This window comes from Klebsiella sp. G-Nf4, from assembly GCF_002810615.1.
Lineage (GTDB): Bacteria > Pseudomonadota > Gammaproteobacteria > Enterobacterales > Enterobacteriaceae > Klebsiella > Klebsiella variicola.
Window position 1 is genome coordinate 226,744 of the sequence record NZ_PION01000002.1, and the last position, 195,525, is coordinate 422,268.

Sequence of the window (195,525 nt, forward strand, 5' to 3'; positions counted from 1 at the left end):
CGCGGCGGGTGGTGTATGTTTCCTGCAACCCGGCGACGCTGGCGCGAGACAGCGAAACCCTGTTGCAGGCTGGATATCAGATTCAACGCCTGGCGATGCTGGATATGTTCCCGCATACCGGTCATCTGGAATCAATGGTGTTGTTTGAGCGCAGGCTTACATAAGGTCATTCACAACGTCGCAGAAGAGCCACCCTGGCCGTCAATGCTGACGCGACCTGCAGGATGACATGTAGAAAGTTGAGGCTTGCCGACTTCGGCAGGCCGGTCCCTTAAGGAGAGGACAATGGTTGCGGTAAGAAGTGCACATCTTAATAAAGCTGGTGAATTTGACCCGAAGAAATGGATCGCGAGTCTGGGGATTTCCAGCCAGCAGTCGTGTGAGCGCTTAGCCGAAACCTGGGATTATTGTCGCGAAAAAACGCAAGGACACCCGCAGGCAGACCTGCTGCTGTGGCGTGGCGTCGAAATGGTGGAGATTCTGTCCACCCTGAGTATGGATCTCGATACGCTGCGCGCGGCGCTGTTGTTCCCACTGGCGGACGGTGAAGTCGTCAGTGAAGAGGTCATGCAGGAGAGTGTGGGTAAATCGGTCGTGACCCTGATTCACGGGGTGCGGGACATGGCCGCTATCCGCCAGCTAAAAGCCACCCATACCGACTCGGTATCTTCCGAGCAGGTGGATAACATTCGCCGCATGCTGCTGGCGATGGTTGACGATTTCCGCTGCGTGGTCATCAAGCTTGCTGAGCGTATCGCGCATCTGCGCGAAGTCAAAGACGCGCCGGAAGATGAACGCGTGCTGGCGGCGAAAGAGTGCACCAATATCTATGCGCCGCTGGCGAACCGCTTAGGTATCGGCCAGCTGAAGTGGGAGCTGGAAGATTACTGCTTCCGTTATCTGCATCCGGCAGAATACAAGCGTATAGCTAAACTGCTCCACGAACGTCGTATCGACCGTGAGCATTACATCGACGAGTTCGTCGGCCACCTGCGCTCGGAGATGAAAGCCGAAGGCGTCAAGGCGGAAGTCTATGGCCGGCCGAAACACATCTACAGCATCTGGCGCAAAATGCAGAAAAAACACCTCGCGTTTGACGAGCTGTTTGACGTTCGCGCGGTGCGCATCGTGGCCGAGCGTTTGCAGGATTGTTACGCCGCACTAGGGATCGTCCATACCCACTATCGTCACCTGCCGGATGAATTCGATGACTACGTGGCCAACCCGAAACCCAACGGCTATCAGTCTATTCATACCGTGGTGCTGGGCCCGAGCGGCAAGACGGTGGAGATTCAAATTCGCACCCGGCAGATGCATGAAGATGCTGAGCTTGGCGTGGCCGCGCACTGGAAGTACAAAGAGGGCGCGGGAGCGGGCACCGGCGGTGGCCGTGGCTATGAGGATCGCATCGCCTGGCTGCGTAAGCTGATTGCCTGGCAGGAAGAGATGGCCGATTCTGGCGAAATGCTCGACGAAGTGCGCAGTCAGGTCTTCGACGATCGGGTCTATGTCTTTACGCCGAAAGGCGACGTGGTGGACCTGCCGGCGGGGTCGACGCCGCTCGACTTTGCCTACCATATCCACAGCGACGTCGGCCATCGTTGCATCGGCGCCAAAATTGGCGGCCGCATCGTGCCGTTCACCTATCAGCTGCAGATGGGCGATCAGATTGAAATTATTACTCAGAAGCAGCCGAACCCGAGCCGTGACTGGCTGAATCCTAACCTCGGTTACGTGACCACCAGCCGCGGACGCTCCAAGATCCACGCCTGGTTCCGTAAGCAGGACCGCGACAAGAACATTCTCGCCGGGCGGCAGATCCTCGACGACGAACTGGAGCATCTGGGCATCGGCCTTAAGGATGCGGAAAAACACCTGCTGCCGCGCTACAACTTCAATGAGCTCGATGAACTGCTGGCCGCCATTGGCGGCGGCGATATCCGTCTCAACCAGATGGTCAATTTCCTGCAGGCGCAGTTCAATAAACCGAGCGCCGCTGAGCAGGATGCGGCCGCGCTGAAGCAGCTGCAGCAGAAAACCTACGCCCCACAGAACCGCACCAAGGACAATGGCCGAGTGGTGGTGGAAGGGGTTGGCAACCTGATGCACCATATTGCCCGCTGCTGCCAGCCGATTCCGGGCGATGAGATCGTCGGCTTTATCACCCAGGGGCGCGGGATTTCCGTGCATCGCGCCGACTGCGATCAGCTGGCTGAACTGCAGTCGCATGCCCCGGAGCGCATCGTCGATGCGGTATGGGGTGAAAGCTACTCGGCGGGCTACTCGCTGGTGGTCAGGGTGGAGGCGAACGATCGCAGCGGGTTACTGCGCGATATCACCACCATCCTCGCCAATGAGAAGGTGAACGTGCTGGGGGTCGCCAGCCGGAGCGATACCCGTCAGCAGCTGGCAACCATCGATATGACCATTGAGATTTACAACCTGCAGGTGCTGGGCCGGGTGCTCGGTAAGCTGAACCAGGTGCCCGATGTCATTGACGCGCGCCGTCTGCACGGCGGTTAAGTCGTCTCCAGGCCGGATAAGGCGAAACCGCCATCCGGCAATTTCGCAACGCCGGATAAGGTCTAAACGCCTTATCCGGTCGACTATTTTTTACATTTCCAGGATTGTCACATGACTCAAATTGACCGCTTGCTCGGCATCATGCGCCGCCTGCGCGACCCGGAAAACGGCTGCCCGTGGGATAAAGAGCAGACCTTTGCCACTATCGCCCCTTACACCCTTGAGGAGACCTACGAGGTCCTCGATGCTATCCAGCGGGAAGATTTTGACGACCTGCGCGGTGAGCTGGGCGATCTGCTGTTCCAGGTGGTGTTCTATGCACAAATGGCGCAGGAAGAGGGACGCTTTAACTTTGACGATATCTGCGCCGCCATCAGCGACAAGCTGGAGCGCCGCCATCCCCATATTTTCGCTGATGCTACTGCAGGAAACAGCAGCGAAGTCCTGGCCCGCTGGGAGCAGATCAAAAGCGCGGAGCGGGCGGAAAAAGCCCAGCATTCGGCGCTGGACGACATTCCCCATAGCCTGCCGGCGCTGATGCGCGCGCATAAAATCCAGCGCCGCTGCTCGGCAGTGGGTTTCGACTGGACCTCGCTGGGCCCGGTGCTCGACAAGGTGCATGAAGAAATTGATGAAGTGATGCATGAAGCGCAGCAGGCGGTAGTGGATGAAGCGAAACTGGAAGAGGAAGTCGGTGACCTGCTGTTCGCCACGGTGAATTTATCCCGTCATTTGGGCGTCAAAGCCGAGGTGGCTCTGCAGAAAGCGAACCTCAAATTTGAGCGTCGCTTCCGTGAAGTCGAGCGCATTGTCGCCGCCCGCGGCCTCGAAATGACCGGTGTCGACCTCGATACCATGGAAGAAGTGTGGCAGGAAGTAAAGCGCCAGGAAACTGATCTCTAACGAGTTTTCGTGATCAAGCGCGATTTGTGTGATTTTATAAATAACAAGCGCTTGATTTACGTCAAAAACATTTCGCCAAAAGCGTCTATTTTCTCTTTCCGTTATGTCGTTGAAACACCATGTAGCCTGCCTCTTCGAGTTGTTCGAGTCGCAACACAGGTGCAACTTGAAGAACGAAGGGGAGGGGAGAATGAAAGTTTGTGGCGTCACGCATGTTCGGGTATACTACTTTCCCGTCCTGGTTATTCCATCGTTTTACCCTAACTTCTCAGGTTCAGCATGACAACGAACTATATTTTTGTGACCGGCGGGGTCGTATCCTCTCTGGGTAAAGGCATTGCCGCAGCCTCCCTGGCAGCCATTCTTGAAGCCCGTGGTCTCAACGTGACCATCATGAAACTGGATCCGTACATCAACGTCGATCCGGGTACCATGAGCCCAATCCAGCATGGGGAAGTGTTCGTTACTGAAGACGGCGCAGAAACCGATCTGGACCTGGGCCACTATGAGCGTTTCATCCGCACCAAGATGACGCGTCGCAACAACTTCACCACCGGCCGTATCTACTCCGACGTACTGCGTAAAGAGCGCCGTGGTGACTATCTGGGCGCGACCGTTCAGGTTATCCCGCACATCACCAACGCTATCAAAGAGCGCGTACTGGCGGGTGGCGAAGGCCATGACGTGGTGCTGGTGGAAATCGGCGGTACTGTAGGCGATATCGAATCCCTGCCGTTCCTCGAAGCCATTCGTCAGATGGCGGTAGAAATCGGCCGCGAGCATACCCTGTTTATGCACCTGACCCTGGTGCCGTACATGGCCGCCGCGGGCGAAGTCAAAACCAAGCCGACCCAGCACTCCGTGAAAGAGCTGCTCTCCATCGGTATTCAGCCAGATATCCTGATCTGCCGCTCAGACCGCGCAGTTCCGGCCAACGAACGTGCGAAAATTGCTTTGTTCTGTAACGTTCCGGAAAAGGCTGTGATTTCTCTGAAAGACGTCGATTCCATTTATAAAATTCCGGGCCTGTTGAAATCTCAGGGGCTGGACGATTATATTTGTAAACGATTCAGCTTAACTTGTCCGGAAGCAAACCTGGCCGAATGGGAACAGGTAATCTATGAAGAAGCCAATCCGGCAGGCGAAGTCACCATCGGTATGGTCGGTAAGTACATTGAACTGCCGGATGCCTACAAGTCGGTGATTGAAGCGCTGAAACACGGTGGTCTGAAAAACCGCGTGACCGTCAACATCAAGCTGATCGATTCGCAGGATGTGGAAACGCGCGGCGTCGAAATCCTTAAGAATTTGGACGCGATCCTTATCCCGGGCGGCTTCGGCTACCGCGGTGTAGAAGGTAAGATCGCCACCGCGCGCTATGCGCGTGAGAATAATATTCCTTATCTGGGCATCTGCCTGGGTATGCAGGTTGCGCTGATTGAATTCGCGCGCAACGTAGCGGGCATGGAAAACGCCAACTCTACGGAATTTGTGCCAGACTGTAAGTACCCGGTGGTGGCGCTGATTACCGAATGGCGTGACGAAGAAGGCAACGTTGAGGTTCGTTCTGAGAAGAGCGATCTTGGCGGCACCATGCGCCTGGGTGCGCAGCAGTGCCAGCTGGATGATGATTCTCTGGTTCGTCAGCTGTATGGCGAGCCGACTATCACCGAGCGCCATCGTCACCGCTACGAAGTCAACAACATGTTGTTGAAACCGATTGAAGCTGCTGGTCTGCGCGTTGCGGGCCGTTCCGGGGATGATCAGTTGGTCGAGATCATCGAAGTGCCGAACCATCCGTGGTTTGTTGCCTGCCAGTTCCACCCGGAGTTTACTTCGACGCCGCGTGACGGCCACCCGCTGTTTGCCGGCTTTGTGAAAGCCGCGAGCGAGTACCAGAAGCGTCAGGCGAAGTAAAAGAGTTAGAACGGCAATGCACCCAACTGGGTGCATTGTTTGTCTGGAGTTTTAGTTTAACTTGTACTGAGGAAAACCTAATGTCCAAAATCGTTAAAGTCATCGGTCGTGAAATCATCGACTCCCGTGGTAACCCGACTGTTGAAGCCGAAGTACACCTGGAAGGTGGTTTCGTCGGTATGGCAGCTGCTCCGTCAGGTGCTTCTACTGGTTCCCGCGAAGCGCTGGAACTGCGCGATGGCGACAAATCCCGTTTCCTGGGTAAAGGCGTAACCAAAGCTGTTGCTGCGGTAAACGGCCCGATCGCTCAGGCAATCCTGGGCAAAGATGCTAAAGATCAGGCTGGCATCGACAAGATCATGATCGACCTGGACGGTACTGAAAACAAATCTAACTTCGGTGCGAACGCTATCCTGGCTGTTTCTCTGGCAAACGCCAAAGCAGCTGCAGCGTCCAAAGGCCTGCCGCTGTACGCGCACATCGCGGAACTGAACGGCACTCCGGGCAAATACTCCATGCCGGTTCCGATGATGAACATCATCAACGGTGGTGAGCACGCTGACAACAACGTCGACATCCAGGAATTCATGATTCAGCCGGTTGGCGCGCCGACCCTGAAAGAAGCCGTACGCATGGGTTCTGAAGTGTTCCATCACCTGGCGAAAGTGCTGAAGTCCAAAGGCATGAACACTGCCGTTGGTGACGAAGGCGGCTACGCGCCGAACCTGGGTTCTAACGCCGAAGCACTGGCTGTTATCGCTGAAGCGGTTAAAGCAGCTGGCTACGAGCTGGGCAAAGATATCACCCTGGCGATGGACTGCGCAGCATCTGAATTCTACAAAGATGGTAAATACGTTCTGGCTGGCGAAGGCAACAAAGCGTTCACCTCTGAAGAGTTCACTCACTTCCTGGAAGATCTGACCAAACAGTACCCGATCGTCTCCATCGAAGATGGCCTGGACGAATCTGACTGGGACGGTTTCGCATACCAGACCAAAGTACTGGGCGACAAAATCCAGCTGGTTGGTGACGACCTGTTCGTAACCAACACCAAGATCCTGAAAGAAGGTATCGATAAAGGCATCGCTAACTCCATCCTGATCAAATTCAACCAGATCGGTTCTCTGACCGAAACTCTGGCTGCAATCAAGATGGCGAAAGACGCTGGCTACACCGCTGTCATCTCTCACCGTTCTGGTGAAACTGAAGACGCGACCATCGCTGACCTGGCTGTCGGTACCGCTGCAGGCCAGATCAAAACCGGTTCTATGAGCCGTTCTGACCGCGTTGCTAAATACAACCAGCTGATTCGTATCGAAGAAGCGCTGGGTGAGCAAGCGCCGTTCAACGGTCGTAAAGAGATCAAAGGCCAGGCTTAATCCTGTCTTTGTGAAATAAAAATGCCAGCCTCAGGGCTGGCATTTTTTTTACGCCGTCAGCCATCATTTAAAATCGACGGCCATTTGCTGGGGGATCGACAGCCCGCGGGTGGTCTCCACGCAGCGGTCGATGTAATCCGTAAAGCGCGGTGGTTTTGGCATTCCCATGCTCAACAGCTTGTCGTTGCTAAAGCGCACGTTCAGCGTGGCGAAGGCGCCATATAAACGCATGGCTTTCAGCATCAGACGTTCATTGCATGGCCCAAAGATCCCTTTCAGTTCACGACGCATTTTGACCAGCGTTTCATAGCTGACCTGGGCGTACTTATCCCCTACCGGGGCCTGCTCCAGGGCCTGGGCCATCGCCCGGTCGATTTCAGCAAACTTCACGCTATTCTCCTCCCCGGCAGAGATGTGCACCACCTCGCCGTGGGCCAGCGGCTGGTTAAGTAGCATCAGCAAGGCATCAGCACAGTAGTCCACCGGGATGACATCGATTCGGTCTTCCATGGAACATAAAAATTTCTGCAGCATCAGCCCCATGCTGAACACCCAGAAAATACTGCTGGAAGGCCGGCAGCCGTGATGAGTATGACCCACCACGATAGAGGGGCGGGCAATGACCAGCGGCAGCGTAGGGCAATGCTGCTGCATCAACTGCTCGATGGTCGATTTCGAATGGGTGTATTCCACCAGGTGCTCAGCGCGTTCCCGAAACTCCGCGCTTTCGGCGACCAGTGAATCCGGCTCAGGTGAGCAGGACATGGCTGTGCCGACGTGCAGAAAGCGCTGTAGACCCTCAACCTGCGCCATCCGTTGCGCCAGGCGCAGCGTACCCTCAACGTTAACCTTCCAGATGAGCGGGTTGCTGCCAAACGAGGCGACAGCGGCGCAGTTGAGGACATGCGTCACCTGATCGAGGCGCGGATCGTTAAGAAAATGCTCCGGAGAGGCGAGATCGCCCAGCAGGATATGCTGCGGGTGAAGCATCGCCAGCTTCTCCTCGGCAATATTGAACTTACGCATGTTCTCTTTGACCCGTTCGAGGCCTGCCTCGGGACTATCAGCACGCACCAGCAGCAGCAGGTCTAACCGGGTTTCCTGATGGAGTATTTTCTCTAACGCGGCACCGCCCAGAAAACCCGTAACGCCGGTAATTAATAATGTGGTCATAAACGCTATCTCATTATGGTTGGTCTGCGGGATTCTAGGCGGGCAAAAGTAAACGACGATTAAATAAAAAAGGGGCCCGTTCAGGGCTTTATTAAGACCAGTTTAAGGTTATTATCACCGGCGAATTGAATTAGACTCTCAGATCAGATAGATAATTCACTCTTTCATGTATCTGTTTGTACATTGCTGTATTTTAAGGGTTTTTGTTTTGATCTCTGAACCTTTTATTTTATCCGGAATGACAGGGATAACATTTTCTGTTACATATTTTCCGCCCACGCGTCAGAATGCTATTTATTTTAATTCTTATCATGCTAATAAACTAAGCCAAAAGAAAAGATTGCTTTTTTAATCAATAATATTATTCCCGACACGGATATTGACGGAGGGGTAAAAAAAGGGATCGCAGCGCAGGACAAGACCTGTGCGCTGAAATCTGCGATAATGGACGTTTATGACCCTAAACAGAGATGACTATGCAGTACCCGATTAACGAGATGTTCCAGACCCTGCAAGGCGAGGGTTACTTCACCGGCGTGCCTGCCATTTTTATTCGTCTGCAGGGATGCCCGGTAGGATGTGCGTGGTGTGACACCAAGCATACCTGGGACAAGCTGGCCGATCGGGAAGTGTCGTTGTTCAGCATTCTGGCGAAAACTAAAGAGAGTGATAAATGGGGTCCTGCAAGCAGCGAGGATCTGCTGGCGATTATTGGGCGTCAGGGGTGGACTGCCCGCCACGTGGTCATTACCGGCGGTGAACCCTGCATTCATGATTTAACGCCGTTAACCTCGCTTCTGGAACAAAACGGCTTTAGCTGTCAGATTGAAACCAGCGGCACCCATGAAGTGCGCTGCAGCCACAACACCTGGGTGACGGTATCCCCTAAAGTCAATATGCGTGGTGGGTATGATGTGTTGTCTCAGGCTCTGCAGCGGGCGGATGAAATCAAGCATCCGGTAGGGCGTGTCCGCGACATCGAAGCGCTGGACGAACTGCTGGAAACGCTGAGCGATGACAAACCGCGGATCATCGCCCTGCAGCCGATCAGTCAGAAAGAAGACGCGACGCGCCTGTGTATCGACACTTGCATCGCCCGCAACTGGCGCCTGTCCATGCAGACGCACAAGTATTTGAATATTGCCTGATAAAAAAGCCCGGCAGCGTACTGACCGGGCTTTTTTTTCGCTTACTCGCCGCGATAGACACAGCCAGCGGTGCAGGTCTCTTTGACCATCACGGCGCTCAGCAGCGGTACCCGCGGTTTCATCTCATCCCAGATCCATTTGGCCAGCACTTCGCTGGTGGGGTTTTCCAGACCGGGGATATCGTTCAGATAATAGTGGTCCAGGCGATCGTATGTCGGCTTGAAGGCGGCCTTCAGCTCGGCAAAATCCATGATCCACCCGGTATGGGGATCGACTTCACCGGTGATCTCCAGACGCACCATAAAGGAGTGGCCATGCAGGCGACCGCATTTGTGTCCTTCCGGGACGTGCGGCAGGTGGTGGGCGGCTTCGAAGGTGAAATCTTTAAACAGCGTGGTGGACATCATTGACTCTCAACAGGACGAAAAAAACCGCCGTAGGGTACCGGAAAGCACATTTTTTCGCATTAACTAAAACGGCCCTGAACAGAAAATGGACACATTTATCTGGGTTATTTGAATTAAATGGTTATATTTCATGTGGTTATTTAATCGATTTTGTTGTTAATAACTACAACTAAAACAGGTTAGTTCATTTGGTTATTTATTATTTCCATCCCTTCTTTAATTGTTACTATCAGCACCGTTACCCTTCTATTCTCTTCTGTTTTTGTCGCGCTGACAGGGTGCGAATAACAGCTTTGCTTACTGGAACAAACGACGCATGACGACACAGGCCACACCTTCCAACTTGCTGCCGCTCAACCCGGAGCAACTGGCGCGCCTTCAGGCGGCCACCACTGACTTCACGCCTACCCAGCTTGCCTGGGTGTCTGGCTATTTCTGGGGCGTGCTGAATCAGCAGTCCGGCGCGGCTGTGGCCGTTCCTGCCCAGGCCGCTGAGGTGCCCTCGATCACGCTGATTTCCGCCTCGCAAACCGGCAACGCCCGCCGCGTCGCCGAAGCGCTGCGCGACGATCTGCTGGCAGCGAAGCTGAACGTGAAGCTGGTGAATGCAGGCGATTATAAATTCAAACAAATTGCTGCGGAAAAACTGCTGGTGGTCGTGACGTCCACCCAGGGGGAAGGTGAGCCGCCGGAAGAAGCGGTCGCATTGCATAAGTTCCTGTTCTCGAAAAAAGCGCCGAAGCTGGACGGGACCGCGTTTGCTGTCTTTGGCCTCGGCGATACTTCTTATGAATTCTTCTGCCAGTCCGGCAAAGATTTCGACAGCAAGCTGGCCGAGCTCGGTGCGGAACGCCTGCTCGATCGCGTCGATGCCGACGTCGAATATCAGACCGCAGCTGCGGAATGGCGCGCACGCGTTGTTGAGGTGCTGAAGGCCCGTGCGCCAGTTGCCGCGCCCGCTCAGCTGGCCACCAGCGGCGGGGTGAACGACATCCATACCAGTCCGTACACCAAAGAGGCTCCGCTGTCGGCGACCCTGTCGGTCAACCAGAAAATCACTGGCCGCGATTCCGAAAAAGATGTGCGCCATATTGAAATTGACCTCGGTGATTCCGGTCTGCGCTATCAGCCGGGCGACGCGCTGGGCGTCTGGTATCAAAACGATCCTCAGCTGGTCAAAGAGCTGGTGGAGCTGCTGTGGCTGAAAGGTGACGAGCCGGTAACCGTTGATGGCAAAACTCTGCCGCTGGCGGAAGCGCTGGAGTGGCATTTTGAACTGACGGTTAACACCGCGACTATCGTCGAAAACTACGCCACCCTGACCCGCAGCGAATCGCTGCTGCCGCTGGTGGGAGATAAAGCTCAGCTGCAGCAGTATGCTGCTGCGACGCCGATCGTCGATATGGTCCGTTTCTCCCCGGCACAGCTGGACGCCGAGGCGTTAATCGGTCTGCTGCGTCCGCTGACGCCGCGCCTGTACTCGATTGCCTCCTCGCAGGCGGAAGCTGAAAGCGAAGTGCATGTCACCGTAGGCGTAGTGCGCTATGAAATTGAAGGTCGCGCCCGCGCTGGCGGTGCCTCCAGCTTCCTCGCCGACCGCGTGGAAGAAGATGGCGAAGTCCGCGTCTTTATTGAACACAACGACAACTTCCGTCTGCCGGCTAACCCGGAGACGCCGGTGATCATGATTGGCCCGGGCACCGGTATTGCGCCGTTCCGCGCCTTTATGCAGCAGCGCGCAGCGGACGGGGCACAAGGCAAGAACTGGTTATTCTTCGGCAACCCGCACTTCACTGAAGATTTCCTCTATCAGGTGGAGTGGCAGAGCTATGTGAAGGAAGGTCTGCTGACCCGTATCGATCTGGCCTGGTCCCGCGATCAACAACAAAAAATCTACGTGCAGGACAAACTGCGCGAGCAGGGAGCCGAGCTGTGGCGCTGGATCAATGATGGCGCCCACATTTATGTCTGCGGCGACGCCAATCGTATGGCGAAAGACGTGGAACATACTTTACTGGAAGTGATTGCCGAATACGGCGCGATGGACGCCGAAGCGGCGGACGAATTTTTAAGTGAGCTGCGCGTTGAGCGCCGTTATCAGCGAGATGTCTACTAATGAGCGAAAAACATCCGGGGCCTTTAGTGGTCGAAGGTAAACTGACCGATGCCGAGCGCATGAAGCTTGAGAGCAACTACCTGCGCGGCACCATTGCGGAAGATTTAAACGACGGTCTGACCGGCGGTTTTAAAGGTGATAACTTCCTGCTGATCCGTTTCCACGGCATGTACCAGCAGGACGATCGCGATATCCGCGCGGAACGCGCCGCCCAGAAGCTGGAGCCGCGTCATGCGATGCTGCTGCGCTGCCGTCTGCCGGGCGGGGTGATCACCACTACCCAGTGGAAGGCGATCGATAAGTTTGCCGCTGACAACACCATTTACGGCAGTATTCGCCTGACCAACCGGCAGACGTTCCAGTTCCACGGTATTCTGAAAAAGAACGTGAAGCCGGTGCATCAGATGCTGCACTCGGTGGGGCTGGACGCGCTGGCCACCGCCAACGATATGAACCGTAACGTGCTGTGCACCTCCAACCCGCATGAGTCGCAGCTGCACGCTGAGGCCTACGAGTGGGCGAAAAAGATCTCCGAGCATCTTCTGCCGCGCACTCGCGCTTATGCCGAGATCTGGCTGGATCAGAAAAAGGTCGCGACTACCGACGAAGAGCCGATCCTCGGTCAAACCTATCTGCCGCGTAAGTTTAAAACGACGGTGGTGATCCCGCCGCAGAACGATATCGATCTGCACGCTAATGACATGAACTTCGTGGCGATCGCCGAAAACGGCAAGCTGGTGGGCTTTAACCTGCTGGTGGGCGGCGGTCTCTCTATCGAACACGGCAACAAGAAAACCTACGCCCGCACGGCGAGCGAATTCGGCTATCTGCCTCTGGAGCATACTCTGGCGGTGGCGGAAGCGGTCGTGACTACCCAGCGCGACTGGGGCAACCGTACCGACCGTAAGAATGCGAAAACCAAGTACACCCTTGAGCGCGTTGGCGTCGAAACCTTCAAGGCGGAAGTGGAGCGCCGGGCCGGCATTAAGTTTGAGCCGATCCGTCCGTACGAATTCACCGGCCGCGGCGACCGCATCGGCTGGGTGAAAGGGATTGATGACAAATGGCACCTGACGCTGTTTATTGAAAACGGCCGCATTCTCGATTATCCGGGGCGCCCGCTGAAGACTGGCCTGCTGGAGATTGCTAAGATCCATAAAGGCGAATTCCGCATCACTGCCAACCAGAACCTGATCATCGCCAGCGTACCGGAAGATCAGAAGGCGCGGATCGAGAAGCTGGCGCGGGATCATGGTCTGATGAATGCCGTTACTCCGCAGCGCGAAAACTCGATGGCCTGCGTCTCCTTCCCGACCTGCCCGCTGGCGATGGCGGAAGCTGAGCGTTTCCTGCCGTCGTTTATCGACAAGGTGGAAGGGGTGATGAACAAGCACGGCGTGAGCGATGAGCATATCGTCACCCGCGTCACCGGCTGCCCGAACGGCTGTGGTCGCGCGATGCTGGCGGAAGTGGGGCTGGTGGGCAAAGCGCCAGGCCGCTACAACCTGCACCTTGGCGGTAACCGCAGCGGCACCCGCATCCCGCGGATGTACCGTGAGAATATCACCGAGTCGGAAATTCTCGACTCGCTAGACGAACTGGTAGGGCGCTGGGCGAAAGAGCGTGAAGCGGGTGAAGGCTTCGGCGACTTTACGGTGCGTGCGGGCATCATTCGCCCGGTGCTCGACCCAGCCCGCGATTTCTGGGAATAACATCCTGGTGCCCGGTGGCGCTTAGCGACCCGGGCCTGTAAAACCCGTAGGCCGGGCAAACGCAGTGCCGCCCGGCATAACAGGCAAACGAGGTTTATATGTCCGTACTCGATCTAAACGCGCTTAATGCATTGCCGAAAGTGGAACGTATCCTGGCGCTGGCGGAGACCAATGCGAAGCTGGAGAAGCTCAGCGCCGAAGAACGCGTAGCGTGGGCGCTGGAAAATCTGCCTGGCGAGTATGCTTTGTCTTCCAGCTTTGGCATTCAGGCGGCGGTGAGTCTGCACCTGGTCAACCAGCTGCGCCCGGATATTCCGGTGATCCTCACCGATACCGGCTATCTGTTTCCGGAAACCTATCAGTTTATCGATGAGTTAACCGACAAGCTCAAGCTGAACCTGAAGGTCTATCGGGCGCAGGAGAGCGCCGCCTGGCAGGAGGCGCGCTACGGTAAGCTGTGGGAGCAGGGTGTTGAGGGCATTGAGAAATACAATGAGATCAACAAAGTGGAGCCAATGAACCGGGCGCTGAAAGAGCTTAACACCCAGACCTGGTTCGCTGGTCTGCGCCGCGAGCAGTCCGGTAGCCGGGCGACCTTACCGGTGCTGGCTATCCAGCGCGGGGTGTTCAAGGTGCTGCCGATTATCGACTGGGATAACCGGACGGTATATCAGTACCTGCAAAAGCACGGGCTGAAATACCACCCGCTGTGGGATCAGGGCTATCTGTCGGTAGGCGATACCCACACCACCCGCAAATGGGAGCCAGGCATGGCAGAAGAAGAGACCCGGTTCTTCGGGCTTAAACGCGAGTGCGGATTGCACGAGGGTTAAGCTGTTAGCGCTTTCTTCGGGTGATAATTCAAGAAGAACACGCGGGTGATACCGCGCGTTCTTTTGTGCGTATCAGCTTTTCTTCTCCACCTTCGCCAGCTCTTTCACCAGCGGCAGCATCACTTTCACTACCTCGCGGCTGCGGCGTTCTATGCGTCCCGGCAGCGCGTGGTCGAGATACTGCTGATTATCAATCTGCACGCTATGCCAGCTGGTGCCGTCCGGGAAGTCACGGGATTTCTGGCGCTGCTGATAGCCATCCTTTTTGCCGAGTGACCAGTTGGTTGCCTCTACCGACAGCACCGGGATCCCCGCGCTGTCGAAGACGCTGGCATCGTTACAGCAGGCAGTGCCTTTCGGGAATTCTGGGTTCAGTCCTGGATTGGTCGCTGCGACAATCCCTTTACTGCGGGCGATAGCCAGCGCGCGGTCGCGGGTAAGCTTGCGCACCGAGGCCGGCGTGCGGCGGCCACTGTTGAAGTAAAGCTTATCGCCCACCACCAGATTATCGAGGTTGATCACCAGCAGGGTATTTTTCTTTTCCGCCTCACTCATGCGCTGCAGCAGATTTTGCGCCCCGAGACGACCTTCCTCTTCACCGCTGGTGGCGATAAAGCGAATGCCATAGCGGGTGGGGATATTCTTTAAATGATCCGCCAGCTCCAGCATCACGCCGAGCCCCATCGCGTTGTCGTCGATTCCCTGCAGCGTCAGGCCGCCAAGGTTGTTCTCCACGTCTTTATCGCTCTGCGGCGCGTAGGTATCGAGGTGCGCCATAATAATGATTTGCTGGCGGGACTGGCCTTCATGGGCGGCGATCACCGTACTGCCGGTGGCGTTATGCCAGTTCTTACGCTGATTGTTATCGGTATAGATGTAGCGGGTATTGAAGCTGCGCACGTCGCTCTGATAACCCATCTGGGCGAACTGCTGGCGGAGGTGCTCGGCTGACAACATCTCGGCTGGCGTTCCGGTCATTCGTCCCGGGAAGACGGTGGCGATATGACGGGCCTGGCTACTGGCGGTGTCGCCCAGCGCGCTGAATGCGGGGGCGGCGGCGAAAACAAAACCGGTGCCGAGCGCCAGAGGAAGCAGACGGCGGCACAACGCGGAAAACATAAGGGGTCCTTACACGAACAAGACAATTTGACGCGTATAGTATGAAACTGTGACCGCGGTTAAACAATTTCAATTGCTCTTAAATAGCGGAAAAATAGCGCGTTAAGCACTTTTTGATATTTGTATTTCCACAGCGTTATTCCTTTGCGTCACAACTCATTCCATTTCGTAATTTCATTTGCTCTTAGGCGCACCCTATAGTCGCAGTATCGCTGATTGTAAGAGAGTTGTTGCGCCGTGGATTACTTGCCCCTTTTTGCCGAACTGAAACAAAGGCCCGTGCTGGTGATCGGCGGCGGTGAGATTGCTGAACGCAAGATTAAATTCCTGCTGCGCGCCCAGGCGCAGGTGCAGGTGGTCGCCGGGACGCTCTCTCCGGCGCTGGCCGATCTGGCGGCGCGCCAGGCGCTTAGCTGGCGGGCGACGGAATTTAGCGAGTCGCTGGTGGATGATGTCTTTCTGGTGATTGCGGCCACGGAGGACGAGGCGCTTAACCAGCGGGTGTTTGCGGCGGCTAACGCGCGCTACCGGTTGGTCAACGTGGTGGATAACCAGGCGCTGTGCTCGTTTGTCTTCCCTTCTATCGTCGACCGTTCGCCGCTGCTGGTGGCGATCTCCTCCAGCGGCAAAGCGCCAGTGCTGTCGCGCATTCTGCGCGAGAAAATTGAAGCGCTGCTGCCGACGAACCTCGGGCGGCTGGCGGAATCGGCGAGCTACTGGCGTAACCATCTGAAAACCCGTCTGACGACCACCGAAGCGCGTCGCCGCTTCTGGGAACGCGTCTTTACCGGCCGCTTTGCCAGCCTGATGGTGGCGGGCAATCATGCGGAGGCGGAAAAGGCGCTGCAGGATGAGCTGGATAAGCCCGAACGCGAGACGGGAGAAATTATTCTGGTGGGCGCCGGGCCGGGCGATGCCGGGCTGCTGACCCTTCGTGGTCTGCAGGCGATCCAGCAGGCGGACGTGGTTTTCCACGACCATCTGGTGACCCAGCCGGTTCTCGAGCTGGTGCGCCGCGATGCCGAGTTAATCTGTGTCGGCAAACGCGCCGGTGAGCACTCGGTGCCGCAGCATGAAACCAATCAGCTGCTGGTGGAGGCGGCGAAGGCGGGGAAAACCGTCGTGCGTCTGAAGGGCGGGGATCCGTTTATTTTTGGCCGCGGCGCAGAAGAGCTGCAGGCTGCCGCCGAAGCGGGGATCCCGTTCCAGGTGGTGCCTGGCGTCACTGCCGCCGCCGGGGCGACGGCCTACGCCGGTATTCCGCTGACCCATCGCGATTATGCGCAAAGCGCCGTCTTTGTCACCGGCCACTATAAGCCGGACAGCGCCCCCTTCGACTGGTCGCTGTTGGCGAAGAGCCAACAAACGCTGGCGATCTACATGGGCACCATGAAGGCGGCAGAAATCAGCGCTCAGCTGATCGCCCACGGTCGCGACAGCACTACGCCGGTCGCGGTGATTTCCCGCGGTACCCGCGACGATCAGCAGACGATAACCGGCACATTGCAACAACTCGAACACCTGGCGAAAGACGCCCCGATGCCCGCCCTGCTGGTGGTGGGCGAAGTGGTGCAGCTGCATCAGCAGCTCGCCTGGTTTCAACATACATCATCCGCCGAGGGGTTTAACTCTTCGGTGGTCAATCTGGCTTAAGGAACGGTTATGGACCAAAAACGACTCACTCACCTGCGGCAACTGGAGGCGGAAAGCATCCATATTATTCGTGAGGTGGCCGCCGAATTTTCTAACCCGGTGATGATGTACTCCATCGGGAAAGATTCCAGCGTAATGCTGCATCTGGCGCGCAAAGCGTTTTATCCGGGAACCTTGCCGTTCCCGCTGCTGCACGTCGATACCGGCTGGAAATTCCGTGAGATGTATGAGTTCCGTGACCATACCGCCAAAGCCTACGGCTGTGAGCTGCTGGTGCATAAAAACCCGGAAGGGGTGGCGATGGGCATCAACCCGTTCGTCCACGGCAGCGCTAAGCATACCGATATCATGAAAACGGAAGGTCTGAAGCAGGCGCTGAACAAATACGGCTTTGACGCCGCGTTCGGCGGCGCGCGTCGCGATGAAGAGAAATCCCGCGCGAAAGAGCGCATCTACTCCTTCCGCGACCGCTTCCACCGCTGGGACCCGAAAAATCAGCGTCCGGAGCTGTGGCACAACTACAACGGCCAGATTAACAAAGGCGAAAGCATCCGCGTCTTCCCGCTCTCCAACTGGACCGAGCTGGATATCTGGCAGTACATCTATCTGGAAAATATTGAAATCGTGCCGCTGTATCTGGCCGCTGAGCGCCCGGTGCTGGAGCGCGACGGTATGCTGATGATGATCGATGATGACCGTATCGATCTGCAGCCGGGCGAAGTGATTGAAAAACGGATGGTGCGTTTCCGTACCCTTGGCTGCTGGCCGCTGACCGGCGCAGTGGAGTCTGAAGCGCAGACGCTGCCGGAAATTATTGAAGAGATGCTGGTATCAACCACCAGTGAACGTCAGGGCCGCGTGATTGACCGCGACCAGGCCGGCTCGATGGAGCTGAAGAAACGTCAGGGGTATTTCTAAGGAGCCGCCATGAACACGACAATTGCCCAACAAATTGCTAATGAAGGCGGCGTAGAAGCTTACCTGCACGCGCAACAGCACAAGAGCCTGCTGCGTTTTCTGACCTGCGGCAGCGTAGATGACGGCAAAAGCACCTTAATTGGCCGTTTGCTGCACGATACGCGCCAGATCTATGAAGACCAGCTGTCGTCTCTGCACAACGACAGTAAGCGTCACGGTACCCAGGGCGAAAAGCTGGACCTGGCGCTGCTGGTGGACGGCCTGCAGGCTGAGCGCGAGCAGGGCATCACCATCGATGTCGCCTATCGCTACTTCTCGACCGAAAAACGCAAATTTATCATCGCCGACACCCCGGGGCACGAGCAGTACACGCGCAATATGGCCACCGGCGCGTCAACCTGCGACCTGGCGATCCTGCTGATCGATGCGCGTAAAGGCGTGCTCGACCAGACCCGCCGTCACAGCTTTATCTCTACGCTGCTGGGCATTAAACACCTGGTGGTGGCGGTCAACAAAATGGATCTCGTCGAGTTTAGCGAAGCGCGCTTCAACGAGATCCGTGAAGATTATCTGACCTTTGCCGAGCAGCTGCCGGGCAACCTCGATATCCGCTTTGTACCGCTGTCGGCGCTGGAAGGCGATAACGTCGCCAGCCAGAGCGCGAACATCCCGTGGTACAGCGGTCCGACCCTGCTGGAAGTCCTCGAAACCGTGGAGATCCAGCGGGTGGTCGAGAGCCAGCCGCTGCGCTTCCCGGTGCAGTATGTTAACCGTCCGAACCTCGATTTCCGCGGCTTCTCCGGCACGGTCGCCTCCGGTACGGTTACCGTTGGCCAGCGTCTGAAGGTGCTGCCGTCGGGCGTCGAATCGAGCGTGGCGCGTATCGTCACCTTCGACGGCGACCTGCAGGAAGCTGCCGCCGGCGAAGCCGTTACCATTGTGCTGAAAGATGAAATCGACATCAGCCGCGGCGACCTGCTGGTTGACGCGCAAGCCTCGCTGCCGGCGGTGCAAAGCGCCAGCATCGACGTGGTGTGGATGGCCGAGCAGCCGCTGACCCCGGGGCAGAGCTACGACATTAAAATCGCCGGGAAGAAGACCCGCGCTCGCGTCGACGCTATCCGCTACCAGGTCGATATTAACAACCTGACCCAACGTGAAGTCGAGTCTCTACCGCTGAACGGCATTGGGCTGGTGGAGCTGACCTTTGACGAACCTTTAGTGCTGGATCCGTATCAGCAAAACCCGGTGACCGGCGGGCTTATCTTTATCGATCGCCTGACCAACGTCACCGTGGGCGCCGGGATGGTCAACGAGCCGCACCTGCAGGCGTCGACCTCGGCATCGCAGTACAGCGCCTTTGAGCTGGAGCTGAACCAGCTGATCCGTAAACACTTCCCGCACTGGGACGCCCGCGACCTGCTGGGAGGCAAATAATGGCCCAGCATGACGAAAACGTCGTCTGGCATGCCCATCCTGTGACCCAGCAGCAGCGGGAACAGCATCACGGCCATCGCGGCGTGGTGCTGTGGTTTACCGGCCTTTCGGGGTCGGGTAAATCCACTGTCGCCGGGGCGCTGGAGGAGGCGCTGCATGAGCGCGGCGTCAGCACCTATCTGTTGGACGGCGACAATGTGCGCCATGGCCTGTGCAGCGATCTGGGATTCAGTGATGAGGATCGCAAAGAGAACATTCGCCGCGTCGGCGAAGTGGCCAGGCTGATGGTCGATGCCGGTCTGGTGGTATTGACGGCATTTATATCACCACACCGCGCGGAACGGCAGATGGTGCGCGAGCGCCTGGGGGAGGGACGCTTCATCGAAGTGTTCGTCGATACCCCGCTGGCCATCTGCGAGGCGCGGGATCCGAAAGGATTGTACAAGAAGGCGCGGGCAGGGGAATTACGCAATTTCACCGGCATAGACTCGGTCTATGAGGCACCGGAAAAGGCGGAAATTCATCTGGATGGTGAACAATTGGTAACAAATTTGGTGCACCAACTATTAGACCTGCTGCAACAGAGCGATATTATCAGATCCTGAAACGGCAGCGGCATCGAGGGGTGCCGGTTGCCCGGTCTACAGGATTCGATATGCGCAATACCCAGAACCTCAGTATTATTCGTTCAGAACCGCCTCCGGCGATCGGCGACGAGACCACCTGGTCTCTGTCGGGCGCTGCCGTGGGCTTTATTTCATGGCTGCTGGCGCTGGGTATTCCCTTCCTTCTCTATGGCAGTAATACGCTCTTCTTCCTCCTTTACACCTGGCCGTTCTTCCTGGCGTTGATGCCGGTGGCGGTAGTGGTCGGTATTGCGCTGCACTCTCTGCTCAATGGCAAGCTGCTCTATAGCGCCAGCGCGACCATCCTGACCGTCGGGCTGATGTTTGCGCTACTCTTCCTCTGGCTGTTGGGATAACCCGTTTCTGGTATGAATCAAGCATGGGTATCGGCAGCAAAAATATGGTACAGTCCCCGCGTTACGCGGCATCGTCCGCGCGCCCTGGTAGCGTACCCGGGCGAGTTTTGGGATGATGATGCCGTTTGTCAGGGGGCAGGATGGGTAAACTAACGCTGCTATTATTAGCTTTGCTGGTCTGGCTACAGTATTCGCTGTGGTTCGGTAAAAACGGCCTGCACGACTACACGCGGGTTAACGACGACGTCACCGCCCAGCAGGCGACTAACGCCAAATTAAAAGCACGCAACGATCAGCTATTTGCCGAAATTGACGACCTCAACGGCGGGCAGGAAGCGATCGAGGAGCGCGCGCGCAATGAACTCAGTATGACCCGTCCGGGCGAAACCTTCTATCGTCTGGTACCGGATGCGTCTAAACGCAACCAGGCATCGGGGCAACAGCAGAACAATCGATAACCAGGCCCAGGATAACAACATGGCAGCCACTTTTCCGGGCGTTTGCGCCGTGGTGCCGGCAGCCGGTTTTGGCCGCCGCATGCAAACGGAATGCCCGAAACAATATCTCTCAATCGGTAACAAAACGATTCTCGAACATGCGGTCGCTGCGCTGCTGGCGGATGCGCGCGTCCAGCGCGTGGTGATTGCCGTCAGCCCCGGCGATCGGCGCTTCAGCCAGCTACCGCTGGCGCAGCACCCGCAAATTACCGTCGTGGATGGCGGCGCCGAGCGCGCCGATTCCGTGCTCGCGGGCCTGAAGGCGTTGCCGGAGGCGCAGTGGGTGCTGGTGCATGACGCCGCGCGCCCCTGCCTGCATCAGGACGACCTCAGCCGCCTGCTGGCGCTCAGCGAAACCAGCCGTGTCGGGGGGATCCTCGCGGCGCCGGTGCGCGACACCATGAAGCGCGCCGAGCCGGGCAAAACCGCTATCGCCCATACCGTCGATCGCAATGACCTGTGGCATGCGCTGACCCCGCAATTTTTCCCTCGCGAGCTGCTGGTGGATTGCCTCACCCGGGCGCTGAACGAGGGGGCGACCATCACGGATGAAGCCTCGGCGCTGGAGTACTGCGGCTTCCATCCGCAGCTGGTCGCCGGTCGCGCGGATAATATTAAAGTGACGCGCCCGGAAGACCTGGCGCTGGCTGAATTTTACCTCACCCGTTCCCGACACCAGGAGAAAGCTTAATGCGAATTGGACATGGTTTTGACGTACACGCTTTTGGCGGTGAAGGCCCAATCATTATTGGCGGGGTACGCATTCCTTATGAAAAAGGGCTGCTGGCCCACTCCGACGGCGACGTCGCGCTGCATGCGCTGACCGACGCGCTGCTGGGCGCCGCGGCGCTCGGCGATATCGGCAAACTGTTCCCCGATACCGATCCGGCGTTTAAAGGCGCCGATAGCCGCGAACTGCTGCGCGAAGCGTGGCGTCGTATTCAGGCCAAAGGCTATACGCTCGGCAACGTCGACGTCACCATTATCGCCCAGGCGCCGAAGATGCTGCCGCATATTCCGCAGATGCGCGTCTTTATCGCTGAAGATCTCGGCTGCCATATGGACGACGTCAACGTGAAAGCGACCACCACCGAGAAGCTGGGCTTCACCGGCCGTGGGGAAGGGATCGCCTGCGAAGCGGTCGCGCTGCTGCGTAAGGCCGAAAAATGATCGCCTTTGACCAACTGACCTGGCTGCACGGCAAGCCGCAGAGCAGCGGACTGCTGAAAGCCAATCCGGAAGACTTTCTGGTGGTGGAAGACCTGGGCTTTGCGCCGGACGGCGAAGGCGAACATGTGCTGGTGCGGATCCTGAAAAACGGCTGCAATACGCGCTTTGTCGCCGACGCGCTGGCGAAATTCCTCAAGATCCACGCCCGTGAAGTGAGCTTCGCCGGGCAAAAGGATAAGCACGCCGTCACCGAGCAGTGGCTGTGCGCGCGGGTGCCCGGCAAAGAGATGCCGGACCTGAGCAAATTTCAGCTCGAGGGCTGCCAGGTACTGGAATATGCCCGCCATAAGCGTAAGCTGCGTTTAGGCGCGCTGAAAGGCAACCAGTTTACCGTGATCCTGCGTGAGATTAGCGATCGCCAGGACGTGGAGACGCGTCTGCAGGCCATCGCTGAACGGGGCGTACCGAACTATTTCGGCGCGCAGCGCTTTGGCATTGGCGGCAGTAATCTGCAGGGCGCGTTGCGCTGGGCGGAAAGCGACGCGCCGGTGCGCGATCGCAATAAGCGCAGTTTTTGGTTGTCGGCGGCCCGCAGTGCGTTGTTTAATCAGCAAGTCAGTATTAGATTAAAAAAAACGGAATTTAATCAGGTTGTTGATGGCGATGCGCTACAATTAGCGGGGCGTGGGAGCTGGTTTGTCGTCACACCGGAAGAACTCGAGGTTTCGCAGGCGCGGGTGCACAACCGCGAACTGATGATCACGGCTGCGCTGCCGGGCAGCGGCGACTGGGGAAGCCAGCGCGACGCTCTGGCCGCCGAGCAGGCCGCCATCGCCGAAGAAACTTCGCTGCAGGCGCTGTTGGTGCGGGAGAAAGTCGAGGCGGCGCGCCGGGCGATGCTTCTCTATCCGCAGCAGCTTAGCTGGAACTGGTGGGATGACGTAACCGTTGAACTGCGTTTCTGGCTGCCGGCGGGCAGCTTCGCCACCAGCGTGGTCAGGGAGCTTATCAATACAACGGGTGACTATGCGAATATTGCTGAGTAACGATGACGGGATCCATGCGCCGGGGATACAGACCCTGGCGAAGGCCTTAAGGGAGTTTGCCGAGGTCCAGGTTGTTGCACCCGATCGTAACCGCAGCGGAGCCTCGAATTCGCTGACGCTGGAATCATCCCTGCGTACGTTTACCTTTGAAAATGGCGACATCGCCGTCCAGATGGGCACCCCGACCGACTGTGTCTATCTCGGCGTGAACGCGCTGATGCGCCCACGTCCGGACATCGTTGTTTCCGGCATTAACGCGGGTCCCAACCTGGGCGATGACGTCATCTATTCCGGCACCGTGGCCGCAGCGATGGAAGGCCGTCATCTGGGGTTCCCCGCGCTGGCTGTGTCGCTGAACGGCTATCAACATTACGATACCGCCGCGGCGGTAACCTGCACCATTCTGCGCGCCTTAAGCCGCGAGCCGCTGCGTACCGGGCGGATCCTTAACATCAACGTGCCGGATCTCCCGCTTGATCAAATCAAGGGCATTCGCGTGACCCGCTGCGGCAACCGCCATCCTGCCGACCAGGTGATCCCGCAAAAAGATCCGCGCGGCAACACCCTGTACTGGATTGGCCCGCCGGGCGATAAGCGCGATGCCGGGCCGGGCACCGATTTTGCGGCAGTGGATGAAGGCTATGTTTCCGTGACGCCATTGCACGTCGATTTAACCGCCCATCAGGCGCATGAGGTAGTCAGCGATTGGCTGGAACGTGTCGGGGTTGACGGGCAATGGTAAGTAAACGTGTTGAAAGTTTGTTGAATCAACTGCGCACGCAGGGCATCGTCGATGAGCGTGTCCTCGAGGCGATCGCGCTGGTCCCGCGCGAAAAATTTGTTGATGAAGCCTTTGAACATAAAGCGTGGGAAAACACCGCGCTGCCGATTGGCCAGGGGCAGACCATCTCCCAGCCTTACATGGTGGCGCGGATGACCGAGCTGCTGACGCTGACGCCGGAGTCGCGCGTGCTGGAGATCGGCACTGGTTCCGGCTACCAGACGGCCATCCTGGCGCACCTGGTGCATCACGTTTGCTCGGTGGAGCGGATTAAGAGTTTACAGTGGCAGGCGCGTCGTCGCCTGAAACAACTTGATTTACATAATGTTTCAACCCGTCATGGCGATGGGTGGCAAGGTTGGCAGGCACGGGCGCCGTTTGATGCCATTATTGTGACGGCGGCGCCGCCGGAGATTCCAACCGCGCTGCTGGCGCAGCTGGATGACGATGGCGTGCTGGTGCTGCCGGTTGGCGAAGAGCATCAGTTTCTCAAACGGATCCGTCGCCGGGGCAACGAATTTATCATTGATACCGTCGAGGCCGTTCGCTTTGTTCCCCTGGTGAAGGGGGAGCTGGCCTGAGACCCGGATTATTCCAGGTTTTTTTTGCCTGACTTTAGGCGTAGGGTGGACACATTTTTCAGTGTCCTGGCCGGGCGCCGCCCGGTAAGCAAGATATTGGCAGTTAACATATTCCTGGGGGATAAATGAGCGCGGGAAGCACCAAATTTACCGTCAGCCGTATTGCGGCTCTTTCACTGGTTTCACTCTGGCTGGCCGGGTGTACCAACACCAATAATCCGCCAGCGCCGGTTAGCTCTGCCGGCGGTGCCGCCTCTTCCAGCACCAACTCCGGCATGCTGATTACGCCGCCATCCTCCGGCGTCAAGTCTGCTCCTCAGGCGCAGCCGATTCAGCCGGTACAGACCCAAACCATTCAGCCGACGCCGATGGCGCAGGAGCCGGTGCAGACGGTGAACGGTAAGATCGTTTACAACCGCAAATATGGCGATATTCCGAAAGGTAGCTATACCGGTGGCAGTACCTATACGGTAAGACGGGGAGACACGCTGTTCTATATCGCGTGGGTCACCGGCAACGATTTCCGCGACCTGGCGCAACGCAACAATGTCCCGGCCCCGTACGCGCTGAACGTGGGTCAGGTGCTGCAGGTCGGCAACGCCTCAGGCCAGCCGATCACCGGTGAAAACGCCGTTTCTCAGGCCAGCGCAAGGGCGAGCGGCGGTGCGACAGCCACCACAACTTCTGCACAAAAATCGACCGCGGTGGTTGCTTCACAACCGACTATTACGTATTCTGAATCTTCAGGTGAACAGAGTGCTACCAAGATGTTGCCTAATAATAAACCCGCGACCACGACCACAACGGTTGTCGCGCCGGTGACGGCACCAACAACGGTGAGCACAACCCAGCCGACTGCAAGCAGTACGTCAACCAGTTCGCCGATCTCATCATGGCGCTGGCCGACTGATGGCAAGGTTATCGAGAACTTTAGCGGCGCGGAAGGCGGCAATAAAGGTATCGACATTGCAGGCAGTAAGGGACAGGCTATTGTCGCGACCGCCGATGGGCGCGTCGTCTATGCCGGTAACGCACTGCGCGGCTACGGTAATCTTATTATCATCAAACACAACGATGATTACCTGAGTGCCTACGCTCATAACGATACCATGCTGGTTCGGGAGCAACAGGAAGTCAAAGCGGGGCAGAAAATCGCTACCATGGGTAGCACCGGAACCAGCTCAACAAGATTACATTTTGAAATTCGTTACAAGGGGAAATCCGTCAACCCGCTGCAGTACTTACCGCAGCGATAATTTGGCAAAGTACGGATAAGCGAAGCATCAGCTAACAGGCGCCAGGGCGGTGTCTACGCTACTCTCGCAGAGAGGGCAGGGGAAATCGTCCAGGCGTCGTTTGTTGATGTGCCGTGGAAGGTGCTTTGCTCAGGGATCACGGGTAGGAGCCACCTTTATGAGTCAGAATACGCTGAAAGTTCATGATTTAAATGAAGACGCGGAATTTGATGAGAACGGAATTGAGGTTTTCGACGAGAAGGCCTTAGTAGAAGAGGAACCCAGTGATAGCGATCTGGCTGAGGAAGAGCTACTGTCGCAAGGCGCAACACAACGCGTACTTGACGCCACTCAGCTTTATCTTGGAGAGATTGGTTATTCCCCACTGCTGACCGCGGAAGAGGAAGTCTATTTCGCGCGTCGCGCACTGCGTGGTGATGTCGCTTCACGCCGTCGCATGATTGAAAGCAACCTGCGTCTGGTGGTGAAGATTGCCCGTCGTTACAGCAATCGTGGTCTGGCGCTGCTGGATCTGATTGAAGAAGGTAACCTCGGCCTGATCCGCGCCGTTGAGAAGTTTGACCCGGAACGTGGGTTCCGTTTTTCGACTTATGCGACCTGGTGGATCCGCCAGACCATTGAACGGGCGATCATGAACCAAACCCGTACGATCCGTTTGCCGATCCACATTGTTAAAGAGCTGAACGTCTATCTGCGTACCGCGCGCGAGTTGTCCCATAAGCTGGACCACGAGCCGAGTGCGGAAGAGATTGCCGAACAGCTGGACAAACCGGTCGATGACGTCAGCCGTATGCTGCGTCTGAACGAGCGCATCACCTCCGTGGATACTCCGCTGGGTGGCGATTCAGAAAAAGCGCTGCTGGATATTCTGGCCGATGAGAAAGAGAACGGCCCGGAAGACACCACGCAGGACGATGATATGAAGCAAAGCATCGTCAAATGGCTGTTCGAACTGAACGCCAAGCAGCGTGAAGTTCTGGCGCGTCGTTTCGGTCTGCTGGGTTATGAAGCAGCCACGCTGGAAGATGTGGGCCGTGAAATTGGCCTCACCCGCGAGCGTGTGCGGCAGATCCAGGTGGAAGGTCTGCGTCGCCTGCGGGAAATTCTGCAGGGGCAGGGGCTGAATATCGAAGCGCTCTTCCGCGAATAAGATCTTTTCTCTCAAAAAGGCCCCCTCGACAGTCGGGGCCTTTTTCTTTGCGCTAGCCGAGGCGGGTTTCCTGCAGATGACGCCAGATAATTTTCCCTTCCGCTTGCTGAAAAATCGCCGTCGACCAGCGTACGTTCTCACTGCCATCCGCCAGCGTTTGGCTTTCACGGTATAGCACTGCGGCGCCGTCGTGCCACTCGCTAATGATTTTCGCCTGATCCACCACGATGTGTAATCCCGGACGGGTTGCGCCCGCATGGTGGAAAAAACGGCTCACCGCCGGGTAGTCCATCTTCTCGCCGCCCGGAGGGATCATGGTGAATTCGGCGGCAAAACGTGTCATCAGTGCCTCAGCGCTTCCTTCCCCCTGGCTTAACCAGCGTTCGATAAGGACATGGGCGTCGAGGACTTCCTGCAGATAAGGGTTCATGACTTCTCCAGAGTGGTGTGCAGGCGATGGATAATCGCCTGATTATTCAGCCGCAGGCAAAACAGCAGCGGCAACAGGGTGATGGCGGCGGCGCTAATAAACACGATTTGCCAGGCGTAGGCCGGCGGAAATCCCCTCAGCAGCAGGGCGAGCAGCGCGCTGCCGGCAAAGAAGCTGAGCTGGCGGTTCAGATTCCACAGCGCGCTGGCGTCAGGCATCTCTTCGGCAGGCGTATGCAGGAAGGCGCTGCTTTGCGCGGTGCTGCTGCATAAGCTGCCTCCTCCGCCCATCAGCGTAAAGGCCAGAATCAACAGCGCCAGCGGGCTGTGCGCATCGATCTTCAGCAGCAGCAGGATCCCCGCCGCCTGTAGCAAGCAGCCAACCATCACCAGCGGTCGTGGCCCGAAGCGGTTGAAATACCTGCCGGTAAACGTGATGGCGGCGAACGAGGCCAGCGACCAGGGCACCATCAGGGCACCGATGGCCCCCGGCGCCATCCCGGTGACGCGTTGCAGGTAGAACATCCCGACCACGTTGACGCCAATAAACATCCCCGGTACGCAGAGGTAGATCAGCATCGCGAAGCGCAGCAGAGGATCGGCCAGCAACGACAGCGGAAGAAAGCGAGTTGGGCGAACCGGGCCGGGGCTGTCGTTCAGCCATCGCACCGCCAGCACAAAGGTTAGCAGAGCCACAGGCAGGCTGGCGAAAAAGACCCAGCGCCAGCTGAAGGCCTGGACTAACAGGCCGCCGATTGCCGGCGAGCAGGCTGGTGCCAGCAGGCCGACCAGCATCACCGCCGCCGACAGTTTCGCCCGCTCATGCGGCTGAAACAGCGGCCACGTCAATGCCTGGCCAAGGGGGATTAACAGCCCGCCGCCCATCCCCTGCAGCGTCCGCCAGAAAATCAGCTCGCCGAGACTGCTGGCAAGCCCTGCCGCCAGCGCGCCGAGGCTGAACAGCCCCAGCGAGAGTAAAAACAGTCGTTTCGCCCCCCAGCGCTGACTAAGCCAGGCACTGAACGGTACGACGACCGTCAGACCGAGAATATAAGCATTGCTGACCCACGCCAGCTGAGAGACGGAAACCGTCAGCGCGCGGCTGATGGCCGGGAAGGCGATGCTGGCGATAAACATATTGATTAAATCGAGAAAAAAGCCGAACAGAAAAACGGTGGCAACGCGGTGGCGATAGGTCATGGTTCACTCCCTCAGACAGGCGGCTACTGTAAACCCGGTTCTGCGGGGGATAAATGGGGTGAATCGGGATATACTGTCTGAATATTTTTGACAATCATCCGGACGACAATGCTTAATCTTCAGCGTGTGACCATGTTTATCGCCGTGGTGGATGCCGGCAGCTTCACCCTGGCCGCTGCGGCGCTGGGGCAGACCAAGGCGGTGGTCAGTTTTAACGTACGGCAGCTGGAAAATGAACTGGGGGTGACCCTGCTGCTGCGCTCAACGCGTCGTCTGCGCCTCACCGACGCCGGGGCGCTGTTCTATCAGCGCGGGGTGGCGCTGCTGAAAGCGGCGGAAAATCTGCAGGATGAGGTGCGGGCCAGCCATACCGGCTTAAGTGGAGAGCTGCGGATCACCACCACGCCGGAGTATGGCGCGCAGGTCATCATTCCGGCGCTGGCCGCGTTTGCCCGTCGTCACCCGGCGCTGCGGGTGCGCCACGTTTCGTCCTCCCATCATGCGGACCTCATTTCAGAACGATTTGATGTGGCGATACGCCTCGGTACGCTGGCCGATTCCCGCTATCGGGCGACGAGGATAGCCAGTTTCGCGATCCTGCCCGTCGCCTCTCCGGCCTGGCTGGCAAGCCATCCGGTGCAGACGCTGTCCGATCTGGCGCAAGCCGACTGGATTATTCATGAGCGTCTGTCGGCGCCGCTGCGCTGGCAGCTGCGAACGGATCAACAGACAGAGGTGGATTTCGCCATTGCCAGCGCGCCGCGCTTTTCAGCCGACAGCGCTACGGCGCTGATGAGCTTTGCTCTGGCCGGGTGCGGCATCGCCTTGCTGCCGGCATGGCTGGTAGCCAAAAAAGTGGCGCAGCGGGGGCTGGTGCCGCTCCTGCCGGAATACCATTTCCCACAGCAAGGCGTGTATGCCCTTTATCCCGATGCGCAGCATATGCCGACCCGGGTGCGGGCGTTTATCGATTTCCTGCGTGAGAAGGTCGTTTAATTGACCGCTCAGGGCGCCATCATTTTGCGCACCAGCCGGGAGAACTGTTCGCGTTCGTCATCGCTCAGGCGGCCGAGAAACTCGTCATCGATCTCATTGCCCTGCGGAATCGAACGGTTAAGCAACGCCTCGCCTTGTTCGGTCAGATAGACAAAACGGCGGCGTTTATCGGCGGGATCGTGCTCACGGCGCACCAGGCCGCGTGCCTCCATCCGGCTGAGCATCTCCGCCAGCGTGGCCTTGGTACTGACCGCCGCTTCAATCAGCACGACCTGCTCGATACCCGGCTGCTCCGCTACCGAGCGCATCACCGCGTACTGAGGTTTAGTCAGATCCGGTAACGCTTGCTGCCAGCGGGCGGTATGTTGTTGAAAAAGCTGGCGCAGCAGGTGAAATGCTTCGTTTCGTAACTCCATGAATACTCCGTAACAAAACTGTCACCTCTATGATAGCCGTTCGTACGCCATTTTATACCCTTTCTGCGTTTTTGATTAAAAATGCGCACGTATACGAACGATCTTGTCATCGCCGTCCGGAGAGGGTAATTTAAATATAAAGTTCGTGTACGAACAAAATGAATGAGGTCTGGAATGAAACTGATTATTGGGATGACGGGGGCCACCGGGGCTCCGCTTGGGGTGGCATTGCTGCAGGCGCTACGTGATATGCCGGAGGTGGAAACCCACCTGGTGATGTCGAAGTGGGCCAAAACCACCATCGAGCTGGAAACGCCCTGGACAGCGCGCGAAGTGGCCGCGCTGGCGGACTTTTCCCACAGCCCGGCTGACCAGGCCGCCACCATTTCATCCGGTTCATTTCGTACCGACGGCATGATCGTTATTCCCTGCAGTATGAAAACGCTGGCAGGCATTCGCGCGGGCTATGCCGAAGGGCTGGTGGGCCGCGCGGCGGACGTGGTGCTCAAAGAGGGGCGCAAGCTGGTGCTGGTCCCGCGGGAAATGCCGCTCAGCACGATCCATCTGGAGAACATGCTGGCGCTGTCGCGCATGGGCGTGGCGATGGTGCCGCCGATGCCAGCTTACTACAACCACCCGGAGACGGTTGACGATATCACCAATCATATTGTGACTCGGGTGCTGGATCAGTTTGGCCTCGACTATCACAAAGCGCGCCGCTGGAGCGGCTTACGCACGGCAGAACAATTTGCACAGGAGATCGAATAATGGCTTTTGATGATTTGCGCAGCTTTTTGCAGGCGCTGGATGACCAGGGACAACTGCTAAAAATCAGTGAAGAGGTAAACGCCGAGCCCGATCTGGCGGCGGCCGCCAATGCTACCGGACGCATCGGCGACGGCGCCCCGGCACTGTGGTTCGATAATATTCGTGGCTTTACTGACGCCCGCGTGACGATGAACACCATCGGTTCGTGGCAGAACCATGCCATCTCGCTGGGCCTGCCGCCTAACACGCCGGTGAAAAAGCAGATTGATGAATTCATTCGCCGCTGGGATAAATTCCCGGTGACGCCAGAGCGCCGCGCCAACCCGGCGTGGGCGGAAAACACCGTTGATGGCGACGATATCAACCTGTTCGATATTCTGCCGCTGTTCCGCCTCAACGATGGTGACGGCGGTTTCTACCTCGACAAAGCCTGTGTCGTATCACGCGACCCGCTTGATCCTGACAACTTCGGTAAGCAAAACGTCGGTATCTACCGCATGGAAGTGAAAGGCAAGCGCAAGCTCGGCCTGCAGCCGGTGCCGATGCATGATATCGCGCTGCATCTGCATAAAGCGGAAGAGCGTGGGGAAGATCTGCCGATTGCCATCACCCTCGGTAACGACCCGATTATTACCCTGATGGGCGCCACGCCGCTGAAATACGATCAGTCGGAATATGAAATGGCTGGCGCGCTGCGCGAGAGCCCGTATCCCATCGCCACCGCGCCGCTGACCGGCTTTGATGTACCCTGGGGGTCGGAAGTGATCCTCGAAGGGGTCATTGAAGGGCGTAAGCGTGAGATCGAGGGGCCGTTCGGTGAGTTTACCGGTCACTACTCCGGTGGTCGTAACATGACGGTAGTGCGTATCGACAAAGTCTCGTATCGCAGCAAACCGATTTTTGAATCGCTCTATCTCGGTATGCCGTGGACCGAAATTGACTATCTGATGGGGCCGGCGACCTGTGTGCCGCTGTATCAGCAGCTGAAGGCCGAGTTTCCGGAAGTGCAGGCGGTCAACGCCATGTACACCCATGGTCTGCTGGCGATCATCTCCACCAAAAAACGCTATGGCGGTTTTGCCCGCGCGGTGGGCCTGCGGGCGATGACTACTCCGCACGGCCTCGGCTATGTGAAGATGGTGATCATGGTTGATGAAGATGTTGACCCGTTCAACCTGCCGCAGGTGATGTGGGCGCTCTCCTCGAAGGTTAACCCGGCGGGTGACCTGGTGCAGTTGCCGAACATGTCGGTCCTTGAACTTGACCCAGGCTCCAGCCCGGCGGGCATCACCGACAAACTGATTATCGACGCCACCACCCCGGTTGCGCCGGACCTTCGCGGCCACTACAGCCAGCCGGTGCAGGATCTGCCGGAAACCAAAGCCTGGGCTGAAAAACTGACCGCTATGCTGGCCAACCGTAAATAAGGAGAAAAAGATGATTTGTCCACGTTGCGCCGATGAAAAGATTGAAGTGATGGCGACGTCGCCGGTGAAAGGGGTCTGGACCGTGTATCAGTGCCAGCACTGTCTTTATACCTGGCGAAATACTGAGCCGCTGCGCCGCACCAGCCGCGAGCACTATCCGGAAGCGTTCCGCATGACGCAGAAAGATATTGATGAGGCACCACAGGTTCCACACGTACCGCCGCTATTGCCGGAAGATAAGCGTTAATAAAACGGGCCCGCTAAGTCGGGCCTTTTTTATATTTAGTACAATTATGGAAGCTATTTTTTCATTAAATTAAAAAATTACGTGAAGGGTTAATATGCTGGGATGACTTTGCGAGCCTGCTTCCAGATTATTATAAAATCCGTCTGATTAATGCCTTGCAGATAAATTTCACGCCCTGACGAGTATAGAATAGCGGCGGGTGCTTGAGGCTGTCTGGCCTTGAGCATGACCAGGACCCCAGACAGACGAAAGCCCCAGGAGATATTTCTATCAACTGAGGCTAGCGAATGAACACAGACAATTCAGATGTTAGTCTCTTCTTTGCAGGGAGGCAAGATATGCTGACAAAATATGCCCTTGTGGCAATCATCGTACTCTGTATTACGGTACTGGGATTTACGCTGTTGGTGCACAGCTCACTATGCGAGCTGAGTATTAAAGAGCGTAATATTGAGTTTAAAGCTGTTCTCGCTTACGAATCGAAGAAGTAGCATCCGCGCGGGGGCAACCCCGCGTATGGGTTGTCAGGACGCATCCTCTTGCACCCATTTTTTGTTTGCTAAAACGGCAGCGCTGAGCGGCGCTGCCGTTTTTCACCTTAATGGGTTGCTAGACCAGACTCTTCAGACGGTAGATCCACTCCAGCGCCTGACGCGGGGTCAGGGAGTCCGGATCAAGATTCTCCAGCGCCTCAACCGCAGGCGAGGTCTCTTCCGGGGCGGCGAGCAGCGACATCTGCGTGCCGTCGACCTGGGTCGCCGCCGCGTTGGGCGAGATGCTCTCCAGCTCGCGCAGTTTCTGCCGCGCGCGCTTGATCACCTCTTTCGGCACCCCGGCCAGCGCGGCGACCGCCAGGCCATAGCTCTTGCTGGCCGCGCCGTCCTGCACGCTGTGCATAAAGGCGATGGTGTCGCCGTGCTCCAGCGCGTCGAGGTGGACGTTGGCGACGCCTTCCATTTTCTCCGGCAGCTGAGTGAGCTCGAAGTAGTGGGTGGCGAACAGCGTCAGCGCCTTGATTTTGTTGGCCAGATTTTCCGCACAGGCCCACGCCAGCGATAGCCCGTCGTAGGTGGACGTGCCGCGGCCAATCTCATCCATCAGCACCAGGCTGTGTTCGGTGGCGTTGTGCAGAATATTGGCGGTTTCCGTCATCTCCACCATAAAGGTCGAGCGGCCGCTGGCCAGGTCATCCGCCGCGCCGACGCGGGTAAAGATGCGATCGATGGGTCCGATCTCCACCTTCTGCGCCGGGACGTAGCTGCCGATATAGGCCAGCAGCGCAATCAGCGCGGTCTGGCGCATATAGGTACTTTTACCGCCCATGTTCGGCCCGGTGATGATCAGCATCCGCCGCTGCGGCGCTAGCTGCAGCGGGTTGGCGATAAACGGCTCTTTCAGCACCTGCTCGACCACCGGATGGCGGCCTTCGCTGATGCGAATACCTGGCTTATCGCTAAAGGTCGGGCAGCAGTAGTTCAGGGTTTCCGCGCGCTCCGCCAGGTTGACCAGCACGTCCAGCTCGGCCAGCGCGCTGGCGCTGGTTTGCAGGTCGGCGAGATGCGGCAGCAGCAGGTCGAACAGTTCGTCATAAAGCTGTTTTTCCAGTGCCAGCGCTTTGCCCTTGGAGGTCAGCACCTTATCTTCGTATTCCTTCAGCTCAGGAATAATGTAGCGTTCGGCGTTCTTCAGCGTCTGGCGGCGCACGTAGTGGATCGGCGCGAGGTGGCTCTGGCCGCGGCTGATCTGGATGTAGTAGCCGTGGACGGCGTTGTAGCCGACTTTCAGGGTATCGAGGCCCAGCCGCTCGCGCTCGCGGATCTCCAGTTTATCGAGATAATCGGTGGCGCCATCGGCCAGCGCACGCCACTCGTCCAGCTCTTCGCTATAGCCCGGGGCGATGACTCCGCCGTCACGGACCAGCACCGGCGGCGCGTCAATCACCGCGCGCTCCAGCAGTTCGCGCAGTTCGGTGAACTCGCCCATTTTCTCGCGCAATTTTTGCACCGGCTGACGGTCAACGTCGGCCAGCAGCTCACGCAGCAGCGGCAACTGCTGCAGGGCATGACGCATGCGGGCTAAATCGCGTGGACGGGCGGTACGCAGCGCCAGACGCGCCAGAATACGTTCCAGATCGCCGACCTGGCGCAGCACCGGCTGCAGCTCGGTATAGCGCTCCTGTAGCGCGCCGATGGTCTGCTGGCGCTCCACCAGCACGGCGGTATCGCGGACCGGCATATGCAGCCAGCGCTTGAGCATCCGGCTGCCCATCGGCGTCACCGTACAGTCGAGTACCGAGGCCAGGGTGTTGTCGGTGCCGCCGGCCAGATTCTGGGTGATCTCGAGGTTACGGCGGGTGGCGGCATCCATAATGATGCTGTCCTGCTGGCGTTCCATGGTGATGGAACGGATGTGCGGCAGCGAGGTGCGCTGAGTGTCTTTGACATACTGCAGCAGGCAGCCGGCGGCGCACAGGCCGCGTGGGGCGTTTTCCACGCCGAAGCCGACCAGATCGCGGGTGCCGAACTGCAGGTTAAGCTGCTGGCGCGCGGTGTCGATTTCAAATTCCCACAGCGGGCGACGGCGCAGACCGCGGCGGCCCTCGATCAGCGACAATTCGGCAAAATCTTCCGCATACAGCAGTTCCGCCGGATTAGTACGCTGCAGCTCTGCCGCCATGGTTTCGCGGTCGGCCGGTTCACTCAGGCGAAAGCGCCCGGAGCTGATATCCAGCGTCGCGTAGCCAAAGCCCTTGCTGTCCTGCCAGATGGCGGCCAGCAGGTTGTCCTGGCGTTCCTGCAGCAGCGCTTCATCGCTGATGGTGCCCGGCGTAACGATACGCACCACTTTACGCTCGACCGGTCCCTTGGTGGTGGCCGGGTCGCCAATCTGCTCGCAAATGGCCACCGACTCGCCCTGGTTGACCAGTTTGGCGAGGTAGTTCTCCACCGCGTGGTGGGGGATGCCGGCCATCGGGATGGGTTCGCCCGCGGAGGCGCCGCGCTTGGTCAGCGAGATATCGAGCAGCTGCGACGCGCGTTTCGCATCGTCATAAAATAGCTCGTAAAAATCCCCCATCCGGTAAAACAGTAGAATGTCAGGATGTTGCGCCTTCAGCTTGAGATACTGCTGCATCATCGGCGTGTGGGCGTCGAGATTGTCAATTGTGCTCATGGGGTGTTATCCAGATCCCTGATTTGAAATGGCTGCGATTTTGTAGTTGTCGTCGTTATCACATGGATGAGACATAATAACGGAGATGGGCAGGTGAGGGAAACCGACGAAAGCGCGCGGCGCGATCCGGATTCCAGTTGCAGAGGGGGCGGGGTACCGTCACAGTAATTGAACCGCCGCCACGCGATCGTCTTCATACATTACGTTCGCCGTCGATGTTGTTCTGCCTTCTGGCCGCAGACCTCGTTACGACCAACGGCTTGTGGTTGCTAGTCGTAAAGCCATTTACCTGCTTTTGCTGATTCGGCAAACATTTTGATAGTTAAAGGTTTACGCGTTTTTTCTACATCTTCTCGTTTTACTTTAAACCACCGAGTTAGCATTGGAGTATTCTCCCAAGGGAAATAACACGACCATTTAACACTGGAAAGATCAACATTAAATTTTTGTTCAAATTTATTTAAAGCGTCATGCAGATCGTCGCCGGGAGCATCAAATAAGTCATAATCAAGTTCCAATGGGATTTCTTTCCAATTTTTATCTAAACGGGTTGAGATCTCATCTTTAAACAAGTCTAAAACCTGATCTTGAATGCTTTTCATTAAAAGGATGTCCATTGTATACGGTCTTTGGGGCGAGCTATTAGGTTGTATTTTTCCTGAGTTTTTCTTGAAACTTGATAAATTGAGTTTACAAGTCCTATCCAACCTAACCACGGAACATAACGGGCGATAACAGCAGCAAGACTATTCGTTTTTCTCATTCTTACACCAACGGGTGTAGGAACCCTAATACCAAATGGAGTTTTTGCATTTCTCAGAAGCATCCTTCCATATTTAGAAACAACACTTGTTCCTTTTATTGCCTCTCCTGGCTTTGTTCTGGTTTTTAGCCAAGGTTGCCCGGCGAGGATAGCGGCACCAGATTCAATACCAATGCCAAGTTCGTCACAAAATTGTTCAAGAAAAATGACATCAAAAAGTTCACCAGCCGAAAGATTGGATTGTCCGTGATAGAAATAGGTTCCATTTAGTTCTTCTGTCGTATCCATTTGCTCATCTATTATGCTGTTTGTCTTTCATTCCAGGCATCGGTGAAAATTATATTTCCGTCACAATGTTTCCAGGTGATCTTCTCATATCTAAGTTCGACAGATTCAAGATGGTTGTTGTTCTTGTCTTCTGGGGAAGCCATTGTAGGAGATATTGATACGATTCGGACGCCTTCAAGTAGCATATTGAAGTATTCCACTTCTTGACCTGCATCGCTGATTTTATACCATTTGATTTCAGCAGATTTCAGGTTCTGACCAGTAGCTACTGCTTTGTAGAGGTATGGACTGGAATAGTCGAATTCTTTAACGATGATCATTGGTGAGTGCTGACGAGTGCCGGTAGGCTTGCCAGTGGCATTATCAGTGGGAATGGAGAGATTGTGATGAAACCCTTTAAATTCGATGCTGAACTCCCTGTCTGCAACATCACAACCACCTTTGATTAGTGCCCCACCGTCGTCGTATATCCACATATTACCTGGAATAGCCATGCTTCTTCTTCCCTCTATTATCATTAGTAAGAAAACAGTGTATCGAGTTGATTAAGCGCAGTAAATAATCAATGTGTCGTTTTTGGATTAATACGGGAAATATCTTCTCTGTAATGATGGTTTATATTTAAAAATAGCTGTCGTAAATATTTCATTGGGTTATTACGCCATTGGTATAGATTTTAAATATAAATGACCCTCAATAATATAATGCAGGCAATTATTGCCAGAAAGCGTAAGCGCGGCGCGATCCGGATTCCAGTTGCGCCGCGCGGGGATTACGGCGCCAGATAAACCTGGGGGGCCGCGTTGTCCGGATGATGGCCGAGGCGGACATCCGCCCCGTACCAGCGATGGATAACCGGCTGCTGGATCACCTCCTGCGGCGTGCCTTGGGCGACGAGATTTCCCTGGTGGAGCAGCAGAATGCGGTCGGCCCACAGGGCGGCGAGGTTAAGGTCATGCAGCACCACGCAGACGTGCAGTTGCCCGCCGGCGGTGAGCCGTTTGAGCAAACGCAGCAGGTGCTGCTGATAGTAAAGATCCAGCGCCGAGGTAGGCTCATCGAGAAACAGCCAGCCCTGCGGCGCGCCGTCGCGCCACAGCTGCGCCAGACAGCGGGCCAGCTGCACCCGCTGCTGCTCGCCACCGGAGAGGCCGGGATAGCGGCGACCGGCAAGGCCATCGCAGCCGGTGACGGCCATCACCGCCGCCAGCACCGCCGGATCCGCCGTCGCGCCCCACGGTGAGCGTCCCATGGCAATGACCGTTTCCACCGTCCAGTCGGCCTGCAGGGCCGTTCGCTGCAGCATGACCGCCCGCCGGCGCGACAGCGCCTCGGGGGACCAGGCCTCCAGCGGCTTGCCTGCAAGGCGGCGGGTGCCGCTGTCCGGGGTCAGATAGCCGGTCAACAGCCGCAGCAGAGTGGATTTCCCGGCGCCGTTCGGCCCGATAAGCGCCATCATCTCGCCGCCGCGCAGTGTGACGGAGACGTTGTCGATGATCTGCCGCTGGCCGAGGCGAAGCGCCAGCCCCTGCGCGCAGTATTTGTTATTCATGCCTGGTTCTCCCGACAAAAGACCAGCCACAGAAACCAGGGGGCGCCCAGCAGGCTGGTGAGCAGACCGACCGGTATCTCCGCCGGCGCCGCCACGGTGCGGGCCAGGGTGTCGGCCAGCAGAAGCAGGATCGCGCCGGCCAGCAGCGAGCCGGGGATCAGTCCGCGATGGTCCGGTCCCAGCCACAGGCGCATCAGGTGCGGCACCACCAGGCCGATAAAGCCGATGACTCCGCTGATGGCCACCGCGGCGGCCACCAGCACCGCGCTGCACAGCAGCAGCCAGCGCTGTAGCGCCTGCACGTTGACCCCGAGATAGTGCGCCTCTTCATCGCCAAGCTGCAGCAGATTGAGGCGGGACGCTATCCACCATACCGCCAGCGCCGCCGGGATAATCAAGGTCGCGGCCACCAGCAGCGTCGGCCATTCGGCCTGGCCCAGACTGCCCATTCCCCACAGCGACAGCTGGCGCAGCTGGGCGTCATTGCTCAGCCAGGACAGGACGCCGACCAGCGCGCCGCACAGCGCGTTGATGGCGATCCCCACCAGCAGCAGGCGCGACAGCGAACCCTCCTCCGCCCGGCTGAGGATGAAAATCACCACCATCACCGCCAGGCTGCCAATAAACGCCGCCAGCATTGGCATATACAGAGCGATCAGCCCCGTAGCGGAGAACGGAAGCACCAGCCAGCTGGCCACCGCCAGCGCGGCGCCGCTGCTGATGCCCAGCAGGCCCGGGTCGGCAAGCGGGTTGCGAAACAGCCCCTGCATCACGCAACCGGAGAGGGCCAGCGCCGCGCCCACCAGCAGGGCCAGCAGCACCCGCGGCAGACGGATGGTCAGCCAGATGTGGCGCAGCATCTCATCCCCGGAAGGCAGCAGGTTGACCAGCGGCAAGCGCATGGCGCCGAGGGTGGTGGCAAACAGCGTCAGGGAGACCAGCAGCAGCGTCATCAACAGCAAACGGCGGGTGAGGGCAGGGCGCATCAGGGCAACTGCTCCGCTTTGTTTCGCAGCGTGATTATCGCCCGCGGTGTGCGCGGCCCGAAGCCGAGCAGGGCCATGTCGTCGATCGTCAGCAGCTGTTTATGACGCCCCGCCGGGGTCTGTGCCAGGCCGGGCAGTTTCCACAGCCCGGCTTCACCGCCCATCCCTTTGAGACCATCGGCGGAGATCACCACCAGATCCGCCTGGCTGGCGGCGACTCCTTCCTGCGACATGGCGCGATAGTGGTCGAAGCCCTGCATCGCGTTCTGCAGCCCGGCGGCGCGAATGGCGCCATCGGCCGCGGTGTGCTGTCCGGCCACCAGGGTATTCATTCCGCCGTGGCTGAGAATAAACAGCACCCGCTTAGCAACCGGCTGCGTGGGAATGGCGGCGATCTGCTGCTGAAGCTGCTGGCGCAGCGCGTCGCCAGCCGTTGTTTTGCCTAGCGCTTCGGCAATGACGGCCACTTTGTTATCGATCGCGGACAGACTTTCGCCGCCCGGCACGTTAACCACCTTCACCCCGCTCGCCTGTACTTTGTGTAAGACCAGCGAGGGCTGCGCCTGGGCGCTCGCTAACACCAGCTGCGGGCGTAACGCGAGGATCCCCTCGGCGTTCAGCTGCCGCAGGTAGCCGACGTCTGGCAGCTTTTGCGCCGCCGGAGGCCAGCTGCTGGTGCTGTCCCGCGCCACCAGGCTCTGTTCCGCGTCAAGGGCATAGACGATCTCAGTGACATCTCCGCCGAGGGTGACGAGCCGCTCAACGGCAGCGTGGCTCAGCAGCGGGAAAGCGATGAAGAGCAGTAACCAGCGCATCATGCGGGCAGTCCTTCACGGGTCAGACGATCTACCTGCTGGCGCCATTGCGCCTGCTCGGGGTGGCCCTCGCTGCGCTGGCCATAGAGCTGGGCAATCTGGGTGCCGTCTTTGGCGAACAGTTCGACGCTGGTGACGTGTCCGTCCGAGGTCGGCTTGCGGGTCACCCACACTTCATCGAGGCTCTCTTCGCGCAGATGCAGGGTAAAAGTGGTATTGAAGATATTTAGCCAGCCGCGCATGGGGGCCAGCTTTTCCAGGGCGCCGGTGAAGATCTGCACGCAGCCGCGATTGCCGACGAAGATCATGATTTCATTGCCCTCCTGGCGCAACGTCTCCAGCAGCGACGGTAGCGCATGGCGATCCACGCGGCAGGCGAGGTCGTCGCTCACCAGACGGAAGGCCTGCTGGCGGGAAAGCTGATATTTACGCAGCAGACCAAAGAACTGGTGAACGTCGGTCATCGCGCGCCAGTCGTTCTCCAGCGCGGCACCGTCGGCGGTGTCGGCATATTTCACCGGCTCCAGCGGGCGCAGGGCCAGCGGTGCCGGCGCCGCCACCCGATGTTCCGCGATCAGGGTGTCCCAGGCCGCCATGTCGGTCTGCGTGGTCGCATAGACTTTCAGCAGGGCGTCGCCATGGTGGTCGAAAAACTGGATGCTCTGACGACCATTATCGTTCAGATGGAAGGCGCTGGCCCACTGGCTGAGGAACAGGCGCAGATCGAGCGCGCGCGGGTTCAGCACCAGCCCGGCGTGGCCGCTGAGGTGCTGGTGCGTGAACTGGCCCACCTGCTCATGCACGGCATACTCGTTGCGGCAGATGCATTTGGTTTCGCCGACGCGCTCCAGGGCGGCAATCAGCGCCCGGGCGTCATCGCTCAGGCGCACGGCATCGTGGCCGAGGCGGGCGGCGGTCAGCTCGGCTTCGCTGATCCCCATTTCCGCGGCGATATCGCGGGCATATTTAGCGGTACTGCCCGCTTTGGTGGCCTGGTAGCGCTGCCACAGGTCGGGGTGTGCATTTGGCATAATCATATCCTTCTCGACGATGAATATCCCCGGCCGGTGGGCCGGGGGCAGGTGCGTTATTATTCGGGCAATCAGAAGTCGACGTTGACGCCCAGCTGCCAGGTGCGGCCCGGCATCACCGCCAGCGCTTTATCGTTGGCGTCCTGGTTGGTGCCGGTCTCGATATTGCGGCTGCTCAGGTAATCCCAGTATTTACGATCGGTGAGGTTGTAGACCCCGCCATTGAGGCGCACGTTTTTTGCCACCTGCCAGTACGCGGTCCAGTCCAGCATGCCGTAGCCCGGCACGCGCATATAGTCGCTGCTGGCATCGGTGATGGCGGACCCGCTGTTGCTGTAGCTTTCGCGGTTGGTGGTGGTCGCCTGTTTCCCTTTGACAAAGGTCGCCGTCAGGGCGGTGCCGTAGCGTTTCGCCGGATCGTCCCATGCCACGCCGACGATGGCTTTCATCGGCGCCACGCTGTCGAGGTCGACGTATTTATCACCGCTGTAGCTGGATTTCGATTTCCCTTCGCTATAGCCGAGGGCGAGGGTGGTGCTCAGGCCGTTCACCTGCTCAAACCAGGTGCCAAAGTTAAATTTGGTGCTGATCTCACCGCCGTAGATATAGGCTTTATCGCGGTTTTCCGCCTGATAAATGGTGTAGATGTTCGACGGCACATTCGTGAACTGGCCCGGATTATTGGCGCGGGTATAGCGGGTATAGGCGATAAAGTTCTTATAGCTGTTGTAGAACAGCGCCGTGCGCACGGTGATGCCTTCGGTGACTTCGCCCTTCAGCCCCCACTCGAGATTATCGCTGGTTTCCGTCTTCAGATCGGTATTGCCGATCAGGGCATACTGTTGGCTACCGGCGTAGCTGGAGCCGAGGTTCCAGGAGCCATACAGCTGGCTGGCGTTGGGGAACTGCGCGCCGCGCTGGTACTGCAGGTAGGTCATCAGGCGTGGGGTGAGGTCGTACTGGAAGGTCAATGATGGCAGGACCTGGGTATCGCTGTTTTTGCCGTACAGATTCGCCACCGACGATTCGCTCAGCACGCTGCTGTTGGCGGCAAGGTCGGACAGATTTTCCGGCTTAGTCGATTGATGCACCACGCGCACGCCGGGAATAATGGCGAAGTTGTGGCTATCAAGGTCGAAGTTGATCTTATCCTGGACAAAGCCGCCGAGAGTGTAGCTGCGGCTGTCTGCCTCCGGCTGCATGATCTCGCTGTAAACGCTGGGGATCGGCGACTGGCTAAACGGCCGCTGAGTTTTGGTCGTGCTGGCGTTGAAGCCGGCGCTCAGATCGTGGCGGCCCAGGGTTTTCGCCAGCGCGGTCTGCAGGCCCCAGGTGTCGGTGTCATAGTTGGAGTTCACCGTCTGCATTCTGCGGGTGACGCTGTCCGGCATATAAGTCCAGTCATGGGCTTCGGTATGCTGGTAGTAGATTTTCGTGGAGACGCTGTCGAGGTAGTCGTTCATCGGCGTCCAGTCATCCTTCAGGCTCAGGCCCCAGCGCCGGGTCTGGCTGGTCTGGTTGGCGGTGCCGATGGTGCTGTTGCCGCTGGAGTCCCAGGTATCGTAGTGGGTGTGGTTGGTTTTATGGTAATAGTCGAAGGTGCTGGTCAGTTTGTGTTCATCGTTAGGCTGCCAGATCCCGGAGGCCAGAAAAGCATCGGAGTGCCAGTTCGCCGGGTAGGCGTCGACGGTGCCGCTGTTGTTTTCGGTTTCCTGACCGTCACGGCGGCTGTAGACCAAAATGCCGCGCAGGAACTCATCGCCGCCGGCGACGGTCACCCCGTTGTGCCAGCTGCGATCCGCAGAGTCGTAACCGCTGCGGTAGCCGAAGGCGCTGGTCTTGCCCGGGCGCAGGTAATCATCCGCCGATTTCGGGCGGAAGGAGACATTCCCCCCGATAGCGCTGTTGGCCGTTTCCGTCGAGGTGGCGCCGGACTGGATATCCACGCTGCCGTACATATACGGGTCGATATAATCGCGGCCGATGCCGAAGGTGTTGAGCCCGGCGCGGCCGACGTAGCCGCGGCCGGTGGCGTTGGGTTGGGCGATACCGTCCACGTCGATGCCGACGCGGTTGCTCTCCATGCCGCGGATGTTGTAGCCGGTGTAGCCTCCGCGGTCGAAGCCGCTTTTGCCGTTGCCGGAGCCGCCGCTGGCCCCGGTGGCGCTGATGAGCGGCTCATAGCGCATGATCGAGCCGAAATCGTTAGCGCCTTTATCCTCCAGCTCCTGGGCGCTGATGCTGTGTTCGCTACCGGCTTTCTGCACCGGTGCGGGGGCGGTGACGGTCATTTGTTCCGAGGTGTCATCCACCGCCTCGCCGCTAACGGCGGAAGTGTCTGCTGCGATGGCAGAAGTCTGATAAATTGCTGCAAGCAAAGAGGTCACCAGCAGGCGTTTTTTACACCATGCTGCTGACGGAGTCGATTTGTACATAGTCGCCACGCCTTGATCGTTATTAGTATCGGCTCACGCGTTACTTCCAGAGATGCAGGTTGCTCCGTCTTTTCCGTTGCGGATGGGGTCTTACTCCATTTGTTGATTGCGAATGGTAATGATAGGTATTATCGTTTGCAACAAAATAATCATGTGTTCTTCATTTAAACTGCACTTTGTTTACAATTTGCCCTTTCAGACTTAGCGAGACGACGATGAACTCAAAAGCGGCCATCACCATCACCTACTGTTCCCAGTGCAACTGGATGCTGCGCGCCAGCTGGATGGCGCAGGAGCTGTTACATACCTTCAGCACCGACATCGCCTCGGTGACGCTGGTGCCGGGGACCGGCGGGATCTTCACTATCGATATCGACGGCCAGCAGATCTGGGAGCGCAAGCAGGATGGCGGTTTTCCGGATGCGGCCGAGCTGAAACGCCGGGTGCGCGATGTCTGCTTCCCGGATAAAGCGTTGGGGCATGTGGATAAACCAGCTAACCCGACATAATCGCCAGGGGAAATGAGCTGCGAGGTCTTATTTAAAGGTGTATTATTTATGCATCTTTTTTTGTGGGAAGGAATTTGATAGTGGGTAAACGCATCGAACGGGAAAAACTGACGATTCAGCGGATGATTGCCCTCTACCAGCGGCGCTGTCCCGAGGCGCTGGCCAATAATGATCACTATCAGGCGCTGAACGTCTACGCCGACAAGCGCCTTGATAAGTGTGTGTTTGGCGAGAATAAACCGGCCTGCAAGCAGTGTCCGGTGCACTGCTACCAGCCGGCGAAGCGCGAAGAGATGAAGCAGATTATGCGCTGGGCCGGGCCGCGGATGCTCTGGCGCCACCCGATCCTCACTATTCGCCATCTGCTGGACGACAGGCGGCCGGTGCCGGCGCTACCGGAAAAATATCGACCGAAAAAATAGCGGCCTTTCCCTGGTCAGCGCGGCGCGCAGCCGGGCGACAAGTCGTGCTTTTGTAGCCCCGGTAAGGCGGTTAGCCGCCACCGGGGATGGTTGCGGAAGCCCTCTGTTTCTGACTATCCCGGATCGTGCTTGCCACAAAGGCGACCACGAACAGCGCGGAAAACAGCACCACGATAGTCGGCGCCGGCGCGCTATCGAGATAAAACGCCAGCCACACCCCTCCCGCCGAGCAGCCGATGGCCACCGCTACCGCCAGCAGCAGGGCGTGGATAAAGCGCCGCACCAGCAGGAGCGCGATCGCCCCGGGAGCAATCAGCAGCGAAATCGACAGAATAATCCCCACCGACTGCAGCGTCGCGACGATGGTCAGGGCGATCATACACAGCAGGCCGTAGTGCAACAGTCCGCCGCGCAGGCCGCTGGCTTTGGCCTGCGTCGGGTCAAAGGCGTGCAGCAAAAAATCGCGCCATTTAAGGCCGATAATCAGCGCAATCACCAGCGCGATAGCCGCCGTCTGACCAATATCGCGGAGGGATATTCCCAGCATATCGCCGAACAGGATATGGTCGAGATGAACATCGGACTGGATCGCCACGTACAGCACCAGTCCGGCGCCAAACATGCCGGAGAAGACAATCCCCATGATGGTATCGCGCTTGAGTCGGCTGTTATCGTCGAGAAAACCGGTCGTCACGGCGCACAGCAGCCCGGCGATAAACGCGCCGATGGCGAAAGGAATGCCAAGGATGTAAGCCAGCACCACGCCCGGAAAGACCGCGTGGCTCATGGCGTCGCCCATCAGCGCCCAGCCTTTGAGCACCAGAAAAACCGACAGCAGCGCGCAGGGCACGGCCACGATGATCGATACTGCTATCGCATTGACCATAAAAGGAAACTGGAACGGGGCCAGGAACAGGTTCAGCATGCGGCCTCCCTGGCGCGGCGGCGGTTAGCCAGCAGGCCGTGCTTCGGCGCGAAGATAAAGGTGATAAGGAACAACAGCGTTTGCGCGACCACGATAATGCCGCCGGTGGCGCCGTCGAGATAGTAGCTGAGCCAGGCGCCGAAGAAACTGGTCAGGCTGCCGATAGCCACGGCGATGGCCAGCAGGCGCGGAAAGCGGTCGGTTAACAGCCACGCAGTGGCCCCGGGAGTCACCACCAGGCAGATGACCAGAAAGGCGCCGACGGTCTGCAGCGCCGCCACGGTGCAGGCGGCCAGCAGGGTAAAGAACAGCAGCTTCAGGCCGCGGGTGTTCAGGCCAATCGAGCGGGCGTGGTTTTCATCGAAGAAGGTCACCATCAGATCTTTCCATTTCAGCAGCAGGATCGCCATTGAGATAAAGCCGATCGCCGCCAGCTGGATAATATCCTCCGGGGCGATGGCCAGAATATTGCCGAGGATAATGGTCTGGATATTCACCGACGTCGGATTCAACGACACCATAAACAGCCCGATCCCGAAGAAGGAGGAGAAGATCAACCCGATAATGGCATCCTCTTTCAGCCGCGAGCGCTGCTGCAAAAACAGCATGCTGCCCGCCGCCAGGCCGCCGGAGAGAAACGCGCCGAGCGCGAAAGGCAGGCCGAGCATATAGGCCCCGGCGACGCCGGGCACAATCGAGTGGGAGAGGGCGTCGCCAATCAACGACCAGCCCTTCAGCATCAGGTAGCAGGAGAGAAACGCGCAGACGCCGCCCACCAGCGCCGACACCCACATCGCATTGAGCATATAGTGATAGCCAAACGGCTCCAGCAGCCAGCTCATCGTGGGCCTCCCGCCGCGCGCCGGCTGATAAACGGCCGCTCGTCATCGGTGATAATCTGCGCTTCCCCGCCGGTCAGCGCGACGTGGCGCAGCACGCCGCTGAAAGCCCGCTCCAGATTCTCGGCGGTGAAGGTGGTTTCTGTCGGGCCGCTGGCCAGCACGGTGCCTTTCACCATCACCGTGTAATCACAAAATTCGCTCACTGACCCGAGGTTGTGGGTGGAGACCAGCATGGTACAGCCCTCATCGCGGAGCTCGCGCAGCAGGCTGATGATCCGCGCTTCGGTCTGCACATCGACGCCGGTAAAAGGCTCATCCAGCAGGATCACCTGACCCTGCTGAGCGATAGCGCGGGCAAGGAAAACGCGCTTTTTCTGCCCGCCGGAGAGCTCGCCAATTTGCCGATGGCGGTACTCGCTCATGCCCACGCGGGCCAGTGCGGCATCGACAATGTCGCGATCGCGCGGCTTTGCCCGCCGCAGCCAGCCCATATGGCCGTAACGGCCCATCATCACCACATCCTCTACCAGCACCGGGAAGGACCAGTCCACCTCTTCCGACTGCGGGACATAAGCGACCAGGTTCTGGCGCAGCGCGCGGTTGACCGGCTGGCCGAGTATGGCGATCTCGCCGTGGCCGACGCGCACAAAGCCCATCAGCGCTTTAAACAGTGTGGATTTACCCGAGCCGTTAACGCCCACCAGTGCGGCAATGGAGCCGCGTGGTACGCTGAACGAGGCGTCGCGCAGGGCGGTGTGGCCGTTGCGCCAGGTGACGGTGAGTTGGTCGACATACAGTCCCGCTTGCGCTGCATTCATGGCTGCTTCCTCATCCCGTCCTGGATACCGTTGACGATGGTTTCGGTGGTGACGCGCAGCAGGTCGAGCCAGGTCGGCACCGGGCCGTCGGCGGCGCTCAGCGAATCGACATAGAGTACGCCGCCGTAGTGGGCCCCGGCTTCGCGCGCCACCTGACGCGCCGGTTTATCGGAGATGGTGCTTTCGCTGAAGATAGTCGGGATGCGTTCTTTCTTCATGGTGTCGATAACTTTGCGCACTTGTTGCGGAGTGCCCTGCTGGTCAGCATTGATCGGCCACAGATACAGTTCGCGAAGTCCATAGTCGCGGGCCAGATAGGAGAAGGCCCCCTCGCTGGTGACCAGCCAGCGCTTATCCGCCGGTAGTTGCGCCAGTCTGGCCTGCAGCGGCGCCATCGTCTGGCGGATCTTCTCCTTATAGGCCTCGGCGTTACGGCGATAGGTGTCGGCGTGAGGCGGATCATACTTCACCAGCGCATCGCGAATGTTATCGACATAGATCAGGGCGTTATCTGCCGACATCCAGGCATGGGGATTGGGCTTCCCACTATAGGGGCCCGCGCTGATGCCCATCGGCTGGATCCCTTCGCTGACCACTACCTCCGGAACGCCCTGTAAGTGCTGATAAAAACGGGCAAACCACCGTTCGAGATTAAGCCCATTGCTGAGGATCAGCTGTGCTCCCTGCGCGCGTTTGATATCGCCCGGCGTGGGCTGGTAATCGTGGATCTCCGCGCCCGGTTTGGTGATGGAGCTGACAACGGCGGCGTCGCCGGCCACGTTCTGCGCCATATCGGCGATAATCGTGAAAGTAGTGATAACCCTGAATTTCTCCTGCGCGGTGGCCGGCGTCGCGGCCAGCAGAGCCAGCGCGCTGGCCAGCAGCAATGATTTCAGCGGTGTCAGGTGTTGCATAGGATCCCTCGCAATGGTGTGGTTAATTTCCCAGCGTTTATAGCCATTGCTATGTTATATAGCACAAGCTATTTACAAATGAAAATAATTCTTATTTGCATGCGTGGGTAATAATGAGCCGGGAAACGAAAGCGACAAGAAAGGGGGAGGCAAGGCTGGCCCGGCGCGAACCGGGCGAAGATCAAGAGATATCGGCGACCGACTGGCGCGGGATCAGGCGGCCAGCCAGCGAGCGGCCCTCGGCGGTGAAGGTTGGCCGGTCGTCAATCAGGCTGCGAATACGCTGAATACAGTTATCCAGCAGCGCCTCCAGTGGCCAGGAGATGCAGGTCAGCGGCGGGTAGAGCAGCGAGGCGAGCGGGGAGTCCTCAAGGCTCAGCAGGGAGACCTCCTGCGGGACGGCGATGGTGAATTCGCGTAACAGACGCATCGCCTCAGCCGCGTAGCGGTCGCGTTTAACGATAATGACTGAGTATTTACTGAAGCTGTTAATTAAGGTCAGCAGCGCCTGCTCGACGTCATCGTTGGCCGTCAGCACCAGCTGGCGGTTAAAAGGAATGGAGTAGTTTTGCAGGACGTTGCGGTAGCCTTCCAGCATCTGACGGCTGGCATCGTCGCTATCGCTGTCCACCAGCAGGGCGATGTTGCGGTGTCCCTTGCCAATCACATAGCGACAGGCGCTTTCGGTAGCGAAGGCGAAGTCATAGCCCTGGCTGTTGCTCCCGGCGACGCCGAAGCGGTCAAAGGCGATAACGTTGCGCGGCGCGTCGGCGGCAACGGCGCCCAGCACCACCACCGCCACGCACTGGCGCTGCAGATCGTCGATCACCGCCGCCTGCTCTACCGGATCGCTGACATACTGGACCAGCAGGCTTTTATTCAGCCCTTTCAGCGCCTGAGAGAGCAGCGGCAGCAGACGCGCGCCGTGGCTTTCGTCCTGCGCGGAAATCACCAGACCAACGTGGCTGGATGTCTGACTGGCGAGGTTTTGCGCGGCAAAGCTCGGGCGATAGTTGAGTTCTTCAACGGCTCGCAGCACAGCTTCCCGGCTCTCTTCGCGCACGCCCCGGGTGCCGGTCAGCACGCGGGAAACCGTCGCTCTTGAGACATTCGCTAATCTTGAAACATCATCAATCGTTGGCATGGCTTTTTCTGTCTGAACATTTTCGCCTAGCTTAACATACCTGCTGAAAAAAGTGTCTACCGCTGCCCGTCCGCGGCGCCGGGCAGACGGGGCAGCCAGGCCGCGCCGCGCACGCCGCTGGCGTCGCCGAAGCGGGCCGGTTTGATCTGCGTGCGGCAGGTGTCGGAGAAGATCCACGGCACGATGGCGGCAGGCAGATCGCGATAGATCTGGCTGACGTTGGACAGACCGCCGCCCAGCACAATCACCTGCGGGTCGAGAATATTGATCACCGACGCCAGGCTACGGGCAAAGGCATCGATAAAGTGTCGCCAGTGGGCCAGCGCGCGCGGATCGCCGTTTTGCGCCGCGGCGACAATGGCTTCCGCACGGGCTTGTTCCCCATAGCGGCGGGCGAAGCCGGTGCCGGAGAGAAAGCTTTCGATGCAGTTCGTTTTGCCGCAGTAGCAGGGCTGCGGCGGACCATCGCGCTCAGGAGTATAGCCCGGCAGCGGATTATGCCCCCACTCCCCGGCGATAGCGTTGGGGCCGCTGAGCAGCTGTTGATGAACGGCGATCCCGCCGCCGCAGCCGGTACCGATAATCACCCCGAAGACGGTGGAGGCCCCGGCGCCGGCGCCATCCACCGCCTCCGAAAGGGTGAAGCAGTCGGCATCGTTTGCCATCCACACCGGCTGGCCAAGCTGCTGCATGATATCCCGGCGCAGATCGTGGCCGTTGAGCACCAGGCAGTTGCAGTTTTTAATGCGCCCGCTTTGCGGATCGATAGCCCCGGGCAGGCCGATCCCCAGGGTGAATGGCTGCGGGCTGACCGCGCGAATGTCGGCAATCAGGGTCAGCAGCTGACGCATAAAGGCGTCATAGCTCTCTTTGTGGGTCGGCCGACGCAGGCGCTGGACGCATTCGCCCGCCGGATCCAGCAGAACGGCTTCCATTTTGGTGCCGCCAATATCTATTCCAAGATGTAACATAGTGACCTCGGGGAATCAGGCCCGGCCAGCGCGCCTGGCCGGGGAACGCGCTAGGCGTGAAGCGGTTGCGCGCGGTAAATCGCTATCAGTTCGGCAATCAGCTCTTTCGCCAGAATGGAGGTCATCAGGTGATCCTGAGCATGGACCATTACCAGCGTCATTTTGGTTTTTCCCTCGCCTTCGTCAGCTTCGATAAGCTGGGTCTGCACAAGGTGCGCCTCGCGGGAATAGTGAGCCGCTTCCTGCATTTTGGCGTCGGCGGTGGCGAAATCACCCGCTTTGGCGGCCTGCAGCGCTTCGTAGCACAGGCTGCGTGACTGACCGGCGTTGATGATGATCCCCATCACCTGTTCTTCTAATTCCATGATTATCCTCTGAATCGTTAGCGTTAAGCGGTTTGCGCCGCGTTGTCAGCCTGGCCGACGGCGTTTTCACGCTCCTGGGCCAGCAGCTGTTTTTCGTAAGCTTTGAGAAATGGCAGGTACATCACCATGGCGGTGGCCATACAGATGAGGCACAGGATCACCGGGCTAAAGCTCCAGTTCGCCGCCCATGAGGCGCCGATGGGGGCCGGCGTTGTCCACGGCGTCATCGACACTACGCGGCTGACGAGATCCAGCTTCAGCGCAAAGTACGCCAGGGTCGCGTTGACCATCGGCACCAGCACGAACGGCAGGAAAAACAGTGGGTTCATGATGATCGGCGCGCCGAAGAGGATCGGTTCGTTAATATTGAATACCCCCGGCACGACCCCCATCCGGCCAATCGTCCGCAGATGCACGGCCTTGCTGCGCAACAGCATCAGCGCCAGCGGCAGGGTGGAGCCGACGCCGCCGATCAGCAGATAGTGATCCCAGAAGCCCTGGACATAGATGTGCGGGATAGCGGTACCTGCCGCCATGGCCGCCTGATTGACCGACAGGTTGGCCATCCAGAACGGGTTCATGATCCCGGTGACGATCAGCGCGCCGTGGATCCCGGCGAACCACAGCACCTGACAGACCAGCACTGACAGCAGGATCGCCGGCAGCGTATCGGAGGCGGCGACCAGCGGTTTGACCAGCGACATGATCGCTTCCGGAATGATCATCCCCAGCTGAGCCTCGATAAATAGGTTCAGCGGATGCAGGGTCAGAATGATCGCCAGCACCGGGATCAGGATTTCAAACGAACGCGCCACACCGGCAGGCACTTCCGGCGGCAGGCGAATGGTGATGTTATGCCGCTTGAGGAAGGCGTACAGCTCGGTGGAATAGATGGCCACCAGAATGGCGGTGAAGATCCCCTGACCGGAGAAGTAGGCCGTAGAGATCTGGCCATCTTTCAGCGGCGCGGCGACCAGCAGAAACGACATCAGCGACAGCATCCCGGCGGTCAGCGAGTCCAGGTGATGGTGTTTGGCGAGGCTGGCGGCGATCCCGACGGCAATGAACAGGGTCATCACCCCCATGCTGAAGTTGAACGGCAGCATCAGCGCATCGCGATGATCGAGCGAAAATTGCAGCCAGGCGCGGGCAAAGCCCCACGTCGTATCCGGAGAAAACGGCGGAAAGATAAATACCAGCAAAAACGAGCCTACGATCATAAAGGGCAGGGCGGTGATAAAGCCGTCGCGGATCGAGGTCACGTATTTTTGCTGGCCGATCGCGCCGGCCAGCGGCGTGATCTGCCGTTCGATCACATCGATCAATTTAGCGTACAGAGAGCTCATGATCTTTCCTTAGTTCTTGTTTTCGATGAGGGAAAGGGCGAAATCAAGGACCGCGGCGCCTTTTTGCATGCCGTAGTCCATCATATTGATGGGTTCGACGCGGATACCGTATTTATCCGCCTGTTTTTGCAGATCCTGCTGCATGTATTTCACCTGCGGCCCCAGCAGCACCACCTGATAATGGCCAACCTGTTCGGCGAACTCCGCTACGCCATAGGCATTGATCTCTACCGGCAGGCCCCGCTGTTCGGCTTCGGCAATCATTTTTTTCATCAGCAGGCTGGTGGACATGCCTGCCGAACAACACAACATTATTTTTTTCATAAGTACCGCTCCTGATGAGGTTGGATGAGCGGACTATAGTCAAAATGGATGCATTACGGAAAGCGCTTTCCGTTTGTGGATTTATTAATTGTGACCATGATCACCTATGGCAGGCTTTCACTTTCCGGTGTTGTGGGCGATCATCCCGGCGAGACAACCATTCGCAAAGGTAGGAGTATGAACATTCAGTTAATGAATGTGGCCGTGGACATCATCGAGCAGCGGCTGGCGCCGCTGGCGAATGTTCTGACGCGCAACAACCACATTACGGCGATGCGCGATAGCTTTGCGTTGGCGATGCCCTTTGTGATTGTTGGCAGCCTGTTGGTGCCCATTTTGTTTCCGCCCGTTTCCATCGATGGCGCCTCGCGTTTCGGCCAGGTCTATTTGCTGCTGCGGCCTATCCTGCTGCCGACCTTTCAGCTAACCATTGGCCTGGTGGCGCTGATTGTGGCCTTCGGCGCCAGCGCCAGTCTCGCCAAGCAGTACCGTCTGCCGGAACGGCTCTGCGGTTTAACCGGGTGTCTGGCTTTTCTGCTGTTTATCGGCTTTCGCGAGACTGCGGTGAGCAATGTTTATCTCGGCGGCATGGGGATATTTACCGCCCTGATATCCAGCACCTATTCCATTGAGATAATTCGCTTTTTCTACAAAAAAGGCTGGTGTATTCGCTTGCCTGATGAAGTGCCGCTGATGACCCGCAATGGCTTTCAACTGCTGATCCCGCTGCTGGTGGTGATGCTGTCGATAAGCGTGATGAATGCCATACTGCTACAGACCACCGGACGCATCGTACCGGAGTTAATCAGCGAAGCAGTGCGGCCGCTGGTGCTGGCGTCCGACACGCTGATGGCGGTACTTATCTCTTTATTTATCTGTAACTTACTCTGGTTTATTGGTATCCACGGCGCGCTGATTATTACCGGGATCATGAACCCGTTCTGGATGACCTATCTGTTTGAAAATCAGCAGGCGCTGGCGGCGGGTTCGCCAACGCTGCCGCATATTTATCTGCAGGGGTTCTGGGATTTTTACCTGCTGATCGGCGGTATTGGCTCCACTTTGCCGCTGGTGCTGATGGCGATGCGCAGCCGCTCGCGGCAGCTGAAAAGCGTGGCAAAAATTGGCCTGCTGCCGTCGCTGTTTAATATCAACGAGCCAATACTGTTTGGTTTTCCGGTAATCATGAACCCGGTTTTTTTACTGCCGTTTCTCTTTGTTCCGCTGATAAATGCCTGTATCGCATGGTATTTAACTCAGCTTGGTATCCTCGACCGCGCGGTGGCGATGCTGCCATGGTCGATGCCTTCCCCGCTGGGGGCAGCATGGGCGGCGAACGGTAGCTGGAAAAATTTGTGCATGAGCCTGTTCGCGATGTTTAACGCCTGGATGCTCTATCGCCCCTTCTTCAAAGTGTACGAACGCCAGCTCGCGGAAACCGAACGCTGACCCCTCGCCGTCGGGCGGCTTATCCCCCGGCGGCACTCATTCACCTGCTCCTCCTTCCGCTCTGCTGCCCGCTCCCGGCGGCATTCTTGTTATTTTATGTGATCAGTCTCACGAATATATTCGTCGCAGAGCGAATTTTGTGAACCAGATAGGCAATTATGGAAAGCGCTTTCCGTTGGTGGATGTACATTTCCATTTTTGATCCGTAAATTTCCCCTCCGTTATCGGTTCGTGTTAACAAACATAACGTGGGAAAAAAATAATGATAAAGCTGAAACATTCAATACCTCTGGCTCTCCTCTCGCTGGCAGGGGCCAGCAGCCTGGCCTGCGCCGATCCGAAGTATGATTTTGCGCTGCATGGCTATATCCGCTCCGGGATCCTGGCGAACTCCGATGGCAACCGCGCGGACTCCGTCGGCCTGATGCCGGACGGTAAGTGGCGACTGGGCAACGAAGAAGACACCAAGATCGAACTGATCCCCACCGTGACGCTGACGGCGGACAGCGGCGTGGTGGCGAAAGTGCAGGCCAACCTCACTCACCAGTCGAAATGCACCTCCGACTGGAACTGTCAGGATGACGATGGCCATGACGTACAGTTTCGTGAAGGGTTCGCCGAGCTGAGCAATCTGGATTTTGCGCCGGAGATGACCTTCTGGGCCGGTAAGCGCTACAGCAGCTCCAACACCTCCAGCCATCAGTTCGACTGGGAGTACATTCAGTACAACGGCACCGGCGGCGGCTTCGACAACATGGATCTCGGCTTCGCCCGCTTCGACGCCGGGGTGTACGCCTTTTCACCCACCGATGAAACCAAAGCCTACCCGGTGGATAAGGGAGATCAGGGCTACCCGGATGACTATTCCCTCAACCTGTGGCTGAAAAAGATCGCGGGGACAGGCTTCGATCTGGAGCTGATCGGCCACCATATGAACCGTAACGAAAACCATCCGACTTCCGCCGAGAAGGGCTATGGCGTGACCGGTATTTATAACTTTGACGGTTTCTATGGCCTGACCGGAGGCTACTCCCGCCTCGCATTGCAGTACGGGAAAGGGCTGGCGGCGGGTGACTCGCTGGGTAAAAACGGCTGGGGCTGGGCCAACCTGGAAAACACTCAGTCCTGGCGAGTGGTGCTGGATAGCGTGGCCTCGATGGGCGACCTGGAGATCTCGACCTTCGCTTTCTGGCAGAAAGATAAAAACTACCGCTGGTGGACGGAAGATGACCATGGCTGGGGACGCTCGATGTGGGTCGCCGGTATCCGCCCTTATCATCAGATCACCCGCAACTTTGCCATGCAGTACGAGCTGGGCTACGAATACCTGGATGACAAAAACTACAAAGGGGTAAACGGCAAAGGCAAAGGCGGCCTGACCAAAGTCACCGTTGCGCCAACCCTGACCTTTGACTCCGGTTTCTGGGCACGCCCGCAGCTGCGCTTCTTCGTCACCTACGCGAAGTGGGATAAAGGTGTCTCCGATGCGCTGGACGGCAACTACAACTGGGATACCAATACCATCACCGCCGGCGGGTATTCCCGCAGTGGCTCTACCGACACCGTTAACTTCGGCGTACAGGCCGAGGTCTGGTTCTAAGGAGAGACAACGATGAAGCCGATGAAAAACCTGCTGCTGATGGGGCTGCTGTCCGCGCTGGGGGCCGGCGGGGCGCTGGCCGCCGAGCGCTCGCACTTTACGCACTTTATCACTCGCGACGGCGCCACCCTCAAGGACGGCGACAAGGTGTTTCGTTTCGCCGGGATCCACGCGCCGGAGCTGCACCGCATTGAAGACGACGCCCGCGGCCCCTGCAGAGCAGACCCGCGCGGCTGGGGACAATACTTTAAATGGCCAACGGCGCAGGAGCAGCAAAACTGGATCCAGGCGATGGTGCAAACCGGGGCGAAAGCCCAGCGCGTCTACGTGCTGTCGGTGCAGCAGGAGTTTGATAAAGCCTGCGGGCGCGAGACCCATATTCTGGCGCCGGAAACGGCGGACGGCATGCCGCGGCTGAATGAGAAAGCCATGCGGGTGTATGACAACATGATTGCCGAAGCGGATAAACAGGGATTGCGACTGATCCTGCCGTTTATTGACCACTGGTGGTGGTGGGGCGGGCGTGAGCAGCTGGCGGCGTTCTACCACGAAAAAGCGGAAGACTTTTATCGGACCGATAGCAAGACCTTCAAAGCCTATCTGGATGTGATCCGCCAGGTTATCACCCGGACAAATACTGTCACCGGCCGCGCCTATTATGATGAAAAGGCGATCATGGCCTGGGAAACCGGTAACGAGCTGGAGGATACCAACGCCGATTTCCTGCATCAGACCGCGGCGTGGATTAAAAAATGGGCCCCTCATCAGCTGGTGGTGGATGGCACCTATAAGAAAATCAATTCCTTTGCGCTGACCGACCCCAATGTAGATATCGTCAGCAATCACTATTACACCAATGCCGATAATAACCATCCCGGGCAGGTGACGCAGGATCTGCGCGCCGTCGGCGGGCAAAAAGTCTATCTCGTCGGCGAGTTTGGCCTGCTGCCGGCGGATCAACTGAACGCCATTATGCAGTCGATCGTTCACAGCGACGTCAACGGGGCGCAAGCCGCCGGCGGGCTTATCTGGGGCTTCCGCGGCCATCGTCACGACGGCGGCTTCTACTGGCATAAGGAGTCGACCGGGCACTACAGTTACCACCTGCCGGGGTTTGCCAAAGAAGGCGAAGCGAACCAGGAGCAGGCGGTGGTCGATCTGGTGCGCACGGCCGCGGCGCAGATGGCCGGGCAGCAGACGATGGCGCCGCTGCCGAAGCCGGACGCGCCTTTGCTGCGCGAGACCACCTCGCCCTTCGCGATCAACTGGATGGGAGCCGCGGTGGGACGCAGCTACGATGTCGAACGCGCCGCCTCGCCGACCGGGCCGTGGACGGTGGTGGGCCGGGATATCTCCGATGGCGTTAACGAATGGAATCCGGAAACCATGGTTCTGTTCCGCGACGATTATCGTCAGCTTCAGCTCGGGCATACGTACTACTACCGGGTGACAGCGAAAAACGAGAGCGGCCGTTCGGCTCCTTCCAATGTGATTAGCGTGCAGCATAGCGAGGAGAATCAGCCGCCGGTTGTCACGCTGGAACCGGCCCTAACCACCACGCAGGACCAGGGCGTCGAGCTTACGGCCAGCTGGCAGGACGATGGCCTGCCGTCGCGAGAGGTTAAGGTGGGCTGGCAGCACGCCGGCGATGGCCAGGTGCATTTTTGCCATGCCGATCGGGCTCAAACCCGGGCCTGGTTTACGGCGCCAGGTACCTATGCGCTGACGTTCACGGCGGACGATGGGCTGTTGAAAAGCAGCAAAACCGTGACCGTGACGGTGGGCGAAGCGGCGGGGAAAGCGCCAGCGGATTTCTGTCGTTATCAGGGCGAAGTTTATGGCGTGGCTGAGGGGCGGCTGACGGTGATGAAGAGTGATAAAGACGCGCTGACAGTTGGCGAGGACGGCTTCCTCGGCCCATTCGCCAACGAGGGGGATAAGGTCAGCTGGCAGGTGCAGGCGCCGTGGAGCGGTCAGTTCCTGCTCAATGTAACCTTCAACGGCAAATGGGGCGGTAAGCAGAACTCATTTGTCGTCAACGGGGGCGCTCCGCAGGCCGTGGCCTTCCCGCAGACGGATGAGCAGGGCCAGCAGTTGCGGATACCGGTGACGCTTAACGCGGGGACTAATCAGATTGACTTCGGCCGCTTCGCCGGCGACTGGGGCTATATGTTCATTAAATCGATCGAAGTGGTCGCAGAGTAGTACGTTCAGGCTGCGCCAGACGGGCGCAGCCTTTTTTCGAAGGAGAGGTTATGCAGCAATATCAGTTTCCGCAAGGGTTTCTATGGGGGGCGGCGGCGTCCGGCCCGCAAACGGAAGGGGTCACCAATAAGCGCCATCGTTCCATCTGGGATAGCTGGTTTGCCGAACAACCGGAGCGATTTTATCAGCAGGTAGGGCCGCAAACCGTATGTGATACTTATCATCAGTATCCGCAGGACGTGGCGCTAATGAAACAGACCGGCTTCAACTCGTTTCGCACCTCAATTCAGTGGTCACGACTGATCGCTGATTTGGAAACCGGTGCGCCGGACCCGGACGCGGTGCGTTTTTATCACGCCTATCTCGATGAGATGATCGCCAACGGCATTGAGCCGATGATCAATCTCTACCACTTTGATATGCCGGAAGCGCTGCAGAAACAGTACGGCGGCTTTGAATCGGCGCACGTGGCCGAGCTGTTTGCCCGCTTTGCCCGCACCGCCTTTAGCCTGTTTGGCCATAAGGTTAAATACTGGATAACCTTCAACGAGCCGATTGTGCCGGTTGAGGGAGGCTACCTGTACGACTTCCACTATCCATGTAAGAAAGATGGCCGGCTGGCGGCGCAGGTGGCGTTTAACATTATGCTGGCGCACGCCAAAGCGGTAACGGCTTATCGTGAACTGGCGCTGGCGGGCGAGATCGGCGTGGTGCTCAACCTGACCCCGAGCTATACCCTCACTGACAGCGACGCGGATAAAAAAGCCGCCGGGTATGCCGACCTGTTTTTTAACCGCAGCTTCCTTGACCCGCTGGTAAAACATGAATTCCCCAAAGCGCTGTGCGAGATCCTCGCCGCCCACGACTGCCTGCCGACGACCAGCAAAGACGACGTGGCGTTGATCCTCAGCGCGGATATCGATTTTCTTGGGGTGAACTATTACGTGCCGCGGCGGGTAAAAGCGCGTGAGGGCGAATATGATCTCGATTATTTCACCCCGGAATACTATTTCGAAAACGCGGTGAACCCGCAGGGCCGCTTTAATCCCTATCGTGATAACAACGAGATCCTGCCGCAGGCGATCTATGACATTGCCGCCAATATTCGCGATAACTACGGCAACATTAAGTGGTATCTCGCGGAAATCGGCATCGCGATGGATCGACAATCAGAGGGAGAGCCCGGGGCGGACGGGGTGATAGACGATAATTTCCGCATCCAGCTGATGGAGGAGCATCTGGTGCAGCTGCACCGCGCCATTGCCGACGGCGCGAACTGCTTTGGCGTACACCAGTGGACGTTTATCGACAACTGGTCGTGGATCAATGCCTTCAAACGACGCTACGGCTTCTGGCGACTGGATCTGGAGACCGGCGAGCGACAGATAAAACGCAATGCGCTGTGGTTTGCCGAACTGGCGACCAGCAACGGTTTTACCAGCGATAAATAGCGCGCTGCGCCAGCGCTCCCTCTCACCGGCGCGGAAAGGGGGAGCGCACGAGGTTACACCAGTTCGTCTTTATTAATACCCAGCCGCTTCATGCGCGACAGGAGCGTGGTGCGCTTGAGCCCCAGCCGCTGGGCGGCGCCTTTCGGCCCGGCCACCACGCCGTTGCTCTCCTTCAGCACCCGGACGATCAGCTGATATTCATCCTCACCTTCCTCAGGCAGGACCGCCGGCGTTCGAGGAACTTCCACGATCTCCCGCTCCGGCAGGGAGAGCTGCAGTACGTTGCCGCGGGTGAGTAACACCGCCCGTTCGATAACGTTTTCCAGCTCGCGCACGTTGCCCGGCCACTCCATCCGCGTCAGGGTGCGCAGGGTTTCCGCCGGAATGCTGTCGATGTTGCGCCCCATGCGGCGGGCGATTTTAAAGGTAAAGGCCTTCACCAGCAGCGGAATATCGTCGGGACGTTCGCGCAGCGGCGGCAGGTGGATGGGGAACACGTTGAGCCGATAGTAGAGATCGCTGCGGAATTCCCTGTCGATAACCATCTGCTTGAGATCGCGGTTGGTGGCGGCGATCAGCCGGACGTCGGTCTGGATCAGCTTGTTGCTCCCCAGACGTTCGAACTCCTGCTCCTGGAGGACACGCAGCAGTTTAGGTTGCAACTCCAGCGGCATATCGCCCACTTCATCAAGGAACAGGGAGCTTTTGTCCGCCAGCTCGAAGCGGCCGATACGCTGGGCGCTGGCCCCGGTGAACGCGCCGCGTTCGTGGCCGAACAGATCGCTCTCCAGCAGCCCGGCGGGCATCGCGGCGCAGTTCATCTTCACCATCCGTCGACCGTTACGCCCGCTGAGGTTGTGGATGGCGCGGGCGATAAGCTCTTTACCGGTGCCGGTTTCGCCGAGGATCAGCACGGTGCTGTCGCTGTGCGCCACCATCTCGACCTGTTTGAGCACATTGTTCATCGCCTCGCTGCGGCCGATGATCTCGCCGAATTCGCTCTCGACATTATTGAGCTGCTCGGTGAGGGCGAGGTTCTCATCCACCAGCCGCTCTTTCAGGCGCTGAATTTCGCGGTAGGCGAGGGCGTTATCGATAGCGATCGATACCCGCTCGGCGATCTGCCGCAGCAGCTTGAGATTGGTGGTGGTGAAGACCTGTTCGTCGCACTGCGCCAGCTTCAGCACCCCGAGCAGGGTATTGCCGGACATCAGCGGCAGCAGGCACAGGGTCTGGATCTTATTGCCCCACATCTCGAAGAGCATTTTCTCATACGGCGCGAGGGTGTCATGCTCGTGCAGGTTGAGCAGCAGCATCTCTTTGCTTTTGAACACGCGCTCGGTGAGGGTACCGGCTTCATCCACCTCGCTCTGGTCGTGGACGGGATGGCTGGCGTCAAGATAATGCGTGGAATAGATGTTGAGCTTCCCTTTGCGGTCGCTGCGCAGCACCACGCTGATGGCGTCGATCCGGAAGTAGCGATGGATCTCTTTCGCCACCTCGCTGACCAGCTCGTCGATATCCAGGCGTGAGAGCACCGCGTTGGTGATCGCCACCAGGATGCGAAAGTTGTCGCGCTCGTGGCACAGCAGATCGTAATCGACGTTATTGCTGACCCGGTTCTGAATTTGCTCGGTGACGACGGCGACGATCTGCGTGAAGGTATGCAGCCGCTGGAACTCTTTCTCGCTCCACGGCCGGTTGTCACGGCGCAGAAATTCACAGCCGCCGAAGATCCTCCCATCAGCCGCCAGCGGCAGCAGCGAGTAGTACCCGAACGGACGATAGAGCCCGCTGCGGATAAGCTGCGGCCAGGTGTCGGCAAAGGTCTCGTGGTCGCAATGCAGGGCATCCGGCCGGGAGAGTAAGCGGCGCACCGGACCGTGGGCGAGCACGGTTTCGTCCTCGTAGCTCACCGGGTGGCCGGCTTCATCGCAGGCATACCTGGCCGCGCGGTGGTTACCCGCGTTCCACAGGATGATGGCCGCCTCGTCGGCGAGCGCTGACTGTTGCACCAGGCGGGTGAGAGTTTCGCTCAGCGCGGCCAGATCGGGCTGCTGTAATAAAAGCCGGGTGATATCGAACAGCCCCTGCTGGCCGAGATCGCTCATCGGTGTATACGACATTGCTTACGTCCAAAACGCGCCGACAACGTGGCGCATAAGAAAATGATGGTACAAATAATAGTATGTTAATAAAGCGGTTATTGCCGCTTTAACCCCGGCTCGCGCTGCGCTTAGCCGGGCTACGTGCGCGCAGTTTTGTAGCCCGGATAAGGCGCCAGCCGCTATCCGGGACCCGACGCCGTCGTTAACAAATTCTCGGCAGCGGCTCGGCGTGGGGAAGATCGAGCGTACGCTTCACGCCGTACAGCCCAACGGAACGCACGCCCGGGCGGTCGACCACTTCGCCGATTATCGCCGCATCGCGTCCCAGTGGGTGAGACCGCAAATGCGCTAGCACGTTTTCCGCGGCCTCGCGGGCGACGGCGAGCACCAGTTTGCCTTCATTGGCGAAGTTCAGGGCGTCCAGCCCAAGCAGTTCGCAGACGCCGCGCACCGTATCGTTGACCGGCAGCGTTGCCTCCTGCAGTTCGATGCCGCAGCCGCTGGCGGCGGCGAACTCATGGGCGACGGCATTGACCCCGCCGCGGGTGGCGTCGCGCAGAGCTTTCACTCCACTCAGTGGCCGCAGGGTCTGGATAAGCGGCGTCAGCACCGCGCAATCGCTGGACAGCGCGCCGTCCAGCCCCATCTGCTCGCGCAGGTTAAGGATGGTGGCGCCATGATCCCCCAGCGTGCCGCTGACCAGTAGCACATCACCGGCGCTAATCTGCTGCGTCCCCCAGCGAACGTCCGCCGGGATGGCGCCGATGCCGGCGGTGTTAATAAACAGCTTATCCGCCGCGCCGCGCGGCACCACTTTAGTGTCGCCGGTGACGATGGCGATCCCTGCCGCCCGGGCGGTGTCGGCCATGCTGGCGACCACCGCTTCCAGGGTGGCCATCTCCAGCCCCTCTTCGAGAATAAAGCCGCAGGAAAGATAGCGGGGGATGGCGCCGCTGACCGCCACATCGTTGGCGGTACCGCAGACGGCCAGCTTGCCGATATTGCCGCCGGGAAAGAACAGCGGGTCAATCACGTAGCTGTCGGTGGAGAAGGCGAGGCGGTCCCCCTGGGCGGCGAGCGCCGCCAGATCGAGGCGCGCCTGATCCTCCTGCTCCGCCAGCCAGGGGTTGGCGAAGGCCTGCATAAACAGGTCGCCGATCAGCTGCTGCATTGCCTGACCGCCGCTACCGTGGGCTAACTGGACGCTTTTCATGCTTCATTTTCCTGACTGCGATATTGATACCAGGCGGCGCAGGCCCCTTCTGAGGAGACCATCAGCGCGCCAAAGGCGCTTTGCGGATTGCAGGTGCGGGCGAAGAGCGGGCACTGGTGCGGTTTACAGCGGCCGGTCAGCACCTCGCCGCAGCGGGCCCGCGGGTCGTCGCACACGCGCTGCGGCGCCGGGCGGAAATGCGCCTCGGCATCGAAGCGCTGATAGGCTGGCGTAAGCTGCACGCCGGAGTCGCTAATGACCCCCAGGCCGCGCCATTCGCTGTCGCCATCCAGGCGAAAGACGTCGGCCATCGCCGCTTGCGCCAGCGGGTTGCCGGCATCCGGCACCACGCGACGGTACTGATTTTCCACATCGCTGCGCTGCGCTATTGTCTGCTCAACCAGCATCACCGCGCCTTGCAGTAGATCAAGCGGTTCGAAACCAGCGACCACTAAAGGACGATGATAGTCGCTGGCGATAAAGCCGTAGGCTTCGGTGCCGATCACCATACTGACGTGGCCCGGGGCGAGAAAGGCGTCGATACTGTTGTCCGGCTGATCCAGCAGGCTGCGCAGGGTCGGCAGCAGGGTGATGTGCTGGCAGAAAAAGTAGAAGTTATCGACGTTGCGCTCCCGCGCCTGACGCAGGGTGAGGGCGGTGGCGGGCATGGTGGTTTCGAAACCGAGGCCGAAAAAGACCACCTCACGCTGCGGGTTTTGCTGCGCCAGCCGCAGGGCGTCCATCGGCGAGTAAACGATGCGGACATCGGCGCCGCGGGATTTCGCCTGCAGCAGCGAGCCGTTTTTACCTGGCACGCGCATGGCGTCGCCGAAGGTACAGAAGATCACCCCCGGGCGGCTGGCGATCTCAATGCAGGCGTCGATACGCCCCATCGGCAGGACGCATACCGGGCAGCCGGGCCCATGAATAAATTCAATATTCTCCGGCAACAGCTGGTCGAGACCGAACTTAAAAATGGCATGGGTATGGCCGCCGCAGACCTCCATAATGCGCAGCGGTCGCGCGGCGGTGTGCGGCAGCAGATGGGCACGCTGCTGAAGATGGGCCACCAGCTGCATGACCTGCTCGGAGGCGCGGTATTCGTCAACGTAACGCATTATCGCTCCTCGCCGTACAGCAGGGCGCCGACGTCCGGCTCCACGTCAAACATATTTTGCAGCGCCTCGAGAGTGTCGCGCGCTTCGGCTTCATTGATCACGCTCATGGCGAACCCAACGTGCACCAGCACCCACTGGCCGAGACGCGTCTGACCCTGCTCGTCAACGGCGCCCACCAGCGTCAGGTCGACGTCGCGCTGAATGCCACAGACTTCCACCTTCGCCAGCACGCCGTCGATGGCGCAAATTTGTCCCGGAATGCCTATGCACATCGCTGCGTCTCCAGCCAGGTGAGCCACTGCTCCATGCCTTCGCCGCTGGTGGCCGAGAGGAGAATAATCTCAATATGCGGATTGACCTCACGGGCGCAGGCCAGGCACTTCTCAACGTCGAAATTGAGATACGGCAGCAGGTCGACTTTGTTGAGCAGCATCAGGCTGGCGGCGGCAAACATATGTGGATATTTCAGCGGCTTGTCTTCGCCTTCGGTGACCGACAGCACTGCCACCTTATGGCGTTCGCCAAGATCAAAGCTGGCCGGGCAGACCAGGTTGCCGACGTTTTCGATAAACAGAATGCCGTGGTCAGCCAGCGGCAGGCGCGGGGCGGCGTCGGCGATCATCTGGGCATCGAGATGGCAGCCTTTCCCGGTATTGACCTGAATCGCCGGGGTGCCGGTGGCGCGAATGCGGGCGGCGTCATTGACCGTTTGCTGATCGCCTTCAATCACCGCGCAGTCGGCGCGTCCTTTCAGCCGGGTGAGGGTTTCGGTCAGCAGGGTGGTTTTACCGGAGCCGGGGCTGGAAACCAGATTCAGCACCAGCTGCTGTTTCGCCGCAAAGCGTGCGCGGTTGCGCGCCGCCAGACGGTTGTTTTTATCCAGCACGTCGATCTCCACTTCCAGCATCCGCCGCTGGCTCTGCCCCGGGGCGTGAGTCCCAGCTTCGCCATGGCCGTAATGCAGGTCGCCCTCTGGCGTGCGGGTGGGGGCGAAGTGATCGGTTTTGACACCGGTGATGGTCATCGTCTGGCGTGGGGCGGGCGCGAAGGGGGCGCTGCGGAACGCGGAATGCGGGTTTCGTTCGTCTCCTTCAATATAGAGGTTGCCTTCGCCACAGCCGCATGTTGTACACATAGTTTACTCCAGTTCTAAACGCTGAATCTGTAAGCCGTCGTCCGCCACGATCTGTAGCTGGTCGTTATTGCAGAGCGGGCAGCGGCGGACGTGCTGCGAGACAAGCTGGACATACTGCTGGCAGCGTTCGCACCAGCATTCAGCCTGTTGTTCGGCGATATGCAGTTCGCACCCCTCCGCCAGCGTGCCCCGGCAGACCAGCTCAAAGCAGAAGGTCAGGGCGCTGGCTTCCACGCAGGAAAATGCGCCGACCTTGAGCCACACGCCGGTCACCCGTCGCGCGCCGGCCTGCTGCGCCTGTTGTTCAATAATTTCCAGCGCCCGCTGGCTGAGGGTGATTTCGTGCATAGTCGCCTCCGTATCGCGATGCGCCTTATATGCAATAACTATGCCAGAACGAAATCGTCGTGGCCGTCGATGTCGATGTCGACGCCCCGGGGCTGTCATCGACATGTCGCGTCGGCAGGGATGAATACAAAAACATAGTTAAATCAATTAAATAAAACCTGGCATGAAAAATGCTTAAAGGGTGCATCTCATGCTACGGAGAAACCGATATGACTATTTGGGAAATAAGTGAAAAGGCGGATTACATCGCCGACCGTCACCGGCAACAGCAGGAACAGTGGCACATCTACTGTAACTCGCTGGTTCAGGGGATCACCCTGTCGAAGGCCCGCCTGCATCATGCGATGAGCTGCGCGCCGGATAAAGAGCTGTGCTTCGTGCTGTTCGGCCATTTTCAGGTGTTTGTCGCGCTGGCGGAAGGCTTTAACAGCCACACCATCGAATACTACGTCGAAAACAAAGGCGGCGGTGATAAGCACCTGATTGCTCAGGCCACGCTGGCGGCAGATGGCACGGTGGACGGGCGGATCAGCAACCGCTCCCGCGACCAGGTGCTGGAGCACTATCTGGCGATTATCGCCACCGTCTATGACCGTCTGTATGACGCCATGGAGCAAGACCAACCGGTGGATTTAAGCCATCTGGCCCTGACCCACTGATCGCGAGGTGTCGACACGTGTCGAAAATGACACCTGCGCAACCTGATTTCGTCAAAAATGACTTTCACCCGAGGATGACCCGGTGAACCGTTTTGTAATTGCTGACTCCACTGTCTGTATCGGCTGCCGCACCTGCGAAGCCGCCTGCTCTGAGACGCATCGCCAGCACGGCCTGCAGGCTATGCCGCGGCTGCAGGTGATGCGTAATGAAAAAGAATCGGCACCGCAGATGTGCCACCACTGCGAAGATGCCCCCTGCGCCGCCGTCTGCCCGGTTAACGCCATCCAGCGCGTCGATGGCGCCGTCCAGCTCAACGAGAGCCTGTGCGTAAGCTGCAAACTGTGCGGCATTGCCTGCCCGTTCGGCGCCATTGAATTTTCCGGCAGCCGCCCGCTGGATATCCCGGCGAATGCCAATACCCGGCTGGCCCCCCCCGCGCCGCCGGCGCCGGCCCGCGTCAGCTCGCTGCTCGACTGGGTGCCCGGCGTGCGCGCCATTGCTGTGAAATGCGACCTCTGCCACTTCGATGACCAGGGCCCGGCCTGCGTGCGGACCTGCCCGACCAACGCGCTGCTGTTGGTGGATAGCCGGGATATCGCCCAGGCCAGCAAGCGTAAACGCCAGCTGACCTTTAATACCGACCTTGGCGACTTGTCGATGTTCCAGGCGCAACAGGGGGAGAGGGAATGAGTGTAATGGGATTAGTCAATCAGGCGGTGATGTGGTACGCCGCCAGCGCCGTGCTGGCCTTTGTGTTTGCCATGCGTAAACCGCTCAGCGGCGCTATTGCCGGGATCGGCGGCGCGGTGGCCAGCGCCATGCTGGTGGTTGCCGGCGGCGCAGCGCTCTTGATGCCGGAACGGATCCACGGCGGCATGCTGCAGTTTCTGCATCTGACGATGCGGGTGGGCGGTGTCAACGCGCTGTGGCTGCTGGCCATCGGCCTGTCGGCGCTGCCGGTGTCGCTGTTTAACATTAGCTGGCATCGCCATCCGCAGGTGAAGGCCAACGGCCTGCTGGTCAACCTGCTGCTGGCCGCCGCCACCTGCGCGGTGGTGGTGACCAATATCGGTTCGCTGGTGGTGATGGCGGAGATCATGGCGCTCTGCGCGGCGTTTCTCACCGGCTGCGCCGCTTCCGGTAAGCTGTGGTTTGCCCTGGGGCGTCTCGGCACGTTGCTGATGGCCTGGACCTGCTGGCTGGTGTGGTCGACCTACGGCACCCTCGAGCTGGCGCAGATCAACCTCCAGGCAGTGGATATGATGCAGAACCCGCTGCTGTGGCTGCCGGGACTGGTGGGGTTCGCCCTGCTGGCCGGGGCGATCCCGCTGCACGGCTGGGCGCCGCAGGCTCACGCCGGGGCCAGCGCGCCGGCCGCCGCGCTGTTTTCCACCGTGGTGATGAAGGTCGGTCTGTACGGCATGCTGACCGTCTCGCTGGCCGGCGGCGTGCCGCCGCTGTGGTGGGGCGTCATGCTGCTGGCGCTGGGGATGATCACCGCCTTCATCGGCGGGCTGTATGCCCTGATGGAGCATAACATTCAGCGTCTGCTGGCCTATCACACCCTGGAGAACATCGGCATTATCCTGCTGGGTCTGGGCGCCTTCGTCACCGGCGTGGCGACCCGCAACAGCACGCTGATGGTGCTGGGCTTTATCGGCGGTATGTATCACCTGATTAACCACAGCCTGTTCAAAACCACGCTATTTCTTGGCGCCGGGGCGGTGTGGTTCCGCACCGGCCATCGCGATATCGAGAAGCTGGGCGGCATCGGTAAAAAAATGCCGTTGATCTCCCTCGCCATGCTGGTGGGGCTGATGGCAATGGCGGCCCTGCCGCCGTTGAACGGCTTCGCCGGCGAGTGGGTTATCTATCAGTCCTTCTTCAAAATGAGCACCGGCGATCTGTTTATTGGCCGTCTGCTGGGGCCGCTGCTGGCCGTCGGCCTGGCGATCACCGGCGCACTGGCGGTGATGTGTATGGCGAAAGTCTATGGCGTGACCTTCCTCGGCGCGCCGCGGACGAAAGAGGCGGAAAACGCCACCTGCGCTCCCTGGCTGATGACCCTGAGCGTGGTGCTGGCGGCGGTCTTCTGCCTCGTTGGCGGCATCGCCGCACCGTGGCTGCTGCCGCTGGTGAGCGGCGCCTTCCCGGTGCAGGCCCAGGTGTCGAGCGTGGTATCGCAGCCGATGATCGCGCTGCTGCTTATCGCCTGCCCGCTGCTGCCGTTCCTGCTGATGATCTTCTTTAAAGGCGATCGCCTGGCGGCGCGCTCGCGCGGCGCGGCGTGGGTCTGCGGTTATGACCATGAGCAGTCGATGGTGGTGACGGCCCACGGCTTCGCCATGCCGGTGAAAGAAGCCTTTGCGCCGCTGCTGAAGCTGCGCCACTGGCTAAACCCGGTGCGTCTGGTGCCGGGCTGGCAATCGGCCTCGGCGCCAGCGCTGCTGCGCGGGATCGCGCTGGTTGAGCTGGCGGTGCTGGTGGTGATTGTCATTTCGCGAGGAGCCTGAGAATGAGTTTGTTAATTGCATTGCTACAGGCGCTGGTGCTGTTTGCCGTCGCGCCGCTGTTGTCCGGGATCGTTCGCGTCGCCCGCGCGCGGCTGCATAACCGCCGCGGACCGGGGGTACTGCAGGAGTATCGCGATATCCTGAAACTGCTGGGCCGCCAGAGCGTGGGTCCTGACGCCTCGGGCTGGGTGTTCCGCCTGACGCCGTACGTCATGGTGGGCGTGATGTTGACCATCGCCACCGCGCTGCCGGTGGTGACGGTGGACTCTCCGCTGCCGGTGCTCGGGGATCTCATCACCCTGATCTACCTGTTCGCCATCGCCCGTTTCTTCTTTGCCATTTCTGGTCTGGACACCGGCAGCCCGTTTACCGCGCTGGGCAGCAGTCGCGAAGCGATGCTTGGCGTGCTGGTGGAGCCGATCCTGCTGCTGGGCCTGTGGGTGGCAGCGCAGGTCGCCGGCTCGACCCATATCAGCACCATCACCGATACCCTTTACCACTGGCCGGCGGCGCGCAGCATTCCACTGATTCTGGCGCTGTGCGCCTGCGCCTTCGCCACCTTTATTGAGATGGGCAAACTGCCGTTCGATCTGGCGGAAGCGGAGCAGGAGCTGCAGGAGGGCCCGCTATCGGAATACAGCGGCAGCGGCTTTGGCATCCTGAAGTGGGGCATCAGCCTCAAACAGCTGGTGGTGCTGCAGATGTTTGTCGGGGTCTTTTTCCCGTGGGGCCAGATGACCAGCTTCAGCGTCGGCGGCCTGCTGTTGGCGCTGGTGGTCGCCGTCGTCAAGCTGGTGGTCGGGGTGCTGATTATCGCGTTGTTTGAAAACAGCATGGCGCGTCTGCGTTTTTGTGCCACCTCCCGCGTCACCTGGGCCGGGTTTGGTTTTGCCTTTTTAGCTTTCGTCTCCTTGCTGGTGGCGTGATTAAGAGAGTTTGAGCATGTCTGAAGAAAAAATCGGTCAACACTATCTTGCGGCGCTGCACCAGGCCTTTCCGGGCGTGGTGCTGGACGAAGCCTGGCAGACCAAAGACCAGTTAACCCTCACCGTGAAGGTCAACTACCTGCCGGAAGTGGTGGAGTTTCTCTACTACCAGCAGGGCGGCTGGCTGTCGGTGCTGTTCGGCAACGATGAACGTAAGCTGAACGGCCACTACGCGGTCTATTACGTGCTGTCGATGGAGCAGGGCACCAAATGCTGGATCACCGTGCGCGTGGAAGTGGATGCCAACAAACCGGAATACCCGTCGGTGACGCCGCGTGTCCCGGCGGCGGTGTGGGGCGAGCGCGAAGTGCGCGATATGTACGGCCTGGTGCCGGTCGGCCTGCCGGACGAACGTCGTCTGGTGCTACCGGACGACTGGCCGGACGAACTCTATCCGCTGCGCAAAGACAGCATGGACTATCGCCAGCGTCCGGCGCCGACCACCGACGCGGAAACCTACGAGTTCATTAACGAGCTCGGCAGCAAGAAAAACAACGTGGTGCCGATCGGCCCGCTGCACGTCACCTCTGATGAACCTGGCCACTTCCGCCTGTTCGTTGACGGCGAGAACATTATCGACGCCGACTACCGCCTGTTCTACGTCCATCGCGGGATGGAAAAGCTGGCGGAAACCCGCATGGGTTATAACGAAGTGACCTTTCTGTCGGACCGGGTGTGCGGCATCTGCGGCTTCGCCCACAGTACCGCTTACACCACCTCGGTGGAGAACGCGATGGGCATCGTGGTGCCGGAGCGGGCGCAGATGATCCGCGCCATTCTGCTGGAGGTGGAACGCCTGCACTCGCATCTGCTGAACCTCGGTCTGGCCTGCCACTTTACCGGCTTTGACTCCGGCTTTATGCAGTTCTTCCGCGTGCGCGAAACCTCAATGAAGATGGCGGAAATTCTCACCGGCGCACGTAAAACCTACGGCCTGAACCTGATCGGCGGGATCCGCCGCGACCTGCTGAAAGAGGACATGATCCAGACCCGTCAGCTGGCGCAGCAGATGCGCCGAGACGTGCAGGAGCTGGTGGATATGCTGCTCAGCACGCCGAATATGGAACAGCGTACCGTCGGTATTGGCCGTCTGGATCCGGAAATCGCCCGCGACTTTAGTAACGTCGGCCCGATGGTGCGCGCCAGCGGCCACGCCCGCGACACCCGCGCCGACCACCCGTTTGTCGGCTACGGCCTGCTGCCGATGGAAGTCCACAGCGAGCAGGGTTGCGACGTGATATCTCGCCTCAAGGTGCGGATCAACGAGGTTTATACCGCGCTGAATATGATTGATTTCGGTCTCGATAACCTGCCGGGCGGCCCGCTGATGGTGGAAGGGTTCACCTATATTCCGCACCGCTTCGCACTGGGCTTCTCCGAGGCGCCGCGCGGCGACGATATCCACTGGAGCATGACCGGCGACAACCAGAAACTGTACCGCTGGCGCTGCCGGGCGGCGACCTACGCCAACTGGCCGACCCTGCGCTATATGCTGCGCGGCAACACCGTTTCCGATGCGCCGCTGATCATCGGCAGCCTCGACCCGTGCTACTCCTGTACCGACCGCATGACCGTTGTCGACGTACGCAAGAAGAAGAGCAAAGTGGTGCCGTACAAAGAGCTGGAGCGCTACAGCATCGAGCGTAAAAACTCGCCGCTGAAATAAGGAATCGCCATGTTTACCTTTATTAAAAAAGTTATTAAGACCGGCACCGCGACGCACGCCTACCCGCTGGAGCCGATGCCGGTGGACAAAAACTTCCGCGGCAAACCGGAGCACAATCCACAGCAGTGTATCGGCTGCGCGGCCTGCGTGAACGCCTGCCCGTCGAACGCCCTGACGGTCGAGACCGATCTGGCCACTAACCAGCTGGCGTGGCAGTTCAACCTCGGGCGCTGCATCTTCTGCGGCCGCTGTGAAGAGGTGTGCCCGACGGCGGCGATTAAGCTGTCGCCGGAGTATGAGCTGGCGGTGTGGAAGAAAGAGGATTTCCTCCAGCAGTCGCGCTTTGCTATCTGCCACTGCCGGGAGTGCCAGCGTCCGTTCGCGGTGCAGAAGGAGATCGACTACGCCATCGCGCTGCTCAAGCATAACGGCGATACCCGCGCCGAGCTGCACCGTGAAAGCTTCGAAACCTGCCCGGAATGCAAGCGCCAGAAATGCCTGGTGCCGTCCGATCGTATTGAACTAACCCGCCATATGAGGGAGGCCAGCTGATGAGTACATTACTTGGCCCGCGCGATGAAAACGGCATTCCCGTGCCGATGACGGTGGATGAATCCATCGCCAGCATGAAGGCCTCGCTGCTGAAGAAGATTAAACGTTCGGCCTACGTCTACCGCGTCGACTGCGGCGGCTGCAACGGCTGTGAAATCGAGATCTTCGCCACCCTTTCGCCGCTGTTCGACGCTGAACGCTTCGGCATTAAGGTGGTGCCTTCGCCGCGCCATGCCGATATTCTGCTGTTTACCGGCGCGGTGACCCGCGCCATGCGCTCCCCGGCGCTGCGCGCCTGGCAGTCGGCGCCGGATCCGAAGATCTGTATCTCCTACGGCGCCTGCGGCAACAGCGGCGGCATCTTCCACGACCTGTACTGCGTCTGGGGCGGCACTGATAAAATCGTACCGGTCGATGTCTATATTCCGGGCTGCCCGCCGACGCCCGCTGCTACCCTGTACGGCTTCGCCATGGCGCTCGGCCTGCTGGAGCAGAAAATTCACGCCCGTCTGCCGGGCGAGCTCGACGAACAGCCGACCGAGCTGCTGCATGCCGATATGGTGCAACCCCTGCGGGTGCGCATCGATCGCGAAGCGCGGCGTCTGGCGGGCTATCGCTATGGCCGGCAGATTGCTGACGACTATATGCGTCTGCTTGGCCAGGGCGACAGTCAGGTGCTGCGCTGGCTGGAGGCGGAGAAAGATCCGCGTCTGACCGAGATCGTCACCCATCTCAACCAGGTGGTCGAGGGGGCGCGTATCCGATGAGCGAGACGGTGGTGTTCAGTCAGCTGAGCCGTAAATTTATTGATGAGAACGACGCCACGCCGGATCAGGCGCAGCAGGTGGTCTATTACAGCCTGGCGATTGGCCACCACCTCGGCGTCATCGACTGTCTGGAGGCGGCGTTAAGCTGCCCGTGGGACGCGTATCTGGCATGGATCGCCACCCTTGAAGCCGGGAGCGCCGCGCGGCGCAAAATGGAGGGCGTGCCGAAGTATGGCGAAATCGTCATCGACAGCAGCCATGTGGCGATGCTGGCCAACGCCTTTGATAAAGCGCAGTCCGCGCAGACCCCGCAGCAGCAGGCGTGGAGCAAAACCCTGCTCAGCATGCTGCATGATATTCACCAGGAGAGCGCCATCTATCTGATGGTGAGGAGATTACGTGACTGACGTTTTACTCTGTGTTGGCAACAGCATGATGGGCGACGACGGTGCCGGCCCGCTGCTGGCGGAGATGTGCGCGGCGAACCCGGCCGGCCAGTGGGTGGTCATCGACGGCGGCAGCGCGCCGGAAAACGACATCGTGGCGATCCGCGAATTACGCCCCGAACGCCTGCTGATTGTCGATGCCACCGATATGGGCCTCAACCCCGGCGACATTCGCGTCATCGATCCCGACGATATCGCCGAGATGTTTATGATGACCACCCATAACATGCCGCTCAACTATCTGGTCGATCAGCTGAAAGAGGACGTCGGCGAGGTGATCTTCCTCGGCATTCAGCCGGATATCGTCGGTTTTTATTATCCGATGACCCAGCCGGTAAAAGAGGCCGTTGCCCGGGTGTACCAGCAGCTGGCAGGCTGGCAGGGCCAGGGCGGCTTTGCCCGGCTGGAGGCTGAAGACGATTAACCCAGCGGCGAACCGGGCTCTCCGCCGGCGCACGACTGACCGGCCGGGAGCCCCGTTCCCGGCGGCGCCAGCTCAAGATTCTCTATCACTAATTTCCCGGGCGACACCGAGACTCTGACCTGCGTGCCGACCGGAAACCCCGCCTGCTCCAGCCAGTCGCCGTTCAGGCTCAGGGCTGCGTGGCGGGTGTAGCGCCGTGTCTCCCGTGTTTTGCGGTCCTCATGGCGTTTTCTGACATATCCCACGGTTAACTGGCGAATGGCCCTGGCTATCCCTCTGGCTGCGGTAGGGTGCTGTGCGCTCATGATGTGCTCCTTGCTGAAAATACCCCTGTAAAAGTACTGTATAAAATACCAGTTATTGTGAACAGGAGGCAAACCAGAAACTGGAATCAGGCTCGAGAAAAAAGCATGTAATGGATGCAACAGAAAGCAGACGCCCATCCCCGTTTATCGCGGGAAATGGGCGCGTGTGGGCGAGGGGGCTTAGTCGAGATCGGCGCCGTTGCTGGCTATCACCTTCTGGTACCAGAAGAATGACTTTTTACGCTTACGCGCCAGCGTGCCGTTGCCGGCATCGTCGCGATCGACATAGACAAAGCCGTAGCGCTTGCTCATCTCGCCGGTTGACGCTGAGACCAGATCGATGCAGCCCCAGCTGGTGTAGCCCAGCACCGGAATGCCGTCGCCGATAGCGTCGCGCATGGCCCTGATGTGCTCGCGCAGGTAGCTGATGCGATAGTCGTCATTGATGTCGCCATTGGCGTCGATCTCATCGCGAGCGCCAAGCCCGTTTTCCACCAGGAACAGTGGTTTCTGATAGCGGTCATACATCATGTTCATGGTGATGCGCAGGCCCAGCGGGTCGATGCCCCAGCCCCACTCGCTGGCCGGGATGTGCGGGTTCTTCAGCGACTTGACGATGTTGGCGGCATTGGTGTTGCTGGCGTTCATCTCCGCCGAGGCGCAGCGCGACGCGTAGTAGCTAAAGGAGACGAAATCGACGGTGTTTTTTAGGATCTCGTCATCGCCCGGCTGTTTCGCAATCGTGACCCCTTTTTCCCGGAACACCCGCGCGGCCCACACCGGATAGGCGCCGCGCGCCTGGACGTCGATAAAGAACAGATTTTCGCGGTCCTTCTCCAGCGCCATCCACACATCTTCCGGCTTGCAGGAGTAAGGATAGAAATTGCCGCCCGCCAGCATGCAGCCGACCTGGTTCTGCGGGTTAATCTCATGGGCGATTTTTGTCGCCAGCGCGCTGGCCACCAGCTCGTGATGCGCGGCCTGGTACTTCACCTGCTCCTGATTTTCTCCCTCTTCAAACACCAGCCCGGCGCCGGAGTAGGGGCTGTGCAGCATGATATTGATTTCATTGAAGGTCAGCCAGTACTTCACCAGCCCGTCAAAGGCCTCAAAACAGGTGCGGGCGTAGTGGCTGAAAAAATCCACCATTTTGCGGTTACGCCAGGAGCCGTACTCCATCACCAGGTGCATCGGCACGTCGAAATGACACAGCGTGACCAGCGGCTCAATACCGTGCTTTTTGCATTCCTCAAACAGTGAGCGGTAGAAGGCGATGCCCTGCGGATTCGGCTGTTGCTCGTCGCCGCGCGGGAACAGGCGGCTCCAGGCGATGGAGGTGCGGAAGACGCTGAACCCCATCTCGGCCATCAGGGCAATATCTTCTTTATAGCGATGGTAAAAATCGATCGCCTCATGGCTGGGGTAAAACTCGTCTTCACGCAGCGTAAAGCGCTTCTCCAGGCCTAATTTTACCGGCAGGCGGTGGGCGCCGTGGGGAAGGGTATCCACGGTGGTCAGCCCCTTGCCGCCTTCAAAATAAGCGCCTTCAGACTGGTTGGCGGCCAGTGCGCCGCCCCATAAAAATCCCTGTGGGAAACTCGCCATGCATTACCTCATTATTAATTGTGTGTTCAGGCGTGGGATGCCTGGGCCCGGGCCTGGCGCGCTCTGGCGTCGGCAGCGGCCTGTTCAACGGGAATATCTTCAAAGCCGAGGATCAGCGTCAGGGCAAACGACAGCACCACCGACAGCGCCATCACGCCAAATACCCAGACGATAGTCATCGGATTGGCTGGATCGAAAAACTGCACGCTGGTAAACAGCCCAGGCGCCGCCATCGAATGGCTGGCCAGACCGGCGATTCCCGCCACCGCGCCGCAGATAAAGCCGCTGATTAAGCTGGCGATCAGCGGGCGCTTCAGGCGCACCGCCACGCCATACAGCGCCGGTTCGGAAATCCCGGCCAGAATCGCCGATGCCGCGGCGGCCAGCGCCGTCTGGCGCAGCTCCGGGTTTTTGGTTTTCCACGCCACCGCCAGCGACGATCCGCCCAGCGACAGGTTGGCGCCGATCTCCGATGGCATCACCATGCCCTCTTTGCCGGTTTCGGCGATGGTCTGAATGATGGTTGGCGTAAAGACGCGGTGCATCCCGGTCATCACCAGCAGTGGCCACAGCCCGCCCATGATCGCCACCGACAGCCAGCCGAGATAGCTGTGGATCGTATACACCAGCGCGGAAATGGCGCTACCGATCCAGATGCCCAGCGGGCCAATCAGCAGGATCGCCAGCGGGGCGGCGATCAGCACGATCAGCATCGGCTTAAGGAAGTTTTTCGTCACCGCCGGGGTAATGCGATCCACCCAGCGCTCGATATACGACAGGCACCAGGTCATCACCAGCGCCGGGATCACCGTGTAGGTGTATTTCACCGCGGTAACCGGAATAAAGGCAAATTCAACGTGTTCGCCCTGGGCGGCTTTGGCCATCAATTCGATAAACCCGGGATGCACCAGCACCCCGGCGATGGCGATAGCCAGCGACATATTGGTTTTGAATTTCACCGCCGCGGAGGCGGCCACCATCAGCGGCAGGAAGAAAAACGCGCCGTCGCCGATAAGCGTCAGGAGGGTCAGCGTCGGTGAGCCTTTCGGCAACGCGCCGCTCATCTCGAGGATCATCGCCAGCAGCTTGACCATCGATCCGCCGATAATCGCCGGGATCAGCGGCGACATGGTGCCGATCAGCGCGTCCAGGATCCCGGCGCCGATGCGTTTCAGGGTCAGCGGCGCTTTGCCCTGCGGCTCAGCCGGGCGCAGGTCGCCAGGCAGCAGATTCACCACCTCGCGGTAGGCCTGGGAAACGGTATTGCCGATGATCACCTGGCACTGGTTATCGCTGCGCACAACGCCGAGTACCCCGGTCAGGCCTTTCAGGGTGGGGCTATCGACCTTTTCGTCGTCTTTGACCACGAAGCGCAGACGGGTCATGCAGTGGGTCACGGCGGCGACGTTATCGACTCCGCCGATTGCCGCGACTATCTGTTGCGCCAGGGCTGCATAATTTTTCGACATCGGATTTTATCCTGTTTATCAATAGGGTACTGATCTGCTACCGCGCCGCATCGCCGGGCGATACCATGTTTATATAGGAAACCGGTTCCACAAAATCATGGTGAGTTTCATTTGATTGCACAAGAAATAAAAAAAGATGATCTCAATTTTGTGATTTTGATCGCGAATCGTCGCCGTGAGCCGGATCGCGGTGGTGAACAGGGGAATGCTGTAAAAGCGGGAAACGTGCAGTACACTGCCTGCAACTTTTGCAACAGGAAGAATCACATGGCAACGATGCTGGAGGTCGCAAAGCGCGCGGGGGTATCGAAGGCAACCGTTTCGCGGGTACTGTCGGGCAACGGCTATGTCAGTCAGGAGACCAAAGACCGGGTGTTTAAGGCAGTGGCGGAGAGCGGCTATCGGCCTAATCTGCTGGCGCGCAACCTGGCGACCAAAACGACGCAAACCCTGGGCCTGGTGGTGACCAACACCCTGTATCATGGCGTCTATTTCAGCGAGCTGCTGTATCACGTGGCGCGGATGACAGAGGACAAGGGACGACAGCTGATCCTGGCCGACGGCAAGCACAGCGCGCAAGAGGAGCGGGAGGCGATCCAGTACCTGCTGGACCTGCGCTGCGATGCGATCATCATCTACCCGCGCTTTCTCACCGTTGACGAGATGGACGAGATCGTTGAGAACCACTCGCAGCCGATCATGGTGCTTAATCGCCGCCTGCGCCGCCACGCCAGCCACTGCGTCTGGTCCGATCAAAAAGCCTCGGCGATGCGGGTGGTGGAGCGGCTGATTGCGCTTGGCCATCGCGATATCGCCTTTATTACCGGCTCCCTTGACTCACCCACCGGCGTCGAACGCCTTGCCGGCTACAAAGACGCGTTGGCTGGCCACGGCATCGCCCTGAACGAGGCGCTCATCGCGGAGGGGCGCTGGACGCCGGAAACCGGCGCGGCGGCGGTGGAGAGCCTGCGTCAGCGCGGGGTGACCTACAGCGCGCTGGTGGCGAGCAATGACGATATGGCTATCGGGGCGATGAAGCAGCTTCACCAGCTGGGCGTAAAGGTTCCGGATCAGGTCTCGGTGGTGGGGTTTGACGATATTGTGCTGGCGCCGTATATGGTGCCGTCGCTCGCCAGCGTTCGGGTACCGGTGACGGAGATGATTAAAGAGAGCATCAATCGGCTGATATTTATGCTGGATGGTGGGGAATTCAACTTTCAGCAGAGCTTCCCCGGGGCGCTAATTGAGCGTGATTCACTGGTGGCGGGTCCCTGTGCCTGACGTCGTCAGCTGTCATCGTCACTACTGACGATGACAGCAAATATTCGATTTAATTCTCTTAACTATCAATAATATAAAAACTGGAACGTATTATGCATATTCCGGCGCCTAACCTTCTTACTGCTGGAGAAATGGATGAACCGTTTCATTATCGCCGATGCGAGCAAATGTATCGGCTGTCGCACTTGCGAAGTGGCCTGCGTGGTGTCCCATCAGGAACATCAGGATTGCGCCGCCCTGACGCCTCACACCTTTCAACCGCGTATTCACGTGATCAAAGGGGTCAATGTCTCCACGGCGACCGCCTGCCGTCAGTGTGAAGACGCCCCCTGCGCCAACGTCTGCCCGAACGGCGCCATCAGCCGCGATAAAGGCTTTGTCCATGTGATGCAGGAGCGCTGCATCGGCTGCAAAACCTGCGTTGTTGCCTGCCCGTACGGGGCGATGGAGGTGGTGGTGCGCCCGGTGATCCGCCATAGCGGTGCCGGACTGAACGTCGTGGCGGAAAAAGCCGAAGCCAACAAGTGCGACCTCTGCTTCCACCGCGAGAGCGGCCCGGCCTGCATGGAAGTCTGCCCGACGCACGCCCTGGTGTGCGTTGACCGCAACAAGCTGGAGCAGATGAATATCGAGAAACGTCGCCGTACGGCGCTGGCCTGGTAAGTCGTGGCATGAACGGGGTGCAAATCCGCATTCGCGGTAAAGTGCAGGGGGTGGGGTTCCGCCCCTTTGTCTGGCAGCTGGCCCGGAGGCAGGCCCGCTGCGGCGATGTCTGTAATGACGGTGACGGCGTCCTCGTGCGGCTGGCCGGGGGCGACGATGGTTTTACTGCCGCCCTGGCTGACCACTGCCCGCCGCTGGCGCGTATCGACAGCACCGACTGCACCCCTTATTGCTGGACGGCCACGCCGCAGGATTTCACCATCCGCGAGAGCGGGGCGGGACGCATGCGCACCCAGATCGTGCCCGATGCGGCGACCTGCCCGGCGTGCCTTGCGGAGATGAATGATCCCCGGGCGCGCCGCTACCGCTACCCCTTTATCAACTGCACCCACTGCGGGCCGCGGTTGACCATTATCCGCGCCATGCCCTACGACCGGCCTTTCACCGCAATGGCGCCGTTCCCGCTCTGTTCCCCTTGTGAGGCGGAATTCCGCGATCCTGCGGATCGCCGTTTTCACGCCCAGCCGGTGGCCTGCCCCGACTGCGGGCCGCGCCTGGAATGGCGGGCAGAGGGGGAAACGCTGAACAGCGAGGCGGCGCTGCAGGCGGCCATCACGCGGCTGGCGGCAGGCGACATCGTGGCGATAAAAGGTATCGGCGGCTTTCATTTGGCCTGCGATGCCGGTAATCCCGCTGCCGTTGCCACGCTGCGGGCGAGGAAACACCGTCCGGCGAAACCGCTGGCGGTGATGTTGCCGTCAGCGACGGGCTTACCCGACGACGCCGCGGCGCTGATGGGCTCCCCGGCGGCGCCCATCGTACTGATTGCTAAAGCGCAGGTCTCAGGCCTGTGTGACGAGATTGCGCCAGGGCTTGCGGAAGTTGGGGTGATGCTGCCGTCTAATCCGCTGCAGCATTTGCTTCTGCAGGCTCTGGCGCGCCCCATCGTCATGACCTCCGGCAACCTTAGCGGCCGTCCGCCGGCGTTAAGTAATGCTCAGGCGCTCAACGATTTAGCCGACATTGCCGACGGCTTTCTTTTGCATAATCGCGACATCGTGCAGCGGCTGGATGATTCGCTGGTGCGGTCAAGCGGTGAAATGCTGCGCCGCGCCCGGGGCTACGTCCCGGATGCGCTGCCGCTGCCGCCGGGGCTACGAGACATCCCGCCGCTGCTGGCTCTCGGCGCGGATATGAAAAATACCTTCTGCCTGGCGCGCGGCAGCGAAGCGGTGCTGAGCCAGCACTTTGGCGATCTTGGCGAGGAAGGCGTTGAACAGCAGTGGCGCAGCACCCTGCAACTGATGCAAAGCATTTACGCGTTTGTGCCGCAGCGGGTGGTGGTTGATGCCCATCCCGGCTATCGCTCAACGCAGTGGGCGGCGTCCCTGTCGCTGCCGGTGGAGACAGTGCTGCATCACCATGCTCATGCCGCGGCGTGCCTGGCCGAGCACCGCTGGCCGCTTGACGGCGGCGACGTTATCGCCCTGACCCTCGACGGCATCGGCATGGGGGAGAACGGCGCGCTGTGGGGCGGGGAGTGCCTGCGGGTTAACTATCGCCAGTGCGAACATCTTGGCGGGTTGCCGGCCGTCGCGCTGCCGGGCGGTGACCTGGCGGCGCGCCAGCCGTGGCGAAATCTGCTGGCCCACTGTCTGGCCTTTGTCCCTGACTGGCAGGATTATCCGCAGACCTCCCCCCTGCGCCAGCGCAACTGGCCGCTGCTGGCGCAGGCCATCGATCGCGGCATTAACGCGCCGCGCGCCTCGTCCTGCGGACGGCTGTTTGACGCCGTCGCCTGCGCGCTGGACTGCGCGCCGGAGAGTCTGAGCTATGAAGGCGAAGCGGCCTGTCGGCTGGAGGCGCTGGCCGCCAGTTGCCCCGGCGTCAGCCACCCGGTTACGCTGCCGTGGCGCGACGACGCGCTGGACATGGCGACCTTCTGGCGACAGTGGCTGAACTGGCAGGCGACCCCGGCGCAGAAAGCCTGGGCCTTCCATGACGCCCTGGCCTGTGGGCTGGCGGCGATGGCCCGTGACTGCGCCACCGCCCGCGGCATCGACACGATGGTCTGCAGCGGTGGGGTGCTGCATAACCGCCTGCTGGCGGCGCGATTGACCTTTTATCTGGCGGATTTTACTCTGCTGTTTGCGCAGCAGTTGTCGGCCGGCGACGGCGCAATCGCATATGGTCAGGCGGTGATCGCCGCCGCCCGCGGGCAGGCTCAAGGAACACAACAATGATAATGACAGTTTTACGCCAGCAGCCGCGCGCTGCGGGACTGGTGTTGGGGTTGATCGCGGCAAACTTACTGGCCTGGTGCTGGGCGCTGCAGGCCTTTGGCGACAGCGGCGCGCTGATGGCCGCCAGCCTGCTGGCCTGGGGCTACGGCCTGCGCCACGCGGTCGATGCCGACCATATCGCGGCGATTGATAACGTGACCCGTAAGATGATGCAGCAGGGGCGGCGGCCTTTCGCCGTCGGGGCCTGGTTCTCGCTGGGCCACTCATCGATTGTGGTATTGGCCTCGGCGGCGATTGCCGCGACCGCCACGGCCTTCAGCGCGCAGATGAGCTGGCTGCACGACACCGGTAGCGTCATCGGCACCGCCGTGTCGGCCCTGTTTTTACTGGCGATGGCCTTTATCAACCTGGTGATTTTACGCAGCGTGTGGCGCAGCTTTCGGGCGTGGAAGCGCGGTGAGAAAGTGAGCGACGAAATCGTCAGCGGCGGCGGGGTGATGAGCTGGCTGTTTGGCAAAACCTTCCGTCTGGTCAGCCGCAGCTGGCAGATGTACCTGGTCGGCTTCCTGTTCGGCCTCGGTTTTGACACCGCTACCGAAATCGGTGTGCTGGGTATCTCCGCCGCCGGCGCGTCGAGCGGGATTTCCGTCTGGTCGATTATGGTCTTCCCGGCGCTGTTCGCCAGCGGTATGGCGCTGGTGGATACCCTCGATAACGTGCTGATGGTCGGCGCCTACGGCTGGGCATTCAGCAAACCGCAGCGCAAGCTTTATTACAATATGACCATCACCGGCACCTCGGTGGTAGTGGCGCTGTTTATCGGCGGCCTGGAGGCGCTGGGTCTGCTGATGGATAAGTTTGCGCTCAGTGGCGGGATATGGCGCTGGGTGGGGATGTTAAACGATAACCTTGGCGATGCCGGATTTGTGGTGGTCGGGTTGTTTGTCGCCTGTTGGGCGCTGTCGGTGCTTAACTACCGCTGGCGCGGCTACGACAATCTGGCGCGTTAACCTGGATATTTTCCCGGCTTGCGCTGCGCTTAGCCGGGCTACCCGACCTGCCTGGCGGCGCTGCTCTGCGCAGGCTGACCCAGGTCCTGGCGATGCATCACTCTGCGTCAATAATCTCAATTACTTAACTCATTGAAAAATTATTATTTTTTATCAAACCTTCATTTTCCCTCGTTTTAACGACCCGAAGTATCTGTGATTCACCTCTTATTTACATAATTTAAACCAATCGTTAACTGGATAAAAACACGGCAGCCTCGTTATAGTAGTTTTGTAAAATAAAACTAAGTTGTACAGAGTGCAACAAAGGCGAGATGTTCATGGAGATCGTTACCGCGCCGCACCTTGCGGCCAGAAACGTGTGGCTTGCGTTACCTGGTGAAGCAACATGACAACCCAGGCAGCCCATCCTCATCTCCAGGCGCGGCAAAACGGACGCATCAGGCTGAAGTCACTTATTTCGTCACTACATCGTTTTCCTGATAAACATAATGAAACCCTGCGAGGAAACCATGACCGATCAATTACCGAACCGCGCGACCGATAACGACGTGCTGGAAAAAGAGACCATGCGGCGGGTTATCTGGCGCATCCTGCCTTTCCTGGTTGTCAGCTACCTGGTGTCGATTATTGACCGGGGCAATATTGGTATGGCTGCGCTGCAGATGAATGAGGATCTGGGCCTGAGTAAGGCGGCTTTTGGCTTCGCCAGCAGTTTGTATTTTGTGGCCTATTTTATCTTTGAGGTGCCCAGTAACCTGGCGATGCAGAAGGTGGGGGCCCGCTTGTGGATCCCGCGCATTATGATCAGTTGGGGAGTGGTATCGATGTGTATGGCGCTGGTGCAAAACACCACCTCCCTTTACATCGTACGTTTTTTGCTGGGTGCTGCCGAAGCGGGCTTTTTTCCTGGCGTGGTGCTCTATCTTACCTGGTGGATCCCGTCACGCTACCGTGCGCGCATCATTGCCTCTTTTATGGTGGCCATTCCGCTGGCTAACTTTATCGGCTCACCGCTTTCTGGGCTGATCCTGATGTTGGATGGCTGGTTAGGGCTGCGCGGCTGGCATCTGTTATTCATTATTGAAGGGTTGCCGGCGGTACTGCTGGGGATTGCCGCTTTCTTTATTTTGCGCGACCGCCCGCATCAGGCTGCCTGGTTAAACGACCGGCAGAAAGCGTGGCTGGAAAACACGCTTCAGGCGGAGCGCCAACAGCAGACACAGATCGGCCACACCACCACATGGCAACTGTTGAAGCATCGCCAAATCTGGATCATGGCGCTGATTTACGCCGGCGCGTCATCTGCCGGCACCACGCTTAGCGTCTGGTCTCCACAGCTGCTGAAGTCGTTCCATCTTGATAACCTGACCACCGGGCTGCTGAATGCCATCCCCTATGGACTGGCGTCGGTGCTGATGATTGTCTGGGGACGCAGTTCGGACCGGAAAAATGAACGCCGCTGGCACACGGCGCTTACCCTCTTTATGATTGCGGCTGGCGTGTTCGCGGCGTTTATCAATCTGTCGCTTCCGGCCACCATTATGATCCTCAGTACCATACTGATTGGCGCTTATGCGGCGAAGGGCCCATTCTGGGCGCTGGCATCGGGCTGGATGAGCAGCACGTCCGCTGCCGCCGGGCTGGCGGCCATCGGCGCGATCGCCAACCTGATTGGCGGCGCGGTGATGGTGAATGCCTATGGCATTATTAGCGAACGGACAGGAAGCCATACGCTGGCGATGCTGCCGCTGGCCGCCTTGTGTCTGGCAGGCGGCATTGCGGTGCTGGCCATGGGACGGCGTTACTCGCAGACTGCCAGGCAGGAAAAACAGGTGACCCATTAATAAGCAAAGGCGGGATTTTTCCCGCCTTCTTAGCCAATCTTACTCTTTCAGACCGTAAAACCTTTCGCAGAATGGCTTGCTGGCGCCTAGCTTGAGCGACAGGCGGTTGGCCGTCTCCTGCATGAGCTGGCTGATGCCGCTCTCTTTACGATCTTCCGTCAGACGCGATGCCGGCCCGGTCAGGGCCAGCGCCGCGATCAGCTTATCGTGGACGCCAAACACTGGCATTGCGAAGGCCGCGGTGTGCGGGTCGCGCGCGCCGGAGGTATAAAACGGCAGCGTCGGTTCGTCTTCCTGCAACGATTCACCCAATCCCCAGTGGCGTAAAACTTTGCTGATAGCGGAACCATCCAGCGGGAACTGGCTGCCGGGCAGGTTGCTGTGGCGTAATCCCTGGGAGGCTTCGGCGCGGAACAGACACAGGCGTTGCCCCCCCTCAATCACATACCAGCTCGCGCTTTCGCTGGAGGCCTGTGACAGCGCCTGCAATTCCGGCTGTACGACTCTGGCAAGTTCAAATGATTGCTCATAGAGCTTGCCGAGAAAGAGCAGACGGTGGCCGAGCGTATAGGTGCCATCGTCGTGCCGGATGATGTAGTTCATTCGCTCAAGCGAATTCATCAGGCGATAAACGGTTGTTTTGTGATATCCCGAAAGCTGGGCCAGCTCCGTTAACGTCAGACTGTCATTACCGGGACGGAAGCAATCAAGTAAAGCCAGCGCCTTTTCAACGGCAATTACACCTTCATTCCCCATCATGTTCTCCTTTTTGCCGAACAAAATTGTACCTGAATTTTGTGAGTAACTTCGTGTTTACATCACAAACAACTTCGCAACACTGGCGAAAAGCGAAGCAATGCTCGTATAGTTGTTTTATATAGTACACATCAGTTGTATCTGGTAAAACAAATGGAGAGTAACCATGCCTGTTTCACAACAGAAACTCATCAACTTTGATATTGCGCGTGTTGACGCGGAAGAGGTCCGCCAGGCCGCCGAATTTCAGGCCGCCATTCTGGCTGACGTGGCCGGACGCCGTGGCACATTACATGGCCGCATCAAGCCGCTGGCGCCGCATATGGCGGTTGCCGGGCCGGCGATTACTGTAGAGGTCCGTCCGGGGGATAACCTGGCTATTCACGCCGCAATGGCCGTCGCCAAACCTGGCGACGTGCTGGTCATCGACGGGAAGGGCGATCTCTCCTGCGCGCTGCTGGGAGAGATCATGGCGACGCAGGCCCAGGCCAGCGGTATCGCAGGGATCATCATCGACGGCGCCGTTCGCGATGCGGAAACCTTAAGTAAACAACGCTTTCCGGTTTTCGCCGCCGGCCTGAATCCGTGCGGCCCCACCAAGTTCATTCCAGGCAGGGTCAATCATGCTATTTCAGTCGGTGGCGCCGCCGTGCAGGCAGGTGACTTAGTGGTAGGGGATATTGACGGCGTGGTCGTTATCCCGCGCGATGAAGTCCGCACCATCATCGAACTGGCGAAAGGCAAACTGGCGATGGAATCAAAACGTCTGGTTGCTATCCGCGACGGCGACCTTCGTCCGCACTGGCTGGAGAGCGCTCTGCGTCAGGCAGGGATGCTGAGCGAAGGGGAGACACTGCCATGAGCGCTAAAAACGTCATCCTGATTACCGGCAACGATTTGGCTGCAGCAGCGCTGGAGATGCTGGAAGATTACGAGCTTGTCTTTGCCGGCCGCCAGCCAACAGAATCTCAGCTGATAGCCCTGTGCCAGCAGCACAATCCGCAGGCGATACTGGTGCGCTATGGCAAAATCACGGCCGCCGTCATGGATGCCGCCCCGGCATTGAAGGTGATTGCCAAACATGGCAGCGGTATTGATGTCATTGACGTTGAGGCGGCCACCGCGCGCGGCATTATGGTTCGCGCGGCGACGGGGGCCAATGCCGCCGCGGTTTCCGAACACACCTGGGCGTTAATTCTGGCCTGTGCCAAGTCGGTCATTCCCCTTGACCGCCGCCTGCGTGAAGGGCACTGGGATAAATCAACGCATAAATCGCTTGAACTTGAGGGCAGAACGCTGGGACTGGTCGGCCTGGGCGCCATTGGTAGCCGTGTGGCGAAGATTGCCGTCGCCTTTGGTATGAAGGTTCTGGCTTACGATCCCTACGCGAAAACGGTCCCGCCGGAATGTGAACGTGTTGACGAACTCAAAGACCTGCTGATGCAGGCCGATGTTCTGTCCCTTCATTGTCCCTTGACGCAACACAATAGGGGAATGATCAATGCTGCCACGCTGGCGCAGTGTAAGCCGGGCGCTATCCTGGTGAATACTGCGCGCGGCGGGTTGATTGACGATGCGGCGCTGGCCGCAGCATTAAAAGCGGGGACCTTGCGCTGGGCGGCGCTCGACAGCTTTCACAGTGAACCACTCACCACGCCGCATATCTGGCAGGCGATTGATAATGTCATTCTGTCTCCGCATGTGGGTGGCGTTAGCGATGCCTCTTACGTGAAAATGGGGACCGCCGCCGCAGCCAACATTCTGCAGGTGCTGCAGGAGTCGGCTCAGACAGAAACAACGTATTAAGAGTTAACCGAACCTGCGCTCCCGGTTAATTTTTCTGCACTCTGTTTTCCGTGGCGCAGGGTGCGCACAGGGGGCGGCCAGTCGCCGCCCCTGCCCCGGCGGGGGCCTACAGGATATGAGCTTACGGGCGGCCTCCGTAGGCCGGGTAAGCGTAGCGCCATCCGGCAAAACAGGGCTGCCTGGACGGCAATCAACTTACCAGCTGCCTGAGCAGCGCAAAGGCTTCTTTCATCTTGTCTTCGCTGACCACAAAGGCACGCAGTTGATTCTCTGCATCCAGGCCTTTCGCCACCAGCCCCTCTTTGGCGGCCACAATATTCCACGTCAGATCGTCGCGGCGGGTGTCGCCGGCCAGATGCAGCGGCAGGTCCGGGGTCTTCACTTTCACCAGCATCGGCGGCAACGTGAGCTCGCCCGTCTGCGCCAGCAGGTTTTTACTCAGGCACAGCGCGCTGAGTAAAATCGGCTGCAGGAACGGCAGCACCATGCCGTTGATTTCCGCGCAGTCGCCGAGGGCGTAAATCGCCGTGTCGCTGGTTTGCAGCTGGCTATTGACCACCACGCCACGGTTAATCTGTAATCCGGCGTGGCGCGCCAGCGACGTTTCCGGGCGTAGGCCGGCGGCGGCCACCACCGCATCCACGGTTATCGCGCGCTGGCGATCTAGGCTGACGCGGATGCCATCGGCGGTTTGCTCCAGCCCTTCCAGCTGCGATTTCAGCATCAGATGTACGCCCATCTCGGTAAGCCGATGCTGCAGGCGGCTGCTGGCCTCCGGCGGCATCAGCGCCGCCAGCACGCTGGCGGAGTTATCGACCACTGTTACCGCTTTACCGGCGCGACAGAAATCCATCGCCAGTTCACAGCCAATCAGGCCGCCGCCGACGATCAGCACCCGCCTGGCGTCGCGAAGCTGGCTCTGCGCCGCGCCGTATTCGCGCTGGCTGTTCAGCGTCAGCATCAGCTCGCGTCCCGGTACCGGGGGGATAAACGGCGTCGCGCCGGTGGCCAGCACCAGTTTGTCGTAGCGCCACTGGTTATCTTGGCTCTTCACTAACCGGTTTTCGGCGTCGATATCGCTCACCCAGGTGTGGGGAAACAGGCGCAGAGTGTACTGCTCGGCGAACTCGCCCGCGCTTTGCAGGGTGAGATCGTCGGCGTTCTGCCCGCGGCTGATGACATGGCTGAGGTCCGGTTTGTTGTACTCATCCATGCTATCGGCGGCGATGAGGGTCAGCGGGATTTGCGTATCCTGCTTACGGATATTTTTCACCAGCTGGCGGGCCGCGAAGCCCGAGCCGATGATGACGATGCCATCACTCATTTTGCCTCCGTCGCCAGAACGTCAAAGACATCTTTGCCAAGAGAACACTCAGGGCAGAGGAAATTGTCCGGCACTTCACTCCACGGCGTACCCGGCTGGACATCCTGGTTGGGTTCGCCTTTCGCCGGATCATAGACCCACTGGCACACGCTGCACTGCATCATGGGACCGAGATCGGCGGCGGCGCAGGCGCAATCCTGTGGTTCCGGCGTTGTCGCTGCTTCAGCAACCGGCAGCGGCGAGAGGGCCCACTGGCGGGCGATGTCGCGTCCGTGTTGGCGGCACAATTCCAGCGCGTCAATATCCGGGCGCCATTTGGCTTTCAGGCTCAGCGACATCTCAAACCCAGCATCCTGCAGGCGGGTGGACAGGCGGTCTACCGCGCCGCCGCTCCAGCCGTGCGAGCCAAAGGCGCTGGCGCGTTTATTGCGAAAACGCAGCCCGGTCATCTCTTCCACCAGCCCGGCGATTTTCGGCATCATCACGTTGTTCATGGTGGAGGTGCCCACCAGCACGCCTTTCGAGCGGAAAACGTTGGTGAGAATGTCGTTTTTGTCGCTGCGGGCGACGTTGAAGATTTTTACCGCTACCCGCGGGTCGACTTCAGTGATCCCCTGAGCGATAGCATCCGCCATCATGCGGGTGTTGTTGGACATGGTGTCGTAGAAAATCGTGATGCGATCTTCCTGATAATCCGCCGCCCACTCGAGGTATTTCTCGACGATTTGCGTCGGGTTATCGCGCCAGACCACGCCGTGGGAGGTGGCAATCATCTCCACCGGCAGGTTGAAGCCGAGGATCTCAGTAATTTTTGGCGTCACCAGACGGCTAAACGGCGTCAGGATGTTGGCGTAGTAGCGCTGGCACTGTTCGTACAGTTCAATCTGGTCCACTTCATCGTTGAACAGGTGTTCGTCGCAGTAGTGCTGGCCGAAGGCGTCATTGCTGAACAGCACCGCATCGCCGGTCAGGTAGGTCATCATGCTGTCAGGCCAGTGCAGCATCGGTGTTTCCACGAAGATCAGCTGTTTACCATTACCGATATCGAGAGTATCGCCGGTTTTCACCACGTGGAAGTTCCACTCCGGATGATGATGGTGGCCGTTGATCGAGTCGATAGCGTTGGCGGTGCAGTAGATCGGCGTATCCGGGATCTGCATCATCAGCTCAGTCAGCGCGCCGGCATGGTCCTCTTCGGCGTGGTTAATGACGATATAGTCGAGGTCGGCCAGATCGATTTCGCTGCGCAGGTTCTGCACGAACTCGCGGCTGAATTTATGATCGACGGTATCGATCAGCACGTTTTTCTCTTCGCGGATGAGATAGCTGTTGTAGCTGCTGCCGCGCAGCGTTTTATATTCGGTGCCGTGGAAATCACGCACTTCCCAGTCACGTTGGCCAACCCAAAGAATGTTATTTTTCACCACAATAGACATAGCAACCTCAATTAATACAGTGTGTTCAAAGTAAGTTGACTTGCTTATTTCAAGTTGCGTGCCAACTTTTTAACTCATTGATAATTATCTATTTTTAATTTTTCTGATTTTGGTTGCTGTCAAAATGACAATAGCTAAAATAGTCGATATGACAATGTATATTGTCAAAATGACAATGGAGCGGCAATGAGTTTTTCCGTCGACGAGCTGGCGAGAATCGCCATTGATTTACAAAGCGATATTGGTCACACCGACCGTTTTTCGCGCCTGATTACCACCCTGCGGCAAATCCTCGGCTGCGATGCCTCGGCGCTGCTGCGCTATGAGGCGCATCAGTTTGTGCCGCTGGCGATCGATGGCCTGGCGCAGGATGTGCTCGGTCGGCGATTTGCGCTGGAAGGGCACCCGCGGCTGGAGGCGATTGCGCGCGCCGGGGATGTGGTGCGCTTCCCGGCAGATAGCGACTTGCCTGACCCCTACGACGGGCTGATCCCCGGTCATGAGAGCCTGAAGGTTCACGCCTGCGTTGGCCTGCCGCTGTTTGCCGGACAGACGCTGATTGGCGCGCTGACCCTTGATGGGATGGATGCCGATCGTTTTGACAGCTTCAGCGATGAAGAGCTGCGGCTGATTGCCGCCCTGGTGGCTGGCGCCTTGAATAACGCGCTGCTCATCGCCCGCCTTGAGGCGCAAAACGTGTTGCCGGTGCAACCGGTGAATGACGCGCAGCCTGAGCGTCAGGAGATTATCGGCCTGTCGGCGCTTATGCTGCAGCTGAAAAAAGAGATCGATATCGTCGCCGCCTCGGATTTAAACGTGCTGATTAGCGGCGAAACCGGCACCGGTAAAGAGCTGGTGGCGAAGGCGGTGCATCAGGGCTCTCCGCGGGCGGCCAACCCGCTGGTCTATCTCAACTGCGCGGCGCTGCCGGAAAGCGTGGCGGAGAGCGAGCTGTTCGGCCATGTGAAAGGGGCATTTACCGGGGCTATCAGCAACCGCAGCGGTAAATTTGAGATGGCGGATAACGGCACCCTGTTCCTTGATGAAATTGGCGAACTGTCGCTGGCGTTGCAGGCGAAGCTGCTGCGCGTGCTGCAGTATGGCGATATTCAGCGCGTCGGCGATGACCGCAGTCTGCGAGTCGATGTGCGGGTGCTGGCGGCGACGAACCGCGATCTGCGCCAGGAGGTGGTGGAAGGGCGCTTTCGCGCCGACCTGTACCATCGGCTGAGCGTCTTTCCGCTGTCGGTACCGGCGCTACGCGAGCGGGACAGCGATGTGGTGCTGCTGGCGGGCTATTTCTGCGAGCAGTGCCGCCTGCGAATGGGGCTGGCGCGGGTGATACTCAGCGAAGCGGCGCGCGGCAGGCTGCAGCAGTGGTCCTGGCCGGGCAACGTGCGCGAACTGGAGCATGCTATTCATCGGGCGGTGGTGCTGGCGCGGGCCACCCAGGCCGGCGATGAAGTGGTGCTGGAGCCGCAGCATTTCCAGTTTGCGGTGACGGCGCCGATGTTACCGACTGAGACGGCGGCAGCAGTACCTGCGATGGAGAAGGTCAATCTGCGCGAGGCGACCGACTCTTTTCAGCGGGAAGCGATTAGCCGCGCGCTGGAGGCGAACCAGCGCAACTGGGCGGCGACCGCCCGTGCGCTGGAGCTGGACGTCGCCAACCTGCATCGGCTGGCGAAACGTCTGGGACTTAAAGGATCCCTGCCTGGTAAAAATTCTGCAGGTTGATGGCGCCGACCAGTTGGCCGTTTTCATCCACCACCGGCGCGGCGCTGATTTTGTGTTTCATCAGCCGCTCTTTGGCTTCCACCGCGCGGCTTTCCGCCTGCAGCGTCACGCCGTTGCGGGTCATCGCCTGAGTGACGCCATCGTTGAGCGTGCCGCCAGCAACCAGCCAGCGGCGCAGGTCGCCGTCGGTGAAGACGCCCTGTACGCGATTAGCTTCATCGCAGACCGCCACCAGGCCGAGCCCGGTTCGGCTGAGTTCGAGCATGGCGTCCATGACGTTGGCCTCGGCATTGACCCGCGGCACTTCTTCGTCGCGGCGCATCAGGTGATGCACCTTGTTCAGCAGACGCGCGCCGAGGGCGCCCGCCGGGTGGGAACGGGCGAAATCTTCTTCATTGAAACCGCGCGCCTGCATCACCGCCATCGCCAGCGCGTCGCCCAGCATCAGCGTGTTGACGGTGCTGGAGGTCGGCGCCAGGTGCATCGGACAGGCTTCGCGCTCCACGGCGATATCCAGCACCGCTTTCGCCGCCAGCGCCAGCGGCGAGGTGGATTTGCCGGTCATCGCCAGCAGCGGAATGGATTTCTCTTCCAGCCGCGGCACGATGAGATCCAGCTCTTTCGCGCTACCGGAGTAGGAGATAAACAGCATCACGTCGCGGCTGTCGAGCATGCCGAGATCGCCGTGCAGGGCTTCCGCCGGATGGACGAAAAAGGCCGGGGTGCCGGTGCTGGCGAAGGTTGCCGCCAGCTTTTTACCGATGTGGCCTGATTTACCGATACCGGAGACAATCAGTTTGCCCTCGCAGTGGATGATGGTTTCCGCTGCGCGGATGAAGTCGTCGCCCAGGCGTTCCGGCAGGCGGCTCGCCTCCTGCAGCTCAAGCATCAGGGTCTGGCGTCCGGCCTCTAACAAAAAGTTACTCATGATGTTCTCCAGTAATAATGACTTCAATACCTTTGGCTTCCAGCGCCCGCTGGAATTCAGGGTCAATATCGGCATCGGTAATCAATTTATCCACGCGCTCAAGGCCGCAGACGATATTGGGACTTTTACGGCCAAACTTGGATGAGTCGGCCATCAGGATCACTTCGCGGGCGGCGTTGCACATCGCCTTACTGACGGTATACACCTCGTTAAAGGTGGTAACGCCTGCCACCAGATCAATGCCATCGGTGCCCATAAACAGTTTGTCGAAGCTGAATTGTTCGAAAGCGTTTTCCGCCAGCTGGCCGTGGAATGAAGCCGATTTTTTACGGAAGGTGCCGCCCGGCATCAGGATGGTCTGCTCGTTATCGAACTCGGAAAGCGCGTTGACGATATGCAGGCTGTTGGTCATCACCGTGATGTTATTGAAGCGGCTCAGCAGCGGCACCATCTGCAGCACGGTGCTGCCGGCGTCGAGGATAATTGAATCGCCATCGTGGATGTAGCGTACGGCGGCCTCGGCAATCTGCGCTTTCTTATGGGTGTTGATCAGCGTCTTGTGGTCGATAGGCGGGTCGGCCTCGTCTTTATTCAACACTACGCCGCCGTAGGTGCGGATGACGGTCCCGGCATTCTCCAGTATCACCAGATCCTTGCGGATAGTGGTGCCGGTGGTGTCGAAGTGTTGCGCCAGCTCTTCGACCGAGCATTTGCCCTGCGATTGCAGGTGCTCGAGAATGGCTGCCTGGCGCTGACGTGGTTTCATAGGCGTTGTATCCTGCGTTTAAGTTTCGAAGTGATAATTTCGCAAGATATTAACTTTCACAACGAAATTATGCATGTTTCGGATTAAGCGCTAATGATAGTGCATTCTGACAGAGCGGATCATTGGGAAAGATCACATCAGGCTGCAATTCCTTGAGATGTTTACCGGTAAGCGTGGGGATTTTTTGCGGACTGGCGAAGACGGTGAGGCCCTTCATCAATAGCGTGTCGCAGATACGATCGTTTTCATCGACGGCGATAGCGACAATCGCGCGTGGTTTAAAGCGCCCGGCGGAGCGGCCGACGCCAACGCGGCCCTGCTGGCAAAGGCTATCAAAGGCGCGATTGAAGCGGCGAATTTGCCAGCCGCCGAAAGCCAGCTGAGTCAGCCAGGCGATAGCGGCGACGGTGATTAATGCGGTAACCATAATGTCTCCTGAAGGTGGGGTACCGGGAACAACCCGGGTACCGTTTTTTTGTCGGGTGGCGGCTAACGCCTTACCCGACCTTCCGTTTTGTAGCCCGGATAAGCGCAGCGCCATCCGGGAACCTTTTAAAACATCACCTGGCCGCCGGTGACGTTAATTGACTGACCCGTGCAGTACGACGCCTGTGGGCTGGCGTAAAACATCAACACGTTCAGCACATCCTGGTAATCGCAGCCGCGTTTCAACGGCACCTTATCGATGTAGTACTGCTCGACTTCGCTCTCATCGATACCGAGCTTGGTGGCATATTGCGGCAGCAGCGACTGGAACATCGGCGATTTCAACAGATTGCCGAGCATCAGCGAATGGACGGTAATACCGTACTCCGCCAGATCCAGCGCCAGCGACTGGGTCAGCCCGACGCCGCCGAACTTCGCCGCGCTGTAGCCGGAGTTGTGCTTACTACCGACTTTGCCGGACTTCGAGTTGATCTGAATGATGCGTCCCTTAATGCCGTCGCGGATCATCAGCCGCGAGAACTCGCGGGCGCAGAGGAAATAGCCCACCAGGTTCACCTGCAGCGAGCGGTCGAAATCCCCCAGCGCGAAGTCGCTAATAAACGCCGCTTTGGCAATCCCGGCGCTGTACACCAGCAGGTCGACGCGCGTGAAAATCTCATCCACCCCGTGAGCCAGGGCAGTGACGCTGGCTTCGCTGGTGGCGTCGGCGCCGAAGCCGTATGCAGTGCCTTCGCCATATTCAGCGTTGATCTCCTGGGCGACGCGGCTGGCTTTTTCACTTTGAATATCGACCACCGCCACGCGGTAGCCCTCGGCGGCCAGACCGCGGCACAGAAACTCTCCTAAGGTTTGTCCGCCACCAATGACAACAGCAACCTGATTCATCTTTCTCTCCTTCTAAGCAACAAATTTCAGTACGCAGCCGGTCGCGATAGCATCCGGCACCGGGCCGGCGACGTGAACGGTTCCGGGAAACTCCGCTTCACGATGGCCGTCGAAGCGCAGGGTGATATGGCCAAGCTCACGCAGGTTTTTTTCGGCGACCTCGCCGACGGCGGTCACCGGATAACGCCTGTCACCGAGCTGCAGCTCTGCGCCCGGTACCAGGGGGCCGGCAAGCTCGCCGTGGTTGTGAATAAAGCAATACTCTTCGATATCCGCCGGGGCGCCCTCGCGGAAGGTGATCAGCATCTGCTCTTCCAGCGCCATCGTCGCGCAGGCGCCGATGCGGGTAATGGTGGTGTGGTAAATGACGGTCATCTTCAGGAACCTCTTACTGGTAAATAAATCCGGAAACGAACCACGCGATCAGCACCGTTGGCGCGCCGGTGAGGAAGCGGCTGACCAGCACCGACGGCACGCCAACGCGCACGGTATCCTGACGGGCTTCGGCCAGCGACAGGCCTACCGGGATAAAATCACAGGCGGCCTGGGCGTTAATGGCAAACAGCGCGGGCAGGGCGAGGTGCGGTGGAATGTTGCCAAGGCCGATCTGGACGCCGATCAGCACGCCGATGACCTGGGCGATAACGGCGCCGGGGCCGAGAAACGGCGACAGCAGCGGGAAGGAGCAGATCAGCGCCAGGGTCACCAGCCCCAGCGGATGGCTGGCAAGCGGCGCCAGGCCGTGGGCAATCCAGTCGCCGATGCCGGAGGCCATGATGATGCCGATCAGCGCCGAGACGAAGGCCATAAACGGCAGAATGGTTTTCAGCACCGTGTCGATGGTGTCGCGCCCGGCCTGGAACAGCACCGCCACCACCGATCCCATCCCCATGCCGACCTTAGCCAGCAGGCCGTCGCTCTGTTCGGTAATCTTCTTGCTGGCGTCATAATCGCGGCCTGCGGCAGGGAGTGGTTGCGCTGTCGTCTCGCCGCTATCTTCCAACAGTTTGATGTTCTCTTCTTTCACCCCGGAGACGTAAATATCCTCGACGATATACTGCGCCAGCGGCCCCGATTTGCCGGTGGCATGGATATTCACCGTAGGGATACGGCGCTTGGGATAGAGCCCGCAGCGCAGGGTACCGCCGCAGTCAATAATGGCGATGCCGATGTCGCTCTCCGCCGGTTCCCCCTCTTTAAAACCGTCCACCGCCTGCCAGCCAGTCAAGCTGGCGATGCGGTCAACGATCGCCGGGCGGGTGCCGGCGGTGATATAGACGATCTTTTTGCCTTCGACGACGTCGAGCTCAAGCGGGCCGCCCCAGCCGCCGGTGCCTTTCTCAATACGAATGCGGGTCATGATGTCGCTCCTGACAGATGCACTTTCCGGGCAAGCTGAATTGCCATTTTTCTCTCGAAAATAGAGGTGGTCAGGTCGGTGACCCAGCCGCGGAAGAAGTTGGTCACCAGCCCAACCAGCAGATAGCTCACCGCCAGGGGACCAAGCGGCAGGCCAAGCGTGGTGAGGCCGTTGGCGATGCCGAGATAAACAAACAGCTCGCCGGGGTTGATATGTGGAAAGAGACCGTTCATCGAGTGGCAGCTATAGGACGCCGCCGCGTAATAGCTGGGCTTGTACTTCTCTGGCATAAAGCGGCCGAGACTTAAGGTCATTGGGTTACAAAAAACGAAGGTGCCGATGCAGGGCAACAGCAGATAGCGGGAGATCGGATTTCCGGCGCAGCGCTGCGCCAGTTTTTCGATCCGCTGCTGGCCGATAAAGTTGATCAGCGCGTTCATGATCACCAGCAGGCTGATCAGTAAGGGGAGGATCCCGGTCACCATGCCGGTAAATACCTCGCCGCCTTTCTGAAACAGGCCGATAAACCACTCCGCGCCGTGGGTAACGACGTCAATCATTGTTCTCTCCTTCAGCGTGTTATTTTTCTTGCTAACTGCAGGCTGATTTTAATCACTTTGAAAGGTTTTAAAGTGTTAAATAGATCGCAAAATGAAAGATAAATATTTTATTTTGAAAGTTTGGCGGTAAAAGGATGAAACGATCAGGCGCATGACAGCATGCCGGGAAGGGGGCGGTGAAGGACTATTTTGTCTACAAACGGATTGCCGCTTTCTTGTTGGTCGTCGCATGCTTTACCATAATTATCCCTTGCTGAATTTGTTAAACGGAATTCCCATGTTGAAGCGTCGCTATCTGGCTTTACTTCCCCTTTGTGTGCTCCTCGCTGCCTGCAGCAGCAAACCCAAGACCCCCGCGGAAACGGAGATGGCGAGTGGAACCGGCGGCTTTTTGCTGGAACCGCAGCATAACGTGATGCAGATGGGCGGCGACTTCGCCAACAACCCGGCGGCGGCGCAGTTCATTGATAAGATGGTGGCGAAGCACGGCTTCGACAGGCAGCAGCTGCAGGAGATCCTGTCGCAGGCTAAGCGCCTGGATTACGTCCTGCGGCTGATGGATCGTCAGGCGCCGACCGGCCTGCCGCCGACCGGGCCGACCGGCGCCTGGCTGCGTTACAAGAAACAGTTTATTACCCCGGATAATGTGCAGAACGGCGTGGTGTTCTGGAACCAGTATCAGGATGCGCTGAACCGCGCTTATCAGGTTTATGGCGTGCCGCCGGAAATCATCGTCGGCATTATCGGCGTGGAGACTCGCTGGGGCCGGGTGATGGGCAAAACCCGTATCCTTGATGCGCTGGCGACCCTGTCGTTTAGCTACCCACGCCGCGCCGAATACTTCTCATCGGAGCTGGAAACCTTCCTGTTAATGGCGCGCAGCGAAAGCGACGACCCGCTGGATCTGAAAGGCTCTTTCGCCGGGGCGATGGGTTACGGCCAGTTTATGCCGTCGTCCTATAAGCAGTATGCGGTCGATTTTAACGGTGACGGACATATCAACCTGTGGGACCCGGTGGATGCCATCGGCAGCGTGGCCAACTACTTCAAACAGCATGGCTGGGTGAGCGGCGATCTGGTGGCGGTGCAGGCGCTGGGCCAGGCGCCGGGGCTGGAGAATGGTTTCAAAACCAAATACAGCGTGTCGCAGCTGGCGGCGGCGGGGCTGACCCCAACCCAGCCGCTGGGTAACCATCAGCAGGCCAGTCTGCTACGGCTGGATGTCGGCACCGGCTATGAGTACTGGTACGGGCTGCCGAACTTCTACACCATCACCCGCTACAACCACAGCACCCACTACGCGATGGCCGTCTGGCAGCTGGGCCTGGCGGTTTCGCAGGCCCGTGGCGGGTACTGATCCTTTCATCCGACTGACTGATTCCGCGCCTCCCCGGATAGCGGCGCGTAGCGCCTTATCCGGGCTACGATGTGGTATCCGGTTGGTAGCTCCGGTAGGCGCAGCGCGACCGGGGGAGAGTTCAATGACAGCTTGTCGCCCTTCGGCAACACTGCGGCTACGTTACTGACAGATTTCGAGCCTCCCCGGATAGCGGCGCGTAGCGCCTTATCCGGGCTACGGTCTGGTATCCGGTTGGTAGCCCCGGTAAGCGTAGCGCGACCGGGGGAGGAGGCCGCGCTTAACCTCCCGTTTTTTCCCGCCCGCATGCCTCTTGTTGACCTTTGTTACATTTCTGCCCACTGACACTGATTTACATTCTTTTTTCGCCTCTGTATTGTTATGTTATAACATTAAAAGAGGTGAAATATGTTCACATCAGTTTTTATGGCCTCCGGCGTGACGCGCGCGACCATCGCAGGCGTGCTGCTGGTGGCGCTATGGTTAGCGACCTGGTGGGCGGTGGAGCTGCCATGATTGAGCTGGAGCAGCTGGTCGCTGGCTATGACGGGGTGGCGATCACCCCTCCGCTGAGCGGGATGATATGCCCCGGCAGCCTGACGGCAATCGTTGGCCTCAATGGCTGCGGAAAATCAACCTTGCTAAAAACGCTCGCCGGGTTTCTTCCGCCAGTCAGTGGCCGCCTGCGCTGGCAGGGGAAACGGCCGGTGATTGGCTGGCTGGCGCAGCGCCATGCCCTCGAGTCGCAGTTTCCTCTCAATGTGCAGGATGTGGTGAGTCAGGGCGCATGGCCCGGCGTGTCGCTGCTACGCGGTCTGGGCGGCGATACCCGGCGACGTATCAGCGCGGTGCTGGAGCGGGTCGGGCTGGCGGGTCTGGCGAAATCGCCGATTGAGGCGCTCTCCGGCGGCCAGTTTCAGCGCATGCTGTTTGCCCGGGTGATGGTGCAGCAGGCGCCGTTGGTGATGCTCGACGAGCCTTTCACCGGCATCGACGAAGCGACCTGCCGCGAACTGATGGAATTGATCCTCGAGATGCATCAGCAGGGGCAGACCATCCTGGCGGTGCTGCATGATAACCAGCGGGTGGCCGACTTTTTCCCCGAGACGCTGCTGCTGACCGCCCAACGCGCCTGCTGGGGCGTCACCCGGGCGGTACTTCCGGCTTTCAGTCATGCGAGGTCGGCATGATCTGGCACACCTTCTTTCAGCCCTTTATTGAATTTGGTTTTATGCGCCGGGCTCTCGTGGTGTGTCTGGCGCTGTCGCTGAGCACCACCATGCTGGGCGTCTTCCTGCTGCTGCGGCGCATGAGCCTGATGGGCGATGCGCTGTCGCACGCCATTCTCCCCGGGGTGGCGGTGGGGTATCTGCTGAGCGGCATGTCGCTGCTGGCCATGACCCTGGGCGGCTTCATCGCCGGCATCGTGGTGGCGCTGGTGGCCGGGTGGGTGAGCCGGCGGACACCGTTAAAAGAGGACGCCAGCTTTGCCGGATTTTATCTGGGATCGCTGGCCCTGGGCGTCACCCTGGTGTCGCTGCGCGGCTCCAGCGTCGACCTCCTGCATCTGTTATTTGGCTCTATTCTGGCGGTCGATCGTGACGCGGCGCTGTTTGTCAGCGGCGTCGCCAGCCTGACGCTGCTGTGCATTGCGCTGTGCTATCGCGGTCTGGTCAGCGAGGCGTTCGACAGCGCCTGGCTGCAGGTGAACCACCCCCGCCTTCCCGCGCTGCTGCATGGACTGTTTCTGGCGCTGCTGGTGCTTAACCTGGTGGCGGGGTTTCAGGTGCTCGGCACGCTGATGGCGGTAGGGGTGATGATGCTTCCGGCGGTTGCCGCGCGCTGCTGGGCGCGAACGCTGCCGGGCATTCTGCTGCTGGCGGCGCTCTCCGGCGCACTCTGCGCCTGGCTGGGATTAAGTCTCTCCTGGGCGGTCGGTCTTCCCGCCGGGCCCGCCATCGTGCTGACCGCCAGCGCGCTGTTTTTTATTTCGCTGTTTTTTGGCACGCATAGCCGGCTGCTGGTCGGCTGGCGCAAATTGATGGGGTAAGGAAATGATGAAACGTAGTGCAATGGTTGTGGCGCTGGCATTGGGGCTGATGGCGCAGGGGGCGATGGCAAAAACGCTGAACGTGGTAAGCAGTTTTTCGGTGCTGGGTGATATGGTGCAGCAGGTCGGCGGCGAGCATGTCCATGTGGATACGCTGGTCGGCCCGGACGGCGATCCACATACCTTCGAACCTTCGCCGAAGGATAGTGCGCTGCTCAGCAAGGCCGACGTGGTGGTGGTCAACGGCCTGGGGCTGGAAGGGTGGCTGGATCGCCTGATTAAGGCCTCTGGTTTCAAGGGCGAGCTGGTGGTGGCGTCGAAAGGCGTCAAGACCCATACCCTTGATGAGGATGGTAAAACGGTGACCGATCCCCACGCCTGGAACAGCGCGGCGAACGGCGCGTTGTATGCGCAGAATATCCTCGATGGTCTGGTGAAAGCCGACCCGGAAGATAAAGCGGCGTTGACCAGCAGCGGCAAGCGCTATATCGACCAGTTGACGAACATCGACGGCTGGGCGAAAGCGCAGTTCAGCGCCATTCCGCTGGCAAAGCGCAAGGTCCTGACCAGTCATGACGCCTTCGGCTATTTTGGCCGGGCTTATCAGGTGACCTTCCTCGCGCCGCAGGGACTCTCTTCAGAGAGTGAGGCCAGCGCGGCGCAGGTGGCGGCGCTGATTAAGCAAATCAAAGCGGATGGCGTGCATACCTGGTTTATGGAGAACCAGCTTGACCCGCGGCTGGTGAAGCAAATCGCCAACGCGACGGGCGCTCAGCCGGGGGGCGAACTCTATCCGGAGGCGCTCTCCGCACCGGGTGGCGTCGCGGATAGCTATGTGAAAATGATGCGTCATAACGTGGCGCTGATCGCCGCCAGCATGAAGTAATCGTGCGATTTATCATCCCGGCGTCGCCGGGATGACTCATTTTGGATGTCCCCTCGTAAATTCCACACCTCGTCCCCATATCTCTGTGGAAAGTGCTATCTTTGATGGCCTCTTTATCCAGACCAAAGCGGGGCGATAATGACCGATTCAGAATTAATGCAGCTTAGCGAGAAGGTGGGCCGGGCGCTGAAGGCGCGCGGTGCGACGGTGACCACGGCGGAATCCTGCACCGGCGGCTGGATAGCGAAAGCGCTCACCGATATTGCCGGTAGCTCAGCGTGGTTTGAACGCGGCTTTGTGACCTACAGCAACGAAGCCAAATCGCAAATGATCGGCGTCAGCGAAGCGACGCTGCGGGACAACGGCGCAGTGAGCGAACCGGTGGTGGTCGAGATGGCGATTGGTGCGCTGCGCGCGGCGCGCGCGGATTATGCCATCTCCGTTAGCGGCGTCGCCGGGCCGGATGGCGGCAGTGACGAAAAGCCGGTCGGCACGGTGTGGTTTGGTGTCGCCAGCGTGAGCGGGCAAGGGGTGACGCGGCGGGAATGCTTTGCCGGAGATCGCGAAGCGGTGCGTCGTCAGGCGACGGCCTATGCGCTAAATCTGCTCTGGCAACAATTTCTACAAAACACTTGATACTGTATGACCATACAGTATAATTGCTTCAACTGAACAAATATTAACGGCGAAGCGAACACGCTTCACCCTGCATGATTAGGAGTAACAATGGCGATCGACGAAAACAAACAGAAAGCGTTGGCGGCTGCACTGGGCCAGATCGAAAAGCAATTCGGTAAAGGCTCCATCATGCGCCTGGGTGAAGACCGTTCTATGGACGTAGAAACCATCTCCACCGGCTCGCTTTCTCTGGATATTGCGCTTGGCGCCGGCGGTCTGCCAATGGGCCGTATCGTCGAGATCTACGGGCCGGAATCCTCCGGTAAAACCACCCTGACGCTGCAGGTTATCGCCGCAGCGCAGCGTGAAGGTAAAACCTGTGCGTTCATCGATGCCGAACACGCACTGGACCCGGTCTATGCGCGCAAACTGGGCGTGGATATCGACAACCTGCTGTGTTCTCAGCCGGACACCGGTGAACAGGCTCTGGAAATCTGTGACGCGCTGGCGCGCTCAGGCGCGGTTGACGTTATCGTCGTCGACTCCGTGGCGGCGCTGACGCCGAAAGCGGAAATCGAAGGCGAAATCGGCGATTCTCACATGGGTCTCGCGGCGCGTATGATGAGCCAGGCGATGCGTAAGCTGGCGGGTAACCTGAAGCAGTCCAACACGCTGCTGATCTTCATCAACCAGATCCGTATGAAAATCGGCGTAATGTTCGGTAACCCGGAAACCACCACCGGCGGTAATGCGCTGAAGTTCTACGCCTCCGTGCGTCTGGACATCCGTCGCATCGGCGCGGTGAAAGAGGGCGACAACGTCGTCGGCAGCGAAACCCGCGTCAAAGTGGTGAAGAACAAGATCGCCGCGCCGTTCAAACAGGCTGAATTCCAGATCCTCTACGGCGAAGGCATCAACTTCTTCGGCGAGCTGGTTGACCTGGGCGTGAAAGAGAAGCTGATTGAGAAAGCGGGCGCCTGGTACAGCTACAACGGTGACAAAATTGGTCAGGGTAAAGCGAACGCGATCACCTGGCTGAAAGAGAACCCGGCGGCGGCGAAAGAAATTGAGAAGAAAGTTCGCGAACTGCTGCTCAACAACCAGGACTCTACGCCGGACTTCGCCGTTGACGGCAACGACGCAGAAGAAACGGAACAAGATTTCTGATATCGTCTAACAGAGTGATAAAGGGCTGCTTATGCGGCCCTTTTGCATTTCTTAGATTATTGAGGTGCCTGTGACTGAACCTTCATCACGCCGCTCCGGCTACGCCCGCCTGCTGGACCGCGCTATTCGCATTCTGGCCATGCGCGACCACAGCGAACAGGAGCTGCGGCGCAAACTGGCTGCTCCGGTAATGAGCAAAAATGGCCCCGAGGCGCTGGACGTCACCCCCGAAGAGCTGGAGCAGGTAGTTGCCTGGTGTATTGAAAACCGCTATCTCGACGATCACCGTTTTGTCGGCCAGTTCATTGCCAGCCGGAGCCGCAAAGGCTATGGCCCGGCGCGTATTCGCCAGGAGCTCAGCCAGAAAGGGATTGCGCGGCAGGACGTTGAACAGGCGATGCGCGAATGCGATATCGACTGGGTGAGCCTTGCCAGGGAGCAGGCGCAGCGTAAATACGGCGAACCGTTACCTTCCGCCTTTACTGAAAAAGTGAAAGTTCAGCGATTCCTGCTCTACCGCGGCTACCTGATGGAAGATATCCAGGAAATCTGGCGAAATTTTGCAGATTGACCCATCGGGGATTTTACTTCGCCGTAAAGAAAACTTATCTTATTCCCACTTTATTCCGTCGGGCCGCTGGTTGTGACAGTACAGACAGCGTCCAGGGCGATTATTCCTTATACACAAAATCATTCAAGCTGCATCAGGGCGGCAAGAGAGAACATCTTCTGGAACGCACGTCAGTTCGGTGCCGGGAGAGCAAGCGCAGCCAGGACAGAGGCGACTTGAAGGATGACGTGTAGCTTGATTTCAGGATAATTATGAGCAAGAGCACCGCTGAGATCCGTCAGGCGTTTCTCGACTTTTTCCATAGTAAGGGACATCAGGTAGTTGCCAGCAGCTCCCTGGTACCGCACAACGATCCAACCCTGCTGTTTACCAACGCCGGGATGAACCAGTTCAAGGATGTCTTCCTTGGCCTCGACAAACGTAATTATTCGCGCGCGACCACCGCGCAGCGTTGCGTGCGTGCGGGTGGTAAACACAACGATCTGGAAAACGTCGGTTACACCGCGCGTCACCACACCTTCTTTGAAATGCTGGGCAACTTCAGCTTCGGCGATTATTTCAAGCAGGATGCCATCAAATACGCATGGGAACTGCTGACTGGTGAAAACTGGTTCGCCCTGCCGAAAGAGAAGCTGTGGGTTACCGTTTACGAGACCGATGACGAAGCGTTCGACATCTGGGCTAACGAAGTGGGCGTTCCGCGTGAGCGGATCATCCGCATCGGCGACAACAAAGGCGCGGCGTTTGCTTCTGATAACTTCTGGCAGATGGGCGACACGGGTCCGTGCGGCCCGTGCACCGAAATCTTCTTTGACCACGGCGATCACATCTGGGGTGGCCCTCCGGGAAGCCCGGAAGAAGACGGCGACCGTTACATTGAGATCTGGAACATCGTCTTTATGCAGTTCAACCGTCAGGCTGACGGTACCATGGAGCCGCTGCCGAAGCCGTCCGTTGATACCGGTATGGGGCTGGAGCGTATTGCCGCCGTGCTGCAGCACGTTAACTCCAACTATGATATCGACCTGTTCCGCGATCTGATCGCCAGCGTGGCGAAAGTGACCGGCGCGACCGACCTGACGAACAAGTCGCTGCGCGTGATTGCCGACCACATTCGCTCCTGTGCGTTCCTGATCGCTGACGGCGTGATCCCGTCGAATGAAAACCGCGGCTACGTGCTGCGTCGCATCATTCGCCGTGCGATCCGTCACGGCAACATGCTGGGCGCGAAGGACACCTTCTTCTGGAAACTGGTTGCCCCGCTGATCGCCGTGATGGGTTCCGCCGGTGAAGAACTGAAACAGCAGCAGGCTCAGGTTGAGCAGGTGCTGAAAACCGAAGAAGAGCAGTTTGCCCGCACTCTGGAGCGCGGACTGGCGCTGCTGGATGAGGAGCTGTCGAAGCTGAAAGGCGACACGCTGGATGGCGAAACGGCCTTCCGTCTGTACGACACCTACGGCTTCCCGGTCGATCTGACGGCGGACGTGTGCCGCGAACGCAACATTAAAGTTGACGAAGCCGGCTTTGAAGCCGCCATGGAAGAGCAGCGCCGCCGCGCGCGCGAGTCCAGCGGTTTCGGCGCTGACTATAACGCGATGATCCGCGTTGATGGCGCCTCTGAATTTAAAGGTTACGACCATCTGGAGCTGAACGGCAAAGTCACCGCGCTGTTTATCGACGGTAAAGCGGTGGATAGCGTCAGCGCCGGCCAGGAAGCGGTGGTGATCCTCGATCAGACCCCGTTCTATGCGGAGTCCGGCGGCCAGGTGGGCGATAAAGGCGAACTGAAAGGCGCGGGCTTCTCCTTCGCCGTCAGCGACACGCAGAAGTACGGCCAGGCCATTGGTCATATCGGTAAAGTCGCCAGCGGCTCCCTGAAAGTGGGTGACGCGGTGCAGGCCGATGTGGACGAGGCTCGCCGTCAGCGTATCCGTCTGAACCACTCCGCGACGCATCTGATGCACGCGGCGCTGCGCCAGGTGCTCGGCACCCATGTGGCGCAGAAAGGCTCGCTGGTTAACGATAAAGCGCTGCGCTTTGACTTCTCGCATTTCGAAGCGATGAAGCCGGAAGAAATTCGTGCAGTGGAAGATCTGGTGAACGCGCAGATCCGTCGTAACCTGGCTATCGAAACCAATATCATGGATATCGATGCCGCGCGCGCATCCGGCGCCATGGCGCTGTTCGGCGAGAAATACGATGACCGCGTCCGCGTGCTGCAGATGGGCGACTTCTCCACCGAACTGTGCGGCGGGACTCACGCGGCGCGTACCGGTGATATCGGCCTGTTCCGCATCACTTCTGAGTCCGGTACCGCCGCTGGCGTGCGCCGTATCGAAGCGGTAACCGGCGAAGGCGCGATAGCCATGCTGCACGCGCAGAGCGATCAGCTCAGCGATATCGCACAGCTGTTGAAGGGTGACAGCCACAATCTCGGCGAGAAAGTTCGCGCCGCGCTGGAGCGTACCCGTCAGCTGGAAAAAGAGCTGCAGCAGCTGAAAGAGCAGGCTGCGGCGCAGGAGAGCGCAAACCTCTCCAGCAAAGCGGAAGAGATTAACGGCGTTAAGCTGCTGGTCAGCGAGCTGGCCGGCGTGGAGCCGAAGATGCTGCGTACCATGGTTGACGATCTGAAGAACCAACTGGGTTCGACGATTGTGGTGTTGGCTACGGTCGCAGACGGTAAAGTTTCCCTGATTGCCGGTGTGTCTAAGGATGTGACAGATCGCGTGAAAGCAGGGGAGCTGGTTGGTATGGTCGCTCAGCAGGTGGGCGGTAAAGGGGGCGGTCGTCCGGATATGGCGCAGGCCGGTGGTACCGATGCGTCTGCTCTCCCTGCAGCGTTAGCCAGTGTGAAAGGCTGGGTCAGCGCAAAACTGTAATAACTATAAACGCATATACCCTAAGTAATTCGAGTTGCAGGAAGGCGGCGACGTAGCGAATCCCCAGGAGCTTACTCAAGTAAGTAACTGGGGTGAGTGAGGAAAGCCAACACACATGCAACGTGAAGTATGACGGGTATAGGTGCCGTAACCTCGGGGGAACAGCACCTTGCGTCATAAGTACTGATAACGATAAAGTCGGGTTGAAATTGTGTATATCGGCTAAACTTAGGTTTAACAGAATGTGATGCCATGACTGCCTTATACCGCAAGGTATTTGTCATCGCTTACTTTTTGGCGTTATATGATGGATAATGCCGGGATACGAGAGACCCGACTCTTTTAATCTTTCAAGGAGCAAAGAATGCTGATTCTGACTCGTCGAGTTGGTGAGACCCTCATGATTGGAGATGAGGTCACTGTGACAGTTTTAGGGGTGAAGGGTAACCAGGTTCGTATTGGCGTAAACGCCCCTAAAGAAGTATCTGTTCACCGTGAAGAGATCTACCAGCGTATTCAGGCTGAAAAATCCCAGCAGTCCAGTTACTAAGGTTTCCGCGCCTCGCTGTTCAGTGAGGCGCATCCCTTCCCGCCGTTATTTTTGCCTTTTTCACTTTTTCCCCCTGCGCAATACCGGTTTTCATCACCCTTTGCCGCTTTGGCTGTTTGGCGTTATGTCAGCGCCAGGTCTGATTTCCTGTTGATAAATTGCCCTTTTTGCCGTTTTTGCACGCGAATTGCGTGCGAAGTGTGCAAACGAAAAAAGGTCTCGAAAAAGTGTTTGACTTATAAGTACCAGAAAGTAATATGTGCGCCATCGCAGCGACGAAGAGCAGAAACAAGTTCTTCAAAGCACTCGAAAGAGGCGTGTGTGTGGTGAGGTGGCCGAGAGGCTGAAGGCGCTCCCCTGCTAAGGGAGTATGCGGTCAAAAGCTGCATCCGGGGTTCGAATCCCCGCCTCACCGCCATTTTGCATCCGTAGCTCAGCTGGATAGAGTACTCGGCTACGAACCGAGCGGTCGGAGGTTCGAATCCTCCCGGATGCACCATATTCTCCTTAGTAACAGCGATATCGTTGTTGCAGGGGCTGCGGAATTATAGCCAGCACCAGGGAGGATAACGTTGAGTAAACAACGGCCCGTAGGGCGAGGCGCAGCCGAGTAATCCTCCCGGATGCACCATCTTCTTTCTGAATTAAGAGAGAAGAACGCTGTGAAAGCAGCGGCCCGCAGTGCGAGGCATAATCGAGTCACTCTACCGATTAGGCCATCATACTCAGTGTGGCATGTGTTAGTTGTGACACTGACGCGTAGTAAAGCAAGTTTCCCGATGCATCCGTAGCTCAGCTGGATAGAGTACTCGGCTACGAACCGAGCGGTCGGAGGTTCGAATCCTCCCGGATGCACCATTCTTTGATAAGAATGGCAAATCGCGAAATTTGATATCAGAATTACAGCAGTAATCCCGATGCATCCGTAGCTCAGCTGGATAGAGTACTCGGCTACGAACCGAGCGGTCGGAGGTTCGAATCCTCCCGGATGCACCATATTCTCCTTAGTAACAGCAACATTGTTGTTATCTGGTTTGCGAAACCATCGTAAGTGCCAGGAGAGTCACCCCGCAGTAAAATAGCTTTCCCGATGCATCCGTAGCTCAGCTGGATAGAGTACTCGGCTACGAACCGAGCGGTCGGAGGTTCGAATCCTCCCGGATGCACCATATTCTCCTTAATAACAGCGACGATGTTGTTTTATGGTCTGCGAAATCATCGCCAGCACCAGGGGGGATAACGTTGCGTAAGCAACGGCCCGAAGGGCGAGGCGTAGCCGAGTCATCCTCCCGGATGCACCATATTCTCCTTAATAACAGCGACGATGTTGTTTTACGGTCTGCGAAATTATCGCCAGCACCCTTTCGAATACACCATCCTCACTCTTCTCTCTCCATTCCGATTACCTCGTTTTCCATCACCGATTTCATCCTGACTTTTTTTATTGGCAAGCCGCGCTTTCCACTATAATTTATCCTTGTATATCAGCGTTATCAGGCTGAGATAAATGCAAGGAGAGAAATCCATGAAATGGTTCAAAGCAATACCTGCTTTTTGCGCGACGCTGCTGGTGGCGACGGCCCTTACTGGCTGTGCCGGTTCGTCCACCAAAGAAAGCACCGGCGGTTACATTGACGATACCGTGGTGACCACTAAGGTGAAAACGGCGCTCTTTAATGATAAAGAAATCAAGTCCTCAGAAATCAGCGTCCAGACCTTTAAAGGCCGCGTGCAGTTGAGCGGGTTTGTCTCCTCTGCTGATAGCGCTAAACGTGCGGTAGAAGTCACCCGTCGGGTGCAGGGCGTGCGAATGGTCGAGAACGATCTGCGTATTAAATAAGACCGGCTTTCTGGTTTTATGCCTGAAGGCGCCTGAGGGCGCCTTTGTCGTTTAAGCCGCTGGCCGCGACAACGACGGGCTTTTGCGATAGAGTAACCATTCATTAACCGGTTGGTGAGAAGACAATGTACGAAGGTTACGCAGGACTGATCTTTGATATGGATGGCACCATTCTCGATACCGAGCCGACGCATCGTCAGGCATGGAACGAGGTGTTGGGCCGCTACGGTATGCGTTTCGACGAACAGGCGATGGTCGCGCTCAATGGCTCACCAACCTGGCGGATTGCTCAGGCGATTATTGAACTCAACCAGGCGGATCTCGATCCACATCGCCTGGCGCAGGAAAAAACCCAGGCGGTTAAGGCGATGCTGCTGGACAGCGTACGCCCATTGCCGCTGATTGAGGTGGTCAAGGCGTGGCATGGCCGTCGCCCGATGTCGGTGGGTACCGGCAGCGAAAGCGCCGTCGCCGAGGCACTGCTGGCGCACCTGGGCCTGCGTCATTACTTCACCGCGGTGGTGGCGGCCGATCATGTGGTCAACCATAAACCCGCGCCCGATACCTTCCTGCTGTGCGCCGAGCGCATGGGCGTCGCGCCGGAAAACTGCGTGGTCTTCGAAGATGCCGACTTTGGTCTGCAGGCGGCGAAGCGCGCAGGCATGGACGCTGTTGACGTGCGTTTGCTGTGAGCGATGCGCTGTCACTCACCTCGCTGTTTGCCAGTAGCTTTTTAAGCGCCACGCTGCTTCCCGGTAATTCGGAGGTTGTGCTGGTGGCTATGCTACTTGCAGGGGTCAGTCATCCATGGTGGTTAGTATTAATAGCAACAATCGGCAATAGCCTTGGAGGGGTAACTAACGTTATTCTGGGGCGCTTGTTTCCGCTGCGCAAAACCTCGCGCTGGCAGGAGCGGGCGGCCGGCTGGCTTAAGCGCTACGGCGCGGTCACGCTCTTACTGAGCTGGGCGCCGGTTGTCGGTGATTTACTGTGTTTGCTGGCGGGATGGATGCGCATTTCCTGGGGACCGGTACTCTTTTTCTTATGCCTTGGTAAGGCGCTGCGCTATATCGTTATTGCGGCAGCGACGCTTCAGGGCATGACGTGGTGGCACTAATTGGACTGATAGTTCATCCATTACAATTATGCTTATTCAAACGATTTCGACAGGCGGGAGGTCAAATTGATCCCGGACGTATCACAGGCGCTGGCCTGGCTGGAAAAACATCCGCAGGCTCTGCAAGGTATTCAACGTGGTCTGGAGCGGGAAACGCTGCGCGTTAACGCCGACGGCACCCTTGCAACGACCGGTCACCCTCTGGCGTTAGGCTCAGCGCTGACGCATAAATGGATTACCACCGATTTTGCCGAAGCTTTACTCGAGTTCATTACGCCGGTAGATGGCGATATTGAGCATATGCTGACCTTTATGCGCGATGTCCATCGCTATACCGCGCGTCAGCTGGGCGACGAGCGGATGTGGCCGCTGAGTATGCCATGCTATATCGCTCCCGGTCAGGATATTGAGCTGGCGCAGTACGGCACCTCAAACGTGGGGCGTCTGAAAACGCTGTATCGCGAGGGGCTGAAGAACCGCTATGGCGCGCTGATGCAGACTATCTCCGGCGTGCACTATAACTTCTCGTTGCCGATGGCGTTCTGGCAGGCGAAGTGCGGCGTGGAAGACGTCGAAAGCGGTAAAGAAGCTATCTCGGCGGGCTATTTCCGCTCGATTCGTAACTACTATCGCTTTGGCTGGGTGATCCCTTATCTGTTCGGCGCTTCGCCGGCGATTTGCTCTTCGTTCCTGCAAGGGAAACCGACGACGCTGCCTTTTGAGGAAGCGGGTAACGGTATGTACTACCTGCCGTACGCCACCTCGCTGCGCCTCAGCGACCTCGGTTATACCAATAAGTCGCAAAGCAATCTCGGAATTACGTTTAACGATCTGCACGAGTATGTGGCAGGATTGAAGCGGGCGATTAAAACGCCGTCGGAAGAGTACGCTAAAATCGGGCTGCAGAAAGACGGCAAGTATCTGCAGATCAACAGCAATATCCTGCAGATTGAAAACGAACTCTATGCGCCGATCCGTCCGAAACGCGTGACCCGTCGGGGCGAAACCCCGTCCGATGCGCTGCTGCGCGGCGGCATTGAGTACATTGAAGTGCGTTCGCTGGATATCAACCCGTTCTCGCCGATCGGCGTTGACGCCCAGCAGGTGCGTTTCCTCGATCTGTTTATGGTCTGGTGCGCGCTGGCCGACGCGCCGGAGATGAGCAGCGATGAGCTGCTGTGCACCCGCACCAACTGGAATCGGGTGATTCTGGAAGGGCGTAAGCCGGGCTTAACGCTGGGGATTGGCTGCGAAAGCGCGCAGTTCCCGTTGGCTGAGGTGGGCAAAGATCTGTTCCGCGATTTACGCCGCGTGGCGCAGACCCTTGACAGTATCCACGGTGGCCAGGCATATCAGCAGGTCTGCGACGAGCTGCTGGCCTGCTTTGACGATCCGGAATTAACCTTCTCAGCCCGCATTCTGCGTTCTATGATTGAAGAAGGGATTGGCGGCACTGGCCGTGCATTGGCGGATCGCTATCGGACGCAGCTGCGTGAAGAGCCGCTGGAGATCCTGAGCGAAGCCGATTTCATCGCCGAGCGCGAGGCATCGGTGGCGCGGCAGAAGAAAGTGGAAGCGGAAGACAGTGAGCCGTTTGAAGCGCTGCTGGCACGACACGCGTAGCCGCTGACGATACAAAAGAAAAAGGCCACATCAATGTGGCCAAACTTTCATCTCTGATTCAGGGATGATGATGATAATAAATGCGCGTCTTTCATATACTGAGACTCGCGGCTGAACAAAGAGTTCATTTTATTTTAAAAAAAATCACTCCCGGAGGTGACGAATGCCGTTGTTAGATAGTTTCACAGTCGACCATACCCGAATGGAAGCCCCAGCGGTGCGTGTCGCGAAGAAAATGAACACGCCGCATGGCGATGAAATCACCGTTTTCGATCTGCGCTTCTGCGTGCCGAACCAGGAAGTGATGCCGGAGCGCGGTATCCACACTCTGGAGCACCTGTTCGCGGGCTTTATGCGCGATCACCTGAACGGGAATGGCGTGGAAATTATCGACATTTCGCCGATGGGCTGCCGCACCGGGTTCTATATGAGCCTGATTGGTACGCCAGATGAGCAGCGCGTCGCTGACGCCTGGAAAGCGGCGATGGCCGATGTACTGAAGGTAAAAGATCAGAACCAGATCCCGGAGCTGAACGTTTACCAGTGCGGAACCTACACGATGCACTCGCTGGAAGAGGCCCAGGACATCGCTCGTCATATCATTGAGCGCGATGTGCGCATCAACAGCAACGACGAACTGGCGCTGCCGAAAGAAAAACTGCAGGAACTGCACATCTAGTGCTTCCGCCACGGCCCGACGCCTGTCGCCGGGCCGCTCTCCTGACGCCGCCATGACCACCACCACGACGTTCTCCTTTCAGCACCGCCCGCTGGTGCCTTTTGCCCATGATTACGCCCACGGTGACCAGGAAGACTGGCATCAGCACGACTGCGCCCAGCTGCTGCATATTTTAAGCGGCGTGGTGCGGGTCGCGACGCCGGCAGGTTACTGGGTGGTGCCGCCCGGGCGCGGCGTCTGGCTGCCGGCGGGAACGCCGCACGCGCTGCGTATGACCGGCAACGTGGCGGCGCGCACCCTGTTTATCGATCCGCTGGCGCGCGCCGATCTCCCGGCGGGCTGCCAGATCGTACAGATCACGCCGCTGCTGCGGGAACTGATCGTCTCATCCCTGGGACTGGCCGAGCGCTATGCCCCCGCCAGCCGTGACGAACGGATTTATGAGCTGATCCTCGATGAGATCCGCGGGATGGCGATCCTGCCGTTTGGCCTGCCGGAACCACAAAGCGACACGCTGCGTCGGCTATGTCAGCAGGTGCGTGAGACGCCGGGCGATGTCTGGAGCAGCGGCCAGGCGGCGAAGGCGTGCAGCATGAGCGAGCGAACCCTTAACCGCCATTTTCAGCAGCAGACTAGCCTGACGTGGAGCGAGTGGGTGCGCCGGGCGAAGCTAATGGAAGCGCTGACTCGCCTGGCGCAGGGTCACTCCGTGCTGCGGGTGGCGCTGGAGCTGGGCTACGGCAGCCACAGCGCCTTCAGCGCCATGTTTCGTCGGGTGATGGGCGTTGCTCCCAGCGACTATTTTCGCCCTCCGACCTGATCGGCGACGCTGATCGCATTGCACAATGCCTGCAGCGAAGCGCGCGCCACGTCATTATCAATACCTACCCCCCAGTAGCTTTCACCTTGCGGAAAAACGCAGCGGATATAGGCGACCGACCGACTGTCGCTGCGCGCGCCAAGGGTATGCTCATGGTAGTCCTTGATCATAAACGGCTGTCTGAGCAGTGCGCTGAGGCCGCTGGCGGCGGCCGACAGCAGGCCGTTGCCCTGGCCCTGCAGGCGTCGGGTTTCGCCGTGGTGACGCAGCGTCGCCTGCAGCGAAAGCTGACCATCCTGTTGGCTGGCGCTCTGATAATCGAGCAGCGTCAGCGCAGGCTGCGCCAGCAGGCCGTAGCGCGTGCGGAACAGCTGCCACAGCGCGTGGTGGGTCATCTCTTTGCCGTCGCTATCGGTCGCCTGCTGTACATGCTGACTGAAGTCCTGCTGCAGCCCGCGGGGCAGCTTGAGACCATGATTTTGTTCGATAAGCCAGGCGCTGCCGCTTTTCCCCGACTGGCTGTTGACGCGGATCACCGCCTCATAGCTACAGCCGATATCCTGTGGGTCAATGGGCAGGTAGGGCATCTGCCATGGATCACCAGGATGACGGGCATCAAACCCTTTTTTGATTGCATCCTGATGGGAGCCGGAGAAGGCGGTGTAAGCCAGACTTCCCGCCCACGGGTGGCGCGGGTGAACGGGGATCTGGTTGCAGTTTTCCACCACCTCCACCACCCGGTTCATCTGCTCGAAGCGAAGCTGGGGGTCGATGCCCTGGCTGTAGAGGTTCATGGCCAGCGTGACCAGGCAGACGTTGCCAGTGCGTTCGCCATTGCCAAACAGGCAGCCTTCCACCCGATCGGCGCCAGCCATCACCGCCAGCTCGGCGCTGGCGACACCGGTCCCGCGGTCGTTATGCGGGTGCACGCTGATGCAGACCTCGCCGCGGCGGGAGAAGTGGCGGCAAAAATACTCGATCTGATCGGCATACACGTTGGGGGTGTTCACTTCTACCGTCGCCGGCAGATTGACGATCATCGGCCGTTCGGCGCAGGGCTGCCAGACGTCCGCCACCGCCTCGCAAATCTCAAGCGCAAACTCGGGTTCGGTAAAGCAGAAGGTCTCTGGTGAGTATTCGTATTGCCAGCGGGTCTCCGGCTGTTGTTCGCACTGCTGGCGGATAAGCCGGGTGGCGCGGGTCGCCAGGGCGATCACTTCGGCTTTATCCTTCCCAAAGACCAGCTCGCGAAACAGCGGCGCGGTGGCATTGTAGAGGTGGACGGTGGCCTGGCGGGCGCCGCGCAGCGCCTCAAAGGTGCGCAGGATCAACGGATCCCGCGCCTGGGTCAGCACCTGGATGGTGACATCTTCCGGGATGCGCTGCTCGTCGATCAGCTGGCGGACGAAGTTGAAATCGGTTTGCGAAGCGGAAGGGAAGGCGACCTCAATCTCTTTAAAGCCGCACTCCAGCAGCAGATCCCAGAACTGCAGTTTGCGGGCGCTGTCCATGGGCTCCGCCAGCGCCTGGTTGCCGTCGCGCAGGTCGGTCGACAGCCAGCGCGGGGCGTGGCTGATTTGCCGGTCGGGCCAGCGGCGGTCGGGCAGGGCAATCGGCGGATAGGGACGGTACTTTTCAGCAGGATGGCTCAGCATAGTATTCTCCTTAATGGTCAGCCTTTATCCTGCCCGAGCGTCGGGTGGCGGGCTTTCGCAAACGAGACAGAAACTAGCGAGAATTGGACAATCTGACGCCATAAAAAAGGGACCCGCAGGTCCCTTAGTCTGATACTTAGTGTGCGCCCCCACCGCCGCCGCCGGCGCTGAATGGCGGCCTGGCGAACCACACCAGGCTGAGCAGAAGAATAAAGATCCCCGCCGAAACCCAGAAGATTTCGTTGGCGGAGATAATCAACCCCTGGTTGGTTATCTGCTGTGCTATCCAGCCGGAAGCCTGCTGCTGGGTCATTCCCATGCCCTGCAGCTGATCGTACATCTGCTGGGCGTTGGGGTTGAACGGCGTCACCGACTCGGTGAGCTGCGCATGGTGCAGCGCCTCACGGTTGGTCCACATGGTGGTGGTGATCGAGGTACCGATGGAACCGGCAAGCGTTCGGGTAAAGTTCGACAAGCTCGACGCCGCCGCCAGCCGCTCCGGCGGCAGGCCGGAGAGGGTGATGGTGGTCAATGGCATGAAGAAGCAGGCTACCGCGAAGCCCTGGATAAACTGCGGCCACGCCGAAGCACCAAAGTCCATACCCGGTTCAAAGGTCCACGCGCGCCAGTAGAAGCACACCGCATACATAATAAAGCTGAAGGTCACCAGCCGCCGCATATCGAGCTTATGCGCAAAGCGGCCGATGATTGGCGACAGAATAACCGGGATCACCCCCACCGGCGCCGACGCCAGACCGGCCCAGGTGGCGGTGTAGCCGTAGACCTCCTGCAACAGTTGCGGCAGCAGCACGATGGCGCCGAAGTAGAGCATATAGGCCAGGCTGATACACAAACAGCCGATGGTGAAGTTGCGTGACTTAAACAGCGAGAGGTCGACTATCGGGTTATCGTCGGTCAGCTCCCAGACAATCAGGAAACTTATCGCCACCACCGCCACGATGGTCAGGATGATAATCTCGTTGGAAGCGAACCAGTCGAGCTCTTTACCGCGGTCGAGCATCACCTGCAGGCTACCGATACCGATGATCAGCAGGGCGAGACCCACGCCGTCGATGCGCCGTTGTTCGGTGCGGGTTTCACGGTTGCGCAGGGTTTGCAGGGTCATGATCACCACCGCCACGCCAATCGGCACGTTGATGAAGAAGATCCAGCCCCAGTGATAGTTATCGCTGATATAGCCGCCGAGAATCGGGCCACAGATCGGCGCGACGATCACGGTCATTGACCACAGGGCCAGCGCAATCGACCGCTTCGCCGGCGGGTAGTTGCTGAGCAACAGGCTCTGCGACAGCGGGATCAGCGGACCGGCGACGATCCCCTGAATGACGCGGAAGAAAATCAGCATCGTCAGGCTGTTCGACACCCCGCAGGCCCAGGAGGCGATAGCGAATGCCACCGTCGACCAGACGAAGAGCTTCACCTCGCCGACGCGTTTCGCCAGCCAGCCGGTAATGGGGATGGAGATGGCGTTGGCCACCCCGAACGAGGTGATGACCCAGGTTCCCTGGCTCAGCGACGAGCCAAGGTTACCGGCAATGGTCGGAATTGCCACGTTGGCGATAGTGGAGTCCAGCACCTGCATGAACGTCGCCAGCGACAGCGCAATGGTCATAATGACCAGTTGCGCGCCTTCGAGCGGTTTTTGCTGTTGCATTACGCTCACCCCGAATTATCCGGCGTTGGCCTGGATGATACCGTCGATCAGTTTATTGACCGGCTCAAGCGCGATTTCGCGGGCATTGCTCTCGTAGACCGGGGAGCTTCGCACCTGGCTGGCCAGCATTTCGCCATCGCGATCGGTGGTGTTGACTTCCACCAGCGTGGAGAGGCCGATGCGCAGCGGGTGTTCCGCCAGCTGTTTTTCATCCAGCTCGATGCGGACTGGCAGGCGCTGTACCACTTTGATCCAGTTACCGGTGGCGTTCTGCGCCGGCAGCAGGGAGAAGGCGCTGCCGGTACCCATATCCAGGCCGACCACTTTGCCGGTGTATTTCACGTCATCGCCATAGATGTCGCTGATCACGGTGGCCGGCTGGCCGATGCGCATGTGCGCCAGCTGGGTCTCTTTAAAGTTGGCGTCGATCCACAGGTTGGTCGCCGGGACCACCGCCATCAGCGGCGTGGTGGTGCCAATCTGCGCCCCAGGCTGTACCGAGCGACGGGAAACGTAGCCGCTAATCGGGCTGACGATTTGCGTACGCTGCAGGGCCAGCCAGGCGTTACGCACTTCGGTGGCCGCCTGCAGCACCGCCGGCTGCTGTTCCAGTTTGGTGCCCAGCACGATCGCCTGGTTGGCGTTGTATTGCTGGATTGCCACGTCGAGTTCGGCCTGCGCGCTGGCGACGGTATCGCGGGCGTGCTGCAACTCTTCGCGGCCGATCAGGTTCGCGGCGCCCAGCGGGATGCGGCGATTCAGGTCAGCCTGCGCCTGGGCGAGGGCGGTCTTTTTGACGTCAATATTCGCCTGCAACTGCTTGCTGTTGATCATCTGCTGACGGGTTTGACGCACGCTGGCGGCCAGCTGCGTTTTGGCTTTCTCAAACGCCTGCTGGGCATCGGTCTGATCGAGCGTCACCAGCGGATCGCCTTTCTGCACGTAGTCCGTGTTGTCAGCCCAGACTTTGGTCACGCTGCCTGAGACCTGGGCCATAATTTGTACCTGGTTCCCTGCCACGTAGGCATCGTCGGTCTCTTCGTAATGACGCAGTACCAGAAACCAGTAAATCCCATATGCCACGGCAATAATAATAAAGAGCAATGTCAGCAACAGGAGTGCGCCTTTGCGCTTTCCTTTTTTGCTGCCTGGTTGCTGCGGGGTTTGGCTCTCCGCATTTGCGCTCATGTTATTCTCCACGATCTTATTATTTCACATCGGCTGAGCCGACCTGTTTATCAGAAAGGCCAGCAGAGATCTGCTGGCCTGGCTGTTTTCCTTGCAACGTAAAAATGGGTTGAGCGACGCCGCCCTTAGCGTAGAGAGTCCGCCAGCACGCCTTCTTCTTCCATCTGGTCAAGGCGGCTCAGGAGTTTGCGGGTGATATGTTCGAGCTGATCTTTTTCGCTGGTGCTGAGTGAAGACCACAGCTGATGCAGGCAGTTATGCTGCGGTGGCAGGACTTCACGCAAAAACTGATGGCCCTTTTCGGTCAGCTGCAGATGCAGACAGCGGCGATCGTTATCGCTCTCGCGGCGTTCAATCCAGCCGCGTTTTTCCAGCTCATCAGCGATACGGGTGGCGTTGGTCCGCGACGAGCCCAGCGCGCAGCTTAGCTCGGACGGCTGAATGCTGTGGTTTTCCTGCGATTCCAGCGTAATCAGCGCCATAAATAATGTCTCGTTAATTCCCTGCGCTTTGAGCATTTTATTGCGGTTTTCCAGCAGCTTACCTTGCATGTGCATGCAAAGACGAGTTAACAGGATCTCCTGGAACGGGAAATCTTCATGGCGGCTGGCGCGGAATTTGAGCATTTGCTCAATGGGAGTAAACGAACTATCCATTTGGGTATGACCTCATTAATTACAGCCGATATAATAACTATTGTGACAAATAAATCAAATGAATTATTGACTAAAATTGATACGTAAGGCTTAGAGTCCGCTGGTGATTTTCCATGCCAGACCATAGGCCAACGCCGACAGCAGCGTCGGGACAATAATGCTGCGGGTTTTCCAGAAGGCGGCCCCCAGCACCAGGAAGCCGATCAGCGTCGGCGCCAGACGATGGGCATCGGCGAGGATCTCCGGCACGCTGGAGACCACCAGCAGCGCGCAAATCGAGGCGATGCCAATGGTATCCAGCAGCACGCTGACCGGGCCACGGCGAGCAGGCCGGGCATGGCCCGCGCGCAGACGCAGGGGAAGATAGCGAAACAGATAATTCACGCTGCCGACAATCACCCCGAGTAGAAGGACTTCACTGTTCATCCGGCATCCCCTTAAGCATGGCCTGGACCAGCGCTGTCAGACACCCGCAGACAATCCCGGCGAGGATGGCCGCCGGAATGGAAAATAACAGAATGCCGCCCAGCGCGCCCGCCAGGGCTGCCGTGACGCAGAGTGACTGCTGGCGCTGGAATGAGGCCAGCAGGAAGCTCATAAACAGCGCCGGCAGCATAAAGCCGAGCGCGGCCTCCACCGCGGGATAATCCACCAGCAGGCCGTTACCGGACCAGGCGCCGGCCAGCGTGCCGCACACCCACGATGCCCAGGAAGTAAAAGCGAGACCGAGCATCCAGTTTTCGCTCCAGCGGCGGTTATCGCGAACCAGCCTGGCGGTGGCCGCGGCGAAAACCTCATCGGTCAGGCCGAAGGCCCAGAGGGCGGTTTTCTTTTTATCCAGCGTCGAGCGAATGCGGCTGCGCAATGAGGGGCCATACAGCACATGACGGACATCCATCGCCATCACCGTCAGGGCCGCGACCCACAGTGAACTGCCGGCGGCCAGCATGGCGGTGATCACAAACTGGCTGGCGCCAGCGTAAATAATGCAGGAGAAAAACAGGCTTTCCAGCGGGGTGAATCCCAGCCGGGTGGCGTTCAGTCCGAAGGCGAAAGCCACCGGCAGGTAGCTGATAACGATGGGGAGACTGTCTTTGATGCCTTCGCCGACGGTGGCGACACGTTCAGGTAAGGCACAGGTTAAGGGCGCGGGGTTTTCCATATGAATAACTTATCGCTGGATCCATGTGAAGGTGACAAATTGACCGATGGGTCCACCTTAACAGAGCGCGACGCGCCTTAACACTATGGAAATTCCTGGAATCCGCTTTTCCATACTCTGTGCTGCGAGCAAGGAGGGAAAGGGAGCCCGGATAAGACGGAGCGCCTTATCCGGGAGGCAGGGTTACTGCTGCGCGGCGAGCGCCGCTTTCACCCAGCTGTCGAACAGCGGCTGGTGGGCTTTGATCCAGCCATCGACATGACCGTTAATGTCGGCTTCGGAAGCATGGCCTTCGTGCATCATCGCATTCTCGGCGTTGATGTCGGCGATCGGCAGCTTCATGACGCTAAACAGGGTGGCGGCGGCCGGATTTTTCTCGGCCCAGGCTTTGTTGGCGACGATGTGCATCGTGTTCACCGGGAAGCCATAGTTGGCGCCGTTGGCCAGTTTGGTGTCGATGTTTTTCTGCTCGCCCGGCAGGGAGGAGAACGGCACCTGCAGCCAGACGACGTCTTTGCCAGGTTTCAGCACGTCGCTGACCCAGTACGGCGTCCAGGTGTAGTAGAGCACCGGTTTACCCTCTTTATAGCGGGCGATGGTGTCAGCCATCATCGCCGCGTAGTTGCCCTGGTTATGGGTGACGGTTTTGCTCAGGCCATAGGCGTCAATCTGGTGGTTAATCACCGCTTCGCAGCCCCAGCCTGGTGTACAGCCGGTGAGATCCGCTTTACCGTCGTTATTGGTATCAAACAGTTTGGCGATCTGCGGATCTTTAAGCTGATCGATGGAGGTGATGTGGTACTGCTCGGCGGTTTTTTTGTCGATCAGATAGCCCTGGGCGGCGCCTGAGACATACACCCCTTTACGATAGAATTTGTTATCACCGCCCGCCGCGGCGTACATGTCATCGTGCAGCGGCTGCCAGTTGGTGGCGATAAAGGTGGTATCGCCGGCGGCAATGGAGGTGTAGGCGACGTTATAGTCCACTTCGCTGGGTTTCTCAACGGTGTAGCCTAGCTTCTCCAGTGCGCGGCTGACCAGCAGGGTCTGGAAGGTCTCTTCCGAAATGGTGCTCTGGGCAGGCTTCACGGTAATCCCTTTGCCCGGCAGGTCGGCGGCGAAGGTGCTGGTGGCGATCAGGGTGGCAAAGGCGGCGGTGGCCATCATCGTGCGATGTCGCATGGTGGTTCCTCTTATTGTTTAATGGGGGAGGCCGGCCCCCCGGCATCGGCTGTTGCCGGGGGGCAGCACTGTTATCGACAGAAAGGGCGAGTGATAAGCCCCAGTGGGCCGGTGGTGTACCAGCGGCGGTTGCCGCGACTGCGGGCGTCGCGACCGACGGCCTGGGTGAGGCGGTCAAGAATAATCGCGAGGATCACGATCCCCACGCCGCCGACGGTAGCCAGACCCATATCCAGGCGGCCAATGCCGCGCAGCACCATCTGGCCGAGACCGCCGACGGCGATCATCGAAGCGATCACCACCATCGACAGGGCCAGCATCAGCGTCTGGTTTACCCCGGCCATGATGGTGGGCATCGCCAGCGGTAGCTGAACCTTAAACAACAGCTGGCGCGGGCTGGCGCCAAACGAGCGCGACGCTTCGATCAGATCCGCGGGCACCTGGTTTATCCCGAGAATGGTCAGGCGGACGATCGGCGGCAGGGCAAAAATAATCGTCACTACCACGCCGGGCACGTTGCCGATGCCGAACAGCATCACGATCGGCACCAGATAGACGAACGCCGGTGTGGTCTGCATGGCATCGAGCAGTGGGCGGATAATTTTAGCCGCCCGCGGACTGCGCGCCAGCCAGATCCCCAGCGGCAGGCCGATAACCATGCAGAACAGCAGGGCGGTGAGGACCAGCGCCAGGGTGACCATTGCCTGCGACCAGGCACCGATGGCGCCGATGGCAATCAGCGAAACCAGGGTGGCGACCCCCATGCCGAGGCTGGAGATCTGCCAGGCGATCAGCGCGAAGATAATTATCGCCACCGGCGCCGGCATCCCCAACAGCAGCTGCTGGAAGGCGCTGAGGATATAGTCGATCGGCACGCGGATCCCCTGGAACAGCGGGCGGAAGTGCAGCACGATCCAGTCGATGGCGTGGGTGACCCAGCTGTCGAGTGGGATCAGCGTCTTATGGAACGGGTCCATGATATTGAACTGTTCCGGCTGCGGCGCGGGCGCGCTGTGCAGCCAGTCGGCGCCGCCACCGTTGGCCGGCGCGGCAGTGGCGGTTCCACCCCAGGCATCGGCAGCCTGCGTGGCGCTGTCGGTTGCCGGGGCGCTGTTCCACGGATTGGTTTGATCAGCCATGATTCACCCCCTCGCGATCTAAAGCCTGGAGCAACATTCGTTTGGAAATGATGCCAATGTATTGTTGTTCTTCATCCACCACCGGGACGGCGCACGGGGCGTGGCCGACATGGGAGAGCAGATCGCTGAGCGGCGTTTGCGCCTCCACCGCCAGCGGGGCGTCAATCAGCGCCGTCTCGATCCCCTCGCCGGCGCTAAGCGCCGTCTTCAGAGAATCGATTGAGACAATCCCGACAAAGCGATTTCCGCGTTCGATGACATAGCCATATTCCCGGTCTTCATCCTGTAATAATTTCAGCGCCGAACGGGGGCCAAAACCTGGGGTTTTACGAATCAATCCGACCGGGCTGCGACGGGCAATATCTTTGGCGCTAAAGACCTGGCTAATATCCACGCCGCGGAAGAAGGTGCGCACATAATCATTGGCCGGATTATTCAGTATTTCATCCGGAGTACCGACCTGGACCACTTCGCCATTTTGCATAATGGCAATGCGATCGCCAATTCGCATGGCTTCATCAAGGTCATGAGAAATAAAGACAATAGTGCGTTGATGCTTAGCCTGTAATTTGATGAGCTCATCCTGCATTTCGGTGCGAATGAGCGGGTCGAGCGCGGAGAAGGCTTCATCCATTAACAGAATATCGGGATTGATGGCCAGGGCGCGGGCTAAACCGACGCGCTGACGCATCCCGCCGGAGAGTTCATCCGGCCAGGCATGGGCATAATTCTCCAGCCCCACCTGACGCAGCGCCTCCCGGGCTTTTTGCTCTCGTTCGGCGGTCGGGACGCCGGCAAGCGCCATACCAAACGCCGTGTTGTCGAGCACGCTCATGTGTGGCATAAGCGCAAAGGACTGAAAAACCATCGCAATTTTCTTGCGACGCACCTCGCGCAGCTCGGCGTCCGACATTTTGGCGATATCGACTCCGTCAATCAGCACCTGGCCGCGGGTGGGTTCAATCAGGCGATTGAGAAGGCGAACCATGGTGGATTTCCCCGAGCCGGAGAGCCCCATGATGACGAATATCTCGCCTTCTTCAATGGCCAGACTGGCGTCTTTGACGCCAAGCGACAGCCCCGTTTTTTCCAGTATTTGCGCTTTGTTGAGTCCTTTCTCAATATATTTGAAAGCCCGGTTAGGGTGCTCGCCAAATATCTTATAAAGATTTTTAATTTCTAATTTAATTGCCATGCAATAGAGAAGTTCCTGTTATTTGTTTATTGCGATACGATACCCAATGGTGATAATGATCTTTTTACACCCTAACATACTCAGATTCTGTGACAACCCTCAATAGTAAACTCTCGGCAAAATGGCGTGAGGGGCATGGTGGCGCAGCCCCCGTGATATAAGGGCTGAGCGGTAATTTGTTGCAGGTAATATTTTTTGATTATCTCTGGATAATTCGACTGGAATGGGTGGGTTTTCTGCTAAATATGACGGAGTGATGACGGTTATGCCATGGAGAGAATATTTGGCAGATGAACCCACTTTTCTGCGAAATAGATCACCAGGAATCAGCACACCATATTCCTGGTGAAAGCAGGGTTAAAAATCCCAGTCGTCGTCGGCGGTCTCTTCCGTTTTACCTATCACGTACGAGGAGCCGGAGCCGGAGAAAAAGTCGTGGTTTTCATCGGCGTTAGGTGACAGCGCGGCGAGGATCGCCGGGTTAACCGCCGCCATCTCCGCCGGGAACAGCGCTTCATAGCCGAGGTTCATCAGCGCTTTGTTGGCGTTGTAGCCCAGGAAAGCGCTGACGTCGTCAAACCAGCCGCTCTCGCCGTACAGTTCCCGGCTGTAGGCCAGCTCGTTGTCGTAAAGATCCATCAGCAGATCGAGGGCGAAATTTTTCAATTCTTCGCGCTTTCCGGGGCTGACGATCTCCAGTCCTTTCTGATACTTGTAGCCAATGTAATAGCCATGTACCGCTTCATCGCGAATGATCAGACGGATCAGATCCGCGGTATTGGTCAGTTTTCCCCGGCTGGAGAAGTGCATTGGCAGCCAGAAGCCGGAATAGAAGAGAAAGGATTCGAGGAACACGCTGGCGATTTTTTTCTTCAGCGGCTCGTCGGCCTGATAGTAGCCCAGCATCAGCTGCGCTTTACGTTGCAGGGGTTCGCAGCTTTCACTCCATGCGAAGGCGGCATCCACCTCTTTGCTGTGGCACAGCGTGGAAAAAATGGAACTGTAAGAGCGGGCATGAACCGCTTCCATAAAGCTGATGTTCGACAGTACCGCCTCCTCATGCGGGGTCAGGGCGTCCGCCATCAGCGCCGGGGCGCCGACGGTGTTCTGAATGGTGTCGAGCAGCGTCAGCCCGGTGAAGACGCGAATGGTCAACTGCTGCTCCGCCGCGCTGAGGGTTTGCCAGGCGGGAATGTCGTTCGATAGCGGCACTTTCTCCGGCAGCCAGAAGTTGCTGGTGAGACGATTCCAGACCTCAAGATCTTTGTCGTCATCAATGCGGTTCCAGTTGATAGCGCTGATGCGCGTTAAATGAGTCATCCTGTTCTCCTTACAGTGCGCAGGACACGCAGCCTTCAATTTCAGTGCCTTCCAGCGCCAGCTGGCGCAGACGGATGTAGTAGAGGGTCTTAATGCCTTTCTTCCAGGCGTAGATTTGCGCCTTGTTGATATCGCGAGTGGTGGCGGTATCCGGGAAGAACAACGTCAACGACAGCCCCTGATCGACGTGGCGCGTCGCCTCGGCGTAGGTATCAATGATCTTCTGGGGCCCTATCTCGTACGCATCCTGATAGAGGGCCAGATTGTCGTTATTCATAAACGGCGCGGGGTAGTACACCCGTCCGGTCTTCCCCTCTTTGCGGATCTCAATCTTCGAGACGATCGGATGAATGCTGGAGGTGGCATGGTTGATGTACGAGATCGACCCGGTGGGCGGCACCGCCTGCAGATAGCGGTTATAGATGCCATAGCGCATGACATCGTCGCGCAGCTGGCGCCAGCTTTCCCGGTCGGGCAGGGAGATACCGGCGCGGGCGAACAGTGCGCGCACCCGTTCGGTTTTCGGCTGCCACTCCTCCTGCAGATATTTGTCAAAGTACGCCCCGCTGGCGTAGCGCGACTGTTCGAAGCCGGCGAAGCGCTGGCCGCGCTCGCGGGCCAGCAGCATTGAGGTGTGCAGGGCATGCCAGGTCACGGTGTAGAAATAGATATTGGTGAAGTCCAGCCCCTCCGGACTGCCGTAGGCAATCCCTTCCCGCGCCAGGTAACCGTGAAGATTCATCTGACCCAGGCCGATGGCGTGGGAGGCCGCATTGCCGGCCGCCACCGAGGGAACCGACTGTATGTCGCTCATATCGGACACCGCGGTCAGGGCGCGCACCGCGGTGGCGATAGTGCGGGCAAAATCCGGCGAGTCCATGGTATGGGCGATGTTCAGCGAGCCGAGGTTACAGGAGATATCTTCTCCGGTATGGGCGTAACTGAGGTTCTCATCATAGGTGGATGGCGTACTGACCTGCAGAATTTCGGAACACAGATTGCTCATGGTGATCCGTCCGGCCACCGGATTGGCACGATTGACGGTATCTTCAAACATGATGTACGGATAGCCGGATTCAAACTGGATCTCCGCCAGGCGCTGGAACAGATCGCGAGCGCGGATCCAGCGCTTGCGGACCCGTTCATCGGCCACCAGCTGCGGATAGAGATCGCCGATGGCGCAGTCGGCGAAGGGTTTACCGTACAGCCGCTCGACGTCATATGGCGAGAACAGGGCCATCTGCGCGTCTTCTTTTGCCAGCTGGAAGGTGATATCGGGGATCACGACCCCCAGCGACAAGGTTTTGATGCGGATTTTCTCATCGGCATTCTCACGCCGGGTATCGAGGAAGCGCAAAATATCGGGATGGTGCGCATGCAGCCAGACCGCTCCCGCCCCCTGGCGGGCGCCAAGCTGGTTGGCATAGGAGAAGGCGTCCTCCAGCATCTTCATCACCGGCACCACCCCGGAGGACTGATTTTCGATGCGCTTGATCGGCGCCCCGGCCTCGCGCAGGTTGGAGAGTAAAAAGGCCACACCGCCGCCGCGCTTCGACAGCTGCAGCGCCGAGTTAACCGCCCGGCCGATGGACTCCATATTATCTTCAATGCGCAGCAGGAAGCAGGAGATCAGCTCCCCGCGCTGCTGTTTTCCGGCGTTGAGGAAGGTGGGGGTCGCGGGCTGGAAGCGGCCGCTGAGCATCTCTTCCATTAACTGCCGCGCCTGCTGGTCATCTCCCTGGGCCAGCGTCAGCGCCACCATTACGCAGCGATCGGCAAAATCCTCGAGGTAGTGCTTGCCGTCAAAGGTCTTCAGCGCGTAGCTGGTATAGAACTTCCAGGCGCCGAGGAAGGTCTGAAAGCGAAACGCGGCGCGCCGGGCATGGGCGAACAATGCCAGCACAAACGCGCGGTCATAGCCGGCCAGCACCAGCGGATCGTAATAGCCCTCGCGGACGAGCCAGGTGAGTTTATCGTCCTGGCTGGCAAAGGTGAGGGTCTTGGGCCGGACCTGGGCGGTCATAAAGGCCTCCACCGCCTGGCGATCTTTCTCAAACGGGATGCGGCCCTCGCTGTCGTACAAATTCAGCATCGCGTTGAGGGCGTGAAAATCCGCCGCGGCGGTTATACGTTCTGCGGTTGTCGTTGCCAAAATTCGCTGACTCCTTTACGCACGTTGTCGATATCGTCGGGGGTTCCCATCAGCTCGAAGCGGTAGAGATAGGGCACAGCGCATTTTTGCGCGATGACATCCCCGGCACGCCCCCAGGCGTCGCCAAAGTTGCGATTGCCAGCGGCAATCACCCCGCGGATCAGCTGGCGGTTATGCACGTCGTTTAAAAAGCGGATCGCCTGACGCGGTACCGCGCCGGCCGTACCGCCGCCGCCATAGCTGGGAACGATGAGAATATAGGGTTCGTCTACCTGCAGATGTTCACGCTCGTTCAGCGGAATGCGCACCGCCGGCAGCCCCAGGCGCTGCACAAAGCGATGGGTATTCTCCGAACGACTGGAGAAGTAGACGATGAGGCTCATGCGCTGGCCGCCGTGACGGAGGGGCGCAGGCGATTGATCATATCCGGGCGGAAGCCGCTCCAGCGCAGGTCACCAGCGATCACCACTGGCAACTGGCGAAATCCCTGCTCGCGCAGGGTGTCGGCGGCATCCGGCTGCTGGTCGACGTTCACCATTTCAAAGGCCAGTCCCCGGCTTTCCATGGCTCGCCGTGTGGCATGGCACTGCACGCAGTCATTTCGAGTGTAAATAATAATGCGCATGATTCGTATTTCCATTTAAGATAACAGCACGGCGCTAAACGCAGCGTCGAACGTTGTGGGTCATTCGATAAGGAAATACTAGATGTAGTTATTTAAAAGTTCAACCACTCAATATATAGCGTTTTTAGTCAGAAGATCCCCCGCCAGGACAATTCGGCGGAGGAGGGGGAAGGCTGTGCGGAACTACAGACGCATGGCGACGGCGAGACGGTTAAAGGCGTTCATCAGGCTGATGGCTAAGGTCAGATCGCTTATCTGACGCGGGGTAAAATGTTCGCGCAGCGGCAGGTAAACGTCATCTTCCGCATGGCTGACGGCAATGTCGGTGACCGACTCGGCCCACGCCAGCGCTGCGCGTTCGGCAGGTGTGAAGTGAGCGCTTACCCGCCAGCCCGCCAGGGCATCCAGTTTGCTTTGCGCCATACCGCCTTTGCGCAGCGCCTGGCTGTGCTTCTCAAGGCAGAAGGCGCAGCCGTTGATCTGCGAGACGCGTAAATAAACTAGCTCCACCAGGGCGCTGCCCAGTTCGCTTTTCTCCAGCGCGATGCTGGCCTGTACCAGCCCTTTATAGACTTCCGGGCTCAGTTCACTGAATGGCTGACGTAATTGGCTCATGGTGTTCTCCTCTCTAAGACGGCAGCCAAAATAGCACTATAATGGACTGCAAAAGATAGCCATATTGTGATGAAAAAAGCAGACCATAATGGAAGCGACCCACCTCCCTCTCTATCAGCGTATTGCCCGCCAGCTGAAATCGGCGATTGAACGTGGCGAACTGACCCCGGGCAGCCGTCTGCCCGCCAGCCGGGTGTTTGCTCAGGAGCAGGGTGTCTCCCGGGCGACTATCGAAAACGCCTGGGGTGAACTGGTCGCCCAGGGGTGGCTCGAGCGGCGTGGGCAGGCGGGGACTTTTGTCAGCGAGCGGCTCAGTCCGCGCCAGCTGGCGCCGGTTACGCCAGCGCAATCAGTCGCCTCGACGGACCCGTTGCCCTTTCAGATGGGGCTGCCGGCGCTGGATCTCTTTCCGCGCGGGTTGTGGGCGCGAGTGATGGGGCGTCGGCTGCGGACGCAGTCGCGGTTCGACCTTGCCCCCGGCGATCCCGGCGGCGACCCGCTTCTGCGCCAGGCGATCGTGGACTATCTGCGCCTGTCGCGCAGTATTGACTGCCAGCCGGAGCAGGTGCTGATTACCGGCAACTATACTACCTCCATGGATCTTATCCTGCGTACGCTGGCGCAGCCGGGACAGCATATGTGGATGGAGGATCCGGGGTATCCCTTTATCCGCCCGGTCGTTGAGGCCAGGCAGCTGGTGGTGGATGCGATCCCGGTGGACGACGAAGGAATGAATGTTGGCTGGGGCCTGCGCCATCATCCTCAAGCGCGGTTTGCCCTGCTCACCCCGGCGCACCAGAGTCCGCTGGGGGTCGCGCTGTCGCTTCCCCGGCGTCGCCAGCTGCTGGCGTGGGCGACAGCGCGCGACGCATGGATTATTGAGGACGATTACGATAGCGAGTTTCGCTATCACGGCAAACCGCTGCCGCCAGTGAAAAGCCTCGATGCGCCGCAGCGGGTTATCTACGCGGGCACTTTCAGTAAGTCGATGTTTCCGGCGCTGCGTACCGCCTGGCTGGTGGTGCCGACCCCACTGGTGGCGCGTTTTCATCAGACGGCGGAGCGCCAGCCCTGCACCGTTCCTACTCTGTGGCAGCAGACGCTGGCGGATTTTATCCAGCAGGGACATTTCTGGCGTCATCTGAAAAAAATGCGCGCCAGCTATAGCCAGCGCCGACAGTGGCTGGAGTCGGCCCTGCAGGCGCAGGGCTTTCGGGTCACGCCGCAGCAGGGCGGCATTCAGCTGGTCATGCCGGTCAGCGGCAACGATCGCCTGTTGGCCCGGCAGGCGGTTGAGGCCGGGCTGGCGGTGCAGGCGCTGAGCGACTGGCGTCTTCGTCATGCAGGCGAGGGGGGATTACTGATGAGTTTTACCAATATTCGCTCAGCGGCGATGGCCGACGAACTGGCCCGGCGGCTCAGAGAGGCGATCGCGAACGATGGCGCATAAAAAACCCCTGCGGCCAGAGGCGCGCAGGGGCTGACGCGTATTTGTTATCTTCATTAGATTCCGTGAAGCTCGCGGGCTTCCGCTCGCCAGGCGCGCGCGGAAGCTGACGCTGTCTCTATTATCGACGTAAATTGAGCAATACGCCAATAAATACCCCGACGGCGGCGGCGGCGCCGACGCTGTGCCACGGTTTATTGCGCACGTAGGTATCGGCGCAGCCCAGCGCATCACAGGCTGCCTGACGGGCATCCAACGCCGCCTGCTGCACCCGGTTGTGACCGTTGAGGCGGGCACGGGTCTCTTTTAGCAGCGACTGTGCTTTAACGCGCGCCGCTTCCGCTTCCTCTTTCGCGTCACTGCCCCACGATTTCAGCACCTCTTCCAGCGTATCCGCTAATTGACTGACATCGTTATGGATATCCTCAGCATTCTCGTCAAAATTGTTGCGGTTCACATGGTTAGCCATCGTTATCTCCCTTAATTCCATCGAGTGAGTAAGTGTAGGACAAGATTTTGAATTATGCTTACTGCTGTGGTTTCTGGAATTTTCCGAAAGCACTGCGCTTAACGAATAAGGTAAGGTCAATGTGCGGTAAAAGATAACGAGGAATCAGTATGTATTTAAGACCCGATGAGGTGGCGCGTGTTCTTGAAAAAGCCGGCTTCACCATGGATGTTGTGACGCAAAAAGCGTACGGCTATCGCCGAGGCGATAATTATGTTTATGTGAACCGCGAAGCGCGCATGGGGCGGACAGCGTTAATTATTCATCCAGCGCTAAAAGAGCGTAGCAATATGTTGGCCGAACCGGCCTCAGATATCAAAACCTGCGACCATTATGAACAATTTCCGCTGTATTTAGCCGGAGATGCGCAGCAGCATTATGGTATTCCGCATGGATTTAGCTCACGGATGGCGCTTGAGCGTTTTCTGAATGGACTATTTGGCGAAGCCCAGCCGGTGATGTCGACAAATTAATACGGTGGTTGAGGACCGGGGCGGAGCAGGCTGACGAGAGAGCGACTGGCAGGGCCAGTCGCTGGAATGGCGTCGGTCAGGCTTTCGCCTGCTGGTAAGGGGCCACGCGGAACAGGCGGCGGCAATAGTCGAGGAAGTAACCGTAAGCGGCGCCCATCATCATCGATACTGCCAGGTTTGAGCTCACCGCAGCGACAATCTGGTGCCAGTCTGCACCCACACTCCACAAAATCGCGACATACACTGGCGACTGAAAAGTGACGTAGGCCAGCACGTCGGCCATATTTTTCATCCAGCCGGCCGGGCTAATGCGCCGGGCCTGACGCATCGCAAAGTCGCGATAAAAACCATAGGGCACGGCAATAATAATGTTGACCGGGATTGCCACCAGGCGTGACGATAACGACTGCTCAAACGTCATACCAGAGAGAAAAATTTCGATGATCATGTTGACGACGGTGCAGTAAACCACCATCGCAAAGGTGTCTGCAACCGCATGCCGCAAGCGGGAGTGCGCAGAGAACATCGGAGTGCTCCTCGAAAATGAAGTCAATAACGCCGAAAATGCGCGTTGGTATAGCGTTTTTGGGCTGCCTGTTTTGATGTGCGTAGAGTATATCTCTGCATTAAAAGTGGCAACTAGCTATAAATTTTTATTTATTGCCTTTTTGTCGATAAAATACTCTGCAATGGTTCATTTTCTGTCCGTTACGCTACTTTTATTCCCATTTCTAATAAAATTATTATTTTTCAGTTGCTTATGGTTTGTTTTTCTATCGTCTCTGGTCAGCGAGTTGACGCCTGACTGCCCGCTGTGGCGCAAAATCACGTTAGACTGTGACTGATGTCGTGTTTAGAATTTTTTATGCCATTAGTCGCATTTTTGTGGTGTAAAACTCTGAATCGGTGTGTGTCGTTTTATTCTGAATACCTGATTAACTATTCAGTGTGCCGTGAGGGGTATATCGGCGCGGTCACTGATGAACAGAAGGTAAGTCGCTGACCATAAAGATAATATCCTCAATGAGATATATTTTATTGTGCGCTATTGCGCTGTTTTTATTTATTCATTCTCTCTTTTGGGGATATTGATGAAAAAGGCAAGGCGCTTTGCCAATATAGTCATTAGGATAACAACTACTTTCTACGTAATATATTTTTCTGGATAACCGAAGGCTGGAAATAAATAAGCGTTTCTATTACACTTGCTGCGTTGTATCTTTTAATTGGTTATCTGGGATTTTTTAATTTTATGTCTTTAATGTTACACAAACTGAATAATATCCGTTCACTCCGTGCCCTGTCCCGTGAATTCTCCATTGACGTGCTTGAAGAGATGCTGGAAAAGCTCAGGATCGTCACTGAAGAAAAACGTACGCAACAGCAGCTGGCGGCGCAGCAGCAGGCTGAATATCAGGAAAAAGTGAATACCTGGCTTGAGCTGATGCGCGCCGACGGTATTTCTCCTGACGACCTCGTGGCGGATATTCAGCCGCCGATGGCGGCAGGGAAAAAGCGGCAACCGCGCCCGGCGAAATATCGTTATACCGATCATACTGGCGCAGAAAAAACCTGGACCGGTCAGGGAAGAATGCCGAAGCCGATTGCTCAGGCGGTCGCTCAGGGGAAATCGCTGGACAGTTTTCTCATTTAAAGCCGATCCGGCCAGTGTCATGACGGTGGGGGGAGACCCACCGTTCAGTCTGGCCTTGTGAATCAGCGGGAGGGGGGCTTCAGCAGACGCCGAAGTCGCCTTCTTCCTGATAGGGCGTCACCTCGTCTGACTTCAGCGTATAGCGCTCACCCTGCTCTTGCGCGGCCTGAACCACCACCAGCTGTTCTCCCTGCACTTCAACCACTTTCAGTTTTGGCCCACCCGCACGCGGTTGTACCAGATCGCCGACAGAAAACATCATTCACTCCTCACGGTTAACATCCTGGATGAACCTCAACCATAGCTCAACGGCCGGCCACTGAACACCGGCTGTGTTGTTTTTTGTTAAAACAATTTGGTGGTATATGTATTAGTGTTGTTAATGTTTTGCTGGCGCCAAACCGCTGCTGACAAGGGGGACGGCGAAGGTAGGGTTACCACCAAGTTGGTCAGGAAAGACATTATGAAGTATATCATTCTATTAATTATTGTTATTGCTGTGCTGTACGTCCATTACCGCGGGCGGGTGCGCTATCGTTTCTGGCGACAGCTCTCCGATCATTCAACATTTACTGCTCCGCTGAATGGATTTATGTATTTATTTTCCCGCGTGCCGAATACGCCATATCTGCGCCCGGAGATGTTTCCCGAGCTGGCGATATTGCAGCAGAACTGGCAAGTTATTCGCGACGAAGGGATCCACCTGCAGCAGCTGGAGCAGATTAAAGCGGCCGATAAATATAACGATGCCGGATTTAACTCATTTTTTAAAACCGGCTGGAAACGCTTTTATCTGAAATGGTATGAGGATGCCCATCCCTCCGCCAGCCAACTCTGTCCATACACCACTGCGCTGCTGCGCGATATCCCGTCGGTGAAAGCGGCCATGTTTGCCACCCTGCCGGACGGCAGCCGTCTGCCGCGCCACCGCGATCCCTACGCCGGTTCGCTGCGCTTTCATCTCGGCCTGGCGACGCCGAACGATGACCGCTGCTTTATCGAGGTGGATGGCCAGCGCTACAGCTGGCGCGATGGGGAAGGGGTGCTGTTTGATGAGACCTATATTCACTATGCGGAAAATACCAGCGGTGAGAATCGGCTGATTCTGTTCTGTGATATTGAACGGCCGATGCACTACCGCTGGGCGCAGCAGGTGAACCACTGGCTGGGACGTCATCTGATGAGCGCCGCCTCGGCGCCCAACGATACCGGCGATCGCATTGGCGGGATTAACCGGGCGTTTCGCTATATCTACCAGATACGTATTGTCGGCAAGCGGCTGAAAAAATGGAATAAGACGGTCTATTACATCGTTAAATGGCTGCTCTTCGGCGGCATTGCCTGGCTTATCTGGAGTGCGTTTTAACCCTCCTGACGCCGGTTCCAGGGCATGATCGCCAGCAGGCGCGCCATGCCGCAAAAGCCGGTCACCCCGGCGAAGGTGAGCCCGGCGCCGACCGCGCCGCTGAGCAGAAAGAAGCCGCTGCTCACGGTATAGCCCAGCAGTACACCGAGTAAAATCAGGACGCCAGCGGCAATTTGTACCTGGCGCATCAGCGGCAGCGGCTGGGATTTATCCTCCTCAACCGGGAACCCTGCGGCCCTCCAGCCCTGAATCCCCCCGGCCAGCAGGCTTGCCTGCGCCGGTGCGGCGGCGGCGGCCAGGCGAATCGCGTTATTCTGCGTCCGGGAACCCGCCTGGCAGTGAAAAATGACCGTCTCTCCGGCCCGGGCATTGAGGGTCGCACCGTTGGTCAGGCTGGCGAGCGGCACCAGCTCGGCATCGGGAATATGTTCGCGCGCGTATTCATCCGCATCACGGATATCAATCAGTCTGGCGCCCTGGGCAATCAGCGCCCGGGCTTCGGCAGGGGTTAAGGTGGCGATAGTCATAGGATCCTCACGGGCAATAGAGCGTTTTCAGCGTGTTGATCACCTGCTGTACCGCAGGGTGGGTGATGAAATAGTGGATACGCTGGGCATCGCGCTCGCTGTCGATCAGCCCCTCGTCACGCATCCGCGCGAGGTGCTGCGAGGTGGCGGAAGGACTCAGGCCGGTGGCGCGGGCCAGTTCACCGGCGCTGGCGCGCGGCGCATCGCACAGCATGCACAGGATCAGCAATCGGTGAGGATTGCTCATGGCTTTCATCAGCGCGGCGGCTTCTCCGGCGCGGGCCTGCAGGTCTTCAGGTGTGGTCATGTATTTTATCTTTCTCTAAATTTAGATAACTCTAAAATAAAAACATCGCCTGCGCCAGCACTATTTATCCGTGATTCAGGTTATCCGTGACTCAGGCCGGAACGGCGAGCTGGGCAATCTGCGCCCGGGCGCTGGCGATCCCTGCGTCGCGACCATGCGGACGATTATCCAGCCCTTCGGCATAGATAAATTCCACTTCGCCGATCCCCATCAGCCCCAGTACCGCGCGCAGATAAGGCGTGATGGCGTCGGTGGTCTCTCCCTGGTGAATACCGCCGCGGCTGCTGACGACCACCGCCCGAACACCCTCGACCAGCCCTTGCGGCCAGCTGTCGGTGTAGCGAAAGGTTTCCCGCGCCCGCGCCACGAGGTCGAACCATTTTTTCAGATCGGTCGGGACGTTGAGGTTATACATCGGCGCGCCGATCACCAGCAGGTCGCTGGCTTTTAACTCGGCGATAAGCTGGTCGGAGAGCGCAACCGCCGCGCGGATGGCCGGCTGCGGATCCACCGCCCCGCGCAGGGCGGCGAACAGGGGGCGATCCAGCGTTGGCAGCGCCATGGCGCTGAGATCGTGTTCCGTGAGCCGATCGCGGTGTCCCGCCGCCTGGCGTGCCGCGAGAAATTCGTTAATCAGCTGATTGGTCAAGGATGTTTCGCCATTAATGCTGGATTTTAACACCAGAACGTTTGCCATAAGGGATGCCTCAAGTGAAGGATGGAGGCAGAGACTAACACTGTCTTTTTTCTCTCTGGAGTGACATTATTTTCCTCTATTGTATCCCGTAAGGAACCAATCTGTGCGCGACGATCTGAACGCGATCCCGGTGTTTGTCACCGTGGTCGAGAGCGGTAACTTTGCCAGCGCGGCGACGATCCTCCACGTGACGCGTTCGGCGGTGGGTAAAACCATTGCCCGGCTGGAAGCGCGCCTCGGCGTGGCGTTATTCCAGCGCACCACCCGTCGGCAACTGCTGACGGAAGAGGGGGAGCAATTCTACCACCAGTGCCGGGAAGCGCTGGCGCGCATCCGCGAGGCCGAAGAGGCGCTCCAGCGCGGGAAGGGCGAGGTGCAGGGGCGGCTGCGGATCTCGCTACCGGTGCTGTTTGGTCAGCGCTGCGTGGCGCCGCTGCTGTTCCGCCTGAGCCAGCGCTATCCGTTACTGAAGCTCGAGCTCCACTACAGTGACCGGCAGGTCAATCTGCTGGAGGAGGGGGTTGATCTTGCGGTGCGTATCGGAAACCTGGCCGATACCGGGTCGCTGCGGGCGCGGGCGCTGGGGGAGCATGGCATGGTGCTGTGCGCGGCGGCGGATTACCTGCGACGCCAGCCGCCGCCGCAGACGATCGCCGGGCTGAGCGAGCACCGCACCCTCGGCTATCTGCACAACGGCCAACTGCAAAAATGGCAACTGTACGACCCGCAGCAGGGTGAAGTGCGCTTCAGTCCGGAAACGGGGCTGGTACAGGATGATTTTGCCGCCATCGCGGCGGCGGTGCAGCAGGGAATGGGCATCGCCTGGCTGCCGGACTGGCTGGTGGCCAAGGGGCTTGCCGATGGGGCGCTACAGCAGGTTCTGGCATCCAGTGCCTATGCGCGTTTCGCCATCCACGCGGTGTGGCCGGAGGGGCCGTGGCTGCCGCAAAAAACGCGGGTGGCGATCGATGCTCTGCGGGAAGGACTGCGCCTTGCTAAAAGCACACCGTCCAGCGGTTAAGGGTATCTTAAGGCGTCCGGGCGATAATGACAGAAAGATGACGACTGAGAGCTATCGCTATGAACGCCCTGGAAACCCTGAATCAATCTGTTTTTTTTGCGCTTAACGCGCAGCCTGGCGCCGCGGAGAGTCTGCTGTCGCTGGCGCGTGTTTGTGCCAGCGGTATCGTGTTTATGATGCCGGCGATCGCGCTCGGTCTGTGGTTTCTCGGTGGTCGCGAGGGGCACCGCCAGGCGCTGTTTATGACCCTGTCCGTGGTCATTTCCCTCGGGTTGGGGATGGTGTGCGGGACGCTCTGGTTCCATCCGCGGCCGTTTATGATCCCCCTCGGCCATACCTGGATAAGCCATCCGGCGGATAATAGCTTCCCCAGCGATCACGGTACGGTGATGTTCAGCGCCGCGTTTGCGCTGTTGTCGCTACGCCTGCGGGCGCTTGGCCTGCTGGTGCTGCTGGCTGCGCTGCCGGTGGCCTGGTCGCGCATCTATCTTGGGGTACATTTTCCGCTGGATATGGTGGGCGCGGCCCTGGTCTCCATCGGTGGGGTCATCGTGGCGAAGCGGGTCTGGCAGGCGGTCGGCCCACGGCTGGTGCTGCTGTGCGAGGCCGTCAGCCGGCGGATGTTCTCCTGGCTGCCGGCGCGCTTTACGCCGTAGCCTCAGCGACGAGGCCGTCCGGCACGGGCGGCGCGGCGGTACAGCGTGCTGCGAGCGATACCCAGCATCTGTGCCGCCCGGCTGACGTTACCGTTGACGCTGGCCAGGGTATCGACAATCAACTGCTCGTCATGGGCCTGCAATCCCCCGCGCGGCAGCGGCGCAGGCGCGGTGCGATACGCCTCCGGCAGCGCGTCGGGCGTCAGCGTGTCGCCCTCATCGGCCAGAGCCAGCATCACCTTCAGGACGCTCTGCAGCTGGCGCACGTTTCCCGGCCACGGCAGCTGGCTGAGGTGGACCAGCAGTGCATTTGAAAGCGTCACCCGGCGTGAAACACCGCCCAGATCGCGCCACAGCGCGGCGATAAAGGTTTCCAGCATCGGCCACTCGCGCAGCGGGGGCAGCGCCAGGGCGTACTCCCGCAGGCGCCACAGCAGATCTTCACGGAATTCGCCGGCGCTGACCCGTTGCGTCAGATTGCGGTGGGTGGCGCAGATCAAGGCGAAGTTCACCGGCACGCTGCGGCTGGCGCCCAGCGGCGCCACCTCTTTCTCCTGCAACACCCGCAGGAGCCGCGTCTGCAGCGCCAGCGGCATATCGCCGATCTCATCAAGAAACAGTACCCCGCCCTCAGCCTCGCGGATTTTACCGATATAGCCGTTTTTGCTGGCGCCGGTAAATGCCCCCGGCTGGTAGCCGAAGAGCTCGGATTCGATCAGCGATTCCGGGATGGCCGCGCAGTTGATGGCGACAAATTTGCCGCTGCGCCAGCGGCTGTGCTGATGCAGCGTGCGGCTAACATACTCTTTGCCGCTGCCGGTTTCCCCCTCAATGCAGAGCGCAATGCCGGCGTTGAGCAGCCGCAGCAGCTTTTCGCCTTCGCGCGGACTGGTGAAGGGGAGATGCATGGCCGGCGGGGCGCTTACCGCGACCCGGCGGCGGGTGGGCTCCCGCAGGCGATAGTGATAGCGGCCCTGCGGGGTGGTCAGCGGCAGCGGGACGCTGACCGCCGTTTGCGCCAGCGTCGGAAAAAGCGACGCAAAGGTAAGCTGGCCAAACTGCGCCGCGTTCAGGCCGAACTCGCGCATCGCCAGCCGGTTGCCGGCGGTGAGGACGTTGTCAGAGAAGACCAGCAGCAGCTCCTCGACGCTGTCGAGCTTGTCCACCTGCTGGTGCAGGCTCATCAGCCACTGTTCCGGATGCAGGCTCTGTTTCACCCACAGATATTCAATCTGCTTTGCCGCCGCCTTCACCCAGCCGAAGGTGTGCTGGTGGGGAAAATCCGCCGGGCCGGAAATATCCAGCACGCCGGCAATGCTTCCGTCCGGCCGCTGGAGCGGCATCGCCGCACAGTACAGATTCTGGTTGCGGGTGAGAAAGTGCTGGCGGCCATCGATTTCGCAGCCGTCGTCAATGACCAGCGCGGTGCCAATGGCATTGGTCCCGCGCCCGCTTTCGCTCCACAGGTTACCGGGGGCCAGCGCGACGCGCTGAGCCTTCAGCATCGCCTGGGTATCGCCGACGGTGTGCAACACCAGGCCGCTGGGGTCGGAGAGGATCACCACCGACTGCAGGTCAGCCACCTGGCGCGACAGCGCCTCCACCATCGGCTGCGCCAGCTGCTGCAGGCTGCGGTGGCTGGCGAGCCGGTCCGCCAGTTCCCCGGCGCGCAGACGGGGAAAATCCTCGGTAGCGGGATCCAGACCATAGCGCTGGCAGCGAGACCACGAATCGCTGAGCAGGGGGTTAGCGTTAACCTCTGGTGCGAGAAGATAGGGATTGCCTGGCACAGGGCACCTCAGGGTCGATGTTGCTGTGTTGCAATATTGTAGCTATTTGGTTTATTTGGTGTTGCGATTTGCGACACATAAGTGGACATCCGTGCGACAGCGCTTGCCCGTCTGGTAAATAAATCATCCTAACTCATTAATAAATAATATAAATTATTGGCAATAAAAAACTGGCATAACCCCTGCAAAGTAAGAAGTGTTCGGCGGCAAGTTTAAAAAATCAATATGCCGCCGCGTCTCAACCCTACAGAAGGAGATTTGCGATGCGTTATGCACACCCTGGCCAGCCCGGCGCCCTGGTTTCATTTAAATCTGCTTACGGCAACTTTATTGACGGTAAATTTGTCGAGCCGCTGAGCGGTGAATTCTTTATGAATACCTCCCCGGTCGACGGCAGCAACATTGCGCAGTTTCCCCGCTCGGACGCCAAAGACATTGAGTTCGCCCTCGATGCCGCTCACCGTGCGGCGCCAGCGTGGGGTAAAACGTCAGTGCAGCAGCGCTCCAGGCTGCTGCTACAGGTCGCCGATCGTATTGAACAGCACCTTGAGTATCTGGCCGTCGCGGAGAGCTGGGACAACGGGAAACCGATCCGCGAAACCCTGAATGCCGACCTGCCGCTGGCGGTGGACCATTTCCGCTACTTCGCCGGCTGCCTGCGCGCCCAGGAGGGGAGCACCGCCGAGATTGACGAAACGACGGTGGCCTATCATTTCCATGAACCGCTGGGGGTGGTTGGACAGATTATCCCGTGGAACTTCCCGCTGCTGATGGCCGCGTGGAAGCTGGCCCCGGCCCTGGCGGCGGGTAACTGCGTGGTGCTCAAGCCGGCTGAACAGACGCCGCTGAGCATTACCCTGCTGCTGGAGCTGATCGGCGATCTGTTCCCGGCCGGGGTGCTTAACGTGGTGCAGGGATTCGGCAAAGAGGCGGGCGAGGCGCTGGCCACCAGCAAGCGTATCGCCAAGCTGGCGTTTACCGGCTCCACGTCGGTCGGCCGGCACATTCTCGCCTGTGCGGCGGAGAATATTATCCCGTGCACTGTCGAGCTGGGAGGAAAATCGCCCAACATCTACTTTGCCGACGTGATGGACGGCGAAGAAGAGTTTATTGAAAAGGCGGTGGAGGGGCTGGTGCTTGGCTTCTTCAACCAGGGTGAGGTCTGTACCTGCCCGTCGCGGGCGCTGATCCATGAATCCATCTATGAACCCTTTATGGCGCGGGTGATGGATAAAGTGGCGCAGATCCGCCGTGGCGATCCGTTAGATACCAACACCATGATCGGCGCGCAGGCTTCCCGCCAACAGTTCGATAAGATCCTCTCCTATATTCAGATTGCCCGCGAAGAGGGCGGACAAATCCTGACCGGCGGCGAGCGGGCGGTCATCGCCCCGGCGCTGGATAACGGTTTTTATATTCAGCCCACGCTGATTAAAGGCCGCAATGATATGCGCAGCTTCCAGGAGGAGATCTTTGGGCCGGTGATCGGGGTGACCACCTTTAAGGACGAAGCGGAAGCGCTGACCATCGCCAATGAGACCCAGTTTGGCCTTGGCGCCGGGGTCTGGACGCGGGATACCAACCTCGCCTATCGTATGGGCCGCGGGATTAAAGCCGGTCGCGTATGGACCAACTGCTATCATATCTACCCGGCTCATGCGGCGTTCGGTGGCTATAAACAGTCCGGCGTCGGCCGGGAAACGCACAAGATGGCGCTGGATGCCTATCAGCAAACCAAAAACCTGCTGGTGAGCTACGGCACCGCGCCACTGGGTCTGTTCTGAGGACATTCCCGCGCGTCTGACCCATCCTCTATCCGCAATCCGTCCGGGTTGCGGATTTTTTTTAACTGCAAAATAACCCTGCTATTTAGTCGACTTTATTGAGCGGCATGACCAATACATTCACGCTGTTGATGTAACATCTTTCACTTGAAAATAAAAAGAGTTCCACAACAAGAAATTATGCGCACTGAGGCGGACACTTGCGCTTCATTTATGTAGAAATGATGAATATTAATACCAGGAAAATTCCTAATTTTCCTCTACTACCGATCGGAAGCACGATAAAACAAGACGACTTTTTGGGCGATTACTTTTAAATTTGTTAATGGCTTTGATCTGTTGTTGTTTGAACGTGTTTAATTACCGTTTGTATAGATATGTAAATTAACATTGAAAAGGCATTTCAAAAATAAATTCTATGACGCCGATAATTCTTAACTTATCCGCAACATTGCGTTGGGTTGCCTTTTGGTGGGACCGGTAATATATTTATTTCGCACACCAAAATAACTCTTTGTCTTCTGTTTTTTATTATTAGCGACACTTTGTCGAAATAAAGCAGAGTGAGAGAGCGTGTGCCTACTATCCTGCGGAAGGAACGCAATGAACATTTACAGGGAGGAACTGATGAGCAGCTTCGCGATAGCCATGCGCTATTGTCGATGACTGTGCGATATATTCGTTAACGATGAGATAAATAATGAAATCCCAACTTCGTATTATGGCAATTCTCATGGGCGCGCTGGTTTCTGGTGCGGCAATTTCTGGCAATACGCAACCGGCAAGATCGACAATGACCGTTAACCCAGGCGCCAGCGCAGGCACTCAGGGTACCGGTGGGCAGGTGATTTTTAACGGCTCTATTACCGACAGCTCCTGCAACGTCGACAGCGGTTCAACCGGCCAGACCGTGGATCTGGGCAAATGGGCCAGCAGCTATTTTACCGGCACCGGCTCCGAAACCACCAAAACTCCCTTCCATATCAAAGTCAAAGATTGCCCGGCCAGCGTGGCCAAGGTTGCGGTGCTGTTTGACGGCGCGCGCGATCAGTCTGATACCACTCTGCTGGCCACCAATGGCGGCGCCACCGGCGTGGCGATCAAGCTGTATGAAGACGACCAGAACACGGCGGTCAGCCTCGGCAAAGTGTCCAAAGATCACCCGGTCGTCGCGGGCGCCACTGCCGGCACCGGCTCTGCTGACCTCGAGTTTTACGCCGACTATGTCTCTACCGGGGCCGTGGCGGCGGGTGATGCCAACGGTACGGCTAATTTCAATATGATTTATAACTAATCTTATTGCGCGTTATTCAGAGCCAGTTCATTGCATCTGGATCCATAGCAGTCTGTTGAAACGTTAATGGCGAAGCAGTCGCGATATATATTCGTGACGGTATTGTTGTTCCTGCTAATTATCTCAGTGGTTACTGGCTCTGTTATTTGCTGCTTTATTTTATTGTCTGTTCAACCTTTACCTGATGGTTATTAATGATGAAGAAAATAATTGCCGTTGCGGCCTTTCTGCTGTGCTCCACAGCAGCGCAGGCCGGTATTGTCATGGGTGGAACCCGTGTGATTTATCAGGAAGGGAAGCGTGAAGCCGCTATTTCAGTCACCAATGCCGATACCCATACGCCGTATCTGGTGCAGTCGTGGGTGGAAAATTACGCGGAAAATGACAAGAGCAAGGTGCCCTTTATTGTGACCCCACCGCTGTTCCGTCTCGATCCGGAGCAGAATAACGTCCTGCGTATTAACTTTATTGGCGCGTCGCTACCCGGCGATCGTGAGTCGGTGTTTTGGCTGAACGTCAAAAGTATTTCTCCGACGCCGCAGGGCGAGGTGAATAAGCTGCAGGTCAATATTAAGTCGAAATTCAAAATCTTCTATCGGCCCAATGGCCTGGCGGGCGACCCGGCAAAAGCCTGGCAGCAACTGAAGTTTACCCAGTCCGGCGGTCATCTGACGGTGGCAAACCCCACCCCGTATTTTGTCTCTTTTTACTCCGTCGCGGTGGGCGGGCAGAGCATCGACGAGCCAGGCATGGTGGCCCCCTTCGGCCAGAAAACGTGGCCGGTGAGCGGGCACGGCACCGTCAAATGGCGGGCGATTAACGACTACGGCGGTATCAGCGATTTCGCCCAGCAGTAATTCCCTTTGTGATGATATGACCGGACGGCGCCAGCATGAAAAGAACAACAACAGCGAAGGTGCGGGAATATGCCGCAATGCCAGTGGCCGCCAGCCGGGCACTGGCGCTGGCGACGGTACCGACGATGATGTTTTGTCTCAGCCCGCTGAACCGGGCGCTGGCCGACGACTATTTTGACCCGGCGGCGCTGGAGTTTGCCGATCCGCAGCAGCAAACCTCCGACCTGCACTATTTCGCCAAACCCGGCGGGCAGCAGCCGGGTACTTACTCTGTCACCGTGGTGGTTAACGACCAGGAGCTGGGCCAGGCCGATATTACGTTTGTTGACGATGGCGGGAAGCTGCAGCCGGTGCTGACGCCCGCTCAGCTGGCGGATTATGGGGTCAACGTCAGCGCCTTTCCCGTCTTTCAAACGCTGCATGAAGGAGAGACCTTCACTCGTATCGAGAAGTTTATTCCCGATGCCAGCAGTCGGTTCACCTTTTCTAACCAGCGCCTGACGTTGAGTATTCCCCAGGCGGCGATGAATGTGCAAAGCCGCGGCTATGTCGATCCGTCGCGCTGGGACGATGGCGTGCCCGCCGCGTTTGTTGATTACTATTTTTCCGGTGCGCAGATCAAGAGTGCCGATGACGGGGAGAGTAGCCGCTCGAACTACCTCAATTTACGCAGCGGCGTGAACCTGGGCGCCTGGCGGCTGCGCAATGTTTCCTCGATGCAGTACGACCAGCAGCGTCGGCACTGGGATTCACAGAGTACCTGGCTGCAGCGCGACGTCCGCTCGCTGAAGAGTCTGCTGCGGATCGGCGATACCTATACCACTGGCGATGTCTTTGACAGCATCCCCTTTCGCGGCGTCCAGTTGATGTCTGACGATGAGATGCTCCCGGACAGCCAGCGCGGCTTTGCCCCCACTATCCGCGGCGTGGCGCACAGCAATGCCAAAGTGACCGTCTCTCAGCACGGGTATGTGATCTACGAGACCTTCGTGTCGCCGGGGGCATTTGCCATCAGCGATCTTTACCCCACCTCGCAGAGCGGCGATCTGGAGGTAAAGGTGACCGAGAGCAATGGCGCCGTGCGCACCTTCACTCAGCCCTATTCCGCAGTTCCTTTTATGCTGCGCGAAGGGCGCGGCAAATTCAGCCTTAGCGCCGGGCGCTACCATTCGGGGGCGGATACCGTCCGCTCGCCGGAATTCCTGCAGGGAACCCTGTTCTACGGTCTGTCGGCGGGATTTACTCTCTACGGCGGTACGCAACTGGCGCAGGACTATCAGTCCTGGGCGCTGGGCCTGGGTCGCGGCTTCGGCGAGTTCGGGTCGCTGGGAGGCGACGTAACCCAGGCCGTCACCCGCACGCCGTCGGGCAAGCGCTACGAGGGCCATTCGCTGCGCACCCAGTATCAGAAAGATTTTGTCAGCTCGGGGACCTCGTTTAGCCTCGCCAGCTACCGCTACTCCTCCAGCGGTTATTACGATTTTGCCGAAGCCAGCGCGCTGGAAAGCGAGCAGGGGCAGGTGGACAACCGGCGTCGCCGGGAAGAGCTGTCGGTGACACAAAGCCTTGGCGGCCTCGGCAGTCTGGCGATCTCCGCCTGGTCGCAGGATTACTGGCACCGGCAGAGCCGGGATGAGACGGTACACCTCGGGTTCTACAGCGCCTGGAAGGGGATCTCCTGGGGCGTGGGCTATTACTACACCCGCGCCAGCAATCAGGAAAAAAATGACCGTTCCTGGTCATTTAATATCAACATCCCGCTGGGCGGCCCGCTGTCCGACAGCGCGGTAAGCTATAACACCACCTCGGACAGCAATGGCTATACCTCGCAGCAGGTCTCGCTGTATGGCGCGGTGCCGACGCGGCCAAATCTGTTCTATTCGGTCCAGCAGGGCTATGGCAACCAGGGGCGAGGCAGCAACAGCAGCGTCGCCATGGACTACCACGGCGGCTTCGGCAACGCCCAGCTCGGCTATCGTCATGACGCCGCCAGCAACCAGCTGACCTGGGGAGGCGCCGGCTCGGTGGTCGCGCATCCGCACGGCGTCACCTTCGGCCAGACGGTGGGCGAGAGCTTCGCCATCGTCCGCGCGCCGGGGGCCGCTGGGGTGGCGGTACAAAACGGCAACAATGTGCACACCGACTGGCGCGGCTATGCCGTGGTGCCATCCCTGACCGCCTACCGGAAAAATGTCATTACCCTCGACACAGAGTCGATGGCCGACGATACCGACGTCGATCAGGAGGGGCAGACCGTGATCCCCGGCGGCGGCGCGGTGGTGATGGCCAACTACCGGACCCACATTGGCAACCGGGTGCTGTTTACCCTGCGCAATGCCCAGGGGCCGTTGCCGTTTGGCGCCAGCGCGCGGCTGGTCACGGCGGAGGAGAGCGGCAATGCGCCGGGCGGCATGGTGGCTGACGGTGGGCAGGTGTACCTCAGCGGCGTGCCGCAGGAGGGGACCCTGGCGGTGAGCTGGGTCGTTAACAACCAGTCGCAGAGCTGCACGCTGCATTTTCAACTTCCGGATAACCCACAGCAGAGTCTGAATACGGTGAAAACCGTCTCCGGGCTGTGCCAGACACGCTGAGGCGGCTATGAAATCTGTTTTTCGTCTACTTCCTGTTCTCTTTCTGCTGGCGCTGAGTGGTTACCTCCCCGGCGTGCGGGCTGAAACCTGCCGCGCGAATATCGGCCAGACCACGGTCAATATTCCTAATATCAAGTATTTACCCACGCTGCCGGTCAATACCCAGATGACCAGCGCGATGGCGGATAACGGCAGCGGGATCCCCTTTTCCTGCGACCTGCAGCTGCCGACGGCGAGCGCCAAACGCATCGTCTATAAGCAACTGAAAACCGGCGGCTCGCCGGTGGTGATTAACGGACAGCACGTCTACCCCAGCGCCATCGACGGCATCGGTTACTCGCTCAGCTTTCAGTGCGCGGGCGGCCCGATGCGCGCTATCGACGGCAGCCACTCCGCGGGCGGCGAGTCGGTGGTGGTGTGCGACAGCGCAATGCTTCCGGCGCTGATGACGCAGCAGCAAACCACGGTCAGGATCGCGGTGACCTTCTATAAAACCGGGACGGTGCAGCTGGCGGACGGGACGCACACCAACTCGCCGTCGCTGCCGCAGGTGGGGGAGATGACCATTGAGCAGCAGGCCAGCGGGAGCGCCAGCTATGTCGCCAGCGCGCCGGTCAGTATTGATATGGCGGCCCTGAACGTGGACATCGGCAGCAGCGGCAGCTGTCAGGTAGCGACGTCGACGATCCAGGTCACTCTGGGCACGGTAAACCGGGCGGAGTTTCACGGTAAAGGGAGTACCGGCGGCCAGGCGAAGCGCTTTTCGATCCCGGTGTTCTGCCCGTCGCCGACCGACGTGCGCATCGGCTTTTTCGGCGTCAGCGTGGAGAGCGATACCCTGGCCCTGAGCAAGGCCAGCAACAGCGCCAGCGGCGTCGGCGTGAAGCTGACCTACGGCAATAACCCCGGCGCGGCGGTCTCTGATGGCACCAGCGTTAAGATCAATGAGGCCAGCAACTTGCCGATCCTGAAAAGGGTGACCGGCGCCAACGCCGGTACCGCCGAAGCGATCAATTTTAACGCCCAGTATGTGCAGACTGACGCCACGGTGGGGGCGGGCACGGCCAACAGCATGGTTACCTTCGCCCTGGAGTATAACTAACCCGGTGCGGCGTTATTCAAAGGTCACGGTGATTTTGGCCGTCGCGGAAAAAGGACCCAGCTTCGGCGTTCTCGACAACCAGAGCAGCCCCGCCGTATAGGTGCTCGCGAGGGTCGCGCCAGTTGCCAGCGTAAAGTGAATCGGAGCATTCATCTCAATACGTGGAAGCATGCTGGCGTTTGGCGAGATGACGATGCCGAAGCCGCTATCCGGCTGTGGCAAAATAATGGCGCTCTCCTGTACCGTATTGGTGGAGCTAAACGTAGTCAGCATAGGTTCGGTCCCGCATTCACTGCCGTTACCCTGCTTGACCAGACCATAGGTGACGGTAAATGGGCGTGTTTTTTCATAGTAGCCCGGTCGGGCGTTACCGGCAGGAATATCGCCAAAGTTAATTTCGCTTGGCGAAATAGATACCGTGGGGACGCAGGCCATCGTGCTGATACGGTTCAGGCCGGTAATGAAAAGATTATAGTTGGCGCCAGCGGTGCCGTTACGTAGACCGCCTTGACCATCTACCTGAAAAAGCGACAATTTAAGGTTATCGGCTATTTTACCATCCCCGGTCACGCTGCGGCCCGTCGAGACGATATAGACCTGGTAAACCAGGCTGAATGTCTGCGCAATGGCCGGGGACTTGCAGGTATTACCGCTTTTATCACACAGCGTCGCCGGGCCAATCTCCACGGATGTTTTATTTTGTAGCAGATGGTCGACGCCGTTGTAAGTAATGCCTATTTGGATAAAGTTGGGCAAGCTGCTGGCTTTATTTTCCGGATCCAGCCAGAAATAAGCGCTTTCACCGTTCGGAAAATTATCAGTATCTTCGCAGGTGAAGGTGGCGGTAATAGGACTGGAGACCCATATCTTTTTATTGGCAATAAGCTCGCTGCTGGAGACTTTAATGATGTTCTCGATATTCACGACTTCGCTGATCGTGGACGAGGTGGTCTTGCAGGTCAGCGCCTGCGCCGGGAAGGCGCTCAGCATGAACAGAACGGAAAGCCATGTCAGAAATAACGTATCGCTAAGTCGGCGCATAATTACCTCGTGGGGGTTACTGTGCAGATTAAGGATAATTCACGCCAGGCCGTCGCCTGCTGAGGCTCCTGGCGCAGTTCGGGCAGGGTGATTTCGCAGCTTTGCTGGTGCGTTTCGCCCCATTTCATCTGCAGCTTTTCGCCTGAATCGACGCCGCTGACATAAACTTCCCCTCCCGGGCCGACCAGACCATTGCTGATCCCACTGGCGCGATAGAGCTGTGCGCCCAATGGTGGATAGCTCCCGTCGGCGAGGGTGGTATGGATCAGCACGCTATATCCCCGGAATGTATCAAAGCGCACCCGGGTAATTGCCCCGCGGGTAGGCACGGTATCCGCCACTGCGTTAGGGACATCAAGAAAGGCATCGAAGTCCTGAGGGTTGAGAGCGACAGAATTGACCCGATAGGGAACGCTTTGTGGTACGACAGCGTAGCCGAATGGATCGATGCGCACGCCGGTCTGATTCTCTATCCCTACCCCCTGAGCGTCTTTGGCTTCCACCAGCGCAAAGGTTGATCCCAGCGGTTGAGAGAGGGTAACGCCGCCGCGGTGTGCCACCACGCCGCCGCTCAGATTCAGACTCGCCTGACGGTTGCTTTTGCTGTAGGCGTAGCCGGTATATAGATTACCGTACTGGCCGAGATAACCCAGGCTGGCGCTGTTGGTGGTATGGCTGGTGTCGTCATAGGCGCTGGTGACGGCCCAGCTCAGGCGACCATCATCGAGCAGAGCGCCGTTTACCCCAGCCTGCCCGGAAGTGCCAGAAGATTTACTGTGGGCGAGGGTAAATGCGGTATTGATCCGGCGGTTTTCTTGCAGAGTAAAAGGGATGGAAACGCGCAATGTGATGCTGTTGTCGTCATGCGTGAAGTGGCTACGCGTATTCTGATAGTACAGACCATAGTTCACGTTATGGATAGTGGTATTAAAGCCCGCTTGCAGAGAGATATCGCTTCCTGAGCTATTCCAGTAATTTTGCTGGCTGAAGTTAAGGAAGAAAGCGCTGTTCTTACCGAGAGTTTGCCGGGCAGAAATATCAAAGCGATGCTTTTTATTATAAAACCAGGACGTGTAATAGTGTTGGGGAGCGCTTGCCTGCCAGCTTTCGTCTTCGTCTGAGGGCCAGTAATCATTTTCGTACAGGCCATTGTGCCAGCGTCGACGCTCGTTAACCGCATCGCTGAGGCTATAATAACCTGCGGTTGAGTAACGGTAGCCCGCGATTTGAAAGTCGGTCTTGCTCGATAAAAAGGATTTAGCATACAGAAAACGCACGCTCCCTCCCTGCTTGCGCTGGCCACTCGCCAGCGTCGTTCCCGCCAGCGTATAGTCGGCTGAGAGGGCGCCAATCTCCCCCAGATTGCTACCGACGCCAAAGGCGCCGGCGCGATAGTTCTCTGCTGCAAGGGCGCCACCGTATAGTGTGAAGGTATTATTCAGGCCATAAGAGAGCGAACTTTGCATCAGGGCGGGAGCATAGCCGTCAGCGCCGTCATGATACTTCCCCGCCGACAGCTGATAATTCCATTGGCCTGCCCGCACCAGCTGTGGCAGGGTGGTGTAAGCGACAGTAAAGGTCGTCTGGCTACCGTCGGCTTCAATGACGGTCACGTAGAAATCACCGCTGCGGTTAACGGCGCTGATATCATTTAGCTCAAAGGGACCGGCTGGGACGTTCTCGCTGTAAATCAGATAGTTGTTCTGCCGTACTTCCACCCGGGCATTGCTGTTGGCCACACCTCGAATGACCGGCGCGAAGCCGGTCTGGCTGCTGGGGCGCATTTCGGCGTCGGTGCCAAGCTGTACGCCGCGAAACTGGACGCTATCGAAGACGCTGTTGTCGGTACTGGTCTGGCCGACGACAAGCCGGCTGCGCCAGGGAATGATGTTCGTTTCCGCCCAACTGGCGATACTTTGCCACTTATCCGCCTGCCCGCTGAACTTATTCCAGTAAGCATTATTGCGAAATCGCCACGATGCAATATTGATCCCGCTGTTTAGCGAAAGATATTGATACTGGTGACTGCCCCTGTCGCCATTATTGGCATCGGTAGAATAGCTGTAGTTGACGAAAGCAGCGTTAATACCTTCATCAAAGCGCATGGGGGAAACATAGTCACGGGGATAGTGCTCAATATATTGCTGAGGGATATGAATGATCAGCCGATGATTAGCGATATCCAGCTGTTGCTCTGCCTGGCCGATCGTCTGCGATAGCGCGAAACAGGGCTGGTGGTCATCATTAATCTTGACTCCATAGCGGATATATTCCGCCGCGCTCAGGCAGGGGGCCAACCCGCCGTGTGCGCTATCCTCTGAAAAGCGAACGGGACGACTGTCCACTAGCAGATCGTTAATGTAAATATTAACGTCATAGGTGCCCGGTATGACGTCGCTATCGCTGGCGACAAACTGATTAAAAGCCAGCGGGTCGATACCGTTCACAAACTGGGCATTGTAGCGTTCCGCACTGTCTGCCGGTAACGTGACGGAGATTAACCATGCGCTGGCAAAATAGCGTAATTTAATATCGTCCATCACTCTATCTCCCTAAAGAGGTGCGACGTTTATTTTTTTATTGGAATATCAACAACGGCGCCGTAATCATTAATATATTTCATTTTGTGCAAGCGCTGCATGCTTGCGATATTGACAGCGTGATGACTGTACGGCAGCAACATAAAATTTTTCAGAGGATAGATTTTGCCTTTGTTATCGATCACCTCGGCATTAATAACAGTAACATGCAGTGGACTGTTGTTAGTAAAAGATAACGTGTTAGCGCTTTGCTGCCACTGCAGATTTTCAACAGCTTTGGTCAACGATGTGGCAATCCCTTGCGGGCGATAAAATAGTTTTAATCGGGTGCGAATCGCGAACTGCAGAATGTTATTCCCCTCAGGCGCAGGAGGGACCTCCTGAATATTCACCCAAAACAGACTTTCCCTGTCGACAGGAAGACCGGTTCCTGAGTAAATAAAGCGAAGTTGTGCCGATTGCTCGGGGCGTAATTTGACCAGGGGCGGCGTTGCCACAATGGGTAAGCCGCTGCTGGGGGTCTCCGGACCCGTATCAAGCCAGGTCTGGACGATATAGTTTTTGCTGCTTCGGTTGTTAATTTTCAGACTGGCCGATTTATCTTTGCCCGAATAAATGACCCGTGAGGCATCGATGGTAATGGCCGCCTGGGTCTGAAAAGCCAAAGCGCCTATGATCACTGCCAGCAGCGTTTTCATATCTTACCCCTTATCCGCGTCGTGCCGTCCCTGGCCAAGAGTTAGTTCTGCATAATGGTAAACCTGGCGGTCGCATTGCCGTCGCCAGCTTTGACGTTTGTTTTATCCCAGGTGTAGTAATAGGCTTTCAGGTTGAAGGTACCGGAGCCGCCATCGGCATCGATCGTAATGCTCGGGTCGACGTCGGGATCGAAAGGTTTATCGAGCGTGACTGGGGTATTATCGCGGGCGGTTAGCTTAATGCCGACTTTTTCAGCCGAATCCGGATCCGCATCGAGAGCCAGTACGTTAGTGATAGGCGCGTCGGTGGCTGATGCGCCGTCGAGCACAATATAGTACGTGCCCTCTTCACAATTTTTGACGCTAATATTGACCCCAACTTCTGGTCCGGTACCATTGGTATCATTTTTTAATTTAGACAGCGGAACAGAGCCCATCTTAACCTCAATGACACCTTGCGCATTGGCGCCTTCCAGTTCGCAAGTTGAGTTGACAATTTTACCGACAAAATTCAGCGTACCGTCCGCCGCAGTGGCATAGTGTGAGGTCAAGCCGACGAGTGCCATTGCCAGGCAAAGTGATTTCATTTTCATAGCCAATTCCTTCTGTTGTGACCCTGGGAAGCTAATAGCCAGGCATACTCATTGACGCTGCGTAAGCCGTTAGCTCTGTTGTTGTGATAGCCATAAAGCGTACTTATCCCCCCTCCAGGGAGTGCAGGAAATGATACAGACCTGCGATATTGCGGACATTGAGTTTCTGGTAGATGTTTCTCCGATAGTGACTGATCATCATATTGCTAAGATCGGTGGCCTGAGCAATTTTTTTATTATTTAAACCTGAGATGATGTAGGGGAGAAGAGAGTCCTCCTGTTTCGTAAGTTTAATATTGACACAACTGTCCAGCGAGCTAATTGATTTTCTGAACACTTTAATACAGCGATGATCAGACGCATTCTGTAAATATTTCTGCAGCCGTTGGGTAACATCTATATAATCAAGCACGATCGTCGAAATAGAGTTTATGATAATGTTTTCGACTGGATCGGCAAGAATCTCACTTTTAACGACAAAAACGATATCGCCATGAATGATCTTTTTTTTACGATAGAGCAGTGCGGCTAATTGTTGAATGTCCGGGTGGCTATAGTCCACGATAATGGTTCTGGCTATGGTTAGACTTTTCTCATTCACGTCAGAAATATTATCCAGAAACAATGCTTGACTATACCGACGTTGAGCACTCATGGTCATGTTAACAAGAGACCGGATGCCGTTAATAAAAAATTTATTGGCGGAAATGATAATAATCATAATGTATTTCCTTATACACTGCTTCTGTAACTAAGTATTACTGCTGGAGGAGGGAGGAGTAAATAAGATGATAAGCAGGATCATTAGAAAAATCCTAACGAAAGTTGTTGCATGAAGTGTTTTTAGTTATTAATCAGAAGGTTGTGATTTAACATTCAACTATTAAATCATAAGGGGAAGGTAAAACAAGCGATAAGAAATAATATATTAAACGTATGGCCAGCAATAAAATATGAATGTGCTGCGGGGCATTTTACTGAAAGTCAAAACAACCAGCAAGCTCGTAGCGAGAAAGAAGATTAATTATCATTTTGCCCCACGCCGGGTTGTATGTCCCGATGATTAAAAATAGGATGAATGCCCTGGCACATGCTGCGGATGGTGTTGACTGATAAGCGGCCGATCACCCCGGCGCGAAAACCCGATAACGATAAGGATGGCGAGATGAAACTGACGGTGGGGCTGGCGCTGACGCTGGCGATAATGACCTGCGGCGCCCAGGCGCGTGATATGCAAACCATCGAGCACAGCGGTGAGCTGAAGGTGGGCGTGCCGGGCGATTATGCCCCGCTGGCGTTTCGCAATGCCGCCGGCGAGCTGCAGGGCTATGACGTGGACATGGCCCGCGATCTCGGGCGCACGCTGGGGCTGAAGGTGAGCTTCGTCTACACCAGCTGGCCCGTGCTCGCCGCCGATCTGCAGGCGGACAAGTTTGATATTGCGATGGGCGGCGTGACGCAGACTCCGGCGCGGGCGAAGGACTTCGCCCTCAGCCACCCGGTAGTGGCAAACGGTAAAATCGCCTTAGCCAACTGCCAGGCCGCCCCGCGGCTCGGCTCGCTGGAGAAGATTGACCGCCCGGAGGTGAAGGTGGTCGTCAACCCTGGCGGCACAAACCAGAGCTTTGTCGATGAGCATATTAAGCAGGCGCAGATCATTCGCGTGCAGAACAACGTCGACAACCTGGAGGCGCTGCGGCAGAAAACGGCCGATATGATGGTGACTGACCTGATCGAAGGCGACTACTACCAGAGCAAAGAGCCCGGCGTGTTCTGCGTTGCTAACGAAACGCCGTTTGCCGGCACCGCCAGCGACAAAGTGTATATGATGAATAAAGATAACCCGGCGCTGCTGGAGAAAGTGAACCAGTGGCTGGATAGCCAGGACAAAGAGGTTCTCAAACGGAAGTGGAAAATTCGCGGTTAACCGCTGAGCTAAGAGGGGAGAGGGTCTCCCCTGCGATTCAGAGAATATCATCCACCACGCCGCCGTCGACGCGCAGCGCGGCGCCGGAGGTGGCCGATGCCTGCGGCGAGCAGATGTAGACCACCATATTGGCGACCTCTTCCACCGAGGCCGCCCGCTGGATCACCGAACTCGGACGATGGGTCATGACAAATGCTTTCGCCAGTTCCTCCAGCGACTGGCCGGTTTTCGCCACGTCGTCTTTCAGCATTTCGGCAAAGCCGTCGGAAATCGTCGGCCCAGGCAGAACGCTGTTAACGGTCACTCCGCTGCCGGCGACATATTTCGCCAGGCCGCGGGCCAGCGACAGCTGCGCGGTCTTGGTCACGCCATAATGGATCATGTCCGCCGGGATATTGCGCGCCGATTCTGAGGAGATAAACACCACCCGCCCCCAGCCTTTACTGACCATCGCCGGGAGCAGCCCCCGCGACAGGCGTACGCCGGACATGACGTTGGTCTGCCAGTAGTTGTCCCAGGTCGCGTCGTCGGTGGCGTAGAAATCCTGCGGGCCATAGATCCCGGCATTATTGACCAGGATATCGACGCCGGTCACCGCCCGCAGCAGCTGCGCTGCGCCGTCGGCGTCGCTGAGGTCGGCGATGGCGGGGCGCGCCTTCACGCCCGGCACCTCATTTTGCAGACGAGCGATCGCGGCGTTCACGCTTTGCTCGCTGCGCCCGTTAATGATGACCTCTGCACCGCTCTCCGCCAGGCCTTTGGCAATGGCGAAGCCAATCCCCGCCGTGGAGGCGGTGACCAGTGCGACTTTCCCCGCTAAATCAATCTTCATGTTCCTGCCTTCTGGTTATGGATCTCCCATTAAGCGTAGCAGCGGCGGTATGGTTGGGGATCAGTAACCGGCGTGCTTATTGACCAGGTTTTTCAGCGGCAGTCCACGGCGCTGGCGCTGAATGTTCTCCAGCAGCTGGCGGGCGATCACCTCAGCAGGGGCCGCAGAGGCCATATGCGGGGTGATGACCACCTGCGGATGGCGCCACAGCGGATCGTCCGCCGGCAATGGCTCCTGCGGGAAGACGTCGAGCACCGCCCCGGCGAGCTGTCCGCTCTCCAGCGCCGCCAGCACATCTTCATTGACCATATGCTCCCCGCGGCCGCAGTTGATCAACACCGCCCCGGCGGGTAGCTGGTTGAACAGCGGCGCGGCGAGGATACCGCGGGTCTGCGCGGTGAGCGGCAGGAGGTTAATCAGCCCGTCAAGCGATCCAAGGAAGTTGCCGAGCGCCTCCTCGCCGCGATAGCAGGTGACGCCAGCCAGCTGCTTTTCACTGCGCGACCAGCCGGAGACCCGATAGCCGAGGCGGGCCAGCTGGTCAGCGATATAGCCGCCAATTTCGCCCAGACCCATAATGCCGATATGGAAGTCGGCGGCGGCGCGCTGGGGATAGAGCTTCCAGGTTTGGGTTCGCTGGTGGGCCAGCGCCCGGTCGAAATGGCGCTGAAACCACAGGACGCTCCACAGGGCATATTCGAACATGCCGTGGCGAAAATCTTCATCGATCACCCGGCACAGCGGGATCTCGCTGGCGAACAGCGCGGGCGGCAGATGATCGACCCCGGCGGACGCGGCCTGGATCAGCTTCAGCCCCGGCGAGCGGCTCAGCAGCTGCGGGTCCGGGAACCAGCAGCTGGCGTACTGGGCGTCGCGCGCCGCCTGGTGATGGGGCAGAAGCGCCGTGACGTCGGGAAACTGCTGCAGGGCGGCGCAAATATCGCGGGCGAAATCCGCGTCGTTACAATCCACAACGATAGTGATATCAGACATAGGCGTTAGTCTTTGTAAGAGGTATCGAGACGGTCAAGACGGCGCAGCCACGCCTGCCAGACCTGTTGACGTTCATGCTCCACGCCCATCAGCTGCTCGCAGGCGTGCTGGCTGAGGTGCGGAGCGATGGTGTGGATCGGGCTGAGGGCCGCCAGCTGGGCGGTGGCCATCTGGATCTCGCAGGCGCGGTTCAGGTAGTACATGATGTAAAACGCGTCAGCCACGGTGCGGCCCACCGACAGCAGGCCGTGGCTCTGCAGGATCATGGCGATATTATTCCCCAGCGAGCGCTGGATGCGCGCCCGTTCGTCGAGGTCAAAAGCCACCCCTTCATAGGGATGGTAGCCGACGCGCTGGTAAAACTCGGTGCTGATCTGGTTGAGCTGCAGCAGGCCGTCCTCGCAGGCGGCCACCGCCATTCCCGGCAGCGTATGGGTGTGGATCACGCAGTGGGCGTCTTCCCGGGCCATATGCACCGCGCTGTGGATGGTGAACCCCGCCGAGTTAGCTGGCGCGTCGCCCTCTACGACCTTGCCCTGCATATCCACCACGATCAGGTTGCTGGCGGTGACTTCGTCAAACATCATGCCGAAGGGGTTAATTAAAAAACGCGGCTCGCCATCGCCGGGCAGGCGCACGGAGAAGTGGGTGTAGAGGGTATCCTCCCAGCCGAACAGCGCTGCCAGCCGGTAGGCGGCGGCCAGCTGCTGGCGCAGGTGTTGCTCAGTTGCCATTTAGCGTACTCCCATAAATTCACGGATTCGTTGCAGAGAAGGGGCCTCCAGCGGGCTGCGGATCACCTGCGGGGCGATATCGGCCTGCACCACGCCGTTCTCCATCAGCACTACGCGGTCGGAAATCGACAGGGCGAAGTCCATCTCGTGAGTGACAATCAGCATGGTCATGCCTTCGCGGGCCAGCGACTGAATGACCTTCAGTACTTCGCCTACCAGCTCCGGATCCAGCGCCGAGGTTGGCTCGTCAAACAGCATAATGTCCGGCTTCAGCGCCAGCGCCCGGGCGATCGCCACGCGCTGCTGCTGGCCGCCGGAGAGCTGCCAGGGGTATTTGTGGGCATGGGCCAGCAGGCCGACGCGGTCGAGCAGCACCAGGGCCTGTTCTCTGGCGACCGGCTGGTCCAGCAGCTGGTGATAGCGCGGGGCCAGCATCACGTTGTCGAGCACCGTACGGTGGGGGAACAGGTTGAAGCTCTGGAAGACCATGCCGATGCGCCGCACCCCGGCGCGCATCTGGCGCTTATCAACGATGGCTCCGCCTTTCAGATAGTCTTCGCCGTAGAGAATGATCTCCCCGCCATCAATGCTTTCGAGGGCGTTGATGGTGCGGATCAGGGTGGTTTTGCCGGAGCCGGACGGGCCGATGATGCTGATCACCTCCCCGTTCTCCACCTGCAGATCGATGCCTTTCAGCACCTCATGCTGACCCCAGGATTTGCGGATGCCCCGCAGATCGAGCGCTGGCGGCGCGCCGTTGACGGCCGGGGTTTTGATCTCCTCCGTCAGCGCCGGCAGGCTCTGGCGCAGCGCCTGGCATTCCGCCTCGCTGAGGGTTTGCGGACGCTTACGCTGAATATCGAGACGATTTTCCAGCGCCCGGAACAGCCAGGTGAAGACGGTAACCACCATCACGTAGTACACCGCCACCGCCAGCAGGGTCTCCATCACGAGAAAATTCTGCGCATATAAGCGCTGGCCGGTGAGCAGCAGTTCGGGTAAGGAGACCACCGACAGAATCGAGCTCAGCTTAATGATGGTGATGTATTCATTGATCAGCGTCGGCAGCGAGATGCGAAACGCCTGAGGAATAACAATCAGCCGCTGGATGCCGATAAAGCTGAAGCTCAGCGCATGGCCCGCCTCGCTCTGCCCCTTGGCCACCGACAGCAGTCCGCCGCGGTGGATCTCCGCCATATAGGCCGCTTCGGTGACGGTCATCGACACCAGCCCGGCGATAAACGGTACCCCGAGCAGCGGCTGGGTCACCGGAAACAGCTGCGGCAGGTTGTAGACAAACACCAGCAGCACCATCAGCGGCACGCTGCGAAAAAACCAGATATAGAGTTCGACGGGGATCTTGACCCAGCGCGGCGCGGAGAGCTTCGCGCAGGCTAACAGAAAACCGACCACCAGGCCGATCCCCCAGGACAAGGTGCTGACCACGATCACGGTCACACACGCCTGCCAGAATGCTCCAATGCTAAACAATGAAAAAAAGTATCCCCAATCGAACGCCATACTGACTCCTGTTGCGCAGTGCTTATTGTTTTAATCGATGCTTTCTAAGTTGTATTTCTTGATCAGCGCGGCATATTGGCCGTTGGCTTTCAGCGTGGCCAGGGTGGCCTTAATCGCCTCCGCCAGCTCGGTGTTGCCTTTGGCGACGTAGATCCCCAGCGGCAGCGGGTAGACCAGGCGCGTAGAGCTTATCCCCAGGCGGCCGCGGCTCTTGTCGACGATGATCTGCGCCGCCGGGGCAATCTCAAGCTGGGCGCCAATGTTCTTCGACAGCAGCGCCTGCGAGGCTTCCGGCGCCGTCGGGAACTCCTGAATGGTGATGGCCGGTTTGCCGTTTTTCAGGCACCACTCATCGGAGTGTTTTTTCAGGCTGGTCACCCAGGTAGTGCCTGCCTGCAGACCGACCTTCACACCGCAGAGCTCATCTTCGGTTTTCGGCTGCACCGCGCCGCCCTTCAGGGCGATGATCGACGCGCCGGAGAGGGCGTAAGGGATGGCGTCGGCCTGCTTCTGGCGTTCCGGCGTTACGTACATCCCGGAGATCACCGCATCATATTTCTTGCCGATGCCGAGGATCAGGCTGGTGAACTTGGTGTCGATCAGCTGCGGTTTGGCCTGCAGATGTTGGGCGATCAGCGCGGCAAAATCCGGGTCGAGACCGACGATGTTGTTATTGCTGTCATAGGACTCAAACGGCGGGTAGGTGACCTCCATCCCCACCTTAAAGACGCCCTCGGTCAGCAGTTCCGCCGCCTGGGTGACAGGGGAAAAACAGGCGCTGACGGCGAGGGTAAGCGCGACACGGCGCGAGATTTTTTTCAGGGTGCTAGTCATCATGGTTCCTCACGGGTGGTTAGGGGTTTTTTTGCTGTGCCTGTTTTTTCAAATGGCCGAACGTATTGGTGCCGCGCGCGCGCTCCGGTAGCTGAAGTTCACCGCGATTGACCTTCTCGCGCAGGTAGCGATAGGTTTGCAGCGCCTGGCTCCACATATGCTCCCCGATGCTCAGCTCCTGATATTCACCGGCTTCGCCAGCGGCGAGAAAGGTCGGCAGCGGGCGGATCAGCGTGTGGTAATCGCAGGCGAAAAACAGCGGGAAGGAGTACCGCTCCTGCGGCACTTTGCGCACCCGGTGGGCTGTAGCAACAAATGTGCCAGCGCTGAGCACTTCCAGCATGTCGCCGATATTGATCACGAACGCCTCTTCTCCGGCGGCGTTCTTGACGGGAGGTGCATCGATCCACACGCTTTCTTCATTGAGGACTTCAAGCCCGGGCTGGTCGGCGAGCAGCAGGGTGAAGCACTCATAGTCGGTATGTGCACCAATTCCGGGAATATCTTCGACGCTGGCGTCGAACGGGTAATGGATCAGCCGCAGCTTGGCCGGTGGGCAGGTCACCATCGGTTTGAAATACCCTTCCGGCAGGCCGAGCGCGAGGGCGAAAGCGTCGAACAGACGGTGGCCCAGGGCGAAAACCGCATCATAGTAGGCCAGCACCCGCGCGCGGAAATCCGGCAGATCGGGCCACTCATTGGCGCCGATCAGCGGCGTACCGGCGAGCACCAGCGGATGGTCATCCGCTGCCTGGAAGCCGATATCGAAGGCCTCTTTATGGTCCGGCTTGCCGGAGCCGTAGATCTCTTCTCCTTCCGGAACGTAGCCCTTATGGCTTTTGGAGTGGCCGATGTAATAGTTCATCTTCTCCTCCATCGGCAGGGCGAAGATCTGCTTCGCCGCCTCGCGGACGCCGGCGATCAGCGCCGGGTCGATGCCGTGGCCGGTGATGTAGAAAAAGCCCACCTCGCGCGCCGCGCGGCCGATGGCGTCGGCCACCGCCTGGCGCCTGGCGAGATCGTCGCCGGCCAGATCGCGGATATCGATGGTCGGGAGTTCAGTAAAAGCGTGCTTCACGGCGGTCATGGCTGCGGTTCCTGTTCAGTGAGCGTTAAAAACTGCTGAAAGTGGGCCTGCTGGCGCGCGACCATCCAGGTGTTGAGCGACCAGAGATCGGCCACCGGGACGTTGGTGAACGGCAGATGGTGCAGATAGCCGTCGGCGCCAAACTCAGGGGTCAGAGTGGTCTGCGGGTAGCCGCGCTGGCGCTGTGAATGCCAGATTTGCTGCCAGAAGCGCTCGGCAAAAGTCAGCGCCGGCTGATACTCCGGCGCCGCCGGGTGCGGCACCTGTGGCCCCTGGTCGTAGCCCACCCGAGCCTGCACATGATGCACGCGGTCGATAAAGGCGCTGAAGTCATCGCAGGGGTCATCCAGCAGGCGCTCGCTGACCACCACCCAGTGGCTGATGTCGGCGGTAAAGCGCAACTGGGGGAGCTGCTGAATGATCTCCAGCGTGAGCCACGGGCTGTACAGCGAGGTGGCGCGATGGGTTTCAAAGCTGCAGGTCAAACCAAACCCGGCGGCCAGCTCGTGCGCCTTGCCGAGAAAATCGACCTGCTGCGCCAGCGGCCAGCGATCGTTGCCCGCCAGCAGATTGACAAAGCGAGGGTTGAGGCTGCAGGCCTCGGCGAAGCGGGTCTGCAGGCGCGCCAGATGCTGCTCCGGCGTTTCATGCTGGGCGGGGAGCACTCCGCCGCCGCTGAAAAGAATGGCGATATACTCCAGCCCCGACGCCTGTAGGCGGTCGGCGAGCTCCCGCCGCTCGGCCACCGTTAACGGCACGCGGGCTTCGATACCGCAGCAGCCGACGCGCTGCAGTTCATCCAGCGTTTGCGACCAGGGGGTGGTGACTCCCCAGAGGGTGCGAAAGCATTTCAGCTCCATGGCGGCTTCCTCAGGCGTACTTCACGCCGGGCAGGACGCAGAGCATCTCGTACAGCAGGTTGGCCGCCAACTGGGAGGTATTGCCGCTCACGTCATAGGGGGGAGAGACCTCGACCAGATCGGCGCCAATCAGGTTCAGGCCGCGGCAGCCGCGGACGATCTCCAGCGCCTGAATGGAGGTCAGGCCGCCGACTTCCGGCGTCCCGGTTCCCGGAGCCCAGATGGGATCGAGGCTGTCGATATCAAAGCTGAGATACACCGGCCCGTCGCCCATCTGCTGACGAACTTCGGCCATCAGCGGCGCCAGCGAGGTATGCCAGCACTGCTCCGCCTGCACCAGGCGAAAGCCCTGGTCAACGCCCCACTGGAAGTCGCCGGCGGCGTAGCCCTGGGCGCGCTGGCCAATCTGCACCACCCGTTTGAGGTCGAGCAGTCCCTCCTCAACGGCGCGGCGGAAGGTGGTGCCGTGGGCGATTTTCTCTCCGAACATCTCATCATTGGTATCGGTATGGGCGTCGACGTGGATGAGCCCTACCGGACCATATTTTTTGGTCAGCGCCCGCAGGATCGGCAGGGTAATGGTGTGGTCCCCGCCGAGGGTTAGCGGGATCAGCGGATAACTATTCAAACCGGTGTAGTAATCTTCGATAATTTGCACCGATTTGAGCAGGCTGTAGGTATTGATCGGCACATCGCCGATGTCGGCCACCGACAGCGAGTCGAACGGCGCGGCGCCGGTCGCCATATTGTACGGACGGATCATCACCGATTCGGCGCGAATATAGCGCGGTCCGTAGCGCGTACCTGAGCGCTGCGAGGTGCCGATATCCAGCGGAATGCCGACAAATGCCGCGTCAAGTCCCTGTAAATCTTCGATAAACGGCAGGCGCATCATTGTGGCGCGGCCGGCGAAGCGTGGCATCTCATTGCCACCCTGCGGTTGGTGAAAGAGGTTATCCATGTCTGCTCCTGAATCTGACGGATGAAACGTAACAGGAGAGATAGTGCGCAACCCGCGCTGGACTTTACATCGTCTGACGTAAATACTCAGTTCATTTATTGGTGAACTAAATACGATGCATCACGACGCCAGCCTTAATATTCGACAGTTGCAGGTTTTCGAGGCGGTGGCCCGCCTGGAGAGTTATAGCCGGGCCCAGCAGGAGCTGGGCATTTCGGTCTCCGCCATCAGTAATGCGATGTCGCAGTTGGAGGGACAGCTCGGCTTCACCCTCTGCCAGCGCGGGCGCGGCGGCTTTTCCCTGACCGAGAAAGGTCAGCAGTTTTTACAGCAGGCGATCCGCGTGCTGAGCGAACTCAATGAGCTGGAGCGGCAGTCGGCGCTGCTCAAAGGGGAGCACAGCGGTACCCTGTGCATCTCGACGCTCGACTCCATCGAGACCGAAACGGCGCTCTCGCTGCCGGTGGTTCTGCGCAGCTTCAGCGACAAATTTCCCCATGTGCATATCAAACTGATTATTCGCACCCCGGCGGAGCAACTGAACGGCGTGCTGAACAACCATATCGACCTGGCCATCGGCAGTTACAACTCGCAGGTGCATAACATCATCAGCGAGCCGCTGTACCGCGAACAGCACTGGCTCTACTGCAGCGATCTGCACCCGATGTTCTTCAGCCGTCAACTGGATAAAGAGCAGATCAGCCAGTGCCCGCTGGTGACCCGCAGCTACTGGAACACCAGTGACCTGCGCCGCCGGGGCTTCAGCAAAGGCAGCGCCACCGTCGAGACCGTCGACGCCCAGCTGCTGCTGATCCTCTCGGGGAAATATATTGGCTATCTGCCGGAGCATTACGCCTGGCCGTGGATCAAAGAGAACCGCCTGCGGGTGCTGCTGCCCAACGAGTTTGGTTTTCAGTCGCCATTCTCGGCCATCTGCAAGCGCGGGCGCAGCAATGAGCCCTACCTGAAAGCGTTCCGCGACCTGCTGAAGAAAAACACGGTGGCGCGGCCGAAGTGGAATTACTGAGTGGGGTAGGGGCCTCCCTCCGTCGCGGTGGTGGTTCTGGCGCTCAGCGCACTGCCCGGTGGGGTTGTTTCCCCTGTTCAAAAAACGAACGGCAGCCGGTAGCCCGCTTGTGCTGGGGCTGCCAGGCAACTGCCTCCAGGTTATCCACAGGGTTAGGCGCCGCTGGTGTGGACAGGTCGCCGGGCGACAGGGTGCGGCTAGCGGAACAAAAGATGGCGTTTGCGTTAAATAAAACGGTACGAAAGGGAATCTGTGTTTGCCCCGCCTTCGCCCGTGAAATCAGAAAATTTACTTCGCAGGCTAACCGCAGATTGCTTCAAAAAAATTCCCGTATTTGTTATATTGTTGTTCATTGATTATTCACCTCTGCGGTGCCAAAAAGAACAAGATTCACCGCAACCCAGGACAATACCATGTTAGATTACCGCTTCCCGACAGCTTTGCAGATGGTTCTCAGCGTAGCAATGGCGGAGCAGATGGGTGAACGTTCGACGAGTGCGATTCTGGCCTACGGACTGGAAGCGAACCCGAGCTTTATCCGTAAACTAATGGTTCCGCTTACTCGTGACGGCATCATCGTCTCCACGCTTGGCCGCAACGGCTCTATTCATCTTGGCCGCCCGGCGGACAAGATCACCCTGCGTGATATCTATCTTTCGGTTATTGAAGATAAAAAGCTGTGGGCGTCGCGTCCCGAAGTTCCGGCCCGCTGTGTGGTCAGCGCCAACGCCTGTTGGTACTTCAAATCGATTGCCGATGAAGCAGAGCAGGCTTCGCTAAACGTCCTTGCTCGTCATACCGTGGCAAGCGCGCTGGAGGCGGTGAAAAATGGCGATAGCAGCGGCTGCGACCCGGTGCCGGAAATGATCGCCCGCTTTAAAAAAGCGCATTAATCATTTTCTGGTGACGAAAAAAAACCGCCTTCATTGTGAAGGCGGTTTTTTGTTATCTGCTGCAGGTTAGGCGGGCAGATCCTCCTCGACCGGTTTCCTGCGGGTCACGAACTTCCGCAGCGTCACGTAAAACACCGGTGTCAGGAACAGACCGAACAGCGTCACGCCCAGCATCCCGGAGAACACCGTGATCCCGGTGACACCGCGGACTTCCGCCCCCGCGCCATGGCCGAGGATCAGCGGAATGGTCCCGGCGATAAAGGCGATGGAGGTCATCACGATCGGGCGCAAACGCAGGCGACATGCCTCCAGCGCCGCTTCCATGATGCCTTTCCCCTGGATCTCCAGCTCGCGGGCAAACTCGACGATCAGAATGGCGTTTTTACAGGCCAGCCCCATCAGGACCACCAGACCCACCTGCACGAAGACGTTGTTATCGCCGCCGGTCAGCCAGACGCCAAACAGCGCGGAGAGCATCGTCATCGGTACGATAAGGATCACCGCCAGCGGCAGGGTCCAGCTTTCATACAGCGCGGCCAGCACGAGGAACGCCAGCAGCACCGCCACCGGGAAGACGATCAGCGCCGTGTTGCCCTGGGTGGCCTGCTGGAAGCTCAGATCCGTCCACTCAATATTCATCCCATTCGGCAGGATCTGCTTCGACAGCTCCTCAAGATGCGTCATCGCCTGCGAAGAAGAGAGGACCCGCGGATCGGCATCGCCAATCAGGTCCGCCGCCGGATAACCGTTGTAGCGGATCACCGGATCCGGCCCGTAGGTGGTACTGATATTCACCATACTGCCGATCGGCACCATTTCACCCTGATTATTGCGGGTGCGCAGATTAGCAATATCTTCCACGCTCTCGCGGAATGGTCCGTCAGCCTGGGCCATCACGCGCCAGGTACGCCCGAACTGGTTAAAGTCATTGACATAAGACGAGCCGAGATAGGTCTGCAGCGTGCCGAACAGATCGGTCAGCGACACCCCCTGCGCTTTCGCCTTATCGCGATCGACCTGCACGTCCAGCTGCGGCACGTTAGCCTGGTAGGTCGAGATCGGGAAGTGCATCCCCGGCGTCTGCATAACCGCCCCGGACATCGCATTCACCGCGCTTTGCAGCGCGCCATAGCCCAGCCCGCCGCGATCCTGGATGTAGAGCGAATAGCCGGAGCCCTGGCCCAGTCCTAAAATCGGCGGCGGCAGGATGGAGAAGCCAAAGCCTTGCTGGATTTGCGCGATTTTGGCGTTGATCTCCGCGTTAATTTCCGCCGCCGTGTGTTTGCGCTGGTCGAACGGTTTCAGGCCAAAAAAGACCGTCCCGGTATTCGGCGTGTTGGTGAACTGCAGCGCATTAAGCCCGGGGAAAGCGACCGCATAATCGACCCCTTCGGTATTCATCCCGATCTCGCTCATTTTGCGGATCACCGCATCGGTGCGCGCCAGCGACGAACCTTCCGGCATCTTCACGCCGCCAATGAGATACAGCTTGTCCTGGGTGGGAATAAACCCGCCGGGGACGACTTTAAACATCACCCCAGCGGCGCAGAGCAGCAGCAGATACACCACAAACACCGCGCCACGGCGTCCGAGGGTTTTGCTCACCAGCCCCTGGTAGCCGTTCGAGCTGCGCAGGAAAAAGCGGTTAAACGGACGGAAAATCCAGCCAAACAGACGATCGATCAGCCGGGTAGGGAGGTCTTTCTTCGCGCCGTGCGGCTTTAACAACAGGGCCGCCAGCGCCGGGGAGAGCGTCAGCGAGTTGATGGCCGAGATCACCGTCGAGATGGCGATGGTCACCGCGAACTGTTTGTAGAACTGGCCGGTGACCCCGGAGAGAAACGCCATCGGCACGAACACCGCACACAGCACCAGCGCAATGGCGATAATCGGCCCGGAGACCTCACGCATCGCCTGATGCGCCGCGGCAAGCGGCGCAAGCCCCTCTTCGATATTACGCTCGACGTTCTCCACCACCACGATGGCGTCGTCCACCACGATACCGATAGCCAGTACCAGCCCGAACAGGCTCAGGGTATTCAGCGAGAAGCCCAGCAGATAGAGAATGCTGAAGGTCCCTACCACCGATACCGGCACCGCGATCAGCGGGATAATCGACGCGCGCCAGGTCTGCAGGAACAGGATCACCACCAGCACCACCAGCACCACTGCTTCCAGCAGCGTCTGCACCACTGCGCGGATGGAGTCGCGTACGAAAACCGTCGGGTCGTACGGCGCCGCCCATTTCATATCTTCCGGGAAGCGGGTGGCCAGTTCGGCCATTTTGGCGCGTACTGCGTTCGACAGATCGATGGCGTTAGCCCCCGGTGACTGGAAGATACCGATCCCGACCGCATCCTTATTGTTGAGCTGGGAGCGCAGCGCATAGCTGCCGGAACCCATCTCGATGCGCGCCACGTCGCGCAGGCGGACCAGCGAGCCGTCCTGCGCCGTTTTCAGAATGATATTGCCAAACTCTTCTTCGGTATGCAGACGGCCCTGGGCATTAATGGAGATCAGGAAATCGCTCTCCTGCGGCAGCGGCTCGGCGCCAAGCTGTCCGGCAGACACCTGGACGTTTTGCTCCTGCATCGCCGTCACCACATCCGAGGCTGTCAGACCGCGGGCAGCGACCTTATTGGGATCCAGCCAGACGCGCATCGCATATTCACCGGAGCCAAAAATCTGGATCTGGCCGACGCCGGGCAGGCGCGCCAGCTCATCCTTCACTTTCAGCGTGGCATAGTTGCGCATATACAGCGAGTCGTACTTCCCGCCGGGGGAGAACAGATGCACCACCAGGGTCAGCGTCGGAGACTGTTTCTGGGTGGTGATGCCCAGACGGCGTACATCCTCCGGCAGACGCGCTTCCGCCTGCGCGACCCGGTTCTGCACCTGAACCTGCGCCTGATCCGGGTCGGTACCCGGGCGGAAGGTCACGGTGGTGACCAGCACGCCGTCGGAGCCAGCGACCGATTTCATGTACATCATGTTTTCAACGCCGTTGATCGCTTCCTCCAGCGGCGTCGCCACGGTCTCGGCAATCACTTTCGGGTTGGCGCCGGGATACTCCGCGCGCACCTGGACGCTCGGCGGGACGACGTCCGGATATTCGCTCACCGGCAGCAGCGGGATAGCGATTAACCCGGTGATAAAAATTAAAATCGACAGCACCGCGGCGAAAATCGGCCTGTCGATAAAAAAGCGGGAAAAGTCCATGTGTTGGATTCTCTGATTAGGGATCAGTTGAGGGCGGCGCTGGTGGTCATGGCAACGGTTTTGGCATTCACCGGCATACCCGGCATAAACACTTTTTGTAACCCGTCGACGATGACGCTATCCCCAGGGTTCAGCCCCTTCTGAACGATGCGTAAACCGTCTGCCAGCCGCCCCGGGGTAATATCGCGTCGCTGTGCTTTACCATCTTTATCAACGATATAGACGTATTTACGATCCTGATCGGTCAGTACCGCTTTGTCGTCGATCAGCGTGGCGTTGAACTCCGCGCTGCCCGGCAGACGCACGCGGGCAAACAGCCCCGGTGTGAACAGACGCTGCGAGTTATCCAGCAGCGCGCGCATGCGGATGGTGCCGGTACTCGGCGTTAACTGATTATCGAGAAAATCCACTTTGCCCTGATGGGGGTAGCCCTCCTCGCCAACCAGGCCAATCTCCACCGGGAGCGCCTGATTATCGCTGGACGCGCCTTGCCCGCGGCGGGCAAGGTTTTGATAGTGAAGATAGGTTGACTCGTCGACGTCGAAGTAGACGTACACCGTCTTCTGCGAGACCAGAGTGGTGAGCACGCTGGCGGTGTCGCCCGCGGTGACCAGGTTACCGCTGGTGATCAGCGCCCGGCTGGCGCGGCCATCGATAGGCGCGGTCACTTTGGTGAAGTCGAGGTTAAGCTGCGCGGCATCCACCGCCGCCTGCGCGGCGCGAATATCAGCCTGCGCCTGAACCGCGGCTGACCGGCGCTGCTCCCACTCTTCACGGGAGACAAGATTGGTATGGACTAATTTATCGGTGCGGTTCGCCTCGCTTTGCGCCAGGCTGGCCTGCGTTTTGGCTCTCGCCAGCGTTGCCTGCGCCTGCTCCAGGGCGGCGCGATAGGTTCTGTCATCTATCGTGAACAGCACCTGGCCCTTTTTCACTTCCTGACCGTCGGTGTAATTCACTTTATCAATATATCCCGAGACGCGAGGGCGAAGCTGAACGCTCTCCACCGCTTCAATGCGACCGTTAAAACTATCCCACTGACTGATCGACTTCACCAGCACCTTAGCGGCGCTGACCGTCGGGGCGGGAGGCGCGGCGTTTTGCGCGACGCTGTTGTCGCAGCCGACGAGCAGAAAGGAGAGCATCATCGCGCCGAGCGCGGTCAGGTGAATGTTTCCCCAGGTTTTTTGCAGGCTCATTATTTTTATTCCGGTAATTGTAGCCGCCGGGCAAGACGCAGCGTGAGAGGCCGCGCCACTTCCTTTGTCCGGGCTGGCTTAAGGCCATTTGTGTCGATCATCGCCACAAAACTGTAACAATTTCGAATACACTATCGCGGCGATTGTAGGAAGGCGCTTAACTAAGTGCAAGAATAATTGTTGCACTTTATGTGCGGTCCTGGCTGGAGACAAAAACCGCGATCCCGGCGCGGATTTAAATGTAACAATAAAACTTGCATTTTGTGTGAAACCAGTCCACCTTTAAATGCAACTGATAAAGATGCTTTTAACCGGCTGCGCGGAGGTAACATGATGAACACTGGCGCCATCATTCAGGATCTCATTGACTGGATCGACAACCATCTTGATAGCCGTCTGGATATAGACACCGTTGCCCGACGATCCGGCTATTCGAAGTGGCACCTGCAGCGGATCTTCAAAGAACATACCGGGCAGCCCCTCGGAGAATATATTCGGGCGCAAAAGCTGGAAAAGTCGGTCGAACGCTTAACCCACAGCAACGAGCCGATCCTGAACGTGGCGATCGCCCTCGGCTTTGACTCCCAGCAGTCCTTCAACCGCAGCTTCAAGCGCCAGTATGGCCAGGCGCCCGGTGTCTGGCGCCGGAGTATCAGCCGCTCTGCTGCGCAGACATCTCGTCAGTAAGCCACATGACCGGGGAGGGTCAGTCCTGACCCGGCCCATGATCGAATTTGCTGCCCTTACCAATGGCATAGAACTGCCCGCCTGCGACATAGTGAACGGTCCGTAGCTCGTCCGGCGCATCATCAAAAATCCAGTGTCCGTTACGGAATACCCGATCATCGCTCCAGGCGGCGACGATGTCGCCCAGAAACAGATTGTGTTGTTGCTGAATGTCCGGGTAGGGCATCACTTTGCACACCAGCCAGCCCGCGCAGCCTGCCACGAGGGGGATGTCGAACCCCGGCTGATAAATGAAGGGGATAGAGTCATTTTTATCCGGCGCGTCGGCATAGCTGCGCCCGCCAGCGTAGAGGACGGTTGCCATCTGGCTGACTACGGGGATCTGCACCACGAAATAGCCGCTCTTTTCCACCAGCTGACGTGTGAAGGCCTGGGGGCCGATATAGGCCACCACTTTTCGCTCGCCTGCCAGCCCAACCCAGGCGGCTGACATGACATTTTCGACACCATCATATTTTGCGGAAATCATGGTGGTGGACCCGACCTGCAATAAACGATAGGCCTTACTTAATTCGACAGGCTGAACGGACATGGTTTTTCCTTTGTGCATGCTATTTAACGTAATGATTATCTGGATATTTATTGAGGGCATGTTCATTTTTGGCCCCTCCTTCGTCATCCACCGTGCAACGATACGCCAGTCGATTAAGCGCAAAAAGGTGCGTAAATTGTTTTCATTATTCATAATTAACGAATAATCATGCCGTCTGTCGGTAAGCAGCTCGCTACAGGGGAGAAAGAAGGTGGATCGTATCCAGGCTATGCAGATGTTTATGCGCGTCGCGGAGGCAGGGAGCTTCGTGCGCGCCGCGGAAACCCTTTCCCTGCCCGCCTCCACTGTCACCAGTACCATTAAAAACCTTGAGAAATACCTGAAGGTACGGCTGTTGAACCGGACCACAAGGCGGGTGAGTCTCACTCCGGAAGGGCTGCAGTATCTGGCGCAGTGCCGGGAAATTCTCGCCCTCATCGAACATAGTGAATCCACCCTGAGCGAGTCTGTCGCGCGGCCTCAGGGGCGCCTGCGGGTTGATATGCCCGCGGGGATCGCGCATTTCATCGTCATGCCGCATCTGCCGGACTTTTACCGACGCTATCCCGATATCTACCTGATGATCGGCGTCAGCGATCGCCAGGTCGATCTCATTCAGGAAGGCGTCGACTGCGTGATACGAACGGGAGAGCTGAACAATTCCAGCCTGGTGGCCCGCCCTCTGGGCCGCTTTCGCTGGGTAACCTGCGCGTCACCGGACTATCTCAGGGAATATGGCGTGCCGCCGTCACCGGAGGCACTCTCTCAGCACCGGGCGGTGCATTATTTCTCCGGTCAGGCGAGGCGGGCCGATGAGTTCCGCTTCGTTCGCCACGGCGAGACCTTTTCTGTACCCGTCAGCGGCAACGCCGCGGTGAATGAAACGGGGCTCTATATAAAAATGTGTCTGGCGGGCTTCGGGCTGGCGCAGCTGGCGGAGAATATCGTTGCTGACCACCTGCAGGAGGGGAGACTGGTGGAAGTGCTGGCGGACTGGCAGCCGCCCCCGGTACCCGTCACATTGCTCTATCCGCATCAGCGCTTTCTTTCTCCCGCCGTGCGGGCGTTTGCTGAGTGGATGAGCGAGGTGGTCTGAGGGAGGTATTGCTTCCGATATAGCGCGTCGGGAGCCCCGCCAGGGAGCGTAGGGTTCCTGGCGAAATATCTGGTCTGCTGATGAATCGCTCGATATTCTGTAATGCTTTGTCTTTTTTGTGAACAGGAAAAAGTATGCTGAATACGCTACCCGATTTACACAGAAGTTTTGCAGAGCAACTGAAGCTTAAATTACAGTCTGATTCGCGGATCCACTCCCTTCTCGCTGGCGGCTCGTTTATCCATGGCGGGTTTGATCAATACTCCGATCTGGATTTCGTGGTGGTGGTCGACCCTCTCTATTATGACGAAATCATGGCTCAGCGTATGGCGTTCGCCGGAACGCTCGGCCATCTGCTACATGCTTTCACCGGTGAACACGTCGGTGAGCCTCGCCTGCTGATCTGCCTGTTTGGCCCGGAACTTCTTCATGTCGATCTGAAATTTATCACCCTGGACATGCTCACTCAGCGCGTTGAGGAGCCTGCCGTGCTATTTACCCGTGATAACGATGCTCTCGAGCGACAGCTGGCAAAATTTAGTGCTCACTGGCCGAATATGACGCCGGAGTGGTTTGAGTCCCGAGCCTGGATCTGGCTGCATTATGCCGTGGTTAAACTGGGCAGGGGCGAACTCTTCGAAGCGCTGGGGATGCTGTCTTTCTTCCGGGAACAAGTGCTGGGACCGATGCTGTTCCGTCGCGCCAATCTACCGCAACGCGGTGTTCGCCGAATAGAAGCCCTCGGCATTGATCCTGATGGCTTGCTGACTTCCACCCTGGCAACGCACGATCGTCACTCCGTCGGGATTGCCATTCGAAGGGCTGCTGACGCTTATGTCACTCTGCGGGCTGATGCGCTGCCTGACAATATCGCAGACGATGCGGCGCGTCGGGCGGTCCTTGCCATGCTGGATGCGTATTCTGACAAGGGGTAAATCTTTGCCTCTGGCCGCTGACGCGGCCGGAGTGTGAAAGGGTTGTGCGAGTGTCGTGGGAGGTCTAATTCTGAGAGGGGGGTTGGCGGGTAATTGGTAGCGCGAAAACAACAGAGCTTTCGTTGGGCCTATCAATGGGCCTAAAAGGTTCGGATTTAATGAGTTCTCTTCGGACTTCGCGGGATAAATTCAAGGCACAAAAAAGCCCGCAGGGCTTGCGCCGTGCGGGCTTTCAGGACTTCATCGGATGACTCTGGTAATCACCGATGGAGAATTTTGGTGGAGCTGGCGGGAGTTGAACCCGCGTCCGAAATTCCTACATCCTCGGCACTACATGCTTAGTCAGTCTTTACATTCGCTTGCCAGCTGCGGACAGACACGCCACTAACAAACTAGCCTGATTAGATTTAACGCTTCAACCCCAGGCAGGGCATCCACGCGATCTCTTTTGGGTTTGACCTCTCTTTGATCCCCGTCTTAAGAGCGGAAGCTAGGGAGAGAGGGCTCAGAGCAGGGTATTAAGCTGCTAAAGCGTAGTTTTCGTCGTTTGCGACTATTTTTTGCGGCTTTTTACGAGGCCAACCGCCCCTCGGCATGCACCTTGGGTTTCGCAAATCCCGTCGAATCCAGAATCAGCCCCAATGTGTAGGTCAAGTATAACAGATTTGTGAATGTCGTTACCAGCCCCATTACGCAGGATTGTTTCAACGGGGTGGATGAAAAAGCAGCATCAACAAGGATATAGCGTAAGGGCCAGCGAGAGCTGGCCCTCGGGGAGGGGGTTAGCGTCCGGCGTGCTTCATAATACGCGCCTTATCCAGCGCCCATTCACGATCTTTCAGATCGGTACGTTTGTCGTGTTGTTTCTTACCTTTGGCGACGCCGATTTTCACTTTGCACCAGGCGTTCTTCCAGTACAGCGACAGGGCGACGACGGTGTAACCTTCGCGGTTAATGCGGCCGTACAGGGTGTCCAGCTCACGCTGGTTAAGCAGCAGCTTACGAGTGCGCGTCGGGTCGCACACATAGTGGGTGGAAGCCACGGCCATGGGCGTAAAGTTGGCGCCGAACAGGAAGGCTTCGCCATCCTTCAGGATGACATAGCTATCGCCGATGTTGGCTTTGCCTGCACGCAGGGATTTGACTTCCCAGCCCTGCAGGGCGAGACCAGCCTCGTATTCATCTTCGATAAAGTATTCGTGACGGGCGCGTTTATTCAGCGCAATGGTGGCTGATCCAGGTTTGTGGGCTTTTTTCTTAGTCATAATGTCCTGAAGTCATCGTCTTATACACAGTTACCTCGATCGCATCCTGCGAGGTGTACTGCGCATCTTAGCACGAGTTGCGGCACAGCGTTTTTTTTAGCAGCAGATAAATGATATTATTTGCACTGTGTTTAAATGTGGAACCTGCTATGCCTCAGATTAGCCGTACTGCGCTGGTGCCTTTCAGCGCGGAACAGATGTATCAACTGGTAAACGATGTGAAGTCCTATCCTGATTTTCTGCCAGGCTGCACCGGTAGCCGCGTGCTGGAATTCGGGCCGACGCAAATGACGGCGGCGGTTGATGTGTCCAAAGCCGGCATCAGTAAGACCTTCACGACCCGGAATACACTGACCAGTAACCAGAGCATTTTGATGAGCCTGGTGGATGGCCCGTTCAAGAAGCTGATTGGCGGCTGGAAGTTTATTCCGCTGAGTCCCGAGGCGTGCAAAATCGAGTTCCATCTCGATTTTGAATTTACCAATAAGCTGATTGAGATGGCCTTTGGTCGGGTCTTCAAGGAACTGGCCGCCAACATGGTGCAGGCGTTCACTTCGCGCGCCAAAGAGGTCTACAGTGCCAGCTAATATTCGTGTTGAGGTTGCCTACGCGCTGCCTGAAAAGCAGTATCTGCAGCGAGTCACCCTGGATGAGGGAGCGACGGTCGAGCAGGCGATTATCGCCAGCGGGCTACTGGCCCTGCGTGATGACATCGATTTGGCGAAGAACAAGCTGGGTATCTACAGTCGTCCGGTTAAGCTGCATGACGAAGTTCACGACGGCGACCGGGTCGAAATCTATCGCCCGCTGATCGCAGACCCGAAAGAGCTGCGTCGCCAGCGGGCAGAGAAAAGCGCTGCGAAGTAACCCACAGCAGCAGACCGGCTATCAGCCATAAAAAAAGCGCTCATCGAGCGCTTTTTGCTTTTCCGGGCCTTACTGACTGGTCAGCGCGGGCTTGTTATCAATGTTAGTTAACACGCCGCCGCTGTTGAACGTCAGGGTCAGGGTCTGCTGAGTCACTTTCTCGTGGCCCGGCTCCTGACGGAATACATAGAACCAGGTGTTGGTGCCGAACGGATCCGACATCATTGGCGTTCCGAGAGCATAAGCAACCTGCTGTTGCGTCATACCGACACGAATTTTTGCTACATCGTTAGGTGCCAGATAGTTACCCTGGTTGATGTCAGGACGGTAAACCACTCGTTCCAGAGTAGAACAGCCTGCGGTCAACATAAGAAGAACCGCTGCGGCAGCAGTCAGCGTTTTACAGCGCATAGTGATTTGATTCCTTTTTGGGCCCGAGCAGTACGTGGCTCATCTGTAATATGCCGATAATAATAGACCTTCGCGCCGATGGAAACCTCCGGCTGCAGGTCAGCAGGCAATTTGCTGTTCACTATGACCCTGTGAAAATCAAAAAGTTTACGCCGCAAGCAACTCTTTCGCGTTCGCCAGGGTGTTGCGCGTGACCTCGCTGCCGCCCAGCAGACGAGCCAGCTCCTGCAGACGAGCGCGCTTATCCAGCGGCTGCATATGGGTTTCGGTCATCTCGCCATCGGTCTCTTTGCAGACAAAGAAATGATGGTGGCCGCAGCCCGCAACCTGCGGCAGGTGGGTCACACACATCACCTGCGTGGACTCGCCCAGCTGGCGCAGCAGCTTGCCGACCACGGCGGCGGTCGGGCCGCTGATGCCGACGTCCACTTCGTCGAAGATTAGCGCCGGGGTTTCCATTTTACGCGCGGTGATCACCTGAATCGCCAGCGCAATGCGCGACAGTTCGCCGCCGGAGGCCACTTTGGCGATCGGCTGCAGCGGCTGACCCGGGTTAGTGGTGACACGGAACTCAATATGGTCGGCGCCGTCGGCGGTCAGATGGCGTTCATCGAAAGCGACCTCAATCGCAAAGACCCCGTGCGGCATCGAAAGTGAGTGCATACTCTCGGTGATAAGCTGGGTCAGCTCGTCGGCGCTGGCCTGGCGCAGGGCGTGCAGCTGACGTGCAGTCTCCAGCGCCAGCTGATGATGTTCGACCACCTGCTGGCTGAGGGATTCCAGCGAGCCGGCGCTGTCGTCCAGCAGGCGCTGCTCTTCCAGCATCGCCTGATAAACCGCCGGCAGCTCTTCCGGCATCACCTGATGTTTACGTGCCAGCGCGATTTGCCGGGAAATCCGCTGCTCAAGTTCGAACAGACGGTTCGGATCGAGGTCCAGACGGTCGTGATAGTGGCGCAGCTCGTCGCTGGCCTCGCTGAGCTGAATGGCTGCCTCTTCCAGCATATCCAGGACGCCGGAAAGCTTGCTGTCCATACCCACCAGCTCGCTGACCAGCTGCTTCGCGGTATAAAGCTGGCTCTGCAGATTGGCCTCTTCGCCGTCCGCCAGTACCGTCAGGGCGTGCTGGCAGGTACTGAGCAGCTGCCCGCTGTTGGCCAGGCGCTTGTACTCTTCGTCAATCTGCTCAAACTCGCCCGCCAGCGGGTTAAATTCGTTCAGCTCTTTAAGCTGATACTGCAGTAGATCGGCGCGGGCGGCGCGCTCCTGGCTCTGCTGCTGGTGTTGAGCCAGCTCGCGGCAGCTCTGGTGCCACTGACGGTAATGCTCGGCCATAAGCTGAGTAAGCGCATACTCACCGGTATAGCCGTCGAGTAGCGTTTTCTGGTGTTCGGGTTTGGTTAACAGCTGGTGCGCATGCTGGCCGTGGATCTGGATCAGCAGCTGGCCCAGCTCGCGCAGTTGCGAGAGCGGGACGGCTGTGCCGTTGATGAAGCCGCGCGAGCGGCCGTCAGCGCTGATCACCCGGCGAAGTAAACACTCACGCCCGCTCTCCAGTTGGTTCTCTTCCAGCCAGCGCTGGGCGGCCGGGGTATCTTTCAGCGCGAAGCGCGCGCACAGGTCGGCACGGGTGGCGCCGCGACGCACCATGTCGGCTTCCGCTCTGCCGCCGAGGCACAGCCCCAGCGCGTCGATGGCAATGGATTTCCCGGCGCCGGTTTCCCCGGTGATAGCGGTCATGCCGCTGTGGAAATCAATTTCCAGTTCACGAACGATAGCAAAATTACTGATGGTGAGTTGCGCCAACATAGCTGCCTTCCTGTATGAAAAACCAATACTGTGTTTTCGTACAGTATAGACTGGTTTTTTATCCAGTAAAGAGGCAGCGATGTAAATCAGAACAATTTTTTCGACCAGCCGAGCTTGGTGCTTAATGTATTGAAATAGCTGTAATCTTTAGGGTGAATAAGATTGAGGTGATAATCACAGCGGCGAATGAGAACGTCTTCGCCATCCTGGATCGGCAGGGCAATCTGGCTGTCGCAGCTGATCTCCAGATCGCTGCAGCGATGCGAGAAGCGCAGACGGATGGTGCTGTCGCCGTTGATCACCAGCGGTCGCGCTGAAAGGGTGTGCGGGAACATCGGCACCAGGGTGATGGCGTCCAGCGACGGCGTGAGGATCGGGCCGCCGGCCGACAGCGAATAGGCCGTGGAGCCGGTCGGGGTGGAGATTATCAGGCCATCGGATCGCTGAGAGAACGCAAAGACTTCGTCGATATAGACTTCGAACTCAATCATATGCGCCACTTTGCCCGGGTGCAGCACCACTTCGTTGATGGCGGTGCTGATGCGTTTCTGGCAATCCTGCTGGCACACCTGGGCCTCCAGCAGAAAGCGTTTCTCGGCGATATAGTGGCCTTCCAGCACGTCGGCGAGCTGCTGCAGGGCGTTGTCCGGGTCAAGGTCGGTGAGAAAGCCGAGGTTGCCGCGGTTAATGCCGATGACGTTAATGTCATACCGGGCCAGGGTCCGCGCCGCGCCGAGCATATTGCCGTCGCCGCCCACCACCACCGCGAGGTCGGCCTGTTGACCAATCTCCGCCAGCGTGCCGGTTTTCACGTTGCTGAGCTGAAGTTCATGGGCGATCTGCTGTTCAACCAGCACTTCATACCCTTTGCTGCACAGCCAGCGCCAGAGCATTTCATGTGTGGTCAGGGCGGTGGGGTGACGAGGATGTCCCACAATGCCGATACACTTGAAATGGTTCTTCATGATCTGGATGTCCTTGCGTTAAATGAAATAGTGACAATCTGTCCGCTTCCCTTGAAACCCGGAAACTGATCCCCATAATAAGCGAAGTTAGCGAGATGAATGCGAAAAAAACGCGGAGAAATTCATGAGTAGTAAAGAACAGAAAACGCCTGAGGGGCAAGCCCCGGAAGAAATTATCACGGAGCAGCACGACGACGTTGAGGCAGTAGAGCCTGAAGTTTCGGCTGAGCAGGTGGATCCGCGCGATGAAAAAATTGCGAATCTGGAAGCCCAGCTGGCTGAAGCGCAGAAACGTGAACGTGAAGTGATGCTGCGTGCCAAAGCCGACGAAGATAACCTGCGTCGTCGTACCGAGCAGGATATCGAGAAAGCGCACAAATTCGCGCTGGAAAAATTCGTCAATGAACTGCTGCCGGTGATCGACAGCCTGGACCGCGCGCTGGAAGTGGCCGACAAGGCTAATCCGGACCTGGCGCCGATGGTGGAAGGGATCGAACTGACCCTGAAATCCATGCTGGACGTGGTGCGTAAGTTCGGCGTGGAAGTGATCGCCGACACCAACGTTCCGCTGGATCCGAACGTCCACCAGGCCATTGCGATGGTCGAATCTGAAGACGTGGCGGCGGGCAACGTGCTGGCCGTGATGCAGAAAGGTTATACCCTGAACGGCCGTACTATTCGCGCCGCGATGGTGACGGTAGCGAAAGCGAAATAACGTCTGCTGCATTGCTCAACGGCTGCCCGCGGGCGGCCGTTTTTTTATGCCACCACTCCCGGCGTGAGATAAAAAAAAACGGCGGGCCGCAGCCCACCGTGATGTTAATTCCTTCGCTCGCGCTACTCCGCGACGCTCTCGCGTAATGATTTCACCGGCATCACTTTCACCTGTTTAATCATGTTGTCCTGCACGTCGAGGATATCTATATCGTACTGCTCAATGCGCACGCGGGTGCCCGGGACCGGGATCTCTTCCAGCGCCTCGAGGATGATACCGTTGACGGTGCGCGCTTCATCTTCCGGCAGATGCCAGTTGAAGGCTTTATTGATCTCGCGAACGTTGGCGCTGCCGTCGATAATCACCGTGCCGTCGTTAAGCGGGGTCACTTCCTCCGCCAGGGTGGGTGACATAGAGGTGGTGAAGTCGCCGACAATCTCTTCAAGAATATCTTCGACGGTGACCAGCCCCTGAATATCGCCGTATTCATCGACCACCAGACCGACTTTCTTTTTATTGCGCTGAAATTTCACCAGCTGGGTGCTGAGCGGAGTCCCTTCCGGAACAAAGTAGATCTCATCTGCCGCCCGCAGCATGATCTCTTTTGTGAACTCTTTCTTCTCCGTCATCAGACGGTAGGCTTCGCGAACACGCAGCATGCTGATGGCATCGTCCAGCGAATCGCGGTAGAGCACGATGCGGCCATGCGGCGAGTGGGTCAGTTGGCGGACGATAGATTTCCAGTCATCATTGATGTCGATGCCGACAATCTCATTGCGCGGCACCATGATGTCGTTAACGCTGACTTTTTCCAGATCCAGGACCGACAGCAGCATATCCTGGTTGCGCCGTGAGATTTGTGAACGGGATTCATTCACAATCGTGCGCAGTTCATCTTTGCTCAGGGCGCTACTGATGACGGTATCGGTGCGGATGCCCATCATGCGCATCAACATGCGGGTGATGGTATTCAGCAACCACACCAGCGGCATCATCAGCACCTGCAGCGGCGCCAGCAGGAAGCTGCTGGGGTAGGCGACCTTTTCCGGATAGAGGGCGGCGATGGTCTTCGGCAGCACCTCGGCAAATACCAGTACCACAAAGGTGAGCACGCCGGTGGCGATCGCGACGCCGGCGTCGCCGTACAGGCGCATGCCGACGATGGTGCCCAGCGCCGAGGCGAGAATGTTGACAAGGTTATTGCCGATGAGCACGAGGCTAATCAGGCGGTCCGGCTTGCGCAGCAGCTTCTCCACGCGCTTAGCCTGGCGGTTGCCTTGTTTCGCCATATGACGTAGCCGGTAGCGGTTCAGCGTCATCATGCCGGTTTCGGAGCCGGAGAAATAGGCAGAGATAATCACCATGACGATCAGCGTTATGATCAGCGTGGTGGTGGAGATATGTTCCACGTAGGATTCCTTAAAAGACTTAGCTCACGAACTGCTGCAGCACGCGGCTACCAAAATAGGCCAGCGTCAGCAGACCGGCGCCAGCGACGCTGAACCAGACCACGCGACGTCCGCGCCATCCTTCATGATAGTGGCCCCACAGCAGGACGATATAGACGAACCACGCAATAATCGACAGCACCGCTTTATCAATGTTTTCGCTGCTGAACAGATTGTGCATATAGAACAGGCCGCTGCACAGGGTCAGGGTCAGCAGCACCACGCCGACCTGGGTGATGTGAAACATTTTGCGCTCAATGCTCATCAGCGGCGGCATTTCGCTACTGAAGGCTAGCTTTTTGTTCTTTAACTGGTAGTCGATCCACGCCAGCTGCAGCGCATACAGCGCGGCAATGATCAGCGTGGCGTACGAGAAGAGCGACAGACCGATATGCACCAGCATCCCCGGGGTGGTTTCCAGGTGAGTGATATATTCGTTAGGCACGAAAGTGGCGAAGGCCAGATTGATTAGCGCGAAGGCATAGACAATAGGCAGCAGCAGCCAGCCGCGATTGCGCGAGGCCACGATAGTCATCACCGTACAGATCATCAGGCTGACCAGCGACCCGACGTTCAGTAAGCTGAGGTTTTGCCCGCTCTCGCCGCCGGGGAATATCCGTGCTTCCAGCGCAAAAGCATGGCAGATCAACGCGATAGTCGCAGATAAAATCGCCATACGCCGCCAGCTGCTGTTTTTTTGCAGCAAGCCGGGGATAATCAGCGCCAGGCTGATGGAGTAGGCGACAAGGGCGAGTAGAGCAAAAACAGGCATAGGTGTCGGCTGTTGGCTAAATAAGAAAGAGAAGCAGTATAACGTCAGCAGGCCTCTGCTCCAACCGTTGCAGCACATTCAGATTGATGTCGTGTTATACTCCGCCACATTCGTTTTGTGTGTCGCTGCGGCGACCGACCGTTTCCACCTCAGGCGAGAGACAATGTTTGATAATTTAACCGATCGTTTGTCGCGTACGCTGCGCAACATTAGCGGCCGCGGACGCCTTACAGAAGACAATATTAAAGACACCCTGCGCGAAGTGCGCATGGCGCTGCTGGAAGCGGACGTTGCGCTTCCGGTGGTACGTGATTTCATCAGCCGCGTGAAAGAGAGCGCGGTCGGCCATGAAGTCAATAAAAGCCTGACCCCGGGTCAGGAGTTCGTCAAAATCGTCCGCAACGAGCTGGTGGCGGCGATGGGCGAAGAGAACCAGACGCTCGACCTGGCGGCGCAGCCGCCGGCGGTGGTGCTGATGGCGGGTCTGCAGGGCGCCGGTAAAACGACCAGCGTCGGTAAGCTGGGGAAATTCCTGCGCGAGAAGCACAAGAAGAAAGTGCTGGTGGTCTCCGCGGACGTTTACCGTCCGGCGGCGATTAAACAGCTGGAAACCCTGGCCGAGCAGGTCGGCGTCGATTTCTTCCCGTCTGACGTCGGCCAGAAGCCGGTGGATATCGTCAATGCGGCGCTGAAAGAAGCGAAACTCAAATTCTACGACGTGCTGCTGGTGGATACCGCCGGTCGTCTGCACGTTGACGAAGCGATGATGGACGAAATCAAGCACGTCCACGCCGCCATTAACCCGGTTGAAACCCTGTTCGTCGTCGATGCGATGACCGGTCAGGATGCGGCGAATACCGCGAAGGCCTTTAACGAAGCGCTGCCGCTGACTGGCGTGGTGCTGACCAAAGTGGACGGCGACGCCCGCGGCGGCGCGGCGCTGTCGATTCGCCATATTACCGGCAAGCCGATTAAATTCCTCGGCGTCGGCGAGAAAACCGAAGCGCTGGAGCCGTTCCATCCGGACCGCGTCGCTTCCCGTATCCTCGGCATGGGCGACGTGCTGTCGCTGATCGAAGATATCGAGAGCAAAGTTGACCGCGCGCAGGCCGAGAAGCTGGCCTCCAAGCTGAAGAAAGGCGACGGTTTCGATCTGACCGACTTCCTTGAGCAGCTGCGTCAGATGAAAAACATGGGCGGCATGGCCAGCCTGATGGGCAAGCTACCGGGTATGGGCCAGATCCCGGACAACGTAAAAGCGCAGATGGACGACAAAGTGCTGGTGCGTATGGAAGCCATCATCAACTCGATGACCCTGAAAGAGCGCGCCAAGCCGGAAATCATCAAAGGCTCACGTAAGCGCCGTATCGCCGCTGGCTGCGGGATGCAGGTGCAGGATGTGAACCGTCTGCTGAAGCAGTTCGACGACATGCAGCGCATGATGAAGAAGATGAAGTCGAAAGGCGGCATGATGAAGATGATGCGCGGGATGAAAGGGATGATGCCGCCAGGTTTCCCGGGCCGCTAAAAACAAGGGTATAAGGCTATCTTGTTTGCCATTTTAGCTCCGGGGTGTGCTCGAAATGCTCACGTACTACGTGTACGCTCCGCTTTCTGCGCGCACGCCGGAACTAAACTAGCTGCACCGATATACGCCTTCTATCCCTTGTTTAATGCTCAGTACCAAGATGCTGATTGCATTTTTCCCAGAAATCAGTAAAATTTTCGGGCTTTTAATATGACACCGGGCTCCGTTCCTCGATGGGGCCCGGTTGTTTTATTCACACAAGAGGATGTTATGGTAACTATTCGTTTAGCACGTCACGGCGCTAAAAAGCGTCCGTTCTACCAGGTTGTTGTCACCGACAGCCGTAATGCACGCAACGGTCGCTTCATCGAGCGCGTTGGTTTCTTCAACCCGATCGCTAGCGGCGCGGAAGAAGAAACTCGCCTGGATCTGGATCGTATCGCTCACTGGGTTGGCCTGGGCGCTACTGTTTCCGATCGCGTTGCCGCGCTGATCAAAGCCGCTAACAAAGCAGCTTAATCTGTCACGGTGGTCATGATGAGCAAGCAACACACCGCACAAGCACCTGTTGATCCGATCGTATTGGGGAAAATGGGTTCTTCCTACGGTATCCGTGGTTGGCTCAGAGTGTTTTCCTCCACCGAAGACGCCGAAAGCATTTTTGACTATCAGCCCTGGTTAATCCAGAAGGCGGGTCAGTGGCAGGTTGTTGAGCTGGAAGGCTGGCGCCACCACAATCAGGACATCATCATCAAGCTGAAAGGCGTTGACGATCGTGATGCCGCGAATCTACTGACTAATTGCGAAATTATCGTGGATTCATCGCAGTTGCCGGAGCTGGAAGAGGGTGACTACTACTGGAAAGACCTGATGGGCTGCCAGGTAGTTACGACGGAAGGCTATAGCCTCGGTAAAGTCATCGATATGATGGAAACCGGGTCTAATGACGTACTCGTCATCAAGGCAAACCTGAAAGATGCATTTGGCATCAAGGAGCGGTTGGTTCCGTTCCTCGATGGGCAGGTTATCAAGAAAGTCGATCTCACTACGCGTACTATCGAAGTAGATTGGGATCCTGGTTTTTAAATTCTCCGGATAAACGGTAAAAGACGGCGCTATGTGGATTGGCATAATTAGCCTGTTTCCTGAAATGTTCCGCGCAATTACCGATTACGGGGTAACTGGCCGGGCAGTAAAAAATGGCCTGCTGAGCATCGAAAGCTGGAGTCCTCGCGACTTCGCTCATGACCGGCACCGTACCGTGGACGATCGTCCTTACGGCGGCGGACCGGGGATGCTAATGATGGTGCAACCTTTACGGGATGCTATTCATGCAGCAAAAGCCGCGGCAGGTGAAGGCGCGAAGGTGATTTATCTGTCACCTCAGGGACGCAAGCTTGATCAAGCGGGCGTCAGCGAACTGGCAACGAATCAGAAACTGATTCTGGTGTGTGGTCGCTACGAAGGGATAGACGAGCGCGTAATCCAAACCGAAATTGACGAAGAATGGTCAATCGGCGATTACGTTCTCAGCGGTGGTGAGTTACCGGCAATGACGCTGATTGACTCCGTTTCCCGGTTCATTCCGGGAGTACTGGGCCATGAAGCTTCGGCAACGGAAGATTCCTTTGCTGATGGGTTGCTGGATTGCCCGCACTATACCCGTCCTGAAGTGTTAGAAGAGATGGAGGTACCGCCAGTATTACTGTCGGGAAACCATGCTGAGATACGTCGCTGGCGTCTGAAGCAGTCGCTGGGCCGCACCTGGCTTAGAAGACCTGAACTTCTGGAAAACCTGGCTCTGACTGAAGAGCAAGCAAAGTTGCTGGCGCAGTTCAAAAGCGAACACGCGCAACAGCAGCATAAACATGATGGGCAGGCGTGAGCCCCCAATATCAGTTTACCCAGGATAAGAGATTAAATTATGAGCAACATTATTAAGCAACTTGAACAAGAACAGATGAAGCAGGACGTACCTTCCTTCCGTCCGGGTGATACCGTGGAAGTGAAAGTATGGGTTGTTGAAGGTTCCAAAAAACGTCTGCAGGCATTCGAGGGCGTGGTTATCGCTATTCGTAACCGCGGTCTGCACTCTGCATTCACTGTTCGCAAAATTTCCAACGGCGAAGGCGTTGAGCGTGTCTTCCAGACTCACTCTCCGGTAGTTGACAGCATTGCTGTTAAACGTCGTGGTGCTGTACGTAAAGCTAAACTGTACTACCTGCGTGAGCGCACTGGTAAGTCTGCTCGTATCAAAGAGCGTCTTAACTAAGATTCGCTTTCGCGACATCCTGACAGAAGGGCTGGCCAGATGGCTGGCCCTTTTTTTATCTTTGTTGTAACCATCGTGATGTAAATCATTTACAATACGCCCTCATTTCGGAGGGGCGGTGGTCAGCAACAGTTTCCTGCAAACGACACCTAAACGGCGAGCCGCCTGGCTGGCACTGTTGGCGATCCTGTTGATCGTCGTGGCCCCCCTGATCTCAATCTACCTGCAAAAAGACCCCATGAGCGCGATGCCCGGCATGCATCACGCTATGATGATGGACAGCTCGTCCGCGAGCATGGCGCAAATGCCCGACCACGAGATGGCGATGATGCATAGCACAGACGGCGCCACGCATACCGGACACGAACTGCCGCTGGACCATGCCGAAGCGTGTGGCTATTGCGTGCTGTTAGCCCATGTCCCGGGACTGCTTTTCGCGCTGGCGCTGTTCGTCGCCATGCTCCTGCGGCGCATTAGCCTGCCGGCTTCTCGCCCGGTATTAAAACACTGGCATTACTTCCCCTGGCTCTACCCTGAAACCCGCGCCCCGCCGCGGCTGTCTGCTTTTTCCCTTTAATAAAAAACAATCTGCGCACCGCGCAATGACCTCTTTTGCTTTAAAAAAGGAAAAGTATGACAACCTGCACCTCGCGCGCGGCATGGTTAAACCTGCTGCGTCGCCTCCATTTCTACATCGGACTGTTTATCGGACCGTTTATCTTTGTCGCTGCCCTGACCGGCACGCTGTACGTGGCGACGCCGCAGCTGGAAAACTTGCTCTATCACGAAGCGCTGCATGGCCTTGCCGACGGGACTCCGCAGCCGCTCAGCGCCCAGATTGCGGTGGCGGAAGAAGCGACCCAGGGTAATCTGCGGCTGCTGGCGGTACGGCCGGCCCCCGCGATGGGGGAGACCACCCGGATTATGTTTGTTGACCCGAGCCTGGGCGAGTCAGAATCCCGGGCCATCTTTGTCGATCCGATCTCGCTACGGGTGAAGGGCGATATGACGGTCTACGGTACCAGCGGCATCCTGCCGCTGCGCCAGTGGATTGATTATGCGCATCGTTCGCTACTGCTGGGCGACAGCGGGCGACTCTACAGCGAACTGGCTGCCTCATGGATGTGGGTCGCCGCGCTGGGGGGAATTGCCCTGTGGGCGATGACGCGTCCAAAACGGCGGATCAATAACGCCCTGCAGAATCATCGTCGGTTGCACGTAACACTGGGCTGGGGCTTACTGCTGGGCATGCTGCTCTTCTCCGCCACCGGTCTGACCTGGTCGCAATGGGCCGGCGGTAATGTGGATAAAATGCGGGCGGCTTTCGGCTGGTGGACGCCGCAGGTGAATACCCTGCTGCACGGTGAGGCGCCGATGGCGCACGATCCCCACGCCGGGCATCATATGGACGGGATGGCCATGCAGCATCAGTCAGCGCTGCAGCCAGCGCAGTTTGACCAGGCACTGGCGGTGGCCCGTCAGGCGGGGCTGAACGCCAGCCGGCTGGAGATCCGTCCGCCGGTTTCGGAGGAACGTGCCTGGACGGTGAATGAGATGGACCGCCGCTGGCCGACGCAGGTGGACGCGGTGGCGATCGATGGCGCCACAATGCAGGTGGTGGATCGGACCCGGTTCGCCGACTTCCCGCTGATGGCGAAGCTGACCCGCTGGGGCGTCGATTTCCACATGGGGATCCTCTTTGGTCTGGCGAATCAGCTGCTGCTGGTGGGGTTCGGCTGCGCGCTGTGCGTCACCATCGGCGTGGGGTATCGGCTGTGGTGGATCCGCCGTCCGCCTCAGGCGGTCTGGGATCCGGCGCATTCGCTGCTGCAGGCGTGGTTATCACTCGTCTGGCCTGCCCGTGGGCTGGTGCTGGGGATAGCATTAGTCCTGGGGCTGGCCATGCCGTTGATGGGGGCAAGTCTGGTGCTGTTCATTGCCGTTGACTACCTGCGCTGGCGCGCGGCAACGGCAATGAGGATGGCGAAGTCGAGCGATTAAGCGAAGGCTTACGGCGTGCTGATGACCACCGTGACCCGGCGGTTTTCAGCGCGCCCGGCCGCCGTGTCGTTGCTGGCAATCGGGTATTTCTTGCCAAGGCCGCGGGTGACTAAATGACTGCGCGGGACATGGGCGCCTTCCGCCCAGGCATCGGCCACGCTATTGGCGCGCTTAAGCGACAGGGCTTCGTTATAGCTATCCTCACCGTAATTATCGGTGTGGCCTTCAAGGCGGCTATGGGTGATCCCGGTCGCCGCCAGCCGCGAGGCCATCGTGGTGATCTGCTGGCGGCTGTCGGGACGTAGTCGGTAGTCATTCTTGTCAAACAGGATGCTATCGGATAAGCCCAGGGACCAATCGCCATTGTTTTCAGTGAAGCCGTAAGATTTCATCGCCGCCACCTGCTCGGGGGTAAATTTTCCCTGAGGAGCCTGGCAACCTGTCAAAAGCGCCGCCGCCATCAGGGCGGGAGCGAAATATTTCCTGAGCATAATGAGTCCTTTATTATTTCAGCGTCTGCTGGATACGTTGGTTTTTCATCCGATACATATTCTGATCGGCAAGTTCTTGCAGTGATTCCGCGGTGGCGTGCTCCCACGCCAGGGCATAACCGACGCTCAACGAGAGCGTGGCGCTATGGCCATTGTGCAGGTTGAATGGCGGAAGAAATTGTTCGGACAGCGCCTGGCACAGGGCCTGCACTTCGGCTTCCGAGCGCACCTCGCGCAGCAGAACGGCAAACTCATCGCCGCCAAGGCGCCACGCCAGATGGCGTTTGCCGGCGAAGGCCATCAGGCGGCTGGCGACCTCCGTCAGCACTTTATCGCCCGCCGCGTGTCCCCAGTTGTCATTGATCAGCTTGAAGTTATCACCGTCAAGAAACAGTAACGCCGAGGTCTGATGGCCCACCTCGTTCTTCATCAGTTCGGCGAGCGCGTTGCGAAAGGCAGCGCGGTTAGCCAGGCCGGTCAGCGGGTCGTGTAGCGAGCTACGTAACAGCTGGGCGTTTTTGGCCTGCAGCTGCCGCTGCCAGTCCTCCATCTCCCCTAGCAGACTGTTAAAGTCCTGAGCGAAAAGATGGAACTCCTCAATACGCTCCTCGGGCACCCGACGCGAGAAATGGCGATTTTCGCGAATATCGTGCACAACTTCGGTGATGCTCTGCAGCGCGGCAACGATCCCCCGGTGCAGAGAGTGAGTCAGCAGCAGGGCGATAAACGAGGCGAGCAGAATGCTGCCGGTCAGTACCAGAATCGAGATCCCAAGAAAGTGGCTGATCAGCTTATCGAGAGCAGTCAGCTGCAGCTCGCCGATCTGTTTGCCCTGGTGCCAGATGGGCTGCACCGTGGGCTCAGGAAACAGCCATTTACTGACAAGCCCGCTCACTTGCTCTTTGTTGGCCAGCGGTTCGTGGCGCCACGCGGCGAAGTGCTGCTTCTGGCCATTGAGTACAATGGCCTGGGAAATCTGCCCTTGCTTCCCCAGTGAAGCGAGGGTGTCTTCTGCCGCCGCGCTGTCGCCAAATACCAGGGCGGCTTCAAGGCTGCGACCCATGGTCGCGGCAGTGAGCTCTAGATTTTTCTGCGCGTACTGCTTGAGCGTGAAGATTGAGGCTGTGCTTAGCAGCAGCCAGACCAGCGTCATGGAGATCACCACGCTTATCACGCTAATTCGACGAAGCGCGCGTTTAAATGTCGGGCGCGCGGTCTGTGAAAAGTCCTTATTCATGTGGTTTTTTCCGGGCAAGCATCAGGACGTCCGGGTTAACCCGGACCCCGCTGTGCGTCAGAACGTCCAGATTAACGGAGAAGCGGACCCTGTCGTCGTTGATGATCAGGCAAAACGCGCTACCAATGGAGCAATCCGTATTTTGTTCTGCGATGAGTAAAAGCGGCTTCGGGCCATAGCGGCGAGTTAATTCCGACTGTTGGGTCGGTGATTCGCTGCCAAAATAAAAACCATCGCAGGTCGTTTTTAACGCTTCTTCACTATTACGTACTATCACCGGTTGATAGGGCAAGGCATCCGGATCTTCATGAGCCAGGCTATGGGTGAAGCGTGATGAGGCAAAAATGCACAGCTTCGGCGCCCCTGTTAATGCCGGCCAACGGGTGTAGGTCACGATCCCGGAAACAATAGCGCGAACATGTTCTGAAGGTCCGGCAGCAAAAACAGGAGATACCGCGATGAGAAAAAATACAGTCAATAAAAGACGGTGTAATACTGTCATTAACGCTTCCGTCAAATTCGCCATAGCGCGGGAAATACCGCTACCGATGCCCGGCGCAGAATACCACTGTTAACAAAACCCGTCATTACATGCACCCTTTGCTTTGGGACAAATCTCACCAGGATTTTTCGTAATAGCCATAGCGATAGTGCGCAAGTTTGGTGTGATTTAGGGTGATGTAAACATTGTTGTACGTTTATTGCCGGGTTAAGCGCCAATTAATTTATTGGTGTAAAGTAAAATTTACGTAATATGGATTGAATTCTTTACTTCGTGTGGTATCGTTACGTCATGCCCGCTGAGGCAACCTTATATCGCAAACGAGCTACACAGGATCGCAATCATGCAAAAAGACGCGCTGAATAACGTACATATTACCGACGAACATGTGTTAATGACCCCGGAGCAACTGAAGGCGGAATTCCCGCTGAGCGTTGAACAGGAAGCGCAGATTGCGCATGCCCGTGAGACCATCTCCGATATCATCGCTGGCCGCGATCCGCGCCTGCTGGTGGTTTGCGGTCCTTGCTCGATTCACGATCCGGAAGCTGCGATTGAATATGCTCGTCGGTTTAAAGCCCTTGCCGCAGAGGTCAGCGATAGCCTCTACCTGGTGATGCGCGTCTACTTTGAAAAACCCCGTACCACCGTGGGCTGGAAGGGGCTGATTAACGATCCGCACATGGATGGTTCGTTTGATGTTGAAGGCGGCCTGAAGATTGCGCGTCGTCTGCTGGTCGAGCTCGTGAGCATGGGACTGCCGCTGGCGACGGAAGCGCTGGATCCGAACAGTCCGCAGTACCTTGGCGATCTGTTCAGCTGGTCAGCCATCGGCGCACGTACCACGGAATCACAAACGCACCGCGAAATGGCCTCCGGCCTGTCGATGCCGGTCGGCTTTAAAAACGGTACCGACGGTAGCCTGGCGACGGCCATCAACGCGATGCGCGCCGCGGCAATGCCGCACCGTTTCGTCGGCATCAACCAGGCCGGGCAGGTCTGCCTGTTGCAAACGCAGGGTAATCCGAATGGCCATGTGATCCTGCGCGGCGGCAAGGCGCCGAACTACGGTCCGGAAGATGTGGCGAAATGCGAAAAAGAGATGGCGCAGGCGGGACTGAAACCGTCGCTGATGGTAGATTGCAGTCATGGGAACTCCAATAAAGATTTCCGCCGCCAGCCAGCCGTGGCTGAATCCGTTGTCGCGCAGATCAAAGATGGCAACCGCTCCATTATCGGCCTGATGATCGAGAGTAATATCCACGAAGGCAATCAGTCCTCTGAACAGCCGCGTGAGGCGATGAAATACGGCGTCTCGGTGACTGATGCCTGCATCAGCTGGGAAAGCACTGATGCGCTGCTGCGTGAACTGGATAAGGATCTCCGCGGCCATCTGGCGGCCCGTTTGGTGTAAGAGGAAAGTATGGTTGCTGAACTGACCGCGTTACGCGATCAAATTGATGAAGTAGATAAAGCGTTGCTTAGCCTGCTGGCTAAGCGCCTGGAACTGGTGGCCGAAGTCGGCGAGGTGAAGAGCCAGTATGGCCTACCGATTTACGTCCCGGAGCGCGAGGCGGCGATGCTCGCCTCCCGGCGTGAAGAGGCGGCTGCGCTCGGCGTACCGCCGGATCTGATCGAGGATGTTCTGCGTCGCGTGATGCGGGAATCCTATTCCAGCGAAAACGACAAAGGCTTCAAAACCCTGCACCCGAATTTGCGGCCGGTGGTTATCGTCGGCGGCGGCGGGCAGATGGGGCGTCTGTTTGAGAAGATGTTAACGCTGTCCGGCTACCAGGTGCGTATTCTGGAAAAAGAGGATTGGGCGCGGGCGGCGGATATCGTCGCCGATGCCGGCATGGTCATCGTCAGCGTACCGATTCACACCACCGTGGAGACGATCGGCAGGCTGCCGCCGCTGCCGGCGGATTGCATTCTGATCGACCTTGCCTCGGTGAAAGCGGAGCCGCTGCAGGCGATGCTGGCCGCGCATCAGGGTCCGGTTCTTGGCCTGCACCCGATGTTCGGTCCGGACAGCGGCAGCCTGGCGAAGCAGGTGGTGGTCTATTGTGATGGCCGCCAGCCGGAAGCGTATCAGTGGTTCCTCGAGCAGATTCAGGTGTGGGGCGCGCGGCTGCACCGCATCAGCGCCGTTGAGCACGATCAGAACATGGCGTTTATTCAGGCGCTGCGCCACTTTGCCACTTTCGCCTATGGCCTGCACCTGGCGGAAGAGAACGTGCGTCTTGAGCAGTTGCTGGCGCTTTCGTCACCTATTTACCGGCTGGAGCTGGCGATGGTAGGGCGCCTGTTTGCCCAGGATCCGCAATTGTACGCCGACATTATTATGTCATCGGAAAACAACCTGGCGCTGATTAAGCGCTATTACCAGCGTTTCGGCGAAGCGATTGGCCTGCTGGAGCAGGGCGATAAGCAGGCATTTATCGACAGCTTCCGTAAAGTCGAACACTGGTTTGGCGATTACGCTCAGCGTTTCCAGAGCGAGAGCCGCACGCTGCTGCGTCAGGCGAACGATAATCGGCAGTAAAGCGAAAAAGGTGTATACAATAAAGCCAGCGACCGCTGGCTTTTTTTATAGGGATGACAACGATGGCTGAACCACAACCGCTGTTTGACTACACCGGATACCTGCCGGAATGCCCGACCTGGAGCGAGGCTGAACAGGCCCTCTACTGGGCCGATATCATGGAGTGTGAAATCCACCGCTACGATACCCGCAGCGGCGAACACCAGGTGCTGCAGTTTCCGGAGGAGGTCGGCTGTTTCTCCCTGCGTGAGAAGGGCGGGTTTATCGTTGCATTACGCAGTGGCATCTGGCTGACCGACGCCCACGGCCTGCTGCGGCGGAAAGTCTGTGATAATCCGAGCAATCCGGAGCTGGCGCGGTTTAACGATGGTGGGACCGATCGCGAGGGGCGTTTTTATGCCGGCACCTTCTGGGGACCGGGGGATTACAACGGTGCGCTGCTGATGCGGGTCGATAATGACCTGAAGCCGAAAGTGATCCAGTGTGATATCCATGGTGCCAACGGCCTCGCGTTTAGCGCCGACCAGCGCTGGATGTATACCTCTGATACGCCGAACGCCGTGATCTACCGTACGCCGCTGGATGAACAGGGTGAGCCTGGCCGACGCGAGGTGTTTCGCCGTTTCCAGCCGGGTGAAGGCATCCCTGACGGGGCGGCGATCGATGTGGAGGGCTGTTACTGGAGCGCGATGTTTGACGGCTGGCGGATTGCCCGTTTCTCGCCGCAGGGCGAGGAGCTGGAGACTTACCCGATGCCGGTTCGTTGTCCGACAATGGTCTGCTTCGGTGGGGCGGATATGAAAACGCTCTATATCACCACAACCCGGGAAAATATGGAGGACGATGAGCTGGCTCAGTATCCGCTGTCAGGCGCCATCTTCACCCTGCCGGTTGCGATGGCAGGGATGAAGAAATTACCGTTCCGCGAACGTTAAACCGGATCCACCGGCACCACGTTTTCGCTGGGGTAGCAACCGAGGACCTTCATGGAGCGAGTGATTTCCGCCAGCTCCTTCAGTGCCTTGCGCATGGGCAATGACTCCAGATTGGCCTGAATATCAAGGTAAAACATCTCTTCCCAGGGATTGCCGTGGATCGGACGGGATTCCAGTTTGGTCATGATTAGATTGTGGTTGCGCAATACCAGCAGGGCTTCCACCAGGGCGCCCGCCTGCTGACCGGTTGCCATTAACAGCGTGGTCTTGGCCGGAACCTGATCGGAGACGTTCACCGCTTTGCGCGCCAGGACGAGGAAGCGCGTGATATTCTGCGTCTGGTTGGCCTGGCAATGCTCCAGCACCTGCAGGCTATACAGGGCGCCACCCGCTTCGCTGCCGAGTGCCGCAACGGCCGGGGAGTTAGCCTGCGCCACTTTTTCCATTGCCGCCGAGGTGCTCTCGGTATATTCGATTTTCCAGTGCGGGTAGCGGCTCAGATACTGGCTGCACTGCTGGAACGGCTGAGGATGGCTGTAGACGGTCTGAATTTTATCGGCATCCGTCGAGGTGCTGACCAGCACGCAATGATCGATAGGGATCGTCAGCTCGCCAACGATCGACAGGCTGGTGTGCTGCAGCAGATCGTAGACGTCGTTGATCCCGCCAGAACTGGTGTTTTCAATCGGCACCACCGCGTAATCGGCCTGGCCGGTCTCTACCTGATTAAAAATATCGGCGAACTTCGCGCAGCCGCTCTCAATAAACTGCTCAAAGTGGCGAGCAGCATACTGACGCGCCGCCAGATGCGAATAAGAGCCTTTAGGGCCAAGGAACGCCACGCGGGCCGAATGCGGATTAATTTTATTCAGATGCTGCTGCAGCAGGGTTTGTTGGGTCAGGACAGAGTCTTCGATAATCAGCTGGAACAGGCGGGTGATGTAGTGTGCATCCAGATTATGACGCTTGCCGATGGTCATCAGACGCTCCAGCAGATCGCGTTCGCGGTCAATATCACGCACTGGACGGTGGGAAGCCAGTTTGGCTTTACCAACCTCAACAGCCAGCCCGCGGCGCTCCGCCAGCAGAGCAAGCAGTTTCTCGTCCAGCGCGCTTATCTTATCGCGCAGCGCCAGTAATGGGTTTTCCTCGGTCATAGATGTTGCCTTTGTTGTTATCAAATAAAAAAGGCCTCCCGGGTGGGAGGCCTTATTGTTCGTCTTCGCATTCTTTCTTATACGACGAATTGCCTCCCGGTCAGGGGAAGGTAAAAAAGAATGCGAAGAAGAACGGGACACGTTTCATGGTAAATTCCTTGAGGTAGTGGGGATTACAGTACCTGTACTGTTTTCACTCTGTCAATAAAAAACGCGCCCGAAGGCGCGTGGCATGACACAACTTAAGTTAAGGATTACTCTTCTTCTTCCACAAAGCCTGCCTCTTTCACCGACGTCGCGGCGCGGCGGGCTTCCCCTTTGTGTTGCACTTTATTCAGCTGCCGTTCCAGCTTGTTGATCAATTCGTTAATGGCGACGTACATATCTTCATGGCGCGCACTGGCAACCAGATGACCGTTGGGCGTATTGATGGTTGCATCAGCGATAAAACCCTGCGGCTCCTTAGACAGAATGATGTGCGGGTTAATTAAATGAGTTTGCCACTTATCCAGTTTGGCGAGACGGTCTGCGACATGCTGGCGGATTGCCGGAGTAATTTCCATTTGTTTACTGGTAATGTTCATTGTCATAAATTTTACCTCTTGTCTTTCCCGTCTTGGTGAATCCAGCATACCTTTCCCAATGTCAAAATGTGTGATCTAAATCACATTTTATTGTCACTTTTTGTCAACGAATTCATTTTGTGAGACAGGGCAGGAAGAAGTGAGATTTTACTTGTCGAACCCGACAAAGCAGGCCATATTTGATGAGTTAACCCGGCGCTAAACCGCTTCAGCTAGCCGGGATAAAGTATAAAAAAACGGCAGCCGCTGGCTGCCGTTTTGCTTTCGGATGTTACCCTCAGGTGTTCTTGTCGTTGGCGGCGATGATTTTGGCGACTTTGTCTGCCTGGGCGTTCATCTGCATCTGACGATAGGCGTTTTCCATCTTCGGCAGGGCATCGCGGGTGGCCTGGGTATCCGGATAGTTACGCATCATACCCTCCACGCGGTTCACGACGGCAACCCAGGCGCCACGGTCGGTGTAGTAATCCACGACCGACAGCTCATATTTGGCCAGGCGATCTTTCAGGAACACCATGCGTTTATAGGCGTCAGTGGCATACTGGCTGTTCGGGTAACCACGAACCAGTTTGGAGAAGTCATTGAAGGCATCGCGCGCGTGCTGCGGATCGCGGTCAGAGCGGTCAACGCCAAAGAAACCCTGCAGGGCGCTGTCATCCAGGGCCATGTTGGTCAGGCCGCGCATATAGATGACGTAATCGATATTCGGGTGGGTGGGGTTCAAACGCATGAAGCGATCGATGGCCGCCTGAGCCAGCGGCAGATCGGCGTTTTTGTAATACGCATAAATCAGATCCAGTTGTACCTGTTGGGAATAAGGGCCGAATGGATAACGGTTATCCAACGCTTCCAGTTGCGTTATCGCCTGTTTCCAGTTACCGTCCTGCAGCTTTTGCTGGGCAGTCGCGTAGATTTCATTCGGCGGATTATCAGGCACCTCTTCCTTAGAGCCGGAGCAACCCACCAAAGCCAGGCTCAGTGTGGCGGCTGCCACCAGGTATTTCATGCGCGTCATGACGTTTTGACTTCCTCAAAATGTTTATGCGGGAGAATCTCTGTTCCTGCTCCCGATTAAGACCAGCTACAATAGCACACTATATTAAACGGCAAAGCCGTAAAACCCAACGTTAAACGAAGAAGCTGTATATGGCACAACGAGTACAACTCACCGCAACGGTGACCGAAAATCAACTCGGTCAACGCTTAGATCAGGCTTTGGCCGAATTGTTCCCTGATTATTCGCGATCGCGGATAAAAGAATGGATCCTTGACCAACGCGTATTAGTCAATGGCACCATTGGCGATAAGCCGAAAGAAAAAGTGCTGGGGGGAGAGCACATCGCTATCGATGTCGAAATCGAAGAAGAAGCGCGCTTCCAGCCGCAGGATATTCCGCTCAATATCGTTTACGAAGATGATGACATCCTCGTGATTAACAAACCGCGCGATCTGGTTGTGCATCCTGGCGCGGGCAACCCTGACGGTACTGTGCTGAATGCGCTGCTGCACTACTATCCGCCGATTGCCGATGTGCCGCGCGCGGGGATCGTGCACCGTCTGGATAAGGACACCACCGGTCTGATGGTGGTGGCGAAAACCATTCCGGCACAAACCCGGCTGGTGGAGTCGCTGCAGCTGCGCGAGATCACCCGCGAGTATGAAGCGGTGGCCATCGGCCATATGACTTCCGGTGGCACAGTGGAAGAGCCGATCAGTCGTCACCCGACAAAACGTACCCATATGGCGGTACATCCGATGGGCAAACCGGCGGTGACCCACTATCGGATTATGGAACATTTCCGCATCCATACCCGCCTGCGTCTGCGCCTGGAAACCGGTCGTACGCACCAGATCCGCGTGCATATGTCGCATATCACCCATCCGCTGGTGGGTGACCAGGTGTATGGCGGCCGGCCGCGTCCGCCTAAGGGCGCGTCGGAGGAGTTCATCACCGCACTGCGTAAATTCGACCGCCAGGCGCTGCACGCCACCATGCTACGTCTGTACCACCCGATCACCGGCATTGAAATGGAGTGGCATGCGCCTATCCCACAGGATATGGTCGAGCTCATCGAGGCGATGCGTGCCGATTTTGAAGCCCATAAGGACGATATTGACTGGTTATGACTAAACTGATTGTACCGCAGTGGCCGATGCCCCGCAGCGTGGCGGCCTGTAGTTCGACCCGCATTGGCGGCGTGAGTCTGCCGCCCTATGACTCGCTCAACCTGGGCGCCCATTGCGGAGACAATCTGCAGCATGTTGAAGAAAACCGGCGGCGGATGTTTGCCGCCGGTGGCTTGCCGTCTTACCCGGTTTGGCTGGAGCAGGTTCATGGCACCGATGTTCTGACGCTGGACGGCGGACCCTATCCGTCGAAACGCGCAGATGCTTCTTATAGTCGTACGCCAGGCACCGTCTGCGCGGTGATGACCGCCGACTGCCTGCCGGTCCTGTTCTGTAACCGCGACGGCACCGAAGTCGCCGCGGCGCATGCGGGATGGCGCGGCTTATGCGAAGGCGTTCTGGAAGAGACGGTTGCCCGTTTCGCCGATAAAGCCGAAAACATGATGGCGTGGCTGGGCCCTGCCATCGGTCCGCAGGCGTTTGAGGTGGGGCCGGAAGTCCGGGATGCCTTTATGGCGAAGGACGAGAACGCGCACCGGGCTTTTCGTCCGGCAGGCGAGAAATATTTTGCTGATATCTATCAACTGGCTCGGCAGCGTCTGGCAAACGTCGGCGTTGAGCAGATTTTCGGCGGCGATCGCTGCACGCTAAGCGAAAAGGATGATTTTTTCTCTTACCGGCGCGACAAGACCACTGGTCGTATGGCAAGTTTCATTTGGCTGATATAACCTAGAGAATCAAGACGATCCAGAAGGCAAACTTATTTTTCGCATAGTTCAGGTCTTTAACCTTGAATAATTGAGGGATGACCTCATTTAATCTCCAGTAGCAAATTTGACCTGTTTATGGGAGGAGTTATGCGTCTGGATCGTCTTACCAATAAATTCCAGCTTGCTCTTGCCGATGCCCAGTCACTCGCACTCGGGCACGACAACCAATTCATCGAACCTCTTCATTTAATGAGCGCCTTGCTGAATCAGGAAGGGGGATCGGTACGTCCTTTATTAACCTCGGCGGGCGTGAATGCCGGAAAACTACGCACTGACATCGAACAGGCCTTGAGCCGTTTACCGCAGGTGGAAGGCACCGGCGGCGATGTACAACCTTCTCAGGATTTAGTGCGGATCCTGAACCTTTGCGACAAGCTGGCGCAAAAGAAAAAGGACAACTTTATTTCGTCGGAACTGTTCGTTCTGGCGGCGCTTGAATCGCGCGGTACGCTGACCGACCTTTTAAAATCTGCCGGAGCAACAACCGCCAACGTGACTCAGGCGATTGAACAAATGCGCGGAGGTGAAAGCGTGAACGATCAGGGTGCCGAAGACCAACGTCAGGCATTGAAGAAATTTACCGTCGATCTGACCGAGCGAGCCGAGCAGGGCAAGCTGGATCCGGTGATCGGCCGTGATGAAGAGATTCGCCGTACCATTCAGGTACTGCAGCGTCGTACCAAAAACAACCCGGTACTGATTGGTGAACCCGGGGTGGGTAAAACGGCAATCGTCGAAGGGCTGGCGCAGCGCATCGTTAACGGCGAAGTACCTGAAGGGCTGAAAGGCCGTCGGGTGCTGGCGCTGGATATGGGGGCGCTGGTGGCCGGGGCGAAATACCGCGGTGAGTTTGAAGAGCGTCTGAAAGGCGTGCTGACTGACCTGTCAAAACAGGAAGGCAACGTCATTCTGTTTATCGACGAACTGCATACCATGGTAGGTGCCGGTAAAGCCGACGGCGCGATGGACGCGGGCAACATGCTGAAGCCAGCGCTGGCGCGTGGTGAACTGCACTGCGTCGGGGCGACCACGCTTGATGAATACCGTCAGTACATCGAAAAAGACGCCGCGCTGGAACGTCGTTTCCAGAAGGTGTTCGTCGCCGAGCCGACGGTAGAAGATACCATTGCTATTCTGCGTGGCCTGAAAGAACGTTACGAGCTGCACCACCACGTGCAGATCACTGACCCGGCGATTGTCGCGGCGGCAACCTTGTCGCATCGCTATATTGCCGACCGTCAGCTGCCGGATAAAGCCATCGACCTTATCGATGAGGCGGCGTCCAGCATTCGTATGCAGATTGACTCCAAGCCGGAAGAGCTGGACCGTCTCGATCGCCGTATTATCCAGCTGAAACTGGAACAGCAGGCGCTGAAGAAAGAGTCTGATGAAGCGAGCCTGAAGCGTCTTGATATGCTCAATGAGGAGCTGGCGGATAAAGAGCGTCAGTACTCGGTACTGGAAGAAGAGTGGAAAGCGGAAAAAGCATCCCTCTCCGGTACCCAGACTATTAAAGCCGAGCTTGAACAGGCGAAAATCGCTATTGAACAGGCGCGCCGCGTCGGCGACCTGGCGCGGATGTCCGAGCTGCAGTACGGCAAAATTCCGGAACTGGAAAAACAGCTGGCGGCTGCCACTCAGTCCGAAGGTAAAACCATGCGCCTGTTACGTAACAAAGTAACGGATGCGGAGATTGCCGAAGTGCTGGCACGCTGGACCGGCATTCCTGTGGCGCGAATGATGGAAAGCGAGCGTGAAAAACTGCTGCGTATGGAGCAGGATCTGCATCATCGGGTGATTGGCCAGGATGAGGCGGTTGAAGCGGTATCTAACGCTATTCGCCGCAGCCGTGCCGGGCTGTCCGATCCGAACCGACCGATTGGTTCGTTCCTGTTCCTCGGTCCAACCGGGGTCGGTAAAACCGAACTTTGCAAAACGCTGGCTAATTTTATGTTCGACAGCGACGACGCGATGGTGCGTATCGATATGTCCGAGTTTATGGAGAAACACTCCGTCTCGCGTCTGGTCGGTGCGCCTCCGGGATACGTCGGTTATGAAGAGGGTGGCTACCTGACCGAAGCGGTGCGTCGTCGTCCTTATTCCGTCATCCTGCTGGATGAAGTGGAAAAAGCGCACCCGGATGTGTTCAACATTCTGCTGCAGGTACTCGACGACGGGCGTCTGACCGACGGGCAGGGGAGAACGGTCGACTTCCGTAATACGGTGGTCATCATGACCTCGAACCTCGGTTCCGATCTGATTCAGGAACGTTTTGGCGAGCTGGACTACGGTCATATGAAGGATCTGGTGCTTGGTGTGGTTAGCCAGAGCTTCCGTCCGGAGTTTATCAACCGTATCGACGAAGTGGTGGTCTTCCATCCGCTGGGTGAAAAACATATTGCTTCTATTGCCCAGATCCAGCTGCAGCGTCTGTATAAACGTCTGGAAGAGCGTGGGTATGAAGTGCGGATGTCCGATGAGGCGTTGAAGTTGCTCAGTGCCAATGGCTACGATCCGGTGTACGGCGCTCGTCCATTGAAACGTGCTATTCAGCAGCAAATTGAAAACCCGTTAGCCCAGCAGATCCTTTCCGGTGAGCTGGTTCCGGGAAAAACCGTCGAACTGGTGGTGAAAGACGACCGTATCGTGGCAGTGCAGTAAGTCACAAAACGACAAAAACGGGCCCAACGGGCTCGTTTTTGTTTAAAAACCAGGCAAGAATTAAAGCTCAACAATCATTTTGATTGAAAAGTGAGCGGTTGGATTCTTTTTTTGAATTTATCCTTGTCACTTCAGAATTACTCCCTATAATGCGCCTCCACTGACACGGAACAACGGCAAGCAAGCCGCCGGGTCAGCAGGGTTTCGGCGATGAAGTTCAATGCTGAAAACCGACAGAGAAAAGCAAAATAAGCGCTTGACTCTGCATGAGGAAAACGTATTATACGGGACCTCGCAACGGTGAGCTGAAAGCCGCGTTGCAACTGCTCTTTAACAATTTATCAGACAATCTGTGTGGGCACTCAAAGTGACATGGATTCTTAATGTCTTCGGACAATAAATGAATACCAAGTCTCTGAGTGAACATACGTAATTCATTACGAAGTTTAATTCACGAGCATCAAACTTAAATTGAAGAGTTTGATCATGGCTCAGATTGAACGCTGGCGGCAGGCCTAACACATG

General features: G+C 58.2%; 189 protein-coding genes, 5 tRNA genes, 1 other RNA gene, 2 pseudogenes and 1 other annotated feature (1 of these 198 only partly in view). Of the genes and pseudogenes, 103 read left to right on the forward strand and 94 right to left on the reverse strand.

Annotated features, from left to right (window positions below; translation table 11 throughout):
- From rlmD to eno, 5 genes are all read left to right on the forward strand, one after another.
- Positions 1-164, forward strand: partial view of a 23S rRNA (uracil(1939)-C(5))-methyltransferase RlmD gene (gene rlmD / locus CWM57_RS07195; protein WP_100675837.1) — the end only. 1,141 nt of this gene lie to the left of the window's left edge; only the last 164 of its 1,305 coding nucleotides appear in the window; its start codon lies off the left edge, out of view; its stop codon occupies positions 162-164.
- 121 nt (positions 165-285) lie between these two features.
- A complete protein-coding gene (gene relA, locus CWM57_RS07200) occupies positions 286-2,523 on the forward strand; it encodes a GTP diphosphokinase (protein ID WP_061153497.1) in 2,238 nt (745 codons plus the stop codon).
- 111 nt (positions 2,524-2,634) lie between these two features.
- Positions 2,635-3,426 (forward strand): nucleoside triphosphate pyrophosphohydrolase, encoded by a 792-nt coding sequence (gene mazG, locus CWM57_RS07205; RefSeq protein ID WP_074387735.1) that lies wholly within the window; start codon positions 2,635-2,637, stop codon positions 3,424-3,426.
- Positions 3,427-3,705: 279 nt separating this feature from the next.
- Positions 3,706-5,343, forward strand: a complete 1,638-nt coding sequence (pyrG, locus tag CWM57_RS07210) for a glutamine hydrolyzing CTP synthase (protein ID WP_061153499.1) — start codon at positions 3,706-3,708, stop codon at positions 5,341-5,343.
- 80 nt (positions 5,344-5,423) lie between these two features.
- A complete protein-coding gene (eno, locus tag CWM57_RS07215) occupies positions 5,424-6,722 on the forward strand; it encodes a phosphopyruvate hydratase (RefSeq protein WP_061153500.1) in 1,299 nt (432 codons plus the stop codon).
- Between the two features lie 63 nt (positions 6,723-6,785).
- Here the strand turns inward: eno and CWM57_RS07220 are convergent, their stop codons facing one another.
- A complete protein-coding gene (locus tag CWM57_RS07220) occupies positions 6,786-7,895 on the reverse strand; it encodes an SDR family oxidoreductase (RefSeq protein ID WP_074387736.1) in 1,110 nt (369 codons plus the stop codon).
- Positions 7,896-8,371: 476 nt separating this feature from the next.
- Here CWM57_RS07220 and queE point away from each other — a divergent pair, with 476 nt between their 5' ends.
- Positions 8,372-9,043: a 7-carboxy-7-deazaguanine synthase QueE gene (gene queE, locus CWM57_RS07225; protein WP_008806241.1), complete on the forward strand. Its 672-nt coding sequence runs from the start codon at positions 8,372-8,374 to the stop codon at positions 9,041-9,043.
- A gap of 41 nt (positions 9,044-9,084) precedes the next feature.
- Here queE and queD read toward each other — a convergent pair whose 3' ends face one another.
- Complete coding sequence (gene queD, locus CWM57_RS07230) at positions 9,085-9,450, reverse strand: 6-carboxytetrahydropterin synthase QueD (RefSeq protein ID WP_004174641.1); 366 nt, start codon at positions 9,448-9,450, stop codon at positions 9,085-9,087.
- A 316-nt stretch (positions 9,451-9,766) separates the two neighbouring features.
- On the opposite strand from queD, the gene cysJ reads away from it, so the two are divergent.
- From cysJ to cysH, 3 genes are all read left to right on the forward strand, one after another.
- A complete protein-coding gene (gene cysJ, locus CWM57_RS07235) occupies positions 9,767-11,566 on the forward strand; it encodes an NADPH-dependent assimilatory sulfite reductase flavoprotein subunit (protein WP_100631344.1) in 1,800 nt (599 codons plus the stop codon).
- On the forward strand, positions 11,566-13,278 hold the full coding sequence (gene cysI, locus CWM57_RS07240) for an assimilatory sulfite reductase (NADPH) hemoprotein subunit (protein ID WP_061153512.1): 1,713 nt from the start codon (positions 11,566-11,568) through the stop codon (positions 13,276-13,278). Before cysJ ends, cysI begins: the two co-directional genes overlap by 1 nt.
- Before the next feature lie 98 nt (positions 13,279-13,376).
- Positions 13,377-14,111, forward strand: a complete 735-nt coding sequence (cysH, locus tag CWM57_RS07245) for a phosphoadenosine phosphosulfate reductase (protein ID WP_008806238.1) — start codon at positions 13,377-13,379, stop codon at positions 14,109-14,111.
- Between the two features lie 72 nt (positions 14,112-14,183).
- Here cysH and CWM57_RS07250 read toward each other — a convergent pair whose 3' ends face one another.
- Complete coding sequence (locus CWM57_RS07250; protein ID WP_100675838.1) at positions 14,184-15,230, reverse strand: aminopeptidase; 1,047 nt, start codon at positions 15,228-15,230, stop codon at positions 14,184-14,186.
- Positions 15,231-15,476: 246 nt separating this feature from the next.
- Here CWM57_RS07250 and cysG point away from each other — a divergent pair, with 246 nt between their 5' ends.
- From cysG to rpoS, 13 genes are all read left to right on the forward strand, one after another.
- Positions 15,477-16,883 carry a siroheme synthase CysG gene (gene cysG, locus CWM57_RS07255; RefSeq protein WP_162678252.1) on the forward strand — a complete coding sequence of 469 codons (1,407 nt, stop codon included), beginning with the start codon at positions 15,477-15,479 and terminating at the stop codon, positions 16,881-16,883.
- Between the two features lie 9 nt (positions 16,884-16,892).
- Entirely contained in the window at positions 16,893-17,801 is a 909-nt protein-coding gene (gene cysD / locus CWM57_RS07260) for a sulfate adenylyltransferase subunit CysD (protein WP_061153518.1), read from the forward strand.
- Positions 17,802-17,810: 9 nt separating this feature from the next.
- Positions 17,811-19,238 carry a sulfate adenylyltransferase subunit CysN gene (gene cysN / locus CWM57_RS07265; protein WP_074387740.1) on the forward strand — a complete coding sequence of 476 codons (1,428 nt, stop codon included), beginning with the start codon at positions 17,811-17,813 and terminating at the stop codon, positions 19,236-19,238.
- Positions 19,238-19,843, forward strand: coding sequence for an adenylyl-sulfate kinase (gene cysC / locus CWM57_RS07270; RefSeq protein WP_002915158.1), 606 nt, complete (start codon positions 19,238-19,240; stop codon positions 19,841-19,843). The genes cysN and cysC overlap by 1 nt, the downstream gene beginning before the upstream one ends.
- Positions 19,844-19,893: 50 nt before the next feature.
- Entirely contained in the window at positions 19,894-20,220 is a 327-nt protein-coding gene (locus CWM57_RS07275) for a DUF3561 family protein (RefSeq protein WP_008806224.1), read from the forward strand.
- 140 nt (positions 20,221-20,360) lie between these two features.
- On the forward strand, positions 20,361-20,678 hold the full coding sequence (ftsB, locus tag CWM57_RS07280; RefSeq protein WP_002915156.1) for a cell division protein FtsB: 318 nt from the start codon (positions 20,361-20,363) through the stop codon (positions 20,676-20,678).
- A gap of 19 nt (positions 20,679-20,697) precedes the next feature.
- Positions 20,698-21,408: a 2-C-methyl-D-erythritol 4-phosphate cytidylyltransferase gene (gene ispD, locus CWM57_RS07285; RefSeq protein ID WP_074387742.1), complete on the forward strand. Its 711-nt coding sequence runs from the start codon at positions 20,698-20,700 to the stop codon at positions 21,406-21,408.
- On the forward strand, positions 21,408-21,887 hold the full coding sequence (gene ispF, locus CWM57_RS07290; RefSeq protein WP_008806222.1) for a 2-C-methyl-D-erythritol 2,4-cyclodiphosphate synthase: 480 nt from the start codon (positions 21,408-21,410) through the stop codon (positions 21,885-21,887). The genes ispD and ispF overlap by 1 nt, the downstream gene beginning before the upstream one ends.
- Positions 21,884-22,933, forward strand: coding sequence for a tRNA pseudouridine(13) synthase TruD (truD, locus tag CWM57_RS07295; protein WP_008806221.1), 1,050 nt, complete (start codon positions 21,884-21,886; stop codon positions 22,931-22,933). Before ispF ends, truD begins: the two co-directional genes overlap by 4 nt.
- Positions 22,914-23,675 carry a 5'/3'-nucleotidase SurE gene (surE, locus tag CWM57_RS07300; protein WP_012540737.1) on the forward strand — a complete coding sequence of 254 codons (762 nt, stop codon included), beginning with the start codon at positions 22,914-22,916 and terminating at the stop codon, positions 23,673-23,675. The genes truD and surE overlap by 20 nt, the downstream gene beginning before the upstream one ends.
- Entirely contained in the window at positions 23,669-24,295 is a 627-nt protein-coding gene (locus CWM57_RS07305; RefSeq protein ID WP_002915108.1) for a protein-L-isoaspartate(D-aspartate) O-methyltransferase, read from the forward strand. The genes surE and CWM57_RS07305 overlap by 7 nt, the downstream gene beginning before the upstream one ends.
- Before the next feature lie 125 nt (positions 24,296-24,420).
- Positions 24,421-25,551 (forward strand): murein hydrolase activator NlpD, encoded by a 1,131-nt coding sequence (gene nlpD, locus CWM57_RS07310; protein WP_074387744.1) that lies wholly within the window; start codon positions 24,421-24,423, stop codon positions 25,549-25,551.
- Positions 25,552-25,708: 157 nt separating this feature from the next.
- Entirely contained in the window at positions 25,709-26,701 is a 993-nt protein-coding gene (rpoS, locus tag CWM57_RS07315) for an RNA polymerase sigma factor RpoS (protein ID WP_002915106.1), read from the forward strand.
- A 52-nt stretch (positions 26,702-26,753) separates the two neighbouring features.
- Here the strand turns inward: rpoS and CWM57_RS07320 are convergent, their stop codons facing one another.
- On the reverse strand, positions 26,754-27,131 hold the full coding sequence (locus CWM57_RS07320; protein WP_100631347.1) for a DUF4440 domain-containing protein: 378 nt from the start codon (positions 27,129-27,131) through the stop codon (positions 26,754-26,756).
- The gene (locus tag CWM57_RS07325; RefSeq protein WP_100631348.1) at positions 27,128-28,330 is read right to left on the reverse strand and encodes an MFS transporter; all 1,203 of its coding nucleotides are present in this window, start codon (positions 28,328-28,330) and stop codon (positions 27,128-27,130) included. The genes CWM57_RS07320 and CWM57_RS07325 overlap by 4 nt, the downstream gene beginning before the upstream one ends.
- 108 nt (positions 28,331-28,438) lie before the next feature.
- On the opposite strand from CWM57_RS07325, the gene CWM57_RS07330 reads away from it, so the two are divergent.
- Positions 28,439-29,326, forward strand: coding sequence for a LysR family transcriptional regulator (locus tag CWM57_RS07330; RefSeq protein ID WP_100675839.1), 888 nt, complete (start codon positions 28,439-28,441; stop codon positions 29,324-29,326).
- An 8-nt stretch (positions 29,327-29,334) separates the two neighbouring features.
- Here the strand turns inward: CWM57_RS07330 and CWM57_RS07335 are convergent, their stop codons facing one another.
- Positions 29,335-29,742, reverse strand: coding sequence for a MarR family winged helix-turn-helix transcriptional regulator (locus tag CWM57_RS07335; protein ID WP_061153525.1), 408 nt, complete (start codon positions 29,740-29,742; stop codon positions 29,335-29,337).
- Between the two features lie 174 nt (positions 29,743-29,916).
- Here CWM57_RS07335 and CWM57_RS07340 point away from each other — a divergent pair, with 174 nt between their 5' ends.
- From CWM57_RS07340 to CWM57_RS07360, 4 genes are all read left to right on the forward strand, one after another.
- Positions 29,917-30,510: a non-oxidative hydroxyarylic acid decarboxylases subunit B gene (locus CWM57_RS07340; protein ID WP_074387748.1), complete on the forward strand. Its 594-nt coding sequence runs from the start codon at positions 29,917-29,919 to the stop codon at positions 30,508-30,510.
- Positions 30,510-31,937 (forward strand): non-oxidative hydroxyarylic acid decarboxylases subunit C, encoded by a 1,428-nt coding sequence (locus CWM57_RS07345; RefSeq protein WP_100631349.1) that lies wholly within the window; start codon positions 30,510-30,512, stop codon positions 31,935-31,937. Before CWM57_RS07340 ends, CWM57_RS07345 begins: the two co-directional genes overlap by 1 nt.
- A 10-nt stretch (positions 31,938-31,947) precedes the next feature.
- Positions 31,948-32,184, forward strand: a complete 237-nt coding sequence (locus CWM57_RS07350) for a non-oxidative hydroxyarylic acid decarboxylases subunit D (RefSeq protein WP_061153527.1) — start codon at positions 31,948-31,950, stop codon at positions 32,182-32,184.
- 338 nt (positions 32,185-32,522) lie between these two features.
- Positions 32,523-32,675 carry a Hok/Gef family protein gene (locus CWM57_RS07360; RefSeq protein ID WP_002915097.1) on the forward strand — a complete coding sequence of 51 codons (153 nt, stop codon included), beginning with the start codon at positions 32,523-32,525 and terminating at the stop codon, positions 32,673-32,675.
- 118 nt (positions 32,676-32,793) lie between these two features.
- On the opposite strand, the gene mutS is transcribed toward CWM57_RS07360, so the two are convergent.
- The 9 genes from mutS to CWM57_RS07405 all read right to left on the reverse strand — a co-directional run bounded on the left by mutS (position 32,794) and on the right by CWM57_RS07405 (position 43,225).
- Entirely contained in the window at positions 32,794-35,355 is a 2,562-nt protein-coding gene (gene mutS, locus CWM57_RS07365; RefSeq protein WP_100675840.1) for a DNA mismatch repair protein MutS, read from the reverse strand.
- Between the two features lie 269 nt (positions 35,356-35,624).
- Entirely contained in the window at positions 35,625-35,972 is a 348-nt protein-coding gene (locus CWM57_RS07370) for a DUF1493 family protein (protein WP_008806210.1), read from the reverse strand.
- Positions 35,957-36,406: an STM2901 family protein gene (locus CWM57_RS07375; protein ID WP_004188736.1), complete on the reverse strand. Its 450-nt coding sequence runs from the start codon at positions 36,404-36,406 to the stop codon at positions 35,957-35,959. The genes CWM57_RS07370 and CWM57_RS07375 overlap by 16 nt, the downstream gene beginning before the upstream one ends.
- Before the next feature lie 11 nt (positions 36,407-36,417).
- Positions 36,418-36,900: an Hcp family type VI secretion system effector gene (locus CWM57_RS07380; RefSeq protein WP_002915094.1), complete on the reverse strand. Its 483-nt coding sequence runs from the start codon at positions 36,898-36,900 to the stop codon at positions 36,418-36,420.
- A gap of 278 nt (positions 36,901-37,178) precedes the next feature.
- A complete protein-coding gene (locus CWM57_RS07385) occupies positions 37,179-37,958 on the reverse strand; it encodes a heme ABC transporter ATP-binding protein (protein WP_100675841.1) in 780 nt (259 codons plus the stop codon).
- On the reverse strand, positions 37,955-38,944 hold the full coding sequence (locus CWM57_RS07390) for a FecCD family ABC transporter permease (protein WP_100675842.1): 990 nt from the start codon (positions 38,942-38,944) through the stop codon (positions 37,955-37,957). Before CWM57_RS07390 ends, CWM57_RS07385 begins: the two co-directional genes overlap by 4 nt.
- Positions 38,944-39,762 carry a heme/hemin ABC transporter substrate-binding protein gene (locus CWM57_RS07395; RefSeq protein WP_100675843.1) on the reverse strand — a complete coding sequence of 273 codons (819 nt, stop codon included), beginning with the start codon at positions 39,760-39,762 and terminating at the stop codon, positions 38,944-38,946. Before CWM57_RS07395 ends, CWM57_RS07390 begins: the two co-directional genes overlap by 1 nt.
- Entirely contained in the window at positions 39,759-40,790 is a 1,032-nt protein-coding gene (locus CWM57_RS07400) for a hemin-degrading factor (RefSeq protein WP_100675844.1), read from the reverse strand. The genes CWM57_RS07395 and CWM57_RS07400 overlap by 4 nt, the downstream gene beginning before the upstream one ends.
- Positions 40,791-40,861: 71 nt before the next feature.
- Positions 40,862-43,225: a TonB-dependent receptor domain-containing protein gene (locus CWM57_RS07405; RefSeq protein WP_100631355.1), complete on the reverse strand. Its 2,364-nt coding sequence runs from the start codon at positions 43,223-43,225 to the stop codon at positions 40,862-40,864.
- A 215-nt stretch (positions 43,226-43,440) separates the two neighbouring features.
- Between CWM57_RS07405 and CWM57_RS07410 the strand changes: the two genes are divergently transcribed.
- On the forward strand, positions 43,441-43,734 hold the full coding sequence (locus CWM57_RS07410; protein WP_072420658.1) for a SelT/SelW/SelH family protein: 294 nt from the start codon (positions 43,441-43,443) through the stop codon (positions 43,732-43,734).
- Positions 43,735-43,811: 77 nt separating this feature from the next.
- A complete protein-coding gene (locus CWM57_RS07415; RefSeq protein ID WP_168432539.1) occupies positions 43,812-44,156 on the forward strand; it encodes a nitrous oxide-stimulated promoter family protein in 345 nt (114 codons plus the stop codon).
- A gap of 70 nt (positions 44,157-44,226) precedes the next feature.
- On the opposite strand, the gene CWM57_RS07420 is transcribed toward CWM57_RS07415, so the two are convergent.
- From CWM57_RS07420 to CWM57_RS07460, 9 genes are all read right to left on the reverse strand, one after another.
- A complete protein-coding gene (locus CWM57_RS07420; RefSeq protein WP_100675845.1) occupies positions 44,227-45,081 on the reverse strand; it encodes a metal ABC transporter permease in 855 nt (284 codons plus the stop codon).
- Positions 45,075-45,923, reverse strand: coding sequence for an iron/manganese ABC transporter permease subunit SitC (gene sitC, locus CWM57_RS07425; RefSeq protein WP_023319000.1), 849 nt, complete (start codon positions 45,921-45,923; stop codon positions 45,075-45,077). Before sitC ends, CWM57_RS07420 begins: the two co-directional genes overlap by 7 nt.
- On the reverse strand, positions 45,920-46,741 hold the full coding sequence (locus tag CWM57_RS07430) for a manganese/iron ABC transporter ATP-binding protein (RefSeq protein ID WP_100675846.1): 822 nt from the start codon (positions 46,739-46,741) through the stop codon (positions 45,920-45,922). Before CWM57_RS07430 ends, sitC begins: the two co-directional genes overlap by 4 nt.
- Entirely contained in the window at positions 46,738-47,655 is a 918-nt protein-coding gene (locus CWM57_RS07435) for a metal ABC transporter substrate-binding protein (RefSeq protein WP_100631360.1), read from the reverse strand. The genes CWM57_RS07430 and CWM57_RS07435 overlap by 4 nt, the downstream gene beginning before the upstream one ends.
- Positions 47,656-47,836: 181 nt before the next feature.
- Entirely contained in the window at positions 47,837-48,799 is a 963-nt protein-coding gene (locus tag CWM57_RS07440; protein ID WP_002915031.1) for a LacI family DNA-binding transcriptional regulator, read from the reverse strand.
- Between the two features lie 56 nt (positions 48,800-48,855).
- The gene (locus CWM57_RS07445; protein WP_012540756.1) at positions 48,856-49,770 is read right to left on the reverse strand and encodes an ROK family protein; all 915 of its coding nucleotides are present in this window, start codon (positions 49,768-49,770) and stop codon (positions 48,856-48,858) included.
- 50 nt (positions 49,771-49,820) lie between these two features.
- Positions 49,821-50,135: a PTS lactose/cellobiose transporter subunit IIA gene (locus CWM57_RS07450; protein ID WP_100631361.1), complete on the reverse strand. Its 315-nt coding sequence runs from the start codon at positions 50,133-50,135 to the stop codon at positions 49,821-49,823.
- Positions 50,136-50,158: 23 nt separating this feature from the next.
- Complete coding sequence (locus CWM57_RS07455) at positions 50,159-51,481, reverse strand: PTS cellobiose transporter subunit IIC (protein WP_004145789.1); 1,323 nt, start codon at positions 51,479-51,481, stop codon at positions 50,159-50,161.
- A 9-nt stretch (positions 51,482-51,490) separates the two neighbouring features.
- A complete protein-coding gene (locus tag CWM57_RS07460) occupies positions 51,491-51,805 on the reverse strand; it encodes a PTS sugar transporter subunit IIB (protein ID WP_002914979.1) in 315 nt (104 codons plus the stop codon).
- Between the two features lie 177 nt (positions 51,806-51,982).
- Between CWM57_RS07460 and CWM57_RS07465 the strand changes: the two genes are divergently transcribed.
- The 4 genes from CWM57_RS07465 to CWM57_RS07485 all read left to right on the forward strand — a co-directional run bounded on the left by CWM57_RS07465 (position 51,983) and on the right by CWM57_RS07485 (position 58,510).
- Positions 51,983-53,254, forward strand: coding sequence for a PTS sugar transporter subunit IIC (locus CWM57_RS07465; protein WP_100675847.1), 1,272 nt, complete (start codon positions 51,983-51,985; stop codon positions 53,252-53,254).
- Between the two features lie 262 nt (positions 53,255-53,516).
- Entirely contained in the window at positions 53,517-54,854 is a 1,338-nt protein-coding gene (locus CWM57_RS07475; RefSeq protein WP_008806192.1) for a maltoporin, read from the forward strand.
- A gap of 12 nt (positions 54,855-54,866) precedes the next feature.
- Positions 54,867-57,059 (forward strand): CBM35 domain-containing protein, encoded by a 2,193-nt coding sequence (locus tag CWM57_RS07480; RefSeq protein WP_100675849.1) that lies wholly within the window; start codon positions 54,867-54,869, stop codon positions 57,057-57,059.
- Between the two features lie 50 nt (positions 57,060-57,109).
- Positions 57,110-58,510, forward strand: a complete 1,401-nt coding sequence (locus CWM57_RS07485) for a glycoside hydrolase family 1 protein (RefSeq protein WP_016161704.1) — start codon at positions 57,110-57,112, stop codon at positions 58,508-58,510.
- Positions 58,511-58,563: 53 nt separating this feature from the next.
- Here the strand turns inward: CWM57_RS07485 and flhA are convergent, their stop codons facing one another.
- From flhA to hypA, 6 genes are all read right to left on the reverse strand, one after another.
- Positions 58,564-60,636 (reverse strand): formate hydrogenlyase transcriptional activator FlhA, encoded by a 2,073-nt coding sequence (gene flhA / locus CWM57_RS07490; protein WP_008806189.1) that lies wholly within the window; start codon positions 60,634-60,636, stop codon positions 58,564-58,566.
- A gap of 184 nt (positions 60,637-60,820) precedes the next feature.
- Positions 60,821-61,831 carry a hydrogenase expression/formation protein HypE gene (gene hypE, locus CWM57_RS07495; protein WP_008806188.1) on the reverse strand — a complete coding sequence of 337 codons (1,011 nt, stop codon included), beginning with the start codon at positions 61,829-61,831 and terminating at the stop codon, positions 60,821-60,823.
- Complete coding sequence (gene hypD / locus CWM57_RS07500; protein WP_100675850.1) at positions 61,828-62,949, reverse strand: hydrogenase formation protein HypD; 1,122 nt, start codon at positions 62,947-62,949, stop codon at positions 61,828-61,830. Before hypD ends, hypE begins: the two co-directional genes overlap by 4 nt.
- Complete coding sequence (locus CWM57_RS07505; protein WP_022064696.1) at positions 62,949-63,221, reverse strand: HypC/HybG/HupF family hydrogenase formation chaperone; 273 nt, start codon at positions 63,219-63,221, stop codon at positions 62,949-62,951. Before CWM57_RS07505 ends, hypD begins: the two co-directional genes overlap by 1 nt.
- A complete protein-coding gene (gene hypB / locus CWM57_RS07510) occupies positions 63,212-64,084 on the reverse strand; it encodes a hydrogenase nickel incorporation protein HypB (RefSeq protein WP_008806186.1) in 873 nt (290 codons plus the stop codon). The genes CWM57_RS07505 and hypB overlap by 10 nt, the downstream gene beginning before the upstream one ends.
- Before the next feature lie 3 nt (positions 64,085-64,087).
- On the reverse strand, positions 64,088-64,432 hold the full coding sequence (hypA, locus tag CWM57_RS07515) for a hydrogenase maturation nickel metallochaperone HypA (protein WP_100675851.1): 345 nt from the start codon (positions 64,430-64,432) through the stop codon (positions 64,088-64,090).
- Between the two features lie 209 nt (positions 64,433-64,641).
- On the opposite strand from hypA, the gene hycA reads away from it, so the two are divergent.
- The 9 genes from hycA to hycI all read left to right on the forward strand — a co-directional run bounded on the left by hycA (position 64,642) and on the right by hycI (position 72,446).
- Complete coding sequence (gene hycA / locus CWM57_RS07520; protein ID WP_100675852.1) at positions 64,642-65,091, forward strand: formate hydrogenlyase regulator HycA; 450 nt, start codon at positions 64,642-64,644, stop codon at positions 65,089-65,091.
- A gap of 82 nt (positions 65,092-65,173) precedes the next feature.
- On the forward strand, positions 65,174-65,782 hold the full coding sequence (locus tag CWM57_RS07530) for a 4Fe-4S dicluster domain-containing protein (protein WP_100631367.1): 609 nt from the start codon (positions 65,174-65,176) through the stop codon (positions 65,780-65,782).
- A complete protein-coding gene (gene hycC, locus CWM57_RS07535; RefSeq protein ID WP_100631368.1) occupies positions 65,779-67,605 on the forward strand; it encodes a formate hydrogenlyase subunit 3 in 1,827 nt (608 codons plus the stop codon). The genes CWM57_RS07530 and hycC overlap by 4 nt, the downstream gene beginning before the upstream one ends.
- Before the next feature lie 2 nt (positions 67,606-67,607).
- The gene (locus tag CWM57_RS07540; protein WP_046882467.1) at positions 67,608-68,531 is read left to right on the forward strand and encodes a respiratory chain complex I subunit 1 family protein; all 924 of its coding nucleotides are present in this window, start codon (positions 67,608-67,610) and stop codon (positions 68,529-68,531) included.
- A gap of 16 nt (positions 68,532-68,547) precedes the next feature.
- Entirely contained in the window at positions 68,548-70,257 is a 1,710-nt protein-coding gene (hycE, locus tag CWM57_RS07545; protein ID WP_100675853.1) for a formate hydrogenlyase subunit HycE, read from the forward strand.
- A 9-nt stretch (positions 70,258-70,266) separates the two neighbouring features.
- The gene (locus CWM57_RS07550) at positions 70,267-70,809 is read left to right on the forward strand and encodes a formate hydrogenlyase complex iron-sulfur subunit (RefSeq protein ID WP_023290793.1); all 543 of its coding nucleotides are present in this window, start codon (positions 70,267-70,269) and stop codon (positions 70,807-70,809) included.
- Positions 70,809-71,576: an NADH-quinone oxidoreductase subunit B family protein gene (locus tag CWM57_RS07555; protein WP_002914891.1), complete on the forward strand. Its 768-nt coding sequence runs from the start codon at positions 70,809-70,811 to the stop codon at positions 71,574-71,576. Before CWM57_RS07550 ends, CWM57_RS07555 begins: the two co-directional genes overlap by 1 nt.
- Positions 71,573-71,983, forward strand: coding sequence for a formate hydrogenlyase maturation HycH family protein (locus tag CWM57_RS07560; protein WP_002914887.1), 411 nt, complete (start codon positions 71,573-71,575; stop codon positions 71,981-71,983). The genes CWM57_RS07555 and CWM57_RS07560 overlap by 4 nt, the downstream gene beginning before the upstream one ends.
- Complete coding sequence (gene hycI / locus CWM57_RS07565; RefSeq protein ID WP_061153555.1) at positions 71,976-72,446, forward strand: hydrogenase maturation peptidase HycI; 471 nt, start codon at positions 71,976-71,978, stop codon at positions 72,444-72,446. The genes CWM57_RS07560 and hycI overlap by 8 nt, the downstream gene beginning before the upstream one ends.
- Here the strand turns inward: hycI and CWM57_RS07570 are convergent.
- The 3 genes from CWM57_RS07570 to ascF form a co-directional block, all read right to left on the reverse strand.
- Entirely contained in the window at positions 72,443-72,751 is a 309-nt protein-coding gene (locus CWM57_RS07570; RefSeq protein ID WP_074387766.1) for a SymE family type I addiction module toxin, read from the reverse strand. The genes hycI and CWM57_RS07570 overlap by 4 nt on opposite strands.
- A gap of 180 nt (positions 72,752-72,931) precedes the next feature.
- Positions 72,932-74,356: a 6-phospho-beta-glucosidase gene (locus CWM57_RS07575; RefSeq protein WP_074387767.1), complete on the reverse strand. Its 1,425-nt coding sequence runs from the start codon at positions 74,354-74,356 to the stop codon at positions 72,932-72,934.
- Positions 74,357-74,382: 26 nt separating this feature from the next.
- Positions 74,383-75,825 (reverse strand): PTS cellobiose/arbutin/salicin transporter subunit IIBC, encoded by a 1,443-nt coding sequence (gene ascF / locus CWM57_RS07580; RefSeq protein ID WP_016161696.1) that lies wholly within the window; start codon positions 75,823-75,825, stop codon positions 74,383-74,385.
- A gap of 267 nt (positions 75,826-76,092) precedes the next feature.
- Between ascF and CWM57_RS07590 the strand changes: the two genes are divergently transcribed.
- From CWM57_RS07590 to CWM57_RS07610, 5 genes are all read left to right on the forward strand, one after another.
- Entirely contained in the window at positions 76,093-77,106 is a 1,014-nt protein-coding gene (locus CWM57_RS07590) for a LacI family DNA-binding transcriptional regulator (protein ID WP_016161695.1), read from the forward strand.
- A 135-nt stretch (positions 77,107-77,241) separates the two neighbouring features.
- The gene (hydN, locus tag CWM57_RS07595) at positions 77,242-77,769 is read left to right on the forward strand and encodes an electron transport protein HydN (protein WP_008806174.1); all 528 of its coding nucleotides are present in this window, start codon (positions 77,242-77,244) and stop codon (positions 77,767-77,769) included.
- Between the two features lie 8 nt (positions 77,770-77,777).
- Positions 77,778-80,012 carry a carbamoyltransferase HypF gene (gene hypF / locus CWM57_RS07600; RefSeq protein WP_100675855.1) on the forward strand — a complete coding sequence of 745 codons (2,235 nt, stop codon included), beginning with the start codon at positions 77,778-77,780 and terminating at the stop codon, positions 80,010-80,012.
- Entirely contained in the window at positions 80,009-81,022 is a 1,014-nt protein-coding gene (locus tag CWM57_RS07605; RefSeq protein WP_008806172.1) for a HoxN/HupN/NixA family nickel/cobalt transporter, read from the forward strand. Before hypF ends, CWM57_RS07605 begins: the two co-directional genes overlap by 4 nt.
- Positions 81,023-81,534: 512 nt before the next feature.
- Entirely contained in the window at positions 81,535-82,869 is a 1,335-nt protein-coding gene (locus CWM57_RS07610; protein WP_100675892.1) for an MFS transporter, read from the forward strand.
- A gap of 39 nt (positions 82,870-82,908) precedes the next feature.
- On the opposite strand, the gene CWM57_RS07615 is transcribed toward CWM57_RS07610, so the two are convergent.
- Positions 82,909-83,625, reverse strand: a complete 717-nt coding sequence (locus tag CWM57_RS07615; RefSeq protein WP_100675856.1) for an IclR family transcriptional regulator — start codon at positions 83,623-83,625, stop codon at positions 82,909-82,911.
- A gap of 166 nt (positions 83,626-83,791) precedes the next feature.
- Here CWM57_RS07615 and CWM57_RS07620 point away from each other — a divergent pair, with 166 nt between their 5' ends.
- Together CWM57_RS07620 and CWM57_RS07625 are read left to right on the forward strand one after the other, a co-directional pair.
- The gene (locus CWM57_RS07620; RefSeq protein WP_100675857.1) at positions 83,792-84,487 is read left to right on the forward strand and encodes a methyltransferase; all 696 of its coding nucleotides are present in this window, start codon (positions 83,792-83,794) and stop codon (positions 84,485-84,487) included.
- Positions 84,484-85,431, forward strand: a complete 948-nt coding sequence (locus tag CWM57_RS07625; RefSeq protein ID WP_074387772.1) for a hydroxyacid dehydrogenase — start codon at positions 84,484-84,486, stop codon at positions 85,429-85,431. Before CWM57_RS07620 ends, CWM57_RS07625 begins: the two co-directional genes overlap by 4 nt.
- Before the next feature lie 190 nt (positions 85,432-85,621).
- On the opposite strand, the gene norW is transcribed toward CWM57_RS07625, so the two are convergent.
- On the reverse strand, positions 85,622-86,755 hold the full coding sequence (gene norW, locus CWM57_RS07630; RefSeq protein ID WP_100675858.1) for an NADH:flavorubredoxin reductase NorW: 1,134 nt from the start codon (positions 86,753-86,755) through the stop codon (positions 85,622-85,624).
- Complete coding sequence (gene norV / locus CWM57_RS07635) at positions 86,752-88,191, reverse strand: anaerobic nitric oxide reductase flavorubredoxin (RefSeq protein WP_100675859.1); 1,440 nt, start codon at positions 88,189-88,191, stop codon at positions 86,752-86,754. The genes norW and norV overlap by 4 nt, the downstream gene beginning before the upstream one ends.
- Positions 88,192-88,377: 186 nt before the next feature.
- On the opposite strand from norV, the gene norR reads away from it, so the two are divergent.
- Positions 88,378-89,928, forward strand: coding sequence for a nitric oxide reductase transcriptional regulator NorR (norR, locus tag CWM57_RS07645; protein ID WP_100675860.1), 1,551 nt, complete (start codon positions 88,378-88,380; stop codon positions 89,926-89,928).
- Here the strand turns inward: norR and gutQ are convergent.
- The 7 genes from gutQ to CWM57_RS07680 all read right to left on the reverse strand — a co-directional run bounded on the left by gutQ (position 89,891) and on the right by CWM57_RS07680 (position 94,874).
- Positions 89,891-90,856 carry an arabinose-5-phosphate isomerase GutQ gene (gutQ, locus tag CWM57_RS07650; RefSeq protein WP_047079014.1) on the reverse strand — a complete coding sequence of 322 codons (966 nt, stop codon included), beginning with the start codon at positions 90,854-90,856 and terminating at the stop codon, positions 89,891-89,893. The genes norR and gutQ overlap by 38 nt on opposite strands.
- Positions 90,849-91,622, reverse strand: coding sequence for a glucitol operon DNA-binding transcriptional repressor SrlR (gene srlR / locus CWM57_RS07655; RefSeq protein WP_008806163.1), 774 nt, complete (start codon positions 91,620-91,622; stop codon positions 90,849-90,851). The genes gutQ and srlR overlap by 8 nt, the downstream gene beginning before the upstream one ends.
- A gap of 67 nt (positions 91,623-91,689) precedes the next feature.
- Positions 91,690-92,049, reverse strand: a complete 360-nt coding sequence (gutM, locus tag CWM57_RS07660) for a transcriptional regulator GutM (protein WP_061153566.1) — start codon at positions 92,047-92,049, stop codon at positions 91,690-91,692.
- A gap of 125 nt (positions 92,050-92,174) precedes the next feature.
- Positions 92,175-92,954, reverse strand: coding sequence for a sorbitol-6-phosphate dehydrogenase (srlD, locus tag CWM57_RS07665; protein ID WP_008806161.1), 780 nt, complete (start codon positions 92,952-92,954; stop codon positions 92,175-92,177).
- Between the two features lie 12 nt (positions 92,955-92,966).
- Entirely contained in the window at positions 92,967-93,329 is a 363-nt protein-coding gene (gene srlB / locus CWM57_RS07670) for a PTS glucitol/sorbitol transporter subunit IIA (RefSeq protein WP_074387777.1), read from the reverse strand.
- Positions 93,330-93,342: 13 nt separating this feature from the next.
- Positions 93,343-94,314 (reverse strand): PTS glucitol/sorbitol transporter subunit IIB, encoded by a 972-nt coding sequence (locus CWM57_RS07675; protein ID WP_074387778.1) that lies wholly within the window; start codon positions 94,312-94,314, stop codon positions 93,343-93,345.
- Positions 94,311-94,874: a PTS glucitol/sorbitol transporter subunit IIC gene (locus CWM57_RS07680; protein WP_061153569.1), complete on the reverse strand. Its 564-nt coding sequence runs from the start codon at positions 94,872-94,874 to the stop codon at positions 94,311-94,313. Before CWM57_RS07680 ends, CWM57_RS07675 begins: the two co-directional genes overlap by 4 nt.
- Positions 94,875-95,151: 277 nt before the next feature.
- On the opposite strand from CWM57_RS07680, the gene mltB reads away from it, so the two are divergent.
- The 20 genes from mltB to CWM57_RS07795 all read left to right on the forward strand — a co-directional run bounded on the left by mltB (position 95,152) and on the right by CWM57_RS07795 (position 111,031).
- Positions 95,152-96,231 (forward strand): lytic murein transglycosylase B, encoded by a 1,080-nt coding sequence (gene mltB / locus CWM57_RS07685; RefSeq protein ID WP_012540785.1) that lies wholly within the window; start codon positions 95,152-95,154, stop codon positions 96,229-96,231.
- A 479-nt stretch (positions 96,232-96,710) separates the two neighbouring features.
- On the forward strand, positions 96,711-97,421 hold the full coding sequence (locus CWM57_RS07700) for a metal ABC transporter ATP-binding protein (RefSeq protein WP_162677017.1): 711 nt from the start codon (positions 96,711-96,713) through the stop codon (positions 97,419-97,421).
- On the forward strand, positions 97,418-98,281 hold the full coding sequence (locus CWM57_RS07705) for a metal ABC transporter permease (RefSeq protein WP_061153571.1): 864 nt from the start codon (positions 97,418-97,420) through the stop codon (positions 98,279-98,281). Before CWM57_RS07700 ends, CWM57_RS07705 begins: the two co-directional genes overlap by 4 nt.
- Positions 98,282-98,288: 7 nt before the next feature.
- Entirely contained in the window at positions 98,289-99,167 is an 879-nt protein-coding gene (locus CWM57_RS07710; RefSeq protein ID WP_074387781.1) for a metal ABC transporter substrate-binding protein, read from the forward strand.
- Positions 99,168-99,305: 138 nt separating this feature from the next.
- Complete coding sequence (pncC, locus tag CWM57_RS07715) at positions 99,306-99,803, forward strand: nicotinamide-nucleotide amidase (protein WP_061153572.1); 498 nt, start codon at positions 99,306-99,308, stop codon at positions 99,801-99,803.
- 90 nt (positions 99,804-99,893) lie between these two features.
- Entirely contained in the window at positions 99,894-100,952 is a 1,059-nt protein-coding gene (recA, locus tag CWM57_RS07720; protein WP_004205686.1) for a recombinase RecA, read from the forward strand.
- 70 nt (positions 100,953-101,022) lie between these two features.
- Complete coding sequence (recX, locus tag CWM57_RS07725) at positions 101,023-101,523, forward strand: recombination regulator RecX (protein WP_008806152.1); 501 nt, start codon at positions 101,023-101,025, stop codon at positions 101,521-101,523.
- A gap of 251 nt (positions 101,524-101,774) precedes the next feature.
- Positions 101,775-104,402 carry an alanine--tRNA ligase gene (gene alaS, locus CWM57_RS07730; protein WP_100675862.1) on the forward strand — a complete coding sequence of 876 codons (2,628 nt, stop codon included), beginning with the start codon at positions 101,775-101,777 and terminating at the stop codon, positions 104,400-104,402.
- Positions 104,403-104,766: 364 nt separating this feature from the next.
- A complete protein-coding gene (gene csrA / locus CWM57_RS07740; RefSeq protein WP_000906486.1) occupies positions 104,767-104,952 on the forward strand; it encodes a carbon storage regulator CsrA in 186 nt (61 codons plus the stop codon).
- A gap of 325 nt (positions 104,953-105,277) precedes the next feature.
- Positions 105,278-105,370, forward strand: a tRNA-Ser gene (locus tag CWM57_RS07745).
- Between the two features lie 4 nt (positions 105,371-105,374).
- A tRNA-Arg gene (locus CWM57_RS07750) sits at positions 105,375-105,451 on the forward strand.
- Positions 105,452-105,733: 282 nt separating this feature from the next.
- Positions 105,734-105,810 (forward strand) — tRNA-Arg (locus CWM57_RS07755).
- A 61-nt stretch (positions 105,811-105,871) separates the two neighbouring features.
- A tRNA-Arg gene (locus CWM57_RS07760) sits at positions 105,872-105,948 on the forward strand.
- Positions 105,949-106,044: 96 nt separating this feature from the next.
- Positions 106,045-106,121: transfer RNA gene (locus tag CWM57_RS07765), tRNA-Arg, on the forward strand.
- 356 nt (positions 106,122-106,477) lie between these two features.
- Positions 106,478-106,792, forward strand: coding sequence for a BON domain-containing protein (locus tag CWM57_RS07770; RefSeq protein WP_061153576.1), 315 nt, complete (start codon positions 106,478-106,480; stop codon positions 106,790-106,792).
- Between the two features lie 125 nt (positions 106,793-106,917).
- Positions 106,918-107,484, forward strand: coding sequence for a fructose-1-phosphate/6-phosphogluconate phosphatase (yqaB, locus tag CWM57_RS07775; RefSeq protein ID WP_061153577.1), 567 nt, complete (start codon positions 106,918-106,920; stop codon positions 107,482-107,484).
- Positions 107,481-107,909, forward strand: a complete 429-nt coding sequence (locus CWM57_RS07780; protein WP_008806149.1) for a YqaA family protein — start codon at positions 107,481-107,483, stop codon at positions 107,907-107,909. The genes yqaB and CWM57_RS07780 overlap by 4 nt, the downstream gene beginning before the upstream one ends.
- A 66-nt stretch (positions 107,910-107,975) precedes the next feature.
- Positions 107,976-109,532: a glutamate--cysteine ligase gene (gene gshA, locus CWM57_RS07785; protein ID WP_100675864.1), complete on the forward strand. Its 1,557-nt coding sequence runs from the start codon at positions 107,976-107,978 to the stop codon at positions 109,530-109,532.
- 163 nt (positions 109,533-109,695) lie between these two features.
- Positions 109,696-110,211 (forward strand): S-ribosylhomocysteine lyase, encoded by a 516-nt coding sequence (gene luxS / locus CWM57_RS07790; protein ID WP_002914351.1) that lies wholly within the window; start codon positions 109,696-109,698, stop codon positions 110,209-110,211.
- A 52-nt stretch (positions 110,212-110,263) separates the two neighbouring features.
- Complete coding sequence (locus CWM57_RS07795) at positions 110,264-111,031, forward strand: AraC family transcriptional regulator (protein WP_100632157.1); 768 nt, start codon at positions 110,264-110,266, stop codon at positions 111,029-111,031.
- Here the strand turns inward: CWM57_RS07795 and leuA are convergent.
- The 14 genes from leuA to CWM57_RS07865 form a co-directional block, all read right to left on the reverse strand.
- On the reverse strand, positions 111,010-112,686 hold the full coding sequence (gene leuA, locus CWM57_RS07800; protein ID WP_100675865.1) for a 2-isopropylmalate synthase: 1,677 nt from the start codon (positions 112,684-112,686) through the stop codon (positions 111,010-111,012). The two genes, CWM57_RS07795 and leuA, sit on opposite strands and share 22 nt — an antisense overlap.
- Before the next feature lie 136 nt (positions 112,687-112,822).
- On the reverse strand, positions 112,823-114,361 hold the full coding sequence (emrB, locus tag CWM57_RS07805; RefSeq protein ID WP_061153580.1) for a multidrug efflux MFS transporter permease subunit EmrB: 1,539 nt from the start codon (positions 114,359-114,361) through the stop codon (positions 112,823-112,825).
- A 15-nt stretch (positions 114,362-114,376) separates the two neighbouring features.
- Positions 114,377-115,549, reverse strand: a complete 1,173-nt coding sequence (gene emrA / locus CWM57_RS07810; protein ID WP_061153581.1) for a multidrug efflux MFS transporter periplasmic adaptor subunit EmrA — start codon at positions 115,547-115,549, stop codon at positions 114,377-114,379.
- A 125-nt stretch (positions 115,550-115,674) separates the two neighbouring features.
- On the reverse strand, positions 115,675-116,205 hold the full coding sequence (gene mprA / locus CWM57_RS07815) for a transcriptional repressor MprA (RefSeq protein WP_002914337.1): 531 nt from the start codon (positions 116,203-116,205) through the stop codon (positions 115,675-115,677).
- Positions 116,206-116,295: 90 nt separating this feature from the next.
- The gene (gene ygaH / locus CWM57_RS07820) at positions 116,296-116,631 is read right to left on the reverse strand and encodes an L-valine transporter subunit YgaH (RefSeq protein WP_008806143.1); all 336 of its coding nucleotides are present in this window, start codon (positions 116,629-116,631) and stop codon (positions 116,296-116,298) included.
- Positions 116,621-117,367: an AzlC family ABC transporter permease gene (locus CWM57_RS07825; protein ID WP_074387788.1), complete on the reverse strand. Its 747-nt coding sequence runs from the start codon at positions 117,365-117,367 to the stop codon at positions 116,621-116,623. The genes ygaH and CWM57_RS07825 overlap by 11 nt, the downstream gene beginning before the upstream one ends.
- Positions 117,368-117,550: 183 nt before the next feature.
- Positions 117,551-118,549, reverse strand: a complete 999-nt coding sequence (gene proX / locus CWM57_RS07830) for a glycine betaine/L-proline ABC transporter substrate-binding protein ProX (protein WP_008806141.1) — start codon at positions 118,547-118,549, stop codon at positions 117,551-117,553.
- A 71-nt stretch (positions 118,550-118,620) separates the two neighbouring features.
- Positions 118,621-119,688 (reverse strand): glycine betaine/L-proline ABC transporter permease ProW, encoded by a 1,068-nt coding sequence (gene proW, locus CWM57_RS07835; RefSeq protein WP_100632155.1) that lies wholly within the window; start codon positions 119,686-119,688, stop codon positions 118,621-118,623.
- Positions 119,681-120,883: a glycine betaine/L-proline ABC transporter ATP-binding protein ProV gene (gene proV / locus CWM57_RS07840; RefSeq protein ID WP_100632154.1), complete on the reverse strand. Its 1,203-nt coding sequence runs from the start codon at positions 120,881-120,883 to the stop codon at positions 119,681-119,683. Before proV ends, proW begins: the two co-directional genes overlap by 8 nt.
- A gap of 357 nt (positions 120,884-121,240) precedes the next feature.
- Entirely contained in the window at positions 121,241-122,203 is a 963-nt protein-coding gene (gene nrdF / locus CWM57_RS07845) for a class 1b ribonucleoside-diphosphate reductase subunit beta (RefSeq protein WP_074387792.1), read from the reverse strand.
- A 10-nt stretch (positions 122,204-122,213) separates the two neighbouring features.
- Complete coding sequence (gene nrdE / locus CWM57_RS07850) at positions 122,214-124,355, reverse strand: class 1b ribonucleoside-diphosphate reductase subunit alpha (RefSeq protein WP_074387793.1); 2,142 nt, start codon at positions 124,353-124,355, stop codon at positions 122,214-122,216.
- Complete coding sequence (gene nrdI / locus CWM57_RS07855; protein WP_100632153.1) at positions 124,328-124,738, reverse strand: class Ib ribonucleoside-diphosphate reductase assembly flavoprotein NrdI; 411 nt, start codon at positions 124,736-124,738, stop codon at positions 124,328-124,330. The genes nrdE and nrdI overlap by 28 nt, the downstream gene beginning before the upstream one ends.
- A complete protein-coding gene (nrdH, locus tag CWM57_RS07860) occupies positions 124,735-124,980 on the reverse strand; it encodes a glutaredoxin-like protein NrdH (protein WP_061153588.1) in 246 nt (81 codons plus the stop codon). The genes nrdI and nrdH overlap by 4 nt, the downstream gene beginning before the upstream one ends.
- Before the next feature lie 183 nt (positions 124,981-125,163).
- Positions 125,164-125,595: a carboxymuconolactone decarboxylase family protein gene (locus CWM57_RS07865; protein ID WP_080897708.1), complete on the reverse strand. Its 432-nt coding sequence runs from the start codon at positions 125,593-125,595 to the stop codon at positions 125,164-125,166.
- A gap of 88 nt (positions 125,596-125,683) precedes the next feature.
- Here CWM57_RS07865 and CWM57_RS07870 point away from each other — a divergent pair, with 88 nt between their 5' ends.
- Positions 125,684-127,045, forward strand: a complete 1,362-nt coding sequence (locus CWM57_RS07870; RefSeq protein ID WP_100675866.1) for a PLP-dependent aminotransferase family protein — start codon at positions 125,684-125,686, stop codon at positions 127,043-127,045.
- 118 nt (positions 127,046-127,163) lie between these two features.
- Here the strand turns inward: CWM57_RS07870 and CWM57_RS07875 are convergent, their stop codons facing one another.
- Complete coding sequence (locus CWM57_RS07875) at positions 127,164-127,511, reverse strand: DUF883 domain-containing protein (protein WP_002914293.1); 348 nt, start codon at positions 127,509-127,511, stop codon at positions 127,164-127,166.
- A 149-nt stretch (positions 127,512-127,660) separates the two neighbouring features.
- Here CWM57_RS07875 and CWM57_RS07880 point away from each other — a divergent pair, with 149 nt between their 5' ends.
- The gene (locus CWM57_RS07880) at positions 127,661-128,023 is read left to right on the forward strand and encodes a DUF2002 family protein (protein ID WP_100675867.1); all 363 of its coding nucleotides are present in this window, start codon (positions 127,661-127,663) and stop codon (positions 128,021-128,023) included.
- 76 nt (positions 128,024-128,099) lie between these two features.
- Here CWM57_RS07880 and alaE read toward each other — a convergent pair whose 3' ends face one another.
- Entirely contained in the window at positions 128,100-128,549 is a 450-nt protein-coding gene (alaE, locus tag CWM57_RS07885) for an L-alanine exporter AlaE (protein ID WP_100675868.1), read from the reverse strand.
- A 726-nt stretch (positions 128,550-129,275) separates the two neighbouring features.
- On the opposite strand from alaE, the gene stpA reads away from it, so the two are divergent.
- The gene (gene stpA, locus CWM57_RS07895) at positions 129,276-129,677 is read left to right on the forward strand and encodes a DNA-binding protein StpA (RefSeq protein ID WP_074387825.1); all 402 of its coding nucleotides are present in this window, start codon (positions 129,276-129,278) and stop codon (positions 129,675-129,677) included.
- A gap of 79 nt (positions 129,678-129,756) precedes the next feature.
- Here the strand turns inward: stpA and CWM57_RS07900 are convergent, their stop codons facing one another.
- On the reverse strand, positions 129,757-129,936 hold the full coding sequence (locus tag CWM57_RS07900; protein ID WP_100675870.1) for a hypothetical protein: 180 nt from the start codon (positions 129,934-129,936) through the stop codon (positions 129,757-129,759).
- Between the two features lie 204 nt (positions 129,937-130,140).
- Here CWM57_RS07900 and lpxO point away from each other — a divergent pair, with 204 nt between their 5' ends.
- Complete coding sequence (gene lpxO / locus CWM57_RS07905) at positions 130,141-131,043, forward strand: lipid A hydroxylase LpxO (protein ID WP_100675871.1); 903 nt, start codon at positions 130,141-130,143, stop codon at positions 131,041-131,043.
- On the opposite strand, the pseudogene CWM57_RS07910 reads toward lpxO, so the two are convergent.
- The 3 genes and pseudogenes from CWM57_RS07910 to CWM57_RS07920 all read right to left on the reverse strand — a co-directional run bounded on the left by CWM57_RS07910 (position 131,024) and on the right by CWM57_RS07920 (position 132,574).
- Positions 131,024-131,570, reverse strand: a pseudogene (locus tag CWM57_RS07910) (rhodanese family protein). The gene lpxO and the pseudogene CWM57_RS07910 sit on opposite strands and share 20 nt — an antisense overlap.
- 7 nt (positions 131,571-131,577) lie before the next feature.
- Entirely contained in the window at positions 131,578-131,877 is a 300-nt protein-coding gene (locus CWM57_RS07915; RefSeq protein ID WP_002914277.1) for an ArsR/SmtB family transcription factor, read from the reverse strand.
- Positions 131,878-131,968: 91 nt separating this feature from the next.
- Positions 131,969-132,574: an FMN-dependent NADH-azoreductase gene (locus tag CWM57_RS07920; RefSeq protein ID WP_100675872.1), complete on the reverse strand. Its 606-nt coding sequence runs from the start codon at positions 132,572-132,574 to the stop codon at positions 131,969-131,971.
- 103 nt (positions 132,575-132,677) lie between these two features.
- Between CWM57_RS07920 and CWM57_RS07925 the strand changes: the two genes are divergently transcribed.
- The gene (locus tag CWM57_RS07925; protein ID WP_100675873.1) at positions 132,678-133,595 is read left to right on the forward strand and encodes a LysR family transcriptional regulator; all 918 of its coding nucleotides are present in this window, start codon (positions 132,678-132,680) and stop codon (positions 133,593-133,595) included.
- Between the two features lie 59 nt (positions 133,596-133,654).
- A complete protein-coding gene (locus tag CWM57_RS07930) occupies positions 133,655-134,251 on the forward strand; it encodes an undecaprenyl-diphosphatase (RefSeq protein WP_074387801.1) in 597 nt (198 codons plus the stop codon).
- A gap of 2 nt (positions 134,252-134,253) precedes the next feature.
- Here the strand turns inward: CWM57_RS07930 and CWM57_RS07935 are convergent, their stop codons facing one another.
- Positions 134,254-136,041, reverse strand: coding sequence for a sigma-54-dependent Fis family transcriptional regulator (locus tag CWM57_RS07935; protein ID WP_100632151.1), 1,788 nt, complete (start codon positions 136,039-136,041; stop codon positions 134,254-134,256).
- Between the two features lie 263 nt (positions 136,042-136,304).
- Between CWM57_RS07935 and CWM57_RS07940 the strand changes: the two genes are divergently transcribed.
- The 5 genes from CWM57_RS07940 (at position 136,305) to CWM57_RS07960 (ending at position 143,669) form a co-directional block, all read left to right on the forward strand.
- Positions 136,305-137,825, forward strand: a complete 1,521-nt coding sequence (locus tag CWM57_RS07940; protein ID WP_100675874.1) for an aldehyde dehydrogenase family protein — start codon at positions 136,305-136,307, stop codon at positions 137,823-137,825.
- 700 nt (positions 137,826-138,525) lie between these two features.
- Positions 138,526-139,119 carry a fimbrial protein gene (locus CWM57_RS07945; protein WP_100632149.1) on the forward strand — a complete coding sequence of 198 codons (594 nt, stop codon included), beginning with the start codon at positions 138,526-138,528 and terminating at the stop codon, positions 139,117-139,119.
- A gap of 194 nt (positions 139,120-139,313) precedes the next feature.
- Positions 139,314-139,976 carry a molecular chaperone gene (locus CWM57_RS07950; RefSeq protein WP_074387805.1) on the forward strand — a complete coding sequence of 221 codons (663 nt, stop codon included), beginning with the start codon at positions 139,314-139,316 and terminating at the stop codon, positions 139,974-139,976.
- Between the two features lie 77 nt (positions 139,977-140,053).
- The gene (locus CWM57_RS07955) at positions 140,054-142,567 is read left to right on the forward strand and encodes a fimbria/pilus outer membrane usher protein (RefSeq protein WP_100675875.1); all 2,514 of its coding nucleotides are present in this window, start codon (positions 140,054-140,056) and stop codon (positions 142,565-142,567) included.
- A gap of 7 nt (positions 142,568-142,574) precedes the next feature.
- A complete protein-coding gene (locus CWM57_RS07960) occupies positions 142,575-143,669 on the forward strand; it encodes a fimbrial protein (protein WP_100675876.1) in 1,095 nt (364 codons plus the stop codon).
- A gap of 12 nt (positions 143,670-143,681) precedes the next feature.
- On the opposite strand, the gene CWM57_RS07965 is transcribed toward CWM57_RS07960, so the two are convergent.
- From CWM57_RS07965 to CWM57_RS07985, 5 genes are all read right to left on the reverse strand, one after another.
- Entirely contained in the window at positions 143,682-144,710 is a 1,029-nt protein-coding gene (locus tag CWM57_RS07965; RefSeq protein WP_100675877.1) for a fimbrial protein, read from the reverse strand.
- 2 nt (positions 144,711-144,712) lie between these two features.
- Positions 144,713-147,250, reverse strand: coding sequence for a fimbria/pilus outer membrane usher protein (locus tag CWM57_RS07970; protein ID WP_077268451.1), 2,538 nt, complete (start codon positions 147,248-147,250; stop codon positions 144,713-144,715).
- Positions 147,251-147,279: 29 nt separating this feature from the next.
- Entirely contained in the window at positions 147,280-147,948 is a 669-nt protein-coding gene (locus CWM57_RS07975) for a molecular chaperone (protein ID WP_100632146.1), read from the reverse strand.
- Between the two features lie 41 nt (positions 147,949-147,989).
- Positions 147,990-148,541 carry a fimbrial protein gene (locus CWM57_RS07980; protein WP_074387809.1) on the reverse strand — a complete coding sequence of 184 codons (552 nt, stop codon included), beginning with the start codon at positions 148,539-148,541 and terminating at the stop codon, positions 147,990-147,992.
- Positions 148,542-148,644: 103 nt separating this feature from the next.
- Positions 148,645-149,262, reverse strand: a complete 618-nt coding sequence (locus CWM57_RS07985; RefSeq protein ID WP_100675878.1) for a LuxR C-terminal-related transcriptional regulator — start codon at positions 149,260-149,262, stop codon at positions 148,645-148,647.
- A 353-nt stretch (positions 149,263-149,615) separates the two neighbouring features.
- On the opposite strand from CWM57_RS07985, the pseudogene CWM57_RS07990 reads away from it, so the two are divergent.
- A pseudogene (locus CWM57_RS07990) lies at positions 149,616-150,468 on the forward strand (transporter substrate-binding domain-containing protein).
- 37 nt (positions 150,469-150,505) lie between these two features.
- On the opposite strand, the gene CWM57_RS07995 reads toward CWM57_RS07990, so the two are convergent.
- From CWM57_RS07995 to speB, 8 genes are read right to left on the reverse strand one after another with little or no spacing between them, the layout of a single operon-like run.
- Complete coding sequence (locus tag CWM57_RS07995; protein ID WP_100675879.1) at positions 150,506-151,300, reverse strand: SDR family NAD(P)-dependent oxidoreductase; 795 nt, start codon at positions 151,298-151,300, stop codon at positions 150,506-150,508.
- 60 nt (positions 151,301-151,360) lie between these two features.
- A complete protein-coding gene (locus CWM57_RS08000) occupies positions 151,361-152,293 on the reverse strand; it encodes a 2-hydroxyacid dehydrogenase (protein WP_061153609.1) in 933 nt (310 codons plus the stop codon).
- Between the two features lie 5 nt (positions 152,294-152,298).
- Positions 152,299-153,027 (reverse strand): class II aldolase/adducin family protein, encoded by a 729-nt coding sequence (locus CWM57_RS08005; protein WP_004899997.1) that lies wholly within the window; start codon positions 153,025-153,027, stop codon positions 152,299-152,301.
- The gene (locus tag CWM57_RS08010) at positions 153,028-154,548 is read right to left on the reverse strand and encodes an amino acid ABC transporter permease/ATP-binding protein (RefSeq protein ID WP_074387812.1); all 1,521 of its coding nucleotides are present in this window, start codon (positions 154,546-154,548) and stop codon (positions 153,028-153,030) included. It lies immediately after the preceding gene.
- A 30-nt stretch (positions 154,549-154,578) separates the two neighbouring features.
- Positions 154,579-155,382: an ABC transporter substrate-binding protein gene (locus tag CWM57_RS08015; protein WP_016161662.1), complete on the reverse strand. Its 804-nt coding sequence runs from the start codon at positions 155,380-155,382 to the stop codon at positions 154,579-154,581.
- 19 nt (positions 155,383-155,401) lie between these two features.
- Complete coding sequence (locus CWM57_RS08020; RefSeq protein WP_100675880.1) at positions 155,402-156,469, reverse strand: isopenicillin N synthase family dioxygenase; 1,068 nt, start codon at positions 156,467-156,469, stop codon at positions 155,402-155,404.
- Entirely contained in the window at positions 156,466-157,329 is an 864-nt protein-coding gene (locus tag CWM57_RS08025; RefSeq protein WP_100675881.1) for a sugar phosphate isomerase/epimerase family protein, read from the reverse strand. Before CWM57_RS08025 ends, CWM57_RS08020 begins: the two co-directional genes overlap by 4 nt.
- Positions 157,330-157,339: 10 nt before the next feature.
- Positions 157,340-158,290, reverse strand: a complete 951-nt coding sequence (gene speB, locus CWM57_RS08030) for an agmatinase (protein ID WP_100632143.1) — start codon at positions 158,288-158,290, stop codon at positions 157,340-157,342.
- Between the two features lie 115 nt (positions 158,291-158,405).
- On the opposite strand from speB, the gene CWM57_RS08035 reads away from it, so the two are divergent.
- A complete protein-coding gene (locus tag CWM57_RS08035) occupies positions 158,406-159,317 on the forward strand; it encodes a LysR family transcriptional regulator (protein ID WP_002914199.1) in 912 nt (303 codons plus the stop codon).
- A gap of 413 nt (positions 159,318-159,730) precedes the next feature.
- Positions 159,731-160,210 (forward strand): RrF2 family transcriptional regulator, encoded by a 480-nt coding sequence (locus tag CWM57_RS08040; RefSeq protein WP_008806108.1) that lies wholly within the window; start codon positions 159,731-159,733, stop codon positions 160,208-160,210.
- Between the two features lie 66 nt (positions 160,211-160,276).
- Here CWM57_RS08040 and oqxB read toward each other — a convergent pair whose 3' ends face one another.
- Positions 160,277-163,429, reverse strand: a complete 3,153-nt coding sequence (gene oqxB, locus CWM57_RS08045; RefSeq protein ID WP_100675882.1) for a multidrug efflux RND transporter permease subunit OqxB — start codon at positions 163,427-163,429, stop codon at positions 160,277-160,279.
- A 23-nt stretch (positions 163,430-163,452) separates the two neighbouring features.
- A complete protein-coding gene (oqxA, locus tag CWM57_RS08050; protein ID WP_100632142.1) occupies positions 163,453-164,628 on the reverse strand; it encodes a multidrug efflux RND transporter periplasmic adaptor subunit OqxA in 1,176 nt (391 codons plus the stop codon).
- A 333-nt stretch (positions 164,629-164,961) separates the two neighbouring features.
- Between oqxA and CWM57_RS08055 the strand changes: the two genes are divergently transcribed.
- Positions 164,962-165,315: a helix-turn-helix domain-containing protein gene (locus CWM57_RS08055; protein WP_074387829.1), complete on the forward strand. Its 354-nt coding sequence runs from the start codon at positions 164,962-164,964 to the stop codon at positions 165,313-165,315.
- 19 nt (positions 165,316-165,334) lie between these two features.
- Here the strand turns inward: CWM57_RS08055 and CWM57_RS08060 are convergent, their stop codons facing one another.
- Entirely contained in the window at positions 165,335-165,907 is a 573-nt protein-coding gene (locus CWM57_RS08060) for a flavin reductase family protein (RefSeq protein WP_008806104.1), read from the reverse strand.
- A gap of 211 nt (positions 165,908-166,118) precedes the next feature.
- Between CWM57_RS08060 and CWM57_RS08065 the strand changes: the two genes are divergently transcribed.
- Positions 166,119-167,003 (forward strand): LysR family transcriptional regulator, encoded by an 885-nt coding sequence (locus CWM57_RS08065; RefSeq protein WP_100675883.1) that lies wholly within the window; start codon positions 166,119-166,121, stop codon positions 167,001-167,003.
- A gap of 134 nt (positions 167,004-167,137) precedes the next feature.
- Positions 167,138-167,938, forward strand: a complete 801-nt coding sequence (locus tag CWM57_RS08070) for a hypothetical protein (RefSeq protein ID WP_100675884.1) — start codon at positions 167,138-167,140, stop codon at positions 167,936-167,938.
- Between the two features lie 277 nt (positions 167,939-168,215).
- Here CWM57_RS08070 and ssrA read toward each other — a convergent pair.
- Positions 168,216-168,578, reverse strand: a transfer-messenger RNA (tmRNA) gene (gene ssrA, locus CWM57_RS08075).
- Positions 168,579-168,720: 142 nt separating this feature from the next.
- Entirely contained in the window at positions 168,721-169,203 is a 483-nt protein-coding gene (gene smpB / locus CWM57_RS08080; RefSeq protein ID WP_002914164.1) for an SsrA-binding protein SmpB, read from the reverse strand.
- Positions 169,204-169,352: 149 nt separating this feature from the next.
- On the opposite strand from smpB, the gene CWM57_RS08085 reads away from it, so the two are divergent.
- Both CWM57_RS08085 and CWM57_RS08090 read left to right on the forward strand, forming a co-directional pair.
- The gene (locus CWM57_RS08085) at positions 169,353-169,790 is read left to right on the forward strand and encodes a type II toxin-antitoxin system RatA family toxin (RefSeq protein WP_008806099.1); all 438 of its coding nucleotides are present in this window, start codon (positions 169,353-169,355) and stop codon (positions 169,788-169,790) included.
- Positions 169,780-170,070, forward strand: coding sequence for an RnfH family protein (locus CWM57_RS08090; protein ID WP_004145682.1), 291 nt, complete (start codon positions 169,780-169,782; stop codon positions 170,068-170,070). The genes CWM57_RS08085 and CWM57_RS08090 overlap by 11 nt, the downstream gene beginning before the upstream one ends.
- Positions 170,071-170,139: 69 nt before the next feature.
- Here CWM57_RS08090 and bamE read toward each other — a convergent pair whose 3' ends face one another.
- The 3 genes from bamE to nadK form a co-directional block, all read right to left on the reverse strand.
- The gene (gene bamE / locus CWM57_RS08095; protein ID WP_008806098.1) at positions 170,140-170,481 is read right to left on the reverse strand and encodes an outer membrane protein assembly factor BamE; all 342 of its coding nucleotides are present in this window, start codon (positions 170,479-170,481) and stop codon (positions 170,140-170,142) included.
- Between the two features lie 147 nt (positions 170,482-170,628).
- Entirely contained in the window at positions 170,629-172,290 is a 1,662-nt protein-coding gene (recN, locus tag CWM57_RS08100; protein WP_074387818.1) for a DNA repair protein RecN, read from the reverse strand.
- Between the two features lie 86 nt (positions 172,291-172,376).
- Complete coding sequence (gene nadK / locus CWM57_RS08105; RefSeq protein ID WP_002914158.1) at positions 172,377-173,255, reverse strand: NAD(+) kinase; 879 nt, start codon at positions 173,253-173,255, stop codon at positions 172,377-172,379.
- 124 nt (positions 173,256-173,379) lie between these two features.
- On the opposite strand from nadK, the gene grpE reads away from it, so the two are divergent.
- Positions 173,380-173,970, forward strand: a complete 591-nt coding sequence (gene grpE / locus CWM57_RS08115; RefSeq protein ID WP_008806096.1) for a nucleotide exchange factor GrpE — start codon at positions 173,380-173,382, stop codon at positions 173,968-173,970.
- Positions 173,971-174,092: 122 nt separating this feature from the next.
- On the opposite strand, the gene CWM57_RS08120 is transcribed toward grpE, so the two are convergent.
- Positions 174,093-175,379 carry an HlyC/CorC family transporter gene (locus CWM57_RS08120; protein ID WP_061153620.1) on the reverse strand — a complete coding sequence of 429 codons (1,287 nt, stop codon included), beginning with the start codon at positions 175,377-175,379 and terminating at the stop codon, positions 174,093-174,095.
- A gap of 19 nt (positions 175,380-175,398) precedes the next feature.
- Positions 175,399-176,190 carry an inner membrane protein YpjD gene (locus tag CWM57_RS08125; RefSeq protein ID WP_023282914.1) on the reverse strand — a complete coding sequence of 264 codons (792 nt, stop codon included), beginning with the start codon at positions 176,188-176,190 and terminating at the stop codon, positions 175,399-175,401.
- Positions 176,191-176,353: 163 nt separating this feature from the next.
- On the opposite strand from CWM57_RS08125, the gene ffh reads away from it, so the two are divergent.
- The 7 genes from ffh to CWM57_RS08160 all read left to right on the forward strand — a co-directional run bounded on the left by ffh (position 176,354) and on the right by CWM57_RS08160 (position 181,991).
- On the forward strand, positions 176,354-177,718 hold the full coding sequence (gene ffh, locus CWM57_RS08130; RefSeq protein WP_002914152.1) for a signal recognition particle protein: 1,365 nt from the start codon (positions 176,354-176,356) through the stop codon (positions 177,716-177,718).
- A 270-nt stretch (positions 177,719-177,988) separates the two neighbouring features.
- Complete coding sequence (gene rpsP / locus CWM57_RS08135; protein ID WP_012540839.1) at positions 177,989-178,237, forward strand: 30S ribosomal protein S16; 249 nt, start codon at positions 177,989-177,991, stop codon at positions 178,235-178,237.
- Between the two features lie 18 nt (positions 178,238-178,255).
- A complete protein-coding gene (gene rimM, locus CWM57_RS08140; RefSeq protein WP_008806093.1) occupies positions 178,256-178,804 on the forward strand; it encodes a ribosome maturation factor RimM in 549 nt (182 codons plus the stop codon).
- A gap of 31 nt (positions 178,805-178,835) precedes the next feature.
- The gene (gene trmD, locus CWM57_RS08145) at positions 178,836-179,603 is read left to right on the forward strand and encodes a tRNA (guanosine(37)-N1)-methyltransferase TrmD (RefSeq protein ID WP_008806092.1); all 768 of its coding nucleotides are present in this window, start codon (positions 178,836-178,838) and stop codon (positions 179,601-179,603) included.
- Between the two features lie 39 nt (positions 179,604-179,642).
- The gene (gene rplS, locus CWM57_RS08150; protein ID WP_002914145.1) at positions 179,643-179,990 is read left to right on the forward strand and encodes a 50S ribosomal protein L19; all 348 of its coding nucleotides are present in this window, start codon (positions 179,643-179,645) and stop codon (positions 179,988-179,990) included.
- Between the two features lie 118 nt (positions 179,991-180,108).
- Positions 180,109-180,567 carry a DUF2946 domain-containing protein gene (locus CWM57_RS08155; protein ID WP_100675885.1) on the forward strand — a complete coding sequence of 153 codons (459 nt, stop codon included), beginning with the start codon at positions 180,109-180,111 and terminating at the stop codon, positions 180,565-180,567.
- 56 nt (positions 180,568-180,623) lie between these two features.
- Positions 180,624-181,991, forward strand: a complete 1,368-nt coding sequence (locus tag CWM57_RS08160) for a PepSY-associated TM helix domain-containing protein (protein WP_100675886.1) — start codon at positions 180,624-180,626, stop codon at positions 181,989-181,991.
- A gap of 8 nt (positions 181,992-181,999) precedes the next feature.
- Here CWM57_RS08160 and CWM57_RS08165 read toward each other — a convergent pair whose 3' ends face one another.
- Genes CWM57_RS08165 through CWM57_RS08175 form a run of 3 tightly spaced genes read right to left on the reverse strand, consistent with a single transcriptional unit; the run spans position 182,000 to position 184,221 of the window.
- Entirely contained in the window at positions 182,000-182,482 is a 483-nt protein-coding gene (locus CWM57_RS08165) for an OmpA family protein (protein WP_100675887.1), read from the reverse strand.
- 13 nt (positions 182,483-182,495) lie between these two features.
- Complete coding sequence (gene dgcN / locus CWM57_RS08170; RefSeq protein WP_074387821.1) at positions 182,496-183,719, reverse strand: diguanylate cyclase DgcN; 1,224 nt, start codon at positions 183,717-183,719, stop codon at positions 182,496-182,498.
- Positions 183,712-184,221 (reverse strand): YfiR family protein, encoded by a 510-nt coding sequence (locus CWM57_RS08175; RefSeq protein ID WP_012540842.1) that lies wholly within the window; start codon positions 184,219-184,221, stop codon positions 183,712-183,714. Before CWM57_RS08175 ends, dgcN begins: the two co-directional genes overlap by 8 nt.
- A gap of 343 nt (positions 184,222-184,564) precedes the next feature.
- Between CWM57_RS08175 and aroF the strand changes: the two genes are divergently transcribed.
- The 3 genes from aroF (at position 184,565) to CWM57_RS08190 (ending at position 187,701) form a co-directional block, all read left to right on the forward strand.
- On the forward strand, positions 184,565-185,635 hold the full coding sequence (gene aroF, locus CWM57_RS08180; protein WP_100675888.1) for a 3-deoxy-7-phosphoheptulonate synthase AroF: 1,071 nt from the start codon (positions 184,565-184,567) through the stop codon (positions 185,633-185,635).
- Positions 185,636-185,644: 9 nt separating this feature from the next.
- The gene (gene tyrA / locus CWM57_RS08185; protein ID WP_061153626.1) at positions 185,645-186,766 is read left to right on the forward strand and encodes a bifunctional chorismate mutase/prephenate dehydrogenase; all 1,122 of its coding nucleotides are present in this window, start codon (positions 185,645-185,647) and stop codon (positions 186,764-186,766) included.
- A 62-nt stretch (positions 186,767-186,828) separates the two neighbouring features.
- Positions 186,829-187,701, forward strand: coding sequence for an SMP-30/gluconolactonase/LRE family protein (locus tag CWM57_RS08190; protein WP_100675889.1), 873 nt, complete (start codon positions 186,829-186,831; stop codon positions 187,699-187,701).
- Here CWM57_RS08190 and pheA read toward each other — a convergent pair.
- The 4 genes from pheA to bamD all read right to left on the reverse strand — a co-directional run bounded on the left by pheA (position 187,698) and on the right by bamD (position 190,457).
- The gene (gene pheA / locus CWM57_RS08195) at positions 187,698-188,858 is read right to left on the reverse strand and encodes a bifunctional chorismate mutase/prephenate dehydratase (protein ID WP_061153628.1); all 1,161 of its coding nucleotides are present in this window, start codon (positions 188,856-188,858) and stop codon (positions 187,698-187,700) included. The two genes, CWM57_RS08190 and pheA, sit on opposite strands and share 4 nt — an antisense overlap.
- Positions 188,859-188,882: 24 nt before the next feature.
- Positions 188,883-189,007, reverse strand: a sequence feature (Phe leader region).
- Positions 188,959-189,006 (reverse strand): pheA operon leader peptide PheL, encoded by a 48-nt coding sequence (gene pheL / locus CWM57_RS08200; protein ID WP_100632159.1) that lies wholly within the window; start codon positions 189,004-189,006, stop codon positions 188,959-188,961. Its footprint overlaps the feature before it by 48 nt.
- A gap of 105 nt (positions 189,008-189,112) precedes the next feature.
- A complete protein-coding gene (gene raiA, locus CWM57_RS08205; RefSeq protein ID WP_061153629.1) occupies positions 189,113-189,448 on the reverse strand; it encodes a ribosome-associated translation inhibitor RaiA in 336 nt (111 codons plus the stop codon).
- A gap of 271 nt (positions 189,449-189,719) precedes the next feature.
- The gene (gene bamD / locus CWM57_RS08215; RefSeq protein ID WP_061153630.1) at positions 189,720-190,457 is read right to left on the reverse strand and encodes an outer membrane protein assembly factor BamD; all 738 of its coding nucleotides are present in this window, start codon (positions 190,455-190,457) and stop codon (positions 189,720-189,722) included.
- A gap of 131 nt (positions 190,458-190,588) precedes the next feature.
- On the opposite strand from bamD, the gene rluD reads away from it, so the two are divergent.
- The 3 genes from rluD to clpB all read left to right on the forward strand — a co-directional run bounded on the left by rluD (position 190,589) and on the right by clpB (position 195,000).
- Positions 190,589-191,569 carry a 23S rRNA pseudouridine(1911/1915/1917) synthase RluD gene (gene rluD / locus CWM57_RS08220; RefSeq protein ID WP_032433442.1) on the forward strand — a complete coding sequence of 327 codons (981 nt, stop codon included), beginning with the start codon at positions 190,589-190,591 and terminating at the stop codon, positions 191,567-191,569.
- On the forward strand, positions 191,566-192,297 hold the full coding sequence (gene yfiH, locus CWM57_RS08225; protein WP_008806081.1) for a purine nucleoside phosphorylase YfiH: 732 nt from the start codon (positions 191,566-191,568) through the stop codon (positions 192,295-192,297). The genes rluD and yfiH overlap by 4 nt, the downstream gene beginning before the upstream one ends.
- Before the next feature lie 129 nt (positions 192,298-192,426).
- Positions 192,427-195,000: an ATP-dependent chaperone ClpB gene (clpB, locus tag CWM57_RS08230; protein ID WP_061153632.1), complete on the forward strand. Its 2,574-nt coding sequence runs from the start codon at positions 192,427-192,429 to the stop codon at positions 194,998-195,000.
- Positions 195,001-195,525 lie beyond the last annotated feature (525 nt).

Coding starts and splice junctions, on each gene's coding strand:
- CWM57_RS07475 (WP_008806192.1), top strand. CDS start 53,517: ATGATAAAGCTGAAACATTCAATACCTCTGGCTCTCCTCTCGCTGGCA.
- CWM57_RS07275 (WP_008806224.1), top strand. CDS start 19,894: ATGCGCAATACCCAGAACCTCAGTATTATTCGTTCAGAACCGCCTCCG.
- proX (WP_008806141.1), bottom strand. CDS start 118,549: ATGCGACATCGCACGATGATGGCCACCGCCGCCTTTGCCACCCTGATC.
- gutQ (WP_047079014.1), bottom strand. CDS start 90,856: ATGAGTAACTTTTTGTTAGAGGCCGGACGCCAGACCCTGATGCTTGAG.
- CWM57_RS07940 (WP_100675874.1), top strand. CDS start 136,305: ATGCGTTATGCACACCCTGGCCAGCCCGGCGCCCTGGTTTCATTTAAA.
- oqxA (WP_100632142.1), bottom strand. CDS start 164,628: ATGAGCCTGCAAAAAACCTGGGGAAACATTCACCTGACCGCGCTCGGC.
- stpA (WP_074387825.1), top strand. CDS start 129,276: ATGTCTTTAATGTTACACAAACTGAATAATATCCGTTCACTCCGTGCC.
- CWM57_RS07345 (WP_100631349.1), top strand. CDS start 30,510: ATGGCTTTTGATGATTTGCGCAGCTTTTTGCAGGCGCTGGATGACCAG.
- hypA (WP_100675851.1), bottom strand. CDS start 64,432: ATGCACGAAATCACCCTCAGCCAGCGGGCGCTGGAAATTATTGAACAA.
- CWM57_RS07420 (WP_100675845.1), bottom strand. CDS start 45,081: ATGCTGAACCTGTTCCTGGCCCCGTTCCAGTTTCCTTTTATGGTCAAT.
- hydN (WP_008806174.1), top strand. CDS start 77,242: ATGAACCGTTTCATTATCGCCGATGCGAGCAAATGTATCGGCTGTCGC.
- CWM57_RS07680 (WP_061153569.1), bottom strand. CDS start 94,874: ATGATTGACGTCGTTACCCACGGCGCGGAGTGGTTTATCGGCCTGTTT.
- CWM57_RS07455 (WP_004145789.1), bottom strand. CDS start 51,481: ATGAGCTCTCTGTACGCTAAATTGATCGATGTGATCGAACGGCAGATC.
- rplS (WP_002914145.1), top strand. CDS start 179,643: ATGAGCAACATTATTAAGCAACTTGAACAAGAACAGATGAAGCAGGAC.
- CWM57_RS07950 (WP_074387805.1), top strand. CDS start 139,314: ATGATGAAGAAAATAATTGCCGTTGCGGCCTTTCTGCTGTGCTCCACA.
- yfiH (WP_008806081.1), top strand. CDS start 191,566: ATGACTAAACTGATTGTACCGCAGTGGCCGATGCCCCGCAGCGTGGCG.
- CWM57_RS07710 (WP_074387781.1), top strand. CDS start 98,289: ATGAAACGTAGTGCAATGGTTGTGGCGCTGGCATTGGGGCTGATGGCG.
- CWM57_RS07770 (WP_061153576.1), top strand. CDS start 106,478: ATGAAATGGTTCAAAGCAATACCTGCTTTTTGCGCGACGCTGCTGGTG.
- CWM57_RS07320 (WP_100631347.1), bottom strand. CDS start 27,131: ATGAACCCTTATCTGCAGGAAGTCCTCGACGCCCATGTCCTTATCGAA.
- CWM57_RS07945 (WP_100632149.1), top strand. CDS start 138,526: ATGAAATCCCAACTTCGTATTATGGCAATTCTCATGGGCGCGCTGGTT.
- aroF (WP_100675888.1), top strand. CDS start 184,565: ATGCAAAAAGACGCGCTGAATAACGTACATATTACCGACGAACATGTG.
- rpsP (WP_012540839.1), top strand. CDS start 177,989: ATGGTAACTATTCGTTTAGCACGTCACGGCGCTAAAAAGCGTCCGTTC.
- dgcN (WP_074387821.1), bottom strand. CDS start 183,719: ATGAATAAGGACTTTTCACAGACCGCGCGCCCGACATTTAAACGCGCG.
- CWM57_RS07325 (WP_100631348.1), bottom strand. CDS start 28,330: ATGACCTATCGCCACCGCGTTGCCACCGTTTTTCTGTTCGGCTTTTTT.
- CWM57_RS07450 (WP_100631361.1), bottom strand. CDS start 50,135: ATGGAATTAGAAGAACAGGTGATGGGGATCATCATCAACGCCGGTCAG.
- cysJ (WP_100631344.1), top strand. CDS start 9,767: ATGACGACACAGGCCACACCTTCCAACTTGCTGCCGCTCAACCCGGAG.
- gutM (WP_061153566.1), bottom strand. CDS start 92,049: ATGGTTACCGCATTAATCACCGTCGCCGCTATCGCCTGGCTGACTCAG.
- alaS (WP_100675862.1), top strand. CDS start 101,775: ATGAGCAAGAGCACCGCTGAGATCCGTCAGGCGTTTCTCGACTTTTTC.
- CWM57_RS08125 (WP_023282914.1), bottom strand. CDS start 176,190: ATGCCTGTTTTTGCTCTACTCGCCCTTGTCGCCTACTCCATCAGCCTG.
- rimM (WP_008806093.1), top strand. CDS start 178,256: ATGAGCAAGCAACACACCGCACAAGCACCTGTTGATCCGATCGTATTG.
- bamD (WP_061153630.1), bottom strand. CDS start 190,457: ATGACGCGCATGAAATACCTGGTGGCAGCCGCCACACTGAGCCTGGCT.
- CWM57_RS07970 (WP_077268451.1), bottom strand. CDS start 147,250: ATGGACGATATTAAATTACGCTATTTTGCCAGCGCATGGTTAATCTCC.
- CWM57_RS07410 (WP_072420658.1), top strand. CDS start 43,441: ATGAACTCAAAAGCGGCCATCACCATCACCTACTGTTCCCAGTGCAAC.
- flhA (WP_008806189.1), bottom strand. CDS start 60,636: ATGTCGTATACACCGATGAGCGATCTCGGCCAGCAGGGGCTGTTCGAT.
- eno (WP_061153500.1), top strand. CDS start 5,424: ATGTCCAAAATCGTTAAAGTCATCGGTCGTGAAATCATCGACTCCCGT.
- hycA (WP_100675852.1), top strand. CDS start 64,642: ATGACTATTTGGGAAATAAGTGAAAAGGCGGATTACATCGCCGACCGT.
- CWM57_RS07485 (WP_016161704.1), top strand. CDS start 57,110: ATGCAGCAATATCAGTTTCCGCAAGGGTTTCTATGGGGGGCGGCGGCG.
- oqxB (WP_100675882.1), bottom strand. CDS start 163,429: ATGGACTTTTCCCGCTTTTTTATCGACAGGCCGATTTTCGCCGCGGTG.
- CWM57_RS07465 (WP_100675847.1), top strand. CDS start 51,983: ATGAACATTCAGTTAATGAATGTGGCCGTGGACATCATCGAGCAGCGG.
- CWM57_RS07605 (WP_008806172.1), top strand. CDS start 80,009: ATGATAATGACAGTTTTACGCCAGCAGCCGCGCGCTGCGGGACTGGTG.
- CWM57_RS07570 (WP_074387766.1), bottom strand. CDS start 72,751: ATGAGCGCACAGCACCCTACCGCAGCCAGAGGGATAGCCAGGGCCATT.
- CWM57_RS07610 (WP_100675892.1), top strand. CDS start 81,535: ATGACCGATCAATTACCGAACCGCGCGACCGATAACGACGTGCTGGAA.
- nrdH (WP_061153588.1), bottom strand. CDS start 124,980: ATGCGCATTATTATTTACACTCGAAATGACTGCGTGCAGTGCCATGCC.
- hycE (WP_100675853.1), top strand. CDS start 68,548: ATGTCTGAAGAAAAAATCGGTCAACACTATCTTGCGGCGCTGCACCAG.
- mltB (WP_012540785.1), top strand. CDS start 95,152: ATGTTGAAGCGTCGCTATCTGGCTTTACTTCCCCTTTGTGTGCTCCTC.
- tyrA (WP_061153626.1), top strand. CDS start 185,645: ATGGTTGCTGAACTGACCGCGTTACGCGATCAAATTGATGAAGTAGAT.
- norW (WP_100675858.1), bottom strand. CDS start 86,755: ATGAGTGATGGCATCGTCATCATCGGCTCGGGCTTCGCGGCCCGCCAG.
- hypE (WP_008806188.1), bottom strand. CDS start 61,831: ATGAAAAGCGTCCAGTTAGCCCACGGTAGCGGCGGTCAGGCAATGCAG.
- srlB (WP_074387777.1), bottom strand. CDS start 93,329: ATGACCGTCATTTACCACACCACCATTACCCGCATCGGCGCCTGCGCG.
- CWM57_RS07445 (WP_012540756.1), bottom strand. CDS start 49,770: ATGTTACATCTTGGAATAGATATTGGCGGCACCAAAATGGAAGCCGTT.
- CWM57_RS08035 (WP_002914199.1), top strand. CDS start 158,406: ATGCATCACGACGCCAGCCTTAATATTCGACAGTTGCAGGTTTTCGAG.
- CWM57_RS08000 (WP_061153609.1), bottom strand. CDS start 152,293: ATGTCTGATATCACTATCGTTGTGGATTGTAACGACGCGGATTTCGCC.
- CWM57_RS07430 (WP_100675846.1), bottom strand. CDS start 46,741: ATGAATGCAGCGCAAGCGGGACTGTATGTCGACCAACTCACCGTCACC.
- CWM57_RS07550 (WP_023290793.1), top strand. CDS start 70,267: ATGTTTACCTTTATTAAAAAAGTTATTAAGACCGGCACCGCGACGCAC.
- ffh (WP_002914152.1), top strand. CDS start 176,354: ATGTTTGATAATTTAACCGATCGTTTGTCGCGTACGCTGCGCAACATT.
- nrdF (WP_074387792.1), bottom strand. CDS start 122,203: ATGACTCATTTAACGCGCATCAGCGCTATCAACTGGAACCGCATTGAT.
- CWM57_RS07375 (WP_004188736.1), bottom strand. CDS start 36,406: ATGGATACGACAGAAGAACTAAATGGAACCTATTTCTATCACGGACAA.
- yqaB (WP_061153577.1), top strand. CDS start 106,918: ATGTACGAAGGTTACGCAGGACTGATCTTTGATATGGATGGCACCATT.
- CWM57_RS07370 (WP_008806210.1), bottom strand. CDS start 35,972: ATGGACATCCTTTTAATGAAAAGCATTCAAGATCAGGTTTTAGACTTG.
- CWM57_RS07555 (WP_002914891.1), top strand. CDS start 70,809: ATGAGTACATTACTTGGCCCGCGCGATGAAAACGGCATTCCCGTGCCG.
- hypF (WP_100675855.1), top strand. CDS start 77,778: ATGAACGGGGTGCAAATCCGCATTCGCGGTAAAGTGCAGGGGGTGGGG.
- CWM57_RS08040 (WP_008806108.1), top strand. CDS start 159,731: ATGTTAGATTACCGCTTCCCGACAGCTTTGCAGATGGTTCTCAGCGTA.
- proV (WP_100632154.1), bottom strand. CDS start 120,883: ATGGCAATTAAATTAGAAATTAAAAATCTTTATAAGATATTTGGCGAG.
- nrdI (WP_100632153.1), bottom strand. CDS start 124,738: ATGAGCCTCATCGTCTACTTCTCCAGTCGTTCGGAGAATACCCATCGC.
- CWM57_RS07350 (WP_061153527.1), top strand. CDS start 31,948: ATGATTTGTCCACGTTGCGCCGATGAAAAGATTGAAGTGATGGCGACG.
- CWM57_RS07405 (WP_100631355.1), bottom strand. CDS start 43,225: ATGTACAAATCGACTCCGTCAGCAGCATGGTGTAAAAAACGCCTGCTG.
- CWM57_RS07505 (WP_022064696.1), bottom strand. CDS start 63,221: ATGTGCATAGGCATTCCGGGACAAATTTGCGCCATCGACGGCGTGCTG.
- surE (WP_012540737.1), top strand. CDS start 22,914: ATGCGAATATTGCTGAGTAACGATGACGGGATCCATGCGCCGGGGATA.
- cysH (WP_008806238.1), top strand. CDS start 13,377: ATGTCCGTACTCGATCTAAACGCGCTTAATGCATTGCCGAAAGTGGAA.
- CWM57_RS07385 (WP_100675841.1), bottom strand. CDS start 37,958: ATGAATAACAAATACTGCGCGCAGGGGCTGGCGCTTCGCCTCGGCCAG.
- CWM57_RS08005 (WP_004899997.1), bottom strand. CDS start 153,027: ATGGCAACTGAGCAACACCTGCGCCAGCAGCTGGCCGCCGCCTACCGG.
- CWM57_RS08085 (WP_008806099.1), top strand. CDS start 169,353: ATGCCTCAGATTAGCCGTACTGCGCTGGTGCCTTTCAGCGCGGAACAG.
- rpoS (WP_002915106.1), top strand. CDS start 25,709: ATGAGTCAGAATACGCTGAAAGTTCATGATTTAAATGAAGACGCGGAA.
- CWM57_RS07965 (WP_100675877.1), bottom strand. CDS start 144,710: ATGCGCCGACTTAGCGATACGTTATTTCTGACATGGCTTTCCGTTCTG.
- nadK (WP_002914158.1), bottom strand. CDS start 173,255: ATGAAGAACCATTTCAAGTGTATCGGCATTGTGGGACATCCTCGTCAC.
- pncC (WP_061153572.1), top strand. CDS start 99,306: ATGACCGATTCAGAATTAATGCAGCTTAGCGAGAAGGTGGGCCGGGCG.
- hypB (WP_008806186.1), bottom strand. CDS start 64,084: ATGTGTACAACATGCGGCTGTGGCGAAGGCAACCTCTATATTGAAGGA.
- ftsB (WP_002915156.1), top strand. CDS start 20,361: ATGGGTAAACTAACGCTGCTATTATTAGCTTTGCTGGTCTGGCTACAG.
- CWM57_RS07955 (WP_100675875.1), top strand. CDS start 140,054: ATGCCAGTGGCCGCCAGCCGGGCACTGGCGCTGGCGACGGTACCGACG.
- mutS (WP_100675840.1), bottom strand. CDS start 35,355: ATGAGCACAATTGACAATCTCGACGCCCACACGCCGATGATGCAGCAG.
- CWM57_RS07865 (WP_080897708.1), bottom strand. CDS start 125,595: ATGAGCCAATTACGTCAGCCATTCAGTGAACTGAGCCCGGAAGTCTAT.
- CWM57_RS07795 (WP_100632157.1), top strand. CDS start 110,264: ATGACCACCACCACGACGTTCTCCTTTCAGCACCGCCCGCTGGTGCCT.
- CWM57_RS08055 (WP_074387829.1), top strand. CDS start 164,962: ATGAACACTGGCGCCATCATTCAGGATCTCATTGACTGGATCGACAAC.
- pheA (WP_061153628.1), bottom strand. CDS start 188,858: ATGACCGAGGAAAACCCATTACTGGCGCTGCGCGATAAGATAAGCGCG.
- queD (WP_004174641.1), bottom strand. CDS start 9,450: ATGATGTCCACCACGCTGTTTAAAGATTTCACCTTCGAAGCCGCCCAC.
- cysC (WP_002915158.1), top strand. CDS start 19,238: ATGGCCCAGCATGACGAAAACGTCGTCTGGCATGCCCATCCTGTGACC.
- CWM57_RS08020 (WP_100675880.1), bottom strand. CDS start 156,469: ATGACCGCCGTGAAGCACGCTTTTACTGAACTCCCGACCATCGATATC.
- nlpD (WP_074387744.1), top strand. CDS start 24,421: ATGAGCGCGGGAAGCACCAAATTTACCGTCAGCCGTATTGCGGCTCTT.
- CWM57_RS07620 (WP_100675857.1), top strand. CDS start 83,792: ATGCCTGTTTCACAACAGAAACTCATCAACTTTGATATTGCGCGTGTT.
- leuA (WP_100675865.1), bottom strand. CDS start 112,686: ATGCTGAGCCATCCTGCTGAAAAGTACCGTCCCTATCCGCCGATTGCC.
- CWM57_RS07930 (WP_074387801.1), top strand. CDS start 133,655: ATGAACGCCCTGGAAACCCTGAATCAATCTGTTTTTTTTGCGCTTAAC.
- CWM57_RS07995 (WP_100675879.1), bottom strand. CDS start 151,300: ATGAAGATTGATTTAGCGGGGAAAGTCGCACTGGTCACCGCCTCCACG.
- CWM57_RS07705 (WP_061153571.1), top strand. CDS start 97,418: ATGATCTGGCACACCTTCTTTCAGCCCTTTATTGAATTTGGTTTTATG.
- grpE (WP_008806096.1), top strand. CDS start 173,380: ATGAGTAGTAAAGAACAGAAAACGCCTGAGGGGCAAGCCCCGGAAGAA.
- norV (WP_100675859.1), bottom strand. CDS start 88,191: ATGTCTATTGTGGTGAAAAATAACATTCTTTGGGTTGGCCAACGTGAC.
- cysI (WP_061153512.1), top strand. CDS start 11,566: ATGAGCGAAAAACATCCGGGGCCTTTAGTGGTCGAAGGTAAACTGACC.
- csrA (WP_000906486.1), top strand. CDS start 104,767: ATGCTGATTCTGACTCGTCGAGTTGGTGAGACCCTCATGATTGGAGAT.
- CWM57_RS07480 (WP_100675849.1), top strand. CDS start 54,867: ATGAAGCCGATGAAAAACCTGCTGCTGATGGGGCTGCTGTCCGCGCTG.
- recN (WP_074387818.1), bottom strand. CDS start 172,290: ATGTTGGCGCAACTCACCATCAGTAATTTTGCTATCGTTCGTGAACTG.
- CWM57_RS07675 (WP_074387778.1), bottom strand. CDS start 94,314: ATGACCCGCATTCGTATTGAGAAAGGCACCGGCGGCTGGGGCGGCCCG.
- CWM57_RS07875 (WP_002914293.1), bottom strand. CDS start 127,511: ATGGCTAACCATGTGAACCGCAACAATTTTGACGAGAATGCTGAGGAT.
- CWM57_RS07400 (WP_100675844.1), bottom strand. CDS start 40,790: ATGCCAAATGCACACCCCGACCTGTGGCAGCGCTACCAGGCCACCAAA.
- CWM57_RS07985 (WP_100675878.1), bottom strand. CDS start 149,262: ATGATTATTATCATTTCCGCCAATAAATTTTTTATTAACGGCATCCGG.
- CWM57_RS07330 (WP_100675839.1), top strand. CDS start 28,439: ATGCTTAATCTTCAGCGTGTGACCATGTTTATCGCCGTGGTGGATGCC.
- CWM57_RS08165 (WP_100675887.1), bottom strand. CDS start 182,482: ATGCTCAGGAAATATTTCGCTCCCGCCCTGATGGCGGCGGCGCTTTTG.
- CWM57_RS07590 (WP_016161695.1), top strand. CDS start 76,093: ATGGCAACGATGCTGGAGGTCGCAAAGCGCGCGGGGGTATCGAAGGCA.
- cysN (WP_074387740.1), top strand. CDS start 17,811: ATGAACACGACAATTGCCCAACAAATTGCTAATGAAGGCGGCGTAGAA.
- CWM57_RS07825 (WP_074387788.1), bottom strand. CDS start 117,367: ATGGAAAACCCCGCGCCCTTAACCTGTGCCTTACCTGAACGTGTCGCC.
- CWM57_RS08010 (WP_074387812.1), bottom strand. CDS start 154,548: ATGGCGTTCGATTGGGGATACTTTTTTTCATTGTTTAGCATTGGAGCA.
- CWM57_RS07305 (WP_002915108.1), top strand. CDS start 23,669: ATGGTAAGTAAACGTGTTGAAAGTTTGTTGAATCAACTGCGCACGCAG.
- CWM57_RS07340 (WP_074387748.1), top strand. CDS start 29,917: ATGAAACTGATTATTGGGATGACGGGGGCCACCGGGGCTCCGCTTGGG.
- CWM57_RS07615 (WP_100675856.1), bottom strand. CDS start 83,625: ATGGGGAATGAAGGTGTAATTGCCGTTGAAAAGGCGCTGGCTTTACTT.
- clpB (WP_061153632.1), top strand. CDS start 192,427: ATGCGTCTGGATCGTCTTACCAATAAATTCCAGCTTGCTCTTGCCGAT.
- CWM57_RS07440 (WP_002915031.1), bottom strand. CDS start 48,799: ATGCCAACGATTGATGATGTTTCAAGATTAGCGAATGTCTCAAGAGCG.
- sitC (WP_023319000.1), bottom strand. CDS start 45,923: ATGAGCTGGCTGCTGGAGCCGTTTGGCTATCACTATATGCTCAATGCG.
- lpxO (WP_100675871.1), top strand. CDS start 130,141: ATGAAGTATATCATTCTATTAATTATTGTTATTGCTGTGCTGTACGTC.
- truD (WP_008806221.1), top strand. CDS start 21,884: ATGATCGCCTTTGACCAACTGACCTGGCTGCACGGCAAGCCGCAGAGC.
- CWM57_RS07700 (WP_162677017.1), top strand. CDS start 96,711: ATGGTTAGCGACCTGGTGGGCGGTGGAGCTGCCATGATTGAGCTGGAG.
- relA (WP_061153497.1), top strand. CDS start 286: ATGGTTGCGGTAAGAAGTGCACATCTTAATAAAGCTGGTGAATTTGAC.
- bamE (WP_008806098.1), bottom strand. CDS start 170,481: ATGCGCTGTAAAACGCTGACTGCTGCCGCAGCGGTTCTTCTTATGTTG.
- CWM57_RS07435 (WP_100631360.1), bottom strand. CDS start 47,655: ATGCAACACCTGACACCGCTGAAATCATTGCTGCTGGCCAGCGCGCTG.
- speB (WP_100632143.1), bottom strand. CDS start 158,290: ATGGATAACCTCTTTCACCAACCGCAGGGTGGCAATGAGATGCCACGC.
- CWM57_RS07880 (WP_100675867.1), top strand. CDS start 127,661: ATGTATTTAAGACCCGATGAGGTGGCGCGTGTTCTTGAAAAAGCCGGC.
- CWM57_RS07960 (WP_100675876.1), top strand. CDS start 142,575: ATGAAATCTGTTTTTCGTCTACTTCCTGTTCTCTTTCTGCTGGCGCTG.
- cysD (WP_061153518.1), top strand. CDS start 16,893: ATGGACCAAAAACGACTCACTCACCTGCGGCAACTGGAGGCGGAAAGC.
- CWM57_RS07250 (WP_100675838.1), bottom strand. CDS start 15,230: ATGTTTTCCGCGTTGTGCCGCCGTCTGCTTCCTCTGGCGCTCGGCACC.
- pyrG (WP_061153499.1), top strand. CDS start 3,706: ATGACAACGAACTATATTTTTGTGACCGGCGGGGTCGTATCCTCTCTG.
- CWM57_RS07360 (WP_002915097.1), top strand. CDS start 32,523: ATGCTGACAAAATATGCCCTTGTGGCAATCATCGTACTCTGTATTACG.
- CWM57_RS08190 (WP_100675889.1), top strand. CDS start 186,829: ATGGCTGAACCACAACCGCTGTTTGACTACACCGGATACCTGCCGGAA.
- recA (WP_004205686.1), top strand. CDS start 99,894: ATGGCGATCGACGAAAACAAACAGAAAGCGTTGGCGGCTGCACTGGGC.
- smpB (WP_002914164.1), bottom strand. CDS start 169,203: ATGACTAAGAAAAAAGCCCACAAACCTGGATCAGCCACCATTGCGCTG.
- CWM57_RS07575 (WP_074387767.1), bottom strand. CDS start 74,356: ATGGCGAGTTTCCCACAGGGATTTTTATGGGGCGGCGCACTGGCCGCC.
- mprA (WP_002914337.1), bottom strand. CDS start 116,205: ATGGATAGTTCGTTTACTCCCATTGAGCAAATGCTCAAATTCCGCGCC.
- CWM57_RS08160 (WP_100675886.1), top strand. CDS start 180,624: ATGACAACCTGCACCTCGCGCGCGGCATGGTTAAACCTGCTGCGTCGC.
- trmD (WP_008806092.1), top strand. CDS start 178,836: ATGTGGATTGGCATAATTAGCCTGTTTCCTGAAATGTTCCGCGCAATT.
- CWM57_RS07915 (WP_002914277.1), bottom strand. CDS start 131,877: ATGACCACACCTGAAGACCTGCAGGCCCGCGCCGGAGAAGCCGCCGCG.
- CWM57_RS07380 (WP_002915094.1), bottom strand. CDS start 36,900: ATGGCTATTCCAGGTAATATGTGGATATACGACGACGGTGGGGCACTA.
- ygaH (WP_008806143.1), bottom strand. CDS start 116,631: ATGAACAGTGAAGTCCTTCTACTCGGGGTGATTGTCGGCAGCGTGAAT.
- CWM57_RS08070 (WP_100675884.1), top strand. CDS start 167,138: ATGCTGAATACGCTACCCGATTTACACAGAAGTTTTGCAGAGCAACTG.
- CWM57_RS07460 (WP_002914979.1), bottom strand. CDS start 51,805: ATGAAAAAAATAATGTTGTGTTGTTCGGCAGGCATGTCCACCAGCCTG.
- ispF (WP_008806222.1), top strand. CDS start 21,408: ATGCGAATTGGACATGGTTTTGACGTACACGCTTTTGGCGGTGAAGGC.
- ascF (WP_016161696.1), bottom strand. CDS start 75,825: ATGTCGAAAAATTATGCAGCCCTGGCGCAACAGATAGTCGCGGCAATC.
- CWM57_RS08175 (WP_012540842.1), bottom strand. CDS start 184,221: ATGACAGTATTACACCGTCTTTTATTGACTGTATTTTTTCTCATCGCG.
- CWM57_RS07625 (WP_074387772.1), top strand. CDS start 84,484: ATGAGCGCTAAAAACGTCATCCTGATTACCGGCAACGATTTGGCTGCA.
- CWM57_RS08025 (WP_100675881.1), bottom strand. CDS start 157,329: ATGGAGCTGAAATGCTTTCGCACCCTCTGGGGAGTCACCACCCCCTGG.
- CWM57_RS07980 (WP_074387809.1), bottom strand. CDS start 148,541: ATGAAAATGAAATCACTTTGCCTGGCAATGGCACTCGTCGGCTTGACC.
- srlR (WP_008806163.1), bottom strand. CDS start 91,622: ATGAAACCACGTCAGCGCCAGGCAGCCATTCTCGAGCACCTGCAATCG.
- CWM57_RS08060 (WP_008806104.1), bottom strand. CDS start 165,907: ATGTCCGTTCAGCCTGTCGAATTAAGTAAGGCCTATCGTTTATTGCAG.
- CWM57_RS07220 (WP_074387736.1), bottom strand. CDS start 7,895: ATGACCACATTATTAATTACCGGCGTTACGGGTTTTCTGGGCGGTGCC.
- CWM57_RS07870 (WP_100675866.1), top strand. CDS start 125,684: ATGGAAGCGACCCACCTCCCTCTCTATCAGCGTATTGCCCGCCAGCTG.
- mazG (WP_074387735.1), top strand. CDS start 2,635: ATGACTCAAATTGACCGCTTGCTCGGCATCATGCGCCGCCTGCGCGAC.
- queE (WP_008806241.1), top strand. CDS start 8,372: ATGCAGTACCCGATTAACGAGATGTTCCAGACCCTGCAAGGCGAGGGT.
- luxS (WP_002914351.1), top strand. CDS start 109,696: ATGCCGTTGTTAGATAGTTTCACAGTCGACCATACCCGAATGGAAGCC.
- CWM57_RS07390 (WP_100675842.1), bottom strand. CDS start 38,944: ATGCGCCCTGCCCTCACCCGCCGTTTGCTGTTGATGACGCTGCTGCTG.
- emrB (WP_061153580.1), bottom strand. CDS start 114,361: ATGCAACAGCAAAAACCGCTCGAAGGCGCGCAACTGGTCATTATGACC.
- raiA (WP_061153629.1), bottom strand. CDS start 189,448: ATGACAATGAACATTACCAGTAAACAAATGGAAATTACTCCGGCAATC.
- hycC (WP_100631368.1), top strand. CDS start 65,779: ATGAGTGTAATGGGATTAGTCAATCAGGCGGTGATGTGGTACGCCGCC.
- CWM57_RS07335 (WP_061153525.1), bottom strand. CDS start 29,742: ATGGAGTTACGAAACGAAGCATTTCACCTGCTGCGCCAGCTTTTTCAA.
- emrA (WP_061153581.1), bottom strand. CDS start 115,549: ATGAGCGCAAATGCGGAGAGCCAAACCCCGCAGCAACCAGGCAGCAAA.
- CWM57_RS07560 (WP_002914887.1), top strand. CDS start 71,573: ATGAGCGAGACGGTGGTGTTCAGTCAGCTGAGCCGTAAATTTATTGAT.
- norR (WP_100675860.1), top strand. CDS start 88,378: ATGAGTTTTTCCGTCGACGAGCTGGCGAGAATCGCCATTGATTTACAA.
- CWM57_RS07395 (WP_100675843.1), bottom strand. CDS start 39,762: ATGATGCGCTGGTTACTGCTCTTCATCGCTTTCCCGCTGCTGAGCCAC.
- CWM57_RS07975 (WP_100632146.1), bottom strand. CDS start 147,948: ATGAAAACGCTGCTGGCAGTGATCATAGGCGCTTTGGCTTTTCAGACC.
- CWM57_RS08015 (WP_016161662.1), bottom strand. CDS start 155,382: ATGACTAGCACCCTGAAAAAAATCTCGCGCCGTGTCGCGCTTACCCTC.
- rluD (WP_032433442.1), top strand. CDS start 190,589: ATGGCACAACGAGTACAACTCACCGCAACGGTGACCGAAAATCAACTC.
- proW (WP_100632155.1), bottom strand. CDS start 119,688: ATGGCTGATCAAACCAATCCGTGGAACAGCGCCCCGGCAACCGACAGC.
- hypD (WP_100675850.1), bottom strand. CDS start 62,949: ATGCGTTACGTTGACGAATACCGCGCCTCCGAGCAGGTCATGCAGCTG.
- alaE (WP_100675868.1), bottom strand. CDS start 128,549: ATGTTCTCTGCGCACTCCCGCTTGCGGCATGCGGTTGCAGACACCTTT.
- CWM57_RS07540 (WP_046882467.1), top strand. CDS start 67,608: ATGAGTTTGTTAATTGCATTGCTACAGGCGCTGGTGCTGTTTGCCGTC.
- CWM57_RS07920 (WP_100675872.1), bottom strand. CDS start 132,574: ATGGCAAACGTTCTGGTGTTAAAATCCAGCATTAATGGCGAAACATCC.
- srlD (WP_008806161.1), bottom strand. CDS start 92,954: ATGAATCAGGTTGCTGTTGTCATTGGTGGCGGACAAACCTTAGGAGAG.
- ispD (WP_074387742.1), top strand. CDS start 20,698: ATGGCAGCCACTTTTCCGGGCGTTTGCGCCGTGGTGCCGGCAGCCGGT.
- CWM57_RS07900 (WP_100675870.1), bottom strand. CDS start 129,936: ATGTTTTCTGTCGGCGATCTGGTACAACCGCGTGCGGGTGGGCCAAAA.